This window comes from uncultured Sneathiella sp. (assembly GCF_963976355.1).
Taxonomy (GTDB): domain Bacteria; phylum Pseudomonadota; class Alphaproteobacteria; order Sneathiellales; family Sneathiellaceae; genus Sneathiella.
In genome coordinates, this window is record NZ_CAXBKA010000008.1 from 1 (window position 1) to 183517 (window position 183517).

The window sequence follows — 183517 nt, forward strand, 5'->3', positions numbered from 1 at the left end:
CATGGACGTCCGGCGGATGGAGCCTGGACGGTTCTTGAAGGCATAGGCCTCGATACTGAGAAAGCAATGTCGGATGCAAAGATGCCGGATGTAGCCCACCTGCCCGCGGATGGCTAGGGTGCTAAAACTCCGCCTGAGCCACGATGGCAACAAAGCCTGTCCGAAAGCTATGACCCAAATACTGATCGGGATCGGATTGATAAGTTCGTCTCGTATTGGGTGAGACCGCGTCCTGAATACAGACTCAAGCCTCTTCGGAATGACTGATTTTCAGATCCGATCAATGGAGATCAGCGCTTTGTAAAACTGACCGTCTCATAGGTCTCTGTTGAATTCTGCCGCTTTTGGTATCTCTCATAGATAACGACCTGCTTATTGGCGGGCGCGACATACCAGGTGTAACGGTTCCAATCGTCCTCGCAGGTCACCTTGAAGGTATCAAAACTGCCTAGCTTGGTCGTAACACGTGCTTCACCGGGAACGGAACATTTTCGCACGGTCTCCCAGCTCTGGCCTTTCACATTTGTCCCCTTGCGACTGTAGCTCCATTGGTTACGCACTTTCAGCGGGAAGATAGGCGTATCTTCTAGTCGTTTAATCTCATGGCTGCCATCCGGTGAGGAACAGCCTTTCCAGCTTTTCCATGCCGCAAATGGCTGATCCTTCGCCCGGACCCAGGTACAGCCCTCCTGATCTTGCCAAGTGTAGGTAGTCTCATCTGCGGCAATTACCTCTGATTTCCACTCCTTGCCATCGTCACCAACAGAGACAAAGGTGGATCCCACCGTCCAATAGTCCGGTCTCTCCATGGGCGGAAGTGGTTTTGATACCGTTGCTTCTTTCACTGCGGTCGTCTGGCAGGCGGTGAGGGAGAATAGGAGGATCACAGGGACAGCGAATATTTTGGGGATGAAGGTTGGCATATCGGTTCTTTCCATCTCAAGGACACAACAAAGACATTCATAGTCTAGCTCTTGTGTTCAACCGGACGATCGGGGAAAGTGCACCTTAACCGAAACGATTGAACAGTATGGAACACTCCGGTTATCGCGAAGCGCCTTTCAAACCGTCTGATTTCCATATATTTTCCGCAAATTTCCGCTCTTCCGCGCCAACTACTTCTGTATAAATTGCGGTCGTCTTGATCGAGGAATGGCCGAGCCATTTGGAGACAATTGTCAAGGGAACGCCAGCCAGCATGGCGTAAACCGCAAAGCCGTGGCGCAATCCTTTTGGCGAGGCTTGAGGGCCTGAAATACCAGCCGCCTTCATAATCTCTTTAATCCGCGTCCAGCCCGTTGTCCGCGACCAGGACCAAAGGCGTTGTCCATCAGATTTTTGCCCACTTATGTTCTTCAGATCTTTGAGGAGAGAAGGGGGAAGAGGGACGGCTCTATAGACATATCGCTGGCGTTTCTTGAGGGTATGGATCACGACCACGCCAGCATCATGATCGATTTGGTTTGCGGTTAAAGAAAGGATCTCTGATAGCCGTGCGCCTGTATAAGCAAGCACCAGGCAGAAGATACGCACCTCGGAAGAGGGGAGTGTATCTATAACCTCTAAAAGCCTAGCACGCTCTTGCTGCCCAATATATTTTCTCCGCCCTTCGCGGTCATAAAGGAACGAAATACTATCCCGCCGCCCGCTATAGTGTAAACTATTCATTGACAATCAATTACTATTTTGAACACTATGTTCCATAATGTTCAAGTCATTGATATTGTAACGTTTTATTAAATTTCTACCGCATGCAACTTTGCATGTTAAGTAGTACTCTAGCATTCTTGTTTTCTTTAAAGCAGTGTACATTACTGCGATTCTAAGCCCTCGGTAGAAATAATGGTCGATGATGTAAGAAACGATACTTTTGAACTTCCTGATCAGGTTCATATAAACCAACTTCGGGAAGCATTGTGGTCCGGGGTTTCGTATGGACGAGCCGCTGTGATGGTAGGTTCTGGATTTAGCCGAAATGCTCAAGCTGTGGGTCCCGGAGTACCGGTATTCCCGCTTTGGTCTGAGATCATGACACATATTGTCGAACATTTAGTCCCGGAAGGTAGTCAAGATAGACAAAGAATTTTGGAGACATGTCAAACGTCGAGCGGTGCCCTACGAATTGCTCAAGAATATGAAGCCCTGCATGGGCGAGGTAAATTAAACAGTCTTTTAAAAGATTGTGTACCGGATAAATATTTTAGACCTGACTCTCTTCACCGACTTCTGCTTCAACTACCTTGGTCAGATGTTTTTACAACTAACTGGGACACGCTCCTCGATAGAACTGCAGATGCGCTACATGAGATACGATATGATAAAGTTCTTTGTATCGAAGATATTCCCCTTACCATGAGACCTCGGTTAGTAAAGTTGCACGGGAGTTTTCCTTCCAATCGACCATTTATTTTTACTGAAGATGACTTTAGAACTTATCCTAAGAACTGTGCGGCATTCGTTAATCTCGTTCAACAGTCAATGATGGAAAATCTTTTGTGTCTCATTGGGTTTTCAGGAGACGATCCCAATTTTTTAGCTTGGTCAGGATGGGTTCGAGATAACTTGGGAAGCGAAAGACCCAATATTTATTTGTGCGGGCTTCTAAACTTACGTCAAGGGCAAAGAAAATTACTTGAAGAACGCAAAGTCACCCCAATCGATCTTTCTCCACTATTTTCTGGAAATCACACTGTCCCCGAAGCACAACGCCATAAACTATCCACAGAATGGCTATTAAACAACTTGATGAATGGACGACCTCCAAATGAGTTAGATTGGCCAAACGATAGTTCTAATGAAAATAGGGAAATTGCAGCTCTTCCCCCTATCCCCCCTTACACAGGACCAAGACCAATAGTTGAGGAAATGTGGCCGCCAAAATGAGTGATTCTAAAGACTTAAATGCCCTTGCTAAGGAACTATCGGTATGGCGCCACAATCGACTAATTTACCCTGGGTGGCTAATCGCACCATATCAAACTCGTGATATAATTTGGCGTAATACGAAACGATGGCTTCAAATTGTAGTAGAAGCTCAGGACGCTTGGTCCCCAACCGAACTGTTGTTATTACACCATGAAATCATTTGGCGGCTCAGACTTTGCCTCCAAAATGTACCCATTGAAATACAAGACAGAATTCAACAGACCCTTAAAGATATAGAACCGGATTTATTTAGTGGTATGTCCAAATCTAGACCAGTTTTTGAAGAGCTGGACATCGAAAAAACTTTGATTGAGGTTTCAGAGATGAAAGAAGCTTGGTTATTTTGCGCATTTCAAGTATTGCGTAATGCGCGAATTAGCCAATCAAAGCGAGACTTCGAAAACTGGGCCCTAAAAATTCAGTCACTCAATACCATCGACAACGACATCGTTCCAGCAATCACTTACGAGCAATGCCTGTTCTCTTTAGCGGAGGCAAATCACGAGCAAACCCGTCTACATCTTGAAAGCTGGCCGGAAAATTCCAAAGATCCGTATTGGTTGGCTCGTAAAGCTTCTGTTCATGCCGAGCTAGGTAATTTATCAATTGCCAAAAATCTAACGGAAAAAGCGCTTGATTCATTGAAGAGGATGCAAAAGCAATCACCCAAAGTTTTTTGGACGCTTTCGCGAGAAGGTTGGTGCCTTAGACTTCTTTGGCAGATAAATATTGCAGAAAACTTTGAGTATGGAGGATTTAAAAACGAGAGAGAAAGAGAGTTGGAGGCCTATCGTTGCTCTCCGAGCATTGAATTAAACAATCTTATCCAGAAAATCGGAGATCGCTCCCTCCCATCCAAACCAACTGTTGTTACAGCAGGAAAACCGGAATTCGACTACGGAAGCCGTTCCAAGACGATAGGCTATAGTGCAACGACTTCATATGAACGATTAGCACCTGCTTTGAATTTTTTAAATGCAGTGGAAATTTCAGGCGCACTTATACAAGCTGAGAATGTTACTTTTGAAAAAGAGGAATTTTTCCAATCTCTTCAATGGATACAGGATGATTTTCCTCAACTATGGGCAAGTCTGATATTCCGCTTCAACGGTGTTGGAATTGGAAAGAAAGCAATAACCCGCACTACATTATCGAAGTTATCGTTAGAGCAAACAGAGCAGCTTTTCAAAACAGCAACTCAGTACGTTGAACAATTTTTCGAGGATGGCGAGAGCGAAAATATCAAGATACAAGATAGGCGATTTTTTTCTATAATTAATATGTGTGATTTCACTGCGCGAATTTCCTTAAGGCTTGGGACTGAGCAAAGGAAATGGCTGTTTGCAGTCGCGCTAAAACTCGCAAATTTTGCGGCAATGAAAGACCATCCTTCAGGGCAGGAACTAGTATCTGACCTTCTAAGGCGTTCAATTCCTTATTTTGACGCGGACGATATTCGTCCACTGCTATTTGACATGGCGAATTTTCCACTTTCGGGTGATTTTTCTACCAGATTTAATTATGTTCGCTGGCCAGAACCATATCTGTTTGCTTCAAGGAGTTTAAACAATGCAGATTGGCTTCCAATAAAAGGATTAAAAAACGCTATAAACCAACTCATTAAAAAAGCAGAATCACACAGCATTGAATTAAGAACTAATTCAATACTACGTTTGACGTATATGAATGAGCTGCGGTTATTAAATGAGGCAGAAAATAAAAAATTTGCAGATGCGGTTTGGCGGCAGCAGGACGATTTCAATCTGCCTACATTGGCCTCTAATGTTTATAAATCAATTGTGTTGTCACTGCCGGAAACAGAGAAAGATCAAGCATCTACGGGCCTATTAAACTTGTTGGAAAAAGCATTTGTTGAAAATCGTTTTGAGGAAACACAAACCGAAATTGATGGTGAATTAAAAAAAAGATTGTCTTTGTCGGGAAAAGATCCCGACCTACTATTACAATTGCTGATCAATTTAAAGTGGTATTGTGAGAAAAGGAAAATCAATAACCCTCCTTTCTTTAAACCAGAATTAACAAAAAGATATCTTAATTCAATACTACGTTGGTGGAATAATGAATGTGATAGATTTAGGCGTTGGTTAGTTCGAGACATGTATCAGTCTGATAATTTATTTGAGAGAACCGATTTGGTCTTTGACGTTCTTGCAAATTGCATTCTTGTGTATGGCAATATTAACAATCGCGAAAAAAAATCTATTTCAAAAATGCTAACGGAAATGGAGGAGTTAGGTATTCCAATGGCAAAGGCTATCCCTGTGATGGCGGCAATAGAGCCGGAAGAGCAAACCGAATTTCTTGATAAACTCCATTTTGGCCTTCTGAGTGATATTGCAGATAATGCCAGAAGATATTGCTATGCTTGTTATACTTGGGAATCTAATGCGAAACAATTAAAATTGGATCGCCTTTCTGGTGACGTTTATTCAACATTGTTGAACATTGTTGGTGGGGTTATTCAGCCAATAGCGTATGAATTGATGGGGGTGATGACTAACTTAGTAAGGGAAAACTATTATCCCAAAAATGATAAAGAACAGAAAAAATTAATATCCGCAATAGAACGTGCTTCAAAAATTTTAGCGTACGATAGGGAAGATGAATCGATCTGTTCTCGACCCATCAATACAGATGAGTTGCCTCATTTACGCAGAAATTTCACTCGGCTAATTCAAGTTCTTATTGAGAAAGAATATAATACTAATCGCAATATCCAGGATTGGATTGAAGCCGCCCGAAATGACCCGTTTGTTGATGTCCGAAGTCAGTTTGACGAAATTTTTGATTAATGAGCGAAACTAGCTTTACTGATTATCAGCAGTTTTTTTGTGCTAATTAGAATAAAAAGAACCCCGCCTAAGCGGGGTTTGGTTGGGAGGAGGCGGTCAGTGATGGCGTCTATGACATTGACCGTGACGGCATTACCAAGGCAGCGATAACGCTCTGCATCGCGGATACCTTCCGTCCATCTGTCGGGGAAGCCTTGCAGCCGCTCGCATTCCATCGGGGTGAAGCGGCGGACCCTTGGTATCAGTCCATCGGTTTTACCTTCCAGAACATATGTGCCAGCCGTGACCCATTTGTGATACATGGTTGTGAGGGTATTGGCGTGATGCCTCGGGTGGCCATCACCTTCCTGATAGCGCGGGGCGAGAGGAAATACTTCGGGTCTGGCTGTGCCTCCAAGATGTCCGATAATGAATATCCGTTCCCGGTTTTGCGGAACACCATAATCCTTGCTGTTAAGCACTTGCCATTGGAGGTCATACCCCAGCTCATCAAGCGCTGAGATGATGGCTTTGAACGTCGCCCCCTGTTGATGACCGAGAAGCCCCTTGACGTTTTCAAGCAGGAAAAGCTGAGGCCGCTTAGCGTCAAGCAATCGGAGGACATCAAAGAAGAGGGCACCACGGGGATCGGCAAACCCCTGTTGTTTTCCAGCGATTGAAAAAGCCTGGCAAGGGAAGCCCCCAACCAACAGGTCGAAATCCGGTAGATCTGCAGGGTTGACTGCGGTGATGTCTCCGAAGTTCCGATGCTCCGGGAAATGCCGCTCAAAGACGGTGACGGCGTGTGTGTCGATTTCGGAAAATCCAACACATTCCGCGCGATTTCCGATGCCAAGCTCGAAGCCGCCGATACCTGAGAAGAGTGAGAAATATCTGTACATGTCATTGTGTCCTCCATGGGTTAAAGAGGGCACCCAAGCTAACCACGTAACGGCGCCTGTCACCGTGCAGGATATGACTGTAATCCACCCTGTGAGCCACAGCGCGCGGTATGTTCACATATCAAATTTGTGAGAGGTTCCCGTATGTTCCGCATTTTATTCTGACGCGTGGCATTGCAGGGCTCATTCAGATGCAAAATAAACGGCCATGGACATCCGGAGCCTGTGTTGATTCTCTTTTCTTGCCCGTAATCGGATTATTTTGCTATCCTCAACGCGCCCTGGGTTTTGTCAACCTGGAGTATCGCGGTACTCCCTTTTATAGGAGAGATCGCGATGAGGATCATCGATTGGAAGGTACTCAAGACCATGCAGCCCTATTCACGTCAGCATATCCTGCGGCTGGAACAGGCCGGGAAGTGGCCCAGGAGGGTCAGACTCGGCAATAACCGGATCGGCTGGGTATATGACGAGATTGTGTCGCATCTTGAGGATCTGGCATCCAGAAGATAGCCTGACGACACTCCCGTAACGGGAGAAGGGGGACGGTGGCCATCGTCCCCCTTATTTTCGCAGATTGGGGATACAATATGGGGATAGGCATGTGCCTCTGTATCCCCAACGCCGTATCCCCAACCGCTGCTGAACCTGCTGGAACATAACAGCATATTTCCCTGTTCTCTGAGTTCTCAGCTTCTTAAGAAAACAATCCAAATTGTTTCCCCATTCCTGAAATGACGGAACACCGTCCTCTCTTCAGAGTGCAATCTTCAGTCAGCTAGATAGATAGTTTTTATAATTCTCTTTTAAGTAGTTGACTCCACCAGTATTTATATTTTCTAATTCAATTACAGATTTCAAATTTGAGGGTTTATACACAAAAAGGGGGTTAATCATGAGACTTAAACTGACACGGTCACAACGCACGACAGGCATGGTGAATAAGAAAGTAATGTTTATCCTGAACGCAGAGGTTTCTTATTCGTCAGTTGAGCAGGCAAGCATCAAAAAATATAACCTTGGCAACCAAATCATCTATAACAGCGAAGCCGCCCGCCGCCATGCTGCGAACGCCGCATCCGGAGGTCTCATCAAAGGACTCACCTCTGCGGCTCTATCCCATATGTCGCTCAGCATCACCATTGATAGCCTCGCCCGTGGCCATGAGGTGGAATGCAAGGATCTCGATGAATTGTTGGAAGCGGAGGAAGCCATTCGCGGATCTTGCGAGAACCTCAAAAAATATCTTGAAGTTGCGGAATGCTTCGATGGCCGTGAAGAGGTAGTTGAATACTGAGCCATGGCAGGCAAGTCCTTCGAAGACGAGATCGCCTATGCCTTCTTCACCATGGTGGGCCTGGCGCTCGTCCTGCTGATCATCTTCTCGCTGTTCTGGCTCGCCATTCCAGTCGGCTTCTTTCTCCTATGCTACGCCGTCTACCGGATGTACCAGAACTCGGACAAAGTGCAGGAGCGAAAAGCCAGGGACCTCACCCATCGGCTCTATAAGGAGACGAAAGCGCTCAGACCAACCCTGCCAGATGCCGAAGCATTCGCGACCTCCGTTTACCGGGCGCTTCCTGATATACCGGAAGAATCCCTGGAGGATGCGCTGATAAAAGCCGCTCTTCAAATCCATGAAGGTGAGGGTTTTGACCGAGCTGGTCCGATACCGCCGCCCACCGTCTGCAATAGTCTCGAAGGCGCACAGTATCGCGATTACCTAGCGGAGTACAGCGCCCGTGCCGTCGTGCCCGATCTGGCGGAACGAGCCACAAATGCCGTTGCTGCAAGCTTTAACGCCTTCCTGCGCCGCTGTCCTCCACTCCCTGAGGGTGAGGGGGCAAGCTTTTCCATTCAGTTCGAAGACTTTATCGAAGGACTGGAAGCGCCCCTCACGGAGGCGCTGATCCTTCCGTTCTTTGACGACGATGTGATCACTGCCGGATTGTTCAAGGATTTAAGGTTCCGGCTTAATGAGAATCTTTGCGAGCTTTCGGGCCTTGCGCCACTTCCGGATAACTTTGAATCCCCGGATCTGATTATGCCGGATGAGTATGAGGGCGAGGATTTACCTTATGCCTATCTTAAAGATACTCCTCTCCTTAACATCTTCCGGCAAAGCCATGTGCCCTTTTCCATTCCAGACAAAGCCCGCTTTGAGCATGGTTGGATCCTCGCCCCGCAAGGAACCGGCAAAACACAGTTGATCCAGTTCCTGGTCTCCGAAGACTTGAAGCGTGTAGCCAAAGATGAAGCCAGTATCGTCATCATGGATAGCCAGGGTGACTTGATCAAGGAGGTGAGCCGCCTCAAGGAATTTGCGAAAGGCGAAGCGCTGCATGACAAGCTGGTGCTGCTAGAGCCTGACCCCGACTATCCTCTCGCGCTCAATATCTTCGATATGGGCAAAGAGCGGATGAACGGCTATTCGAGCCGGGACAAGGAGCAACTCAGCAATAATAGCCTCGATTTGCTTACCTATGTGTTTGAGGCGTTACTGGGCGAGGGCGGTATGATGACGCCTAAGCAATCCACCCTCTATCGCTATGCCATCCGCCTGCTGATGGAGATGCCCGGGGCCACCCTTGCAAGCTTTGGCGCATTGCTGCAGGTTCAAAAGCCCGAAGGGTTGATCCCCTATCAGCCCTATATTGAAAAACTCAATGCGCCTGCGCGGGATTTCTTTGAAACCCAATATTGCGATAAGCAGTTTAACGAGACAAAAGCGCAGGTCGCCTGGCGATTGGCCGCCATGATGGAGAATACGGTATTCGAGCGTATGTTCTCCCACAAGGAGACAAAGCTTGATCTCTTCACCGAGCTCAACTCCTCAAAGGTTATCCTGATCATTACCGATAAGACCCTGCTCGGGGAGGAGCGCACGGCCCTTCTTGGCCGCTTCTTTATCGCCATGCTCCTGAATGCCGCCCAGGAACGAGCCGTCCTTGATCGCGGGAGCCGCTTGCCCGTCTTCTGCTATATCGATGAAGCCCAGGACTATATCGCAAGTGATACCCGCATCACCCGTATCCTCGATCAGGCGCGCAAGATGAATATCTCGATGATGCTGAGCCATCAACGGACCAAACAGATCAGGGAGCCTAATGTGCTCGATGCGCTTGCAACCACTTCGGTGAAGTTCGCAAGTACGGATAATGTCCATGATGCCGGTCTGCTCGCCAGATCCATGCATTGCGCGCCCGACTTCATTGCCGGGCAGCCACCGCAGCATTTTGCCCTTCATATCAGGCGGCAAACCGAGAGGGCCGTTTCCGTGAAAGTTCCCTTCCTCGTCCTGGAGAAAAGCCCGCATATGAGTACAACGGAACGGCAGGAGGTAACCGACATCATGAGGCGCAAATATGCGCATCGGTATGAGCATACGAACTTTAAATTGGTCGATCAGGACATCCCTGTCAGGGTGCATCCCGATAGCCCGGAGGAAGCCCTTGACGGTGGAAAGACGAGCAGCGCAGAAAACATGCCCGACCCGCAAGGCAGCACAACGGATCCCGGTGAATGGTGAATTAGCTAAAAAGTGATGAGGGAACACCCTGGTGCAGGGAGTATGAGCGTGCCTCAACGGAACATTTAGCACCCGTCGACAGCAGCGAAAAATACGCCTATCCAGGAGGGATGAGCGCAACAGAACAAAGACGATATCCCAAAGATGGCCTCGGGCGACGCCTCCGGGGACGGAGGACCCCGAGCGGCAAGCGGATCGTCCTGACGATGCGGGATGTCGAAATCCTCACAATCCTGAAGCGCTATCGCTTTCTCCGCTCAACGACAATATGGCAATTGCTCCCCGAGGAGCTTCGGGGGCGTTCCTTCAAGCGCTTCCAGGATAGATTGACGGACCTGTTCCATGAGACCCATACGCAGCATGCAGGGGCCTATCTCGACTGGCCCAGTCAGCAGCGTCAGAGTTTCGATGCCCGCTATAGCCCGTCCATCTATGCGCTTTCTGATGTTGGAAAAACCGCGCTCGATGAACTGGGGATTGAGGTCGATGCTGTCACGAACTTAAGGGTGCCGGGCAATAGGGGCAACGCCAAGGACTTTGCACATATGCTGATGATCTGCGATACCCTGGCCTCGATTGAGATCGGGACAAAGAGGGCCTCCAATATCCGCTTTATCCCCTGGCCCGAGATTTTAAGGAAGGCACCATTAGCCGGATGCGAGCGTGGTGTAATCTCTCTACCAGTCACCATCAGTAATCGCTTTAGCGATAGGCAAAAGCTGAAAATGCAAAGCTTCAACCTGGAACCCGATGGCCTCTTCGGATTGGAGTATAAGCAACCAACGGGCCGGAAGCTCTACCGCTTCTTCGCGCTCGAAGCGGAAAGGCGCAACAAGGTACGCACGACCTCCCTCAAAGGCTCCAGCTATTTAAAAAAGATCCTTGCCTACCGCTATATTCTGGAGAGCGAGATTTACAAGACGGAGCTTGGCTTACCCAACCTGCTGATCCTCACGGTGACGCCCAACAACGCCCGAATACGAACGATGAAGGAGGCGGTTACCTCCATTTACGGACCCAAAGGCTCCGCGAATTTTCTCTTCCATAGCATTCCCGTTCATGGGGAGATATCTATGCAGCCCGACAGCTTCCCGGATTTATTTGCCGAACCTTGGGAACGGGCAGGATACGCACCATTTTACGTTAACCTGATATAGTTTGTTCGATTAATGAGCAGGAAATATTGGTCACTAGCATTTTCTTATTAAGATTGATTCACATGAATCAATCGTTATAGTTGCAATGGTCTGTAGTTTTCTTTGTCCTTTGGTATTGCGCCACATGAAGGAGAGGAGACTGATATGAAATTCGTTGTTCTTGCCTGTATTAAGCAATACAAATTGCTGCTTTGGATTTTGTTGCGTTAGAACTGATCAGTTGAGTTAGGACAATATTTAGAGTCTTACTGTGGAAAAAGTGGGCTTATTGCAACGGACCATTTCGAAAATAATTACCTTCTATCTGAAAATAGTGTTCTGTAAATCAAATAAATTGCATGGGGCGACATATTTTTATGCTTTAGGGTAATAACATAGTCGCTTACAAATGACCAATTCTTCAGCTTTGAATGAAGTGCTTGACCAGTTTTAATAGCATCCCAAGTATGGATGCTTTTACTATCTTGTTGGTGTGATCTAATTTCGCGCACTTCGTATCCGAAACAAATTTTTATTCCAGCATGAAATGCTAATAGCTCGTTAGAGTATGCAAAAAATCTATTCACATTTAAGGGCAATACATTGTGTCCTGCTTTTTCAACTATATCACTAATGGGAGATGCTCGGCGTATCCAAAATGTTAAAAATGCAAGCTGTTTAAGATGATTAGGCTTTTTGTAAAATTCCTCGCCTGTAAAACGATCTATTTGCGAATGTCCTCTTTTTGCCGTTCGATTAACATCTCCGATCCAAAAATCATGTGCGGTTAAGAGCTTGTCTGCGGAAACTTTCACATCACAACCATATTCCGAAGACATCTGTTTTGCAAAATCAGATATGCATATAACAAATTCACGAGGCTTGTCCGAATAGTAATCGAGGAAATTTGCTTGAGTTAAAGAAAATTGAGTCATCTAAAATAAATTTATTTGGTGCAAAAAATTCTGGGTTATTCAACCCAGAATTTTGGTGATAGCAAATTGTCAGCTATCTCTTGTTCCGCCGGAGTGAGCTCATCATCGTCAGAAAATTGCAAAAGGCCAGTATTGCCAGGCTCCTCGGGTTTTCGATCATCTGCGCTCATTTTAATCCGAGTACGATATGCATCATCAATGACAAGTGTATTGTCTCCATCATAGTTACCAAAATCAGTCATTTTAGTACTCCTTAGGCTTTATTTTATACAACTTCCTATATTATATTACTATATTTTTACAATCATTTCGAGTGCTGCCTTCTTACTGCCTAATTTTATCAATCCATTGACAACCTTTTCACACGTATTCTTTGTCGTCGGAGCTTCATCCAAAACATTTTGCACTGATCGATATGCACATCCGGCTGATCCAGCAAGCTGTGCTTTCGATGCCGACAATTCAGCGCGCAGCTTATCAGCACCGGGCACGATAAATTTTTTGCGCGACGACTTTCCAACCATCTTTAATCCCAAAAATTCTCAAAAATACTAACAAGTCATTACAATTTAATTAATTGTTGAAGATATTGCACAAAAATACAACTTTTGCAATCATATCTAATATTTTCGATTTGCACTGAATTTCTATGCTTATGGGTGCAAGTATGAGGATATTGTTTTTAGAGCCTTATAGACGGAAGACGCGACACATTAGTGCGGAGAATTACTATGGATACGGGTAGGAAATCCCCAAATATAGGGATACAGGTGAAGCACTCCTGTCCAATATAAAAACCTAATTGTCTTTTAAACAAGACATGAAATGATCCGGGAATGAATAGAAAGATAAAGCTAAAGATAGCGCTGAAAGATATTGTTCCGGCAATCTGGAGACAGGTGATTGTTTCGCACGAACTGACGTTACGCGAGTTACATGCTGTCCTTCAGGGAGCCATGGGATGGTCGGATTGCCATCTTCATTCCTTTTTGATTGATGGTAGAGAATATCACTTGCCAGATAGTGAAGAAGAAATCTGCGAGACGGACAGTTTGGATGAGCGTAATTATACAATTGGTGACGTTTTAAAGGGTATTTCCCGATTTTCGTATTATTACGATTTTGGTGATAAATGGTGTCACGAAATTGATGTTGAGGAATCATGTACTGATTTGGAGTTGTGTATGAAGACCCCAGTATGTGTAGCCGGGGAAAGAGCCTGCCCACCAGAAGATTGCGGCGGAGTGAGTGGATATTGGGAGTATGTGGACGCGATTACGAATCCAGAACATCCTAGGCATGATGAAATGATGGTTTGGTCAGGTCCGTATGACCCTTCATGTTTTAGTCCGTCTCAAGCAACTCATATGATAACGGCAATCCGTACTATTTATCAAATTCAAGGATAAATATTGGTTGCCTGATAGCTGTCAAAAAAACACCCCGCTATTTGCGGGGTGCGTATTATGGATGGAATATCCTAATACTCATGCGCCAGCATGACTGTCAGTACTCGGCATGTCTTGCTGGGATCAGCCGGATCCTCCGAGTGATAGCGTAGGCTGGGATCGTAGTAATCGATCTTCCAGATGATTTTCCGCCCATCAATTTTCTGGATGGCGCAATCATGTTCACCATGGGGGTCGTTGTCTCCATTAAACGCATCAAACGATGCGACTGCCGCCAGTATTTGGGCGACCGTCTGTGATCCGAGCATGTTTATACCGCTCGTCATCATGATACGTCCTCCTTGACCTTTGCATCGAAGCAGGTCGTTAAGGCGCTGTATTTCACTTTTGGATTTTTCATCCGTCATTTTGTGCTCCTCTGTGCGAAGCTGAGTTCGAGCCCAATGCTCAAACCCAGCAGTCGCCAGAGAAGGCGGGGCGGGGCTTCTGAGTGCGTCAATCGGCCTTTAACGCAGTGAGAAGAAGGGCCAATGCTTCAAACATCGGCATCCAATAGGGCTCTGCCTCCCACAGTCGCCGATCTCCGGGCACCAATTTTGTTATTGACGGGTCCTGCAACAGCTCAGCTGCCAACCGGGCAATGACGGCTTTTGTTGCTGTTTCAGAAACGTTAAACTGCGCATAGACATCTTCTTTTGCAATCGCCCGGACGGCGATGCCATATCCGCTTGCGAGACCGATAACTGCCTCAATTGTCGTGCGAGTCTTTTCGCGGCGATAATACGTCGAGTTTAAATCTTCAAGCAGGAGGACTTCCGGCCGGTTCCAGGCAATAAGCCTGGCGAGTTCCTTGATGTGCTGGTCTTGTCCATATTCGCGTGACAGCACACTCCGCTGAAGGACGAAAAGCGGAGGTGTTTCCGCGATTATGTAACCAGTGCCACGCGATGTCGGCACCAGAGAAAGGATACGAATGTTTCTCTTCATAAATCGAAATCGTGAGTTCACATTAATGTTGTGCAGAATTCCCTTAGCCGCGCCTGCATATTCGCAAGTGCGGCGACTTTATAATGATCGGCAGGCAGCGCGTTTTTTCTAATTTCTTCGTGCAATGCTTCAATCTCTTGCAGAAGGTCCGTCAGCACCTTTTCCGAAACCTGCGGGAAGAGTTCACCAACGCTTGCATCAAAGAGCATTTCAAGCGCCAGCGCCGCTTCGAGGTGCGGCACGCGCTGAAAGTTCTCGTATCGGGAAATACTTACCGGCGCATCGAAGCCCAGCAGTCGCGCTACTTCAGCCTGCGTAAGGCCGCTTCGATGGCGGTATGCCTTGAGGTAACTGGGTCCCGATAACATAGAAAATTGATATGAACATACGGTACAGAACTACGAAAATTGTCTGCCAAGTCATAGCGTACTAAATCAGGAATAGGATCGTAGGAGGGGAAACTTACCGCATACGGTATAACTTTATCACTCAACCATTACACTTTGCTGAAAACCATGTGCAGTATCATAATTCCCCATCGCCTGAAGGGCTAATGCCAATGCTTCAAAATACACCGTATTCTTAGGTTCCGTCTCCCAAACCTTCGGCTTTTTCGGCACCCAGGCCGCAAGCTCTGGAAAGCGCTTGCCGAGCGCATCGGCTTCTTCATATTTGTTCGCATATGCCGATGATCTAGGGACCTTCACATCAAGGAGATCCATCTTTGTCGTAATTTCGGAAACGCTAGCAATCAAGGCTCTGGTTTTTCTGCCCTTGGAGGATCGTTTTCGGATGTCTTCAGTCACAACGACATCGGGATGAAGCGTCGTAATCCAATTGTCCGCATATGCACTTGCCAGCTCTACACTCGTTGCAGCCTTTTTTGAAAGCTGCCAGTCCCTGAGCTCTCCATCAACGAGAAATACATACCCAATTCGCCCGGTCGCCGCCGCCACGGCAAGCACCCTTACCTTAGCTGCCATAGTCCTCATCAAGTTCACTGCTAAGACGATGCGCAAGGGCGCGAAGTGTGTTTTCCCGATTAAACTGTCCAAGCCATCGGGCTGGGGCCTCTGGCATCGTATGGAGGCGCTTTCGAAGGTTACGGCGAGCGTCATCATAAATATCGCTGAAAAGGCTCTCAAAACTCCTTCCATACATCACCGAAAGGCGGCAGATGTGATGGATGGACGGCACCGCCTTGCCGCTTTCAAGCAATGATATCCTGGAGGGATGAACACCAAGCAAATGCGCACAATCCGCCTGACTTAATCCGGCCTTCCTGCGGGCCACTTTTAATTCGAGTGCGAAGTCGTTGATCATATTTTTTGGAATTATTGAGTAAGACGATCAGCGTATCGCGTCTTTCCTTCGCACCGTAGGGGGCCTGATATACCAATCCGGCATGCTCTTCTCATACACTATCCCCAGCATAGAATGCCCTTCCAATATGACACCGCCACTGTGATCTCTCATATAGCTACAAACGGAAGGGTAAAACCCTTCCGAAGGCCAAAAGACCACAGTGGTGGAGATTAATCACGTTGGGGTAGCTATGGGGAAGGTTATCAGAATACGTCATCTTGAAACAAGAAGGCCGTACATGCGATGAGCACATATGATATCTTCCACGATGTGCCTATGCAAAATATACTAATCGCTGTCGCAGAAAGGGACGCACCTGGCACCGTCAGTATTGCAAATTAGAGTGATTTGTAGTATATTGTATACATATGAAAAAAGAGATAGTTATTGACGAAATGACGGACAGCACAGTCTTATCAGTGAGGATAGATAGCGACGTTAAAAAGCGCTTCGCAAAGCTTGCGAGCAGCCTGAAGCGCAGCCAGTCTTTTCTTGCGGCTGAAGCAATTGAAGAGTTCCTAGCCGTTCAGGAATGGCAGATTGCCGGGATCGAAGCAGCACTTGCATCGGCGGATGCTGGCAAGCATATCGCCCATGATGAAGTTCGCGATTGGATATCTTCTCTTGGCACCGAGGATGAGCGTCCGTTACCGACATCCGTATGAAGCTCACCTGGACACCAGAAGCCGTTAGTGACCTTCACGATATCTATCAATACATAGCGGAACGTAATCCGAGCGCTGCCAAGCAAACACTTGAGCGGATCCATGAAATTTTGGAAATCCGCCTTACCCAGGCCCCCAATCTCGGGCGCGAGGGACGTGTAATGGGGACGAGAGAATTTATCATCCCCGGAACGCCCTTTGTCGTTCCCTATCGGGTAAAATCAGGCACGATAGAGATACTGCGCGTCTACCACTCCAGACGACGTTTTCCTTCTTCTTTTTAATTGTTGTTACCCTAGCGACATACGATAAAGGCACATAGTGCCCTCTTTGACGTACACTGGTGACCGATATACTCCGCCCATGGAACGGAAATCACGTCGTCTTATAGAGCATCTGGAACACTGTCAGCGTATGTATGAAGAACTGGAGCGGGCAGGGACTGCACCGTGGAGTAATAATACTGAGCAACAAGAAAAAGCCGACACTGACGCCTTTGCTAAAAAGCCTAATCGGGGTATTATTGAGAGCGTAGACGACTATGATGCGGCCTAAAACATATACGGGATAGCTCGACTACAAAAAACACCCCGTCGTAAACGGGGCATTATATGGGTAAAATATGCGGGCAACCTCTCCTCTACCCCGCGATATATTTCGTATCTGTCAAGTGCCGCACCCTTGACACCATACAACCGAATGATAGACGAAAAGTATAGCATACTTTCCCGTTTGTTTCATTCATCCGCACAGCCAATTACCAATGGTGAAGACTTCTCTAAGTGGCATGTCAGGGGTCCTATACGGTCACCCTCGAGCGCCATACACTAGGTGTTCCTCAAGAGGAACATCCAGGTGGGAGAAAGCCTTCGGAGGAGCCTAACCTACATCATCTATGCACACATTTATTGACGACTTTGCCCTCTATTTCAGGCGGCAGGGCAAATCACCTGAGACGATCAAAGCGTACCAGAAAAAATTGCGGCAGTTCTGCCGGGAGCGGCACATCACCGAGATCTCAGAGATCAACCGCGAGAGTATTAATAGTTGGATATCATGCCTCCGGGACCGCAAACTCACTGACGGCACGATTGCCCTCCACCTCTGGGCGATCAAGGCATTTCTAACCTGGCTTAAAAAGGAACAGAGGCTCGAGTGCTATACCTTCGATATCTTCATTCCTAAGCCGAAGGAGCCTGACTATGTTGAATTCCTGGAGCCGGATGAGCTTGAACTCATCTTCTCCCTTATCGACACCGAGACCTTAGACGGCATGCGGCTCCGCACCTATATCGAAGTAATGATCAATACTGGCATGCGGCCTTCCGAAACCCTCAACCTCAAGATCACGGACATTGTGGGTAGCGAAATCAGTATTGTTGGGAAAGGAAACAAGCGTCGTCGGGTGTATTTTAATGACCGGGCGCGTCACTGGATCAAGGCGTATTGTGATATGCGGAGGGACAACTGCCCGGCGCTTTTTGTGACGAACCCGAAATACTCGCCACGGATACCACATGCCATTACGCTTGACCGGATGGAGGAACAATTTCGAGCTGTGTTTCGTTTAACCGGGTTGCGGAAACGGGTCACGCTCCACACTTTGCGTCATACCTATGCGACAACGCTGCTTGCAAATGGATGCCCCACCGATTACGTGGCGCGGCTCCTCGGGCACTCAAAGGTCGAAACAACGCGCCGGCATTATCTCTCAATTCAGCATAAGCACGCCAGGAAAGCGCATTTCCGCTTTCTTTCCTACGATGCTGATGCGCCAATGAACTATGAAAAGCAAAGCGGGCAGGGGGCTCCTCAGCCCCATGCTCCATCCACACATACCGACCCCTACAATCCAAACCCCCGTTACCTAGAATGAACGGATGCAACGGCATCACGACAATCACATTACCTACCTCGGCCGGACTAACGCCCGGAATTCAAACCGGCTCTTTGGTATCAGAAGCCATGATCGGCTCTCTTCGATGTATATCATCGGGAAGACCGGCACCGGCAAAACGACACTCCTAGAAAATATTGCGCTTCAGGATATCAAGAATGGAAATGGGCTCACGCTCATTGATTATCACGGGGATCTCGTGGAGAGGATCGTTACGCACATCCCGGAACATCGGTGTGGGGATGTTGACTACTTCAACGTCACGAAGGATACGCCCTATGGATACAATCCCCTAAAGCCCGTTCCGGCACAATACCGAGCGCTTGCAGCTTCAGGGCTTCTTGAAATCTTTCGCATGCACTGGGGCGAGCGCGCCTGGGGACAGCGCATGGAGCATATTCTGCGCCAGGCAATTCTGGCGCTTCTGGAACAACCAAGAGAAATGACCCTGCCTGATATTCTCCGGCTTCTTCGGGAGGAGGAGTTTCGAAAGGATGTTGCAGCGAAGGTTGGGCATACGGCAGTACAAGATTTTTGGCTGCATGAATATCCAAAATACAGCTCCAGCTACCGAGCCGATGCGATTTCCCCCGTGCAATCGAAGATATCTGCCTTCCTTGCAAATCCGAAGCTCTATACCATCCTGACCAAACCACAAAAGCCGCTGTCGTTTCGTAAAATCATGGACGGCGGTAGAATTCTTCTGGTCAACCTCTCGGTCGGCCAACTTGGTGCGGATAGCGCGGGGCTGTTAGGCGGGCTCCTCACCACCTCAATTGGCCTTGCAGCTTTGAGCCGTGCGGATATTCCAGAAGAGGAGCGGCGTCCCCACGCCCTTATCGCAGATGAGTTCCAGCATATGACGTCAAAATCGCTCATCAATCTGTTTCCGCAATTGCGCAAATACAAGCTCTCGATGATCGTTGCGCATCAGTACATTCATCAAATTAGTGAGGATATTCGTCATGCAATTTTGGGGAATGTGGGTACAATCATCTCGTTCCGCGTTGGAGCACATGACGCGCGAGTTCTCGCCAAAGAATTTGAGCCCACGTTTACCGCTCAGGATCTCACAAAGCTTCCGAATTATAGCATCTATCTGAAGCTTATGATCGACGGTGCGCCGTCCAAACCATATAGTGCTGATACGCTATTGTCCCTCAATAGAAAATATCTGCTCAGTTAATCACTCGTATAAGAACTGAAATCCACAATAGCAAAAAACGTAGAATACTAAACTGTTACGAAAACTCGTTAAACTAGAAAGATTGAAAGAATTTCAAGCCGAATCGACTTGCAGGAAATGCCATTGATAATTGCAATCAAACTCTATCCATGACATAATTAATCAGGCTACAACAACGTATAGGAGAAGCATGATGATCAAACGATCATTAGGGAAAGGGCCAAGAGATTCATCTGGACTAGCTAAATGTCCGGAAGTTCTTGAGCTCGAGAACGGGGACTTCGCGTTTATTGGCATAAGAGCAACATCTACATTAAAACCGTATTTCTCTGAAGGAATCTCATGTGGTCCTGACGAAGAGGTTGTTGTGCTACCTAGGGAAGTAATAATTTCTGCTATCAAAAAAGTTTAGATAGAAAAATCGCAACTAAGATTAATCCTTTTAGTAATTAATGGATATTCCTTATCTAGGTTGAAGAATTGTTACTTGATTAGTAGACTACTGAAAGTATTTTTTCATCATTACATGATTGAGAGTGACGGTAATTTTAGTGGCACATTTTCATTTCGTTGTAGTATGTGGTCCTCTTGAGGAAATCATAATTTCATCAACAAGGGGCAGAGAAACTATGACAACCAACAACTAAGAAGCGAAACAACTAGTTATGTCTCTAAATTTTTTGCCTCGAATCGAAGAGATTGTACGCAAAGCACAGTATTTTGATAGTTCCGAAGCATTTATTTCAAAATTTGAACCTGCATGGAGCAGTGTAAGAACGCGTATACTAAAATTGGAAACTTTGGATTTTTATGATGAAGGCGACAACCAAAGCCTCAAAGCTTTCCTGGACGGAGACATTGAAAAATCAAAAAAATTAATATCCCAAGAAAAACAAGGCGATGCGCCAATATATCAAGACCTAAAAAAACGCTGGGTCGAAATAATAAGATGTAGGCCGATAGCTGCTCCGCCAAATGAATACTTAAAATGGGAAATAGAAAACTACAAAGAAAATATTAAATTGGGAGAGCGAATATTTATTGCAAATATGATAGCTGTGACAGAAATTTTCGAAAGATATGCAACGAGAGATTTTATGGTTTTTGATACTAGATTTGGCTACATCTATGATTATGACAAGAATGGAAGACTGTTAGGTGGATGGTATGTCGAAGATGTTCAAGAATTGTATCAAATGAGCGCATTATTTAGCTTTATTCAGTCAAATTGTGTGCGCTTTGAGAGTGTATACTCAAATGGCGACTAATTTTGAATGGTTTACCTTTCTTCAGTCTGCCGGAATTATCGCTAGTTTTCTTTTTACTGCATATACTGTATGGCAAAATCGAAAAGACAAAAGAGTTTCAAATTATCTGGATCTTACAGCACATCACAGAGACATATGGAAGTTAGTTTTTGAAAATAAAGAATTATTAGAAGTGCTTGATACTCGATTAGCTAATAAAGCTACTTCAACTACATTTGAGCAAAGAAAGTTTCTTACGTTTCTATTTTTACACCTAAGCTGCGCATATGAGCTGCAAAAGATATCATCCGTGATAAAGGTTGAAGGGCTTAGATCCGATATTAAGGACTTTTTTATATCGCCATATGTTCGCGATCATTGGGAGGAAAACAAAAGATTTTATAATGACGATTTTGTGTCATTCGTGGACAAAAATATTTAAAAAAGATGCACAGATTCTTTCTAAGAATTACGTGATTATAGCATAATCTAAGGATATATTTGTGCCGCTGGTAAGTGAACTTTTAGTTTGAAGTTAGAAAATGATCCCACTTCTCCATCAGCTTTTCCCGTTTCTCAAACCGATCTGAGCGCTGATAAGCCCGCACGATACTTGAATCTACCTGATGCCCCAAGGCAGCCTCCTTTACGTCAAAGTCCGTATCAGTTTGTTCTTCCACCCATGTTCGGAATGTTGCCCTGAAACCATGAGGACGGGCGTTATAGCCTTCACGCTCCATAAAACGGGACATAGTGGCATCAGACATTGGTTTTCCAGTAACAGATGGAAACAGCAATTTTTGATCGTCACTTTGCTTTGCTTGCTTGATGACGGCCAAGGCTTCCTTTGTTAAGGGTATACGGAGAGCCTTACCGGTTTTCGTTCGTTCTGGCGGTAGCGACCAGGCGTCGCTCTCTATCTCATCAAACGTCGCGAACCGTACTTCGCTTGTCCGCGCCGCTGTGAGCATCAGGAAGCGAAGTGCATAACAGGACTGGAAGTCTTTGCTTTTAAGCCATTTATAGAACTGTGGGGCTTCTTCGTAGGGCAGGGACGGGATATGAGAGGGTTTATGGCGCTGCTTCCCTAAGAGGGCCTGTGCTTTCATCACCGCCTGCAAGTCTACGTCCAGTCCTAATGCAGCCGCATGCTTCAACGTAAGGTTCATACGGCTTAAGGCTTTTCGGGCGGCGACTGGCTTGTCATGCCAGATAGGCTCCAAGTGCTTTTTCAGGATATGCTGGTCGATGGACTCGATGGGCTTCTTGCCAAGTTTGGGAAGGATATGCACCGACAAGGGAGAAAGCCATCGGCCTGCTTTGCCATCATCTTTCAGTTCTGCTTGCCTGGCGTCAAAGCAACTCATGACGGCTTCCTTGACGGTTACCTTTTCATCCGGCTGCCGTACCCTTTGTCGTTCTTCGATAGGATCGATTCCATCCCGCAACTGTTTCCGGGCAATAGAGGCTTGCTCGCGCGCTTCAGCAATCGAAACATCGGGCCAAGCTCCCAGCCCCATTTCCCGGCGCTTTCCTGATATCGATAACCGCAGTATCCATTTACCGAAACCTTTGGATCGCTTTATCAACCATAAGCCTTGCCCATCGGCATATTTTCCGGCAGAAAGGTTCTTGGCTTTCATTTGGTTTAGTGTTTTATAGATCATCAGCCCACCCTTTTCAGCCCCCCTTTTGGCCCACCCTTTGGCCAGAAAAGCGGCGAAAAACTATGTTACACGATGATCGAATGGATATCCATATTATTGATTTAAAACATGTATTTAGTTACAGTATGATCAACTATGATTTTTCCAGTCGGTGCAGGGTGCGGGCACCATCGACATGAAAATTATTCCGGTTCGGGAGGGGCCGCCCATGATTTTCAGCCTTGAGCATATCGACAATCCCTATCCTCACTATGCCGCCCAGCGGGAGAAGCACGGCATTTACTTCGATGAGGAGATGAAGGCCTGGATCGTCCTGGAACATGATCTTATCGTGGCGGCCTTCAAGGATGCGCGGCTGTCCTCCGACCGGGTCACTAAGTTTCGCGGCAAGTTTTCCGATGAAAAGCTGAAACCGCTGTTCAACACGCTGTCGCTGCTGATGCTGCAGCGGGACGAGCCCGATCATACGCGGCTGCGCAATCTTGTGCATTACGCCTTCAAGCGGGCGGCGGTGGATAATTACGATGACAACATCCGGCGGCTGGCGAGGGAGCTTCTGGCCCCGGCCATTCAATCGGGTGAGATGGACCTCGTCGCCGACTATGCGGTGCCGCTTCCCATTCTGGTGATTTCCGAGATTGTCGGCATCCCCGCGGAGGACCGCAAGCAGGTCAAGGCCTGGTGCGACGCCTTTTCCATCGTGGCGCTTAATTTCTACGCCAATATCTCCGATGAGGACCTTGAAGCAGGCGCCGTGGCGGTTCAGGAATTTACCGATTATCTCAAGGAAAAAGTCGAGAAGCTCCACCGGGAGCCGGAAGACAACCTGCTCTCCGCGCTGGTCCATGCGGAGGAGGATGGCGACAAGCTCAGCCTCGACGAACTGGTGGCCAATACATTGCTGCTGCTGAATGCCGGAAATGAAACCACCTCCTGCCTGCTGACCAACGGCACGCTGGCGCTGCTTCGCAATCCCGATGAGTTGGCGCGGCTCCGGGAAAACCCCGATCTGATCCGGACGGCAGTGGAGGAATTGCTCCGCTTCGACAGCCCGCCCCAGTTCATCGGCCGCATGGCGGCGGAAGAGGTTGAACTTGGCGGGGCGACCATAGGTGAGGGGGATCTGGTGCTGCTCGTCCTCGGGGCGGCGGGGCGGGATCCGAAAACCTATGAGGCGCCGGACGAGCTGCATATAGACCGCCATCCGAACCATCATGTGAGCTTCGGCAGCGGCCATCATATCTGTGCCGGTATCCAGCTTGCCCGGCTGGAAGGGCGGATCGCGTTCGAGATGTTGCTGGAAACCTTCGCGGACATGGAGCTTGCAACCGACGACATAAAATTCGGCCATAATGTCAATCTTCGATCTCCGGCCGCGCTGCCGCTCAAAGTCACGCCCGCCCGATAAAGATTTTTGCAATTTTCCGGCAAAGCCATAATATACCATAATGGTTTACCGCAACGACAGCTGAAGGACGGCCAGGTGAAGACATTTCGCAAACTGACGCTCGCCCTTGCTCTCTCCGCCCTGACCCTTGGCGGGGCCGCTGCCCAGACAGATAACAGGGGCGCCCGCGCCGAGGCGGCGATCCTCGCGATTTCGGAAAAGGCGAAAAGCATCCTTTCACAGCGCGGCAAGCCGCTGGCGGAGCGGGAGAAGCAGCTTGTCGCCACCATTGGCCGGAACTTTCATTTCACCCTGATCGCAGAACTGGTGATCGGGCCGGGCTGGGAAAAGCTGCCCCATGATCAGCGTCAGGAGTTTCTCGACCTGTTCCGCGACTTCTACCTCTCCTCCTACGGCAGTCAGCTTGGCGGATACCCGGATGATAAATTCGTCATCCTGTCGGTTGCCGAGAAGGGCTCTCGCGATTCCTTCGTGCGGACCACGCTCACCCGGCCGAAGCGGGAGACGATCACCCTCGACTGGCGGGTGCGGGAGGTACTGGGGCGGCCGCTGATTATCGATCTCCTGATCAACGGGACGAGCGTCGCCATCAGCCACCGCGAAAGCTTCAATCTGGTCCTCAGCAGCGACGGGATGGAAGGGCTGCTCACCCTGTTCAAGATCCGTGCGGAAAGGCTCAATGCGGAAACGCGGGACTTTGCCGCCGGTGAGGATCTGTTCGAGCAGGGCCGCTTCGCCGAGGCGGTGGCAATCTGGGAGGAGCTGGCCCGCAAGGGCGATGCCAAGGCGCAATACAATCTCTCCGTCATGTATGATCAGGGGCGCGGCGTCGATCCCGACAGCAAGGCGGCGGAATTCTGGAACGAAAAGGCCCGCGCCGCGAACTATCCGCCCGCCATCCATAACCATGCGCTCACCCTGCTGGCGGCCAAGGACGAGGCAGCGGCCATCGGGCTGCTCGAAAAATCCGCAGAAAATGATTTTGCCCCCTCCCAATATACCCTTGGCAAGATGTACAGCTATGGCATCGGCGTGAAGGAGGATGCGGCGCGCGCCTTTGGCTATATCCGGCTCGCGGCGGAGGCGGGCATGCCCGAGGCGCAGTACAACCTCGGCAAGGCCTATCGCGACGGCTACGGGACCGAGGCGGACACTGTCGCCTCCGTCCAGTGGTTCGAGAAATCGGCCCTTCAGGGATATGGCAAGGCGCAGGAGAAGCTCGCTACCCGCTATGGCGCGGGCGACGGGGTCGATCAGAATGATGTCGAGGCCCTGAAATGGGCGATCCTGGCGGCGCGAGAGGAAATCATCGAGGCAGAGGAATGGGAAAAGCTCTATCGAAGCCGCATGTCCGATGCCGACATAACCCGCGCCGAAACCCTCGCCAACGACTTCAAACCGCAGTAGGAGAGGCCGGAAAGAGTTGTGGGGTGGGGTGGTTTCTGCTAGGAGTCGGCGCATAATCATTCCTGCACTTCAAACAACCCGGGTGGACATTATCGTGACGGCGCTGAAAGATCTGGAAACCACATTCAAGACCAGCCTTGATCAGGCGGCACATACGGACGATCCCTATGACCTGTGGGAGCTGAGCGATCTTTTCCCGGTCCCGGTGGTGGATGACCTGCTCGCCCTTGAGATCGGGACGGGCCAGATGGACTACCGGATCGGCCGGCGCGAGATCAATAATGACAAGCGCAACTATTTCGATGTCGAACGGCAGGCCAGCACGCCGGTCGTCAAGAGCGTCGCCGAGCTGTTCCAGGCGCCGGAGACCGTTGCCAATATCGAGAAGAAGTTCGACATCGACCTCACGGGCACTTTCCTCCGCATCGAATATACGCAGGACCGGGAGAGTTTCTGGCTGGAGCCGCATACGGATATCGGGGTGAAGAAGTTCACCATGCAGATTTATCTCTCCCGCGATGAAGAGGCGGGGGGCTGGGGCTCCTCGATCTACAAGGACAACCAGACCTTCGTTCGCAATGTGCCCTTCAAAAGCAACTACGCCATCGTCTTCGTGCCGTCCCCGCAAAGCTGGCACGGGTTCAAGCCGCGCCCGATCAATGGCACCCGCAAGACCCTGATCGTCAATTATGTAACCGATAAATGGCGCGCGCGGGAGGAACTCTCCTTTCCCGCAGCCCCGGTCCGCTAGAACCAAACGGCTATTTCAAGAGGGCGGGGATCAGGGCGCTGATCCCGGAGGTCAGCATGCCCACGGAAAGCGCCACCAAGACCATACCCATGATCCGGGTGACCACCGCCATGCCGCTTTCCCCGAGCCGGGTCGAGAGCGGCTTCGAGAAGGCGAATAACAGCCCGACCAGTGCCGAGAGCAGAACAACCACTACCGAAATCTCCACTTTCGCCATGATGTCGGGATACCGCTCCGCCCCGACCAGGGCCGTTGCCATGGTGCCGGGCCCGGCAACGATGGGGATCGCAATGGGCACGATGGCGATAGAGGCACGCTCTTTCGCATCCTCCGTCTCCCCTTGGCTTGTCTTGTGTTCCGCCTTGTTGAATAGCATATGCAGCCCGATCATGAGAACGATGATGCCGCCCGCCGCGCGCAGTTCGTTCACATTGATGCCGAAGAATTTGAGCAGGAGACCGCCTGTCCAGACGACAACCAGAAGGATGATGACACAGGCGATCGCACTCCGGATCGCGACATTGCGCGTTTCTTTGGGCGAGTAATCCGCCGTTAGCCCTGCGAAAATGCCGGCATTGCCGATCGGGTTCATCATCGAGAAAAGAGCGGCCACGATCGCCATCAGCTCCGGTTCCGTCATTGCTTCCTGTCCTTGCCGCCTATGCCTGAAATGACTACGGGATCACTCTATAGCCAATGGCGCGCAAAAATCCATCCCCATTCGCGGCGGGAGGGGCGGGCGGAGAGCCGCCTTCAGACAGATACTAAATCAGGGGAGGGAAATGGTGAGCCCGACAGGATTCGAACCTGTGACCCGCTGATTAAAAGTCAGCTGCTCTACCAACTGAGCTACGGGCCCACTATTTGCGGTATGTATCGCAACCCAGTTCCGTGCAAATATGCCCCGTAGCGTCGCAATGCGGCTGCAACATAGGGTCGTCGCAACGGATGGTCAAGCATCCATTTCGTTTTTTTTAAGCCGGTGCGGAATTTGCGGTTATTTGCCACATTCGCGTTTTAAATATGGACGTCACCGCCTCTAAATGGCAGAAAAAAGAAGCATTTAAAGTTAATAGACGAGGAAGCGAATGGTTTCGAAGTTTTTGTCCCGGATGTTCCTGGTTCTGGCACTGGTCGGCGTGACCGGCCTGCCGCTGCAGAGCGCGCGCGCGGCGGATCTGGAAAACACACTGTATCTCGATTTGCAATATGGACGGGTGGTGATCGAAATGCGCCCCGACCTTGCACCCAATCATGTGGCCCGGATCAAGGAACTGACCCGCGAAGGGTTCTATGACGGCGTCAAGTTCCACCGCGTCATTCAGGACTTCATGGCGCAGACCGGTGATCCGACGGGAACCGGCCGGGGCGGCTCCGGCCGCAAGCTCCGGGCCGAGTTCTCCAACACACCGCATGTGCGCGGCATCGTCTCCATGGCGCGATCCCAGTCGCCCCATAGCGCCGACAGCCAGTTCTTTATTGTTCTTGCGGATTCACCACATCTCGACAAGCTCGGATACACGGTCTGGGGACGCGTGACAGAAGGGATGGAATATGTCGACCTGATCAAGAAGGGCGTTGGTCAGAGCGGCATGGTCCCGGGGGAGCCCGATATCATCGTCAAGATGCAGGTCGCGGCGGACGCGCAATAGGCAAACAATCGGCTGCCTAGTCCTTTGACGGAGGATTGTCGGCGAACCACTGGACAATGGCCGGCATGTCCCGCTCGAACCCGCCGGGAATGAAGATATTCAGAAACCCGGCACGGGCCGCCGTCCTGTTTGCGAAATCATGGGTGACACCGACGGGAACCCTGAGGAAGGTTCCCTTCGGTGCCTCGATTTCCTCACCATCGAGAATGAAGGTAACCGTTCCTTCCAGGACGAAAAAGATATCGTCCTCACTTTCATGGGAATGCGGGCCGGGACCGTTTTCCTGCGGTTCCAGCCACCATTCGGAAATGGAATAGCGGCTTTCGGTTTCCGCCTCGTCAGAGAGGAAATAGCTCGTCATACCGCCCATGTCGTAGCGGCGGCCGCCCGAGGGCGGTACATTCAGGACTTTCCGCGCTTCCGTCTTGCTTTCTGCCACAATCGCCTCCTTCATTCCCTGTTTATGTCTAGACGCAGCGCCCGCCGTCAACTTCCAGCGCGACGCCGGTGATGAACGACGCATCGTCCGACGCCAGCCAGAGCGCCGCATGGGCAAGATCGCGCGGCGTATTCTCCCGGCCGAGCGGAATGGTGGAAACGAACTTGTCGCGGATTTCCTGGGTATCGACGCCGCCCATGAACTCGACCGCCATGGGCGTATGGGCGAAGACCGGGCAGAGCGCGTTCACCCGCACCTGCTTCGGCGCCAACTCGACCGCCATGGATTTCGACATGGTGAGAACAGCGCCCTTGCTTGCGTTATACCAGGTGAGGCCGGGACGGGGGCTGAGGGCCGCGGTGGAGGAAATATTGACGATATTGCCGCCCTTTTCCAGCATATGGGGGACAATCGCCTTGGTCGTGAGAAACAGGCTTTTGACATTCACCTCGAAGATCTTGTCGAAGGTGCCTTCATCGACATCGAACATGGACCCGTTCCGCTGCGGCATCCCGGCGTTATTCACCAGCACATCGATCTTATGGAAGTTCTCGAGGGTCTGCTCGGTCATGGCGGCGATATCCGCGGCGCTGGTGACATCGGTTTCACTGCTGATGGCAACGCCGCCGTCATCGGTGATGCTCTTGGCAACGGCAGCGGCGGCGGCACCGTTTATGTCGCTGACCACCACTTTCGCGCCCTCGGCCGCGAACAGTTTTGCCATTGCTTCGCCAAAGCCCGATCCCGCGCCGGTGATGATGGCCACTTTATCTTGTAATCGCATGAATATCCTCCTGTTATCTCGCAGGATATTTCACCGTTGGCCGTCAATTGGCAAGAGTGGGCGTTAAAAAAGTTTTCTGAAAAAGCGCGGAAGGGAGCGATCAGGCGGCTTTCCGACGAATACGGTCCTGTGGCAGATAGAGGCTGACTTCCGTGCCTTCCCCATATTTGCTGTGAAGCTCCAGCCGGCCTTCATGCATCTCCGCCAGGTTCTTGGAAAGTGGCAGGCCAAGGCCCGTGCCGTGATACTTTCGGCTCTTCTCGTTATCGACCTGAACGAAGGGGGTCAGTGCCCGCTCGATATCGTCTTCACGGATACCGATGCCGTTATCGCTGACGCTGATCCTGATACCCTCATTCTCCAGCACCTGGACAGAGGTGATGATGCGTCCGCCGGTCGGGGTGAACTTGACGGCATTGGACAGCAGGTTGATCAGGATCTGCTTGATCATGCGCCGGTCGGCAAAAATCTGCGGCAAGAGCGGATCGAATTCGAGCTTGATATTGATATCATTATCGATGGCATGCTGCTGGGTCAGGCGAATGCATTCATTGACCAGCACGTCGATCTCGACTTCCTCTTCCTTGATTTTCTGCTCCCCGGCCTCGATCTTGGAGAAATCCAGAATGTCATTGATCAGGTCAAGAAGGTGATGCCCACTCGAATTGATGTCATGCGCATATTCGAGATATTTGGGATTGCCGACAGAGCCGAAAATCTCGCTGATGATGACTTCGGAAAAGCCGATGACGGCGTTGAGCGGTGTTCTGAGCTCATGGCTCATATTCGCGAGGAACTTGCCTTTCAGCTGCGCGGCATATTCCGCTTCGTCCTTCGCCTGTTTCAGGAATTCCTCGATCTGCATCTGTGCCGAGATGTCCCGGATCACAAGCTGCAACACATTCCGCTCGCCATAGAGCAGGGCCGAAGCATCCATTTCAACGCTGGTCCGGGTGCCATCCGCACGGATGACCTTTGATTTCAGGGCCGGCAGATTGTTCACCATTCCGGCATCTTCCGCATCGCTGAAATAGGGGACCAGCGCCTCACCATCGGAGAAGGGGAAATAGCTGGAAATCTTCTGGCCGATCAGGTCGTGGCGGCTTTTGACCTTGAACAGATCAAGCGCCGCTTCATTGACATAGATGATAAACCCGCCCTTATGCGCGACGATCGCATCGGGCGAAAGCTCCACCATGCTGCGGTAACGATCTTCATTCTCGCGAAGCGCCTGCTGCGCCAGGCGGTTGGTCGTTACGTCATTCAGGGTCAGCACAAAACCGCCCTCGGGCCGTTTGTTGAAGGAACTTTCGACGATCCGGCCATCCGTGAAATAGCGGTCAATCGAATTGGAGGGCAGTCTCTCGATTGCGTCGATCACCTGGGTGATAAAACTGTCTTTGTCCGCGCCGACATTCATGTAGTTGCCAAAGGACCAGCCCAGAATATCATAGAAGGTGGTATGCGCCGTCAGCTGGCTTTCCTTGATACCGATAAACTCAAGATACCGGCTGTTCCATTTCAGCAGCTTGTAATTTTCGTCATAGACAGCGATCCCGACCGCGACATTCTCAAAAACCGCATCGAGAAGCGATTCACGGGATATCAGCGTCTGCTTTTCCTTTTTTGCCTGACTTGATTGCAGGAAAGTCAACGCAAAGCAGACCATCAGGCTACCCATGGCCAGTACGGAGGCGAGGGGGGTCGGCGAGAGACCGGCGAGAACGGATAACAGAAGAACCGTCCCAACTGTACCGGCCACCATGGCCGCACCGCGCGTCCAGCGTATCTTTTCCATTTTTCGAACGTTCATCGACCGCAGCTCAGCCTTCATTTGCGGATGCACCACAAAACGGCATCCCTTTTTCCCGAACAGTCTACGCCCTTTGTCTTAATAGTCGGTTTACAGGAGAGAAGCCTATGGCGGACTGTCTCAAATTTCTTAGGACAGATATTTACCTTCGTGATAAGCTACGCAAACCACCGGAGACAGTTGTTAAGTCAATAATTTTAATGTTGTTTTAGAAATAATAGTCGAGATGTTCAAAAAATCGAGCGACACGGAAAATTCCGACGAGGCCGAGCGAAAAACCATTCTGGTGGAGCCTCCGGTAAAACCGCGGCCGCTGGCGCGCCTTAGAACCTACTTCCTGACCGGTATCGTCGTCACCGCGCCGATCGCCATCACGATCTATCTGACCTATGTCTTCGTCTCCTTCGTCGATGCCAATATCACCCCGCTGATTCCGGCGCGCTACAACCCGGAAACCTATCTGCCTTTCGGTATCCCGGGCCTTGGTGTCATCATTGCAGCCTTCGCCCTGATCCTGATCGGCTTCCTGACCGCCAACTATCTGGGCCGGTCGCTGCTGGTGCTCGGGGAGAGGATCGTCGGGCGCATGCCCGTGGTCCGCACCATCTATCATGCGCTCAAACAGATCATGGAGACGGTGCTGGCACAATCGAGCACCTCCTTTCGCGAGGTTGTGCTGCTGGAATATCCCCGAAAAGGCGTCTGGGCGCTGGCCTTCGTCACCAGCACCGCCAAAGGAGAGGTCAACGCCCAGCAGGAAGAGGACATGATCAGCATTTTCCTGCCGACGACACCCAATCCGACATCGGGCTTTCTGCTGTTCGTGCCAAAAAGCGATCTCACCTATCTCGACATGACGGTGGAAGAGGGGGTCAAGCTCGTCATTTCCGCCGGGATGATCTGGCCGGAGCCGCCAAAGGAAAATGGCGACACCCCCGAGAAGAAGAAACTGCCCCCGCCGGAAACAGACAAAGAGACGGACAAGGAAACAGAAACCCCGTCAGCCTGACAGATACCGGATAGCGCTATCCCGTTCAAAAAGATACAGCAGGGTTTTTAGCGCTTTTCCACGCTTTCCCGTTAGCTTTTCGTCCTTTTCCAGCACAAGCCGGGCGTCATCGCGGGCGATGGCGAGCAGGCGGGAATGATCATGCAGATCGGCAATGCGAAACTCGGGCAGGCCGCTTTGCCTTGTCCCCAGGATTTCCCCCGCGCCGCGCAGGCGTAAATCCTCCTCGGCGATCCGGAATCCGTCCTCCGTCTCCCGCAGGATTGCCAGCCTCGCCTTCTGCGTCTCACCGAGCGGGGGGGCGTAGAGCAGCAGGCAGGTGCCCGGGAGGCCGCCGCGACCGACCCGCCCGCGCAGCTGATGCAACTGGGCAAGGCCGAAACGCTCCGCATGCTCAATGATCATGACGGTCGCTTCGGGCACATCGACGCCGACCTCAATGACCGTCGTGGCCACAAGGATGCTGATCTCCCCGGACATGAAGCGCCGCATGGTGGCGTCCTTCTCCTCCGCTTTCAGGCGGCCATGGATCAGCCCGACCTGGTCGCCGTAGAGCGTCTTGAGATGGGTAAAGCGTTCCTCCGCCGCCGCGACATCGAGAACCTGCGATTCCTCGACCAGCGGGCAGACCCAGTAAATCCGCTCTCCCGCCGCCAGCTTGCGCCCGAGACCGTCGGCCACCGCATCCAGCCGTTCCAGATCGATGGCGCGGGTATCAACGGGTTTGCGCCCCGGCGGCTTCTCGGCGATGATCGAGACATCCATATCGCCATAGGCGGTGAGAGCGAGCGTGCGCGGGATCGGCGTTGCCGTCATCACCAGCACATCGACACCGCCCTTGCCATCGCGCCCCTTGGCGCTCAGGGCGAGGCGCTGATGTACGCCGAAGCGGTGCTGCTCATCGATAATGGCGAGACCGAGGTCGTGAAATTTCACATCCTCCTGAAAGAGGGCGTGGGTACCGACAACCAGATCGACCTCTCCGCTCGCGAGCGCCTCCAATGTCTCCGCGCGTTTCTTGCCTTTCAGGCGACCCGTGATCAGCAGGCAAGTGAGGCCCGCTTCGGTTGCCAGCGGTTCGATGGCATTGAAGTGCTGATGGGCCAGGATTTCCGTCGGCGCCATGATCGTCGCCTGTGCTCCGGCCTCCACCGCCGTCGCCATGGCCAGCAGGGCCACTACCGTCTTCCCACTACCGACATCGCCCTGCAGCAGGCGAAGCATGCGGTGAGCACCGGCCATATCGGCCTCGATCTCCGACAGCGCGGCATTCTGGGCGCCGGTCAGGCTGAAGGGCACCGCGCGCAGGATTTTCTCGCGGATTTTTCCGGTGCCAACGAGGGACCGGCCGGGCTTTCGCTTCATGCTGCGGCGGACCAGTTCCAGCGCGAGTTGGTTCGCCAGCAATTCGTCATAGGCAAGGCGCGCCCGCGCCGGTGCATCGCGGCTGAAATCCGCTTCCTCCGTCGGGGCATGGGCCGCAAGAAGGCTCTCCCGCCAACCGGCCCACCCCTCCCGCGAGAGCAGGCTCGCGTCCTGCCATTCCGGAAGATCGGGCAGCATCGGCAGGAACTGGCGCGCCGCCTTGATAAAGGTCTGGTTGGTAAGGCCGGCGGTCAGCGGATACACCGGCTCGGACAGCGGAATATCGGCGGCTGTCTCTCGCGTCGTGATATAGTCGGGATGGGTTATCTGGTACGTGCCGCCATATTCTTCCAGCTTGCCACTGACCAGCCGGTCGCTGCCCTCGGGAAGCTGCTGGCGGAGATAGGCTTCGCGGCCATTGAAGAAGGTGAGGGTGAGGCTCTGCACCCCGACCTCGCACTGGATCTTGTAAGGCGCCCGCCGGTTCCTCGACGGCAGATGATGATCAATATGCAGCGCGACAACGACATTCCGGTCGACGAACTCCGGCGTCAGTTCGCTGATCTGATGCCGGATCACCAGCCCCGTCGGCAGATGCCAGGCCAGATCGATGATATTCGGCCCGGCCAGCTTCTCGATCAGGGCCGTCAGACGCGGCCCGATGCCCTTGAGCTTGCTGACGGGAGAGAATAGTTGAAACAGGATTTCCGGGCGCACCGCATTCCTCACGATTGATTTTCGGTATTGTGATCTCTCCGGGGGCCCAAGGTCAATGTTCGAGAGAGGTAAAATGGCTTTTCCCGACAGTTACTGCTGACATCGCGGGTGAGACAGGCTATATCCAACCTAACCAGAAAAGAGCTTGCGATCATGACCGAAGATATCACCATCCGCCGCAAACGGCTTATCCATCGTTCCCGCTATACCGGCATGAAGGAGACCGACCTGCTGCTCGGCGGATTCGCCAATAAATATGTCAGCGGATTTACGAGCGACCAGCTCGATAGCTACGAGGCCCTGCTGGAAGCCGGGGACCCGAACATCTATGTCTGGGCCGTCGGGCGGGAAGAGGTGCCGGAGGACTATCAGAGCGATGTCATGACCCTGCTTCAGGAATTCAGCAAGTTCGAGCAACGCAGCAGAGTTTAAGTCTGGATGAGTGATACAACGATCTCTCGCCTGTGCTCCCGGATTTCGGCGCTTGCCAAGGCGGATCATTCCTTTCGAATTGAAGCAGTGCCGGAGGGCTACGACGCCTGTCTGCTCGGCGCGCTTGCCCGCAATTCGGAGCGCGATATCCTCTATGTGCTACGCGATGACATTCGTATGGCCGCGAGCGAGGCGGCGCTTGCCTTCTTCAATCCCGATATCGAGGTGATCAGCTTTCCCGCCTGGGACTGCCTGCCATATGACCGCGTCTCGCCGAACCCAGAAATTGTCGCCCATCGGATGACGAGCCTCGGCCGGATGACCGACAGGGCGACGCAACCGCGTATCTTCCTGACCACTCTCAATGCCGCGACGCAGCGGGTCCCGCCAATCGAGATGGTGACGAACAGCCGCCTCAATATCCGGGTGGGGGACCAGATCAATGGACAGGACCTCACGGCCTATCTGGTGGCCAACGGCTTTTCGCGCATCGGGACTGTCATGGAGCCCGGCGAATTTGCCGTGCGCGGCGGCCTGATCGACATCTTCCCGCCGGGCGCGGCCAATCCGGTCCGCCTTGATCTGTTCGGCGACAAGGTAGACGGTATTCGCGAGTTTGACGCGCTCAGCCAGCGCTCGACCGGCAAGATTGAAAAGCTGGAATTCACGGCGGCGTCGGAATTCCTGCTGAACGATACCTCTGTGCCTTTATTTCGTACCGGTTACCGCGCCGCCTTCGGCGCCGTCACTCAGGATGACCCGCTGTATGAGGCGGTCAGCGAGAAACGCCGCCATGCGGGGATGGAACATTGGCTGCCGCTCTTTCATGAACAAATGGCGACGCTTTTCGATTATCTCCCGGAGGCAGACCTGTTCCTCGATCATATGATCGAGGAGGCGCTGACCGCGCGCCATGAAACCGTGATTGATTACTACGAGAGCCGCCGCGAGGCGGCCCCGGCGGGCAATGCGGATTACAACCCGCTGCCACCACAACAGCTTTACCTCGACCCCGAAGAATGGCAAGCCGCTATCGCAAGCCGCGCCGCCGGTCAGTTCTCCCCCTTCAAAAGCGGGGCAGAGGGGGCGCATATCATCGATGCGGACGGTCATGCAGGACGGGATTTTGCCCCTGAACGGGCCCGTCACGAGGCCAATATCTATGATTATCTGAAAAGTCACGTCATCGAAAAATTGAAGGAAAACAGGACGGTTATCCTCAGTTATTTCACCAATGGATCAAGAACACGAAACAAAACGGTGCTGGCCGATCACGGGATTGAACCGACACGCGAGATTGATCATTTCGAGGATGCAGGCGGCAGCAATATTCCCAATCTCGCCGTACTGCCGCTCGAAAAAGGGTTCGAGACGCCGGATTTCGTCATCATCGGCGAGCAGGATGTGCTCGGGGACCGGCTGGTCCGGCCGCGCAAATCCTCCAAACGCAGTGAGAATTTCATCGCCGAAGCCTCGCAGCTCTCGCCCGGTGACTATGTGGTGCATGTCGATCATGGTATCGCCCAGTATGAAGGCCTCACGACCATCGAGATTTCCGGCGCGCCCCATGACTGCGTGACCCTGCTCTATGCGGGCGGGGACAAGATTTACCTGCCGGTCGAGAATATCGAGATGCTGTCGCGCTATGGCGGCAGCGACATGACGGCGGTTCTCGATAAGCTCGGCGGTTCCGGCTGGCAGGCGCGCAAGGCGAAGCTGAAAAAGCGGGTCATGGAAATGGCCGACCAGCTGATCAAGATTGCCGCCGCGCGTCAGCTCCGAAAGGCCGAACGCCTCGCGCCGCCGGACGGGCTCTATGCCGAATTCTGTGCCGGATTCCCCTTCGAGGAAACGGAGGATCAGCAGAAGGCAATCGAGGATACGCTCGCCGATATGTCGAGCGGGCGGCCCATGGACCGCCTGATCTGCGGCGATGTCGGGTTCGGCAAGACGGAAGTTGCGCTCCGGGCGGCCTTCACCGCCGCCATGGCCGGGCAGCAGGTGGCCATCGTCACGCCAACGACCCTGCTGGCGCGGCAGCATTTCAAGGGATTCAAGGCCCGCTTCGCCGATCTGCCGGTCAAGATTGCCCAGCTCTCAAGGATGGTCACGACAAAGGAAGCCAATCAGGCGAAAGCTGACCTTGCCGACGGCAAAGTGGATATCGTGATCGGCACCCATGCGCTGCTGGCGAAGTCCGTCAAGTTCAAGGACCTGGGGCTCGTCATCGTCGATGAGGAACAGCATTTCGGGGTCGCGCATAAGGAGCGGCTCAAGGAACTCCGCTCGGACGTGCATGTGCTGACCCTGACGGCAACGCCGATCCCGAGAACCCTGCAACTCGCCATGACCGGCATTCGCGATCTCTCGATCATCGCGACGCCGCCGGTCGACCGGCTCGCCATCCGTACTTTCGTGCTGCCCTTCGATCCGGTGGTGTTGCGCGAGGCCCTGCTGCGCGAACATTACCGCGGCGGCCAGAGCTTTATCGTCTGCCCGCGGCTCTCCGATCTGCCGTCGGTTGGAGACTTCCTCCGCGATCATGTGCCCGAGGTGAAATATGTCACCGCCCATGGCCAGCTTCCGGCGAAAGAACTCGATAGCGTGATGAACGCCTTCTATGACGGCGCCTATGACGTGCTGGTGGCGACGAATATCGTCGAATCCGGCCTGGATATTCCGTCCGCCAATACGCTCATTACCTATCGCGCGGATATGTTCGGCCTCGCGCAACTCTATCAGATCAGGGGACGCATCGGCCGCTCCAAAACGCGGGCCTATGCCTATCTGACGCTGCCGCCACGCAAGCGGCTGACGGACGCGGCGGAGAAGCGCCTCAGGGTCCTGCAATCGCTCGACACGCTTGGCGCCGGGTTCACACTGGCGAGCCATGACCTCGATATCCGCGGTGCCGGCAACCTGCTGGGCGACGAACAGTCGGGCCATATCAAGGAAGTCGGGTTCGAGCTGTATCAGGAGATGCTGGAAGAGGCCGTCGCCAATGCCCGCGAGATGGAGCTGGGCCAGGCAGGGGAAGCGGAAGACAAATGGTCACCGAGCATTAATATCGGCACCTCCGTCCTGATCCCGGAGCATTATGTTGCGGACCTCTCCCTCCGGATGGAGCTTTACCGGCGGATTGCCGCGCAGGAAACCGCCGAAGAGATCAATGCCTTCGCCGTCGAGCTTGTGGACCGGTTCGGACCGCTCCCGGACGAAGTCTCCCATCTGGTCGAGGTGATGACGATCAAATATTTCTGCCGTCAGGCCAATATCGAGAAAATCGAGGCCGGGCCGAAAGGGGCGGTGCTGAGTTTCCGGGACAACAAGTTCGACAATCCGGGCGGGCTGGTAGAGTTCATTTCCCGCGCGCCGGGCTCAACCAAGCTGAGGGGAGACCATAAGCTGGTGCACAGCCGCAGCTGGGAACATCCGGAAGATCGCCTGAAAGGGGTGCTCTGGCTCGCGCAGAACCTGGCCAAGATCGCTCGCGCCGCGTGATCGCCTATTCCGGCGCCTGAGCCTCGTCGGCCTCGATCTTGTCGAAGGCCGCCAGAAAGGCGGCGGCATCCTGTGCCCCGGAGAGGGCATATTTATTGTTCAGGATAAAGAACGGCACGCCGGAGATGCCCATCTGCCGGGCGCGCATATCTTCCTGACTGACGAGATCACGGTCCGCGTCCTTGTCGAACAGGTCCGCCACCAGATCCGTATCCATGCCCGCCTCTTTAGCAGCGGCCAGCAGCACAGCCCGATCGCCGATATCTTCACCATCCAGGAAAAACCGTCGGAACAGGATTTCAACCATCGCATCCTGACAGCCTGCGGAATCGGCCCAACGCAACAGCCGGTGGGAATCCAGCGTGTTGGGAGAGCGCTCTATCTTTCCAAATTCAAATGGAATATCAACGGCTTTCCCGGCATTCCTTACATTTTCATAAAGCTCTTTCGCGCGTTCCAGGCTGCCGAATTTCTGCGCCATGAACTGCTTGCGGTCGGCGCCCCCTTCGGGCATGTCGGGATGAAGCTGAAATGGATGCCAAGTAATGTCGACATCGAGATCCGGCCGGGCGGCCAGCGCTTCCTCTAGTTTCCGCTTGCCGATGAAGCACCAGGGACAAACGGTATCGGAGACAATATCTATTTTCATATCCCGAATATAGGGTCCGCCAGGGCGGGGGACAAGAAAATACTGGAACGATCGGTCTGGCTGGCGGGCTCAGGCCGCTTTCTCATCCTCACCGGTAAGCGTAACGCTGCGCTCGACAACCTCTTCGATGCTGTCACCGGCGCCGACTTCCGCCATGCCGATCATGGCCTCGATGCGGACCGGCATGTCCGTGGACGGTAACGCGAAGTCCGTATTCTTGAGAACCCCTTCCACTCTTTTGAGGGCGATGAGCGCTTCCTGACGGCGGGTGCCAGGCAGGGCGATCACGAAATGGCCGGTGTTGTAATGGCAGCAGAAATCCTCTCCCCGCACCAGGCTGGAGAGCGCCGAGCCGACCTGCCGGAGAAGCTGGTCCCCGGATGGATAGCCATAATCGCGGGTGATCTCATCGAAGTTCGCGATTTTAAGCGAGGCGACGGTCATCACCTTTTGCTGCGCCGCATGCTCGGCAAACATCGTTGGCAGATGCGCACGCATGAAGCCGCTGGAATAAAGATCGGTCGGGCCGTCGGCCACCGGATGCGGCTTGGCGATGCGGAACAGTTTCTGGATGGCGAAGCGGTAGCGATGCTGCTGTATCTGCAGACCGGCGCGATTGACCAGCGCGTCCATCTCCGTCTCATGCAGGATGATGTCGGAAACGCCATGCACATAGGCAGCACGGCGATTCTCGGAGTTTTCGAGAACCATCAGCACCGGCAGGTTATAGAGCTTCGTGTCAGAGCGGATGTCATAGCAAAGGCGCAGGTTGCTGTCGCCATGGCCGACACCGGAAAGGATCACCGCATCAAAACGCCTGGTCCGGAGATCATCGAGCGCCATGTCCGGGTTCTTGCAGATATGGATGTTCGTCCGGGTGTCCAGACGAAGGAGAATATTCCCGAGCACGACCGTCTTGTTGCCGACGATGAGGATATTGGCTTCCCCGATATCCGGCTCCGGCGAGGTGACGCCGGTAATATCAACCCCGTAGGTCTCCGTCGTGCTGATCCGCCGGACAAGCTCCTGCTCCATGGTCTCCAGCCGGACGAGGGCACGAACACGGCCGAGCAGTTCAAGATCGCAATAGCCCGGAGAAATGGTCTGGATACGGCATTTAAGATCGGCCGGTCCCACCACCAATGTCGGAAAGTTGTTGGCCGCGGCCATCTTCGCAATGTCCTTTACATTGACATTGGCGAAATTGTTTTCGCCGTCAATCAGGATAAGATCAAACGACTGATCTCCGAAATCCTGCTCGAATATGGCGAGAAACGAGAGGCGCGTACAGCGATAACCCGCCTCGGCAAGGCAGGGTTCTATGGTGTTGGCCGGGCTGTCCGAGACAACCAGAAGATTGGCGGCATAACGCATTCTACAAGGTCTCCCATCGTCAATACCTCCTGTTTTAAATAAAAATCCTTAAAAATATGTGAGTTTTCCGCGCATCCGGCCTGCGGCGTCAATTCCGGAGGGCAGGGAGGTGAAATGCATCCTTGCTTTTGACGAAAGGAGCGGAAATCATGTAAGTCCTTCAGAGACAAGAACAACAAATTCGAAGCAGGAGAAATTACATGACGTCGCCCCATAATCTCGAAGGCAAGCATGCGCTGGTCACCGGCGCCTCTTCCGGGCTGGGCTGGCAATTCGCCCTGACCCTGGCGCGGGCGGGCGCGAAAGTCACACTGGCGGCGCGACGGACGGAAAAGCTGGAAGCACTGGCAAAAGAGATCGCGGCATTCGACGGGCGCGCCCTGCCGGTGCGGATGGACGTCACGGATGTCAGCAGCATCCATGAGGCCTTAAGCGCCGCAGAGACCGAAATGGGGCCGGTCAATATCCTCGTCAATAATTCCGGTGTCAGTGCCCAGTGCCGCGCCGAGAAGGTCACGGAAGAGGATTTCGACTATGTCATGGACACCAACGGGAAGGGCGCATTCTTCGTTGCCCAGGCCGTCGGCCAGAGCATGATCCGCCATGGACAGGGCGGCAAGATCATCAATATCGCCTCCGTCGCCGCCAAGCGGGTCCTGAAGCAGAGCGTCACCTACTGCATGTCGAAGGCCGCGGTCGAGCATATGACCCATGCCCTCGCCGATGAATGGGGCCGCTACAATATTCAGGTGAACTGCATCAATCCCGGCTATATCGTGACGGAACTGAACAGCGACTATTGGGAGACGGAGCCGGGCAAGCGCCTCATCTCAAAACTGCCGGGTCGCCGGGTCGGAACGCCGGACAAGCTCGACGGGGCGCTGCTGCTGCTCGCCGGGTCCGGATCGGACTTCATGACGGGCGCATCGCTGGAAGTCGATGACGGCATGACGGCGCAGGGGTTCTGATCCCGGCGCTCTCGGGACTACATACCGTTTTTATAAAGTTTGAGGTTCTGGTGCTTCTGGCGCACCGGTGCCATTGCCCGGGCGGTCTCCACCAGGAAGGTCAGGCCATAGACGAGACGAGCCGTCAGGATACCGTCAAGCTCGGTGGCCGGATCGCTGGTGAACAGAGTTTCGACCTGCCGCAGGATCATATGGTCGGGCATCCACCAGAGGAAATTGTTCTTGTAGCCGCTCATCCGGAGTTCGGCCACCGGATAGGCGCCGCCGGTGCCGGAGCTGATCGCGACGATCTGGGCAGGCTTGTGAGCGAGCTCCCCGCCATCGCACATGAGCAGGAAGTTTTTGAGATGCGGCGGTGCCATGCCCGCCCATTCGGGACAGATAACCACAAATCCGTCGCAGGCTTTCAGACGGTCGGAAATCGGCTTCCAGAAGGCCTTGATATCACTGCCGCTTTTCCATTTCCCTTCATGCCAGAGCGGCACTTCAAGATCACGAAGCGCGAAATACTCAACCGACACCGGACTATCAAATTCTTCCAATAATCCTTTGATATAATGACCAATTCTTCCTGATTCAGATTTTTCACGGATGCTTCCGACAATGATCCCGATTTTCAGTTCCGACATACTCTAATGTATCCTTTTCTTGTTGTTTCCGGCTAAAAGCTTCCGGCTATATCCAGTGACTTGATCAGCTCATAATAGCCGAAGATGGCGACGAAAAAGAAAACGACCAGAATCAGTTCATGTTTGAAATGATGGGAATGGAAAAATTGCCGGTCGCGATGATGAATAACATCCATCAGCTCGTCTCCAAAACGAATGGAAAGAAATGTGCCGATACCCGACAGCACGATCACTCCCCAGTAAGGATAGGGCGTGATAATGATCTGCCTCAGTAACTTCGTGATCAGCGTGGTGTCGTAATAGGACGTCGCATAGCTGAGGGAGAAGATATTGACCAGAATGGCAATGGTCCAGACCGCCACTTCCGACAGGATCATGCGAATGCCGAACAGCAGCCTGAGCGGAAAATCAAGAAGAAAGCCCGCGTCCGCAATCGGCGTGCAAAGGACGAAGAAGCTCCACGTCAGCAGCGCCGACACGCCGCCCGTGAGCAAATCGAATTCATAGCTGAGATAGGCAAAATATCCGCCGAGCAACGCAAGCAGAAGGAAGAACTTGATAAAAACCTGCTTCGAGGGCCTGGCAACGGTATCTTTCATGCGTCCGAATATGCAGCATTTGCCCAAAGATACAAGACAGTTGTTGGGTCACGCGACGTAAATGTCCGCGCTAACTCATTCTGTTTCCTTGGGAAAGAAATGCTGCGTCCGGTTGGCGAAGGCAACGAGAGAGAGCATGACCGGCACTTCCACCAGAACCCCGACAACGGTCGCAAGCGCGGCGCCGGAGTTAAGACCGAACAGGCTGATGGCAACGGCCACCGCAAGCTCGAAGAAATTCGATGTGCCGATCAGGGCGCAGGGCGCCGCCACCTTGTAGGGGACACGCCAGGCCCAGGCCGCCCCGTAGGCGAGGGCGAAAATGCCGTAGGATTGCAGGATCAGCGGTATGGCAATCAGAACGATCAATAAGGGCCTGTCGAGAATGACCTGACCCTGAAAGCCGAACAGCAGGATGACGGTCACCAGCAGGCCGATCACCGAGAAGGGTTTGACTTTCGCCGTAAACGCCTCGACCGGTGCATCGCCAGCCTCCGCCCGGCTCCGCGAGATCAGCAGATGGCGCGTGATCGCTCCGGCGATCAGCGGCACAACCACATAGAGGCCAACGGAGAGCAGCAATGTCTGCCACGGGACAACGATATCCGTTACCCCAAGTAGCAGGACAACAATCGGCGCAAAGGCGAAAATCATGATCACGTCATTCACCGACACCTGCACGAGGGTATAGGCGGCATCGCTCCGCGTCAGCTGCGACCAGACAAAGACCATGGCCGTACAGGGGGCAGCGCCCAGCAGGATAAGCCCGGCAATATACGCCTCCGCATCCTCAGGGGCGATCAGGTCGGCAAAGACATACTCGAAGAACAGCACCCCGAGCGCGGCCATTGTGAAGGGCTTGATCAGCCAGTTTACTATGACGGTCAGGATCAGCCCCTTGGGCCGGTCACCGATATGGGAGAGACTTGCGAAATCGACACTGACCATCATCGGATAGACCATCGCCCAGATCAGCACCGCGACAACGAGATTGACCGACGCATATTCGAAGGAGGCGATAACCTCGAAAATACCGGGGAGCAGATTCCCGAGCAGAATGCCCGCGAGAATACAAAGCGCCACCCAGAGGGAAAGCCATTTTTCGAAGAAACCGATTTTGGCAACTTCCGGCCCGGAGGCGGACGAGAGCCTGTCCGTATGTTCCTGTGTCACTATTTTACTCTTTTATTCTAGGGAGTTACCGAAATTTATTCCGTCGTTTCCTTATCATCCGCCGCGCCGATATCATCGAGGTGCTTCTGCAGGACAAGCTTTTCGAGACTGGAAATCGGCAGGTTCGCAAATACCGAAATGCGGTTGTTCAGCATCCTGTAGGCCTCCGTAAAGGCGACCATGACTTCCGCCTTCGTGCCCGTTGCCTCGGCCGGATCGGAAACGCCCCAATGGGCACTCATCGGGCGGCCCGGCCAAATCGGGCATATTTCATTCGCCGCGTTATCGCAGACGGTGAAGACAAAATCCATCTGCGGCGCATCGGGACCGGCAAACTCGTCCCAGGATTTGGAGCGGGCAAAGCCGGTGTCGTAATTGAGGTTCTGAAGCAGCTCAAGCGCCACCGGATGCACCTCTCCCTTCGGGAAGGATCCCGCCGAATAGGCCTTGAACATGCCCTTGCCGAACTTGTTCATTATGGCCTCGGCCAGGATCGAGCGGGCCGAGTTTCCGGTGCATAAAAAGAGAACGTTATAAAGGGGCTCTGTCATTTTCCTAATCCAGAATTCAAGAACAATCGATTTCCTCGAAGACGCGGTCGCATATTTCCGGCCGACCGTTGCAACAGTCCGCCATCAGAAAGGAGAGGAGGCCGCGCATGGCGTCGAAGTCGGCAAAATACCGCACGGTCCGGCCCTGCCGCTCATTCGTGATCAACCCCGCATTCACGAGAATAGAGAGGTTCGTTGACATGGTATTCTGACGCACCCCCAACGCATCCCCGATATCGCCGGACAGCATGCCCGCCGGTCCGGCCTTCACAAGCAGCCGGAACACATTAAGCCGTGTCTTCTGGCTCAGGGCCGCAAGCGCCCGTAATGTCATATTTTCATCCATATATCATGAATAATCGATATTTTGAAAACTGGCAAGCCGATTTTATCGGAGGAGAGGATTAAAAATGCTGCCGGGGAAAGAGAATAGCATACGGCCGTCTACGGACACCGGTTTTCCCTGCTTAACTGCTGGAAAAGGCATAAATTTCATTGTAGTTTCAATAACAAACAATCACTCGGAATAGAGCGGGGACAGGATGGCGAAGCGGCCGGAAGGGATTATTTACGCGGTTGACGAACGCCCGCCATTACCGACCCTCCTATTGCTGGCCCTGCAATATGCCGGGCTGCTGGCGGCCTATCTCGTCCTGATCGTAATTGTGTTCAAGGCGGCAGGGGCGTCACAGGCCGACTCCGTCAATGCCATCAGCCTCGGGATGATTGCCGTTGCCGTCGCGACGATCATTCAGGCCCTTCGTAAGGGTCCCATTGGCTCCGGCTTTCTCGCCGCGCCGGTCTTTTCCGCCATCTATCTCGGCCCGTCGGTTCTGGCGGCGAAGACGGTCGGGCTCCCGGCGGTCTTCGGCATGACCATCCTTGCCGGGCTTCTGGAAATCATCATTGCCGGTAACCTGCATCGCCTGCGCATCTTCTTTCCGCCCGCCATCAGCGGCTTTATCGTCTCGATCATCGGCATCCAGCTCGGGCTGGTGGCGATCGATCATGTACTGGACATCCAGGAGCGGAACCTGCCGGACTACGGCAATCACGTCATTGTCGCGGGGCTGACGCTTGCCATTACCGTCGGGCTCAGTATCTGGGCCTCGGGGCTCGCGCGGCTTATGTGCTCGATGGTCGGGCTCATTATCGGCTTTTTGCTGGCGGTTGTGTTCGGCCTGATCCCGCCGGAACATTGGCAGATCCTGAAAGACGCGCCGATACTCGCGCTTCCTGACCCAAGTTTCATTTCCTATGATTTCGATGCCTCCCTGCTACCAGCTTTCCTGATCTCGGGCATTGCGGCGGCACTCCGGACCGTCGGCGTGATTACGACCTGTCAGAAGATCAACGATGATGACTGGCGGCGTCCGGATATCAAGTCGATCAAGGGCGGCATGTATGCCGACGGGCTTGGCTGCATGCTGGCGGGCGCCCTTGGCACCATGGGAACGAACGCCGCGCCCAGCCTTGTCGGGGTCTCGAAAGCCTCCGGTGCGACCAGCCGCTATATCGGTTTTGTTGCTGCAGGCGTGCTGGTTTTCTTCTCCCTGATGCCGGTCATCGCCTCCTTTTTCCTGATCCTGCCGAACTCGGTGATCGGCGCCATCCTGATGTTTACCGCGGCCTTCATGATTTCCGGCGGTATCCAGATCATGATGTCCCACAATATCGATAGCCGCATGACCTATGTGATCGGCTTCTCGATGCTGCTCGGTCTCAGCAGGGACGTCTTTCATGACTATTTCAAGAGCCTGCCGCCCCTATTTCAGCCCTTTACCAGCTCCATGATGCCGATCGCGGTGCTTTGTGCGCTGGCACTTCACCTGATTTTCCGGATCGGCAGCCGCCGCAAGACGAGCGTCGGATATGACAAGGTCGAGCATTCCATCGAGGATTTTTCGGACATCATGGAGAAGCAGGGGAGAAGCTGGAACATTGATCCGGCTGTTGCCTCGCGCGCCGAGTCAACGACGGAGCAGGTGCTGGAACATATCCGCCGGGCCAGTCTCGCAACCGGGCCGGTCACGGTGAAGATGAGTTATGACGATTTCAATTTTGTCATCAGCATCGAGTATCAGGGGATGCTGCTCTCCTTGCCCCATGTCGGCACCAAGCGGGGTGTGTTCCTGGAGGAGGAGGCCTTCTCATACGGCCTTGCGGACTTCCTCATCGGCGCCTATCCCGACCGCATGGAATCTTTTGCGCGCGGCCCGGACATCACAATTACGCTGCGTTTCAACGTCTGACTAGCCGGGCCAGACCTCCGGCACTGAGGTTACCAGCCATTGGGTGAGGGCGGCATTGACCTCCGCCGGCTTTTCCTGCGCCATCCAGTGCCCGCAGGCGATATTGCGGCTGGTCAGGTTGCGGCAATATTGCTTCATAGGCTCCGCCAGCGGCGCGCGGATACATTCGCAGGTATAGTCATATTCCGCCAGCAGGAAGAGGGTCGGCATGTCGAGATAGCCGTCATTCAGCGCCTCGGCGGCATATTCCGCATTCGCCTTGTTGTTCATGTAATAGGAGTCGGGCCCGAAAAATCCGTTGCGCTTGAGGAAGGCCGCATATGTCCTGAGGTCCGCCTCGCTCACCACATCCCCGTCACGGGGGATATCCGGCGCCTCCGCCGCGCCGCCGTACCAGCCACCGTGATGGCGGACAAGGGAGGTGAGGGCGGGTTTGTCCCTGTGGCCGTCCTTACCCTTTCGGAACAGGGCCTTGGCCGTGTTATAGGGATTGGCGTCAAATACGGCGCTGGCCTTGTCAAAATTTTCCTCATAAAAGCGGATATATTCCCACTGGCCGACCGGAAACTTCTCCTCCGGATAGAGGGAACGGTCAATCAGCGGCAGGCAGGCATCCAGACCCCGCTCCAGCGAATAATAGGGAACGCAGAGATTGGCGACGGCATGACAGCGATCCGGATGATGGCTCGCGATATTCCAGACCGTCGGGCTACCCCAGTCGTGGCCGATCCATACCGCTTTCTCGTGGCCAAGGGCATCCAGCAGCTCAATCATATCGGCGACGACTTCGCGCTGCGCATAATCCTCATGCCGCACGTAAATGCTTGATCGGCCATAGCCGCGCATGTCCGGCGCGACAGCATGAAAACCGAGACCGGCCATCACCGGAAGCTGGTGCCGCCAGCTCAAGGAAAGTTCCGGCCAGCCATGCACAAAGATCATGAGCGGACCGTCTTCCGGCCCGGCAGACAGGTAAAAATTCGTATGCCTCGCACTTCTGGTGACATTCTCGGTGATGGTCGTGACTGGCATGTCCGTTCTCCCGCCGGATTTTCCTTATGATTTATGAGTTTGATCCTAACATTGAAGAAGCAGCTTTTGTCAATGTAGTTGCTTGACGAGATCGCGGCTCTATGAAACCATCCTGCGTGATCAAAAAGACCGGTCCTCGGAGGAGTAGAATATGATGTGTGAGAAATGCAACAACATTCTACCGGAAATAGTGCTTTCACGCCGCACTCTTCTCAAGGCCGGAGCCATTGCGGCCGTCACACCCTGGAGCTTTGCACAATCCTTTGCCGCAGAATCACCTTCGGCAGCAAACGCAATCACGCCCGCCGCCGCTCTGGAGCGATTAATGGAGGGAAATGCACGTTATGCTGCAAATATGCCGAATACACGTGATTTTTCTGCAGGCCGGGCTGCCCGCGCAAAATCCCAGTTTCCGTTTGCAGCCATCCTGAGCTGCGCTGATTCACGCGTCGCGCCGGAACTGGCGTTCGATCAAAACCCGGGCGACCTCTTTACCATGCGGGTTGCCGGAAATGTCATGAGCCCTCATCTGCTGGCCTCGCTGGAGTATGGTGTCAAATTTTTGGGCACCCCTCTGGTTATGGTTCTTGGCCATACAAATTGCGGTGCTGTCAGCGCTGCAATCAGCACCCTGAAAGATAACGCCGAACTGCCCGGTCATCTGCCCGGTTTGATCGATGCAATCGAGCCTGCCGTCATTGCTGCCAAAGCCAAGCACCCGACAAATCTGCTGAATGGCGCCATCGCAGAAAATGTGCGTCTGCAGGTCGCCGATATAAAACAGTCTCCGCCCATCATTAATAAATATTATGCAGATAAAAAAATTGATGTGGTCGGCGCTGTCTATGATCTGGAAACCGGAAATATTGCATTGGTGTAATTTTTCGCGCCCAAACTTGCCATCACACTTGGCAAAGCGGGCCAGTAACGGAAATTAATGATCCTAATCCGGATATTTAAATTTGCCTTCAACAAGTGTCTTGTGTGTACGGTGAAATACCAAGGCATTTATATACTAAGCGCCGATTTGCCCAATTTTCCGCAGAGATTAACCAAAAATTCAGAGCTTCTCACGTATAGCTTGTAAAGAATATTTTTTAAATTGATAAAAGCTTTGAGAGGCCTCATCACCATGAGAAGAAATTTCATCTTTATTCTGGCGGCGTTCCTGTCTTTGACACCGATAGCTGCCGGATCCGTCACCGCGTCCGAAACCGCCCCCTCCAGGGATCTGGTGGATGCGAACGCCATCAACGAATTGAAACAATGGCTTGCCAACCCCGTTGTCGGCATTTCAATCAGTTCACAGAATCGGAAGTATATTTCAGTCAATCAGCAGGCGATTGATGATCTGGACAAACAGTGGCGCGCCGAGCGCGAAACTCAGGACCAACCTTTGATTGCCGCCACCTTGAGTAGCCCGCTGTCGAGCTACCTGACGCAGATTCAGGCGGCATCCGGTGGTCTTTATGCGGAAATCTTCATCATGGATGCCAATGGTCTCAATGTCGGGCAAAGCTCCATCACCTCCGATTTCTGGCAGGGCGATGAAGCCAAGTTTCAGGAGACTTTCAGCAAAGGGGTAAACACCGTCTTTGTGGATGAGCCCGAATTCAACGAAGACACCAAGACTTGGCGCGTTCAGGTCAGCATGACGATTGCAAATGACAAACAGCAGCCAATCGGGTCGATCACCGTTGAATATAACCTGACAGAGTTGAGCCGTCGTAAAGCGTCTGCATAAAGAAAGAACAACAATACTATGAAATTCCTCAATAATCTTAAAATTGCAAAGAAACTGACCCTTAGCTTTGCCTTGCTAGTGATCGTGACGGCCGCGATGGCAGTCGTTGCCTTTTCCTCGATCTCGGAGATTGAAACCGCCGATGAACATGGGCAGGCGGCAAATGAACTGCAGGCAACCTATCTGAATTTCCAGAAGTCCTTTCTGGAACAGCGCCAGGCCCTTCTGTATTTTCTCCTGTCGGGGGATCGCACCGGTCTTGCCAAATTTGAAGAGCTGAACAGCACGACGGATGCGCTGCACAACAAGCTTTCCGAGCTGTCGGCGGGCGATGAAGTTTTTACCAGGCTGGTCACGGACTTCACCGAGTTTTACCAGCAGTGGAAAGACAAATACGCCAATGTGCAGGTCGAGCTGATGCGGAACTATCTGACGGTCAATCAGGCGCGGGCAATCGAGGTATCGGGTGAGCCGGAAGCGGTGATCGCTGAAATGGGCAGCATCATTCAGGAACTCGGCGTCGGTATTGGCGAGGTTCTGGCCCTCTCCAATGCGCAAAAAGCAGACGCCATCAGCAAATTCACCATTTCAATCATCACGGCGCTGGTCGCCATGGTTGCCGCCTCCGTTGTCTGCGGAATTCTGCTGACCCGCGGCATCGCTACGCCAATCGGTCGTATGACCGGCCGCATGAGCGACCTTGCCCACGGTAAACTTGATATCGAGATTGACGGCGCCGAACGGCAGGACGAGATCGGCGAAATGGCCCGCGCGGTTCTTGTGTTCAAGGAGAACGCCATCGCGCAAATCCGCCTTGAAGAGGAAGCAAAACGAACCGCTGAAGAGCAGGAACGGCGCGAACAGGCCGATCGGGAACGCGAAGCCAAGCGTGAAGCCGATGAACGGGCCCGTGAGCAGGCGGAAAATGCCGCAAGAGAGAAACGCGCAGAGAAAATCGCCAGCCTGATCCAGGCCTTTGAAGGGCGGGTACAGGAAGTTATGGAGACTGTTAATCTGGCGACAAACGAGCTAAGGGAAACCGCCACTTCGATGACTGATACGGCCAACTCCTCCCAGCAGCTCTCGGAAGCTGTTGCCATGGCCTCCGAGGAAGCGTCAACCAACGTTCAGACCGTTGCCGCCGCCGCCGAAGAACTGACCTCGTCAATCAACGAGATCAGCCGCCAGGTGCAACAGGCGAATAACGTCTCCGAACGCGCCGTCAGCGAAGCCGCCAGCAGCAGCCAGTCAGTCTCACGGCTTGCGGAAACGGCCAAGAAGATCAGCGATGTGATCAATATGATCAATGACATCGCCGGACAGACCAACCTTCTTGCCCTCAATGCCACCATCGAGGCCGCGCGGGCAGGGGAGGCCGGCAAGGGCTTTGCTGTTGTTGCCTCCGAGGTCAAGAGCCTGGCCACCCAGACGGCGCGGGCAACGGACGAGATCAGCAGCCAGATCAACGATATGCAGACGGCCACCGATGAAGCGGTATCGGCCATTGGCAATATCGACGGCGTGATCAATACGATCCGGGAGAGCACCGTCAGCATTTCCTCGGCCATCGAGGAGCAAAGCGCCGCCACCAACGAGATTTCCCGGAATGTGCAGGAAGCCTCCAACGGAACGACGCAGGTCTCCTCAAAGATCGGGGAGGTATCGGTCAAAACCGGCGAGACCGGGGCTGCCGCCTCGCAGGTTCTCTCGGCCTCTACCCGCCTTGAAGAACTCTCAGGCAACCTCCGTCAGGATATCGAGGCCTTCCTGACCGAAGTGCGTGCCGCCTGATCGGCAGCGCTGCAACAGATCACACAGACAAACGGTCCGGACATAAAATCCGGGCCGTTTTTTGATAGGGGCGGAGCTTTTAAGAAGACGGCAGGCTGTAGACGCAGACAGGCGCACTCAGCCCCTTGATATCGGCATCGGCAATTTTTGTTAAATGCACATCAGGCAGCAAGTCCACTGCGGATTGGGACACCAGTATCATCGTTCCATAGTCCTTGTTGAGGGCCTCAAGCCGGGCCGCCAGATTCACGGTATCCCCATAGACCGTATAGCTCTGACGGCCGCCGCCACCCACATTTCCGGCAAAGACAAAGCCTGAATTGATGCCAATTCGCACGGAAAAGCGTTCACCGACGAAATCGCTGTCACGCACTTTGGAGATAATCTCGAGTGCCGCATCGAAGGCACATTGCACATGGGCCTCATTCTCGACGGGAACGTTAAACACTGCCAGAATGCCATCGCCCTGGAACTGGGTAATGACGCCGCCATGTTTGCTGATAATCTCGGTGACGGCATCAAAATAGGCGTTGATAATGCCGACGGTGGCACGCGCGCCCTTGGCTTCCGTCATGCTGGTAAAGCCCGCGATATCGATGAAGATGACCGTTGCCTGACGTTCGACCGGATCGAGCATGCCCTTATCCTCAATCATGGATTTGGCCACGGCCTCCGGCACGAAGCGACCGAAAATCTGGGAGACAGTCGCCGCGTCGCGTTCGGCCAGCAAGCGCCGGCGCAAGGTTTCCCGCGCGCGATGGGTCACGACCGCAATGAGAACCGCGACCACCAGATATAAAAACGCCTCCTGAGCCCGGCTGCCGGTGGCGACGAAGTTCTCGTCAAGGAAGACACCAACAAACTGCTCGCGCGTGCCGTCCAGAAGCGCATCCCCCCATTCCAGCGGCTGGCTCATTTGGCTTCGGACCCACAGAAACGCCGTCATCCAGCCGGTTGCGCCCAGTATGCCGGCCCATAGAACAAGCCAGGGAGAGAAACTGAATGCCGCAATCCCAAGGAAAATATAGTAGTAGCTGAAGACATCAAACTTGAACATGTAGATCTGCGGCAGCGATAACCTCGGCTCGGGCGAGACGACCGCCATCGCCACGGACAGGATTATGATGTCGATGCTGAGAAAAACATACTTTACCCATTTGCGATCCCGCTTGGTTCCGATCAGTACATAATGGAAAATCCCCAATGCGGCGAGCGCGAACAGGGCCAGTATGATATCCGCCGCCCTTTCCGAACCACGCGTTGGAATCAGCCAGAGGCCAACCAGGAAAAGCGCAATCAGGCGGCCCTTGATGGCGAGTTTGAGACCCGCTTGCTCTGCCGCATAAAATGTTTCTTCAATATCGACGTCGAGCTGATCTTTCGCCACGGAGTACCTTCTGTCGTCAAAAACCGATAAGACCGCCAAAGCTTAGGCAACCTTTCGTCGCTCGTATAGTTGCCTGGATCACAAAATCATACATTATTCCGAACAAATTGGCGGAAGGGAAAACATGCCAGCACGGTGACCCCGCCATTGCAAGGAAAACGCGAACAGGGCAAAATGGCCCGGCAAAATCTGTATCCGCGGCCCCCGCCATTCTTCATTTCTGGACAGCGTAAAATGGAAATTCTAGCCCTGACACTGCCGGTCTTTGCGATTGTCGTTATCGGTTACGCCTGCGTCAGGGCAGGGGTGGTGACGGAGGCTATTGCCGTGCCTCTGGTACAGTTCGTCTATCGCATCTGCCTGCCCGCGCTGATGTTCCATATCGTTGCCAGCGACCCCATAGACTCCCTCCTCAACTGGGATTTCTGGATTGCCTTCGGTGGCGGGACGCTGCTGGTTCTGGCGATTGTCGCGCTCCTTGGCTGGCGCTGGCTGGGCGAGAGTTTCGCGCATCGTACCATTCTGGCTTTCTCGACCGTCCAGACCAACACGGGGTTTATCGCGCTCCCCATCCTGCATGCGGTCTTCGGCGCCAAGGGCGTGCCGCCCGCCGCCATTGCCAATCTGATCATTGCCGCGGCGGATTTTCATCGTCTCTAAAGCCCTCATTTTACAAAACCGAGTTTAACTGTTCGAATCTTATTCCTCATCATTCTGCTGATTTTCCTCCTCATCGTTGGGCAACTTGTCTGGTTTTTTGCGGATGGTGCACCACGGACTGGACCTACAGGAGGGGATCGACGCTCCCTTGTTCCATTCCATGCATTTTCAAGGCTCTTTTTACCCGCGGAATGCCAATCCTGGCAAGATGATGATTGAGGAAACAATTGGCGAGGAAGTTATTTCCGAGTTGCGAGCACTCGGTCATGAGGTAATCGTGGCAGCCCCCAATACAGTGGGCCGTCTGACGGCTGCAATGCGACATCCCGACGGGCAGATGCAGGCTGCCGCAACGCCACGGCTTATGCAGGCCTATGCTATCGGTCGATGATTGCGGTCGTAGTTTGGTGGAAATTAAGTTCTGACCGTTCCGGCCATAAACAAAACGGGGGGCTGTCAGACGAATGCGACTTGGTCTCCGTATGGCGCAGAATGGCACAAAGGTGCCACGCTAAGTTGCCACCACTGGGCCAGTGCGGTGGCTCTTTGAAGCTTGAATGTTTCTCTGTTGTTTACGTGGCGCTCATGGTTGAAGTGATTGTGGACGGATGCGTGAATGGAAACAAATTTTTGCAGACTTCGCAACCGCCTGAATTTCAACATCGCCTGCTCTCTTCGTCGGAATGGGAGATAGGGTTTTCACTGCGATTGTTCTTTCGACGTCCAACCTCTTGAGCCTCGGCATTTCCGATCGTCTTCGTGGCGGCGCGATAGGACCGTAATCTGTCCGTTACTATTTTTTGTCGTGCTCGGACGCGCTAGTCAATGACCACCAAGCAGTTTTCTTCTGACAATACCATCGATTGTATTCAGGCCACGTACCGGCGCCAGGTCTTAAGATCACTAATATTCTTCGCACCCTGTATGCCTGCTGCTTCGCAGACAAATCCTTTTAAGCTGGTTCCGTCATTCAATTGCACCGTTCCAATCGCAAGTGGATACGGAATGTTTTCTATTAAGAATCCCAGTTCATCTTTTGGCAGCGCCCAGACTTCCAATTCAATCTCAAACCCTTTTCCAGGTTCGGTCCGAACCAGTCCCGGGCGATCCGGTGGTCCTCCCGCCAGGGCATAGAACTGATAGTCATTTGCCGTTGCAGCTTTTCGAATAAAGCGCCCGCCGCGCGAGGTGAGTTCCTTGTTAAGCGGCAAACCGGACATATGCGCGCCGCAAACGGCAATCTCAATTTCATTGGCGTGGAGTTTTTGGATTGCCTGCTGCACGGATGGGAGGGTCGACCAATCCGTGGCCCCCATCGTTTGTTGAAGCCGGGATTGCAACTCCTGTCCGATAACCGCAATTTCGGCATCTTTACCGGCTGACGCCAGCAGAGTCAAGCTACCCGGGCGGCCGTCACTTCTGGGACCGGTCGGGAAGGAAAGGGCGCACATATCCATCAAATTGACAAAGTTGGTATAGGTTCCGAAGTTTGAATTCGGCGTCACAGGATCTTTTTCCAAATCTTCAACACTGTAGAAAGTCGGAATGGTCGGAACACATAGATAATCCAGATCTGCCAAGATCGGTTCTGCCAATCGTTTCAGATGTTCCAGTCGATACATTCCGCGAAACACGTCTGCGGACGAGAATTTCTCTGCTGCAGAAATGATTTTGCGTGTAACTGGATGAATTGCTTCGGGGTTAATCGCCATCAGCTCTTCGATAGTCGTATAGCGTTCGGCAACCCATGCTCCCTCATAAAGCATTTGGGCGACGTTATAAAAATGCGTGAAATCGATCTCGATAATATCCGCACCAAGTTTAGACAGGCTGTTGAGGCCCGCACGATATGAAGCCTCTTGCACCTTATCTCCAAAAAACTTTATGGATTTAGAGGCCGGGATTCCCACTTTAAACTGGGGCGGAATGGTTGACAGTGGGTTAGCTAATATTTGTCGTGAATAGCTATCGGCCGGATCAAACCTGCAGGCAACTTCAAATACTTTGTAAGCATCCTCGACTGTCATCGCGAAGACAGAGATTGTATCGAGAGTTCGGCAGGCCGGCACAACGCCGGAGGCAGACAGGCCGCCGAGTGTTGGTTTCAACCCGACGATATTGTTAAGGGCGGCAGGTACACGGCCGGAGCCCGCCGTATCCGTGCCCAGCGAAAAACAGGCGAAGCCATGAGCAACAGAAACGGCAGAACCCGATGAGGAGCCGCCAGGAACAATACTTGGGTCTACGGCGTTTTTTGGCGGTGTATACGGCGATCTGACCCCGACAAGCCCAGTGGCAAACTGGTCAAGATTGACTTTTCCCAATAGTAACGCGCCGGCGTCTTTCAGACATTTGATAACGAAGGCATCTTCTTTGGCGATATATGTGAAGTCAGGGCAGGCAGCCGTTGTCGGTTTTCCTGCAACATCGATGTTGTCCTTAACAACGTAAGGAATTCCCCACAATGGTTTGCTTTCGTCAAATTTACCAAGGCCGCGGGCAGCCGTGAGCACTTCCTCCTTTTCCAGCAAGTGAATAAAAATGCCCGGATCATTGACCACCTCAATTCGCGAAAAGGCAAGCTCAACAATTTCCGATACGGAAGTGCCATTTCGGTATGAGTCATGCAATGCGGGGATTGTGAAGGGGATGCTATTCATTGTTTTACCTATACTAATCAAGCGGCAGTCATTCCGGCGGGCGGCTTTGGCACAGTAGACAGAAGGGTCTGTGTGTATTCGGAGGAAGGATTATTCATGACGATATCGGTAGGACCCTGTTCAACTATTTCACCGTCACGCATGACAATGACATAGTCGCTTAGCAGCTTGACCACCTGCAAATCGTGACTGACAAACAGAAAGCTCATTCCCAGTTTGGCTCTCAAGTCAGCAAGAAGGTTAAGAACGATGGCCTGGATGGAGACATCCAGGGCGGCCGTCGGTTCATCCAGGATCAGGAATTTGGGATTGACGGAGATCGCCTTTGCGATACCCACACGCGCTTTCTGCCCCCCGGAAAGTTGATGGGGAAACCGATCCAGTAGATGCGAGGGAAGACCAACCAGATCTGCCAGTTCCTCTATCCGTTCATTCAAGGCTGCTCCTCGCAGTTTCAGTAGCTGCTTAAGCGGGTCTGCAATGGATTGCCGGGACGTAAAGCGCGGATTGAGGCTATCAGTCGCATCCTGAAAGACCATCTGGATATGCGTACGCCTTGGATCTTTGGCAAACGCTTTGGCGGAAACCTTGGTCAGATCTTCCCCGTTAAACAATATTCTGCCGGAGCTGCTGTCCAATAGCCGTACCAGCATGGAGGAAGTTGTCGATTTTCCGCAGCCGGATTCTCCTACAAGGCCAACGGTTTGCCCTTCGAATATTTTGAAGGACACGCCTTTTACCGCATCAACGGATCCGGATTTGCCAATATAGGTTTTTTTGAGGTTTTCAACCTCAATCAGGGGAACGTCGCTGATTTGCCGCGGCGCCAGGGGTAGGTTTCCTCTATCAGGTAGCAAATCCCGAATAGAGCGGCCTTTTGATGGTGTCGCCTTAACCAGCTTCTGAGTATAGGGATGATCCGGCGATGTGAAGATCTTTGCCGGAGAACCTTGTTCGACAACTTCACCATTTTTCATCACAGATATCTGGTCGCAATATTCTGTTGCCAAACCAAGGTCATGGGTAATGAGAATCGCGCTCATCTCTCGATCCCTGATTAATTCCTGAACGAGGTCCATGACCGCTTTTTGAGTGGTGATATCCAGCCCGGTTGTCGGTTCATCGGCAATCAGAAGCCTTGGGTTGCAAGCAAGTGCGATGGCAATAACAACACGTTGGCACATTCCGCCAGACAGTTCGAAAGGATAGGCATTATAGCGTTCCGCCGCGTTTCTGATTTTTACGGCTTCAAGGGCTTCGATCGCCTTTTCTTTCGCAGTGTGGCGTGTGGCTTGGGCGTGTTGGCGCAGCACATCCTCTATTTGATGTCCGACTTTTCTGATGGGATTAAGCGCGGCGCGCGGATTCTGAAAAATCATGGAAATCTCGCGGCCACGGATTTCTGTCATTTGTTTTTCCGTCGCATGGCGCAAATCAATACCGCTGTAATTGATCTCCCCCTGGCGAATGACTCCACCTCTGTCGAGAATTCGCATCAGTGCATATGACGTTACCGATTTACCTGACCCGGATTCACCGACAACACCTAGAATCTGGCCCTTGGGAACTTCCAGGGAAACACCCCGGACTGCATCGACCGCCCCTCGCCGGGTACTAAAAGAAACATTCAGGTCTTTAATTGACAGCATGATCAGGTCCTTTGCCGTGGATCAACCATATCGCGCAGGCCGTCGCCAAGAAGATTAAAGGTGAAGACCGCCAACATCAGCCAAAGGCCAGGAAAGACAGCCAGCCACCATTCCCCAGAAACGATGAAGTTGGCGCCTTCGGCGACCATGATGCCCCATTCAGGAGTGGGGGGGCGCACTCCGAGACCGATAAAGCTTAAACCCGCAGCATTCAGGATCGCCCAACCTAAATTGAGCGAAATCTGCACCATCATCGGCGGCAACGTGTTTGGGAAGATCTGGAGCGCCAATATCCGAAGATCCGAATTGCCAGAGAGCTTGGCGGATTGAACGAAGCCTGAGTTGCGCCGGATGTTGACCTCGGCACGGACCAGCCGGGCATAAAACGGAACGTTAATAATGGCGGTTGCATAAACGATGTTCTCGATTGTGTTCCCGAGCGCGGCAACAATTCCCATGGCCAAAACAAAAATCGGGAAAGCCATGATAGTATCGAGTGTGCGGCTCAGGATGATGTCCAGTTTGCCGCCCCAGTAGCCTGCAGCACTTCCGAGGATTGAGCCGACCACAAATGAAATCGCAACGGCGGAGACTGCGATCATAAGATCGAGCCTTGTGGCGGAAATAACCCTGCTGAATACATCCCGGCCAAGTGGGTCGGTGCCAAACCAGTGTTTCACGCTGGGAGGTTGCAGAACATTTTCTGAATCCGATGCAAGTGGATCGTAGGGAACGAGATACTGACCGAAGATGGCCGACAGGACATAGAAGCCGAATAACGCAAAGGCAATCAGCGTGACAGGATTCTCTTTGAGAACATAAAGTATATGGGAGATGCTGGATGACTTGCCGTCAGATCCCGTATTCGCATTTCCATTGAGTACCGTCATTTTGTATCAAATCCTATACGGGGATCGATGAGGCTGTAGGTCAAATCGATGATGAGATTGAGGGTCACGAACAGAAGCGCCATGGTCAGTACAAATCCCTGTACCGCTGCGTAATCCGATACGACAAGGGCTTCAACGGCATAGGAGCCGATGCCCGGCCAGGCAAAAACCTTTTCCACCAGAACATTGGCACCGAGAGAGAACGAAAAGACCATCCCAAGTGTGGTAATGATGGGGAGGAGCGCATTCCGAAACGCGTAACCATAAGTCACCTTGTGATCATTGAGTCCGGCAGCTCTCGCCGTTCGAATGAAATCAGATGACAGGGCGCTCAACATGGCGGCGCGCGTCATTCGCGCAATCGGCGCTAGCGTGAAAAGGGCGAGTGTGATGGCCGGGAGAATGAGCTGTTTGAGGGCGCCAAAAAATGTTTCCCAATCGTTCGCGATCACGGAATCAATCAGGTAGAATCCAGTGACATCATCCGGTTCTATATATATGAAATCGAGCCTTCCGAGCGGTGATGGCGCCACTCCCAGCAGATAGTAGAAGATATAGATTAAAAGAATACCGGTAAAAAATGTGGGGAGGGACACCCCGGCCGTCACCAGAATCCGGCATAGTTGGTCGACGAGTGAACCCGGTTTCTTGGCCGCAAATACCCCAATCGGAATGGCAATCGCACAGGAAAGGATCAAAGCGGACAAGGTGAGTTCCAGTGATGCCGGAAGCCGGCTTGCTAGATCTTGTGCAACCGGCTGCCCACTGGAAACAGACTGGCCAAAATCACCCTGGATCAGATCGGTTACATATCGCAGGAACTGCAATGGCAAAGGTTGATCCAGACCCATGGATTTTCTGATCTCGGCAATGGACTCCTCGTCTGCGGCCGCCCCGGCAAAATAGACCGCAGGATCACCGGGAAGCGCGCGGGTCAACACAAAGCTGATGATCACAACGCCGATAACAACCGGAATAGCCTGAACGAGCCTGAGCAGGACGGCGCGCAAACGAGGAGACATAAATCAAGCTCCCTTCAAAGGACGCACGTCCAGTTGGCGATGGAACCAGAACTCGTAGTCCTTCGCCCCATTTGCCGCAACGTTGAGAGCGGGCTGCCAAAGCGGAATGCGCGGAAGATCTTCGAAGGCAATTTCGAACATACGCATAATATTCGGGGCGTACTTAGGATCATCCATTGGCATGTGAAGCGTACTGTCGACGAGGTTTTCAATTTCCGGGTTCATGTAATTGGAGGAATTGAACAGATGCCCATTTTTGTACGCCCAGAAGAAATAGTAATCAGGCGTATTCAGCCATCCGCCGAAATTTTCGAGATGGAGCGGCAACTTCTTCTCGACCAATGCGGCGGTTCTCCAATTGGCGCCAGGTATCTTTTCGATCTCAGTCGAAATGCCGATTTTTGCAAGGTTTTCCTGGATTAGGAGGGCGGTTGGTTCCATCCAGTCGGCGAGACCAAGACTGATGGAGAAGGGAACAGAGAAACCTTCGGAAAAGCCGGATTTGGCCATCAATTCTTTGGCCTTGTCCAAATCCGTGAAATACGGAGATTTGCGGGGCCATTCGATTGAGTCGATCGTTTCAGGGCCGCCCCACAAGCGAGCGCCTCGACCATATGCAGCTGCCTGGAAGATTTCTTCGTACGGAATGGAGTAAGCGACGGCTTTGCGGACATTTGGATCCTGAAAAGGCTCGAACGTATAATTCAGACCAACGCAATGCATGCAATTCTCGATGGGTGTCGAATAAACATCCACTTTGTCCGCCAGTTCCTTTGCATCTTTGTTCGGAATGTTGAAGGAAAGCTGGACATCGCCTTTTTCAATCAAGGCACGCCGCGTGGAAGGGTTTGGTACTTCCCGGACGATGACCCGTTTCACAGCTGGAAGAGGGCCGCCGACCCAATCATCATTACGTTCGTACACAAGCTGTTCACCGGGGTTCCATTTGATTACCTTGAAGGCTCCGGATCCGGCCGGCGTATTGTGAAGATACTCGGTCGCCCATGGATCCTTTTCCGTTGCATTGGCTATGGCCACTTTTGAGTTAATGACAAAAGGGACCGGCACGGCCAAATCCGGGAGAGTGAGCTTGGAGGCTTGTTCCAAGGTAATAACAAATGTTTCATCGTCAACTGCTTCAAACTGCTCCGGTTTGACCAGCCCGCCTGCTTTCATTTGCACACTTGGGAATCCGCCCACAGAGACCGCCCGGTCGAAGGACCATTTAACATCCTCCGCGGTTACCTTCGTGCCATCCCAGAAAGTCGCATTTTTCTTCAGCTTGAAAGTGAGTTTCAATCCATCATCAGCGACGCTCCAGCTTTCTGCAAGTTCAGGCTCGATTTTGGAATAATCATAGGATAGACCGCCACCAGGGGCTTCTTTCGTGCCAAAGGACACGAGGCGATCATAACAGTTCACGGCAACCTGATAGCTGGCCCTGTTGGTCCCTTTTCTGTGCAGGTCGAGGCTGTTAATCGTTTGGCCTGTCACAGCAACAATGACATCTCCGCTGGCGGCCTGTGCAGGCAATACTTTCAGGAACGGTAAGCTGGCAGCCCCCAGCGCCCCACCTGTCATTTTAAGAAAATTCCTTCTCGACGTCGCTACAGTCATCTTGTTTCCTTTCAGCGCATATAATTCGGATGGGGATTCTTGCGTACTGGATTAGACCGTGCCTCTTTATTTGCGGTATTTCAAATGCTATAAATTCACAAAAGCGGTGCATATTTTGCAGCGGTTCATAACGGAGGCTGAATTTGAAGCATTTGCAAACATTTCATTTAATTGAAGCCGTGAGCCGGGCGGGCTCCATTCGAAAAGCAGCAGAAGATATGAACATTACTGCCTCAGCGTTAAACCGCCGGATACAGAGGTTTGAGTCGGAATTTGGATCTCAGATCTTTGAGCGGCTACCTCGGGGCGTCCGCTTGAATCCGGCCGGAGAGTTGGTTTTACAGCATATCCGGAGCCAGATTTCGGATTTAGTTCGCGTACAGAACCAGGTCGCAGATCTTTCCGGTGAGCGCAGAGGGCATATTTCAATTGCCTGCTCTCAGGCACTTCTTCCGTATTTTTTACCGGCAGAAATAGCAAAGTATCGGGCCGAACATCCCAGAGTCAGTTTTTCTGTGAATGTAAGGGACAGAGCGGAGGCAGAGCAGGAATTAAGCACATTTGCTAGTGATTTGGCCCTGGTTTTTGAGCCTGTTCACCTCGTGGATTTTGAAGTGATTTGTGCGATACCCCAACCTGTAACCGTTTTGATGTCTCCAGATCATCCATTGGCACAGTTCGATGAAGTCCGATTAAGAGACTGTTTGGACTATCCGCATGTTTTGCCTACAACTCATATTGCCATTCGCCATTTGATCGAGGCATCCGCGCATAGACTGTCCAGAATGACGGCGCCAATTGTTGAAACGGACTCTTTTGAATTTATCCGGCATTATGTGTTGCAGGAAAAATGCCTGGGTTTTCAGATACCGATTGGCTTAAAACAGGACTCCGAACGACCCTTTATTACGAAGGAGATCTCCAGCAAGGACATCCCGGTCGGCAATCTCTTCCTAGGTCAGCTAAAAGGACGGACGCTGCCGGTCGCATCTGCTCGATTTGCTCTGCGGATCGCGGCAATACTTGAAGAGCGCTTTGATGTATGAGCCATATTCTTATTGAGGGCTCAAAATGGTGCTGTCAGACTAATACGACCTCTTCTCTGAATGGCGTAGAATGGCACAAAAGAGCCTCTATTATGCCGCGCTAGGTTGCCGTCACTCAACCAGTGCGACATTTCTTTGAGGTTTGATTGTTTCTCGATTGATTAGATGGCGTTCATGGTTGAAGTGATTAAGGATGGATGCGTGAGTAGATATAAACTTCTGCAAACTTCGCCAGCGCCTGAAGTTCAGCATTACCTGCTCTCTTCGTCGAAATGGTAGGTGTGAATTTTCGCAACGATTGTTCAACGAACGGCGTGTTTCCTGGATCTTTTCGTTCCCAATCAGGGTCATCGCAGCACGGTACGAACGTAATCTGTCCGTTACTATTTCCTGTGGTTTTCCATACCGTTTCATAAGTTTCTTGAGAAACACCAGGGCTGCCTTGCGATCGCGGCATTTAGTAACGAAGGATTCCAGGACTTCACCCTCGTGACCAACAGCCCGCCACAGATAATGAGTTTCTCCATTGATCTTCACAAAGACCTCATCAAGATGCCATCGTCAGTTTGAATAATTGTAAGACGGATGGATCGTTTCTTACGAATGTCGCGGGCAAAAATTGGACCGAACCGGTTCCACCAGTAGCGAACGGATTCATGACTAATGTCGATCCCTCGTTCATGGAGAAGATCTTCGATGTTGCGAAGGGACAGCGGAAATCTGGTATACATCATCACCGCCAGACGGATGATCTCAGGCGATGTCTTGAAATGGCGAAACGGGTTCTGCTTTTTCATTCCAAGATCTTATGGAATTTCATAGAATCGGGTATCCTGGGAAATTAAGGTCTATCGCCAATTTTCATGGGTAAATTGTGCCTGATTTGTGACACGGATAAAACTAGTCCGCTTTATAGTTCATAGCCGACCAGGTTCTAGGGCCATCAAGCAATTTTGTTCTGGCAAAGCCCCGCAGATCTCAGGTCGGACTTTGCAGGACAACGATATGTTTCCTAATGTGAAATCATCCATGGGCGTTTGGCGGGGAAGCTTTTCGATCCGTCCGGGCGATGCAGGGTGCCGGAATTGATCTTCTTGCCGCCACCCCCGCAGCAACCGCAGCCCGGTCCGTGGGAAGATTTCTTGGGCTCATGCGCGCTTTTCTCGTTAGTCGCATGGGCATGGCGGGTTCCGGCCTCCATTATGGCCAGTCGCGGGGCGGACATCATTCTCGGTGCATTTGCGCCACAAGTCGGGCAGCAGCCGGGTTTCGCATAATCGGAAATATGCGCCATATCATCGAACGGGCCACAGTTCTCACATGAATATCTGTAAATCGGCATGAAATTCTCCAAAATTGGACGGGATCGTGTCCCGCCCGTTCATAGATAAGGGAAGTTTGTCTTAGAGATCGGGTGCCAGCGGCACGTCGATGGAGCCATCGAGATATTTCTTGGGCCCGTCCGCATTCGGCATCATATCCCATTCGAAGATATCCGTCGGCAACCAGAGCGTCGCGCAGGCATTCGGAATATCGACAACACCTGAAATATGGCCCTGAACCGGCGCCGTGCCAAGAATCGCATAGGCCTGCGCGCCAGTGTAGCCAAATTTCTTCAGATACTCGATGGCATTGAGGCAGGCCTGACGATAGGCAATATGGACATCGAGATAATGCTGCTTGCCCTCCTCGTCGACGGAAATCCCCTCAAAGATGAGATAATCATCATACTTGGGCGCAATTGGTGACGGCCGGAAAATCGGGTTCTTGATCCCGTATTTGCTCATTCCCTCTTTGATTAGCGATACCTTGATATGCAGCCACCCCGCCATTTCAATGGCACCGCAGAAGGTGATCTCGCCGTCGCCCTGACTGAAATGCAGATCACCCATGGAGAGCCCGGCGCCATCGACATAGACCGGGAAATAGATTTTTGAACCCCGCGACAAATCCTTGATATCGCAGTTACCACCATGTTCCCGTGGTGGCACCGTTCGGGCGGCCTCCGCAGCGGCCTTGGTCTTGGCCTCGCCCGTCATCTTGCCCATATGAGCAGTCGGACCGCCGTCGGGTAGGGTTGCAAGCTCCGGAACGCGCTCCGGGTCCGTGGCGACCAACGCTTTCTCGCGCGTGTTCCACATATCCAGCATCTTCCGGTCAGGAAGACAGCCGATCAGGCCCGGATGGATCAGGCCCGCATATCGCACGCCCGGAACGTGACGGGATTTGGTAAACATACCCTCGAAATCCCAGATGGATTTTTGTGCTTCCGGGAAGTGATCGGTGAGAAATCCGCCGCCATTTTGCTTCGAAAAGAAGCCGTTGAACCCCCAGAGGCTTTCCTCTTTTGTGCCGATATCGAGAATATCGACGACAAGGAGGTCGCCAGGTTCCGCGCCTTCTACGCCGATCGGTCCGGAAAGATAGTGAACCTGCGCCAGTTCCACGTCGCGAACGTCGGAGGCATCATCGTCATTCTTGATCTGCCCACCGGTCCAGTCATAGGTTTCGACCTTGAAGTCATCGCCCGGCTTCACCCAGACGGCAATCGGAATATCCGGGTGCCAGCGATTGTGGATATTTTCGTTGGTAAGCGGGCTTTCGCTCAGGTTCACTTCAATAATTGTATCAGTCATATTGCCTCCTTGTGGACTTGCTTCGGTTAGTTAGACGGAAAGGAATTTTGAGACTTTTTCTTCATCGATCCCGGCGCGTGGGGCTTCATGAACGAACTCACCGTTTTCAAGCACTAGCACTCGGTCCGCGACATCCAGCGCGAAGCTCAGGACCTGCTCGGACACGATAATGGAGAGGCCTCGCTCATCGCGGATGCGGCGCAACGTCCTCGCCATTTCGCGGATAATGGAGGGCTGTATTCCTTCCGTCGGTTCATCCAGCAACAGGACCTTCGGGTCGGAGGCAAGCGCACGGGCAATGGCCAGTTGTTGTTGCTGCCCGCCGGAAAGGTTACCGCCCCGTCTTGATTTCATTTCGACGAGCACGGGGAACAGCTCATATATATCGCTGCTGACCGTTTTCTTGCCGGTGACGATCAGGCCGGTATCGACATTTTCCTCAACCGTCATGGAAGAAAAAATCTGTCGGCCTTGCGGCACATAGGCCAGACCCTTGGCCACCCGCTCATAGGATTTCAGGGTCTGAATGGCCGAGCCGTCAACGGAAACACTTCCTGTTTTAGTCGGCACGATCCCCATAAGGGTCTTCATCAGGGTTGTCTTGCCCATGCCGTTCCGGCCCATGATCGCGACGATTTCCCCAGGAGAAACATCGAAATTCAACCCATGGAGCACTTCGGATTCGCCATAGGCGGAGCTGAGACTTTCAACTGCTAACATCTTTACCTCCTTAGTGTCCAAGATAGACTTCGATGACTTTGGGATCGGCCTGCACATGGACCATGGATCCTTCCGAGAGGACTTTACCCTGATGCAGAACGGTGACCCGCGTCGCAATATCCTCAACAAATTTCATGTCATGCTCGATGACGATGACCGACCGGTCCTGAATGATGCGGTTGAGAAGTTCAGCCGTCTTCTTGCGTTCGGCCACCGACATTCCAGCGACCGGTTCGTCCAGCATGAGCAGTTCCGGATCTTGAATGAGCAGCATGCCTATTTCGAGCCACTGCTTCTGGCCATGGCTCAAGAAAGCGGCCTTTTCTTCGAGCAAGTCATCAAGAAAGACTGTTGCGGCAATCTCATCTATCCGGGATATCACCGCGTCATCGCGGCGAAATGTCAGTGCGCCGAAAACCCCATGTCCCTTCGGGTATGAAATCTCGAGATTTTCAAAAACCGTCAGATCCTCATAAACCGTCGGCGTCTGGAACTTGCGCCCGACGCCCGCATGGACGATCTGGTCCTCCCGCATTTTCAGGAGTTCCTGATTTTTAAACTCGACCTTGCCGCTTGTCGCTTTCGTGCGACCGCAGATCAGATCAAGAACCGTCGTCTTCCCGGCACCGTTCGGGCCTATAATCACGCGGCATTCGTTAGGTTCGACATAGAAGCTTAAATTATCGACCGCCTTGAACCCATCGAAGGATACGGTCAGGTTTTCAACAGTTAGCAGGAAATCCGGTCGTGCATTCATCGCCACTTCCTCCTATTCGGCCGCTGTTTCAAGCGGGTTATATTTGCCTACGTCATCATCGGAATGGGTTTTTCGTTTAAAGAGCACGACTATCCTGGGCTCGACATAATCCTTGTAGATACCCGCAAGCCCATTCGGGAACGCCAACACAACGGCAATGAAAAGACCGCCGAGGCCAAGCAACCAAAGCTCGGGAAAAAGCTCCGAAAATGTTGTTTTGGCAAGATTGACCAGCAAGGCGCCATACACAGCACCGAGAATGGAGAGGCGTCCGCCAACGGCGCAGAAGATCACCATCTCGATAGAAGGAACGATGCCGACAAAGCTCGGTGACATGAAGCCTACCTGCAGGGTAAACATCGCACCGCCCACAGCGGCAAAGGCCGCGCCTGCGCAAAAGACGAAGATCTTGAAGTTGGCAACATCGTATCCGGAGAAGCGGACACGGTCCTCCTGATCCCGCATGGCGATCAGAATACGGCCAAGTTTGGATTTACGGATCATCTGGGCAATGAAGAGGCAGGCAAACAGTAGACCGCCATTAACGAAATACAAGATAGCCTTGGCATCGTCGGTGCGGATATCCCAACCATTAAGAGTTCTCAGATCCGTGATGCCGTTGACGCCGCCCGTATACCCTTGCTGACCGATGATCAGGATCGTCAATATCGCTGCGATGGCCTGGGTGATGATGGCGAAATAGACGCCACCGACCCGGCGCCGGAACATGGCGACACCAATAATGAGGGCAAGAACAACCGGAACAATAATGACCGCTGCGAGACTGACGGTCAGGCTATGGAACGGCTGCCACCAGAATGGGATTTCGGTGATCTGGTTCCAGTCCATAAAGTCGGGAATACCCGGTGTTGACTGGATTTTTGTCGCTTCCGGGCTGGAAGCTTCGAGTTTCAGGAACATAGCCATGCAATAGCCGCCAAGGCCGAAGAAGACACCCTGACCGAGGCTGAGGATACCGCCCGCCCCCCAGCAAAGCACCAGTCCGATCGCGACAAAGGCATATGTCAGATATTTGCCGAACAGATTGAGACGAAAGGTGTCCAGACCGACGGGCAATATCACGAAGATCAGGAGGGCGAGAAGCGCGAAACCTATAAGGTCCGTATTCGAGAAAAAGCGGTTTTTGTTCAAAAACATCTGACTAACCTCATTTACGGAGTTTGAGAGCAAAGAGACCCTGCGGGCGTAACATCAGGATACCGACGACGGTCAGAAGGGTAAGGACCTTGGCCATCGAGCCGGACAGGAAGAATTCCATGATGGATTGCGCCTGTGAGATAGAGAAAGCAGAGGCGATCGTTCCAAGTAGACTGGCGGCCCCGCCGAAGACGACGACCAGGAAAGTGTCGACGATATAAAGCTGTCCGGCTGTCGGTCCGGTTGATCCGATCATGGTAAAAGCGGAACCCGCGACACCCGCGACACCGCAGCCGATGCCGAAGGTCAGCCGGTCCGTGTGTTCCGTGTTAATACCGACCGCCCCGGCCATGACGCGGTTCTGGGTGACGGCCCGCACCTGTTTACCCCAAGAGGAACGGAACATCAGGATATAAACAGCTATGGAGATTCCGGTTGCCAGTACCATAACGAAAATGCCGTTGATAGGAATTTCGATCATGTCTGTAAGCGGAAGGGAACCCATCATCCATTCCGGTATGGTTACGCCTACTTCGCGAGCGCCAAAAACAGATCGGTAAATCTGCTGCATGATCAGGCTGAGGCCCCAGGTTGCGAGAAGCGTATCAAGGGGCCTTTTATACAAATGGCGGATTAGTGCCCATTCGACTAACATCCCAAGCGCGCCCGCCGCGATAAAGGCTAAAATCATTGCAAGAAAGAAATACATACTGAACAGCGCCGGCATGTATTCGGAAAATAAATTAGAGGTCAGGTAAGTGACATAGGCACCCAAAATCATGAACTCGCCATGCGCCATGTTAATAACGCCCATCTGACCGAAAATGATGGCCAGGCCCAGTGCCATAAGAACAAAAACTGAGAAGAGAATGAGGCCGGCAAAACCCTGCATGGCGAAAATAGCCCCGAGTTCCCCCATTGAGTAATCAGCGAACATAACCTGTCTCCTAACTGCGATGAATCAATCAGCCAAAGGGGTAATGCGTAGGGTGGTCCGGACAATGGAGATACGAACCACCCCCTACGCAATGTCTATTGATAACCTTCCGGGAACGGATCGGGTTCAACCAGTTCCTTGGTTTCGAAGACGACTTCATATTGACCGTCCGCCTTGGCGTGACCAACTCGGGTTTTGGACCATAAATGATGGTTTTCATGAACCCTCACATAGCCTTCCGGCGCCGTGGTTAGTTCAATTCCGGGGCTGGCCTCGCGCACTTTGTCAACATCGAAGGAGCCAGCTTTCTCGACAGCTGCTTTCCACAGCCACGGGCCGAGATAGGCGGCCTGAGTGACGTCACCTATGACCATATCGTCGCCCCACATCTTCTTGAATTCCTTGACGAAAGCTACGTTGTTCGGATTGTCGAGGCTCTGGAAATATTTCATGCAGGCGTAGGCGCCGACGATATTTTCGCCGCCAATACCGCGGATTTCGTCTTCCGTCACCGAAATGGTCAGCAGAAGCGGTTTTTCCTTGGTCATATCGATACCTGCTGCCTTCAGCTGTTTGTAGAAAGCAACGTTGGAGCCACCAACAACGATGGCATAGATCACATCTGGCTTTTTCAGGCGGATCTTGTTGATCACCGAGTTGAACTGCGTATGGCCGAGCGGATAGTATTCCTCGCCCACTACTTCCAGACCCAGCTTTTCGATATGCTTACGGGCGATCTTATTGGAGGTACGCGGCCAGATATAGTCTGATCCCAGCAGATAGAAAGACTTCGCTCCTTTGGTTTCCGCCACCCAGTTGAGACCTGCAATGATCTGCTGCGTTGCTTCTTGTCCGGTGTAAATGACGTTCGGAGACTGCTCCAGTCCTTCGTAGAATGTCGGATAGTAAAGGAAACCGTTATATTGCTCGAAGACAGGCAGCACGGCCTTGCGGCTGGCGGATGTCCAGCAACCCATGACAGAAGCGACCTTGTCGTTGACGAGCAGTTTCTTCGCCTTCTCTGCAAAGGTCGGCCAGTCCGACGCGCCATCTTCCTGAATATATTTGATTTTACGGCCTAAAATGCCGCCTTGCGCATTGATTTGCTCGATGGCCAGTTTCTCAGCCTGGACCGATCCGGTTTCGGAAATCGACATGGTGCCTGTAATCGAATGAAGAATACCGATCGTCACTTCACTATCGGTCACCGCTAGACCCGTCGTGTTTACCGCTGCCGTTGGATAATCGGCGGCACGCAGGAATTTCGGCGCAAAAAGCGATGCGGCGAGTGCCGTTCCGCCCATCAACACCGAGCGGCGTGACGCTTCCATCTGTTTGTTTGGCTTCTTTGGTGTATCGGACATAGTTTTCTCCTTTGAACCTGCCTGTTCAGTCCCTAACAACAGCGATCATCGCTGCCTTGCACAAAAGACTGGAGAAAAATGTTGCAATGCAACATACGTCGTTTAACGTATGTGCATGCGCCTTTTGGCGGTGCATAAAACTTCTAGCGGAAATAAAGGCTTGCTAGCCGGAGATATTGCTCCAGAAGACGCAACGGCAATCGGGCAATGGTATTATCCACCGCTACAGGAAGCGAATATGAAACCTATTTTTGGCGTGATGAGAGAGCGTCGGCGATATAACCAATGGGTGGCGAACGAGACCTTGGAGGATTTTGCGCTCAGATTCACCGCCCGCCGCTGGTCTTATTTACGTGTTACGAACACCGCTCTCGGTTCCATTTCTTTTCTGGCGCTGGAGGCCATCGGCGGCGCGATTACCCTGCGTTACGGCTTCGATACGGCGATCACAGCGATCATGCTGGTCGGAGCGATCCTCTTCCTCACCGGTATCCCGATCAGCTACTACGCCGCGAAATATGGCGTCGACATCGATCTTCTGACGAGAGGCGCCGGGTTTGGCTATATCGGCTCCACAGTGACCTCCCTCATCTATGCCTCCTTCACCTTTATCTTCTTCGCGCTTGAAGCCGCTATCTTGAGTTTTGCGCTCGAATTATGTTTCGGAATTCCAATCGGTATCGGATATATCCTGAATGCCCTCGTGGTGATTCCCCTTGTGACCCATGGATTTACAAAAATATCGAAATTCCAGGCATGGACCCAACCCCTCTGGATTCTCCTCCATATTCTGCCCTTTGTGCTTCTTGCCGCCGCCGGATATGACATTCAAAGCTGGCAAGAGTTCAAGGGCATAGGTCCGAGTGAAGCGGGCGGCATGACATTGATGATGCTGGGAGCCGCCTCAGGGGTCGTCTTTTCCCTAATCGCCCAGATTGGTGAACAGGTTGATTTCCTGCGCTTTCTGCCTGAACCGAAAACAACGCTGGAAAAAGGAAAATGGTGGATGTCGATGCTCTGTGCCGGACCAGGATGGACAGTTCTTGGGGTCGCGAAGATGCTGGCCGGCTCCTACCTTCTGACTTTCGCCATTTCGCTTGGCGTCGGGACCGACGAAGCCGGTGATCCGACACAGATGTATTTCGCCGCCTTCAGCCAGGTCATAGAAAATCCGATTCTGGTGCTTTCTCTGACAGGCGCTTTCGTCATCCTCAGCCAGCTTAAAATCAACGTCACCAATGCCTACGCGGGGTCAATCGCCTGGTCGAATTTCTTTTCCCGGCTGACCCACAGCCATCCCGGGCGGGTCGTCTGGATGGTGTTCAATGTCGCCATCGCCCTCATGCTAATGAATCTCGGGGTTTTCGACGCTCTGGAAACGACGCTCGCGTTTTATTCCCATGTCGCGCTGGCCTGGATCGGCACCATTGTTTCAGACCTCGTCATCAACAAACCTCTTGGCCTCAGCCCTCCCCATATTGAATTTCGCAGGGCATATTTATATGACATTAACCCAGTGGGGCTCGGTTCCATGGGCGGGGCCTGCATTGTCTCTTTTCTCGCCTATTCCGGCGCCTTCGGGCTGACGGCAATGTCTCTGTCCTCCTTTATCGCTCTCTTTACCGCCGTGTTTCTCGCACCGCTGATCGCCTATGCGACGAAAGGCCGATATTATATCGCGAGGACTCCCGCAGACATGCCCGAAAGTCTCCATACATGCTGCATCTGCGAATATCGCTTTGACGCAGAGGATATGGCGGACTGCCCTTTTTACGAAGGCCCTATCTGTTCGCTGTGCTGCTCACTGGACTCGGTTTGCCGGGACGCCTGCAAACCATTCGCGCGTCTCAATCAGCAAACCAACAGTTTCCTTAACTGGATTTTTCCCGAAAAAATTGTCGGGTTATTACAATCCCGTATGGCGCAGTTTTCAATTTTGACTTCAGTGATTGTGGGGCTAATCGGATCACTTCTATGGATCATCCGAAGTCAGGCACAAACGGATTCTCTCGATATTACCCTGACCCTGATTTTTTCTGGATTGCTCTTTATTGTGGGTGTCTCGGTCTGGCTGTTTATCCTCGCCCATGAAAGCCAGAGGGCGGCATGGCAGGAATCCAATTTACAGTCGCAGCGCCTAATGCGTGAAGTCCGCGCCCATAAGCGCACGGATGCCAAGCTTCAGGACGCTCGTGACAAGGCCGAAGCCGCCAGCGAGGCGAAAAGTCGCTATATGATGGGCTTAAGCCATGAGCTGCGCACGCCGCTCAATGCAATCTTCGGCTATGCGCAAATCCTGTACAAGGATCCTAATACGCCGCCCAACCGGAAGGAAGCGGTCTCCGTCATCCGCCGGTCGGCGGAGCATTTATCCGGCTTGATAGAGGGCCTCCTCGATATTTCCAAAATCGAAGCCGGTCGCATCGAGATTTACCGAGACCGTATCGATTTTGCCCTTTTCATGTCGCAACTGGTCGGCATTTTCGAAATGCAGTCGGCAGAAAAAGGTCTGACATTTACCTACCAGGTTGCCACCAAACTTCCGGCATGGATTGCGACGGACGAAAAGAGGCTGCGGCAGATCCTGATGAACCTGCTGTCCAACGCCATTCGCTATACGGAAACCGGCGAGGTCAAACTGATCCTCTCCTACAGGAACGAGGTTGCCCATTTCGAGGTGAGCGATACCGGCATCGGCATACCGCCCAACAAACTTGATTCCATATGGAAACCCTTCGAGAGGGCTGGCGTCAAGACCGTCCGTGGTACTGGCCTTGGCCTCACCATCACAAAACTGCTGGTGGAGATGATGGGCGGGGAGATACGGGTCCAGAGTATATATGGACAGGGAAGTACGTTTAATCTGCGAATGATGCTGCCGGCGGTTTACAGGAGCGACCAGCCTCGGGAAACGCCAGAGGCCCGCATCACCGGCTACGCAGGCCAGCGGCGCAGCATTTTCGTTCTCGACGATGAAACGGATCATCTGAAACTGATCGAGACGTTACTCGCTCCACTAGGGTTCAAGTTGTATCTGGCATCCAATCTCGAGATTGCTCGGGAAATGCTGACTATGTCAAAACCCGACCTGTTCCTCCTCGATATCGATCTTCCGGATATATCGGGTTGGGAGTTCGCGGCGCAGCTCAGACGCGGCATCCATCATGCAACGCCCATTGTCATGGTGTCGGCGCATGCGTTGGAAGGCAGAAATAAGAAAAATGGACCCGAGGACGCCTTACATGATGCCTTCATCGCCAAACCCGTCAGCTTTTCCAATCTGCTGGAGCAAATCCGCACGCTTTTGAAACTCGACTGGACCAAGGATATCCATCGGCCTTTGATTGAGCATAATAAAGTAATTCTGCGTGAAAGCGACCGGGCCCGGATCATCTCCATGGCCAGAATCGGCAACGCCTCTGCCATTCGCACGCATCTTGATCAAATGGAAACGGAGGCACCCAGCATGCAATCCGGCCTGCAACCCCTTCGTCAGCGGCTTTCGGAATTTGATCTGCCGGGATTGATTAAAGATTTGGAGGCGTCATCTGATGATATTGTCTGACTTCGACCACCGCCGCCAAATCGTTCTAGTCGTCGACGACAGCCCGGAATCGCTCTCCATGGTCGCAACTGCCATCGAGGAAGCCGGGATGACGGTTCTGGTCGCGCGGGATGGGAAGACGGCCCTTGAGCTTGTCAAAAGAATTCAGCCCGATGTGGTTCTGATGGACGCGGTCATGCCCGGTCTTAACGGGTTCGAGACCTGTGCCCGCCTCAAATCAGGTCCCGATATGATCCAGGCTCCGATCATTTTCATGACCGGCCTGAGCGAGCCGGAGCATATCTTGAAAGGACTGGAAGTGGGCGGCGTGGATTACGTGACAAAACCGGTTAATCCCGATGAGTTGATCGCCCGGCTGACAATCCATTTAACCAACGCAAAAATGATTGAAAGCGCCCAGAACGCGCTGGATGCCGGTGGCCGTCCGGTCATGGCGGTGACGCAGGAAGGCAATCTGATCTGGGGATCGCCCGAAGCGAAGAAGCTGATGGATCAGATCGCGAAGTTCACGGATGATGAAAATATGCTGACCAATGCGAAGATGCTGGAATGGTTGTCGGAACTCGTTAAAATCCCTCTCTCACAGGCTCAGCCCTTTCATCTCGGGAAAAAGGACGATCTCATCGAGATCAATCTCTTGGGAATTCGCACCCCGAGAGAAATTCTGCTCTCAATCGAAAAAATATCGGATATTGACCCAAAGAAAGACCTAATTACCGCCTTTGCGCTCACAGCGCGGGAGGCGGAGATACTGATCTGGCTGTCCCGCGGCAAAACCAACCGCGATATTGGCGACATCCTCTCCATTAGCGCTCGCACGGTAAACAAACATCTCGAACAGATATTCCAGAAGCTGGGCGTCGACAACCGCACGTCGGCGGCCGTAATTACAGATAGAATTTGCAGGAAACCAGGTGTTAATTGAATAAGCTTAGGGAGGTGGCCGGAGCGCGTCGTCACATTAACTTTGTGCAAAAGGATTTGGCGCCGAATTAGTCTTCTTCGATGAAAAAATCTCCTATCGGCACCATCGTTGCCCACCCGGTCATGACGATGCGGCAGGCCCGTCGGACGTCTGAAGAAGAAAACGCCCGGCGACAAAAAAGAGCGTGGCCCCGGTCAGGCTCGAAGACCTTGTGGATGAGTGGCGTGAAGAATACTCATAGCGTGAAGAAAAATTCCTTGCAGAATGTGTTTCGCTTAACAGATGCCAGAAAAGACAACACCGTTCCATAGCTGCTCAACTATCATAGTATCGTAATCAGAAATTAAATCGACACATCTCAATACGCGCATTAATGGTTGCGACGTCTGATGGGTAATAAATTTGCTCAATAAAACCATGCCCATTTTTGGTGCATTGCGTGTCAATTCTGTCCATAATTTCTACATTATTTAAGAGTTTATAGGCTATTTTAATTAAAAAAGTAGTTACTATAGTCGTAGTTACGACTTTGGCATGTCTCTTGCTTTCTCAATTCATAATGGCCAGCCCTAACAAGCTGTCTTTGGAACCCTTTGAGAAGGAAGGATGATGTTAATATGGTACAGGGCTTTTTGAGAAGAATTCGATTAACGGCGACGGCAGTTGCTATATTTGCCTTGGGATCGGCGGGGCTGGCAATGGCGGCCGATGGTGTGGTTAAAATAGGGGCGCCGCTGGCACTTTCAGGAGGACTTGCTGCGGAAGGGGCGAAGCAGAAATTGGCATATGACCTGTGGCTGGAACGGGTCAACGCGGCAGGGGGTATCAATGTTGGCGGTGTGATGATGCCGGTAGAACTGATCACCTATGATTATCAGACGGATGGCAAGCGGGCAAGCCAGCTGGCCGAAAAGTTGATTATTGACGACAAGGTCGATTTCCTCACCGCGCCTTTCGGGTCCGGGCATTCCAAGATTACCGCAGGTGTAGCGGAGCGCTATGGCGTTCCGATTATCGCAGTTGCGTCCTCCGAGCCGGTTCATAATCAAGGGTTCAAGAACCTGTTCGGTACACTGGCTCCGTCTGGCGGTCTTATTGACGGCATGCTAAAATTGTTCCTTGAGAAAAAGCCGGATACAAAAAAAATTGCCATTTACGGTCGTGATGACGTCTTTCCGAAAATCATGGCGACATTGATGTCAAAGGGCGCGAAGGAAAGCGGACTTGAAGTCGTGTATGAAGAACTGTACCCGGTGGGAACGCTTGATCATGCAACGGCGACGGTCGGCATGCGATCTGCCGCTCCGGACTGGATATATGTAACCGGCTACACGGAGGATCTGGTTCTCGTCCGCAAGCAGATGGCGGAACAGGGCCTAGAGGCTCCCATCGTGACAATGATTACCGGTCCGGCCTATCGCGAGTTTGTGGAAAATCTCGGACCACTCGCCGAAAACGTGACCAGCGCGACTTGGTGGCACTATTCCGCTGGGTACTCTGGAGATGATGTATTTGGTACCTCACAAGCATTTCATGAAGCGGTTCAAAAGGCCTCTGGTGAGGACCCGGACTATGTCCATGCATCTTCTGCGGCAGCTATGATTGCGCTGCAAAAAGCGATTGAAACTGCAGGAACGCTGGATCGTGATGCCGTGCGTACGGCACTTCAGAATCTCGATATCAAGACATTCTATGGGCCGATCAAGTTCCGCGAAGATGGCCTGAATGATAATCGTAACTTGCCAATTATACAGATCCAGGGCGGCAAGCCGGTGATCCTGTCTCCAGCGGAACTGGCAACAACGGAAATGCTTTTGAACTAGCAATGCGCACTCGAGGAGTATGAGGATGAGCGGATATTTGACGCCAGATGAAATTACGGCTTTTCAGCGTGACGGATATTTCATGAAGCAGCGGGCCATTTCAACCGCCCATGCCTCTGATTGTCGGCGACGACTGGAAGCCATGGAGGATAGCCTTCAGGAGGATTGCAACAAGCGTATGAAAATCAAAGCGCATGTTGTATCCCCCTGGATGGTCGATCTTGCTCGGAACCCGATTATTCTGGACGCAGTGGAATCTCTTCTTGGGCCAAATATTATGCTTTTTGGTTCATCCATGTTTGCCAAGGCTGCCCAAAGTGACAAGTTCGTGTCCTGGCATCAGGATTCGGCTTACTACGGCCTGAAGCCCAATGATTCCGTGACGGCCTGGCTTGCCTTTACGCCCAGTAATAAGAGCAATGGCGGTTTGCGCGTGCTTCCGGGATCGCACCTCGGCGATGACCTTGAACACGACGAGACGTACGATCCTAAGAACCTGCTTGCCAAAGGTCAGACAATCCGTGGCGTGGATGATAGTCAGGCCGAATATCTTGAGCTGGAACCCGGTGAGTTTTCCATGCATCACGTCCGGACGGCTCACGGCAGTTTAGGCAATTTCTCTGATGACCGCCGTATCGGGCTGGCATTCTTCTACATCGGTGCGCATGTCGATTCTACGTTGGGCCGGCGTACAGCGTTGCGCGTCCGTGGAGAGGATAAATTCAATTACTGGGATGATGATCCATTGCCGAGGTACGATCTTGATCCGCTCACACTCGATTTCCTTACAAATATGTGGTCGCGGTATCAGAGCAAAGAAGTTCAACAAGCGGCGAAAAGCGGCAAACTTTGAGTATCTTTATAGAAAAATCAGAATGTGTTTTGCTGTGACCGAGCTTGAAAGATTGCGTGCGCCTTCTTCCGGCGCTTAATGACGAAGTCTGTCTTTGCAGTAGGAGGGCGGTTCCGGATTGTTCGGGCCGCCTTCTTTATGTGTCCGGGATATACATGCCCCTTTTTGGGCTGCCTATTTACTAATCAAAATCTCACTTGATGGCTAAAAATTAAACAAATTTAGGGGCTTGTGTCTGCGCCTTTTAAAAATTGTAGTTATAATAGTTATAGTTACGACTTTGGCATATCTCTTGCTAGTTTCCAGTGGAAGAAGCCGCCTCGGGCACGGCAGTCGGGGACTTAAAATAAACCGGAAGAAAGGGATGGTTATGAATATGACACTGAAGAGGCAACTGAAGGTTGCCGCTGTGACAATAGGACTGGCGATGGCCGGCAATATAGGAGCTGTTTCTGCGGCAGACGATGTCCTTGTTATCGGCGCGCCGTTAGCCCTGACAGGCGGTCTGGCGGATGAAGGCAAAAAGCAGCAGGATGTCTGGAAACTTTGGCTTGATAAAATCAATGCAGCCGGTGGTATCGACGTCGACGGTAAGAAAATGCAAGTCAAATTCGTTGAATATGACTACCAGACGGATGGCAAGCGGGCTGGCCAGCTGGCCGAAAAGCTGATTACCGATGATAATGTCGATGTGATCATGGCTCCCTTTGGTTCTGGTCACACGAAAATTATTGCGGCGGTCGCCGAGCGTTATCAAGTGCCGATGCTGGCGTGTGTTGCCTCCTCTGTTTCCGTCTATGATCAAGGCTTCAAATATCTTTTCGGTACTCTCGCTCCGAATACCGGCATGACGGAATCCATGGTGGAGTTTTTCAAGGAAAAATCGCCTGATCTAAAGACGGTCGCTGTCTATGGCCGAGATGATGTATTCCCAAAAGCGATGGCGACGGCTTTGGCCGATTCTGCGGAATCCGGTGGCCTTGACGTCGTGTATAACGAGCTTTATGCCGTCGGTACCATGGATCATTCGGCCGCGGTGTCTGCCATAAAGTCAGCAAACCCTGACTGGGTTTATATGACTGGATATACGCAGGATCTGATCCTGGGCCGGAAACAGATGGCAGACATGGGCGTAACAACTCCGATTATCACCATGGTTACCGGCCCGGCCTATCGCGAATTTACAGAAGGATTGGGTGATCTTGCAGACGGGGTGACAAGCTCAACCTGGTGGCATCATTCGACTGCCTATACTGGTGCCGTGGGGCCATGGAGCGCAACGGCAGATTTCTACTCTGATTTCACGGCGGCCTACAAGTCAGACCCGGATTATGTGCACGCTTCCTGTGCTGCCGCTGCTGATGTGCTGGTAAACGCGGTTCAGACTGCAGGATCCAAGGATAAACAAGCTGTCCGAGATGCATTGGCGGCCACTGATATCCTGACATTCTACGGCCCGATTGATTTCGGCGACAACGGAATGAACCAGGGCCGCGAAATGCCGATCATTCAGGTTCAGGGTGAGGAAATCAAAGTTCTGTACCCAGAATCAATCGTTAATGCCGAAATGAAAATGATTAAATAAGTCCTTTTCCAAGCCTGAAGGATCGGAGGCGGCGCTGAGAATAGTTGCAGCCTCCGATCGTCAGAAATCCGCAACAGTATATTACGCCCAACTGAGACCATTTCCGGGAACCAATCATAGTGGATATCATACAAATACTACTAAATGGCATAGTCTTAGGATCTCTCTATGCCTGTATTGCGATCGGGTTTTCGCTGGTATGGGGGGTCCTGAACATTATCAATATGCTTCATGGATCCTTCATTATTCTCGGCGGTTACCTTGCTTTCTTTGCATGGCAATATTCGAATGTGAACCCAGTCTTCCTGTTGCCAATAATTGCTACTGCTTTGTTCGGTCTGGGCTACCTCCTTCAGTATTTCTTTATCAACAAAGTGGTTATGTCACCTGTGCTAACAACCCTGACCCTGACCTTCGGTCTCGACATGATTCTTTACAACCTGATGACGGTCTTTTTTACCGCTACGCCGCGTCGTGTGACGCTGGATCTGGGGACGGTAAATCTTGGGGAAATGTATCTGCCGGTTGATCGTTTGATGGGCATGGGGCTGGCCTTGTTGCTCACCGCCTTGCTTTTCGTAGTGATGCGGGCATCAAAGATCGGCAGGGCCATAGTCGCTGTTCGCATGGACCGTCAGGCTGCTACCTTGATGGGAATTCGTGTGAACAATGTTTATGCGATTACCTTCGGGATCGGTGCCTTTATGGCTGGTGCGGCAGGGGTTATTTTTTCCATGGTTTTTCCCATAACAACAAATCTGACCGGAACTTTTCTGGGCAAGGCATTCGTTATCTGTGTGATTGGCGGCTTGGGCAGTGTCCCCGGCGCTCTAATTGGCGGACTTGCTCTTGGGCTGATTGAGAGTGTGGCTGGTTATACGATTGGTCCGCAGAACGCGACGACCGTTGGATTTGTTCTCATGTTGTTTTTGCTGGTTGTGAGGCCCACAGGACTTGTCGGTGTTAAGGGGTACGAGTAATGAGGCAGTTCCTTTATTTCGGGGCTTTTGCGCTTTGGGTTGCGATGATTGCCGCTACGCCGACGCTTGCCGATAACTATACAATCCGGATTGCGATCTCCATCGCTATGTTCTCCGCTATGGCGGTTTCCTGGAATTTTATCGGCGGCTTTACCGGCTATCCATCCTTTTCAACGGCAGCCTTTTTCGGGTTGGGCTGCTATGCGGGAGCGATCGCGCAGCGAAATGGTATTCCACTTGTAGTCGCCTGGATATTCGCGACTTTATTCGTTGGGGTTTTTGCTGCATTGCTTGGGACAATTATTCTACGGCTTAAAGGTCATTACTTTGCTATCGGCTCGATTGCAATCGTGGAATTAACTCGTCTGATCACATCGTCATGGGGAAGTCTGACAGGCGGCGGGGATGGTCTCAATGTTCCGTTATTGCAGGGTAACCCGCAAGAGGTTTCGGCTCTCGTTCTTTATGTCATGCTTGGAATTCTTGTCGTTGCATTTTTGACGTCGGTTTATGTGGATCGATCCCGGTTGGGATTCGGGTTGAAATGTATCAGTCAGAACGAAGATGCTGCCGATATGGTGGGCGTTAATACCACATCTTTCAAGATTGTAGCCTATACGCTATCAGCCGTTTTCTGCGGTGCAATCGGTGCCGTATATGCTTCCTGGGTCGGATATATCGATCCGACAGATAGCTTTTCTATTCTCTTAACAGTGAAGGTACCAGTAATGGTTCTCCTGGGTGGAGCGGGCACGTTACTTGGTCCAGTTCTGGGGGCAGGCGTCTTTGTTCTGCTCGAAGAAGTATTCTGGGCCAACTTCCTCGAATGGAACCGAGCAATCCTTGGCGGCATTATCGTTTTCCTGATTTTCTTCCTGCCGAACGGACTGCTGAAAATCCAGTATCGTACTCTCTATGCGAAATTGATGCAGCAGTTGCGCGCAGAAGCTAAGCATGTGGAGAAAAACTCATGACTGAAATTCTCAGGCTTGAAAATGTCAGCAAAAAGTTTGGTGGTATCAACGCGGTCAATGACGTTTCCTTCAGTCTGAAAGAGGGAGAGATCATCGGTCTGATCGGTCCCAATGGGGCCGGAAAAACGACCTTGGTTAACCTGATTACCGGGGTTCATTCTCTAACGTCCGGTAAGGTGGTTTTTGCGGGGGAAGATGTAAGCCGCCAACATGCTTACCAGGCGGCGCGGCGCGGATTGGCAAGAACCTTTCAGATTGTCCAGCCTTTCCCGAATATGACTGTTCTGGAAAATGTCGCAGCTGGGGCGCTGTTCGGTGGTGGAACCGTCTCCGTACAGGGCGCTCTGGCGCTGGCGCGCGAAGAATTGAAATTTGTCGGTTTGGATGCAGTGGCAGATACATCTGCTTCCTCGTTGGCTTTGCCCAATAGAAAACGTTTGGAACTTGCCAAAAGTCTAGCCATGCGACCAAAAGTCCTCCTGCTTGATGAGGTGAATGCAGGTCTGAATGCCGCGGAGATTGACGGTGCACTTGAGCTTATCCGCAAGATCGCGGCGCGCGGTGTCACGATCCTGATCATTGAACATTTGATGAAGGTGGTGCTTTCGATTTCTCAGAGAATTCTGGTGCTGCATCATGGGGAACTGATTGCCCAAGGCGATCCGCGAACCGTCATTGAAGATCCACAGGTCGTAGAGGCGTATCTCGGTTCAAAATTTGCAGCGCGTGTGAAAGCGGAGTCCCATCATGTCTGAGCCCTATCTTGAAATCAGCGGCGTGCAGGCCGGCTATGGCGATGTGCGCGTTCTCTGGGATGTTTCCGTTTCGGTCGACAAGGGAGAAATTGCCTGTATCGTCGGATCAAACGGGGCCGGAAAAACAACGTTACTCAACACCATTTCCGGCATTGTGAAAGCAACAGCGGGCAGCATCAAGCTGGATGGGCAGGAATTGGTTGGTAAGCTGCCAGATGCGATCCTAAAGGCGGGGATTGCTCATGTGCCGGAGGGGCGACGCCTTTTCAAGGGGTTGTCCGTACAGGACAATCTCATGCTAGGGGCGTATTTGCGTGATGATCGTGAAGCGATCCGGGAAGATCTCGAATTTGTGTATGATCTGTTTCCGATCCTAAAGGAGCGTGCGGCACAGGATGCAACAACGATGTCCGGCGGCGAACAACAGATGTGCGCCATAGGACGTGGCATCATGTCAAAACCCCGTCTTTTGATGATCGATGAACTTTCCCTTGGTCTGGCGCCACGTCTTGTCGATCGTCTGGGGGAGACGCTGCTGGAAATCAATAAAGCCGGGTTGTCCATTTTGTTGGTTGAGCAGGACGTGATGACGGCCTTTGAAATCGCCCAGCATGCTTTCGTTATTGAAACTGGTCGTGTCTCGATTTCCGGTACGACAAATGAACTCGGTGACAATCCGAAAATCAAGGAAGCCTATATGGGAATTTAGGGCGTATCAGTATCAATTGTTTCGGTAATTGGCATCCATCCGTCCGGGCCAACTTCAAATAGGGGCGCGGCAATTACACTCCTGACCAGAGCCGATGATCCCGGACTCTCGCGATCAAGTGTGGATTTCCATTTAACCCCCTGTCGCATGGCAACGAGGATACCAATGACTTCGCAATCGAGGCGATGCAGAAGTTTCAGGACGGAAAGGATCGTTGAGCCGCTGGAAATGGCATCGTCCACGATTACTATACGCTTCTTTTCGAGGCGCGGTAACATGTTCGGATCAAGGAAAATTTTCTTGGTACGGTCCGGGCTGGTAATTGAATAAACAGGTTCGGAAAGGTCGTCAGAATACCAGAATTTCCGGGAATATCCCAGTGGGATGAAATTCTGATGTCCCAACTCTTCTGCGACCATCGGGGCAAACGCAAGCCCCAGAGTTGGTAACCCGACGATCTGATCCGGTTGGAAGGATCTCGCAATGTGAACCATTGCCTTCGACAGGGCGGTAATCACGGGGAAGCTGGCCTGATTTGCAATAAGGGAGGCAACAGCGCGCGTGCCATCGGGAAGTTTGCGTAGGGGTAGGAGTAACGCACGTCCGTCCGGCAAGATGGCGGGATAACCATATTGATACGGCGGTTCCTGCATTGCTTTTGGGTCGGCGGCTGGGATCAATTCCTGCCAGAAATTTGTTGTTGGCATGATATAGTCAGGTGATGCAAGTGGCCGTTGGGTCATGTCAGGAACTCTTTTTTTAATCCGGCACTATGATGATGAAAGACAAACGTGAATGGTATGAAGTTACCTCTATTGCCGATATTCCTTCTAATCGACCACTGGAAGCTATCGTCGGAGACACTGTCATAATCCTGCTGAAAGTCGGTGATGATGTCATGGCTTATCAGGGATTGTGTCCACATCAGTTTGCAAGATTGTCTCAAGGAACCATCGCGGGAGACTCATTGCACTGTCCCCGGCACAAGGCGTCTTTCGATATTCATGACGGTACATGTGGCCCCGGCTGGCAGTTGCCAGCCCTGCGCCAATACCATGTTCGCGTTAAAGCAGGAGTGGTCTCGCTGGCGTATCCTCTGGCAGTCAAGGCTGGGCATGACTGAGAACACCCCATTAATCCTCGGACCAGGGTGATACACCGCGTCCAATCAGGCCATTTTTTCCTGTTTCCTCTACCATGCCAAGGTTAATTCCAAGGCATGTTCGGGGCCGTGTCAGATCGAGACCGAGCATTATGCTGCTATCCGACAAGGCGGGATGTGGTCCCACAAACGGCGCATGGGCGGCGTTGGTAAGGTAGTCTGGATGAATATGCCCCCGATAGCTATCTGTTAGGCTAGGTGATTTGCGCAAAGAAGCAGCCCCAAACCCCAGGGCGTCAATGACGGCGCTATCGCCAATTGCCGGCAATGCATTCGCTGCCTCTTGTCCGGGAAACTTCGGTCCAACGGGGGGAGACGCCGGGCGCGTTATCCAAGTTTTCGGATCCGAGGCCAGCTTATAGCCCATTTCCTGTCCGTTCCCGCCGCACGCAACAACCATATTGCTGTCAGCGACCCCCGCACCCGCGCCAATCATGAGGGATGCTGCCGCCATAATGATGTTAAGACAAAACTGATTGGCGGATTCCAGATAAGCGGATGTTTCAGGATCATCTGAATCCGCGAAATAGGTTCGAATTTGTTCCTGCGCCGCAGCAACCTGACCATGGAGGTCATCACCATTGCAAAGGCCGTGGTCCAGAATGGGCAACAGCGGTATGTGCTCGGACAACATCCCCGCCAGCTTGGATCCGATATGTTCTGTTAGCCGGTGCAACAGTGTATGTCCGTCCGGATGTCCGTTTCCCAGTCGCAACGCACAAGGAAGTGGCCCGTCATTCAGGGGTGAAAAACGACGGTGGGTTGGCGCGGCCATGTCCTTTACTTCCAAGGAATACATACTGGGGCCGACAATAAAGGCAAGGGGAGTGACCACATCGAAATCCTGCGCCGGGAGTAAATGCAGCTCACTTTTTTGTAGTTGGGAAAGGACCTCTTCTTCGGTTTCAGCCCAACCCTCATGCTTCGCTGCGGCAATCAATGAGTTGATCATTGGTCTGGGAAGCCGGTCCATGTCACGAAAGGGAGGGCCAGCGTGGAGCAATGCTCGGTCCGGTAACCCCGGCAGCATTTCCTCAAGTTTTGCAATGCGCGTCAGCGCCGGAACAACGGCGATCAATTTTTTATATGATGCCTGTGTAGCTGCAGAGGAACGGAACAGGCTTGTCAGGCCAATGTCATGTGGAGCGGTGGATGGAGTTTGTCCTTCAGCGTCTGGACTATGCGCGTTGATAATCTGGGTCATCATTTCGATGAGGCGGGGGCGATCTTCCGGGGGGAGACTCTCAATTGTTCGCTCATGCGCTCGCTGTGCCCGTTCATCCAGCAAGTCCAGCATGTTCTTTCCGTCCTCGGTAAGTGAGGTGAGGCGGACTCGTCTATCGCTGCTGGAAACACGTCTCTTGATGAGGTTACGTTTCTTGAGACGATCGAGAATGTCGGTCATGTTTGTTTTATCGATTGCAACCGCCCTGGCGAGGGTTGTCTGATCCACGGGGCCACTTTGCTGGAGCGCAGATAACACTGAATACATCACCGGTGTGATATTCTGCTCGCCACATTCAAGTGCAAAAAGGGCGGTATGGATTTGATGCAGCCGACGTATTAAAACGCCGGGGCGGGAGGTAAGGGATCCGTTTCGCCAGGGATCGGAGGATGTTGCTTGCGTGTCTTCTGTTTTCATGAACTTGACCGATGAACTGTTACCATTGTTATATTTTTATAAGTCTGAATCACAATCAACGAAACCCCAAGGTATTTTTAATCCATCCAAAAAAAGCAGAGGTCAGCAGGGAAAGCCCGTTCAGGTTAGCATTTTCGACGAGTTCCGGATTTTCCCCTTTTGCCTTCGCCTCAATAGAGGCGACGACCTGGTCGAGGATACGATCTGCGATCTCTGCGACCAGCGATGGCCGGCTGAATTGTGATAAAGGCCCGGTAAGTTTGTATCGCATATCCAGGCTTAGTTCCGATCCACCTTCGGAATGGTCCGTGATCTGAAAATCAAGCGTTCCATCTAGTTGGGAGCGGCTAAAGCCGTCCTTACCACGACCGATAACCTCACCGGTTTTCCCGACCTCGTCGAGCTCCATCCGCGCGGTGCCTTTAAATGCTGCCTTTATCGGCCCCATGGAGATTGCACATTGTCCTTGCAGCAATCCATCATCAGCAACATCATCTATTCGCGCGCCCGGAATACAGGAAACGATCTTTTCTGGGTCCGACAGTATTTCCCAAATCCTGGACGGTGAAACATCAAAAGTTCGCTTCCGAGAGAGAGTTGGTGCGTTGTCAAGAGATTGGCGCGACGGGATATCGGTCGGATCAGCAGTCTTTAACGAAGAGCCGGGCTTGGGCTTCGAATTTTTCTCTAATGCCGCAGTTGCACTTTCTTCAGAGTTGTGCCGCAACCTTGCTTGGGGTTGAATGCCCGCGATGGGTGGGTTGTTTTCCAGTACGTCGGCAATTGCGGCGACGATCCCGGCGTAGCCTGTACAGCGGCATAAGTTGCCGGACAGCTCTTTGCGGATACGTACCGTATCGGCGTTGGGCAGCCGTCGGACAATGTCATAGCCGGTGACTAGCATTCCCGGCGTGCAATAGCCACATTGCAGACCATGATGTCTTTTGAAAGCATCCCGCAAAGCCTGCATCAGCGGGTCATCATCAAACCCTTCGACACTTTGTACATTTGCACCTTTGCAGGCAGCAGCGAGAGTTATGCAGGATCGTGTCGGTCGCCCATCAACAAACACGGTACAGGCGCCGCAGACACCTTGCTCGCACCCCAGATGCGTGCCTGTCAGCAACAGGTCTTCCCGCAGGAAATCAGCCAAATGCGTGCGCGATTCCGTCTTTTCAGAAACCGACCTGCCGTTGACGGTAAGATCGACAGTCGTAGCGGTCATGTGGAAAACTCCTCACTGTCTTTTATCTGGTCGAGGGCTCTGGATACTGCGACGGCATGCATATGCAGCGCGTTTGCAGGTTGATCCGGTATCGCCTCTGCTAAAGCTTCCATCGGAGATTGCTCTCCTGCCAAAAGTGGTTGAGGGTTAGGCAACAGCGCAGGTTGTCGCCCTAATGCCCCTATTGCTATTCGCGTCCGATTGTTCGCCGGATCAATCAGGATAGCTGCGCTTGCCTTGGCAAATTCCCCGACTTGTCGAGAATATTTCCAGTAGGCCCATCGTGCACCGTTTCCCGGCCTTGGAACATCGATTGCAGTTAGAATATCCTCCGGGCTCATAGCGGTGCTATAGGGACCGGTAATGAAATCTTCCATGGGGATCTGGCGCGAAGGACAATTGTCTTCGGACCCTCGCACGATGACTGTTGCGCAAAGCGCGGTCAGAACGATCACCCAGTCTGCTGCGGGATCAGCATGGGCAAGGCTGCCCCCGATCGTGCCGCGATTGCGGACGGCGCGATAGGCGATGTTTGCGGCTGCGGCCTGCATCCAGTGGCCGGTTGGATCCGGCACCACACCATCCTCGATTTCAGCATGTGTAATAGCGGCGCCAAACCGAATATAGCCATCATGTTCTTCGACTTTGCGCAATTCCGGTAGCTGAGACAAATCGACTAACGCGGCAGGCCGGGCTAAACGCAAATTCATCATTGGCCCAAGGGACTGATTCCCGGATATGAATTTACTCTGTCCATTCTGAAGGGCGTTTTGGGCATCGTTCAGAGACTGAGCTACGGCATAGTCAAATAATACGGGTTTCATACTGCGCTTCCTCCTTGCCTAGCGTAATGCTCCGCGTTCGCAATAGCCTCCAACACTCGTTCCGGAGTCATCGGTACTTGTGTGACTTCTGCGCCAATATGGATGAGGGCATCATTGATCGCATTGGCGATCGCCGCCGGGGGGCCAATGGCGCCGCTTTCTCCAATTCCTTTCTGGCCGAACCGGCTCAGCGGGGAGGGAGTTTCCATATGTTCAATGCGGATATCCGGTATATCGGAGGCAAGCGGCAGATGGTAATCTGCCAGAGTTGAGGCAAGCGGTTGGCCGGAGTCATCAAAGCACATTTCTTCAAACAGGGCTGTGCCAATACCCTGTGCCGCGCCACCATATACCTGCCCATCAACAACCATCGGATTTATCATCGTGCCGGCATCCTCGACGATGACGTAATCCAGCAGTCGGACATGACCAAGATCCATGTCAACTTCCACTTTTACCGCATGGCAGGCATAGGAAAATGTGCCGGTGTCTTTCGTTGTTTTATATCCTGCAACAACATCTAACCCTCGGGGGTCAACGTCTTCGGGCAAAAGTTGTGGTTTTAGATACCAGGTGCGAGCTACATCCTCAATGCTGATCGCGCTATTCCCACTCAGGGCCATGCCATTCTCAAGGATGATTTTCTTCGGATCAGTCTGAAGCAGATGGCCTGCGATCTTGCGAATGCGCTCAGCAAGTGATTCACAGGCGGTGCCCACTGCGCCCCCCGCCATCACTATGCAGCGTGATCCCCACGTACCAGTGGAATATGGTGTATAAGCTGTATCTCCATGGACTAGCTTGATTTTTTCTGGATCAATCCCGATTTCTGTATTGGCAATTTGCGCAAGCGTTGTTTCAAGCCCCTGACCATGACTGTGTACGCCAACTCGAAGTTCAAGCCCGCCATCTGGTGTCAGGCGGGCCGTCGCCTGCTCAAAGCCGGGCACCATCGGAATGCCCCAGCCATGATAGACGGATGTACCATGTGCTCCCTGTTCGCAGAAGATTGACAAGCCGACACCAATCCGAGTGCGCCCAGTTTGGGATTGCTGCTCTTTCCGGATGCCTGCCATGTCGATGCCGGTAACGGCGCGTTTCAGGGCTTCCGGATAGTCGCCGCTATCGAAGAACTTGTTTGTGATGTTGGTGAAAGGCATTTGTCCCGGCTGGACCAAATTACGCGCCCGAATGGCTTCGGGTGTAATTTCAAGCTCCCTTGCTATCCCATCCAACAATACCTCCATTGCAAAGCAAACACCAGTGCGCGCTACGCCGCGGAATGGCAGGATAGGGGGTTTGTTTGTTGCCACCGACCAGGTTTTGCAGCGGTATCCTCGCATGACATAAGGGCCGGGGAGTATGCTGGCGACCTGTGCCGCTTCCAGGCAGGCAGAGAAGGGATAGCTGGAATAAGCGCCGGAATCAACAATGGCGACACAATCCACCGCAAGCAATTCTCCGTCTGCTTTTGCGTAACCTGTGATTTCGTAATTATGCTCGCGACAATTTGCTCCCGCAATCAGATGTTCACGCCGATCTTCAATCCACCGGATAGGGCGATCTAGCTTCATGGCAAGATAACAGGCGCAAACCTCTTCAGCCAGAAGTATGCCTTTGTACCCGAACCCGCCACCGACGTCTGGCGCAATTACACGGATTTGTCCGTGATCCATATTCAGACAGTCCGCGAGTCCGGTTCGAACGATATGAGGCATTTGAGTTGCGGAATGAAGGGTGAGGATTTCCAGATTTCGATCCCACGATGCGATCAGACCGCGGCCTTCAATTGGCGCCATGCACTGGCGCGCTGTTTTGAAGCTTCGTTTTACGATAACATCTGCGTCCGCAATAGCCGCCTCGAAATTGATATCGGCATTGCTTTCCAGAAAAGAGTTTTCGTCCCAATCCTCATGCAGCAAGGGCGCGTCGGCATCACGCGCCTTGGTCATGTCGTGGACCGCCGACAACTCTTCAAATGTGATATCAATGAGTTCTGTCAGGTCTTCGGCGCGGGCCCGGTTTGATGCAAGGCATGCGGCAATAGGCTCCCCGACATGGCGAACCTTGTCCTCTGCGAGTATGGGCTGCGTCGACGGGCGAAACCCCGGAAGACCGGATACGGCACGGATCCCCGAAACTCCCTCAAGGTCAGAAGCAAAAAAGACGGTTTCCGCAGTATCATCAGGTTTGGTTCGCGATGTAATTCGGGCATGAGCAAGCGGACTTCTTAGAAAGGCAAGCTCCAGCATACCGGGCATTCGCATGTCGGCGATATAGCGTCCCTTGCCGTTCAGGTAGCGATCATCTTCTTTTCGTATAAGGCGCGCACCAATACCATTCGCACCTTCCTTTATTCCTTGATCGTTACTCATTGCAACCTTTCCCAATAACCGTCACATCCGGTATTTGGCGCAGCTGGCGGGGTATTTTTCAAATTTCCGTCGTCGAAATGCTGCGCCGCACAACATCACAGTAATAGAATTTAAAAAATAATTGTAGATATAATTTTTGCTATTACAACTTTTTTGCTTTTCCGATTGTGCGCTGCGGGATATATTCTCTTTAAATCCAGTGAAAATGATTAGGGACACCAGAGATGAGCGATTTGAAACCATTTGATATCGTATTGGAAAACGGAACGTTGATTGATCCGGTTACCGGGTTGAACGGATATTACGATATCGGGATGCGTGATGGTTTGATTGCCGCTGTGACCACTAGTCTGAAATCCGAGAAAGCGATTGAGCGGATAGATGTGACAGGTCATCATGTCATACCGGGAATGATCGATACCCATGCGCATGTTTATGAGCATGTCACCGGTAAATTCGGATTGTCTCCTGATCTGGTGGGTGTTTACTCCGGTGTAACGACCCTGGTTGATCAAGGCGGTCCGAGTTGTATGACGATCGGCGGATTCCGGAAATTCATAGCGGAGCCATCAGCCAGTCGCGTTCTCGCCTTTTTATCGGCTTACCTCGTTGGCGGACTCGAGGGGCATCTGTATCCTGAGTTGTACGGACCTAACGGCGTCAATGCGGAGCATACAATCACCGCAGCCAGGGCGAACCTTGACCTCGTCAAAGGCATTAAGGCACATGCTGAAATTGGGGGGCAATCCCGCTGGGGGATGGAGGTTATCAAGATAGGACAGGAAATAGCGACCGCCGCTAATCTTCCGCTTTATATCCACCTGGGCCAGCTGTGGCCGACAAGCAGCAGCGCACTTATCCCGTCTTCGGAGGAGCTGATCCGTGAACTGTTGCCCATTATGAAGGAAGGGGACGTGTTGGCTCATCCTTTTACACGACATCCCGGCGGTTTTGTTTCAAGTGAGGGGAAGATACACCCAATACTTTTGGAAGCTGTTCGTCAGAAGCAAATTCTCGTAGATGTCGGGCATGGTTCCCATTTTAGTTTCGATGTTGCTCGCCGGGTTCTGGATGCAGGCATAGTGCCTTTCACGCTTGGAGCAGATATGCATGGCTACAATGTTACAATTCCCAATGCCACCGATAAGTCCGAGCGGGCTGCAAATCCATTCTTTGGAGTTGCACCATTTAATCTGACGATCGCCATGTCGGAGCTATTGCATTTAGGTGTTCCTTTGGAGAAGGTGATTGAGATGGTTACCTGTAATCCTGCCAAGTTGTTGCGAATGGAGGGAGAGCTGGGCTCTATGGCCGTCGGTCGTGAGGCAGATATATCAGTCCTCAAGATTGAAACGGGTCGGTTCACGCTTTCCGATAACAGCGGTGAAAGTGTGACAGCTGAGAAATTAATACGCCCCGTTTTTTGCCTTCGCGGTGGCGAGAAGTTTGACGCAAATTCCGCTTTTGTACCGGCGGCCATTGTCGCCTAACCGTTTTTCCATAAATAGCCGGCGTGGGACTTGTCCCAGATTTAGATCGCTAGCAAACACGAAGTTGCGGGCGCCTGCAAATACATTCCGCTGTATCCCGCACCCCCTTGGGCGACGGCTATTTCTGGGGTACCAATTATCAATATGCTCCCTAAACCGATCCGACGGCGGTCTTCACCTGGGAGCCGGATATCCCCGAGGCCCGGCGTTATCGCCTGTCCGCCTGGTGGCAGGGAGAATACAGCGATTATGCTAGTTCTGTGAAATATACAGTCCATCACGCCGGTGGTACGACGGATGTGTATCATGACCAGCGCAGAAACCAGTCGACCTGGATGTCGCCGGGCGAGTTTGTGATTGAACCGGGGCAGGGGCACAAGATTGTCCTCACCAATGAGGGCCTCGATGGGGACATGTCGGCGGGCACGATCCGGTTTGAGGTGATCGATGATCTCCCCTCGGTCTTCGCAGATAGCATCAAGCTGGTTTCCAATGACGGGGAGGACATGAACTTCGTCCATCCCGATCATCTCGGCGCGCCACAGAAGATGACGGATGTAAACCAGAACATCATAATATAGCTGAAGTGATGTGAACACGAAGTGGCGGAGGGTCGGGGATTCGAACCCCGGAAGGGCTTGCACCCTTGCTGGTTTTCAAGACCAGTGCATTCAACCGCTCTGCCAACCCTCCGCAGGGCGGCTCTTTCGAAATGGCGCCGACAGGACGCAATTCAAGGCCGCGAACGGTTCTGATCGTTTAAAGTTCCCGCTCTGGCCTGTCAATATGTTTGATGGAGAAATCAGTATTTCCGCAGGTCTGACTGTTTCCGGCGGAAATAAGGGCTTTTCTGTCTGAAATCGTTGCGAATCTGCTGGCTTTGTGGCAAAAAGGACGGATTAGTAAAATGGAGTACCAATGGCCAAGAATTCCGCGTATTTAATTCTTTTCACCCTCATCGGCATTTTTATCACGGCTATTGCATCCCCGGGGTTCGCCGCGAAGGAGCCGTTCGATCAGTGGCTGGCCAAGCTGAAAACGGAAGCGCGGGAAGGGGGGGTCAGCCAGACCACCCTCGACAGTGCGTTCGCCGATGTCCAACTGATAGAAAAAGTGGTCAAGCTTGACCGCAAGCAGCCGGAAGTCGTCCAGACTTTTCAGGAATATATGGCACAGCGCCTGCCGCAGTCGCTTATTGACTCGGGCAAAGCCATGCTCAATGAAAACCGCACTATTCTTGAAAAGGTCGGGCAGGAATTTGGCGTGCAGCCGCGCTTCATTGTCGCCCTGTGGGGAGTGGAGACGCGCTATGGCAAATATACTGGCGGATTCAGCGTGATAGATGCGCTCACCACGCTCGCCTATGACAATCGGCGGGCGGAATATTTCCGAAAGGAGCTGCTGCTCGCCCTCAAGATACTCGATGACAATCATATTGAGCTTGCCGATATGAAAGGCTCCTGGGCCGGAGCGATGGGACAATCGCAGTTCATGCCGTCAAGTTTCGTCAATTTTGCCGTTGATTATGATGAAGATGGCCGCCGCGACATATGGACGACCAAGGCCGATGTCTTCGCCTCGGCCGCCAACTACCTCGCGAAGTCCGGCTGGCAGGGGGACCAGACATGGGGCAGGGAAGTCACGCTCCCCAAGGATTTCGATCTATCCCTCATCGATCTTAAAGTCGCCAAACCGATGGCGGAATGGGAGGCGCTTGGCGTCCGCAAGGCCGATGGCAGCGCCTTGCCGTCGCGCCAGCTGATGGGCTCTCTGGTTCAGCCGAAGGGGGGTAACGGTCAGACTTTTCTGATTTATGACAATTACCGAACCATCCTGAAATGGAACCGGTCCACCTATTTTGCGATGTCCGTCGGCTATCTTGCCGATCTGATCGGGGATGGATAACTAATATGAAGTGCGTAGCGTAAAAGGTATAAGTAACATGGCAAAACTAAAGCAAAAATCCGGACTGATTGTCCTTATCACCACCGCCCTGTTATTGGCGGGTTGCTCCGAGGTCAGTCTGATCAGCTATGGTGCAAAGAAATACCGCGCTGCAGGAAAGGATACCGCCGCCGTCGGTCCGAACGATGTGGATCGCGGCGACCCAAAGCTCGGCAACCCCTACCAGGTGGATGGGATCTGGTATTATCCGAAAGTCGATAACGCCTATGACGAGACGGGAATTGCCTCCTGGTATGGCGAGCCATTTCACGGTCGCCGCACCGCGAACGGCGCCGTCTATGACATGCACAAGCTGACGGCCGCGCACAAGACATTGCCGCTGCCCACAGATGTGCGGGTCACCAATCTCGAAAACGGCCGCTCCATCATCGTGACGGTCAATGATCGCGGCCCCTTCGCCCATTCCCGCATTATCGACCTTTCCTATCGCTCGGCGCAGATGCTCGGCATCGTCCAGAAAGGAACGGCAAAGGTTCGTGTGCAGGTGATTAACGGCGGCAATGGGGATCAGACCATTGTCGCCAAGCCTGAAACGCCGCTGACGGAGAAAAATAACGTCGCCGCCGCGCCGCAGGCGGTTGTTGTCGCCGATACATTGGCTCCGCCCGAAGGCGTGAAGTCGGCACCCGCGCCAAAAATCGAGCCTCTGCCGGCGCCGACCGTCGCCGAAACACAGGTAACATCGGCGTCCGCCTATAGCTCGCCGACGCCGACCGTCAGTGTCCAGCCGATCACGCATAGCGATATCTTCATTCAGGCGGGTGCGTTTATCGACTTCAATAACGCCAATATCCTGAGCGCGCGGCTATCTTCCATGGGTCCAACCAAGGTCAGTCAGGTTCTGGTCAACGGACAGGATTTCTACCGTGTGCGCGTCGGCCCGGTGTCGGATATTGATAAAGCGGACCAGCTGCTGGCGGACCTGATCAACAACGGCCATACAGAAGCCCGGATTGTGATCGAATAGACAAGCCTTAAACTGGCCAAAAACATACATTAATGCTAAAAACCATCGCGATGATGCTAATTTGTCCGTGTGAAACCTGAAAAGAGAATGACTGAAAGCCCGACCATCATGAATTTATGGACTTCCTCCTTTCGTTTTTTTTCCGCCCTGTGCCTGTCGGTAACCCTGATCGCGGGTACCGCCACTGCGGACCCGATTGAAACCGCGGCGCGGGAAGCGTTTATCTTCGATATGAATACGGGCGCCGTCCTGCTTGAGAAAAATGCCGATCAGCTCATGGCCCCTGCGTCCATGAGCAAGCTGATGACCATCACCATGGTGTTCGAGCGGCTGAAGGACGGCACGCTCAATCTGGAAGACACCCTGCCGGTCAGCGAGAAAGCCTGGAAGAAGGGCGGCTCAAAGATGTTTGTCGAGGTCGACAGCCGCGTCAGCATCGGAGATCTTCTGCGCGGCATCATAATCCAGTCCGGCAATGATGCCTGTATCGTGGTGGCCGAAGGGCTTGGCGGATCGGAAGAAGGCTTTGCCGAGGCAATGACCTCCCGGGCGCGGGAACTCGGCCTTGAGAAAAGCACCTTTATGAATGCCACAGGCTGGCCCGATCCGGATCACAAGATGACAGCGCGGGAGCTGGGCGTTCTGGCAAAGCATCTTATTCAGGATTTCCCGGAATATTATCCGATTTTCAATGAGAAGGAATTTACCTTCAGTGATATCAAACAGGGCAACCGCAATCCGCTTCTGTATAAAGACAATGGCGCGGATGGCCTTAAAACAGGGCATACCGAGGAATCCGGCTACGGCCTTGTCGGCTCGGCGGAACGGGACGGGCGGCGCATTATTCTCGTCGTCAACGGCCTTGAAAATGCAAAGGAGAGAAGCCGCGAATCAGAACGGTTGATGGAATGGGCCTTTCGCGAGTTCAACAACTATGCGCTTTTCAAGTCCGGCGATGTCGTCGACAACGCCCGGGTCTGGCTCGGCGACAAGGATGTGGTGCCGCTGACCGTGGAATCCGATCTCACCGTCACCCTGTCCCGTCAGGCCCGCAAGTCCATGACCGTCAAGGTCGTCTATAACGAGCCCATTCCGGCACCGATCATCAAGGGAACGCCGGTGGCGCAGCTTGTAGTTTCTGGTCCGGAAATCGAGACCATTGCCGTGCCACTGGTCGCGATGGAGGATATCTCCCGTCCCGGCACGTTCAAGCGCCTGACATCCGCAGTCGAGTATCTCGTCTTCGGTCCCTCCGCCAATTAGGGCGGCAGTGGCTCCAATGCAGGGCGAGAGGCGGAAAGGCGGAAAGTTCATTACGCTGGAAGGCGGTGACGGCAGCGGGAAATCCACGCAAAGCCGTCTTCTTGCCGAATTCCTTGAAACCCGATCCATTGAAACCTTGCTGACACGGGAGCCCGGCGGCGCACCGGGCGCCGATGAAATTCGCGAGCTGATCCTGACCGGGGATCCGGACCGCTGGGATGCCATCGGTGAGACCCTGCTGTTCTATGCCTCCCGCCGGAACCATCTCCGCCTGACGATCTGGCCGGCGCTTAAAGAAGGCCGCTGGGTTATCTCCGATCGCTTCGCCGATTCAACCATGGCCTATCAGGGATATGGCAATCAGCTTGGCGAAGAGGCCGTACAGCGAATTCACGACTTCGCTGTCGGCAGTTTTGCGCCGGACCTCACCTTTATCTTCGATATTCCGGCGGAGGAGGGGCTGAAGCGCACCATGGGCCGCACCCATGACGAAGACCGTTTCGAGAAAATGGACCTGTCCTTTCACGAACGTCTGCGGGACGGCTTTCTCGACATCGCCCGCAAGAACCCGGACCGTTGTGTCCTCATCGATGCGACCCGGTCTGTCGATGCCATCCAGCAGGAGCTGCGCGAGACGGTCGCCGCGCGTCAGTTGCCGTGACGGATTTGCCGGTTTCCGACAAGCTGGAAGGATATCCGCATCCGCAGGACCGCAACGAGCTTATCGGCCATGATGCGGCGGAAAAGCGCTTCCTTGAAAACTATCTGAGCGGCCGCTTCCATCATGCCTGGCTGATCACCGGCGCGAAAGGCGTTGGTAAGGCCAGCTTCGCCTATCGTGCGGCCAAGTTCCTGCTGAGCCAGCAGGGAGGCGAGGGGGGCGGTGGCCTGTTCGGACCACCGGACAGCCTGGATGTCCCCGAGGGCGATCCGGCCCTCGCGCTGATCCGCGCCGGATCCCATCCGGGCCTCGCGGTGCTAAGGCGGCAATATGATGTAAAGAGCAAGAAATTTTTCAGCGTCATCCGCGTCGATGATGTCCGCGCCCTCAACCAGTTCTTCCAGTTGACTGCCTCCGAGGGGAGCTGGCGCATCGTTATTGTCGATCCGGTGGACGAGATGAACCAGAACGCCGCCAACGCGATCCTGAAAATCCTGGAGGAGCCGCCAAAGAAAACGCTCTTTCTCCTCCTTTCCCATACACCGGCCGGCCTGCTGCCGACAATCCGCTCCCGCTGCCGCCAGCTCGCGTTGCGCCCGCTTGGCGATGAGGATATGCGGCGCTTTCTCGCGCCCTATAGCGAGACCATTTCGCATGATCAACTGGAGATGCTGCTGACGCTGGCGGAGGGTAGCCCCGGCATGGCGCTCCGGCTGCTGGAGGCGGGCGGCCTTGAAATTTTCGCCGACATCCTCGATATCTTCAGGAACTACCCGGTGCTCAACGCCGAGAAGCTGCATGCGCTTGCCGACAAGAGCGGCCTGAAAGACGGGGAGGCGGGCTACCGCATGATCTGCGAACTCTATCCCTGGTGGCTGACCCGTCTGGTCCGTGCCGCGAGCAGTAATTTCAGTGATAGCAATCTGGTTCCCGGGGAAGCGGACATCATGAAAAAGATGATCTCCCGTCAGGCGCCTGCCGACTGGGTGGAGATTTGGGAAACCGGAAATGAACTTATAAAAAGGGCGGATGTCATAAACCTTGACCGCAAACAGGTTGTCCTCAACCTGTTTTTGAATGTAGAACGCATGGGCAGGTAGAGACGCCAGAATAATTCGGAAAGACAGATGTTAGTCGATAGTCATTGCCATTTGAATTTTGAACAGCTTTCCAGCGAGCTTGACGACGTGGTCGCACGGGCGAGGGCAGTCGGTGTCGGCCATATGCTCACCATCGGGACAAAGCTCCGGGAGTTTGACGGCGTCCGCGAAATTGCAGAGCGGTATGAGGATATTCATTGCTCTGTCGGCGTCCATCCGCATGAAGCGGAGAGCGAAGGCGACGAAGTCACGGCGGTAAAACTCATCGAACTGGCCGCGCATCCCAAAGTCGTCGGCATCGGTGAAACCGGCCTTGATTATTTTTACGAGCATGCCCCGCGCGAGCTGCAGAAAAAATCCTTTCGCCTGCATATCGAGGCCGCGCGACAAACCGGCCTGCCGCTGATCGTGCATACCCGCGACGCCGACGAGGATACCGTTAATATTTTGCAGGAAGAATACGGGAAGGGGCCTTTCACCGGGGTCATCCATTGCTTTAGTTCGGGGTGGAAAGTCGCTGAAAAATCAATGGAAATAGGCTTTTATATCTCGATTTCCGGGATCGTGACCTTCAAGGCGGCAGAGGAACTCCGGGATCATGTCAGCCGCATCCCCATGGAAAGGCTGCTGGTCGAGACGGACAGTCCTTTCCTGGCACCCGTACCGAAGCGCGGCAAGACAAATGAACCTTCTTTCGTCGCCTATACGGCCGCGAAAGTTGCGGAGCTGAAAGGTCTTGAGCCGGACCGGCTGGCGGCCATCACAACAGATAATTTCTTTAACCTTTTCAATAAAATAGAACGGAAACTTTAATGGAAGTGACGATATTGGGATGCGGCACCTCCGGCGGGGTTCCGCGCATCGGGAATGATTGGGGTGCCTGCGATCCCGACGAGCCGAAAAACCGGCGTCGGCGCTGCTCCATTCTGGTGAAGGAAAAAGGGACGACCGTCCTGATCGATACGTCACCGGATATCCGTGAACAGCTTCTGGAGGCGGATATCGGTCGGCTCGACGGCGTTGTCTGGACCCATGAACATGCCGATCAGTGCCATGGAATAGACGAGCTGCGTGTCCTTGCGATCCGTAATCGCGAACGCGTTAACGTTTGGGGCGACAAGAAAACGCTCGATATTCTTATCCGCCGATTTGACTATTGTTTTCGGCAGCTTGAGGGGAATCCTTATCCTGCCATCTTAGATGAGCATCTGATCAGCGGGCCGTTTACGATTGGCGATATTAACTTTTTACCCTTCGATCAGGACCATGGCAGCATCACCAGTCTCGGCTTTCGCATGGGGCCGATCGGCTATTCCAATGATCTGGTCAATCTCGACGATCGCGGCTTTGAAATCCTTGAAGGCGTCGATACATGGATCGTCGATGCCATGCGCTACACACCGCATCCGACGCATGTCAATCTGGAGACCGCGCTCAAATGGATTGAGCGGCTGAAGCCACGGCGGGCGATATTAACGAATATGCATGTCGATCTGGATTACCAAACGCTTCGACGCGAACTGCCGGACGGCGTCGAGCCGGGCTATGACGGCATGGTGATAGAGGCTGAATGAACGACAGGCTGCAATTCCAGATCGCGGACGAGGAAGATCTTCCCGAAATCGTCCGTTTGCTCGTTCAGGATCAGCTCGGCTCCACACGAGAGGTTCTGACCGATCCGCTGCCGCAAGTTTATCTGGACGCGTTCGACGCCATGAAGACCCAGCCGGGCAATGACTACATTGTCGGCGTCATCGACGAGCGGATTGTCTGTTGCTATCAGTTTACGGTGATCCACGGCATTTCACGCAGCGGATCGTCACGGGCGCAAATCGAAGGCGTTCGTGTCGATGACAGCATGCGCGGACAGAATATCGGAAAGCTGATGATGACGGACGCGATAGAGCGCGCGCGATCAAACAAATGCCGACTGTTGCAACTCACCACCGATAAATCCCGCCCTGACGCCCACCGCTTCTATGAGGGGGTCGGCCTCGCGGGCAGCCATATCGGCTATAAGCTCGATATCATATGATCCAATATTTTCCATAATATATATTATGCGAAAAATAGATATATGGATAAAGGACGGAAATCCTGTCCCCTTTTCAGGAAACCTCTGTAATTCAGGCGCTTACGTCTCACCATAGATCATCGCCTCGATATCTTCTATGTCTTCCGCATCAATGACGGAAGTTGCGACATCGAATGAAAAGCCCTGACGTGCCAGCGATGCCAGTTCCTTGTTCCGGCGCTCCTCTCGTGTCTCCTCCGGCTTATAGGGTCCGAACCGCCGACGTTTCACAAAGCGCGCCGCCGCAAGCCGGTCGAGCGCGTTCTTGTCCTCCCCGAGACCGTCAAGCGCCTGAGACTGATCCGCGTCCGAAAAGGCCATCTCCTGCAGCTTGAGGCCAATTTGAGCGACCGACCGCCCCTGCCGCGCCATGAGCCGCGCCTTACTCGCGGCAAACTCCGTATCATTGATAAAGCCCGCCTTGACCATATCCGCGACAGTCTTTTCAATGTCCACGCTCAGCTTCTCCTCATCTATGTCGAAATGCTCAAGCTGAGGTGCGGCCTTGTTATAGAGATGCTGCGTCATCTTCTGACGTGTCGCCGGAAAACGGTTCAAATAGCGCAACGCCTGATCCCGCAGCCATTTCGGCGTCGGTTCAACCGGCTTGCGGCGGCGTTTTTCCTTTGGTTTTTGTTCTTCAGTCATCCGGAACTCGTTTATTCAGGGCTTATCCCATGATACTTATGGCCACGGGCGAAGGAAATCCTTTAAACTGGCCCGGCTTTGATCTTCTGCTTTGAGAGTCCTGTATGCCTGAATCCAAAACCTTAACTCATATTAATCAACTCCTTGATATCATGGAGAAATTACGCGACCCCAACGGTGGTTGTCCGTGGGATCTCGAGCAGAATTTCGATACGATCGCGCCGCACACCATCGAAGAAGCCTATGAGGTTGCAGAGGCGATTGCGAAGGGGGATATGGCGGAATTGAAGGACGAACTCGGCGATTTGATGTTTCAGGTCGTTTTCTATGCGCAAATGGCGAAGGAGGCCGGTGACTTCGACTTCAACGATGTAATCGAAGCCATTTCCGAGAAGATGATCCGCCGCCACCCTCATGTTTTCGGCAACAAGGATATTGCAACAGCGGAGGCACAGACAACGGCCTGGGAAGAGACAAAGGCGCGGGAGCGAGCCGAGAAACAGGCGGCATCAAATCAGCCGCCGTCCGCCCTCGATGGGGTGGCAGGCAACCTGCCCGCCCTCACCCGCGCGGTCAAGCTGCAGAACCGGGCTGGACGGGTCGGCTTTGACTGGCCATCCATCCTGCCGGTGTTCGAAAAGATCGAGGAGGAAATGGCCGAGCTGCGCGCCGAAATCGACAAGAATGCGAACGAGGACCGCATCGCCGAGGAATATGGCGACCTGTTATTCGTGATCGCAAATCTGGGCCGGCATCTGAAACTGGAGCCAGAGACTGTCCTCCGCACTGCCAACCGGAAATTCACCCGCCGCTTCCAGACCGTGGAACAACGCCTCAACGCACGCGGAAAGCCCATCGACCAATGCAGCCTTGAGGAAATGGATGAAGTCTGGAATGAAATTCGGAAAGAAGATAAATCTCAATAAAATCAGACAATTAAAGATCTTTTTTGAGGATTTTCTTAAGCCGTCCAAGATTTTCAGGCGAGAATTTAGCCTCGATATGGACGGTTTCTTCCTGATCGACGCGATCCAGCACGGTTCCGTTCCGGTATATCCAGGACAGGGTTGCCCCGTCCTCAGCCGGGATATCAAACTCCAGCACTTTCTGCCTGGCAGTCAGCAAATCCTCGATCCGGTGGAGGAATGTCTCCGTCCCCTCCCCGGTTATGGCCGAGATGGCGACCTGCCCCTCCCCGCGCTCCGTGCTGTTATAGAGCTTTTCCTTCTCTTCCGCTTCCAGCACATCAATCTTGTTCAGAACCTCTAGATAGGTGCCCTCATCATCCGTATCGACGCCGAGACGTTTCAGGACATCCAGCACATCCTGACGCTGCGCGCCCGTATCGATATGGGTAATATCGCGCACATGAACGATCAGGTCCGCTTCCAGCACCTCTTCCAGGGTGGCGCGAAAGGCCGCAACCAGTTCTGTCGGCAAGTCTGAAATGAAGCCGACCGTATCGGAGAGGATGACCGGCTGACCGCCCGGCAGGGAAATCTTCCGCATAGTCGGATCAAGTGTCGCAAACAACAGGTCTTCCGCGAAGACATGCGATTGCGTCATGCGATTGAAAAGGGTCGATTTACCGGCGTTGGTATAACCGACGAGCGCAACGATGGGATAAGGTATCCTCTTGCGCTTCGCCCGGTGCAACTCCCGAGTCTGGACGACCGAGCCGAGCTGCCGCTTGATCTTCGTAATCCGCTCGTCAATGAGACGCCGGTCAATTTCAAGCTGCGATTCACCGGGACCGCCAATAAAGCTCAAAGAACCGCGCTGCCGCTCCAGATGGGTCCAGGAACGGACCAGCCGCGTCCGCTGATAGCTGAGATGGGCGAGCTCGACTTGCAGGGCGCCCTCTTTCGTCTGCGCCCGCTCCCCGAAGATTTCAAGAATCAGTCCGGTGCGGTCGACAATCTTGACCTTCCAGCGACGCTCCAGGTTGCGCTGCTGAACGGGCGTTACCGGCCCGTCGATGATCACGACATCAATATGGGAGTTTTTGATAAAGTCTCTGAGTTCGTCAATCTTGCCTTCCCCGAACAGGGTGCCGGGCCGCGCCTTGTTCAGCGTGACAATTTCGGAATGGACAACATCAAGAGAAATGGCCGCCGTGAGCGAGACGGCCTCTTCCAAGCAGCTTTGCGGATCACGAATCTTGGCTTTGGTTGTCCGCTTGATATAGGGGTGCAGAACCAGCGCCGATTCCCCTGAACGCAGGCTCTCGCGCTCTGAATTAACTTCCATGTGGGGATTTTAGACGCAGCATCGGGTCCTTATCTGTGTCAGTTATCAGCCGACGGATCGAACAGCTGGATAGGTCCGGCAGGCATCACCGTCGAGATGGCATGCTTATAGACCAGTTGCTCATGTCCATCGCGGCGCAACAGAACGCTGAAATTATCAAACCAGCTAATCGCGCCCTGTAATTTTACACCATTAACCAGAAATACCGTAACCGGCACCTTGTCCTTGCGTACCTTGTTCAGGAATACATCCTGTACATTTTGTGACTTCTCAGCGGCCATCTCGAATTATCTCTCGTCTGTCATTAGTTTATAATTTTGCCTTTTTACAATCCGATCAAGGTCTATTTGACGGCTCGTGCAAGCAATGGGCAAAAAGTTTCCCTGACATAAGGATTTATAGCCTTAAACACAAGCACTATCGCGCCCAAATTGCAACAAATAACGACTTTGACATAAAAACCACAGTCAAAGTCGAAAACTACTATATTATAGTGTTAAACTTCCTGCATGAATTTCTCGTAAATAGCCCTGAGCTGCTGTGAAACGATGCCCGGATGGCCATTTCCGATGATTTTATCATCCACTTTTACAACAGGCATGACATAAGTTGTACTGCTGGTCAGAAACACTTCCCGCGCCGAGTTCAGTTCTTCTTTTGAAAAACTCCTGAGTTCAAGATCAACACCATTTTTTTCCAGCTCCCGCAGGAGCGAGCCCCGCGTAATACCAGCCAGAATTGAATTGCTTGTCGGTCGGGTAACAACCTTGCCCTCCTGCGTCACGATCCAGGCATTGGTGGAGCTACCCTCGGTCACCATGCCGTCCTCGTCGATCTGGAAGGCTTCATAGGCGCCCTTCTCCTTGGCTTCTTGCTTGGCCAGCACATTCGGCAGCAAGGATACCGACTTGATGTCCCGGCGAGTCCATCGAATATCCGGGACGGTAATGACATTGACGCCTGCTTCCGCCGTTTTTTGCGATTTTTCCATCGACAGCCGCTTTGCCGTCATGACCAGCGCGGGAGCCGTGTGCTTCGGGAACGGATGATCGCGCGGGGCAACGCCGCGTGTCACCTGCAGATAGATGATGCCATTTTCAATGCCATTGCGCCGGATCACTTCGCGCATGACCATCTTAAGCGGGTCCCGCTTCATCGGTGCGCCCATCTTGAGTTCGTCAAGACTGCGCCAAAGACGGTCCAGATGCCCCTCCTCATCGATCATCCGGTTGTTGAAGATCGTCACCACCTCATAGACCCCGTCGGCAAACTGATAGCCGCGATCCTCGATATGGACACAGGCCGTCTGGTGCGGAACATACTGGCCGTTTACATAAGCAATTCTGGACATCTTCTTCCTATTTCTTAGCGCCGCCACAGGGCCGGGTTGAGCAGGGAAAGGACAGCAAAAAACTCCAGCCGCCCAACCAGCATTGTGACACATAATAACCATTTGGAAAAATTCGGTAAGGCCTCGTAGCTGATAAAATTCTCCTCGCCGACAATCACGTCCGTGATCAGGGGCTGTGCTGCCGAGCCCGCATTGGCAAGATTGGTGACCGCAAGGGAAATCGATGACTGCAAATCCAGCCCGTTAAAGGCGAGCAGCAGCGCCACCACGACAAGCGTGGCGCAATAGAGGACGAAAAAGCTCCAGGTGGAGAGGATCTGCTCCCGCGAAATCCGCTGATCACCATACATCAATGGAAAGACACTGCTCGGGAAGCTGAGGCGATTGATTTCCGCATTCGATACCTTCATCAGAACACTGAGACGCATGAGCTTGATTCCGCCCGCCGTTGACCCGGTCGAACCGCCGACCGTGATCAGAACCAGAATCACGAACAGCGCGCCGATCGGCCAGTAATACTGACCGGTGCCGGACACAAGCGGCAGGTTATAGCCCGTCGTCGTCACGGCGGAAACAGTATTGAACACCGCATAGCGCAGGGTATTCGGTAGACTCATATCCGTCTGGGTCATCATCAGAGCAAAAACGAACAGGCTGCCCAGCGTGATCATCACAAGCAGGTAGCGATACTCCGAATCCTTGAAATAGGATTTCCGGTCGCCATTGAAGAATGACCAGTGAAGGGAGAAATTGACCGCGCCGATCACCATGAAGATCATCAGCACAACCTCAATCCCGCGGCTTGCGAAGGCGGTGCCGGCGGCATTGGATGTCATGAACCCACCAGTCGAGAGTGTGCTGAAGGAATAGCAGATGGCATCGAAGGCGGACATCCCGGAAAACCACAGCGCGACAATGCATATAGCCGTCAACAGTCCGTATATTTTCAGCAGGGAAAGCACCGCATAACCAAAACGGCGCGACACCTGGCGGCGGCTGCTCTTGGCGATTGCCCGCGTCAGCGGATTGTTGCCCGGCAGGTTAAAGGCGCTTGCGAGCGCCGAGAGCAGGACAATGATCAAAAAGCCGCCCGCCCATTGAATAAGGCTGCGCCAGAGAAGGATCGCCCGAGTCTGGGAATCGAGATCATTAATAATCGTCGCACCGTTGGTGGTAAAGCCGGACATGGCCTCAAAATATGCATTGGTTGCCGAAGGGATCGCGTCGCTCAGATAGAACGGAAGACCCGCAAAGGCCGGCAGGACGATCCAGATCAGGGTCGCCGCGAAAAAGGTTTCCTTCCGCCCCAGAATGGTCACTTCCCGTCGCATGGCGAGCACCATGCCACCGCCGAAAAACAGCGTCACGATTGCCGATACGACAAAACTGGCCGCAAGTCCCGTCTGCCCCTGCGCCAGGGCGAATGTAATCGGCACCAGCATCAGCGCCGCCAGAAATCCCAGCGCCCAGCCCAGAAAGGTAAAGACAGGAGCGAACAGCATCGGTCTTAGAAGAATTCCAGGCCGACGGAGAACATTTCCTCAACCTTGTGGATAGAGTCCCGAAGCCCGAGGATAATCACCCGGTCATCCTCCTGAATGACAGTTTCACCGCGCGGAATTTCAACCTTGTTGGATTTGATCACCGCCCCGATGATGGTTCCCGGCGGCAGCTTGATATCCCGGAGCGGCTTGCCCACCAGCAGGGAGGTCTCTAAGGCATCCCCCTCCACCACCTCGGCGGCGCCATCGCGGAAGGAATGCAGCCCGCGGATACGGCCACGGCGGATATGGCGGAGAATCTCCGAAACCGTCGTCGCCCGCGGATCAACCACCACCTCGATCCCGAGAGAGGTAACAAGGTTGCCAAAAACAGGATTATTGATAAGCGTAACGGCGGTTTTCGTGCCCTGTCCTTTCGCCAGCAGGGACGACAGGATATTCACCTGATCATCATTGGTCAGCGCCACAATCGTCTCGGCCCGGGCCGCGTTGGCCTCCTGCAGAAGCTCGGGGTCCAGGGCGCTGCCGTGGAGGACAACCGTACGGTCCAGCTCTTCGGTTATTTTCTCCGCCCGTGCGCGGTTATGCTCGATCAGCTTGAGCGACACGTTCCGCATGTTTTTCTCAATAAACTGCGCGAGATTAAGGCCGATATTACCCCCGCCAACAAGAACGATGCTGCGGGCTTCCTGCTCCTCATGACCAAACAGCGGCATGGCGCGCGCAACATGATCGGTATCCGCGGCGAAATAGACTTCATCGCCCGGGAACATCTGGTCCCCGCTCGCGGGCACGATCATCTTGCCGTCACGATATATGGCGACGACGACGACATTGAGATCGGGAAACAGCTCGGTCAGCTGCTTGAGCGGCGTATTTACGATCGGGCAGCTTTCATCGAGCCGAACACCGATCACCTGCACTTTCCCGTCGCCGAACGGCACCGTATCGAAGGCGCCGGGAACCTTGAGACGGCGCTCAATCGCGCGCGCCACTTCGATTTCCGGAGAAATGATCACATCAATCGGCAGGTTTTCGCGGCTGAACAGATGCGCCCACAGAGGGTTTGTATATTGCTGCGCCCGGATACGCGCGATTTTCTTCGGAATATCGAAAATCGAATGCGCAATCTGGCAGGCAACCATATTAACTTCATCGCTATAGGTCACGGCGATGATCATATCCGCATCATACGCCCCTGCCCGCTCCAGCGCGTCAGGATAGGAGGCGTGGCCGACCATCGTCCGGACATCCAGCTCGTCCCCGAATTTGCGGACAAGCTCGGCGGACTGGTCGATCAGCGTGATATCATTGTTTTCCTGGGCGAGCTGGCGCGCGATATTCGAGCCGACCTGACCGGCGCCGCAAACGATAACTTTCATCGCCTCAAATTCCCTCTCGTATGCTGCCTGCGCCTAGTCAGACAGTCGTTTCCGTTCGCCATTGCTGACACCAAGTGTTTTCAGCTTGCGATGCAGAGCTGACCTCTCCATACCAACAAATGAAGCGGTACGCGAAATATTTCCGCCAAAGCGATTGATTTGAGCTTCCAGATACTCTTTTTCGAATCGTTCCCGCGCCTCGCGCAACGGCAGAGCCATTATTTCCGTATTCTCGTTCTGACCGCTCATGATGGAATGGGCCGAACCGGCATCCGCAGGCACCATATTTGCGCTGATCGGCGTCGTCTTGTCTCCGGTTGCCAGAATCATAATCTGCTCAATGACATTTTTGAGCTGGCGTACATTGCCCGGCCAGGCCGACGCCTGCAGGGTAGCGATCGCATCCTCCCCGACTTTCCTTAGCGGAAGGCCGGAACTTATCGAAAACCTCTCGACAAAATAGCGGGCGAGCGGGCCGATATCCTCCGGCCGCTCCTTCAGGGACGGCACGGAAATCGGGACAACACCGAGGCGATGGTATAAATCCTCCCGCAGTCGGCCGTTTGCCATTTCCTCTTTCAGATCACGGCTGGAAGACGAGATAATCCGGGCATCGACCTTGACCTTCTCAGTGCCACCTACCCTTTGAAAGGACTGATCCACCAGCACGCGGAGAATCTTGCCCTGGGTCTCCATCGGCATATCGGCGATCTCATCCAGAAAGAGCGTGCCGCCATGAGCCTGTTCCAAAAGGCCGCGCCGTCCGCCCTTTGTCGAGCTCATTCGCCCTTCTTCCACTCCGAAAAGCTGTATTTCAAGCCGTTCCGGCGCCAATGTTGCGGCATTTAGCACGATAAACGGCCCGTTCTTACGGTTGGACCGTTTATGGATCAGGCGTGCGACCACTTCCTTGCCGGCGCCCGACGGCCCGGAAATCAGAACCCGACTGTTGGTCGGGGCGACCTTTTCGATAGTCTGCTGGAGCTGGATCATGACGTTGGAGCGGCAGATCAGCTCATTCGTCAGTTCGCTGCCCCGGGTTTTCAGCTCCGCCACTTCCCGGCGCAGGCGCACCGCTTCCAGCACCCGGTCGACAAGCTGGATAAGCCGCTCCGCCTTGAAGGGTTTCTCTATGAAGTCATAGGCCCCCATCTTGATGGTCTGTACCGCCGTTTCGATATTGCCATGACCGGAAATCATCAGGATCGGCAAATCCGGCTGATCCTTCTTGATGGCTTGCAGGATTTCGATCCCGTCCAGCTTGCTGCCGCGCAGCCAGATATCAAGAATTACCAGACTTGGCCTTCGATGGGCAATTTCCGCCAGGCACTGGTCGCTATTCGCTGCCATGCGTGTCTCATACCCCTCGTCTTCCAGAATCCCCGCGACAAGTTCCCGAATATCGGCTTCGTCATCTACAATAAGAATGTCAGCAGACATTTTTAGTCATTCCCCGTTTTCAAACTCGGTTCACTTATTGGAAAGGTAATCCTCACCCTTGCCCCAACTCCAGTTTTCGTATCCATCATGGCAAGACTGCCACCATGTTCCTCCATAATCTTGTTGACGATCGCAAGCCCCAGACCCGTTCCTTTTTCGCGATGGGTAACGTACGGCTCGGTCAGGCGGCCCCGGTTTTCCTTGGGAAGGCCACGGCCATTATCCGTAATCTCGATAATGATTTCGTCATTTGCCGCCTCGATACCAACTTCTATCCGGCCTTTGGGCAGATTTTCATCACCGTTTTCCCGTCCCTCTATGGCATCCGCGCTGTTCTGCAGCAGGTTGGTAAGGACACGGTTGACCTGCGATGCATCACAGGCACAGGTCAATATGCCGGACGGGACATTGAATTCATACTCGATTTCAGGATGGGCAATCTTCTGCAGAAAGACCGCCTGCCCGACAAGCTCATTGATATCTTCGGGCTTGAATTCCGGTGTCGGCATCCGAGCGAAAGACGAGAACTCGTCCACCATTTGCCCGATGTCGCCGACCTGCCGGATGATCGTATCGGTGCATTGATTAAAAATCTCGACATCCTCCACGATCTGCCGCCCATACTTTCGTTTTATCCGTTCCGCCGACAGCTGGATCGGCGTGAGCGGGTTCTTGATCTCATGGGCAATGCGCCGGGCGATATCGCCCCAGGCGGCCATCCGCTGCGCCGAAACAAGATCGGTAATATCGTCAAGGGTCACGACAAACCCCTGAATGCTGCCGCTGGATATCTCCGCGGAAGCGCGCACCAGAAGATGCCGGTGCCCGTCCCCGGATTGAAGCTGTATCTGCCTCTCGACCACGCGATAGGGCCTTTCCCGTATTTCATCGAGCAATACCGCCATCTGCGGCTGTATCTTGGGAAAATGCGCCCCGATCAGTTCAGCGCTAGACAGCCCGAGAAGTTCCGCCGCCTTGCGGTTCGGCAGATTGATGATCCCCTCCTTGTCCAGGCCGATCACACCGGAGGAGACACCGGAAAGCACTGCCTCGGTAAACCGCCGCCGTTCATCCAGCTTTTCATTGGTCATTTCCAGCTCCGAACGCTGGGCGTCGAGCTGGTCAGTCATACGGTTGAAGGCCCGGCTCAAGGTCGCCATTTCGTCATGCGCACGGGTTTCATCGACCTTCGCCGTCAGATCGCCGGAGCGCACCCGTTCCGCCGCCTTCACAAGACTCTCGATCGGGCCAACAATCCGCGAGGCGATGACCAACCCGAACCAGACCGCCGCCAGGACCACCATCAGCGAGATGATAAAGAAGATGACGGCAAACTGGATCTGAATGCCGAACCCCTCCTCCTTCAGGGTTTCATATTCCGCAGCGGCGACACGGGTCCGTTCCAGATGCGCGAGTACCCTCGGCTCGACAAAGCGTCCGACATAGAGGAACCCGTCCAACATCCGGTTCAGCCGGATCAGTGCCCGCACCTGGTCATCCCCATCATTTGTAGTGATCACCACATCGCGCTCCCGGGCTTCGGCGAACAGGGCCGGGCTGAGTTCCTCAAATTCGAGCGCAAAGCTGAGATCGGACTGCGCAATGATATTCTGCGTCCCGTCGATTACCACTGCCTCACTCAGGTTGCGGGCAATAACCTGATCGCTGAGATAGGAGCCGAACAAACTGCGGTTTTCAAGAACCCGCGTTGGCGCACTATTGATCTGCGCTGCCATCTCCAGCACGTCGGAGCGGATATTCTGGATATGCTCCTTGATATAAGCGTCAGCGACGGCGATCGATTCCGAAACCGCCATATTCACGGGGTCGGAGAAATGCCGCTGGAAATAGATGTTGAAAAAAAGTGCCGAAAAGAGAGCCACCATCAGGGCCGGCGCAACCGCAATCAGGGAGAAAAGTCGCAGGATGCGGCGATGCATCATACTCCCTGCCCCGCCAACTTGCCCCTTGCGCCAGGTGCGGATTAATCGATGCGTGATGATGCTGGCCAGAATGACGACGATGACCAAATCCACTATCAGCAAGATGCGTGTATAGGCCGGATTATCGATGGTGAGGGATTCATAGGTCGCAATGCCGCTCGCAATGGCCAGCATGGCGACAAAAAAGGACGTCTTCGGCCCCAGCCCTATCTTCCGCGTCCAACGGACGAGTGAAAAGGACTGCTTTCCCTTAGTCTGCTGTGATTCGACCACAACCCCCTCCGACCGGCTTGATCATGACGCGGTCTCGGTCCAAGAGTTTCGCGTCACATTCAATATTACGGTCAAAATACCACATTGTGGCATTTAAGCATCACTTGAGCCCGCGTACAACCTGAATATCCAGCTCCCGGATTTTTTTACGCAAGGTATTCCGGTTGACGCCCAGCAAGTCCGCTGCCTTGATCTGGTTTCCGTTGGTCGCCTCCAGAGACAGCGACAAGAGTGGCCGCTCGACTTCGCGGATGACCCGCTCATACAGCCCCGATGGCGGCAACCCGCCTGAATGCGCCGCAAAATATTTTGCCACATGCCGTTCAACCGCCATGCCGAGACTTTCATCAGACTTGGCATTCTCCTCCGTATCGCCGACTTCCTGAGGCTGTAATTCCTGCTGCACGACCGCGAGATTGATCACATCGTCGGAATAAAGGGCGGCAAGACGGCGCACCAGATTTTCAAGCTCCCGCACATTGCCCGGCCATTTGTGTTTCTTGAGGGCCTCCAGCGATTCCTTGTCGATACTCTTGACCGGCAGCCCCTCTTCCATGGCTTGGGTCAGAAAATGCCGCACAAGGTCGGGAATATCCTCTGCCCGTTCCCGCAGCGGCGGCAGGCGCAGCGGCACCACGTTCAGCCGATAATACAAATCTTCGCGGAACAGGCCCTGCCGCACGAACTGCCGCAAATCCCGGTTGGTGGCAGCAACAATCCGGACATCCGTCCGGATCGCCGTCCGGCCGCCAACTGTCGTATATTCACCTTGTTGCAAAACACGAAGAAGCCGGGTCTGGGCCTCGATCGGCATATCCCCGATTTCATCGAGAAACAATGTCCCGCCCTGCGCCTGCTCGAACCGGCCGATGGCGCGGGAATCGGCGCCGGTGAAGGCGCCCTTTTCATGGCCAAACAGCTCCGATTCAATAAGTTCCTTCGGGATGGCCGCCATGTTGATCGGCACGAACGGCCCCGCCTTGCGCTTGCCATATTCATGAAGGGCGCGGGCCACAAGCTCCTTGCCGGTGCCGCTTTCGCCCGACACCAGCACCGTCAGGTCCGTCCCCATGAGGCGCGCCAGCACCCGGTATATCTCCTGCATGGCCGGCGACCGGCCTATCAGGGGTGTTTTGGTCTCGTCTTCCTCTTCCACGCCCGAGCGTTTTGCGGCTTTCTTCGGCTTGGAGAGCGCCCGTTCCACCACCTGCAGCAACACCTTCAGATCAAAGGGCTTTGGCAGGTAGTCATAGGCCCCCCGCTCCGTCGCCTTGATGGCTGTCAGCAAGGTATTCTGCGCGCTCATCACGACAACCGGCAGTTCGGGTCGCACCTTCTTGATGCGCGGCAGCAGATCGAGGCCATTTTCATCCGGCATGATCACATCGGTCAGGATGATATCGCCGAGCCCTTCCAGCACCCAGTTATAGAGCGTCGCCGCATTGCTGGTGGAGCGCACAACATAATTGGCACGGGACAGCGCCTGCTCAAGGACAGTGCGAATACTCTGGTCATCATCTGCGACTAAAATTGTACCGGGCATTTTTATTCCGTATCCGTTTTATTGATGTAGTAAACCGGCAGGCGGATCAGCGCCTTGCCTCCCTCCCCCGATGTGTCGAACTCGACGATTCCCCCGTGATCCCCGACGATCTTGGCCACCAGGGCCAGACCAAGCCCGCTGCCACCGGTCTTCGTGGTGACGAAAGGGTCGAAGATATGCGGCATGATTTCTTCCGGGATGCCCGGTCCATTGTCCTGTATGCCAACTTCGAGCGGGAGCTGCACCTTGTCCTTCGCACCGGGAACAGCGAGACGGATACCGTGGCGATAGGCCGTGCTCAAAGTGATTTCACCACTGTCTTCAGGGGTTGCCTCCGCGGCATTTTTCACGAGGTTCAACAGCACCTGAACTAGCTGGTCGCGATTGCCATACACAAAGGGCAACGACGGGTCGTAATTTTCGCGAAAGGTGATGTTGCGACCAAAGCCCGCCTCGGCCACCCGCCGGACATGTTCCAGAACCTCATGGATATTTACGGCATCGCGGTCGATCGGCCGGTCGTCCGAGAACGCCTCCATTCGGTCGACAAGCGCACAGATCCGGTCCGTCTCGTCGCAGATCAGCCGGGTAAGTGCCCGGTCGGCGTCGGAGGCGTTCATTTCCAGAAGCTGCGCGGAACCGCGAATGCCGGAAAGCGGGTTCTTCACCTCATGGGCCAGCATGATCGCCATGGCGGTCACGGACCGCGCGGCGCCGCGATGGGTGAGCTGCCGGTCCATCTTGGCGGCAATGGTACGCTCCTCGATCTGGACAACCACATTCGATGTTCCATACATCAGCGAGACCTGCAGATTGACATTCTTTACGCCGGTTTTCGGGGTTCCGAGATCAACGCTATATTCGGAAACGCAGTCACCGAGGGTACGGACCTGTTCCACCAGGCCCAGAAGCGGACTGTCAAACGGAACAATCTCCTCCACCGTCATTCTCATCAGCATTTTCGCCGACAGGCCGAAAAACTCCTCCCCCGCCGGGTTGGTCATGCAGATATATCCATCGTCATCAATCACGATCAGCGGATCGGGCAACGCGTTCAGCACCAACAGCGCGTCGATTTCCGTTTTCTTGCGTTTTGTGCCGCTAAAGGGATTTGGCAGGGCCATGTTATGCGCTTTCCTTCAATTGCAGGTCATTATAGAACCTGTCGATTTCATCGCGTACCTGATGCCGGTCTGTCAGGCGAACGACCTTCTGCCGAAAGACTTCGCCGCCCGGCAATCGCGCGGAATACCAGCCCAGATGCTTGCGCGCGACCCGAACGCCAACGTCCTCTCCGTAAAGGGAGATCAGCGCATCATAATGTTCCAGCAGGACGGAGCGTTGCTCATCGAAATCCGGGTCCGGACGCACCTGCCCCGATTTGAGATGTTCCGCCACCTGCGCCACGAACCAGGGCCGGCCATAGCTGCCCCGTCCAATCATCACGCCATCCGCGCCGGATTGCGCCCGCGCCTCGACCGCATCCTCCACTGTCTGGATATCCCCGTTGACGATAACGGGCAGCGAGACCGCCTCCTTGACCTCACCGACATACCGCCAGTCCGCCGCACCTTTAAAGAACTGGCAACGGGTACGGCCATGGACGGTCAGCATCCGGATGCCTGCATCCTCGGCAATCCTGGCAAGTTCTGGCGCATTGCGACTCTCCTCGTCCCAGCCGGTCCGCATTTTAAGGGTCACCGGAATGCTGACGGCGTCAACCGTCGCCTTTAATATCTTCCCTGCATGATCGAGATCGCGCATCAGCGAGGAGCCCGCCATACCGGCCGTCACCTTTTTGACCGGGCAGCCCATGTTGATATCGATGACCTTCGCCCCCATTTCCTCATTCAGCCTGGCCGCCTCGGCTATGATCTCCGGATCGCAGCCTGCGAGCTGGACCGCCATCGGCTGATCATCATTCGCGGAGCAGACAATACGAAGAGAGCGCCGCGTCTCCGCGACCATGGCCTTGCTCGCCACCATTTCCGAGAAAACCATCCCCGCCCCATACCGCGTCACCAGACGCCGAAAGGGCAAGTCCGTAATACCGGCCATGGGTGCCAGAAAAACCGGAGGGTCGATCGTAATTGAACCGAGAGTAATGACCATTTATTATGCAATTAAAAATATGACTAATATTTAGGCACTATAGTCTGGTCTGTATCGCACTGCAACAGAATCATTCGCAAGCCGTCAATTTTATTGAACCTTCCGGTTTCCCAAACTATTGTCGGACCATGACAACCATCGCCCTGATCGTCGCCGCCGGAAAAGGCCTCCGAACCGGAATGAGCTTTCCAAAGCAATATGCTGAAATTGCTGGAAAAACTATTCTCAGAAGATGCATCGATGCGTTCCTTGATCATCCGTCCGTTGACAATATCTGCGTGGTCGTCAGCGAGGCGGACATGGAGCTCTATGATGAGGCAACAAAAGATCTCGACTTGCTGCCGGCGGTCATCGGCGGCGCGGAACGGCAGAAATCAGTGCGTAACGGGTTGGAGAGCCTGACTGATTTATCACCAGAATTCGTGCTGATTCATGATGCGGCGCGCCCCTTCGTAAGCGAGGCCCTGATCAGCCGATGCATTGATAAGCTGCAAACCGGCCAGGCCGTGCTGCCCGCGCTGCCCCTCATCGACAGCCTCAAAACCTTTTCCGATGGCCGCATTACCGGCTCCGTCAACCGGGATGAAATTGTCGCGGCGCAGACACCGCAAGGCTTTGCCTTTGCGCACATTCTGGCAGCACACCGGACCTTTGACGGAGAGAATCTGACAGATGACACCGCCCTTGCCGCCCGCGCCGGCATTGAGGTATTGATGGTCGAGGGAGAGCCCATCAATTTCAAGATCACGACGGCAGAGGATATGGCGGCAGCGGAGCGGCATATCCTGAAATCACTCGGGGATATCCGCACCGGCTACGGATTTGATGTTCACGCCTTCGAGGATGGGAAAAGCGTCTGGCTCGGCGGCATCGAAATCCCCCATCAGAAAAAACTGAAGGGCCATTCCGATGCGGATGTGGCGCTGCATGCCCTGACGGATGCCCTGCTCGGCGCCATTGCCGCCGGGGATATCGGCGTTCATTTCCCGCCCTCGGATCCTGAATGGAAAGGCGCCGCTTCAGAGAGTTTTCTCTCCCATGCCGCCCGCCTTGTCGCGAAAAAAGGCGGTGTTGTCAGCCATGTCGATCTGACCATCATTTGCGAAGAGCCGAAAATCGGCCCGCATCGCGCGGCCATGGCAGAGAGAATTGCCGATATCCTGCAAATTCAAAGCGACCGGGTCAACGTCAAGGGGACGACGACGGAAAAGCTTGGCTTTACCGGCCGCGGGGAAGGTATCGCCGCCCAGGCCGTCGCAACAGTTAGGTTGCCTGAATGAGCCAGAAAATTTCCCCCCTCTCCCTCTGGCATCCGGCGGTTATCCTCTCCACCTGGTTCTGGAGCGGTCTCTCCCCCAAGGCACCGGGAACGATCGGCTCCCTTGCGGCGCTACCGTTTGGCATATTGATCTTTCACTATCTCGGTGCCCCGGCGCTTGGCATGGCCTCCCTGATTGCGTTCGGCGTCGGCTGGTGGAGCACACAAATCTATCTGAAACACACCGGAAAAAGCGATCCGGGCGAAGTGGTCATTGACGAAGTTGCGGGCATCTGGCTCGCTCTTCACGCGACGGCGCTGACGCCGCTGATGATCGTTCTGACATTTGTGATCTTCCGCGCGCTTGATATTCTGAAACCCTGGCCGATCAGTTGGCTGGACCGGAAGGTAAAAGGCGCCTTCGGCGTCATGATCGATGACTATGTGGCGGGGCTGATTGCCTCGGTCCTGCTGGTAATAATAAAAAGGATATATGATGGGAATTTTTAGCGGAGACATCGAAAAACTGGCGACTGACGTCCTCGAACAATGCCGCCAGAAGAAATGGCAGCTGGCGACAGCAGAATCCTGCACCGGCGGGCTGATTGGCGGAGCGCTTACGGATATCGCCGGTTCCTCCGACGTATTTGATCGCGGCTTCATCACCTACAGCAACAAGGCAAAGGCGCGCGTTATCGGCGTCAGCACAGAAGTTTTGCGGGAGCATGGTGCGGTATCGGAGGAAACGGCGCGGGAAATGGCGCTCGGCGCCCTTAAAACCGCCGGCGCCAACCTCACTGTCGCTGTGACGGGCATTGCAGGCCCCGGCGGAGGCGGCCCCGGAAAGCCGGTCGGCCTCGTTCACTTTGCGGTCGCCACAGAAGAGGGCGTCGCGGAGCATCGAAAGATGGAATATGGGGATCTGGGACGGTCGGAAGTTCGCCTTGCCACTGTCAAAACGGCGCTTGAAATGCTGCTCAAAGCGGCCAGCCACTAGCCGCCCGAAGACTGATCCTGCAGATCGGGCTTGACGCCATATAGCTCCTTCGCGCGATTTTCAAAGGCCGAGATCATGCGGGTCACCGCTTCGTTGAAGAGCATTCCGATCGTTTTCTGAAGGATCATCGAGCGGAACTCGAAATCGACGAAAAAGTCGATTTCGCAACCGTCCGGATGCGCATTGAACTGCCAGTGATTATTGAGATAGCGGAAGGGTCCGTCCATATATTCGACGTCGATCCGCATGTTTTCTTCATCCAGCGTCACTTTCGACGTGAATTTCTCCCGGAACAGCTTGAAGCCGATCACGAGGTCGGCCAGCACGATATTCTCTTTTCGCTCCTTGATCCGGGAGCCGACGCACCAGGGCAGAAACTCATCATACTGATCGATAGCCGCCACCAGATCGAACATCTGCTTTGGACTATAAGGGAGAACCCGCTGTTCCGCGTGTGTTGGCATACTCTACGTTGATCCGTACTCGCTTGACTGGTCAGTTCTTGCTGTTGGCCCGTTCGCGCGCCGCCTTCAGCTTGGCGAAATCCTCACCCGCATGATGGCTTGAGCGGGTCAGCGGCGATGCGGAGACCATCAGGAAGCCCTTAGCATAGGCCTGCTTTTCGAGAACTGCAAATTCATCCGGCGTCACAAAACGATGAAGGGCATGATGCTTGACCGTCGGTTGGAGATACTGGCCAATGGTGATGAAATCGATATTGGCGACACGCATGTCATCCATCACTTGGCCGACTTCCTCCTTCTCCTCGCCAAGTCCGACCATCAGGCCCGATTTGGTGAACATATTGGGGTCAAGCTCCTTCACCCGTTCCAGCAGGCGGAGAGAATGGTAATAGCGGGCGCCGGGACGGACGGAAGGATAAAGCTTCGGTACTGTCTCAAGGTTATGATTGAAAACATCAGGTTTCGCCGCAACAACGACTTCCAACGCACCGTCTTTCTTGAGAAAATCCGGTGTCAGAATCTCAATCGTTGTTTCCGGTGTCGCTTCGCGAATGGCGGTGATGACGTCGGCAAAATGCTGCGCCCCGCCGTCTTTCAGATCATCCCGATCAACGGAGGTGATCACCACGTGATTGAGGCCCAGCTTCTTGACGGCCGTTGCCACGTTGAACGGTTCAAACGGATCAAGCGCGTTGGGCTTACCGGTGGAGACATTGCAAAAGGCACAGGCCCGGGTGCAAATCTCCCCCATGATCATCATGGTCGCGTGTTTCTTGGCCCAGCATTCGCCGATGTTGGGACAGGCCGCCTCCTCGCAGACCGTCGTCAGGTTGAGGCCGCGCATCAACTCGCGCGTTTCATTGTAGGTTTTGGAGACAGGCGCCTTCACGCGGATCCAGGCGGGCTTGCGCTGAATCGGGTTATCCGGCCGCTTCATTTTCTCCGGATGACGAACACGCTTTATCGATGCTGTCTCATTCATAATTCAACCTTACCATCGTTTACCCCGCAGGCAGGCGGAGACATAACCTAGATGTGGATCACCTTGCCATACGCGTCAAGAACGGATTCATGCATGGCCTCCGATATTGTCGGATGCGGAAAGACTGTATGCATCAGATCAATCTCGGTCGTTTCCAGCGTTTTCGCAATGCCATAGCCCTGAATAAGCTCAGTCACTTCCGCGCCGATCATATGGGCGCCCAGCATTTCGCCCGTTTTTGCATCAAATATGGTTTTGATCAAGCCTTCCGGTTCACCTAGGGCAATCGCCTTGCCGTTTCCGATGAACGGAAAACGGCCGACCTTCACGTCATAGCCCTTTTCCTTGGCCGCAGCCTCGGTCAGGCCGACAGAGGCAACCTGTGGATTGCAATAGGTGCAGCCCGGCACATTCGACGTATTGAGCGGATGGACATCCTTCTCCCCCGCAATCTTCTCGACGCAGATCACCCCTTCGTGAGAGGCCTTGTGCGCGAGCCAGGGCGGCCCGGTCAGATCGCCGATGGCGTAGACACCCGGCTCTCCCGTCCGGGAATATTCATCCACCACGACATGGGTTTTCTCAACTTTCACTTTTGTACCTTCTAGGCCGATATTCTCGACATTGCCGACAATACCCACCGCGAGAATGACCCGATCGAATGTATCGGTCGAGCTTTTGTCCTTCTTGTCCTTGAAGGTGGCCGTGACCTTGCCGCCGGATTTCTTGAGCTCAGAGACCGTCGTTCCCTTGTGAATGGTCATGCCCTGCTTCTTGAAGGCTTTTTCCGCAAGAGAAGAAATCTCCGCATCTTCCACCGGCAGGATGCGATCCATCACCTCAACAACCGTAACATCGGATCCTAGCGCATTGAAAAAGCTTGCAAATTCAATTCCGATAGCGCCGGAGCCGACAACCAGCAGCTTCTTCGGCATGACATCCGGCACCAGGGCTTCCTTATAGGTCCAGATCAGCTTGCCGTCCGGCTCAAGCCCCGGCAGGGTCCGCGCCCGCGCACCGGTGGCCAAGATGATATGCTTGGCTTCCAGAGTCGTAACGACTTTGTCGTCCTTGGTTACTTCGAGCTTTCCGCCACCTTTCAGCTTGCCATGGCCATCGATGACCGTAACCTTGTGCTTCTTCAACAGATGCTTGACGCCGCCGGAGAGCTGTCCGGCCACCTGACGGGACCGATCCACGGTTTTCTTGAGATCGACGGACGCCCCTTCGACCTTGATGCCGAATGTTTCCGCATGATTGATCAAGGTATAGACATCCGCGGTCCGCAGAAGCGCCTTTGTCGGGATACAGCCCCAGTTCAGGCAGATACCGCCGAGATGCTCCCGCTCGACAACCGCGGTTTTCAGGCCGAGCTGCGCCGAGCGGATTGCCGCCACATATCCGCCGGGGCCGGACCCGACAACCACCAGGTCAAATTTTGTCTCACTCATATCCGGCTCCTCACAGCATCATGGTCAAGGGCTCTTCAATATAGCCCTTGAAGTATTTAAGCAACTCCGCGCCCATGGCCCCATCGATAACACGATGGTCGCAGGACAAGGTCACGCTCATCATCGTCGCCATGGCAAGCGCGCCGTCCTTGACAACCGGACGCAATTCCCCGGTTCCGATCGCGAGAATGGCCGATTGCGGCGGGTTGATCACAGCGGAGAATTCCTTGATCCCGTACATACCAAGATTGGAAATCGAGAAACAGCCGCCCTGATATTCCTCCGGCATGAGCTTGCCTTCCTTCGCCCGGCCCGCGAGTTCCTTCATTTCGTCGGAAATCACGGCGAGCCCTTTCTGATCGGCATGACGGACAACCGGCGTGATCAGCCCGCCCTCAATCGCCACGGCAACGGAGATGTCAAAGTCCCTGGACCTCAGGATTTTATCACCGCCCCAGATGGCATTGGCCGCAGGCAGTTTTTTCAGCGCCAGTGCGGAAGCCCGGATCACGAAGTCATTGACCGAGATCTTATACTCGTCAGACCGGCTATTCAGCTCCTTGCGCATGGCCAGCAGGTTATCCAGCTCGCAGTCTATGGTCAGATAGAAATGCGGTATCGTCTGTTTGGCCTCGCTGAGCCGCCGGGCAATCGTCTTGCGCATGCTGGTGAGCGGAACTTCCTCGAAATTCCCCTCTGGCGGCAGCGTGACCGCCTGCGGCTGGGCGGCAGGCGCGGACGCAGCCGCCTTGGGGGCTTCCTTCTGTGCCTTGGCCGACCCGGAGGCAATCGCCTTTTCCACATCCGCCTTGATTATCCGGCCATGGGGCCCGGTTCCCTTTATCACTTTCAAATCAAGCCCTTCATCTGCGGCGATCCGCCTGGCAAGCGGGCTGGAGAAGATGCGATCTCCTTTCTTGGAGACCGGCGCCGGGCCGCTGCTGCCCTTGACTTCCGGCGCGAATTCATCCGCCGTCGGTTCGGATTTATCTTCGGCGGCCTTCTTCTTCGGCGCTTCTTTCTTTGCAGGTTCCTCCGACGTCTCCTTCTTCGGCGCCGACGCTGATCCCGCATCGAAGCCCTCTAGGTCGGATTCATCCTCCCCCTCTTCCAGCAGGATTGCGATCGGCGTATTCACGGCAACATTTTCGGTGCCGCCTTCAACCAGAATCTTGGCCAGCTTTCCTTCATCCACCGCCTCGACTTCCATGGTCGCCTTGTCGGTTTCAATCTCGGCCAGCACGTCCCCGGAGGCGACGGTATCGCCCACTTTCATTTGCCAGTTGGCCAGCGTCCCCTCGGTCATCGTCGGTGAGAGGGCTGGCATGGTGATGGTAATTGGCATTTTCGCCCCCTTTAATCGCGATAGCAGACAGATTTGGCCGCCGCCACAACCTCATCGGTATGCGGGAGCGCCAGTTTTTCAAGATTGGCGGCATAGGGCATCGGCACATCCTTGCCCGACACGCGAAGAACCGGCGCATCGAGATAATCAAAGGCATGATGCATGATCTGCGCCGTGATCTCGGCGCCGACGCCGCTCTGTGGCCAGCCTTCCTCGACGGTGATACAGCGGTTCGTCTTGCGAACCGAGGCCAGCACCGTCTCCATATCCATCGGGCGGATGGTGCGAAGGTCGATCACCTCGGCCGAGATATCCTCCTCCGCGAGCTTCTCCGCCGCCTCGAGCGAATAGCGCATTCCCATTCCGAAGGACACAATGGTTACATCGTCGCCGGAACGTTCGATCTTCGCCTTGCCGATGGGCACCACAAAGTCATCCATCACCGGCACGTCGAAACTCTGTCCATAGAGGATTTCGTTCTCAAGGAAAATCACCGGGTTCGGATTGCGGATCGCCGCTTTCAGAAGCCCCTTTGCATCCGCGGCCGTATGCGGGGCAATCACAATCAATCCCGGCACATGGGAGTACCAGGACGCATAGCATTGCGAATGCTGCGCCGCCACGCGGGAGGCCGCGCCGTTGGGCCCCCGGAACACGATCGGGCTGCCCATCTGACCACCCGACATATAGCGGGTTTTGGCGGCGGAATTGACAATCTGATCAATGGCTTGCATGGCAAAGTTAAAAGTCATGAACTCGACGATGGGCCGCAGTCCATGAAAGGCCGCGCCGACGCCGACACCGGCAAAACCATGTTCAGTAATCGGAGTATCAATCACGCGACGCGCGCCAAATTCATCCAGCAGGCCCTGCGTCACCTTATAAGCACCCTGATATTCAGCCACTTCCTCGCCCATGACAAAAACACGTTCATCCTTTCGCATTTCCTCGGCCATGGCATCGCGAAGGGCTTCGCGGACCGTCATCTTTGTCATTTCCGTGCCTTCGGGAATTTCCCCGCTGGCATCATAGGCATCCGGCGTTTTCGAAGTGCTGCGCGGCGCAGGAGAAGAAGCCCGTTCCTCAGGCTCATCCTTCCCGCTTCCCTCTTCCTCAGAGGCCGAAGACGGGGCTGGAGCTGCACTCGGGGAGAAATCCTCAAGATCGCTGTCATCCTCCCCTTCTTCAAGGAGCACGGCAATCGGGGTATTCACGGCGACATTCTCCGTCTCCCCATCAATCAGGATCTTGCCGATCTTCCCTTCATCAACCGCTTCGACTTCCATGGTCGCCTTGTCCGTCTCGATCTCGGCCAGCACATCCCCGGAACTGACCGTATCCCCTTCCTTGACCAGCCAGCGGGCCAGCTTGCCTTCGGTCATCGTCGGCGAGAGCGCCGGCATCAAAATTTCTGTTGGCATTTATCTAGTCCTTCCCAACCTGATCGGCACTTATGCCAAAACATCCGTGTAAAGCTCTTCCGGTTTCGGTTCCGGACTATCCTGGGCAAACTCGACAGCATCGGCGATGATCGCCTTGATCTCGCGGTCGATCTCCTTGAGCTCATCTTCGGTGTGGATTTTTTCATCCAGCATCGTCTGACGCAGATGATCAATAGGGTCATGTTCCGCGCGCTTCTTGTTGACCTCTTCTTTCGAGCGGTATTTCGCCGGATCCGACATGGAATGCCCGCGATAACGATAGGTTTTCATTTCAAGGATATAGGGACCCTTGCCGGAGCGAACCCAGTCAACGGCCTTCTTGCCCGCTTCGGCGACCGCGAAAACATCCATGCCATCAACCTGTTCACCGGGAACGTTAAAGCTTTCCCCGCGCTTATAGAGCTCCGTCTGGGCGGAAGACCGCTTGACCGATGTTCCCATGGCATATTCGTTATTCTCAATCACATAGACCACCGGCAGGTTCCAGAGCTCCGCCATATTGAAGCTCTCATACACCTGGCCCTGGTTGACCGTGCCGTCGCCCATATAGCAAAGAGTGATATCTTTGGAGTCCTGATATTTCTGGCTGAATGCAAGACCAGTTCCGAGCGGGACACAGGCCCCGACAATACCGTGTCCACCATAGAAATTCTTCTCCTTGCTGAACATATGCATAGAGCCGCCTTTTCCTTTGGAATAGCCGCCCTCACGCCCGGTCAGCTCGGCCATGACGCCTTTCGGGTCCATGCCGCAGGCGAGCATATGGCCATGATCGCGATAAGAGGTAATGACCGCATCATCATCCGTAATCGCCGACTTCATGCCGACGACGACGGCCTCCTGCCCGATATACAGATGACAGAAACCGCCGATCAGGCCCATGCCGTAAATCTGCCCGGCCTTCTCTTCGAACCGACGGATCAGCAGCATGTCATAGTAGAATTTCTCGATTTCCTCTTTTGAAAATTTCGGCTTGGCCTTGCGGGCGTCGGCGCTCGACTTCTTGGTCGCAGGCGCAGGCTTTTTCGCGGCTTGACGTGCCATGGTGTCTCCCATCAATGAGGGCATCGGAGGTATCCCTGCCCCGTCCGATGCACGTTGTGAATACCTCAGAATGTGTAGGAACAGGTCGTTTTAGACAAGCTGAATTTATAGATTAACTATATATCAGTTAATAAATACGAAAATTACTTTGCACACGCAAAATGAACTGAAAATAAGTTAATATCTTCAGGCGCATGAAATGCAAAATTTCAGACCGAAAAAACGCAATAAACGATAACTAAAAATATAAAGCAGGACATAAAAAAACAAACAGGCCGTCACCCGGTTATTTTTTGTAAATGACGATCTCGTCCGGGTGGGCGAGCCCTAAAACATCACGGCTGCGCTCTTCCAGCATATCCACATCAAGATTCTCCGGCCGCAGCAAGGCAACCCGCTTCTCAAGCGCCTGCTTTTCGTTCTCTGTGAGCTGATAAACAGCTTCGGCCCGGTCAATTTCATGCTGGAGTTTGAGATAGGCGAACAGTCCCCGATCACCCTCCACCAGATGATAGCTGAAATAGGCAACAGCCAGTATTCCCAGAATGGGTCCGGCTCCGGCTTTTGCGCGCTTGCGTATCTCATGGCTGACGTTCATGACGTGAGTGAATCAAATACCAGAGTCGAGGTCAACCGTTAAATTGCCCTGTGGACAAATTAGTTACGAAAAACGTCATAATAGACTGAAATTGTGGAAATTCGGGTCATTATCCTCACCCATATGTCCCTTTTGAAAATAACATGCCCTCTTTCTCCCGCCGCCCCTTCAGAACGGGAGAAACTTCCTTGCCGCTGCCGAGATGCGACCAGCGGGCAAACTCGGCGAACGCCCCTTTTTTGTCCCCGGCATAGATCCAGCGATCAAGCTCTCCCGGGACGGCGGCATAATCGCCCGCATTCAGCTTTTGAAGCAGGGTTGACGATTTAAAGGCTCCTTCTCCGACATTAAAGGTAAAGGAAACCAGCGCATCGAACTGATTTTGCTGAAGTTTGACCTTCACCGCGTTGTTGACCGTATCCACCGCCCATTTCACATCCCCCATTAAATAGCTATCCGCCTGAGCTTGGGTAATCGTCTCTCCGGCCTTCACATCGCCCGTATGTCCATAACCGATGGTCATGATGCCAGTCCCGTCATCATAGGCCGTCAGCCGTTCCCCTTCGAAATGCTTGATAAAGCTGGCACCCCGGGAAGAGAGTTCATGCGTCATGATCAGCCTCCAAATCTCAAAATATGAATATCTCCATAAGATGTATTTTTTTATATTATTTTCAACTTATAGTTATTATTTTATTTTGTATCTGCGATGGGAACCTGCTTACCAGGTTCTCGGAAAACTGCCGGTTTAGATGGACTGATCCGGACCGGGCGCCTTCTGTGCCAGCAGGATTGTGTGATAATCACAATCGGGATCCTCAACGACGAATTCGATCATAGACATCCCTTCGAAAACAAGGATGGACCTATATTCCTCGCGGGAGAGACTGGCATGATAAACGGTATCATCGCCGACCTGCCCGGTTACTTCGCCCTCCTCCGGCCCCACGGTCAGCATTAGCACCGCGGAAGGCGCAAGATGCGCCATGAGTTTGGGAAGAACGGCCCTCTGCTCGTCCCGCGTGAGATGAAAGAAGCTGTTCCAGCCAAGAATGCCATGGAAGAGTTCGGGTAGATCAAGGGCGCGCATGTCCATCTTGCGCCAGTCACCATTCGGAAATTTTTCTCGTGCAAGACGGAGCATGGCGGCAGACGCATCCACGCCGGTCAGTTTGTAGCCTTTCCCAATGATATAGCCCGCAATGGGTTCGCCGGAACCGCAGCCGAGATCAAGCACATGCCCCGCCTCAGGAACAAATCCAAGAAAACAGTCGATCCATTTCTTTTCAAACAGGATTTTCGCCCGCTCCGCATCGAAACGGGCGGCATTGCGCTCATAGACATCCTGCGTCGTCTTCGCAAGATCGGACATCGAGAGCGCCATAACCGGCGCCTAGCCCTTCAGGATGCTGCGCCCCGCATATTCCGCGGCGTCGCCCAATTCCTGTTCGATCCGGATGAGCTGATTGTATTTAGCCAGACGGTCGGAGCGGCTGAGGCTGCCTGTCTTGATCTGCCCGCAGTTGGTAGCCACGGCAAGATCGGCGATGGTGGAATCCTCCGTCTCGCCCGAGCGATGCGACATCACCGCCGTATAGCGGGCCTTGTGGGCCATTTCAACGGCCTCCAGAGTTTCGGTGAGCGAGCCGATCTGATTGACCTTCACGAGGATGGAATTGGCTACGCCCTGCGAAATTCCGTCAGCAAGCCGCTTAGGGTTGGTCACGAAAAGATCATCCCCGACAAGCTGAACCTTGCCGCCGATTTTATCGGTCAGCGTTTTCCAGCCCGCCCAGTCATCTTCGCTCATGCCGTCCTCGATCGAGATGATCGGGTAATCACCGACCAGTGCCGCGTAATAGTCCGCCATTTCACCCGGCGTGAGAATTTTATCCTCCCCCTTGAGGTGATATTTGCCGTCCTTGAAGAACTCGGTCGAAGCGGCATCCAGCGCAAGATAGATATCCTCACCGGGCTTGTAACCCGCGCCTTCAATGGATTTCATAATGAAATCAAGGGCATCGCGCGTGCTAGCGATATTCGGGGCGAAGCCGCCCTCATCGCCGACATTGGTATTGTGACCGGCCTTCGAGAGTTCCTTCTTCAGGGTCTGGAAGACTTCCGATCCCATCCGGATCGCATCCGCGCAAGTATCGGCGGAAACCGGCATGATCATGAATTCCTGGATATCGATGGGGTTGTCCGCATGCTCGCCGCCATTGATGATATTCATCATCGGCACCGGCAGGGTCCGCGCGGAGGCGCCGCCGATATAGCGATAAAGCGGAAGGCCGCAATCTTCCGCCGCCGCACGGGCGAGCGCAAGGCTGACCCCGAGGATCGCGTTCGCCCCGAGACGGCCCTTGTTCTCGGTTCCGTCAAGGGCAAGCATCGCCCGGTCGAGCGCAATCTGGTCATCCGCATCGCGGCCCGAGAGAATATCGAAAATCTCTCCGTTCACTGATTCAACAGCCTTGAGGACACCCTTGCCGCCATAGCGGGATTTATCGCCGTCCCGCAGCTCGACAGCCTCATGCGCGCCGGTGGAGGCGCCGGAGGGAACTGCCGCGCGGCCGAATGCCCCGCTTTCCAGAATGACATCGACTTCAACCGTGGGGTTTCCGCGGCTATCCAGAATTTCACGACCGGTAATATCAAGAATTGCACTCATACGACTGGGTTCCTGTAATTTTAGAGATTTTTGGCAAGAGTATCGAATTGTTTCAAAACGCCGAGCAGGGCTTCCATTTCATCGACCGGCACCATGTTCGGCCCGTCGGAAGGTGCATTATCCGGATCCTGGTGGGTTTCCATGAAAACCATTGCAACACCGACTGAAACCGCTGCGCGTGCCAGCACGGGCACGAATTCCCGCTGTCCGCCCGATGTCGTGCCCTGCCCGCCCGGCTGCTGCACCGAATGGGTGGCATCGAAGACAATGGGAAGGCCGGTCTGCTCCGCCATGATAGGCAGGCTGCGCATGTCCGAGACAAGGGTGTTATATCCGAAACTCGCGCCGCGCTCCGTCAGCAGGACGCGGTTGTTCCCGGCGCTGATCAGCTTGTTCGCAACATTCTTCATATCCCATGGCGCCAGAAACTGGCCCTTTTTGACATTGATCACCTTGCCGGTTTTCGCGGCGGCAAGCAGAAGGTCCGTCTGGCGGCACAGAAAGGCCGGTATCTGCAGGACATCCACCGCATCACCGAGGGCCGCACAATGTTCGGGCAAATGCACATCTGTCAGTACGGGAATGCCAAACTCGCTGCGAATGCGTTCGAAGACCGGGATGGCCCCTTCCAGACCAAGGCCCCGCTCCGCCGTATGCGATGTGCGGTTCGCCTTGTCGAAAGAGGTTTTGTAAACCAGCGGGATACCGAGTTTCCGGGTAATTTCATGCAGCCGCCCCGCCATGTCCATCGCATGGATCATGCTTTCCATCTGGCAGGGTCCCGCGATCAGGGCAAAGGGTAAATCATTGCCAACGGTAAAGTCGCCAATCTGGACGTGTTGGGTTTCAGTCATGTCTACACCAGTCGTGATTTCTTGACCGCCGCTTCGATAAAACTCTCGAAAAGCGGATGCGGCGCAAAGGGTTTCGATTTTAACTCGGGGTGGAACTGAACGCCAATAAACCATGGATGATCCGTAATCTCGACGATCTCCGGAAGCTCCCCGTCCGGCGACAGGCCGGAAAATTTGTAACCGACCTTCTCCAGAACATCCTTATAGGCGATGTTGACTTCAAAACGATGACGGTGCCGTTCCTCGATATGGGGGGATTTGTAAATCTCCCTCACCTTCGTATCCGCGACAAGATCGCAAGGATAAGACCCGAGCCGCATCGTACCGCCAAGATCATCATCGGCGCTGCGGATTTCCGTCTTGTTGCCGCGCGTCCATTCCGTCATCAGACCAACGACATTGGGCTCATACAGTCCAAATTCGGAAGTGCCTGCATTCGGCATGCCCGCGAGATTGCGGCATCCTTCAATGACCGCCATCTGCATTCCAAAGCATATTCCGAAATAGGGAATATTCTGCTCGCGGGCATATTGCACGGCCCGAATTTTTCCTTCCGCACCGCGCTCGCCAAATCCGCCGGGCACCAGAATGGCATGCGCATCTTCCAGAACGCTAGCCGGTGAAACACCGTCCCCTTCGAACAGTTCCGATTCCAGCCAGGTAATCCGGACCCGGACCTTGTTCGCGATACCGCCATGGATCAGCGCCTCTGTCAGGGATTTATAGGCATCCTGAAGTTCGATATATTTGCCAACAACAGCAATCGTCACCTCGCCTTCCGGATGCAGGACGCGATCGACAATATTCTCCCATTTCGAAAGATCCGGCTGCGGTGCGTCCTCAATTCCGAACGCCCTCAGAACCTGCTCGTCAAAGCCTTCCTTGTGATAGCTGAGCGGCACTTCATAAATGGTGCGGACATCCAGCGCCTGAATAACGGCTTCTTCCGGCACATTGCAGAAAAGTCCCATTTTCCGGCGCTGGCCGGGCGGGATGGGCTGTTCGCTCCGGCATAGCAGGATATCCGGCTGGATACCGATGGAGCGAAGCTCCTTCACGGAATGCTGCGTCGGCTTGGTTTTCAGCTCCTTCGCGGCGGCAATATAAGGCACCAGCGTCAGATGCACAAAGACCGCGTCATTCTGCAGTTCATACCCCAGTTGGCGAATAGCCTCCAGAAATGGCAAACCTTCGATATCGCCGACGGTGCCGCCGATTTCAACAAGGACGAAATCCTCATCTTCGAGATTGTCCGTCGCGAATTCCTTGATCGCGTTGGTAATGTGGGGAATGACCTGAACCGTCCCGCCGAGATAATCCCCGCGGCGTTCCTTGCGGATCACTGTCTGGTAAATCCGCCCCGTCGTCACATTGTCGCTCTGGCGGGAGGGGACACCGGTGAATCGCTCGTAATGACCGAGGTCGAGGTCTGTTTCCGCCCCGTCGTCGGTGACATAGCATTCGCCATGTTCATAGGGATTCATGGTGCCGGGATCGACGTTGATGTAGGGGTCCAGTTTCCGAAGCCGCACCTTGAAGCCGCGTGCCTGCAGGAGGGAAGCCAGCGCTGCCCCGGCAAGGCCTTTGCCAAGAGAGGAAACCACACCACCGGTAATGAAAATGAACCGAGCCATGGAGTTACGTTATAACCAATTCTTTATTCGCCGTGAAGTAAAAGAGGCGGCTTTTACGCCGCCTCCGATATTTTTTGTGAAATGTCCGATTATTCTGACAACGGAGCCGAAGGTTCGGTCGGGGCCATCGGTGTCGCGGGCGCCGTGCTCTCCGGCGCGTCCGTTGATGTCGCGGGGACATCAAGAATAGATGTCGGCTCTGAATGCGTGCCGCTGACAATTGCCAGCAGAACACTCGTCAGCATGAAGCCTGCGGCCAGCACAGCCGTTGTCCGGGTCAGCAGGTTGGCTGCACCGCGGCTGCTCATCGCGCCACCGCCACCGCCGCCGATTCCCAGCGCGCCGCCTTCGGACCGTTGCAACAAGACCACCCCGACCAAAACGATCGCGATCATAACATGAATGACCAGCAGGACAGTTTCCATACTTCTAAAATCCCGATATTCCGACGGCTCTCGCCGCCCGTTTCATCAACAATTGCTGGGCTTCTACACGAAACTCAACCAGATTACTAGAGACTAGTTGCTCTTAAGTTTGCGAAAGGAATGAGTATCCTATTCCTTTATGCCACGAATCCGCACAACTGCTTCCTGAAAGGCCGGCTGCTTCAAAATAACGTCCGCATAGGCGTTGCCCAGTAGCTGACCCGAAATGACGTCCATCGGATAATGCACTCCGGCGGTGACACGCCCATAGCCGATCTGCCTGGCCAATTCCGATAATTCCGCCTCACGCTCTGGAAAAATATCTGTCAGCAAGCGCGCATAAACTGTTGCCCGAATGGCATGTCCGCTTGGATAGGAGGCAACAGGCCGTGCATCACCAACCGGTTTCACCGCGTCGCTAACCTTAAAGGGACGCGGATAGTCGTACCGGTCCTTGACTGCATCATAGTTCTGACGCACTTGACTGATCACCTCATCCAGAGTTTCTTCAAGCGCGACCCGGTCAACGACATCGAGATCATGACCCAGAATAGGAGCGAAGCGATCGAAATTCAGAGGTTTTTCAACAAAGGTAACTTGTTCCGGCGTCCGGATTTTCTGCATCCACAACACGACGGCCATCTGTCGATTGAATTCCGGTGATCCTACCTCCGGCGGAGCCCCGATCAAAGATTCCGCCACAACCTCACCGACCGGCAGAAATTTATTGTTCTCCGTCTTCTGTGGCGCCATCCCGGTAATAATAACCGTGATGATAAGGAGCGGTACGACGGCCATAAGCCGGTCGAATGATCTCATTCCCTGATTTCCTATTGATTACTTCAAAATCAACTATAAACAGTATTGATTGATAAGAACAGTTTCAAGCTAATCGTAATAAAACTCAAATACAGGTCCTCACGATCGGCCAGAAATCAACTGCCTTCAAACTGGCGCCGCCAACCAGTGCACCGTCAACATTTTCAACCGCCATCAGTTCCGCGGCATTGCTCCCCTTGACCGAGCCCCCATAGAGTATCCGGACAGCCTCCGAATCACCTACCAGAGAGCCGAGTTCCTTGCGGATATGGGCATGAACCACGGCGACATCCTCCGGCGTCGGCGTCTTGCCCGTGCCGATAGCCCAGACCGGTTCATAGGCAATGACGGTGTTGCCGGCCGTTGCCCCTTCGGGCAGGGAATTGCGCACCTGGTCACTGATGACTTCAAGGGTCTTGTCCCCTTCCCGCTCAGCCAGGGTCTCACCGACACAGACAATGGCGATCAGCCCGGCGCGCAAGGCCGCCCCGGCCTTGGCTTTTACCACCGTGTTGCTCTCGCCGTGATCAGCGCGGCGTTCGGAGTGACCGACAATGCAATAGTCCGCACCGGTATCCTTCAGCATTTCAGCAGAGATATCGCCGGTATGGGCGCCGCTTTCATTGGCGTGGCAATCCTGTCCACCGATTTTGACAGCGCTTCCCTTGGCAAGGCCCGCCATTTTATCAATCAGCGTCGCTGGCGGGCAGATCAGGATATCGCAGGCCGGATCGGAATGCTCACCTGCGCGCTTTACAAGTTCCTGCAACTCCGGCGCGGCGGACCCTGCCAGACCATTCATTTTCCAGTTCCCGGCAATCAACGGGCGTCTTTGCTTTGACATCTATTTTCCTCAAAATGTGAAATACATAGGGGTAATTATTGCATTTTCAGGATCATATGCCATTTTTCACCCAAGAAAGATACCGCTTTGCGAAATTCCATGTTGCCCCGCCCTGCCCCGTCCCTATAATCTGGCGCGCTGTGCCGGGCGTCGGCCCGGGGAAATGCAACTTATTAATTCGAACTGGTTTTGGTAGACGACAGATATGCTTCACGCGATGCGAAAAGGAGCCAGCGGATGGCTCGCAAAAGGTTTGTTACTTCTTCTTGTCGCGAGTTTCGGCGTTTGGGGAATTGGCGGCGATATGCTCTCCAGTTCCGTCGGCAGCAATGTGATCGAAGTCGGTGACACCTCTGTCTCCCTCGGCGAGTTCCAGCGCGACTACCAGCGTAATCTCAATATGCTGTCGCAGCGCTTCAATACGCAGCTGACGCAGGAACAGGCACGCCAGTTCGGTCTGGCGCAGATGACGGTCAACCAGATCGCCTCCCGCGCCCTCGTCGATGAAAAGACCAGAACCCTTCGCCTCAGTGCCGATGATGACGCCGTGCGCAGGATGATCCAGAGCCAGCCCGCCTTCCGGAACCAGGCCGGACAGTTCGACCGCTTTCTGTTCGAACAGTTCCTGTCCCGCAATGGATACAGTGAAGGGGAGTATATCGAGATTGTCCGCAACGATATCACCGGCGAACAGCTTTTCGGTACACTCGAGTTGGGTGTGAACAAGGCCCCGGATGTCCTTATAGATACTTTTTATGCCTTTCTCGCGGAGAAAAGGACGGCTGAATATATCGATATCAAGGACAGCAGCATCGGTTTTGCCCCCGCTCCAACCGATGAAGAGCTTGAAGAATTGATTCAATCAGCGCCCGAGAATTATTCCGCGCCCGAATATCGCAGGCTGAGCTACGTCCTTCTTACCCCTGAAGCCATCGCAGCGGCGACAGAGGTCTCGGAAGAAGAGCTCCGTGCCGAGTTCGAGGCCCGCAAGGATCAACTGGATACGCCGGAACGGCGCCATGTTGAACAGATGATTTTCGAAACCGAGGAAGCCGCCGCGGCGGCCCGTCAGAAAATTGCGGATGGGGAAGATTTCGCCGATGTCGCCATGGCGGATCTTCAGCTCACCACATCGGATATCGATCTTGGCCTGATGGCGTCCTCCGATCTGCTGCCGGAGCTTCAGGATGCCGTTTTCAGCCTTGAGAAGGATGGCGTGACTGAGCCGATCAAGACGGTTCTCGGCTGGCATCTGGCAAAAGTAACTGAAATCCAGCCTGGCGAAACCCGAGACTTCGCGGATGTGCGGGAGCAGCTGATGAAAGATATCCAGCTCGGCCAGGCGCAAGAGCTACTTTATGATCAGGCCACACGGCTTGAGGATGAATTCGCCGGCGGCGCGAAACTCAACGAGGCGGCCACAACGCTTGATCTCAAACTGGTCACGACCGACTGGATCGATGCCAGCGGCAATGACAAATCCGGTAATGCCGCTGATCTCCCCGATGTCACCGGCTTCCTGACTGAAGCCTTTGCCCGGAGCCCGGAGGATGAGCCGGAAGTGAGTGAGGCAGACGGCGGCGGATATTATGCGGTTGCCGTTACCGAAATTGAGGCCGCAGCCGTCAAATCTCTTGATGAAGTCCGCGAGCAGGTCACCGAGGACTGGCAGGACAACTGGCGGCATGAGGAAGCAAGGAAGAAGGCCGAAGCCCTCCTCGTCGAGCTGAATGGCGGCAAAACGCTTGAGGCCGCGGCGAATGAGCTGGGCCTGACCGTCCAGACCTCGCAACCCGTTCTGAGAGTTGGCAGCGCCGAGGAGTTATCCCCCGTTGCCCGCGACGGATTGTTCGATTTGCAGCCCGGCGCCTATGGCGTGAATGTCAACAAGGCGGGCGATGGGACGCTCGTCTACGGCGTTGCCGATGTCATTCCGGCCGATCCGGCGAGTGATGAAGATGCCTTTACCCAGATGAAGGAGCAGGTCACGGCCAGCATCCGGGCCGGCATTCTCACGGAATATGAAAATTATCTTCAGAAAGACATCGGTATTTCCGTCAAGGAACAGCTGATCCAGGAATATTTTTAAAGATGTCCATTCAACCCAGCTTTGCCGATTTCAAGGAGAAGCATGACGGCGGGCAGTCCCAGATACTCTGGACAACGCTGGTGGCCGATCTTGAAACCCCTGTCTCAGCGATGATGAAGCTCGCGGAAGGACAGGCCAACTCCTTCCTGCTTGAATCCGTTGAAGGCGGCGCGGTTCGCGGGCGCTACTCGATTATCGGTCTCAAACCGGACCTGATCTGGCGCTGTGACGGGAATGAAGCCCGCATCAACCGGATGGCCCGCTTCGATCCCGACGCCTTCGTCGCCTGTGATCAGCCGGTGCTGCAAAGTTTGCAGGCCCTGATCGACGAAAGTCATATCGACCTGCCGCCCAACCTGCCCCCGATGGCCGCCGGACTGGTCGGTTATATGTCCTATGACACTGTCCGGCTGATGGAGAAAATTCCGGATGGCAACCCTGATCATCTGAAAATTCCGGAAGGGATGTTCATTCGCCCGACGGTGATGGCGATTTTCGATTCCATCCTTGATCTGGTCACCATCATCACACCGATCTGGTCGGAGGATGACCGCTCTGCCCAGAGCGCCTATAATCATGCGGCCGAACGGCTTTCAGATGCCGTACAGGATTTCGAGCGCAGCCTGCCGCATTCCGCGTCTTTTGAGGTCGGCAGTCTTGACCTGCCCGAACCGACCTCGAATACGACCAAGGCCGAATACTACAAAATGGTTGAAAAGGCGAAGGAATATATCCGCGCCGGTGACATATTCCAGGTCGTACCATCGCAACGCTTTGAATTGCCGTTCGAACTGCCCTCGCTTGCGCTCTACCGCGCCTTGCGGCGGACGAACCCCTCCCCATTCATGTTCTATCTCAATTTCGGGGAATTCTCTATTGTCGGCTCCAGTCCGGAAATCCTTGTCCGCCTGCGTGACGGCATGGTCACGGTCCGGCCGATTGCCGGTACCCGTCCGCGCGGGGCGACCGCCGCCGAGGACGCCGCCCTCGCCGAGGATCTGCTGTCGGATCCGAAGGAACTCGCCGAACATCTCATGCTACTTGACCTTGGCCGCAATGACGTTGGCCGCGTCGCGAAAATCGGCAGCGTGAAAGTCACGGAGAAGATGGAGATCGAGAATTACTCTCACGTTATGCATATCGTCTCCAACGTGGAAGGTAAGATCGCGGACGGGCTGACAGCCATCGACGCGCTGAAGGCCGGTTTCCCGGCCGGCACGGTTTCCGGTGCTCCCAAAGTGCGGGCGATGGAGATTATTGACGAGCTTGAGAAGAGCCGCCGCGGCGTCTATGCCGGTGCGGTCGGCTATATCTCCGCCAACGGCTCGATGGATACCTGCATCGCGCTGCGTACGGCACTGGTGAAAGACAACAAGGTCTATATTCAAGCAGGTGGCGGCGTCGTTGCCGATAGCGATCCGGAAGCCGAATATCAGGAGACCGTCAATAAGGCGAAAGCCCTTGTCCGTGCCGCGCAGGAAGCGGTGCGCTACGCGTCGAGCAGCGGCCGCAACCGTTAAGCGCTTCGCGTGTTATCCCTTGAAGGTGAGCGCTGTAACGGCGCTCACCGGTACGAATAGAAATCCCTTCTTCTTCGCCTCCGGCAGCCATTTTTTCAGAACCCGGATCGTTTCCGGATGCGGATGCCCGATGGCGATGGCAACGCCAGCGCGTTCCGCAATGACTTCCACTTTCGCCAGCTGTTTCAGGATCGCCTCATCCTCAATGACATGATCGATAAAGATATCCCGCTTGACAGACGGCATGCCACGTTCCACAGCAAGGCGGAACCCGGCCGAGGCCGAAGTCGTTTTTGAATCCAAGAACAGCAGTCCTCGCTCCGCCATGATGTCCATCACGACGGCCATCGCCTCGCTGTCGGCGGTAAAGCGGCTGCCCATATGGTTATTCACACCGACATAACCGCTGAAACTGTCCAGATTGCGGATAGTCCGCTCGCGAAGTTCCTCCAAACCCAGGCCCGTCAACAGAGCATCAGGTCCCGGGTCCGCTTCAGACGAGGTGGGCTCCATCGGCAGATGCAGCATAACCTCGTTCCCTTCCTGGCGGGTCAGTTCGACCTTTCCCTGAAGTGACGGCGCATACGGCAAGAAAGCGAGTGTCATCAATGCCGGGAGTGCGTTCAATTCCTCCACCCGGCGATGACTGAGACCGACATCATCGATCACAATGGCGATCAGCGGTTTATCCTGCAACGGCGGCGCGAGCGCGGCATAGCGTTTCCAAGCAGGTACTTCCGTTGAGAGCTTCTCCGTCGTCAGCGCCTCTATCGCGGGATCAAGTTTTATTGGCTCCGCGGCCTCGGGCTCAATCGGAAGCGCCGCGATCTGCAGCGGCACCTCTTCCGTTCTCGAAACAACTGGGTAATCATTATAGGCATACGGGCTCTCCGGCACGAAAACGCCCGGCTTGGCAGCCGCCTTTTCAACCTCGACCGGTGCGGCAAGCGCACTGACCACCTGCAATTCGGGTTTATGGGCTTCCGGACCAAAGAGTTTGCCGATCAGGATGCCGCCACTGACGCTGATGATCAGGACCGCAACGCACAGAATGGCGATCCGCGCAGGCGCCTCCGTTATGCGGTCCACCCACGACAGCTCTGCCGATTTGCCTTTTCCCTTATTCCGGGATGTCATGACCTATGGACCCTTTACGATACGATACTGTTGCCTGCTTATGTTAATTCTATTTCAATATGGTAAACAAGGCATAAAAATGGCGAAGTGGAAGCCGAAAAGGGCTAATGTTCTCTTGATTTTGTGGTGAAAAAGAAGAAACTGCTAGTCAAACGAGTAAGGTCTTCGACTGTGGCGGCAGATAATTCTGCCAAGACAATAAGAAAGCATGATATAATATTGATATGATTACGTTAATCGATAACTACGACAGCTTTACCTACAATCTCGTCCATTTTCTTGGGGAATTGGGCGCCGAGGTGAAAGTATACCGGAACAATGTCGTGACCGTTGATGCGGTCTTCGATGAAAAGCCCGACGGGATTGTCCTTTCTCCGGGGCCCTGCGATCCGGACCGGGCGGGCATCTGCCTTGAGACAGTCAAACGGGCGAGCGTGACGGGAACGCCGCTTCTCGGTGTCTGTCTCGGCCACCAGGCGATCGGCCAGGTGTTCGGCGGCAAAGTTGTCCGCGCCAACCAGTTGATGCATGGCAAAACCTCCGAGATTATTCATGCTGGCACCGGTCTTTTTGAGGGCCTGCCAAACCGGTTTATCGCGACGCGGTATCACTCCCTTACCATTGATCCGGCGACGGTCCCGAATACGCTGGAGGTCACAGCGAATACGGATGACGGTGTCATCATGGGGCTCAGTCATAAAACACTGCCGCTGCACGGCGTTCAGTTTCATCCCGAAAGCATCGCATCCGAGCATGGGCATGCATTGCTGCAGAATTTCCTGAATCTGACACGACCGGACAGCAGGGCGGCCGCATGAAGAATGTTCAACCCAGTTTCAAGGCGCTGATTGCAACAATCGCGTCCGGCAAAACCCTGACCGTGGATGAGGCAAAGGCTGCGTTCAACATCATCCTCTCCGGCGATGCCACGCCAGCGCAGATGGGCGCCTTCCTGATGGGCCTGCATTTGCGCGGCGAGACGGTGGATGAACTGATCGGCGGCGTTTCGGTCCTGCGTGAAAAAGCAACCTATATCACGGCGCCGGAAAATGCCGTCGATGTTGTCGGAACCGGCGGCGACGGCCACGGCACTCTCAATATTTCCACCGCCGCCGCTTTTATCACCGCAGGTGCGGGTGTTCCGGTGGCCAAGCATGGCAACAAGGCCGCCTCCTCCCGCTCGGGCACGGCGGATGTCCAGGCCGTTCTCGGAATCAATACGGAATGCGACTTCGCCTTGACGGAGCGGGCGATACATGAAGCCGGTATCGGTTTCATGGTCGCCTATCGCCACCACGGTGCCATGCGCCATGTCGGCCCGACACGGGGTGAGCTTGGCATTCGTACGATTTTTAACCTGCTCGGCGTCATGTCCAACCCAGCTGCGGTCAAGCGACAGTTGATCGGCGTATATGACATGCGCTGGATGCATCCGATGGCGGAGACGCTTCGAAAACTTGGATCGACCCATATCTGGATCATGGAAGGGTCTGACGGTCTCGATGAATTGACGACCACGGGCCCGTCCAGAGTGGTAGAGATGAAAGATGGCGACATCACGGAGTTTGAAATCACTCCTGAGCAATTCGGCATCCAAAAGGTCTCTCTCGAGGAACTTAAGGGCGGGACACCTGAGGAAAATGCAAAAGCCCTGATGGCCTTGCTGAATGGCACACCCGGTCCCTATCGGGATGTTGCTCTGCTGAACGCCGGGGCGGCCATCATGATCGGCGGAAAATGTGACACCGTGGCCGAAGGTATTGAGCTTGCCAGACAATCCATAGATACGGGTGCGGCGCTCAGCGCGTTTGAAGCTCTCAAACGGATTTCCAATGAAACGGTTAAAGCGGTATGAGTATTCTCGCAAAAATCTGCAATGACAAACGCCAGCATATTCGCGACTGCAAGGACCGGGTCATACTTTCGGATGTCGAGGCGACGGCGAAAGCGGCGGAGGCTCCGCGCGGTTTTATTCGCGCGCTCAGGAGCCGCCGGGAGGCCGGAGAATACGGACTGATCGCGGAAATCAAGAAAGCCTCTCCTTCGAAGGGGCTGATCCGGGAGGATTTCGATCCGCCTGCCCTGGCAAAAGCCTATGAGGCAGGCGGCGCGACCTGCCTGTCGGTCCTCACCGATATCCCCTATTTTCAGGGCGCGGACGATTACCTTGTGGCAGCGCGCAGCGCCGTCTCCCTGCCCGTCTTGCGCAAGGATTTCATGCTCGACCCCTATCAGGTTGTCGAGGCGCGGGCCCTCGGCGCGGATTGTATCCTGCTGATCATGGCAGCCCTTGACGATACGGAGGCAAAGGAGCTGGAAGCGGCGGCCCATGACTGGGGCATGGACGTTCTGATCGAGGTACATGACCGCAGCGAACTCGACCGCGCCGTCAATCTCAAAAGCCCTTTGATCGGGATCAATAACCGCAATCTCAAAACCCTCGAGGTGGATATCGCGACGACGGAGGAACTCGCCGGCGCCCTGCCGGAGGGGTGTCTCGCCGTCAGTGAGAGCGGCCTCTATACGCCCGCCGATCTTGCGCGCATGGAAAAGGCCGGTTGCGGTATCTTCCTTGTCGGTGAATCTTTGATGCGGCAGGCGGATGTTGCCATTGCCGTACGGTCCCTGCTGGCCCGGATATAAGGAGGTCCCATGAGCGGACTCACTCATTTCGACAAAAAAGGCGCCGCCCATATGGTCGATGTCGGCGACAAGGATGTCACCGAACGCGAAGCGACCGCGACGGCCAGCATCAAAATGGCACCGGAAACCCTAGCGCTGATCCGTGATGGCAAGGCAAACAAGGGGGATGTGCTCGGGGTTGCCCGCCTCGCCGGCATTATGGCGGCGAAGAAAACCGCTGATCTGATCCCGCTCTGCCATCCGCTCGCGCTCAGCAAGGTGAATGTAGAGTTTATCATCGATGAGAAAAACAGCCGGATCGAGGCGCAGGTGACCTGCAAGCTGGAAGGACGGACCGGCGTCGAGATGGAGGCGCTCACCGCCGTGTCCATCGCCGCCCTTACCATTTATGACATGTGCAAGGCCGTCGATCGCGGCATGACGATTACCGAAACAAAGCTGCTACATAAAAGTGGCGGTAAATCAGGAACTTATAACGCGTCATGATCTCGGTAGAGGAAGCCCGCAAGAATATCCTGAAGGAGATTCGCGCCGTCGGGACGGAAGTCGTCTCTCTGCAGACCGCCGCCGGGCGCGTGCTGGCGGAAGATGCCCGCTCCCGCCGGACACAGCCGCCTGCCGACCTATCCGCAATGGACGGCTTCGCGGTGAAAGCCGCCGACCTCGGAGCAATTCCGGCCCGTCTAAAGATTGTCGGCGAGGTTCCGGCGGGCGGGTCCTACGACAAGCCGGTGCAGACGGGCGAAGCAGTCCGCATTTTCACCGGCGCGGCGCTTCCCTCCGGCACCGATACCATCATTATTCAGGAAGATACGGAGTTCGATACCAAAACCGTGACGATCAAGGAAGGTGCGACAAGGGGGACATATGTCCGGCCTGCGGGCCTTGATTTCAGTGCCGGTGACGTCGGGATAAAAGCGCCGACGATCCTGACTCCACGGGATATCGGGCTGCTGGCGGCAATGGATATTCCATGGATCACCGTGCGGCGCAAGCCGAAAATCGCACTCTTATCGACGGGAGACGAGCTTGTCCGGCCCGGCGAGCCGCTTGGCCCCAATCAAATCATCTCCTCCAACAGTCTGGCCGTCGGCGCCCTGATCGAGGCGGCGGGCGGTGAAGCGCTTGATCTCGGGATCGCCGAGGATAACGCGGACTCCCTCCGCGAGAAAGTCATGAACGCGAGATCGGCGGATATGCTCATCACTCTCGGCGGCGCCTCCGTCGGGGACCACGACCTGATCCAGCCTGTCCTCGGGAAAGAAGGACTGAGTGTCGACTTCTGGCGGATTGCCATGCGTCCCGGCAAACCGCTGATGTTTGGCAGCTTCGCAGGCATACCGATGCTGGGTATGCCCGGAAACCCGGTTTCCAGCCTAATCTGCAGCTTTCTCTTTCTGATCCCCGCCCTTGATGCATTGCGCGGCCTCACCCCGAGAACGCCCCCCCGGCAGCGGGCCATTCTCAGCCATGCATTGAAGGCAAATGACCAGCGGGAAGATTACATGCGCGCTGTCATCACCGATGATGCAGGAGAGTTACCGGTCATCCGGCTTTTTGAAAAGCAGGACAGCTCCATGCTCTCACCGCTCTCTCTTGCCGATTGCCTGGTCGTCCGCGCGCCATTCGCTGCCGCCCTGCCCGTGGGATCGGAAGTGGATATTATCCCGCTCAACCGCCGCTATCCGTCCATCTGAACCGCTTGCAAGCCCGGGCGCTTTTCCCTTGACGCGGGAAAAGAACTTTTGTAGAACATTTGAAAATGTTTTTGATTTGTTCTTTATGGTGGTTTCGGTCATGCTGACAAAAAAACAGCATCAGCTTCTTCTCTACATTCACGAATGCCTGGAAAGTCGCGGCGTGTCCCCGTCTTTCGATGAAATGAAGGAAGCGCTTGACCTGAAATCGAAATCCGGCATTCACCGTTTGATTACGGGACTGACGGAACGGGGGTTTATCCGCCGCCTGCCCCACCGTGCCCGCGCACTGGAAGTATTGAAGCTGCCCGATGATCTCAGAAACAGGGCCGCCAGAAAGACAAAAATCGCCTTGCCTGCCCAGGATGATAATCTGGTCGAGGTAAATTTCGCCAAGAATAACGACCGCCGGGAGAGTATGGATGACGATCATTCATATGGCGATGAGGATCCGGCTGTGCAGAGCCTGCCCCTTTACGGGCGGATTGCCGCCGGTACGGCGATTGAAGCCTTGAGCGACCCGAGTAGTTTCGTCGATGTGCCCTCGGGTATGCTCGCGTCCGGTCGGCATTACTGCCTTGAAGTGGCGGGCGATTCAATGATCGATGCCGGGATTCATGACGGCGATACCGTAATCATCCGCGAAAGCGAGACGGCAGAAAATGGCAAGATTGTCGTTGCCTTGATCGATGATTTTGAAGTGACCCTGAAGCGGCTGCGGCGCAAGGGAGGGTCCATCGCCTTGGAGGCTGCCAATCCGGACTATGAAACACGCATCTTCGGGCCGGATCAGGTCAAGGTGCAGGGCCATCTTGTCGGCCTCTTCCGCAAATACTGAGGCCAAGTTGATTTAGTCCGCCGCTCGCTCCGGTCTTTCACGATAGCGGAGCGGCACCCACGGCCGGTTTCCCCTAAGTCCGTTGCTGGTTTCCACATGGATCTGGCCTGCGGCATCAAAATAAAGGCTATGCGTCCCTTCCCGCCAGAGATCGAACTTGCCGATGACCAGCCGCGCCGCAGGACATTCCTCCGGCGCCGGAACAGGGCTTATGATAATGTCGGCCCGTTTGCAGTCCGCCTCCACACCCGCCATCGTTGCCGGAAAGGCGATGATATCCGGCCCTCTCCGGTACACACATCCATAGGGATCGCAGGACAATCCCGGTAGCGGCTCCTTCGCAATTTCCTCGCCCATCACCAGTCGCCAGCGTTCCGCCTCGAACCGATCGGCCCGGCGAGTGGAAAGATAGATTTCTCCCTCCTCGCTCTTCACCGCGTAAAGATTGCCGCTTTCGGAGATCAGGATATCCGGCGATCGGTTGAACAGGAACGAGAGGAAGAGAATGCCCAGCATCGGCACGGCCAGCCAGCGCACCGGTTGACGCCAGATGACATACCAGAGCCCGAGTACGGTAATCGCAATCAGCTGCAAAACCGAGAAAGAGCCGAGAAACTGCACCGCCTCGGGCCAGGATGCGGTCTCCGCCGCCACGCGCAGGATCATGTCGATGCCGCTGCCAACGACAACAAGCGGAAATGAGAGACCAAACGGATAGCAAATAAAGGACAGGATAACCCCCGGCATCACCCACAGGCCCATCAGGGGAACGGCGAGAAAATTGGCGATCAGGCTATAGGCCGCTACCTGTCCGAAATGATAGAGCGCAAAAGGCGCGGTCGCGAGCCCGGCAACGAGGGACGTCAATGTGATACCGATCAGATAGGCAAGGCTGCGGCGGATGATCCCGCCGCTTCGCGCAAAACCGCCGAGCCATGGCCCGAACTGTTCATAGAGCGAAATCAGGGCAAAAACAGCGGCAAAAGACATCTGGAAACTCGCCGTGACAAGGCTCTCCGGATACAGGGTCAGGATGATCACCGCTGCCATCGCTACCATGCGCAGGGAAAGCGCCGTCCGGTCGAAGCAGATTGCGACGAAAAGCGCCGAGATCATGATGAAGGCCCGAACGGCGGAAACGCTCATCCCGCTCACGAACAGATATCCGGCGAGCCCCAGCAGCGCGACGACGGCGGCGATCTTCTTGATCGGATAGTAGAGCGCCACATAAGGTATGAGCGCCAGCAGAAGACGGACTGCGAAGAAAATCAGGCCGCCGATCATCCCCATATGCATGCCGGAGATCGCCAACAGATGAGCCAGCCCCGAAAATCGCATGTTATCGAGCTGTTCCTCAGGGATTGCCGACTTGTCTCCGGTCATGATGGCAATGATAAAACCGGCATTTTCCGGGGGCACGTTGGCCATGACAAATTCGGCGATTCGCGCTCTTATCCCGGCCGACAACTGGCGAACGCGCGAGAAAAAATCGCTATCCTCCCCGAGAATTTCAAACGCACTGATACTGTAGCCGACCGCGCCGATGGACTGGTAATAGGAATGACGCTGGAAATCATAGCCGCCGGGATAGGCGGGCTCCGGCGGCGGCAACAGCACCGCTTTTACACGAATGATCTGCCCAGGCCGGACATCGTCAAAATTGGTGCGCGACGACAGCCGGATATGGTGGAGTTTCGGGAAGTCATCTTGCCCTGTAACTGTAATATCCCCGAGCAGAAACCGGGCCGCGTCATATCCGGTGGATTTTTCGAGCACACTCGCACGGAGCTCCGTGACGGCCTTCTTCTGCAGGATCGGCGCATCGACAATCTGCGTCCGTAGGATGGCCGCTGAAAAACCAATCGCAACAAGCAACAGGACGCCGGGGATCAAGACGTAACCGCTCTCCGCTCTGCCCTTCAGCCGAAGCAGGCCGAGCGTCGGAACGAGGGGAGCCGCGAGCCATACGGGCCCCGGTTCTATCGGAAGCGCGAAGTAGAGGGCAATGCCGAAGCCGATGAGCACCGGGAACCAGAGAAACCAACGCGACCGGTCAGACCGGAACTGATCAGCCAGCTTTTCCAGATTGTGCGAGCTCATTTGGGTCATGGCGCGGACCTTCCGACGGCATGCTTGCCCTCCGCCATGACAAAGGGTACAAAAGCCTGTTTTTAATAACCATCCGGTTTCAATTTATAATCGAACGGAATGTAAAGTAAATTCTTATGACTGTCGTAACACGTTTCGCTCCCTCACCTACTGGTTTCCTGCATATCGGCGGCGCCCGGACGGCCCTGTTCAACTGGCTCTATGCGCGCCATAACAAAGGGAAATTCCTTCTCCGGATCGAGGATACGGACCGGGAGCGGTCCACCGATGCCGCCATCGACGCCATTCTGGATGGCCTGAACTGGCTCGGGCTTGACTGGGACGAGGAGCCGGTCTTCCAGTTTTCCCGGCGTGAACGCCATGCGGAAGTCGCCCGTGACTTGCTGGCAGCCGGCAAAGCCTATTATTGCTATGCCTCCCGCGAGGAACTTGCGGAGATGCGCGAAACGGCGCGGGCGGAGGGTCGCCCTCCGATCTATGACGGACGCTGGCGGGACAAGGATCCGTCGGCGGCACCAGCTGGCGTCGATCCCGTCGTCCGGTTCAAGTCTCCCAACCATGGCGAAACGGTTGTAAGGGATCTCGTGCAGGGCGATGTCACCTTTGCCAACCAACAGCTCGATGACATGATCCTGCTCCGGGCGGACGGAACCCCGACCTACATGCTTTCCGTAGTGGTGGATGACCATGACATGGAGGTTACCGATATTATCCGCGGTGACGACCATCTGACCAACGCAGCGCGGCAACAGCAGCTGATCGAGGCAATCGGCTGGACAGTACCCCGTTATACCCATATTCCGCTGATTCACGGCCCCGATGGCGCCAAGCTCTCAAAACGGCACGGCGCGCTCGGCGTGGACGCTTATCGTGACATGGGGTATCTGCCCGAGGCATTGCGGAATTACCTGCTCCGGTTGGGCTGGTCCCATGGCGATGACGAAGTGATCTCGACCGAGCAGGCGATTGACTGGTTCAACCTTGAAAATGTTGGAAAATCGGCGGCCCGCTTCGATTTTGCCAAGCTCGAGAACCTCAATGGCATCTATATTCGCGGTGCAGATGATGCCTATCTGACATGCCTTGTAGCGCCGATACTGGCGGAAAAGACCGGTCAGGATATAAGCCCTAATCAACTGAAACTAATAGAAAAAGCCATGAATGGCTTGAAAGAACGCGCAAAATCTGTAAACTCGCTTGCGGAGAGTTCCCTGTTCCTTATCGCCGAGCGGCCACTCACGCTGGACGACAAAGCCAAAAGCCTGATAACTGAAGAGGCAAGCGCTGTTCTGACGCGGCTGGCGGACCGATTGGAGGCGCTGGAGGACTGGAACGCAGAGGATTTGGAAGCGGCCGTTCGGGCAACGGCAGAGGCGGAAGGCCTCAAACTGGGTAAAATCGCGCAACCGTTGAGGGCCGCGTTGACAGGAACCACAGTTTCGCCCGGTATCTTTGACGTTCTCGACGTCCTCGGACGGGAACAGTCAATCGGACGTATTCGGGATGCGGCTCTCGCGTAAGATTACGGCGCATGGGGCGAGTGCACCAATGAAAGCTTTATACAAAAGAAAGAAATTCCACCCGGAATTTTGTCAATGATACGGGCGCAATCAGCCTGAAAAATAAAAAGGAAGTGGATGAATGAGTAGCTCTACTGTTACCGGCAACGTCACCCTGTCAGAAGGAAGCGACGATACCCTTAGCCTGCCTCTCATTGCGGGCACCGTCGGGCCGTCTGTTATTGACGTTCGCAAGCTATATGCCGATACAGGTCATTTCACCTATGATCCAGGCTTTACGTCTACGGCATCCTGTGATTCCGCGATTACCTATATCGATGGCGATGCGGGCATCCTGATGCATCGCGGCTACAAGATTGAGGAACTTGCGGAGAAGAGTGACTTTATGGAAGTCTGCTATCTGCTGCTGAAAGGCGAATTGCCGACACAGCCGCAGAAGGATAAGTTCTCCCACGACATCACCTATCACACGATGCTGCATGAGCAGCTGACCCAATTCTACCGCGGCTTCCGTCGTGATGCACATCCGATGGCCGTCATGGTCGGCGTGGTCGGTGCCCTGTCCGCCTTCTATCACGACAGTACGGATATCACGGATCCGCAACAGCGGATGATCGCCAGCTATCGCCTGATCGCGAAAATGCCGACGATCGCCGCAATGGCCTACAAATACTCTGTAGGTCAGCCTTTCATCTATCCGAGCAATGACATGTCCTATGCGGAAAACTTCCTGCATATGACCTTCAGCGTACCGGCAGAGCGCTACAAACTCTCGCCCACCATTGCCCGGGCCATGGACCGGATTTTCATCCTCCATGCGGATCATGAGCAGAACGCCTCGACATCGACGGTGCGTCTGGCCGGATCTTCCGGCGCCAATCCGTTTGCCTGTATTGCAGCGGGTATTGCCTGTCTCTGGGGTCCCGCTCACGGCGGCGCGAACGAGGCTGTGCTGACCATGCTCAACCAGATCGGCAGCGTCGACCGGGTTCAGGAGTTCATTGCCAAGGCAAAGGACAAGAACGATCCCTTCCGCCTGATGGGCTTCGGCCACCGGGTCTACAAGAACTATGATCCGCGTGCCAAGGTCATGCAGCAGACCTGCTATGAGGTGCTGGATGAGTTGGGCATCAAGGATGAGCCGATGCTCAAGCTGGCGATGGAACTTGAAAAGATCGCGCTGAATGATCCCTATTTCATCGAGAAGAAGCTCTTCCCGAACGTCGACTTCTACTCCGGTATCATTCTGCAGGCGCTTGGCTTCCCGACAAGCATGTTCACCGTGCTCTTCGCTCTCGCCCGTACCGTTGGCTGGGTGGCGCAGTGGAACGAGATGATGGAAGATCCATCACAGAAAATCGGCCGGCCGCGTCAACTGTACACAGGGGCAACTGAGCGCCCTTATGTTGATATCAGCAAACGGTAATCGGATGAGCGGAGCCTCACCAACAAGCAAGAAATTGACGCCTTCGGTCCCGACCGGGGGCGTCAAACCTGCCAAACGGCTCTATCTGAGGGCGGCCAACGACAATCGGGCGCCCTTCCTCTACCGTGCGAAAAAACTCTCGATGATCCTGCTGCCGGCAGCGATGCTGCTCTTTTTTGCAGGCGTCTGGTATTTCGGCGGCGCGTAAAGCGGCCTATTTTCGCTCAATAAGCTCTATCTTGTAGCCATCCGGATCCTCGATAAAGGCGATCACGGATGTCCCATGCTTCATCGGCCCGGGTGGCCGCGGAATATTGACGCCCTGAGCCGCCAGCTTGTCGCAAATTCCATAAATATCCTGCACCCCAAGCGCGAGGTGACCGAACCCGTTGCCAAGATCATAGGGCTCTTCCTGATCCCAGTTATGGGTCAGTTCAATAACGGCCGTATCTTTTTCCTCGCCATACCCAACGAAAGCCAATGTGAATTTTCCGCCCGGAAAATCGGTCCGCCGGAGAAGCTTCATCTCCAGCGTATCGACATAGAATTTGATCGACTTGTCGAGATCCTTGACCCGGATCATCGTGTGCAGCAGTCTGAAGTTGTTCTTATCGTCGCCGCTCATGTCGTTTTATCCCTTGTAATGAGTTTCAAGATAATATCCGCCGCCCGTGCACCGGGGGCCGCGCCGCCCTCACCCAACAGTAACATGGCCTCGCCGCAGGAAACAATCTGCTGGCGGCGCTTTTCCTCTGAGTGGAAAAGATCACCAAGCGCACCTGCGAGGTTTGCAGCCGTGCAATCTTCAAGCAGGAATTCCGGCACCACTTCGCGCTTGAGCAGGATGTTGATCAGATTGACATAGTCGAGCCTGACCACCCGCCGTGCGATCCAGCCGGTCACCGGGTTCATGCGATAGGCAATGACGCTTGGCAGGCGGGCAAGCGCCAGCTCCAGCGCGACAGTTCCCGACGCGGCGAGCGCCGCATCGGAGGCTGCCATCGCATCATATTTCTCCGTCTCCCCGTCAACGACAAGGATGTCCAATTCCCACTGCGCTGTCTCCTGCCGGACGACATCCGCCGCACGGCCAATCACCGGTACAACAAGGCGGAACCTCCCAATATCTTCACGCAAACGGGACACCGTTTCCCGGAAGATGGGCAGATGACGGCTCACTTCCCCGCGCCGGCTTCCCGGCAGCAGCATCAGGAGGTTCTCATCCGGATCGATGTCGTAACGCGCCCGAAAGGCCGGGCCATCTCCCTTGTTAGCACCGCTCTCGATGACGGAATGGCCGACAAAGTCGGCGGGAAGCCCGACAGCTTCGAAATAGGGCGGCTCAAACGGCAACAAGGTGAGAAGGTGATCATAGATATCGGCGATTTTCTTTGCCCGCCCCGGTCGCCAAGCCCAAACAGACGGCGCAACATAATGAACTTTCGGGAAATGGCTTCCCGCCAATTGCCGGGCCACGCGGAAACTGAAATCCGGCGCATCGACGGTAATGAAAACATCGGGAGAGAATTCTCGCGCCGCGGTCGCCGTTTGTTTGATCCGCTTCAGCAGTTGAGGAAGCCTCGGCAGGACCTCAAAGAGGCCCATGACACTCAACTCCTCCATTGGAAAGAGAGTCTCAAGTCCCTGCTCAGCCATCAACGGGCCGCCGACACCATAAAATTCTGTGTCAGGTGCTTTTTCCTTCAGCCCCACCATAAGACGCGCCGCCAGCGCATCACCGGAGGCTTCGCCCGCCAATATGAAAACCCTGTAACGGCCGGCGGAGGCCATTATGACCCGCTTTCCGGGTCCAGGCCGATCAGGAAAATACCCGCGACGTCCGCGCGCCGGATCGCTTCCTTCATATCGAGGATGAGGGTTTTGTGTTCTTCGAGTGCGATACCGCGCAAATTTGCCTCGGCGGCGAGCGTCACGGTCTCCGGCCCGATTGTCGGCATGTCCGCCTTCAACTCCTGACCGGGCTTTGAAAGTTTGACGAGAACCCCTGCCCGCTTATCCCATGCGAAGGCGGCGGAGCGGGTCAACAGGCCGTCCGTCCCTTCCGCTGCCTCGACGGCAAGGACATATCCGTCGCGCAGGATGGCAGCCTGACCGATATCCAGTGCCCCGACCGCCTTGACGATCCGCACGCCAGCCGCAATATCCGCATCGTCCTGTTCTGTCGGGGATACCTTCCCAAGTTGGCCGGAGGGGACCAGCAAATCGCTCGCCAGCTCATGGGCACCGATAATTGTGAACCCTTTTTCCTGCAGGTAGCCGGTGATCGCCCGCATCAGACCATCATCCCCCTTGCGGCTGGCCCCGGTAATCCGGGCAAGCAGCTTCACCCCCTCCATATCGGGTACAAGGTTTTTAAGATTTGGCCGTTTTACGGGTCCAGCGAGGGTAATATGGGTGCATTTTTCACGCGCGAGGGCTTTGAGAAAACGCCCGACCTTGGTGATCCGGATTACCTCATGCGAAAAATCTTTGTATTGCGCCGGGTCGGCTTCCCCCTCGATAAGAAGAAGATAAGGGTCCTTTCCGTCCACCTGAAGCGCTGTTGCCAGTGCAAGGGGCAAGCTTCCGCTGCCGGCAATAATGCCGACCCGCATTGAACTTGCATCATTCCGGATGACAGAATCCACGCTTCGTTTCCTCATTGACAAAATTGAGGACCGTTTGCACTGACGAAAATTTACTATATTCCTCCGGCATGGATTTGCAGCGCTCCGCAAAGGTGCCCTCCCCGGAGAAAAGATATTTATACGCGCTGCGCAAGGCGTGAATATCATCACGGGAGAAGCCCCGCCGTTTCATTCCGGTAAGGTTAAGCCCGCCAAGCGCCGCACGATTTCCCGTAGCCGACCCAAAGGGGATGATATCCGTCTCCACTCCGGAAGCGCCGCCAATCATAGCATGTTCGCCGATCCGGACAAACTGGTGTACTGCCGACAGTCCACCAATAATCACAGAATCGCCAAGGGTGACATGCCCGCCCAGCGTCGCATTATTCACAAGAATGACATGATTTCCAAGGATACAGTCATGGGCGATATGCGCCCCGATCATCAACAGGCAATTGTCACCAACCCGGGTCTGCATGCCGCCGCCTTCGGTCCCGGGGTTGATCGTAACATGCTCCCGTATCGTGCAATGCTCACCGATGACAAGTTCGGAATTTTCCCCATTGTATTTCAGATCCTGCGGCGCATGACCGACGGAGGCAAAGGGAAAGATGATTGTCCCTCTTCCGATCTTCGTATTGCCGGCAACGGCGACATGGGATTTCAGCGTCACATCGGCGGCAAGTGCTACATCCTTGCCCACCACACAAAAAGGACCTACTTCGGCGTCCGGATGTATCGAAGCACCGTCTTCGATAATCGCTGTTTGATGAATTTTGCCCATTCGGTACCCAGTCAATCTAACGTATCAGTAAAAATGTGCGCTATAGCTAACGCGGAACAGCCCGGATCACAAATCAAGCTGTGTTACAGCCGGTTACCTGAATTTTAGTCAACAATCATGGCGGCGAAATCGGCCTCCGCCACTTTCTTCCCCTCCACCATGACCTCGCCGGAAAACCGCCAGACAGCGCCGCGATTCTGCTTCACTTTGACATGAACATACATGGTATCACCCGGCGTGACGGGCTTGCGAAAGCGCGCATTGTCGATCGACATGAAAAAGACATGCTTGCCTTGTGACTCCGCTCCCAGACTCTTGATCACAAGAACACCCGCAGTCTGCGCCATGGATTCAACAATCATGACCCCCGGCATAATTGGCCTGTTGGGGAAATGCCCCTGGAAATGGGGTTCATTCATCGTCACATTCTTGATACCAACCGCAGACTCATTGGGAACAATCTCGATCATTCGATCCACCAGAAGCATCGGATAGCGGTGCGGTATCATATCCAGAATATTCAGAATATCGAGGGCATCAGCCGTATCAGAGGAGGAACGATCATTCATGTTGCAGAACCCTTGTTATTCGATAGTTTACGCAAAGTCGCCATCTGGCGGAAAAACTGTTTACGGGGGCGTGCCGGGAACCCGGCATATATCTCGCCTGCCGGCACATCAGAAATAACGCCGGATTTTGCCGAGACCTGAGCACCTTCGCCAATTTTAATATGGCCCGCCAAGCCGACTTGCCCCCCAATAACTACGAAATCCCCGATCACCGTACTGCCGGAAATGCCAGTCTGGGCCGCAATGATAACGCCCTTGCCAATCGTCACGTTATGACCCACCTGAACCAGATTATCAAGCCAGGTATTGTCGCCAATGATCGTATCCGGACCGGAACCGCGATCAATCGTCGTATTTGCGCCAAACTCGCAATTAGACCCAATGATAACGCGGCCAAGTTGCGGAATCTTCACATGCTCTGCGGGGTCGGGCGCAAACCCGAAACCATCCTGGCCGATCTTTACACCGCTATGAATGAAGGCGTTATCGCCAATTTGGCAAAAGCTTAACACAACACCCGCACCAAGACGGCAATCACTGCCAATCCTGATTCCCCGGTTCAGAAATGAGTGCGGACCGATGATGCAGTTGTCGCCGACGACAGCATTCTCCTCAATCACTACATATGCTCCGATGGAGGGATTTTTGCCAATGGTGGCTTTGGGTGAGATTACCGCCGTTGGATGCACTTCCCCATTGCCGAGAACAGGCTGATAGAACTTGTTGGCAATCCGCGCATAAGCTTTATAGGGGTCCTCCGCAACCAGAATGGACAATCCCTTCGGGAATTTTTTAAGGGCTGCCCGGGCCGCAATGCAGGCCGTCGCGTTCGTATTCAGAAACTGATCCAGATATTTCAAATTGCTTAGAAACGTCAAATCCCCTTCCCCGGCCTGATCCAGCGGCCGGACGTCAGAAATCATGATATTCGGATCCACCTCCGGTGCCAGTTCCACATCCGGCAGCTCGGCGAGTTCTGCAAGAGAAAAAGGCCCTGCAACCTGATAGAAATGAGGATCAGGCATCAGCTTTTCTTCAAGGGGACGAGTTCAACCTTGGTTTTTTCCAGTTCCTTGTTGAGGCGGCTTATCACTGCTTCCGTCATTTCCAGCGGCTTTTCCGCAAACAGGATTTCACTCACATCCACAACAAGTGTCGCGCCATATTCATCCATGACCGCACGGACAATAGGGATCATCTGCTCCTTCACCTTATCGAGAGCCTTGATTCGGCTTCGCTGCAACTGCCGGTTCCGTTCCTGTACATTGACACGGAAAGCCGCCGCCTTACGATTAAAATCCGCCTGCTTTTTAGAATACGCATCCGGTGTTACCAGAGTTTTCTGGCGCTCAATCTGAGTTTTCTCATCCTTCAGTTTCTGTTCTGCCGCTGTCAGCTCCGCATTTACCTCTTCCTCATAGGCAGCCATTTGTGCATCGATATCCTGGGCAACATCAATCTCGCGCATGATCTTCTGCATATCAACGACGCCGATTTTCGCGTTCGGCGATGTCTGGGCTAAACTCGACTGGCTGAAAGCCGTCACTAAAATCAACAGGAATATGGTGCATTTCAGAATTCTTGAGATCATTTTTCCTTATCCTAGAATCGTGTCCCGAAATCGAGCTGGAATATTTCTTCCTTGTCGTAATCTTCTTTCAGCAGAGGGACAGCAACATTTATCTGAATAGGACCAAATGGTGAGACCCAGTTCAGGCCGACACCAACGGCGGCCCTTATACTTGGGTCGTCCACAATACCGGGGTCGTTATCATCAATCGTTGTCAGAGTACCGACATCCAGAAATGTTCGGCCGAGAACGCCATACTCATCCGGCAGCCCGACAGGAAAGCGAAGCTCGGCCGTGGCAACAAAATATGCGTTGCCGCCCAGAGCATCGCCAGAGGCAATATCCCGCGGTCCGATACCACGATTATCAAAGCCCCGGAAGTTGCGCCCACCAACATTATAGCGCTGTGCGAGGATAACGTCTTCCCCCAATCCGAAAATATACCCGCCGGTAATACCCGTACTTAGGACAACATCATTCTCATAAACCGGAAAAAACCGGATATAGCTGGCATTCGTAGCAAGCGAACGGACATCCCCACCAAGACCGGACAGGGTTTGCCCGAAGGTGTATTTGCTTCCCGTCGTCGGAAACAGTGTATCGTCGAGATCACTAATCGTAATCGTGTAGCCGACGGAAGATATTAGATACTCTCCTGACGCCTTCTGAATGGAGACAGGCGCATTTGATGCCAGATTATCGATTTTCTCATTTACCAGACTGTAAAAAACGTCCCCGCGCACATTCTCGCGAATAGGGAAGCCGGAACGTAGAACGAAACCGGTGCGTTCCAGATCATATCCGCTTTCGTCCTGATAATCGCGGACAGTTCTGAAAATATCAAAACCTGCACTCAGGTCGCGGTCCAGGAAGTATGGCTCAGTGAAGCCAATATCAACGGTCTGGCTTTGTGCACCGACGGAGATACCAAACCGCAGATCCTGACCCCGGCCCAGCAGGTTACGTTCCCGGATCTGGAGGTTTGCCGAGACGGATTCGGTTGTCGAGAAGCCGGCACCGACGCTGAGCTCACCCGTTGATTTTTCCTGAACATCGACATTGATGATTGTCTTATCCGGTGCCGTTCCTTCTTCCTGGGTCACCTCAACCTTCTCGAAGAAATCAAGTCCCCGGACACGGGACTGCGAAAGCCGCAGCAACGCCGTATTGAAGGCGTCACCTTCCGCTAGCTTCATTTCCCGTCGGATCACATAGTCAAGCGTCCGGACGTTACCGGTGATATTGATCCGCTCGACATAGACACGGGGGCCCTTGTTGACTTCATAGGTAACCGCGATCGTCAGGTTCTCGCGATCCCGGTCAATACGTGGACGGACATTTACAAAGGCATAGCCCAACTTGCCAAGCTCGAAGGTGATTTTCTGAATAGTATCTTCAATCTTGTCTGCGTTATAGGTCTCCCCCTCAATCGTCGTTACCTGTTCAAACAACGCTTCCGGCGAGATATCCTTGATCTCGCTCTTCACGTCAATCGCACCGAATTTATATTTGGGGCCCTCTTCCACGGCGAAGGTTATGAAAAAGCCGTCACGGTCCGGCGTCAGTTCCGCGATGGCAGAGACAACACGGAAGTCCGCATAGCCCTTGGAGAGATAGAATTTACGAAGCAGCTCCCGATCGAAGGTCAGGCGATCGGGATCATAGGTATCGGAGTCAGAAAGGAAGTTATACCAACGGGTTTCCTCGGTCGAAATTTCCCCAAGCAACTGGCTGTCGCTGAAGTTATCATTGCCAAAGAAGCGGATTTTCTTGATCCCCGTTTCCTCTCCCTCATTGATCTCGAATACAAGATCAACACGATTCTCAGGTAACAGGATAACCTTCGGTTCAACCGTGGCCGCAAACCGGCCGCTTCGACGATAGACCGTGATAATCCGCTGTACATCATTTTGCACCCGTGCACGGGTATAGACAATGCGGGGTCGTAGCTGAATTTCCGCTGTCAGAGTTTCATCTTCGATCCGCTGGTTTCCTTCAAACGCCAGTCGGTTGATAATAGGATTTTCAACCACATTGACGATCACCGCATCCCCTTCCTGACGGATGGTAACATCGGCGAAAAGCCCGGTATTGAAAAGCGCCTTGAGAGACCGGTCAACGCGGGAACGATCATAGGGCGTGCCCACCGAGATCAGGAGATAAGATCTGATCGTATCGGCCTCAATCCGCTGGTTACCCTCAACGCGGACCTCGGAAATTATAGCGGATGATTGCGCGAAAACCGGTTGGCTGGCTGTCAGCACCGTCGAGAGTGTTGCAAATGCAAACACTGCAAGTAACAAAAATACGCGCAAATTCCCACCCCCCTGAGCGGACAGCCTCAGTTATCGTCGAACAGTTCTATCAGACCTTGCCTGTCAGGAAAACAAGCCGGTGAAAAAATCTTTTACCCAAGGTTTGTTAACGTCATTCCATGTGGCAAATACCATTAGCATCAGAACGAGGGATAGTCCAATTCGGAAACTGAATTCCATGGCTTTTGCAGAGGGCGGTTTGCCGCGAACCGCCTCATAGGCATAAAAAACAAGATGCCCCCCATCCAGCATCGGTATCGGAAAGAGATTGATCAGGCCGAGGCTGATGGAAACGAAAATCATGAAGTTGAACAGGGACAAAGCGTTATCGACGATATCCTCGCCGCGCTTGGCCGCATCACCGGACATTTTGAGGATACCGAGCGGACCGCTCAGCTCCTTCGTGTCCCGCGCACCGGAGATCATCTGCCCAACCCCCTTCAATGTCGCGGTGGTGATAAACCAGGTCTGATCCACCGCGCTGGTCAGTGCACTGATCGGGCCATGGCGGACAAATTCCCGCCCCGTCGACACAATGCCAAGACGGCCAATGCGCTGGATATTCCCGTCCGCATCGACTTCTTCGACAATATGCGGCGTGATGGCGAGATCAATGATACGTCCGTCACGGTCAATCTTCACATCAAGCGGTTCATTAAGACCGACAAGAACGGTCCGGCGCAACTCCTCGAAACTGTCAACGGCGGCGCCATTCACGGAGATAACCCGATCTCCGACCTCGATACCAGCCTCCGCTGCCGCGCTATTCGGCTGAACCTCTCCGGCAACCGGAGGGGTCTGCGCCTGGCCGAGCGCCATGTAGAGGATTGCCATCGCGACAATGGCAAAAATGAAGTTGGCCGCCGGACCGGCAAAGACGACCGCAGATCGCTGTAGCAGGGACTTATGGTGGAAACTGGTCTTTTTTTCTTCCTCGGACATCTCGTCAATATCGCCCGCAGCATCGCTGGCAACGCCGACATCCCCGTGGAACTTCACATATCCACCGAAGGGAACCGCGCAGACCTTCCATCGGCAGCCGTTCTTGTCATAGCGGCCCCAGAGTTCCGGGCCAAATCCGATGGCAAAAGCATCGACTTTCACGCCGCAAAGCCGCGCAACCTTGTAATGTCCGTACTCATGGACAAAGACCAGAACCGTAATGACAACAATAAAGGCCGGGATGTAAATCCAGTTATTGATCAGAAAATCCATATTACTTTACCGTTTTAAACTTTCGTCGAAATGGACGCCATGACGGACCGGGCCAGATCCCGGCTTTGTGCATCACAGTCAAATATATCCTCTATCGAGGTCAACTCGGCGATATTTGCACGATTCAGGCATTCCTCCACGATCCCGGCAATATCCAGAAAGCGGATTTCACCCTTCAGGAAACCATGGACTGCGACCTCATTGGAAGCATTTAGGATTGTCGGAGCCGATTTTCCAGTATTTAACGCCTCTCGCGCAAGGCGCAGGGCCGGGAATTTCACATGATCGGGGTCCAGAAAGGTCAGCGAACCGACTTTTGCGAGGTCAAGCCGCTCCGCCCTGAAGTCATGCCGTTCCGGCCAGCCCAATGTGTAGGAAATCGGGGTTCGCATATCCGGCGCGCCCATCTGCGCAAGCACCGAACCGTCGCGATACTCCACCATGCTGTGAATAACCGATTGCGGATGAACGAGAATATCGATCTGCTCCGGTGAGACGGGAAACAGGCGCACAGCCTCGATAAATTCCAGTCCCTTGTTCATCATCGTTGCGCTATCAACGGATATTTTCGCGCCCATTTCCCAGTTCGGATGGGCCAGCGCCTGGTCGCGCGTGACCGATTTCATCTGCTCCAATGTATAATCAAGGAACGGGCCACCAGACGCCGTCAGGACAAGGCGCTCTACTTTGTCAATCTGATCGAAGTCCAGAACCTGGAATATCGCATTGTGCTCACTATCCACGGGAAGCAGTGTCGCGCCATATTTCTTTACATCCGCGAGGACCATATCCCCGCTGCAGACCAATGCCTCCTTATTGGCAATAGCGATGATTGCACCTGTCTTTACTGCGGCAATTGTCGGCGCCAGTCCTGCCGCGCCAACGATCCCGAGCATGACCCAATCCACCTTGCAGGAGGCCGCGTCGATCAAAGCGTCCCGCCCGGCAGCCACCTCAACGGCGCTTCCCGAGAGCAGAGACTTCAGCTCCGCATATTTGGCCTCATTGGCGATAACGGCGCGCTTCGCCCCGAATTGCCGCGCCTGCTCCGCCAGCAAGGTGACATTCTCGTTCGCGCTCAATACTTCAACCGCGAATTTTTCCGGCGCCGCCGCAATAAGGTCCAGCGTATTTACTCCAATAGACCCGGTGGACCCAAAAATACTCACGCGGCGCACCCCGGGATGCTGGGTCGGGGAAATCTTCCTTGTCGCCGGACTGATACTCATCCTAAATCCCATTCCACATCAATATTGCCATCAGAATTGGCGCTGTCAGGAAGACGCCGTCAAGCCGGTCCATAACACCGCCATGGCCCGGAATAAGATTGCTGGCGTCCTTTATGCCAAAATGACGCTTCCACGCTGACTCGGCGAAATCACCCATCTGCGCGAATATAGCACAAATGGCGCCTAAGCCCAGTATACCGATTGTCGCAACCTGCCCGCCAATCAGCAGGCTGTTCACCCCGAACGCCACTATCATGGCAGCGATCATGCCGCCGATAAGCCCGGCCCAGGTCTTGTTGGGACTGATCGACGGCGCAATTTTGGGCCCGCCAATCGATTTTCCGCTGAAGTATGCGCCAATATCCGTTGCCCATATAACAAGAAACAAGCCAAACGTCAGTGCAAAGCCGGTTTCCGGGATCGAGCGCAACAGCATCAGCGCGACAACCGGCACGCCAATGCATATGGGCCCGAAGAACGACCAGACAATACGCGCTCGTCCCTTGATGAAAGCAGTCGCAACAGCCGTTAAGACAGATCCAGAGATAACGACCCCAACCAACTGAAAAATATCGAAATTATATGTCAGAACCAAGGCAGAGATTACCGTTATCGCCGTCAGCGCCGTGAGAATACCCGGTTTTGTTTCAAGGGAGGCATGGCACCATTCATAGGCCATGATCGCCGCGGCACCAATCAGGAAAGCCAGAAAATAAACACCGCCAAAATAGAGCGCTGCAATCGCGATGGGCGCCAGAACAAGCGCCGAAATGACACGCTGCTGCAGGGACGTCAGAGAGGACAGCAGCACTTATACGGCCCCGTATCGACGGTTGCGGCTTCCAAATTCTTCAATAGCGCCGATCAGATCCTCTTTACGGAAATCCGGCCACAGCACATCCAGAAAAACAAATTCCGTATAGGCGCATTGCCAGAGCAGGAAATTACTGAGCCGCTGTTCGCCGCTGGTCCGGATCAACAGGTCGGGATCAGGCAGGTCCGCGGTCTCAAGGTGCCGCGCAACCATGGTCTCGTCTATATCTTCCGGCGCTATCTCACCGGCTTTGATCTTATCCGCAATGCGCCGCATGGAGCCGGCAATCTCTGCCTGGCTTCCATAGCTGAGCGCAATCGTCAGGATCAGCTTGGAATTATCCTTTGTGCGTTTCTTAAGGTCGTCAATCAATTCCTGAACATCATCAGGCAATCGACTGATATCACCAATAAATTTTACTCTTACTCCGGCCTCACAGAGCGCCTTGACTTCTTTCTGAAAGAAAAATCGGAAAAGGCCCATCAGATGATTGATTTCCTCGACCGGACGGCTCCAGTTTTCAGAGGAAAAGGCGAAGATCGTCAGATAGCGAATGCCGAGTTCACCGCAACCCTTTACCGCTTCGCGGACGGCTTCCGCCCCCTGCTCATGGCCGCGCAGACGCTTCAGGGAGCGCTTCGTCGCCCAGCGTCCGTTGCCGTCCATAATAATCGCGACATGTTCGGGGATCAGGCAGTCGCCGGATGTGACAGAGGGCAAGACTTCCATGCGTCAGACCTGCATGATTTCCTGCTGTTTCTCCGACAGCATTTCATCGACCTTATCGACATAATTGTCTGTCAGTTTCTGAATAGCATCTTCAGCCTTCTTGCGATCATCTTCGGAAAAATCGCCATCTTTCTCGGCTGCCTTTGCATCATCCATTCCGTGACGACGGACATTGCGGATGGCGACCTTGGCGCTTTCGGAATAGCTGGCCGCGACCTTGGCAAGCTCGGCGCGCCGTTCTTCCGTTAATTCGGGAATGGGAACCCGGACAACCATGCCGTCGACGACCGGGTTGAGGCCGAGGCCCGAATTACGAATACCCTTCTCGACCGCCTTGAGATTATTCTTGTCCCAAACCTGTACGCTCAATAAGCGAGATTCGGGCGTGCTCACGGTTCCGACCTGGTTAATGGGCATAGAACTTCCGTAGCTTTCCACCATGACGGTATCGAGCAAGCTGATATGCGCCCGACCGGTCCGCAGCCCTGTAAACTCATGCTTTAGTGCTTCAAGTGCCCCCTGCATGCGTTTTTCAAGATCTTTCATGTTCGGCGCCGCCATTCTTTCCTCTCCTCAATTGCCAGGCTTAATAATCTGGCATCTTTTTTATTAGCCGGGATATCTTATACCCCTAAACAACTTCTGTGAAACATCCTTCTTTCCGCAGGACCTGGGCAAATGAACCCTCTTCCTGAATTGAAAAGACAAGGATTGGAATTTTGTTTTCCCGAGCGAGCGAGATAGCCGCGGCATCCATGACCTTGAGGTCCCGAGCCAGCACATCGAGATGAGACAAGGTCTCATACCGCTCCGCATCCTCAAATTTACGCGGATCCTTGTCATAGACGCCGTCGACGTTCGTGCCTTTCAGCAGGGCGTCGCATTTCATCTCGGCCGCGCGAAGGGCAGCGGCAGTATCCGTTGTAAAGTAGGGATTTCCGGTGCCTGCCGCAAAGATCACGATACGGCCTTTTTCAAGATGCCGCTCGGCCCGGCGGCGGATATAGGGTTCGCATACCGCGGACATCGGAATGGCGGACAGGACACGGCTGTCCATTCCCTGGGCTTCGATTGCATTTTGCAGAGCAAGCGCGTTCATCACCGTCGCCAGCATGCCCATGTAATCGGCGCTGGACCGGTCCATGCCTTTTGCCGTGCCGGAAATGCCGCGGAATATGTTGCCGCCCCCGACAACGACGCAGACTTCCACCCCCATGTCATGGGCGGAGCGTATATCCTTGGCTATGCGGGACACTGTCTCGACATCAATACCATATTGCTGGCTTCCCAGAAGTGCTTCACCGGAACATTTCAGGAGAACCCTGTGGTACTGAGGTGATTTCGGCATATTATTTTCCAAAACTGCTACATATGGTTAACCGTGTCGGCAAGACAGCATACAGAAAAAGTATGATTTGAAAAGCCGCGAAGCCGCACATAAAAATATGGCGGCCTCGAACCGAGACCGCCATATATTTTTTGTATTCGACCGCTGCTATCGGGCAGCAGCCGCCACTTCTGCCGCGAAATCGCTTTCTTCCTTCTCGATCCCCTCGCCGACGGCGAAACGAACCATGCCGACAACCTCGATCGGCGAGCCTATTTCCTTGGCAACGAGATCGATAGCAGCCTTGACCGTATTCTCACCATCAACCACGAAGGTCTGCTCCAGCAGGACAACTTCCTTGTAGAACTTGCTAATACGGCCTTCGACCATCTTTCCGATAATCTCTTCCGGCTTGCCGGATTCGCGTGCCTGCTGCGAGAGAACGGCCCGTTCGCGCTCAACCGCTTCCGGATCGAGATCATCCAAGCCGATTGACTGCGGGCTTGTCGCGGCGATATGCATCGCAATCTGCTTACCGAGCACGGCAAGCTTTTCCGTATCGCCACCGCTTTTAAGGGCGACCAGAATGCCGATTTTACCAAGTCCATCTGCAACGGCGTTATGAACGTAGGAGGCAACAACCCCCTTCTCCACACTTAAGGAAGCCGCGCGACGCAATGCCATATTCTCGCCGATTGTGGCGATGGCTTCGGTCAGCTTCTCTTCGACCGTGCCGGATCCACCAGGAAAAGGAGAGGCCTTGATCGCGTCAATGTCATCGCCTTTTTCGGCGGCGACAGAGGCAATACCCTTTACCAGAGCCTGGAAATCCTCGTTCCGGCCCACAAAGTCAGTCTCTGCATTCACCTCAACGACAGCACCGGTCGTTCCATTCGTGGAAACGGCCACCAGCCCTTCCGCGGCGACCCGGCCGGATTTCTTCGCCGCCGTGGCCAGACCCTTGGTCCGAAGCCAGTCGATCGCTGCCTCGATATCGCCGTTCGTTTCCGTCAGCGCTTTTTTACAATCCATCATGCCCGCCCCGGACTGGGTGCGGAGGTCTTTAACAAGTGCCGCTGTGATAGCAGTCATAATTCATCCTCGCGTTTATATTCTTAAAAGGGGGAGACGCCCGCCCCATAAGGCCCGGGCGACCCTCTCAGATTTAAGACGCTTGCGCGCTTTCTTCTTCAGCTTTGGCCGGCGCCGCTTCAGAATCTTCCACTGAAGCTTCCGGAGCAGCCTCTTCGGCTTTTTCCTCTTCCGGCAGATCTTCGCTCAGCGTCGGCGCTTCCGATGCACCAAGGTCCGTGCCCTGACTTGACATTTCCATGGAAATGCCGTCAATAACTGCCTGCTTGAACAGGTCGCAATACAGGCTGATCGCACGAAGTGCATCGTCATTGCCCGGTACTGGATAGGTAATGCCATCGGGATCGGAGTTACTGTCCAAGATCGCGACGACCGGAATGCCCAGCTTGTTGGCTTCCTGAACGGCCAGTTCTTCCTTGTTCGTGTCAATCACGACAATCACATTCGGCAGGCCGCCCATTTCCTTGATACCGCCAAGTGCGCGTTCCAGCTTGTCCCGCTCGCGGGTCATTTTCAGGACTTCTTTCTTGGTCAGGCCTGTATGTTCCTCTGCAAGCTGCTCTTCAAGCTTGTGCAGCCGCTTGATCGATTCCGAGACAGTTTTCCAGTTGGTCAGCATGCCGCCGAGCCAGCGATGGTTGACGTAGAACTGCGCGCACTGCTTGGCGCTTTCCGCAACAACCTCGGATGCCTGGCGCTTGGTGCCAACGAACAGGACACGTCCGCCTCCGGCAACAGTGTCGCGCACGACTTTAAGGGCCTGATACAGCATCGGGACTGTCTGTTGCAGGTCAAGAATATGGATTTTGTTACGGGCACCAAAAATATAGGGACCCATTTTCGGGTTCCAGCGACGTGATTGGTGGCCAAAGTGAACACCAGCTTCCAGAAGCTGACGCATAGTAAAAGTTGGCAGAGCCATTCTGCAATCTCCTTTTCCGGTTGAACCTCCGTGAGCTGCGGTCCGTCGGATCATCCTCGGGACACCGGATGGGAAAGACCAACACAGCCTGACCCAAAACCCACGTGTGAATTTAACAGTGCGGTAAATAGGCCCCTCGCGCCCCGGATGCAAGGGAAAAATGCGGATTCACGCTTAAATCCGCCGATCGGGACTAAATATCGTGAACATCGATAACCCCGGCAGCGGATTTAAGGGCCTGACGGACTTCCGGCGTGATATTCACCTGATCGGAAAGATCAAACTCAACCTCCTTCGCCTCCGCCTCCAGATTGAGGACAAAGGCGACACGCCCCCGGCCCCGGCCGCCCTGTTTGAGGATCGCCGCCACTTCCGCAATCGGCCTGTCGTCATTCGCAAAAATACGTACGCCATCCGCGATATTCGCTGCCAGCGTTTCCAGCCGTTGCAGGCTCTGCACCGTCAGCCGCGGTTGATCACTATCGAGATTTCCCGTCACCCGCAGCACAAGCGACTGCCCAACGACCAGCAAATCACGGTATTTATCCAGCGATTCCGCGAACATGGTGACCTCAAAGGCCCCTGTCGCATCGGAGAGCTGAACAAACGCCAGCGGTTTTCCCTTCCGCGTCCGGAGCTCGCGCTTGCCCATCACCGTTCCGGCGAGCGTTGCCGCGCTCTCCGTCGTGCCAAGGCTGGCAAGGTAGCTCGCCGCATCACGAACCCCCGCTTTGTCCAATGTCTTGTCCCATGCATCGAGCGGATGGCCCGAGAGGTAGAAACCGATGGCGTCGAACTCCTGCTTCAATTGCTCCATGGCCGTCCAGCGGGAGACATCGGGCAATGCCGGACGGACGGTCAAAGCCTCGGACGCTCCGCCAAACAGGTTGACCTGACCCGAGCCGCGCTCTTCCTCCGATTGCTGAGCCTGACGTAACAGAATCTCGATTGCAGAGAAAACCTGGGAGCGATGATCCAGCATGTCGTCAAACGCACCGGCCCGGACGAGATTTTCCGCCTGACGCTTGTTCATATATTTAGGGTTGAGACGCGCCGCAAAATCGAACAGGTCCTTGAACGGGCCATTCTCGCTGCGCTCGCGCACGATCCCGGCCATCGCCTCCCGCCCGACATTCTTCACCGCCGCAAGCGCATAACGCACGGCGCCCTGATCCCCCTCAAATTCCACCGAAAATTCGACATCCGACTTATTAAGGCATGGCGGGTGGATGGGCACTTTCATGCGCTCAAGATCCTGACGGAAAATATTGAGTTTATCCGTATTGTTCATGTCGAGGCTCATGGACGCCGCCATGAATTCCACCGGATAGTTCGCCTTGAGCCATGCCGTATGATAGGAGACGAGGGCATAAGCAGCAGCATGGGATTTGTTGAAACCGTAGTTTGCAAATTTCGCCACCAGATCGAAAATATGGGTCGCGTCCTTGGCGGAAATCCCCTTTTCCTTCGCTCCTTTGGCGAAGATGGACCTTTGCATATCCATTTCCGACTGGATTTTCTTACCCATGGCCCGGCGCAAGAGATCAGCATCGCCCAGGCTGTAGCCCGCCAGCGTTCGCGCAATCTCCATCACCTGTTCCTGATAGATAATGACGCCGTAGGTTTCCTCGAGCACCGGCTTCAGCTCGGGATGCAGGTAATCGGGCTCCTCCTCCCCATGCTTGCGGCGGATATAAGTCGGGATATTCTCCATCGGACCGGGGCGATAGAGCGCCACGATGGCGATAATATCCTCGAACGCGTCAGGGCGCATTTTCCGGAGCATGTCCCGCATGCCCGAACTTTCAAGCTGGAATATGCCAATGGTATTGCCGGTGGAGAGCAGCTCGAACACCGCCGGATCATCCAACGGCACCTTCGCATAGTCAATCTCGATACCACGGCGGGCCAGCAGCATTTTTGCCCGGTCCAGCACCGTAAGGGTCTTGAGGCCGAGAAAGTCGAATTTCACCAGCCCCGCCGTTTCCGCATATTTCATGGAGAACTGCGTTACCGGCATGTCGGAGCGCGGATCGCGATAGAGCGGCACAAGCTCATCGAGCGAGCGGTCGCCGATCACCACGCCCGCCGCATGGGTGGACGCATGGCGATACAGCCCTTCCAGCTGCAGCGCGATTTCCAGAAGGCGCGCAACTTCCGGATCACCGGCCCTCTCCTCCCGCAGGCGTGGCTCGATATCCAGTGCCTGCTGCAAACTGACGGGATTGGCCGGATTGGCCGGGATCATCTTGCTGATCCGGTCTACCTGACCGTAAGGCATTTGCAGCACCCGCCCCACGTCGCGGACCGCCGCCTTTGCCTGCAGCTTACCGAAGGTAATGATCTGCGCCACCTGATCATGGCCGTATTTGTCCTGCACATAGCGGATGACCTTTTCCCGCTTGTCCTGGCAGAAATCGATATCAAAGTCGGGCATCGACACCCGCTCCGGATTGAGGAACCGTTCAAACAGGAGACCGAAGCGTAGCGGATCAAGATCGGTAATAGTCAGCGCCCAGGCAACAACCGAGCCCGCGCCCGAACCACGGCCCGGGCCAACGGGAACATCATTCTCCTTCGACCACTGGATAAAATCGGAAACAATCAGGAAATAGCCGGGAAAGCCCATTTCATTGATGACACTGATTTCATAGTTAAGGCGGTCGACATATTCCTTCGCCGTGGCGTCCCGCTCCTCGGGGCTCATCCCCTCCGTGAATACTTCGTTTTCAAGCCGGACTTTAAGGCCTTCCGAGGCGGCTGCCGCCAGTTCCCCCGCCTCATCACGCCCCTCAGCCGAGGAGAACGCCGGCAGGATCGGGTCCCGCGTGGGAGAGGCCACCGCACAGCGCCGGGCAATGACCACCGTATTATCGATGGCTTCCGGCAGGTCGGAGAAGAGCTCGACCATCTCCGCCTGCGATTTGAAATAATGATCCGGCGTCCGTTTGATCCGATCCTGGTCCCCGACATATTTTCCGGCGGCGATACATAGAAGCGCATCATGCGCCTCATACATATCACGATCGGCGAAAAACACTTCGTTGGTCGCGACCAGCGGGATATCCAGATCATAGGCGAGCTTCAGGAAGCCCGGTTCCGTTTTCTGTTCCAGCGGCAGGCCATGGCGCTGCAGCTCCATATAAAGGCGTCCGTCAAAAATCCGGGCAAGATTGCGCACATACTCTTCCCCCGCCGGCAACTGGTCTCCGGCAAGCAATCTCCCGACGGGGCCTTCTGCTCCACCGGTCAGGCAGATCAGTCCGCTATTATGCTGTTCGAGCAGCGCCATCGGCACCTGCGCCGTTTCCCCCGATTCCGTTTTCAGAAAAGCATGGGACGTCAGTTTCAAAAGATTGTTATAGCCCGCCTCGTCCTGGGCCAGCAGCACGACGGGGTCCGGCTCCGGCCGCCGCCCGCTCCGGTCAATACCGTCTTCGCGCATGATGGCGAGCTGACAGCCGATAATCGGCTGCACCCCGCCCCCCTTCATCGCGAGGGAAAATTCCAGCGCGCCGAACATGTTGCTGGTGTCCGTAATCGCTACTGCCGGCATATCGTTCGAGACGCAGAGCGATTTGATATCCTTGACCGGCATCGCCCCCTCAGAGAGGGAATAGGCGGAATGGACACGCAAATGAATAAAACGGGGGCCAGGCAGGGCACTGGACAACGGCAAATCTCCAATCTGTGATTTCAGCCGTCCCATTATTGCATGTCCTTAACAAAAGATCAGGGCTTGACAGCACCTTCCGTTAAATTTCTTGTGGATAACTCCCCTTCCGCCTTAATCGAAAATCATCTCCCTAGAGCTGTCCGGCAAGGCCTGCCACGATATCCGCCCAGAACACCATCACTCCGAGCGCACCCGCAAAGGCAGCACATTCAAATCCGCTTTTGATTATCTGATTCATATTCATGGCAGTTCTCCTGATTGTCTGCTGGAAAACAGCATGTTCTTGTTTTGTTCTTTTGTCAAATAAAATTATTCAATCCGGGAAAGCAAGGCAAAACTGCCGTCTTACCCAGCTACCAGATGATGATCCCGAACCTGGACAATCCGGTCCATACGACGGGCAAGCTCATTGTTATGGGTTGCCACAAGTGCGGCCACCTGCCGGTCCCGCACCGCATCCAAAAATTGCTTGAACACAATCTCCGCCGTCTGCTCATCCAGATTTCCGGTCGGTTCATCCGCCAGCAGGATCAGCGGATCATTGGCAAGCGCTCGGGCAATGGCGACGCGCTGCTGCTCCCCGCCGGAAAGCTTGGCCGGACGATGAGAGAGCCGGTCCTTCAGCCCCATCCGATCCAGCAATTCTTTTGCTTTTTCTTTCGCCTTCGCTTTCGGAGCGCCCGCGATCAGGTTCGGCATCATGACATTCTCAAGCGCCGAGAATTCAGGCAGAAGATGATGGAACTGATAGACAAAGCCGATTTTCTCGCGGCGAACTTGCGTGCGCTTGTTATCCCGCGCCTTGCTGCAATCAATATTATCGATCCGCACCGTGCCGGTCGTCGGCGGTTCCAGCAAGCCGGCGATTTGCAGCAACGTGGATTTACCTGAACCGGACGGTCCCAACAGGGCGACAATCTCGCCGGGGCGGAGTTCAAGCGCGACATCTTCTAAAACCAGAAGCTTCTCCTGCCCCTGCTTGAAGACACGCCCGATATTTTCAAGTTGAAGAACGGCCTCACTCATATCGAAGCGCCTCCACCGGATCAAGGCGCGCAGCACGCCAGGATGGATATATCGTCGCCAGCAGCGAAATGACGAGCGCCATGATGACGACCGTCGTCACCTCCGCCACATCTATTTTCGCAGGCAAATTCGAGAGAAAATAGATTTCCGCAGAAAACAGTTCCGCCCCAGTGATCCCCTCGATCACCCCCTTGATCTTGTCGATATTCATACAGAACCCGAGCCCCAGCAGAAAGCCGAAAAAGGTTCCGACAACACCGACGCTGGCCCCGGCAATGAAGAAGACCCGCATGATCATGCCGCGGGTTGCTCCCATGGTCCTCAGGATCGCAATATCCCGCCCCTTGTCCTTCACCAGCATGATCAGGCTGGAAATGATGTTGAAGGCCGCGACCAGGATGATCAGGGTGAGGATCAGGAACATCACATTCCGCTCCACCTCAAGCGCATTGAAGAAGCTCGCGCGGGATTGCTGCCAGTCATAGATAAAGGCACGGATATTCACCGCATTGATCACCTCGCTCCGAATGGCCAGAGCCTCGTCCGGGTCCGTCGCGAAGACTTCGAGTGCTGTCACTCCGTCCCCCAGCCGGAAGTAATTCTGCGCCGCCTTCAGCGACATATAGATATAGCCGCTGTCATACTCATACATTCCCGTATCGAACAACCCGGCCACATCAAAGGTTTTAACCCGTGGCACGGTGCCGAAGGCCGTCGGCGTGCCCTGCGCCGAGATCAGCTTCACCTTGTCACCTGCCGAGACTCCCAAGGTGCGGGCAAGCCTGTAACCGAGGACGATTGAGTTATCATTCCCGAAATTTTCCAATGAGCCTTCAACGATCCCGGTTGAGATAACGTCAAGGGCGGCAAGCTGGTTCGGTGAGATACCTCGGACAAGCGCACCGCTCGCCGCCTTGCCGGACGCCATTACCTGCCCTTCGACAATCGGCGTTACCCGCACAACTTCAGGAATATCGGCAAGCCGCGCCACGATACCGTCAAAATCGACCAGCGACTCTTCCGCCGGGGCGCGGACTTCATAATGGCCGTTCAACCCGAGAATACGGTCCAGCAGATCCGCACGGAACCCGTTCATGACGGACATGACGATAATCAGGGTTGCCACCCCGAGCCCGATGCCAAGAAAGGAAAAAGTGGCAATGACGGAGATAAACCCCTCCTGCCGCCGGGCACGAAGATAGCGGAGCGCCATCGTCCATTCAAAACTCGAAAACACTAGCTCCGGCCTGCCAGTAATTGCAGGGCGTCGTTCAAGCCTAGTTCCTGCTTCTCGCCGGTGGCGCGGTTCTTCACTTCGACAACGCCGGATTTCACGCCGCGCGGCCCGATTGTCGCCTGCCATGGCAGGCCGATCAGGTCCATATTGGCAAATTTCTCGCCTGCCCGCCCCGGCGTGTCGTCATACAGCACCTCAATATCCAGATTGTTGAGCTTGCCATAAAAGTCCTCGCAGGCTGCATCACAGGCTTCATCCCCGCTTTTAAGGTTGATCAGGCCCACCTTGAACGGTGCAACGCTCTCCGGCCAGATGATACCGGCATCGTCATGGGACGCCTCAATGATGCCGCCGACAAGCCGCGACACCCCGATCCCGTAGGACCCCATGGAAACGATCACGTCTTTGCCCTCCGGGCCTGCAACCTTTGCGCCCATGGCTTTTGAGTATTTATCCCCGAAATGGAAAATATGGCCCACCTCAATCCCGCGCCGGGAGACCAGATCGGCCTCGCTGACATCGCAATTGGCGGGATCATGCATATCATCCGCCGCCGCGTAATAGCTCGTCCATTTATCGACGATCCCCTGCAACTCCTCCGCGGTGTAATTCGTCTCCGTCGGGGTCTCAAGGGTCAGGAGGTCCTTGTGGTAAAAGACCTCACTCTCGCCGGTATCCGCCAGAATGATGAACTCATGCGACAGATCGCCGCCGATCGGCCCTGTCGCGGCACGAAGGGGAACGGCATTCAGCCCGAGGCGGGAAAATGTCTTGAGATAAGCCACGAACATATTGTTGTAAGCCGTTTTGGCGCCTTCATAATCCAGGTCAAAGGAGTAGGCATCCTTCATCAAGAACTCACGGCCGCGCATGACCCCGAACCGCGGACGGACTTCATCGCGGAACTTCCATTGGATATGGTAGAGATTCAACGGTAAATTCTTGTAACTTCTGACATGGGAGCGGAAAATATCTGTGACCTGCTCCTCATTCGTGGGCCCATAGAGCATATCGCGTTCATGCCGGTCGGTGATGCGCAGCATTTCCTTGCCATAATCATCATAACGGCCCGATTCCCGCCAGAGATCAGCCGGCTGCAGGGTCGGCATCAGGATTTCAAGCGCCCCTGCCCGGTTCTGTTCCTCGCGCACAATCTGCTCGATCTTTTTCATCACCTTGAAGCCCATCGGCAACCAGCTGTAGATCCCGGCGGATGATTGCTGGATCATTCCGGCCCGCAGCATCAACCGGTGGGAGACAATCTGGGCCTCCTTGGGGTCTTCCTTGAGGGTCGGCAGAAAATAACGGGACAGACGCATTTGAGCCTCAGAACGATTGAAAATGATAACTTTTGGTGACTTTTAACGGGATTTGAGCAGATTGCAAGGATTTCACCTTACTGATACCGTTTCCGGCATTCATCGGCGATGGCATTTTCGGCCGGGTCCGTCAGTTCCTGCCCATTGTAAAGAAGCTGTCCGGAAGCAATGTCGAATTCGACAATCCCGACATTCACCTCGGCTTCCGCCAGCTTCGGATTATAACTTTTCAATAAATCCTTTAACGGCAAGGCGAGGTTTACATAGATCTGATCGGGAATATTCGTGCGTTCGTCCTCAAGGTCCGCGGGCGCGACAGGTTTGCCATGTACGTCAACGCCCGGCTGATAGGTGACATCCGGTGACTGTTTGTATTTCACGATCTGCTCGCAAGCAGAGCGGGATACTTCAAGCCGTATCTCGTCCTCCGCCACGGCGGTTGCCGCAAAAAGCCCCATGAGCATCGCCGCCACAAGAAACCGGAACATCGTCCTGTCGAACCTCCTATATATCCTGGAAATAGGCCCGGATATCAAACAAATCAAGGTCGACAATTGTCCAGACAATGATAAACAGCAGGGTCGTAATCACCGTTGTCATAGCGAATTTTGTCCATATGCGGGGGTTTGACGGGGCGCTCTCGACCGTACCGGGCTCGATCTCCCCTTCATCCTCGCTTTGTGGTTTCACCCCCCAGGGCAACACCGTAAAAAGGACGAGCATCCAGGTAATCGTGAATATGACAACGCCGCCGACAATGGACATTCTATGCTGCCTCTATACCTGTTCCAGTTCGACAAGAGTTCCGCTGAAGTCCTTGGGATGCAGGAATAAAACCGGCTTCTTATGGGCGCCGATCTTCGGCTCTCCATCCCCCAGCACCCGCGCACCCTTCGCTTTCAGCTGATCCCGCGCCGCGATGATATCCTCGACTTCATAGCAGACATGATGGATACCGCCAGATGCGTTTTTCGCCAGGAAACCCTCAATCGGGGAGTTTTCCCCAAGAGGATGGAGAAGCTCGATCTTGGTATTCTCCAGCTCGACAAATACGACGGTCACGCCATTGTCGGGCTCGTCCTGCGGTGCGCTGACTTTCGCGCCCAGCGTATCACGGTAAACCGCCGTGGCGGCCTCAAGGTCGGGGACCGCAATGGCCACATGATTCAATCGTCCAATCATCTTGTTATATATCCTTACTCTTCCTCAAATCTGATGACGTAGATATCCGTAATCGGCCGCCGCCCGGCAAGCCTGCGAAACACCCGGCGAACCGCATTATGCGCCGATAACTCAACCTCGTCGTCATCCAGTTTTTCGCTTTTTTTCAAGCGGTTATGATTATCTATTATCTGTTCTCTCAAGTCTTTTTGCAACTGCGGAAACAGGGTTTCATCCAGCACGCCCCGTAGTCGTATTATCGGATCCTCTGTTATTTGGCCCTTTTCATTGACAAAGACAACCCCGCTGACGCTGCCGTTATAGACAAGGCGGCGGCGGGTCGAGAGAAATTCACCGTCCAGCGGGGTCAGGCCCCCGGCATCGACCGCAAGCCGGCCCGAGGGGACATTGGCAATAATACCGGCCTCTCCCGGTGCAAGCTTGAGAATATTTCCGTTGGTGATCTCAATCGCCTGTTTCACGCCGAGAGACAGCGCCAACTCACAATGGGCTCGGATATGCCGCGCCTCCCCATGGACCGGGATCGCGATCTCGGGCTTCACGATCCGATACATATCGGTCAGCTCCTCCCGCGCCGGATGGCCCGAAACATGAACGAATTCATCAGCTTCGGTGATAACATTGACACCAGATTCAGTAAGCTGGTTATGCAGCCCATAGAGTGTCTTCTCATTCCCCGGAATGACTTTCGAGGAAAAAATCACCGTATCCCCCGGTGAAAGTTCAACATGGGAATGCTCCCCTCGAGCAATCCGCGCCATCGCCCCGCGAGGCTCTCCCTGACTGCCGGTACAGAGGAGCAGTATCTTGTCCCGCGGGATATGGCCCACATATTTTTCATCAAGAAATGGCGGCAAGTCATTGAGATAACCCGATTTCTTCGCCGCCTGCGTCATTCTATGCAGGGAACGGCCGACCAGCACGACGTGCCGGTCATTCCGTTCGGCAACGCTGGCAATCGTCATAAGCCGGGCAATATTGGAGGCAAAGGTTGTGACCGCGATCCGCCCAGACGGAATACCCCGCAAGAGCTGGTCAAGACTGTTTTGCACATCCTGTTCCGAACCGGAGACACCTTCCTTGAAGACATTGGTGGAATCGCAAATCATCGCCAGAACGCCCGCTTCGGAAACCTTCTGCATTTTGGCAAGGTTGCTGGCCGGACCGACGACCGGATCCGGATCAAGTTTCCAGTCGCCGCTATGCAGGACGCGGCCGTAAGGAGTCGTGATCATCAGCGCCTGCATTTCCGGTATGGAATGGGTGAGGTCAACAAAGTCGATATGGTAATCGCCGAGAGAGACGGAGCTGCCCGGCGCAATCACATTCACCTCAACCTCATCCTCAAGCTCCTCCTCCGCCAGTTTGAGAGACAGGATTTCAGCCGTAAACGGGCTCGTATAAACCGGACAGCGAAATTTCGGCCAGAGACGGGCAACCGCCCCGACGTGATCCTCATGGGCATGGGTCACAATAATCGCAAGCAGGTCTTCGCGCCGCTCTGCGATCCAGGCGGCATCGGGAACAATCACATCGATGCCCGGCGCCCGGTCATCGGCAAAAGAAATCCCGCAATCGATCATCAACCATTTCCCGTCGCAACAGTACAGGTTGAGGTTCATGCCGATTTCCCCGCTGCCGCCGAGGGGGAGGAAATAGAGACCCTCCTTTAAGTCGCGATCAATATTGCTCATATGGAGTGTCAGCTATTCCTGTAAAAAATTTCAACAAGCCCCGCGAGGGTCAGATCGCCGTTCACAATCTCGATCATCTCCGTTCCGCGCGAGAACAGCGGCGCGAGACCGCCGGTTGCGACTGTTTTCATCTCGCTGCCATATTCGTCTCTGATGCGCGATACCAGCCCCTCCACCATCGCGATATAGCCGCAGTAAATGCCGGCCTGCATACATTCGATCGTATTCTTGCCGATTACCCGCTGCGGCCGTTCTACGGCGATGCGCGGCAGCTTGGCCGCCGCCCGATAAAGCGCATCAAGGCTGAGATTGACGCCCGGCGCGATCACGCCACCGATATAGTTTCCGTCTGCATCAACGACATCGAAGTTCGTCGCGGTTCCGAAATCGATCACCACCAGCGGACCGCCATAGAGCGAATGAGCCCCGACAGCGTTGACCAGACGGTCCGCCCCCGCTTCGGACGGACGGTCGATCAACGGTGTCATCCCAAGATCCACATTTGATTCCCCGATGACAAGGGGAGTCACACCGAAATAGCGGCGGCAAAATCCTTTGATGTTGAAAAGGGTTTCCGGCACCACTGTCGCAACAATTGCGTGGGTCACATCATTGAGCTTTAACCCGTCAATCGCCATCGCCTGGCTGAGCCAGACGCCATATTCCTCTGCCGTACGGGAACCGGACGTCGATATGCGCCATTCATTGACAAGCGTCCTGTCCTTATAGGCGGCACAGGTAATGTTCGTATTTCCAACGTCAATTGCCAGTAGCATGGACATCTCCTTGGGTTAGCTGACGGGAGGGACTATAAACACTTCTCCCGCCGAGATCAGCTTTCTTTCACCAGTATCCAGTATAAGCGCGAGCGCCCCATTATCTTCCAGCCCGGCGAAGGTTCCCTCCAGTGTTTCATCGGAGAGTTTCACCGTTATCCGCTCTCCAACGCCGGTGGCATGGGACAGCCATAACTCGCGGATCGGCGCAAAATCATACTGCTTCCAGGTCGCATAGAGCTCAAGGAATGCATAGGAATAGGCAGAGAGCAATGACTCGACCGTAACCTTCGCGCCCGCTTCCTTAAGCGATATGGCAGGCAGGCCATCGGTAGATTGCGGATAACTCGCGATATTGATGCCGGTGCCGACAATCACGTAATCCATCATGCCATTAGGCTTTACTTTGCTTTCGAGCAGGATACCGGCGGATTTGCGCCCGTCTATGAGGACGTCATTGGGCCATTTCAACCGAAGAGAGGTTTCCGGGTTCAGGAATGTCGCAATGGCTTGCCGAATGGCAAGGGCCACCAGAAAGGAAAGCCGGGCCGCTGCGGCCGGATCACAGTCAGGGCGGAGGATCAGCGAGCAGTACAGATTCCCCTCTGGACTGACCCAGCTGCGGCCGCGTCTGCCAACACCCTGTTCCTGCCGTTTGGCCCAGACAATCTGTCCCTCCGGCGCGCCGGCTTCGGCGAGATGTCGGGCCTCGACATTCGTACTGCCGACAGTATCGAAAGCCGTAAGCTTAAAAAAGGGCGGAATATCTATTCCGCCAACATCGGGTTTGATCACGGGAACAGCACAGCCGCCGCAGCCTCCGCCCCTTCAAGCAAGGGAGCCGGGAAAATAACGAAGAAGGCCACAAACAGGCCGGACGCCGTCATGATGATCGTCTGGGTCCGGCTCACCGGTTCGAACCCTTCTGCCGCATCATCGAAATACATGATCTTGACGATACGGAGATAATAATAGGCACCGACTACCGAGGTCACCAGACCGACAACAGCAAGCGGGACAAGACCTGCATTGACGGCCGCCACGAAGATGTAGAATTTTCCAAAGAATCCGGCGAGCGGCGGAATACCGGCGAGGCTGAACATAAACAGCAACAGGAAGAACGCCATCCAGGGACGCGTCTTGCTGAGACCGGCAAGCTCGGAAATATCCTCCACCATCCCGTCGCGCTGCCGCATGGAGAGGATACAGGCAAATGTGCCGATATTCATCACCACATAGATCGCCATATAGATCAGAACGCCACGCACCCCCTCTTCCGTGCCCGCCGCGAGACCGACAAGCGCATAGCCGATATGACCGATAGAGGAGTAAGCCATCAGCCGCTTGATATTCTTCTGGTTGATGGCCGCAAAGGCACCAAGGATCATGGAGGCAATGGAGACAAAGACGATAATCTGCTGCCATTGATCGACAAGATCGCCAAAGGGCGTGACGAAAACCCGGAGGAACAAGGCAATCGCCGCCACTTTCGGGGCCGCTGCGAAGAAGGCTGTGACGGGTGTCGGAACCCCCTCATAAACGTCCGGTGCCCACATATGGAACGGCACGGCGGAGACCTTGAAGGCGAGACCTGCGATGAGGAAAACGAGGCCGATCAGCAGACCGACGCCAGCCTCCACCTCCCCGCTCATGAAAGTATCGCGTAATACATCGAAATTTGTCGTACCGGAGAAGCCGTAGATCAGCGAGACGCCATAGAGCAACATGCCCGAGGACAGGGCCCCGAGAACAAAATACTTCAGACCGGCCTCCGTCGAGCGGACGCTGTCGCGTTTGAAGGCGGCCGTCACATAGAGGGACAAGCTCATCAGCTCGATCCCGAGATACATGGTCATGAGATCATTCGCCGAGATCATCACCATCATGCCCAGCGTGGCTATCACGATCAGGATCGGAAACTCGAACCGGACCAGCTTTTCGCGCTTGTTGAAATCAATCGACATGATGATGGCAAAGGCGGACGCGCCCAGGCACAACGTCTTCATGAAGACGGCAAAATTGTCATCGCGATACAGCCCGCCGAAGGTGGTAACCGTCGCATGGCTTTCAAACTGAACCAGAAAACCCGCACAGATGAAAGCGAACACGGACAGCCAGGAAATCAGGTTCGTGGACTTGTTTCCGCGAAAAGCGCCGACCATAAGCAGCGCCATGGCAACACAGGCGAGGAATATCTCCGGAAGGGCGATTGAAAAATCGGGCAAAACCATTTCTTGAACCTACCTACTTAGCCGCGTTGAGTATTGTTTTACTGGCCTCAATGGCCGTCTCATGCTGATCCATCAGATTGGTCACCGAAGCATGCATAACGTCGAGGAACGGTTCCGGATAGATACCGATCCAGAAGGCCACGATGATCAGCGGCGCGAAGATCATTATCTCGCGGCGGCCCACATCCATGATGTTTTTCAGGTCCTCTTTCACCAGTTCGCCGAAGACAACCCGGCGATAGAGCCAAAGGCTGTAGGCCGCGCCAAGGATAACGCCGATCGTCGCGATAAAGGCCACGGTCGTATTGACCTGATAGGCGCCAACCAGGATCAGAAATTCACCGACGAAACCGCTGGTGCCGGGAAGGCCGATTGTCGCCATCGTAAAGATCAGGAAGATCAGCGCATATTTTGGCATGCGATTGACGAGGCCGCCATAGCGGGCGATCTCACGCGTATGCAGGCGGTCATACACCACGCCGACACAGAGGAAAAGCGCGCCAGAGACAATGCCGTGGCTGATCATCTGCAGAATACCACCTTCAAGGCCCTGCTGGGTGAATGTAAAGATACCGATGGTAATAAAGCCCATATGCGCGACAGACGAATAGGCGATCAGCTTCTTCATATCCTTCTGCACCAACGCGACGAGCGAGGTATAGATAATCGCGACAACACTGAGGGCGAAAACGAGCGGTGCGAAATACTCCGATCCTTCCGGGAACATCGGGATCGAGAATCGCAGGAACCCGTAACCACCCATCTTCAGAAGGACACCCGCCAGAATAACCGAGCCCGCCGTCGGCGCCTGCACATGGGCATCGGGCAGCCAGGTATGGACCGGCCACATCGGCACCTTGACGGCAAAGGACGCAAAGAAGGCAAGCCACAACCAGAGTTGCAGATGCGGATCGAAACTAAAGTCGATCAGGGTCGGAATGTCCGTTGTACCGGCAATGAAATACATGGTGATCATCGCCACCAGCATCAGGACGGACCCGATCAGCGTATAGAGGAAGAACTTGAAGCTGGCGTAAACCCGCTGCGCGCCCCCCCAGACACCGATAATCAAGAACATCGGAATCAGCCCCGCCTCGAAGAAGAGGTAGAACAGCACCATATCGAGCGCGCAGAACACGCCGATCATCAGCGTTTCCATAATCAGGAACGCGATCATATATTCGCGCACCCGCACCGTAATCGCCTCCCAACTCGCCAGGATACAGAGTGGCATCAGGAAGGTGGTGAGGATAATGAACAGCATCGAAATACCGTCAACGCCCATATGATAGTTGATGTTGTTGCCGAGCCAGCTTCCCTTTTCCACGAACTGGAACGCCGCCGTATCCGCATCGAAGTTGATCCAGATAAAGAGCGAGATGACGAAGGTGAACAATGTCGTCCAGAGCGCCACCCAGCGGGCGTTGCGGGCCGCTGATTCTTCCTTGCCACTGGTCAGCAGGATCAGCAGCACCCCGATCAGGGGCAAGAATGTCACCGTTGATAAGATTGGCCAATCAAGCATGACTTAATGTCCACCCGCGAAGAAAAAGTAAGAAACAAACGCCGCGACACCAAGAAGCATGGCAAACGCATAATGATACATGTAGCCGCTCTGCAACTGGGAGGCGCGGCGCGCCAGCACAAGAACGCGCCCGGCGATGCCATTCGGCCCCAGCCCGTCGATCACCTTGCCATCACCGAACGTCCAGAAGAAACGGCCAATAGCCTTGGCGGGACGCACGAAGACGAAGTCGTACAGCTCGTCGAAATACCATTTGTTCAGCAGGAACTGGTAGAGCGCCGAATGCGTCTTGGCGAGCTGTACCGGAATGTCCGTGCGGCGGATATACATGTTGAACGCCACCAGAATACCAAGTGCCGTCGCGATCAGCGGGGTCGCAATGACCCATCCCGGGACATCATGGAAATCATGCATGATGTGGTTTTCCGGCTTGAAGAAGAGCGCATTGCCCCAGAATTCCTCATACCCGTGGCCGACCATAAAGGGATAGAAGATCATACCGGCAAAGACCGCACCGACCGCCAAGACATAGAGCGGGATCAGCATGACATTCGCGCTTTCATGGATATGCGACATCACTTCCTTGCTCGCGCGCGGCTCGCCATGGAAGGTCATGAACAGCAGACGCCAGGAATAGAAGGCCGTCAGCACTGCCGCCGCAACGCCCATCCAGAAGGCATACATGCCGACATTGCTGCCGGAGGCAAACGCCGCTTCAATAATTGCATCCTTCGAGAAGTAACCGGCAAACCAGGGAACCCCGGCAAGCGCCAGCGATCCGATCCACATCATCACATAGGTGATCTTGATATGCTTCCACAGCCCGCCCATGTTGCGCATGTCCTGCTCATCGGAAACCGCATGAATGACGGACCCCGCGCCGAGGAACAGCAGCGCCTTGAAGAAAGCATGGGTGAAAAGATGGAAGATGGCGACCGGATAAGCGCCAACGCCAATCGCAAAAAACATATAGCCGAGCTGTGAGCAGGTCGAATAGGCGATCACCCGCTTGATGTCATTCTGCACAAGACCGATGGTTGCGGCAAAGAAGGCAGTGGACGCGCCGATTACTGTCACGAACATCAATGCATCGGGCGAATATTCGAAAAGCGGGGAACAGCGGGCCACCATGAAGACACCCGCCGTCACCATCGTCGCCGCATGGATCAGCGCGGACACCGGTGTCGGGCCCTCCATGGCGTCCGGCAACCAGGTATGCAGCCCGAGCTGTGCCGATTTACCCATGGCGCCGATAAACAGCAGCAGGCAGAGCGTCGTCAGGATATCGACCTGATAACCAAGAAATTCAAAGCTCTGTCCAACCTGATCCGGCGCGGCGGCAAAAACCTCGTCAAAACTGACGGAGTTGAAAACGAAATAGATCCCCATGATACCGAGCGCAAAGCCGAAGTCGCCCACGCGGTTGACAACAAAGGCCTTGATCGCCGCTGCGTTAGCCGTTGGTTTCTTGTACCAGAAACCGATCAGCAGATAACTGGCAAGGCCGACCCCTTCCCAGCCAAAATAGAGCTGGACGAAGTTATCAGAGGTGACCAGCATCAGCATCGCAAAGGTGAAGAGCGACAGATAGGACATAAACCGCGGCTTGTGCGGATCATGGGACATATAGCCGATAGAATAGACATGAACGACGGCAGACACCGTGTTCACCACAACAAGCATTACCGCCGTCAGGCTGTCGATCCGGAGCGCCCAGGACACATCGAAATCACCGGAATCGATCCAGGTCAGCAATTCCACGACTTCCGTCGTCTGTTGAAACGCAATCTGGTACAGCGAAATCCAGGAGAGAATGGCGGCGATTATCACCGCGCCGCTCGTAACCAGCTGGCTTCCCCGATCGCCGATGGAGCGCCCAAACAGGCCGGCAATCAGCGCCGCGAGCAATGGCAGAAAAACAATGAGGACGTACATCATGATACTGTCTTAACCCTTCATGTGATGAATGTCCTCAACCGCAATCGTGCCACGGTTTCGGAAGTATACGACGAGAATGGCAAGCCCGATGGCCGCCTCACCGGCCGCCACCGTCAGGATGAACAGCGCGAAGACCTGCCCGACAAGATTGTCCAGATAGGCGGAAAAGGCGACGAGGTTAATATTGACGGCGAGCAGCATCAGCTCCACCGACATCAGGATCACGATGACATTCTTCCGGTTCAGGAAAATGCCGAAGATACCGAGGGTCAGCAAGATAGCGGACACTGTCAGGTAATGTGCAAGACCGATTTCCATGTTCCCCCCTACACGCCCTGTCCGGGCTCGACCTTGCGGACAGCCATTGACTCTTCCGGCCGACGATAAACCTGTTTCGCAATATTCTGCCGGCGCACTCCGGCGCGCTGACGATTGGTGAGGACAATCGCACCGATCATCGCCACTAGCAGGATCATGCCGGCAATCTGGAACAGATAGGCATATTTTGTATAGATCACATGTCCAAGCTGTTCCGTATTCGTTAGATCAGAGACAATCGGCGCCGTTTCCGCGCCGACCCTTATCGCATCGGGCGACAGGGCCCAGCCGCTGACCACCAGGATCAGCTCAATTAATAGAATCAAACCGACCAATCCCCCGATCGGCAGATACTGCAAAAAACCCTGGCGAAGTTCGGCAAAATTGATGTCCAGCATCATGACAACGAACAGGAACAGAACCGCAACCGCTCCGACATATACGACGACAAGGATCATCGCGAGGAATTCCGCCCCCAGCAGGACAAACAGCGCCGCCGAGTTAAAGAAGGCCAGGATCAGGTAAAGTACAGAATGCACGGGGTTTTTCGCCGAGATCACCATAAAGGCCGAGGCAATGGTCATCGCCGCAAAAAGATAGAAAGCAATCGTCGAGATAATCATCGCGCCCCTCTTCCCGTGAATATCAGTTCCGTTTTGCACATAGCTGTCACTTGTTACTTTCGATTATCTGTAGGGCGCGTCAGCGACCAGGTTCTGGGCAATTTCCTGCTCCCAGCGGTCCCCGTTATCGAGCAGTTTCTGCTTGTCGAAGAAGAGCTCTTCCCGGGTTTCGGTCGCGAACTCGAAGTTCGGTCCCTGCACAATGGCGTCCACCGGGCAAGCCTCCTGACAGAAACCGCAATAGATGCATTTGGTCATATCGATGTCATAGCGGGTGGTCCGCCGACTGCCATCGTCGCGCGGCTCAGACTCAATCGTGATCGCTAGCGCCGGACAGGCCGCCTCGCACAATTTGCAGGCGATACAGCGCTCTTCCCCGTTGGGATAGCGGCGCAGCACATGCTCCCCGCGAAACCGCGGGCTGAGCGGGCCCTTTTCATAGGGATAGTTGATGGTCGCTTTTGTCTTGAACATATAGCGGAAGGTCGTCGCCAGACCGGTGACGATTTCCGCCAACAGCAGACTGCGTGCCTGTTTATCGATAAAGCTCATATTCAAACAGCCTTTTCACTATCTCGTTTCACCTCCGCCCGTTCGGACGAAGGACATTCAATCATTCTTTCCTATGCCGGGATCATGTCGAAATAGACAAGGAAACCGGCCGTCAATATCACCCACAGCAGTGAGAAGGGTAAAAATACTTTCCATCCGAGCCGCATCAGCTGGTCATAGCGATAGCGCGGCAAGGTCGCGCGGACCCAGATAAAGACAAACAGCAACAGGGCGATCTTGATCCCGAACCAGATAATTCCCGGAATCCATGTGAAAATCGCCCAATCGGCCGGCGGCAGCCAGCCACCCAGGAACAGAACGGTGCAAATACCACTCATCAGGATCATATTCGCATACTCACCCAGGAAAAAGAGCGCAAACGCCATCGAGGAATATTCCGTCTGATACCCGGCGACCAGCTCCGCTTCTGCCTCCGGCAAGTCGAAGGGATGCCGGTTGGTTTCCGCAAGGATCGAGACGAAGAAAATGATGAACATCGGGAACAGCGGGATAAACCACCAGTTCAAGAGACCGAGGCTGCCCTTCTGCGAGAGGACAATGCCTGTCAGGTTCATCGTCCCGGCGCATAGCAGGACCGTCACGATCACAAAACCGATCGATACTTCATAGGAGACCATCTGCGCGGCCGAGCGCAAGGCGCCCAGAAAGGGATAGCGTGAGTTGGAAGCCCAGCCCGCCACAATGATTCCATAGACACCGAGCGAGGAAATCGCGAACAGATACAGCACGCCCACATTGATATTGGCCAGCACTATCCCTTCATCAAAGGGAATAACCGCCCAGGCAATCAGGCTCAGGATAAAGGTGAGCATCGGCGCCACAAGGAAGAGGACCTTGTTGGCGCCTGTCGGCACGACAGTTTCCTTAAAGAACAGCTTGGCGCCGTCAGCAAGCGGTTGCAGCAGGCCGAACGGTCCCACCACATTCGGCCCCTTGCGGAGTTGCATCACTGCCATGACTTTCCGCTCATACAGCGTCAGATAGGCCACCGCGACCAGCAGCGGCACCACGATCAGCAGTATCTGGCCAACAATAATCAGCGCGGGGAGCAGGTAAACATCCCAGAACTCAACCATTTGTGCCCGTCCCCTCAGTTTTTACTTTAGAAAAGGCCGCACTGCACTGGGCCATAATCCGGCTTGACCGCGAAATCGGATTTGTCAGGTAATAATCGGTGATCGGATTGACGAAAGCGCTGTCTTCTGTCGCGCCCTCTGCCCCGAAGTCCTCCCAGGGCGCCGGTGTCACCACATCGATATCGGCGAAATGCGGTGCCGCTTCCATCATCGCTGCCCGAAGTTCGGCCAGTGTGTTGTAAGGCAGGGTTTTGCCAAGCTTCTCCGAAAGCGCCCGGAGAATCGTCCAGTCCTCGCGCGCATCACCGGGAGGGAAAATCGCCCGCCGACCAAGTTGGGGCCGTCCTTCCGTATTGACCCATATGGCATCCTTCTCTGTATAGGCCGCGCCCGGCAGGATAACATCCGCGGCAGAGGCACCCGCATCACCATGACTGCCCTGATAAACCACAAAGCTGTTGCCGAGCTTTGAGGTGTCAATCTCGTCCGCGCCCAGCAGGAAGAGAACATCCAGCGATCCATCCAGCATATCCGATGCAGATTTGCCCCCCTCTCCCGGCAGAAGACCGAGATCAAGGCCACCAACACGGGCCGCCGCCGTATGGAGCACGTTGAAACCGTTCCAGTCATCGGAGAAAAGACCGAAGTCATCAGCGATCTTCTTGGCGAGAGCGAGTACCGCCGCCCCGTCAGATCTACTGAGCGCGCCCTGCCCGACGATGATCATCGGACGTTTTGCCTTTTTCAGAGTTTTAGCAAAAGAATGCTTGCCCGAGGCAACATCTGCCAATGTCGCGGGACCGGCGCCCAGATATTCATGCCCATAACCGAGATCACGCTGTTCACCCAACAGCGCGATCGGAAAGTTCCCCATCTTCCAGCGTTTACGGATGCGAGCATTGATCAGGGCCGCCTCATGACGCGGGTTGCTGCCGACAATCAGCAAGGCGTCCGCCTCTTCAATCCCGGCAATCGTGCTGTTGAAAAGATATCCGCTGCGAACAGCGGGAAGTGCGGCACCGTCCTGACGGCAGTCAATATTCGGGGAGCCGAGAAGATCCATGAGATCTTTCAGCGCCTTCATGCTTTCCGTACAGACAAGATCACCCGCAATCGCACCGATTTTCGTGCCGTCAAGGCCATCCAGCTTGGCGGCAATTGTCTCAAATGCCTCACTCCAGCTCGCCGGTTGCAGCTTGCCGTCCTTGCGGACATAGGGCGTATCCAGCCGCTGTGTCTTCAATCCGTCATAGGAAAAACGGGACCGGTCCGAGAGCCATTCCTCATTCACGTCTTCATGAAGACGCGGGAGAATGCGCATGACTTCCTTGCCGCGGCTGTCGACGCGGATATTCGCTCCGACAGCGTCCAGCGCGTCAATGCTCTCAGTCTTGGAGAGTTCCCAGGGGCGGGCCGCAAAGGCATAGGGTTTCGATGTCAGGGCGCCGACCGGGCACAGATCGATGATATTACCGGATAACTCACTATCCAGCGCCTGCTCCAGGTAGGTCGCAATTTCCATATTCTCGCCACGGTTAATCGCCCCGAGATCTTCGACCCCAGCCACTTCCGTCGCGAAGCGGACACAGCGCGTGCAATGAATGCAGCGGGTCATGGTCGTCTTGATCAGCGGTCCCATATTCTTCTCGGCAACCGCGCGCTTCATCTCATGATAGCGGCTGTTACCGGAGCCATAGGCCATTGACTGATCCTGCAAGTCGCATTCACCGCCCTGGTCACAAATCGGGCAATCCAGCGGGTGATTGATCAGAAGGAACTCCATAGCCCCTTCCCGGCCTTCCTTCACTTTCTGGGTATTGGTATGAATCACCATGCCATCACCGGCGGGCATGGCGCAGGAGGCGATAAGCTTCGGCGCCTTCTCCATCTCCACCAGGCACATGCGGCAGTTCCCGGCGATCGATAGCCGTTCGTGATAGCAAAAGCGCGGGATTTCCGCGCCCGCTTCCTCACAGGCCTGAAGGACCGTGGTTCCCGGCTCGACTGTTACTTCTATACCATCTACTGTAAGTGTCGGCATTCTTCACTCCCCACGTACGGCCTCAGGCCGCCCGCGCAGCCTTCCGTGATTTGATACGTTCCTCGATGACCGGGCGGAAATGCCGCACCAGCCCCTGAATCGGCCATGCCGCCGCGTCACCAAGGGCGCAGATGGTATGGCCTTCAATCCGTTTTGATACATTGATCAGCATGTCGATTTCCTCAACCTCCGCATCTCCGGAGACGAGACGCTGCATCACCCGCCACATCCAGCCGGTACCCTCACGGCACGGTGTGCACTGGCCGCAGCTCTCATGCTTATAGAAATGCGACAGACGCTCAATCGCGCGGATCACATCCGTAGATTTATCCATGACGATAACGGCCGCCGTCCCGAGACCGCTCTGCGCGTCGCGCAGGCTGTCAAAATCCATCAGCATCGTATCGCAGATTTCCTTGGGCAGCAGGGGAACCGAGGATCCCCCCGGAATAATGGCCAGCAGGTTATCCCAGCCGCCACGGACACCGCCCGCATGCTTCTCGATCAGTTCCTTCAGCGGAATGCCCATTTCCTCTTCGACATTGCAGGGCTTGTTGACATGCCCCGAAATACAGAAAAGCTTGGTCCCGGTGTTGTTTGGGCGGCCAAGACCGGAGAACCAGCCCTCCCCGCGCCGGAGGATTTCCGGTGCAACCGCGATGCTTTCAACGTTATTGACCGTCGACGGACAGCCCCAGACGCCAACGTTGGCCGGAAACGGCGGTTTCAGGCGCGGCTGACCCTTGTTGCCCTCAAGGCTTTCAATCAGCGCTGTCTCTTCACCACAGATATAGGCTCCGGCTCCGCGATGCAGATAAATATCGAAATCATAGCCCGACCCCGAAGCATTCTTGCCGATCAGACCATCTTCATAGGCTTCCTGAATGGCAATTTCGAGATTGATGGCTTCCTGCACGAACTCGCCGCGAATATAGATATAGGCAGCAACGGCTCGCATGGCGAAACCGGCCACCAGGCAGCCTTCCAGAAGGCGATGCGGATCGAACCGCATAATTTCCCGGTCCTTGCAGGTGCCGGGCTCGGATTCGTCGGCATTGACCACGAGGTAGCTCGGACGACCATCCGATTCTTTCGGCATGAAGGACCATTTCAGTCCTGTCGGAAACCCGGCGCCCCCGCGACCGCGCAGGCCGCTTTCCTTCATGGCATCGATAATTCCGTCCTGCCCCATCTCGATTAGGGCCTTGGTATTGTCCCAGATGCCCCGGGATTTCGCCCCGGCAAGCTTCCAGTCATGGATGCCGTAAAGGTTGGTGAAAATCCTGTCTTTATCTTTCAGCATCAGGCGTCCCCCGTCTTTTCCAGCAATGTTTTCGGGCCACCTTCCGGCGCGGAATTGATCCGGTCTATCTGCGGTCCCTTCGGCGCCTCTTCCCCCCTGGCAAGCTTGTCGAGAACAGCCTCGAAATTCTCGGCGTTCAGGTCTTCGTAGAAATCATCATTGATCTGCACGACCGGCGCGTTGACACAGGCACCAAGGCATTCGACCTCAAGAAGGCTGAACATGCCATCTTCCGTCGTCTCGCCGCTGCTGATACCAAGCTTGTTCCTGCAAACTGCCTCCAGGTCATCGCTGCCGCGCAGCCAGCACGGGGTCGTCCGGCAAAGCTGCAGGAAATATTTCCCGACCGGTTTGAGATTATACATGGTGTAGAAGGTCGCGACCTCCAGCACCCGCATATAGGGGACATCCAGAAACTCGCCGACATATTCCAGCGCTTCCTTGGGGAGCCAGTTTTCGTTCTGGCGCTGCGCCAGATCAAGCAGCGGCATCACCGCGCTTTGCTGACGCCCTTTCGGATATTTGGCGATAAAGACCTTCGCCTTCTTCACGTTCTCGGGCGTGAACTCGAACGCCTTGCCCGTTTCAATGACCTGACTCACCGATCCACCTCACCAAATACGATATCCAAACTGCCCAGAATTGCTGACGCATCCGCCAGCATATGCCCCTTGGTCAGGAAATCCATTCCTTGCAGATGAGCAAATCCGGGCGCCCTGATCTTGCAGCGATAGGGCTTGCTCGATCCATCCGATACCAGATAGACACCAAATTCCCCTTTGGGCGCTTCCACCGCCGTATAGGTCTCCCCTTCCGGCACCTTGACCCCTTCGGTATAATGCTTGAAGTGATTGATCAAGGCCTCCATGGAGGTTTTCATGTTTGCGCGGCGCGGCGGGGCCACCTTCGGGTCCGTCGACATTACCGGTCCCGGCTTCATCTGATCCAGACATTGCTCCATAATTCGCAAGGACTGGCGCATTTCCTCCATCCGCATCAGATAGCGGTCAAAGCAATCCCCATTCAGGCCAACCGGAATATCAAAATCCATCTTGCCGTAAACATCATAGGGCTGGCTTTTGCGCAAATCCCATGCAAGACCGGTAGAGCGCAGCATGACACCGGAGAATCCCCAGGCCATCGCATCCTCTTGCGAGACAATGCCGATATCGACATTTCGCTGCTTGAAAATGCGGTTCTCAGTCAGCAAGGCCTCTATGTCATCAAGGACTGCCGGAAACTGCTTGATGAAGGCGCGAATGTCTTCTTCCAGCTTCTCAGTGATATCCTGATGGACGCCGCCCACGCGGAAATAGGCCGCATGCATGCGGGCACCGCTGGCCCGTTCATAGAACTCCATCAGCGTTTCCCGCTCGACAAAGCCCCAGAGCATCGGCGTTGTTGCTCCGACATCCATGGCCTGCGCGCAGACA

173 protein-coding genes, 2 tRNA genes and 1 pseudogene are annotated in these 183517 nt (G+C 54.2%); 65 read left to right on the forward strand and 111 right to left on the reverse strand.

The genetic code is table 11. The features are described from left to right. Positions 1 to 290: 290 nt before the first annotated feature. Complete coding sequence (locus tag AAC599_RS16090; RefSeq protein WP_340151429.1) at positions 291 to 923, reverse strand: hypothetical protein; 633 nt, start codon at positions 921 to 923, stop codon at positions 291 to 293. 121 nt (positions 924 to 1044) lie between these two features. Beyond that, a complete protein-coding gene (locus AAC599_RS16095; protein ID WP_340151430.1) occupies positions 1045 to 1668 on the reverse strand; it encodes a site-specific integrase in 624 nt (207 codons plus the stop codon). Between the two features lie 174 nt (positions 1669 to 1842). Here AAC599_RS16095 and AAC599_RS16100 point away from each other — a divergent pair, with 174 nt between their 5' ends. Then, the gene (locus tag AAC599_RS16100; protein WP_340151431.1) at positions 1843 to 2883 is read left to right on the forward strand and encodes an SIR2 family protein; all 1041 of its coding nucleotides are present in this window, start codon (positions 1843 to 1845) and stop codon (positions 2881 to 2883) included. Further along, positions 2880 to 5738 (forward strand): hypothetical protein, encoded by a 2859-nt coding sequence (locus tag AAC599_RS16105; RefSeq protein ID WP_340151432.1) that lies wholly within the window; start codon positions 2880 to 2882, stop codon positions 5736 to 5738. Before AAC599_RS16100 ends, AAC599_RS16105 begins: the two co-directional genes overlap by 4 nt. On the opposite strand, the gene AAC599_RS16110 is transcribed toward AAC599_RS16105, so the two are convergent. Then, complete coding sequence (locus tag AAC599_RS16110) at positions 5735 to 6619, reverse strand: DNA cytosine methyltransferase (RefSeq protein ID WP_340151433.1); 885 nt, start codon at positions 6617 to 6619, stop codon at positions 5735 to 5737. The two genes, AAC599_RS16105 and AAC599_RS16110, sit on opposite strands and share 4 nt — an antisense overlap. A gap of 336 nt (positions 6620 to 6955) precedes the next feature. Between AAC599_RS16110 and AAC599_RS16115 the strand changes: the two genes are divergently transcribed. The 4 genes from AAC599_RS16115 (at position 6956) to AAC599_RS16130 (ending at position 11305) form a co-directional block, all read left to right on the forward strand. Continuing rightward, positions 6956 to 7132 (forward strand): AlpA family phage regulatory protein, encoded by a 177-nt coding sequence (locus AAC599_RS16115; protein ID WP_340151434.1) that lies wholly within the window; start codon positions 6956 to 6958, stop codon positions 7130 to 7132. A 382-nt stretch (positions 7133 to 7514) separates the two neighbouring features. After that, positions 7515 to 7916 carry a hypothetical protein gene (locus tag AAC599_RS16120; RefSeq protein WP_340151435.1) on the forward strand — a complete coding sequence of 134 codons (402 nt, stop codon included), beginning with the start codon at positions 7515 to 7517 and terminating at the stop codon, positions 7914 to 7916. Between the two features lie 3 nt (positions 7917 to 7919). Then, on the forward strand, positions 7920 to 10148 hold the full coding sequence (locus tag AAC599_RS16125; RefSeq protein WP_340151436.1) for a DUF87 domain-containing protein: 2229 nt from the start codon (positions 7920 to 7922) through the stop codon (positions 10146 to 10148). 110 nt (positions 10149 to 10258) lie between these two features. Beyond that, the gene (locus AAC599_RS16130) at positions 10259 to 11305 is read left to right on the forward strand and encodes a hypothetical protein (RefSeq protein ID WP_340151437.1); all 1047 of its coding nucleotides are present in this window, start codon (positions 10259 to 10261) and stop codon (positions 11303 to 11305) included. Between the two features lie 293 nt (positions 11306 to 11598). Here AAC599_RS16130 and AAC599_RS16135 read toward each other — a convergent pair whose 3' ends face one another. The 3 genes from AAC599_RS16135 to AAC599_RS16145 are packed head-to-tail and all read right to left on the reverse strand — an operon-like array spanning position 11599 to position 12743. After that, positions 11599 to 12219 carry a hypothetical protein gene (locus AAC599_RS16135; RefSeq protein WP_340151438.1) on the reverse strand — a complete coding sequence of 207 codons (621 nt, stop codon included), beginning with the start codon at positions 12217 to 12219 and terminating at the stop codon, positions 11599 to 11601. 35 nt (positions 12220 to 12254) lie between these two features. Next, positions 12255 to 12461, reverse strand: coding sequence for a hypothetical protein (locus tag AAC599_RS16140; protein ID WP_340151439.1), 207 nt, complete (start codon positions 12459 to 12461; stop codon positions 12255 to 12257). 48 nt (positions 12462 to 12509) lie between these two features. After that, positions 12510 to 12743: a hypothetical protein gene (locus AAC599_RS16145; protein ID WP_340151440.1), complete on the reverse strand. Its 234-nt coding sequence runs from the start codon at positions 12741 to 12743 to the stop codon at positions 12510 to 12512. 312 nt (positions 12744 to 13055) lie between these two features. On the opposite strand from AAC599_RS16145, the gene AAC599_RS16150 reads away from it, so the two are divergent. After that, the gene (locus AAC599_RS16150) at positions 13056 to 13628 is read left to right on the forward strand and encodes a plasmid pRiA4b ORF-3 family protein (RefSeq protein WP_340151441.1); all 573 of its coding nucleotides are present in this window, start codon (positions 13056 to 13058) and stop codon (positions 13626 to 13628) included. 71 nt (positions 13629 to 13699) lie between these two features. Here AAC599_RS16150 and AAC599_RS16155 read toward each other — a convergent pair whose 3' ends face one another. The 5 genes from AAC599_RS16155 to AAC599_RS16175 form a co-directional block, all read right to left on the reverse strand. Next, the gene (locus tag AAC599_RS16155) at positions 13700 to 13957 is read right to left on the reverse strand and encodes a DUF3768 domain-containing protein (protein WP_340151442.1); all 258 of its coding nucleotides are present in this window, start codon (positions 13955 to 13957) and stop codon (positions 13700 to 13702) included. A 166-nt stretch (positions 13958 to 14123) separates the two neighbouring features. Beyond that, the gene (locus AAC599_RS16160; RefSeq protein ID WP_340151443.1) at positions 14124 to 14615 is read right to left on the reverse strand and encodes a hypothetical protein; all 492 of its coding nucleotides are present in this window, start codon (positions 14613 to 14615) and stop codon (positions 14124 to 14126) included. Positions 14616 to 14632: 17 nt separating this feature from the next. Further along, the gene (locus tag AAC599_RS16165) at positions 14633 to 14983 is read right to left on the reverse strand and encodes a helix-turn-helix transcriptional regulator (RefSeq protein WP_340151444.1); all 351 of its coding nucleotides are present in this window, start codon (positions 14981 to 14983) and stop codon (positions 14633 to 14635) included. Positions 14984 to 15100: 117 nt separating this feature from the next. Further along, on the reverse strand, positions 15101 to 15598 hold the full coding sequence (locus AAC599_RS16170; protein ID WP_340151445.1) for a hypothetical protein: 498 nt from the start codon (positions 15596 to 15598) through the stop codon (positions 15101 to 15103). After that, positions 15588 to 15938 (reverse strand): helix-turn-helix transcriptional regulator, encoded by a 351-nt coding sequence (locus tag AAC599_RS16175; RefSeq protein ID WP_340151446.1) that lies wholly within the window; start codon positions 15936 to 15938, stop codon positions 15588 to 15590. Before AAC599_RS16175 ends, AAC599_RS16170 begins: the two co-directional genes overlap by 11 nt. Before the next feature lie 410 nt (positions 15939 to 16348). Here AAC599_RS16175 and AAC599_RS16180 point away from each other — a divergent pair, with 410 nt between their 5' ends. From AAC599_RS16180 to AAC599_RS16215, 8 genes are all read left to right on the forward strand, one after another. Then, positions 16349 to 16645: a CopG family ribbon-helix-helix protein gene (locus AAC599_RS16180; RefSeq protein ID WP_340151447.1), complete on the forward strand. Its 297-nt coding sequence runs from the start codon at positions 16349 to 16351 to the stop codon at positions 16643 to 16645. After that, entirely contained in the window at positions 16642 to 16929 is a 288-nt protein-coding gene (locus AAC599_RS16185; protein ID WP_340151448.1) for a type II toxin-antitoxin system RelE/ParE family toxin, read from the forward strand. The genes AAC599_RS16180 and AAC599_RS16185 overlap by 4 nt, the downstream gene beginning before the upstream one ends. Before the next feature lie 79 nt (positions 16930 to 17008). Then, the gene (locus AAC599_RS16190; RefSeq protein WP_340151449.1) at positions 17009 to 17200 is read left to right on the forward strand and encodes a hypothetical protein; all 192 of its coding nucleotides are present in this window, start codon (positions 17009 to 17011) and stop codon (positions 17198 to 17200) included. A gap of 340 nt (positions 17201 to 17540) precedes the next feature. Next, entirely contained in the window at positions 17541 to 18521 is a 981-nt protein-coding gene (locus AAC599_RS16195; protein WP_340151450.1) for a tyrosine-type recombinase/integrase, read from the forward strand. Between the two features lie 4 nt (positions 18522 to 18525). Next, on the forward strand, positions 18526 to 19728 hold the full coding sequence (locus AAC599_RS16200; RefSeq protein ID WP_340151451.1) for a type IV secretion system DNA-binding domain-containing protein: 1203 nt from the start codon (positions 18526 to 18528) through the stop codon (positions 19726 to 19728). A gap of 193 nt (positions 19729 to 19921) precedes the next feature. Further along, positions 19922 to 20140 carry a hypothetical protein gene (locus AAC599_RS16205; RefSeq protein WP_340151452.1) on the forward strand — a complete coding sequence of 73 codons (219 nt, stop codon included), beginning with the start codon at positions 19922 to 19924 and terminating at the stop codon, positions 20138 to 20140. 253 nt (positions 20141 to 20393) lie between these two features. Beyond that, positions 20394 to 20996: a DUF6879 family protein gene (locus AAC599_RS16210; RefSeq protein WP_340151453.1), complete on the forward strand. Its 603-nt coding sequence runs from the start codon at positions 20394 to 20396 to the stop codon at positions 20994 to 20996. Then, positions 20986 to 21417 carry a DUF6082 family protein gene (locus AAC599_RS16215; RefSeq protein WP_340151454.1) on the forward strand — a complete coding sequence of 144 codons (432 nt, stop codon included), beginning with the start codon at positions 20986 to 20988 and terminating at the stop codon, positions 21415 to 21417. Before AAC599_RS16210 ends, AAC599_RS16215 begins: the two co-directional genes overlap by 11 nt. Positions 21418 to 21499: 82 nt before the next feature. Here the strand turns inward: AAC599_RS16215 and AAC599_RS16220 are convergent, their stop codons facing one another. After that, positions 21500 to 22642 (reverse strand): integrase arm-type DNA-binding domain-containing protein, encoded by a 1143-nt coding sequence (locus AAC599_RS16220; RefSeq protein ID WP_340151455.1) that lies wholly within the window; start codon positions 22640 to 22642, stop codon positions 21500 to 21502. A 175-nt stretch (positions 22643 to 22817) separates the two neighbouring features. Between AAC599_RS16220 and AAC599_RS16225 the strand changes: the two genes are divergently transcribed. The 3 genes from AAC599_RS16225 (at position 22818) to AAC599_RS16235 (ending at position 26208) form a co-directional block, all read left to right on the forward strand. Then, a complete protein-coding gene (locus AAC599_RS16225; protein WP_340151456.1) occupies positions 22818 to 24050 on the forward strand; it encodes a cytochrome P450 in 1233 nt (410 codons plus the stop codon). Between the two features lie 75 nt (positions 24051 to 24125). Then, on the forward strand, positions 24126 to 25457 hold the full coding sequence (locus AAC599_RS16230; RefSeq protein ID WP_340151457.1) for an ABC transporter substrate-binding protein: 1332 nt from the start codon (positions 24126 to 24128) through the stop codon (positions 25455 to 25457). A 94-nt stretch (positions 25458 to 25551) separates the two neighbouring features. Then, entirely contained in the window at positions 25552 to 26208 is a 657-nt protein-coding gene (locus AAC599_RS16235; protein WP_340151458.1) for a hypothetical protein, read from the forward strand. A gap of 10 nt (positions 26209 to 26218) precedes the next feature. Here AAC599_RS16235 and AAC599_RS16240 read toward each other — a convergent pair whose 3' ends face one another. Continuing rightward, positions 26219 to 26848 carry a MarC family protein gene (locus AAC599_RS16240; RefSeq protein WP_340151459.1) on the reverse strand — a complete coding sequence of 210 codons (630 nt, stop codon included), beginning with the start codon at positions 26846 to 26848 and terminating at the stop codon, positions 26219 to 26221. A 143-nt stretch (positions 26849 to 26991) separates the two neighbouring features. Continuing rightward, positions 26992 to 27067: transfer RNA gene (locus tag AAC599_RS16245), tRNA-Lys, on the reverse strand. 229 nt (positions 27068 to 27296) lie between these two features. Between AAC599_RS16245 and AAC599_RS16250 the strand changes: the two genes are divergently transcribed. Beyond that, complete coding sequence (locus tag AAC599_RS16250; protein WP_340151460.1) at positions 27297 to 27860, forward strand: peptidylprolyl isomerase; 564 nt, start codon at positions 27297 to 27299, stop codon at positions 27858 to 27860. A 16-nt stretch (positions 27861 to 27876) separates the two neighbouring features. Here AAC599_RS16250 and AAC599_RS16255 read toward each other — a convergent pair whose 3' ends face one another. The 3 genes from AAC599_RS16255 to AAC599_RS16265 all read right to left on the reverse strand — a co-directional run bounded on the left by AAC599_RS16255 (position 27877) and on the right by AAC599_RS16265 (position 30896). Beyond that, positions 27877 to 28299 (reverse strand): cupin domain-containing protein, encoded by a 423-nt coding sequence (locus tag AAC599_RS16255; protein WP_340151461.1) that lies wholly within the window; start codon positions 28297 to 28299, stop codon positions 27877 to 27879. Positions 28300 to 28327: 28 nt separating this feature from the next. After that, a complete protein-coding gene (locus AAC599_RS16260; RefSeq protein ID WP_340151462.1) occupies positions 28328 to 29083 on the reverse strand; it encodes a glucose 1-dehydrogenase in 756 nt (251 codons plus the stop codon). Positions 29084 to 29183: 100 nt separating this feature from the next. Next, positions 29184 to 30896, reverse strand: coding sequence for an ATP-binding protein (locus tag AAC599_RS16265; protein ID WP_340151463.1), 1713 nt, complete (start codon positions 30894 to 30896; stop codon positions 29184 to 29186). Between the two features lie 226 nt (positions 30897 to 31122). Here AAC599_RS16265 and AAC599_RS16270 point away from each other — a divergent pair, with 226 nt between their 5' ends. Next, a complete protein-coding gene (locus tag AAC599_RS16270) occupies positions 31123 to 31905 on the forward strand; it encodes a DUF502 domain-containing protein (RefSeq protein ID WP_340151464.1) in 783 nt (260 codons plus the stop codon). Here AAC599_RS16270 and recG read toward each other — a convergent pair. Next, entirely contained in the window at positions 31897 to 33999 is a 2103-nt protein-coding gene (gene recG / locus AAC599_RS16275; RefSeq protein WP_340151465.1) for an ATP-dependent DNA helicase RecG, read from the reverse strand. The genes AAC599_RS16270 and recG overlap by 9 nt on opposite strands. A 141-nt stretch (positions 34000 to 34140) precedes the next feature. Between recG and AAC599_RS16280 the strand changes: the two genes are divergently transcribed. After that, positions 34141 to 34419 carry a succinate dehydrogenase assembly factor 2 gene (locus AAC599_RS16280; RefSeq protein WP_340151466.1) on the forward strand — a complete coding sequence of 93 codons (279 nt, stop codon included), beginning with the start codon at positions 34141 to 34143 and terminating at the stop codon, positions 34417 to 34419. Between the two features lie 6 nt (positions 34420 to 34425). Continuing rightward, positions 34426 to 37920, forward strand: a complete 3495-nt coding sequence (gene mfd, locus AAC599_RS16285) for a transcription-repair coupling factor (RefSeq protein ID WP_340151467.1) — start codon at positions 34426 to 34428, stop codon at positions 37918 to 37920. Between the two features lie 4 nt (positions 37921 to 37924). On the opposite strand, the gene AAC599_RS16290 is transcribed toward mfd, so the two are convergent. Both AAC599_RS16290 and AAC599_RS16295 read right to left on the reverse strand, forming a co-directional pair. Next, positions 37925 to 38569: a DsbA family oxidoreductase gene (locus AAC599_RS16290; protein ID WP_340151468.1), complete on the reverse strand. Its 645-nt coding sequence runs from the start codon at positions 38567 to 38569 to the stop codon at positions 37925 to 37927. A 69-nt stretch (positions 38570 to 38638) separates the two neighbouring features. Then, on the reverse strand, positions 38639 to 39943 hold the full coding sequence (locus tag AAC599_RS16295; RefSeq protein ID WP_340151469.1) for a diguanylate cyclase: 1305 nt from the start codon (positions 39941 to 39943) through the stop codon (positions 38639 to 38641). A gap of 200 nt (positions 39944 to 40143) precedes the next feature. Between AAC599_RS16295 and AAC599_RS16300 the strand changes: the two genes are divergently transcribed. Then, complete coding sequence (locus tag AAC599_RS16300; RefSeq protein WP_340151470.1) at positions 40144 to 40911, forward strand: glucose 1-dehydrogenase; 768 nt, start codon at positions 40144 to 40146, stop codon at positions 40909 to 40911. Between the two features lie 17 nt (positions 40912 to 40928). Here the strand turns inward: AAC599_RS16300 and AAC599_RS16305 are convergent, their stop codons facing one another. The 5 genes from AAC599_RS16305 to AAC599_RS16325 all read right to left on the reverse strand — a co-directional run bounded on the left by AAC599_RS16305 (position 40929) and on the right by AAC599_RS16325 (position 44197). Then, a complete protein-coding gene (locus AAC599_RS16305; RefSeq protein ID WP_340151471.1) occupies positions 40929 to 41540 on the reverse strand; it encodes an NAD(P)H-dependent oxidoreductase in 612 nt (203 codons plus the stop codon). Between the two features lie 32 nt (positions 41541 to 41572). After that, a complete protein-coding gene (locus tag AAC599_RS16310; protein ID WP_340151472.1) occupies positions 41573 to 42139 on the reverse strand; it encodes a hypothetical protein in 567 nt (188 codons plus the stop codon). Between the two features lie 75 nt (positions 42140 to 42214). Further along, on the reverse strand, positions 42215 to 43255 hold the full coding sequence (gene arsB, locus AAC599_RS16315) for an ACR3 family arsenite efflux transporter (protein ID WP_340151594.1): 1041 nt from the start codon (positions 43253 to 43255) through the stop codon (positions 42215 to 42217). A gap of 92 nt (positions 43256 to 43347) precedes the next feature. Further along, entirely contained in the window at positions 43348 to 43863 is a 516-nt protein-coding gene (locus tag AAC599_RS16320; RefSeq protein ID WP_340151473.1) for an arsenate reductase ArsC, read from the reverse strand. A gap of 16 nt (positions 43864 to 43879) precedes the next feature. Beyond that, the gene (locus tag AAC599_RS16325) at positions 43880 to 44197 is read right to left on the reverse strand and encodes a metalloregulator ArsR/SmtB family transcription factor (protein ID WP_340151474.1); all 318 of its coding nucleotides are present in this window, start codon (positions 44195 to 44197) and stop codon (positions 43880 to 43882) included. Between the two features lie 208 nt (positions 44198 to 44405). Between AAC599_RS16325 and AAC599_RS16330 the strand changes: the two genes are divergently transcribed. After that, positions 44406 to 46115, forward strand: coding sequence for a solute carrier family 23 protein (locus AAC599_RS16330; RefSeq protein ID WP_340151475.1), 1710 nt, complete (start codon positions 44406 to 44408; stop codon positions 46113 to 46115). Here the strand turns inward: AAC599_RS16330 and AAC599_RS16335 are convergent, their stop codons facing one another. Further along, positions 46116 to 47147, reverse strand: coding sequence for an alpha/beta hydrolase (locus tag AAC599_RS16335; RefSeq protein ID WP_340151476.1), 1032 nt, complete (start codon positions 47145 to 47147; stop codon positions 46116 to 46118). Between the two features lie 151 nt (positions 47148 to 47298). Here AAC599_RS16335 and AAC599_RS16340 point away from each other — a divergent pair, with 151 nt between their 5' ends. From AAC599_RS16340 to AAC599_RS16350, 3 genes are all read left to right on the forward strand, one after another. Beyond that, complete coding sequence (locus AAC599_RS16340; protein WP_340151477.1) at positions 47299 to 48027, forward strand: carbonic anhydrase; 729 nt, start codon at positions 47299 to 47301, stop codon at positions 48025 to 48027. Between the two features lie 252 nt (positions 48028 to 48279). Beyond that, the gene (locus AAC599_RS16345; protein WP_340151478.1) at positions 48280 to 48891 is read left to right on the forward strand and encodes a hypothetical protein; all 612 of its coding nucleotides are present in this window, start codon (positions 48280 to 48282) and stop codon (positions 48889 to 48891) included. An 18-nt stretch (positions 48892 to 48909) separates the two neighbouring features. Beyond that, positions 48910 to 50682: a methyl-accepting chemotaxis protein gene (locus tag AAC599_RS16350; RefSeq protein WP_340151479.1), complete on the forward strand. Its 1773-nt coding sequence runs from the start codon at positions 48910 to 48912 to the stop codon at positions 50680 to 50682. A gap of 79 nt (positions 50683 to 50761) precedes the next feature. On the opposite strand, the gene AAC599_RS16355 is transcribed toward AAC599_RS16350, so the two are convergent. Next, positions 50762 to 52069 carry an adenylate/guanylate cyclase domain-containing protein gene (locus AAC599_RS16355; RefSeq protein ID WP_340151480.1) on the reverse strand — a complete coding sequence of 436 codons (1308 nt, stop codon included), beginning with the start codon at positions 52067 to 52069 and terminating at the stop codon, positions 50762 to 50764. A 234-nt stretch (positions 52070 to 52303) separates the two neighbouring features. Between AAC599_RS16355 and AAC599_RS16360 the strand changes: the two genes are divergently transcribed. Next, on the forward strand, positions 52304 to 52729 hold the full coding sequence (locus tag AAC599_RS16360) for an AEC family transporter (protein WP_340151481.1): 426 nt from the start codon (positions 52304 to 52306) through the stop codon (positions 52727 to 52729). A gap of 103 nt (positions 52730 to 52832) precedes the next feature. Further along, positions 52833 to 53120, forward strand: a complete 288-nt coding sequence (locus AAC599_RS16365; RefSeq protein WP_340151482.1) for a gamma-glutamyltransferase — start codon at positions 52833 to 52835, stop codon at positions 53118 to 53120. A 478-nt stretch (positions 53121 to 53598) separates the two neighbouring features. On the opposite strand, the gene atzF is transcribed toward AAC599_RS16365, so the two are convergent. From atzF to AAC599_RS16390, 5 genes are read right to left on the reverse strand one after another with little or no spacing between them, the layout of a single operon-like run. Continuing rightward, positions 53599 to 55389, reverse strand: coding sequence for an allophanate hydrolase (gene atzF / locus AAC599_RS16370; protein WP_340151483.1), 1791 nt, complete (start codon positions 55387 to 55389; stop codon positions 53599 to 53601). Between the two features lie 17 nt (positions 55390 to 55406). Further along, complete coding sequence (locus AAC599_RS16375; RefSeq protein ID WP_340151484.1) at positions 55407 to 57038, reverse strand: ABC transporter ATP-binding protein; 1632 nt, start codon at positions 57036 to 57038, stop codon at positions 55407 to 55409. 2 nt (positions 57039 to 57040) lie between these two features. After that, positions 57041 to 57928 (reverse strand): ABC transporter permease, encoded by an 888-nt coding sequence (locus AAC599_RS16380; RefSeq protein WP_340151485.1) that lies wholly within the window; start codon positions 57926 to 57928, stop codon positions 57041 to 57043. Then, on the reverse strand, positions 57925 to 58950 hold the full coding sequence (locus AAC599_RS16385; RefSeq protein WP_340151486.1) for an ABC transporter permease: 1026 nt from the start codon (positions 58948 to 58950) through the stop codon (positions 57925 to 57927). The genes AAC599_RS16380 and AAC599_RS16385 overlap by 4 nt, the downstream gene beginning before the upstream one ends. Before the next feature lie 3 nt (positions 58951 to 58953). Next, positions 58954 to 60567 (reverse strand): ABC transporter substrate-binding protein, encoded by a 1614-nt coding sequence (locus tag AAC599_RS16390; protein WP_340151487.1) that lies wholly within the window; start codon positions 60565 to 60567, stop codon positions 58954 to 58956. 143 nt (positions 60568 to 60710) lie between these two features. Between AAC599_RS16390 and AAC599_RS16395 the strand changes: the two genes are divergently transcribed. Beyond that, entirely contained in the window at positions 60711 to 61613 is a 903-nt protein-coding gene (locus AAC599_RS16395; protein WP_340151488.1) for a LysR family transcriptional regulator, read from the forward strand. A 111-nt stretch (positions 61614 to 61724) separates the two neighbouring features. Here AAC599_RS16395 and AAC599_RS16400 read toward each other — a convergent pair. The 8 genes and pseudogenes from AAC599_RS16400 to urtA all read right to left on the reverse strand — a co-directional run bounded on the left by AAC599_RS16400 (position 61725) and on the right by urtA (position 69185). Beyond that, a pseudogene (locus tag AAC599_RS16400) lies at positions 61725 to 62410 on the reverse strand (IS6 family transposase). A 215-nt stretch (positions 62411 to 62625) separates the two neighbouring features. Continuing rightward, the gene (locus AAC599_RS16405) at positions 62626 to 62955 is read right to left on the reverse strand and encodes a zinc ribbon domain-containing protein (RefSeq protein WP_340151489.1); all 330 of its coding nucleotides are present in this window, start codon (positions 62953 to 62955) and stop codon (positions 62626 to 62628) included. A 61-nt stretch (positions 62956 to 63016) separates the two neighbouring features. Then, positions 63017 to 64249 carry a formamidase gene (gene fmdA / locus AAC599_RS16410; protein WP_340151490.1) on the reverse strand — a complete coding sequence of 411 codons (1233 nt, stop codon included), beginning with the start codon at positions 64247 to 64249 and terminating at the stop codon, positions 63017 to 63019. Between the two features lie 30 nt (positions 64250 to 64279). After that, positions 64280 to 64969 carry an urea ABC transporter ATP-binding subunit UrtE gene (gene urtE / locus AAC599_RS16415; protein ID WP_340151491.1) on the reverse strand — a complete coding sequence of 230 codons (690 nt, stop codon included), beginning with the start codon at positions 64967 to 64969 and terminating at the stop codon, positions 64280 to 64282. Between the two features lie 10 nt (positions 64970 to 64979). Continuing rightward, entirely contained in the window at positions 64980 to 65726 is a 747-nt protein-coding gene (gene urtD, locus AAC599_RS16420) for an urea ABC transporter ATP-binding protein UrtD (RefSeq protein WP_340151492.1), read from the reverse strand. 12 nt (positions 65727 to 65738) lie between these two features. After that, a complete protein-coding gene (urtC, locus tag AAC599_RS16425; RefSeq protein ID WP_340151493.1) occupies positions 65739 to 66884 on the reverse strand; it encodes an urea ABC transporter permease subunit UrtC in 1146 nt (381 codons plus the stop codon). A gap of 10 nt (positions 66885 to 66894) precedes the next feature. Beyond that, entirely contained in the window at positions 66895 to 67821 is a 927-nt protein-coding gene (gene urtB / locus AAC599_RS16430; protein ID WP_340151494.1) for an urea ABC transporter permease subunit UrtB, read from the reverse strand. A gap of 95 nt (positions 67822 to 67916) precedes the next feature. After that, the gene (gene urtA / locus AAC599_RS16435) at positions 67917 to 69185 is read right to left on the reverse strand and encodes an urea ABC transporter substrate-binding protein (protein WP_340151495.1); all 1269 of its coding nucleotides are present in this window, start codon (positions 69183 to 69185) and stop codon (positions 67917 to 67919) included. Between the two features lie 238 nt (positions 69186 to 69423). On the opposite strand from urtA, the gene AAC599_RS16440 reads away from it, so the two are divergent. From AAC599_RS16440 to AAC599_RS16480, 9 genes are all read left to right on the forward strand, one after another. Further along, entirely contained in the window at positions 69424 to 72750 is a 3327-nt protein-coding gene (locus AAC599_RS16440; RefSeq protein ID WP_340151496.1) for an ATP-binding protein, read from the forward strand. Then, positions 72737 to 73675, forward strand: coding sequence for a DNA-binding response regulator (locus AAC599_RS16445; RefSeq protein ID WP_340151497.1), 939 nt, complete (start codon positions 72737 to 72739; stop codon positions 73673 to 73675). The genes AAC599_RS16440 and AAC599_RS16445 overlap by 14 nt, the downstream gene beginning before the upstream one ends. 617 nt (positions 73676 to 74292) lie before the next feature. Then, complete coding sequence (locus tag AAC599_RS16450; protein WP_340151498.1) at positions 74293 to 75498, forward strand: amino acid ABC transporter substrate-binding protein; 1206 nt, start codon at positions 74293 to 74295, stop codon at positions 75496 to 75498. Positions 75499 to 75523: 25 nt separating this feature from the next. After that, positions 75524 to 76351 (forward strand): phytanoyl-CoA dioxygenase family protein, encoded by an 828-nt coding sequence (locus tag AAC599_RS16455; RefSeq protein WP_340151499.1) that lies wholly within the window; start codon positions 75524 to 75526, stop codon positions 76349 to 76351. A 376-nt stretch (positions 76352 to 76727) separates the two neighbouring features. Next, positions 76728 to 77936: an amino acid ABC transporter substrate-binding protein gene (locus AAC599_RS16460; protein ID WP_340151500.1), complete on the forward strand. Its 1209-nt coding sequence runs from the start codon at positions 76728 to 76730 to the stop codon at positions 77934 to 77936. 119 nt (positions 77937 to 78055) lie between these two features. Further along, complete coding sequence (locus tag AAC599_RS16465) at positions 78056 to 78916, forward strand: branched-chain amino acid ABC transporter permease (RefSeq protein WP_339631887.1); 861 nt, start codon at positions 78056 to 78058, stop codon at positions 78914 to 78916. Continuing rightward, positions 78916 to 79890, forward strand: a complete 975-nt coding sequence (locus AAC599_RS16470; protein WP_340151501.1) for a branched-chain amino acid ABC transporter permease — start codon at positions 78916 to 78918, stop codon at positions 79888 to 79890. The genes AAC599_RS16465 and AAC599_RS16470 overlap by 1 nt, the downstream gene beginning before the upstream one ends. Beyond that, a complete protein-coding gene (locus tag AAC599_RS16475; RefSeq protein WP_339631890.1) occupies positions 79887 to 80645 on the forward strand; it encodes an ABC transporter ATP-binding protein in 759 nt (252 codons plus the stop codon). The genes AAC599_RS16470 and AAC599_RS16475 overlap by 4 nt, the downstream gene beginning before the upstream one ends. Further along, positions 80638 to 81354 (forward strand): ABC transporter ATP-binding protein, encoded by a 717-nt coding sequence (locus tag AAC599_RS16480; RefSeq protein ID WP_340151502.1) that lies wholly within the window; start codon positions 80638 to 80640, stop codon positions 81352 to 81354. Before AAC599_RS16475 ends, AAC599_RS16480 begins: the two co-directional genes overlap by 8 nt. Here the strand turns inward: AAC599_RS16480 and AAC599_RS16485 are convergent. Continuing rightward, on the reverse strand, positions 81351 to 82097 hold the full coding sequence (locus AAC599_RS16485; protein WP_340151503.1) for a phosphoribosyltransferase: 747 nt from the start codon (positions 82095 to 82097) through the stop codon (positions 81351 to 81353). The genes AAC599_RS16480 and AAC599_RS16485 overlap by 4 nt on opposite strands. Positions 82098 to 82129: 32 nt before the next feature. On the opposite strand from AAC599_RS16485, the gene AAC599_RS16490 reads away from it, so the two are divergent. Beyond that, the gene (locus tag AAC599_RS16490; protein ID WP_340151504.1) at positions 82130 to 82477 is read left to right on the forward strand and encodes a Rieske (2Fe-2S) protein; all 348 of its coding nucleotides are present in this window, start codon (positions 82130 to 82132) and stop codon (positions 82475 to 82477) included. Positions 82478 to 82487: 10 nt separating this feature from the next. On the opposite strand, the gene AAC599_RS16495 is transcribed toward AAC599_RS16490, so the two are convergent. Genes AAC599_RS16495 through AAC599_RS16510 form a run of 4 tightly spaced genes read right to left on the reverse strand, consistent with a single transcriptional unit; the run spans position 82488 to position 88582 of the window. Further along, positions 82488 to 84158, reverse strand: a complete 1671-nt coding sequence (locus tag AAC599_RS16495) for a DUF1116 domain-containing protein (protein ID WP_340151505.1) — start codon at positions 84156 to 84158, stop codon at positions 82488 to 82490. A gap of 55 nt (positions 84159 to 84213) precedes the next feature. After that, positions 84214 to 85383 (reverse strand): 2Fe-2S iron-sulfur cluster-binding protein, encoded by a 1170-nt coding sequence (locus AAC599_RS16500; protein WP_340151506.1) that lies wholly within the window; start codon positions 85381 to 85383, stop codon positions 84214 to 84216. Further along, positions 85380 to 86207 (reverse strand): FAD binding domain-containing protein, encoded by an 828-nt coding sequence (locus AAC599_RS16505; protein ID WP_340151507.1) that lies wholly within the window; start codon positions 86205 to 86207, stop codon positions 85380 to 85382. The genes AAC599_RS16500 and AAC599_RS16505 overlap by 4 nt, the downstream gene beginning before the upstream one ends. Next, the gene (locus AAC599_RS16510; protein WP_340151508.1) at positions 86204 to 88582 is read right to left on the reverse strand and encodes a xanthine dehydrogenase family protein molybdopterin-binding subunit; all 2379 of its coding nucleotides are present in this window, start codon (positions 88580 to 88582) and stop codon (positions 86204 to 86206) included. Before AAC599_RS16510 ends, AAC599_RS16505 begins: the two co-directional genes overlap by 4 nt. A gap of 224 nt (positions 88583 to 88806) precedes the next feature. Between AAC599_RS16510 and AAC599_RS16515 the strand changes: the two genes are divergently transcribed. Beyond that, positions 88807 to 90072 carry an amidohydrolase/deacetylase family metallohydrolase gene (locus tag AAC599_RS16515; RefSeq protein ID WP_340151509.1) on the forward strand — a complete coding sequence of 422 codons (1266 nt, stop codon included), beginning with the start codon at positions 88807 to 88809 and terminating at the stop codon, positions 90070 to 90072. A 260-nt stretch (positions 90073 to 90332) separates the two neighbouring features. Beyond that, entirely contained in the window at positions 90333 to 90653 is a 321-nt protein-coding gene (locus AAC599_RS16520; RefSeq protein WP_340151510.1) for a hypothetical protein, read from the forward strand. Between the two features lie 22 nt (positions 90654 to 90675). Here the strand turns inward: AAC599_RS16520 and AAC599_RS16525 are convergent. After that, positions 90676 to 90765, reverse strand: a tRNA-Ser gene (locus AAC599_RS16525). 225 nt (positions 90766 to 90990) lie between these two features. On the opposite strand from AAC599_RS16525, the gene AAC599_RS16530 reads away from it, so the two are divergent. The 8 genes from AAC599_RS16530 to AAC599_RS16565 all read left to right on the forward strand — a co-directional run bounded on the left by AAC599_RS16530 (position 90991) and on the right by AAC599_RS16565 (position 98063). After that, the gene (locus AAC599_RS16530) at positions 90991 to 91977 is read left to right on the forward strand and encodes a lytic murein transglycosylase (RefSeq protein ID WP_340151511.1); all 987 of its coding nucleotides are present in this window, start codon (positions 90991 to 90993) and stop codon (positions 91975 to 91977) included. A 37-nt stretch (positions 91978 to 92014) separates the two neighbouring features. Beyond that, positions 92015 to 93004, forward strand: a complete 990-nt coding sequence (locus AAC599_RS16535; protein WP_340151512.1) for a septal ring lytic transglycosylase RlpA family protein — start codon at positions 92015 to 92017, stop codon at positions 93002 to 93004. Positions 93005 to 93091: 87 nt separating this feature from the next. Next, a complete protein-coding gene (locus AAC599_RS16540) occupies positions 93092 to 94267 on the forward strand; it encodes a D-alanyl-D-alanine carboxypeptidase family protein (RefSeq protein WP_340151513.1) in 1176 nt (391 codons plus the stop codon). A gap of 16 nt (positions 94268 to 94283) precedes the next feature. Continuing rightward, entirely contained in the window at positions 94284 to 94928 is a 645-nt protein-coding gene (tmk, locus tag AAC599_RS16545; RefSeq protein ID WP_340151514.1) for a dTMP kinase, read from the forward strand. Next, complete coding sequence (locus AAC599_RS16550) at positions 94925 to 96028, forward strand: DNA polymerase III subunit delta' (protein WP_340151515.1); 1104 nt, start codon at positions 94925 to 94927, stop codon at positions 96026 to 96028. Before tmk ends, AAC599_RS16550 begins: the two co-directional genes overlap by 4 nt. 27 nt (positions 96029 to 96055) lie before the next feature. Continuing rightward, entirely contained in the window at positions 96056 to 96841 is a 786-nt protein-coding gene (locus tag AAC599_RS16555) for a TatD family hydrolase (RefSeq protein ID WP_340151516.1), read from the forward strand. Beyond that, positions 96841 to 97602, forward strand: coding sequence for an MBL fold metallo-hydrolase (locus tag AAC599_RS16560; RefSeq protein WP_340151517.1), 762 nt, complete (start codon positions 96841 to 96843; stop codon positions 97600 to 97602). The genes AAC599_RS16555 and AAC599_RS16560 overlap by 1 nt, the downstream gene beginning before the upstream one ends. After that, complete coding sequence (locus AAC599_RS16565) at positions 97599 to 98063, forward strand: GNAT family N-acetyltransferase (protein ID WP_340151518.1); 465 nt, start codon at positions 97599 to 97601, stop codon at positions 98061 to 98063. The genes AAC599_RS16560 and AAC599_RS16565 overlap by 4 nt, the downstream gene beginning before the upstream one ends. A 99-nt stretch (positions 98064 to 98162) precedes the next feature. Here the strand turns inward: AAC599_RS16565 and AAC599_RS16570 are convergent, their stop codons facing one another. Next, complete coding sequence (locus tag AAC599_RS16570; protein ID WP_340151519.1) at positions 98163 to 98750, reverse strand: regulatory protein RecX; 588 nt, start codon at positions 98748 to 98750, stop codon at positions 98163 to 98165. A gap of 104 nt (positions 98751 to 98854) precedes the next feature. On the opposite strand from AAC599_RS16570, the gene mazG reads away from it, so the two are divergent. Then, positions 98855 to 99676 (forward strand): nucleoside triphosphate pyrophosphohydrolase, encoded by an 822-nt coding sequence (mazG, locus tag AAC599_RS16575; protein ID WP_340151520.1) that lies wholly within the window; start codon positions 98855 to 98857, stop codon positions 99674 to 99676. 10 nt (positions 99677 to 99686) lie between these two features. Here mazG and hflX read toward each other — a convergent pair whose 3' ends face one another. The 10 genes from hflX to dusB form a co-directional block, all read right to left on the reverse strand. Next, positions 99687 to 101000, reverse strand: coding sequence for a GTPase HflX (gene hflX / locus AAC599_RS16580; protein WP_340151521.1), 1314 nt, complete (start codon positions 100998 to 101000; stop codon positions 99687 to 99689). Positions 101001 to 101038: 38 nt separating this feature from the next. Continuing rightward, the gene (gene hfq, locus AAC599_RS16585) at positions 101039 to 101281 is read right to left on the reverse strand and encodes an RNA chaperone Hfq (RefSeq protein ID WP_340151522.1); all 243 of its coding nucleotides are present in this window, start codon (positions 101279 to 101281) and stop codon (positions 101039 to 101041) included. Between the two features lie 215 nt (positions 101282 to 101496). Then, positions 101497 to 102351 (reverse strand): D-amino-acid transaminase, encoded by an 855-nt coding sequence (locus AAC599_RS16590; RefSeq protein WP_340151523.1) that lies wholly within the window; start codon positions 102349 to 102351, stop codon positions 101497 to 101499. A 14-nt stretch (positions 102352 to 102365) separates the two neighbouring features. Next, on the reverse strand, positions 102366 to 103853 hold the full coding sequence (locus AAC599_RS16595) for a potassium transporter TrkG (RefSeq protein ID WP_340151524.1): 1488 nt from the start codon (positions 103851 to 103853) through the stop codon (positions 102366 to 102368). A 5-nt stretch (positions 103854 to 103858) separates the two neighbouring features. Beyond that, entirely contained in the window at positions 103859 to 105235 is a 1377-nt protein-coding gene (trkA, locus tag AAC599_RS16600; protein WP_340151525.1) for a Trk system potassium transporter TrkA, read from the reverse strand. Between the two features lie 33 nt (positions 105236 to 105268). Continuing rightward, positions 105269 to 106675: a sigma-54 dependent transcriptional regulator gene (locus AAC599_RS16605; protein WP_340151526.1), complete on the reverse strand. Its 1407-nt coding sequence runs from the start codon at positions 106673 to 106675 to the stop codon at positions 105269 to 105271. Positions 106676 to 106677: 2 nt separating this feature from the next. Beyond that, positions 106678 to 108891, reverse strand: a complete 2214-nt coding sequence (locus AAC599_RS16610) for a PAS domain-containing sensor histidine kinase (protein ID WP_340151527.1) — start codon at positions 108889 to 108891, stop codon at positions 106678 to 106680. A gap of 100 nt (positions 108892 to 108991) precedes the next feature. Further along, positions 108992 to 110434 (reverse strand): nitrogen regulation protein NR(I), encoded by a 1443-nt coding sequence (gene ntrC, locus AAC599_RS16615; protein ID WP_340151528.1) that lies wholly within the window; start codon positions 110432 to 110434, stop codon positions 108992 to 108994. 2 nt (positions 110435 to 110436) lie between these two features. Then, a complete protein-coding gene (locus AAC599_RS16620; RefSeq protein WP_340151529.1) occupies positions 110437 to 111558 on the reverse strand; it encodes an ATP-binding protein in 1122 nt (373 codons plus the stop codon). A gap of 1 nt (position 111559) precedes the next feature. After that, a complete protein-coding gene (dusB, locus tag AAC599_RS16625) occupies positions 111560 to 112546 on the reverse strand; it encodes a tRNA dihydrouridine synthase DusB (RefSeq protein WP_340151530.1) in 987 nt (328 codons plus the stop codon). Between the two features lie 128 nt (positions 112547 to 112674). Here dusB and AAC599_RS16630 point away from each other — a divergent pair, with 128 nt between their 5' ends. The 3 genes from AAC599_RS16630 to AAC599_RS16640 are packed head-to-tail and all read left to right on the forward strand — an operon-like array spanning position 112675 to position 114801. Then, the gene (locus AAC599_RS16630) at positions 112675 to 113826 is read left to right on the forward strand and encodes a bifunctional 2-C-methyl-D-erythritol 4-phosphate cytidylyltransferase/2-C-methyl-D-erythritol 2,4-cyclodiphosphate synthase (protein WP_340151531.1); all 1152 of its coding nucleotides are present in this window, start codon (positions 112675 to 112677) and stop codon (positions 113824 to 113826) included. Continuing rightward, positions 113823 to 114314 (forward strand): phosphatidylglycerophosphatase A, encoded by a 492-nt coding sequence (locus AAC599_RS16635; RefSeq protein ID WP_340151532.1) that lies wholly within the window; start codon positions 113823 to 113825, stop codon positions 114312 to 114314. Before AAC599_RS16630 ends, AAC599_RS16635 begins: the two co-directional genes overlap by 4 nt. Then, positions 114301 to 114801, forward strand: a complete 501-nt coding sequence (locus AAC599_RS16640; protein ID WP_340151533.1) for a CinA family protein — start codon at positions 114301 to 114303, stop codon at positions 114799 to 114801. Before AAC599_RS16635 ends, AAC599_RS16640 begins: the two co-directional genes overlap by 14 nt. Here the strand turns inward: AAC599_RS16640 and AAC599_RS16645 are convergent. The 15 genes from AAC599_RS16645 to tpiA form a co-directional block, all read right to left on the reverse strand. Next, complete coding sequence (locus tag AAC599_RS16645) at positions 114798 to 115265, reverse strand: type II toxin-antitoxin system RatA family toxin (RefSeq protein ID WP_340151534.1); 468 nt, start codon at positions 115263 to 115265, stop codon at positions 114798 to 114800. The two genes, AAC599_RS16640 and AAC599_RS16645, sit on opposite strands and share 4 nt — an antisense overlap. 31 nt (positions 115266 to 115296) lie before the next feature. Next, the gene (gene lipA / locus AAC599_RS16650) at positions 115297 to 116202 is read right to left on the reverse strand and encodes a lipoyl synthase (protein WP_340151595.1); all 906 of its coding nucleotides are present in this window, start codon (positions 116200 to 116202) and stop codon (positions 115297 to 115299) included. Positions 116203 to 116294: 92 nt separating this feature from the next. Continuing rightward, positions 116295 to 117698 (reverse strand): dihydrolipoyl dehydrogenase, encoded by a 1404-nt coding sequence (lpdA, locus tag AAC599_RS16655; RefSeq protein ID WP_340151535.1) that lies wholly within the window; start codon positions 117696 to 117698, stop codon positions 116295 to 116297. A gap of 10 nt (positions 117699 to 117708) precedes the next feature. Beyond that, positions 117709 to 119043, reverse strand: coding sequence for a pyruvate dehydrogenase complex dihydrolipoamide acetyltransferase (locus tag AAC599_RS16660; RefSeq protein WP_340151536.1), 1335 nt, complete (start codon positions 119041 to 119043; stop codon positions 117709 to 117711). Positions 119044 to 119054: 11 nt separating this feature from the next. Then, entirely contained in the window at positions 119055 to 120464 is a 1410-nt protein-coding gene (locus AAC599_RS16665) for a pyruvate dehydrogenase complex E1 component subunit beta (protein WP_340151537.1), read from the reverse strand. 30 nt (positions 120465 to 120494) lie between these two features. Continuing rightward, entirely contained in the window at positions 120495 to 121529 is a 1035-nt protein-coding gene (gene pdhA, locus AAC599_RS16670) for a pyruvate dehydrogenase (acetyl-transferring) E1 component subunit alpha (RefSeq protein ID WP_340151538.1), read from the reverse strand. 286 nt (positions 121530 to 121815) lie between these two features. Next, a complete protein-coding gene (locus tag AAC599_RS16675) occupies positions 121816 to 122127 on the reverse strand; it encodes a septum formation initiator family protein (protein ID WP_293962677.1) in 312 nt (103 codons plus the stop codon). A gap of 115 nt (positions 122128 to 122242) precedes the next feature. Then, positions 122243 to 122740, reverse strand: a complete 498-nt coding sequence (locus AAC599_RS16680) for a lysozyme (protein WP_340151539.1) — start codon at positions 122738 to 122740, stop codon at positions 122243 to 122245. 135 nt (positions 122741 to 122875) lie between these two features. After that, entirely contained in the window at positions 122876 to 123511 is a 636-nt protein-coding gene (locus AAC599_RS16685; protein WP_340151540.1) for a class I SAM-dependent methyltransferase, read from the reverse strand. A 9-nt stretch (positions 123512 to 123520) separates the two neighbouring features. Next, complete coding sequence (eno, locus tag AAC599_RS16690) at positions 123521 to 124798, reverse strand: phosphopyruvate hydratase (RefSeq protein ID WP_340151541.1); 1278 nt, start codon at positions 124796 to 124798, stop codon at positions 123521 to 123523. 20 nt (positions 124799 to 124818) lie between these two features. Then, entirely contained in the window at positions 124819 to 125652 is an 834-nt protein-coding gene (gene kdsA / locus AAC599_RS16695) for a 3-deoxy-8-phosphooctulonate synthase (RefSeq protein WP_340151542.1), read from the reverse strand. A gap of 2 nt (positions 125653 to 125654) precedes the next feature. Further along, a complete protein-coding gene (locus AAC599_RS16700; protein WP_340151543.1) occupies positions 125655 to 127286 on the reverse strand; it encodes a CTP synthase in 1632 nt (543 codons plus the stop codon). Between the two features lie 89 nt (positions 127287 to 127375). Next, positions 127376 to 127711: a preprotein translocase subunit SecG gene (secG, locus tag AAC599_RS16705; RefSeq protein ID WP_340151544.1), complete on the reverse strand. Its 336-nt coding sequence runs from the start codon at positions 127709 to 127711 to the stop codon at positions 127376 to 127378. 129 nt (positions 127712 to 127840) lie between these two features. Next, entirely contained in the window at positions 127841 to 128530 is a 690-nt protein-coding gene (locus AAC599_RS16710) for a phosphatase PAP2 family protein (protein ID WP_340151545.1), read from the reverse strand. Positions 128531 to 128615: 85 nt separating this feature from the next. Then, positions 128616 to 129374: a triose-phosphate isomerase gene (gene tpiA, locus AAC599_RS16715; protein WP_340151546.1), complete on the reverse strand. Its 759-nt coding sequence runs from the start codon at positions 129372 to 129374 to the stop codon at positions 128616 to 128618. Between the two features lie 217 nt (positions 129375 to 129591). Here tpiA and AAC599_RS16720 point away from each other — a divergent pair, with 217 nt between their 5' ends. Further along, positions 129592 to 131463: a SurA N-terminal domain-containing protein gene (locus tag AAC599_RS16720; protein WP_340151547.1), complete on the forward strand. Its 1872-nt coding sequence runs from the start codon at positions 129592 to 129594 to the stop codon at positions 131461 to 131463. A 2-nt stretch (positions 131464 to 131465) separates the two neighbouring features. Next, positions 131466 to 132983 (forward strand): anthranilate synthase component I, encoded by a 1518-nt coding sequence (gene trpE / locus AAC599_RS16725; protein WP_340151548.1) that lies wholly within the window; start codon positions 131466 to 131468, stop codon positions 132981 to 132983. Positions 132984 to 132995: 12 nt separating this feature from the next. Here the strand turns inward: trpE and AAC599_RS16730 are convergent, their stop codons facing one another. Then, a complete protein-coding gene (locus AAC599_RS16730) occupies positions 132996 to 134120 on the reverse strand; it encodes a divergent polysaccharide deacetylase family protein (RefSeq protein ID WP_340151549.1) in 1125 nt (374 codons plus the stop codon). 224 nt (positions 134121 to 134344) lie between these two features. Here AAC599_RS16730 and AAC599_RS16735 point away from each other — a divergent pair, with 224 nt between their 5' ends. The 6 genes from AAC599_RS16735 (at position 134345) to lexA (ending at position 139298) form a co-directional block, all read left to right on the forward strand. Then, positions 134345 to 134938: an aminodeoxychorismate/anthranilate synthase component II gene (locus tag AAC599_RS16735; RefSeq protein WP_340151550.1), complete on the forward strand. Its 594-nt coding sequence runs from the start codon at positions 134345 to 134347 to the stop codon at positions 134936 to 134938. Next, positions 134935 to 135975: an anthranilate phosphoribosyltransferase gene (gene trpD / locus AAC599_RS16740; protein WP_340151551.1), complete on the forward strand. Its 1041-nt coding sequence runs from the start codon at positions 134935 to 134937 to the stop codon at positions 135973 to 135975. The genes AAC599_RS16735 and trpD overlap by 4 nt, the downstream gene beginning before the upstream one ends. Further along, positions 135972 to 136763: an indole-3-glycerol phosphate synthase TrpC gene (gene trpC, locus AAC599_RS16745; protein WP_340151552.1), complete on the forward strand. Its 792-nt coding sequence runs from the start codon at positions 135972 to 135974 to the stop codon at positions 136761 to 136763. Before trpD ends, trpC begins: the two co-directional genes overlap by 4 nt. A gap of 9 nt (positions 136764 to 136772) precedes the next feature. Beyond that, positions 136773 to 137249, forward strand: a complete 477-nt coding sequence (moaC, locus tag AAC599_RS16750) for a cyclic pyranopterin monophosphate synthase MoaC (RefSeq protein ID WP_340151553.1) — start codon at positions 136773 to 136775, stop codon at positions 137247 to 137249. Beyond that, on the forward strand, positions 137246 to 138460 hold the full coding sequence (glp, locus tag AAC599_RS16755; protein WP_340151554.1) for a gephyrin-like molybdotransferase Glp: 1215 nt from the start codon (positions 137246 to 137248) through the stop codon (positions 138458 to 138460). The genes moaC and glp overlap by 4 nt, the downstream gene beginning before the upstream one ends. A 100-nt stretch (positions 138461 to 138560) precedes the next feature. After that, the gene (gene lexA, locus AAC599_RS16760; protein WP_340151555.1) at positions 138561 to 139298 is read left to right on the forward strand and encodes a transcriptional repressor LexA; all 738 of its coding nucleotides are present in this window, start codon (positions 138561 to 138563) and stop codon (positions 139296 to 139298) included. 12 nt (positions 139299 to 139310) lie between these two features. Here lexA and AAC599_RS16765 read toward each other — a convergent pair whose 3' ends face one another. Further along, on the reverse strand, positions 139311 to 141407 hold the full coding sequence (locus AAC599_RS16765; protein ID WP_340151556.1) for a ComEC/Rec2 family competence protein: 2097 nt from the start codon (positions 141405 to 141407) through the stop codon (positions 139311 to 139313). Between the two features lie 116 nt (positions 141408 to 141523). Here AAC599_RS16765 and gltX point away from each other — a divergent pair, with 116 nt between their 5' ends. The 3 genes from gltX to AAC599_RS16780 all read left to right on the forward strand — a co-directional run bounded on the left by gltX (position 141524) and on the right by AAC599_RS16780 (position 144561). Next, a complete protein-coding gene (gltX, locus tag AAC599_RS16770; RefSeq protein ID WP_340151557.1) occupies positions 141524 to 142927 on the forward strand; it encodes a glutamate--tRNA ligase in 1404 nt (467 codons plus the stop codon). 121 nt (positions 142928 to 143048) lie between these two features. Beyond that, positions 143049 to 144353, forward strand: coding sequence for a citrate synthase (gene gltA, locus AAC599_RS16775; protein ID WP_340151558.1), 1305 nt, complete (start codon positions 143049 to 143051; stop codon positions 144351 to 144353). 4 nt (positions 144354 to 144357) lie between these two features. Then, positions 144358 to 144561, forward strand: coding sequence for a hypothetical protein (locus AAC599_RS16780; protein WP_293959149.1), 204 nt, complete (start codon positions 144358 to 144360; stop codon positions 144559 to 144561). A 6-nt stretch (positions 144562 to 144567) separates the two neighbouring features. Here the strand turns inward: AAC599_RS16780 and gloA are convergent, their stop codons facing one another. The 37 genes from gloA to AAC599_RS16965 all read right to left on the reverse strand — a co-directional run. Next, complete coding sequence (gene gloA, locus AAC599_RS16785) at positions 144568 to 144978, reverse strand: lactoylglutathione lyase (RefSeq protein WP_293959151.1); 411 nt, start codon at positions 144976 to 144978, stop codon at positions 144568 to 144570. Next, positions 144975 to 146144, reverse strand: coding sequence for a lipid-A-disaccharide synthase (gene lpxB, locus AAC599_RS16790; RefSeq protein WP_340151559.1), 1170 nt, complete (start codon positions 146142 to 146144; stop codon positions 144975 to 144977). The genes gloA and lpxB overlap by 4 nt, the downstream gene beginning before the upstream one ends. Continuing rightward, positions 146144 to 147001 carry a UDP-2,3-diacylglucosamine diphosphatase LpxI gene (lpxI, locus tag AAC599_RS16795; RefSeq protein ID WP_340151560.1) on the reverse strand — a complete coding sequence of 286 codons (858 nt, stop codon included), beginning with the start codon at positions 146999 to 147001 and terminating at the stop codon, positions 146144 to 146146. The genes lpxB and lpxI overlap by 1 nt, the downstream gene beginning before the upstream one ends. Then, complete coding sequence (gene lpxA, locus AAC599_RS16800) at positions 146979 to 147764, reverse strand: acyl-ACP--UDP-N-acetylglucosamine O-acyltransferase (protein ID WP_340151561.1); 786 nt, start codon at positions 147762 to 147764, stop codon at positions 146979 to 146981. The genes lpxI and lpxA overlap by 23 nt, the downstream gene beginning before the upstream one ends. Positions 147765 to 147868: 104 nt before the next feature. Continuing rightward, positions 147869 to 148333, reverse strand: coding sequence for a 3-hydroxyacyl-ACP dehydratase FabZ (gene fabZ, locus AAC599_RS16805; RefSeq protein WP_340151562.1), 465 nt, complete (start codon positions 148331 to 148333; stop codon positions 147869 to 147871). Beyond that, the gene (gene lpxD, locus AAC599_RS16810; RefSeq protein WP_340151563.1) at positions 148330 to 149358 is read right to left on the reverse strand and encodes a UDP-3-O-(3-hydroxymyristoyl)glucosamine N-acyltransferase; all 1029 of its coding nucleotides are present in this window, start codon (positions 149356 to 149358) and stop codon (positions 148330 to 148332) included. Before lpxD ends, fabZ begins: the two co-directional genes overlap by 4 nt. Next, positions 149358 to 149924: an OmpH family outer membrane protein gene (locus AAC599_RS16815; RefSeq protein ID WP_340151564.1), complete on the reverse strand. Its 567-nt coding sequence runs from the start codon at positions 149922 to 149924 to the stop codon at positions 149358 to 149360. Before AAC599_RS16815 ends, lpxD begins: the two co-directional genes overlap by 1 nt. 11 nt (positions 149925 to 149935) lie before the next feature. Continuing rightward, positions 149936 to 152206: an outer membrane protein assembly factor BamA gene (gene bamA / locus AAC599_RS16820; protein WP_340151565.1), complete on the reverse strand. Its 2271-nt coding sequence runs from the start codon at positions 152204 to 152206 to the stop codon at positions 149936 to 149938. 75 nt (positions 152207 to 152281) lie between these two features. After that, positions 152282 to 153433 carry an RIP metalloprotease RseP gene (rseP, locus tag AAC599_RS16825; RefSeq protein WP_340151566.1) on the reverse strand — a complete coding sequence of 384 codons (1152 nt, stop codon included), beginning with the start codon at positions 153431 to 153433 and terminating at the stop codon, positions 152282 to 152284. 14 nt (positions 153434 to 153447) lie between these two features. Beyond that, the gene (gene dxr, locus AAC599_RS16830; protein WP_340151567.1) at positions 153448 to 154662 is read right to left on the reverse strand and encodes a 1-deoxy-D-xylulose-5-phosphate reductoisomerase; all 1215 of its coding nucleotides are present in this window, start codon (positions 154660 to 154662) and stop codon (positions 153448 to 153450) included. Position 154663: 1 nt separating this feature from the next. After that, positions 154664 to 155473 (reverse strand): phosphatidate cytidylyltransferase, encoded by an 810-nt coding sequence (locus AAC599_RS16835; protein ID WP_340151568.1) that lies wholly within the window; start codon positions 155471 to 155473, stop codon positions 154664 to 154666. Next, positions 155474 to 156205, reverse strand: coding sequence for an isoprenyl transferase (locus AAC599_RS16840; RefSeq protein ID WP_340151569.1), 732 nt, complete (start codon positions 156203 to 156205; stop codon positions 155474 to 155476). A gap of 3 nt (positions 156206 to 156208) precedes the next feature. Next, a complete protein-coding gene (gene frr / locus AAC599_RS16845) occupies positions 156209 to 156766 on the reverse strand; it encodes a ribosome recycling factor (RefSeq protein WP_340151570.1) in 558 nt (185 codons plus the stop codon). Positions 156767 to 156836: 70 nt separating this feature from the next. Beyond that, entirely contained in the window at positions 156837 to 157553 is a 717-nt protein-coding gene (gene pyrH, locus AAC599_RS16850) for a UMP kinase (RefSeq protein WP_340151571.1), read from the reverse strand. Positions 157554 to 157700: 147 nt separating this feature from the next. Further along, the gene (gene tsf, locus AAC599_RS16855) at positions 157701 to 158624 is read right to left on the reverse strand and encodes a translation elongation factor Ts (protein ID WP_340151572.1); all 924 of its coding nucleotides are present in this window, start codon (positions 158622 to 158624) and stop codon (positions 157701 to 157703) included. Between the two features lie 73 nt (positions 158625 to 158697). Further along, positions 158698 to 159546 (reverse strand): 30S ribosomal protein S2, encoded by an 849-nt coding sequence (gene rpsB / locus AAC599_RS16860; RefSeq protein ID WP_340151573.1) that lies wholly within the window; start codon positions 159544 to 159546, stop codon positions 158698 to 158700. Between the two features lie 193 nt (positions 159547 to 159739). Continuing rightward, entirely contained in the window at positions 159740 to 163255 is a 3516-nt protein-coding gene (gene dnaE, locus AAC599_RS16865) for a DNA polymerase III subunit alpha (protein ID WP_340151574.1), read from the reverse strand. Positions 163256 to 163567: 312 nt separating this feature from the next. Next, on the reverse strand, positions 163568 to 164248 hold the full coding sequence (locus tag AAC599_RS16870) for an ABC transporter ATP-binding protein (protein ID WP_340151575.1): 681 nt from the start codon (positions 164246 to 164248) through the stop codon (positions 163568 to 163570). Then, positions 164241 to 165485, reverse strand: a complete 1245-nt coding sequence (locus tag AAC599_RS16875) for a lipoprotein-releasing ABC transporter permease subunit (protein WP_340151576.1) — start codon at positions 165483 to 165485, stop codon at positions 164241 to 164243. Before AAC599_RS16875 ends, AAC599_RS16870 begins: the two co-directional genes overlap by 8 nt. Beyond that, entirely contained in the window at positions 165485 to 166804 is a 1320-nt protein-coding gene (gene proS / locus AAC599_RS16880; protein ID WP_340151577.1) for a proline--tRNA ligase, read from the reverse strand. The genes AAC599_RS16875 and proS overlap by 1 nt, the downstream gene beginning before the upstream one ends. 77 nt (positions 166805 to 166881) lie before the next feature. Continuing rightward, positions 166882 to 167292: a hypothetical protein gene (locus AAC599_RS16885; protein ID WP_340151578.1), complete on the reverse strand. Its 411-nt coding sequence runs from the start codon at positions 167290 to 167292 to the stop codon at positions 166882 to 166884. A gap of 16 nt (positions 167293 to 167308) precedes the next feature. Beyond that, the gene (locus tag AAC599_RS16890) at positions 167309 to 167569 is read right to left on the reverse strand and encodes a DUF1467 family protein (RefSeq protein ID WP_340151579.1); all 261 of its coding nucleotides are present in this window, start codon (positions 167567 to 167569) and stop codon (positions 167309 to 167311) included. Positions 167570 to 167581: 12 nt separating this feature from the next. Then, a complete protein-coding gene (gene mce, locus AAC599_RS16895; RefSeq protein ID WP_340151580.1) occupies positions 167582 to 167986 on the reverse strand; it encodes a methylmalonyl-CoA epimerase in 405 nt (134 codons plus the stop codon). Positions 167987 to 168000: 14 nt separating this feature from the next. After that, on the reverse strand, positions 168001 to 169680 hold the full coding sequence (locus AAC599_RS16900; protein ID WP_340151581.1) for a ribonuclease J: 1680 nt from the start codon (positions 169678 to 169680) through the stop codon (positions 168001 to 168003). 8 nt (positions 169681 to 169688) lie between these two features. Then, positions 169689 to 170456 carry a type III pantothenate kinase gene (locus AAC599_RS16905; RefSeq protein ID WP_340151582.1) on the reverse strand — a complete coding sequence of 256 codons (768 nt, stop codon included), beginning with the start codon at positions 170454 to 170456 and terminating at the stop codon, positions 169689 to 169691. Between the two features lie 15 nt (positions 170457 to 170471). Beyond that, positions 170472 to 171251 (reverse strand): biotin--[acetyl-CoA-carboxylase] ligase, encoded by a 780-nt coding sequence (locus AAC599_RS16910; RefSeq protein WP_340151583.1) that lies wholly within the window; start codon positions 171249 to 171251, stop codon positions 170472 to 170474. Further along, complete coding sequence (nuoN, locus tag AAC599_RS16915) at positions 171248 to 172681, reverse strand: NADH-quinone oxidoreductase subunit NuoN (protein ID WP_340151584.1); 1434 nt, start codon at positions 172679 to 172681, stop codon at positions 171248 to 171250. Before nuoN ends, AAC599_RS16910 begins: the two co-directional genes overlap by 4 nt. Before the next feature lie 19 nt (positions 172682 to 172700). Beyond that, entirely contained in the window at positions 172701 to 174212 is a 1512-nt protein-coding gene (locus AAC599_RS16920; RefSeq protein WP_340151585.1) for an NADH-quinone oxidoreductase subunit M, read from the reverse strand. A 3-nt stretch (positions 174213 to 174215) separates the two neighbouring features. Next, complete coding sequence (gene nuoL, locus AAC599_RS16925; protein ID WP_340151586.1) at positions 174216 to 176150, reverse strand: NADH-quinone oxidoreductase subunit L; 1935 nt, start codon at positions 176148 to 176150, stop codon at positions 174216 to 174218. A 9-nt stretch (positions 176151 to 176159) separates the two neighbouring features. Further along, positions 176160 to 176468, reverse strand: a complete 309-nt coding sequence (gene nuoK / locus AAC599_RS16930) for an NADH-quinone oxidoreductase subunit NuoK (RefSeq protein ID WP_339634776.1) — start codon at positions 176466 to 176468, stop codon at positions 176160 to 176162. A gap of 8 nt (positions 176469 to 176476) precedes the next feature. Beyond that, positions 176477 to 177130: an NADH-quinone oxidoreductase subunit J gene (locus AAC599_RS16935; RefSeq protein ID WP_340151587.1), complete on the reverse strand. Its 654-nt coding sequence runs from the start codon at positions 177128 to 177130 to the stop codon at positions 176477 to 176479. Between the two features lie 24 nt (positions 177131 to 177154). Beyond that, positions 177155 to 177643 (reverse strand): NADH-quinone oxidoreductase subunit NuoI, encoded by a 489-nt coding sequence (gene nuoI, locus AAC599_RS16940; protein ID WP_340151588.1) that lies wholly within the window; start codon positions 177641 to 177643, stop codon positions 177155 to 177157. A gap of 71 nt (positions 177644 to 177714) precedes the next feature. Continuing rightward, positions 177715 to 178740: an NADH-quinone oxidoreductase subunit NuoH gene (nuoH, locus tag AAC599_RS16945; protein ID WP_340151589.1), complete on the reverse strand. Its 1026-nt coding sequence runs from the start codon at positions 178738 to 178740 to the stop codon at positions 177715 to 177717. Continuing rightward, positions 178733 to 180781, reverse strand: coding sequence for an NADH-quinone oxidoreductase subunit NuoG (gene nuoG, locus AAC599_RS16950; protein ID WP_340151590.1), 2049 nt, complete (start codon positions 180779 to 180781; stop codon positions 178733 to 178735). Before nuoG ends, nuoH begins: the two co-directional genes overlap by 8 nt. A 22-nt stretch (positions 180782 to 180803) precedes the next feature. Then, positions 180804 to 182084, reverse strand: coding sequence for an NADH-quinone oxidoreductase subunit NuoF (gene nuoF, locus AAC599_RS16955; RefSeq protein WP_340151591.1), 1281 nt, complete (start codon positions 182082 to 182084; stop codon positions 180804 to 180806). Next, positions 182084 to 182686 (reverse strand): NADH-quinone oxidoreductase subunit NuoE, encoded by a 603-nt coding sequence (nuoE, locus tag AAC599_RS16960; protein ID WP_340151592.1) that lies wholly within the window; start codon positions 182684 to 182686, stop codon positions 182084 to 182086. Before nuoE ends, nuoF begins: the two co-directional genes overlap by 1 nt. Next, positions 182683 to 183517 (reverse strand): NADH-quinone oxidoreductase subunit D (locus tag AAC599_RS16965; protein WP_340151593.1); only part of this gene is annotated, 835 nt, incomplete at its 5' end. The genes AAC599_RS16965 and nuoE, both read right to left, overlap by 4 nt.

Bases quoted from the DNA above. Each gene is read 5' to 3' on its own strand.
- AAC599_RS16675 (WP_293962677.1), bottom strand. From the start codon at position 122,127: ATGAACGTCAGCCATGAGATACGCAAGCGCGCAAAAGCCGGAGCCGGA.
- AAC599_RS16595 (WP_340151524.1), bottom strand. From the start codon at position 103,853: ATGCTGTTCGCTCCTGTCTTTACCTTTCTGGGCTGGGCGCTGGGATTT.
- urtE (WP_340151491.1), bottom strand. From the start codon at position 64,969: ATGTTAGCAGTTGAAAGTCTCAGCTCCGCCTATGGCGAATCCGAAGTG.
- AAC599_RS16905 (WP_340151582.1), bottom strand. From the start codon at position 170,456: ATGCTACTGGCAATTGACGTTGGAAATACGAACATTACCTGTGCCGCC.
- AAC599_RS16140 (WP_340151439.1), bottom strand. From the start codon at position 12,461: ATGACTGATTTTGGTAACTATGATGGAGACAATACACTTGTCATTGAT.
- AAC599_RS16920 (WP_340151585.1), bottom strand. From the start codon at position 174,212: ATGCTTGATTGGCCAATCTTATCAACGGTGACATTCTTGCCCCTGATC.
- gltX (WP_340151557.1), top strand. From the start codon at position 141,524: ATGACTGTCGTAACACGTTTCGCTCCCTCACCTACTGGTTTCCTGCAT.
- atzF (WP_340151483.1), bottom strand. From the start codon at position 55,389: ATGAATAGCATCCCCTTCACAATCCCCGCATTGCATGACTCATACCGA.
- AAC599_RS16460 (WP_340151500.1), top strand. From the start codon at position 76,728: ATGACACTGAAGAGGCAACTGAAGGTTGCCGCTGTGACAATAGGACTG.
- AAC599_RS16305 (WP_340151471.1), bottom strand. From the start codon at position 41,540: ATGTCGGAACTGAAAATCGGGATCATTGTCGGAAGCATCCGTGAAAAA.
- AAC599_RS16295 (WP_340151469.1), bottom strand. From the start codon at position 39,943: ATGCGTTATGCCGCCAATCTTCTGGTTGTCTCGGACAGCCCGGCCAAC.
- AAC599_RS16590 (WP_340151523.1), bottom strand. From the start codon at position 102,351: ATGTCCAGAATTGCTTATGTAAACGGCCAGTATGTTCCGCACCAGACG.
- lpdA (WP_340151535.1), bottom strand. From the start codon at position 117,698: ATGAGTGAGACAAAATTTGACCTGGTGGTTGTCGGGTCCGGCCCCGGC.
- tmk (WP_340151514.1), top strand. From the start codon at position 94,284: ATGCAGGGCGAGAGGCGGAAAGGCGGAAAGTTCATTACGCTGGAAGGC.
- trpC (WP_340151552.1), top strand. From the start codon at position 135,972: ATGAGTATTCTCGCAAAAATCTGCAATGACAAACGCCAGCATATTCGC.
- AAC599_RS16180 (WP_340151447.1), top strand. From the start codon at position 16,349: ATGAAAAAAGAGATAGTTATTGACGAAATGACGGACAGCACAGTCTTA.
- gloA (WP_293959151.1), bottom strand. From the start codon at position 144,978: ATGAGCGGCGACGATAAGAACAACTTCAGACTGCTGCACACGATGATC.
- glp (WP_340151554.1), top strand. From the start codon at position 137,246: ATGATCTCGGTAGAGGAAGCCCGCAAGAATATCCTGAAGGAGATTCGC.
- AAC599_RS16150 (WP_340151441.1), top strand. From the start codon at position 13,056: ATGAATAGAAAGATAAAGCTAAAGATAGCGCTGAAAGATATTGTTCCG.
- kdsA (WP_340151542.1), bottom strand. From the start codon at position 125,652: ATGACTGAAACCCAACACGTCCAGATTGGCGACTTTACCGTTGGCAAT.
- nuoI (WP_340151588.1), bottom strand. From the start codon at position 177,643: ATGAGCTTTATCGATAAACAGGCACGCAGTCTGCTGTTGGCGGAAATC.
- AAC599_RS16090 (WP_340151429.1), bottom strand. From the start codon at position 923: ATGCCAACCTTCATCCCCAAAATATTCGCTGTCCCTGTGATCCTCCTA.
- gltA (WP_340151558.1), top strand. From the start codon at position 143,049: ATGAGTAGCTCTACTGTTACCGGCAACGTCACCCTGTCAGAAGGAAGC.
- AAC599_RS16630 (WP_340151531.1), top strand. From the start codon at position 112,675: ATGACAACCATCGCCCTGATCGTCGCCGCCGGAAAAGGCCTCCGAACC.
- rpsB (WP_340151573.1), bottom strand. From the start codon at position 159,546: ATGGCTCTGCCAACTTTTACTATGCGTCAGCTTCTGGAAGCTGGTGTT.
- AAC599_RS16900 (WP_340151581.1), bottom strand. From the start codon at position 169,680: ATGAGCAATATTGATCGCGACTTAAAGGAGGGTCTCTATTTCCTCCCC.
- rseP (WP_340151566.1), bottom strand. From the start codon at position 153,433: ATGGATTTTCTGATCAATAACTGGATTTACATCCCGGCCTTTATTGTT.
- AAC599_RS16210 (WP_340151453.1), top strand. From the start codon at position 20,394: ATGTCTCTAAATTTTTTGCCTCGAATCGAAGAGATTGTACGCAAAGCA.
- lipA (WP_340151595.1), bottom strand. From the start codon at position 116,202: ATGAAGCGGCCGGATAACCCGATTCAGCGCAAGCCCGCCTGGATCCGC.
- AAC599_RS16300 (WP_340151470.1), top strand. From the start codon at position 40,144: ATGACGTCGCCCCATAATCTCGAAGGCAAGCATGCGCTGGTCACCGGC.
- AAC599_RS16185 (WP_340151448.1), top strand. From the start codon at position 16,642: ATGAAGCTCACCTGGACACCAGAAGCCGTTAGTGACCTTCACGATATC.
- AAC599_RS16280 (WP_340151466.1), top strand. From the start codon at position 34,141: ATGACCGAAGATATCACCATCCGCCGCAAACGGCTTATCCATCGTTCC.
- AAC599_RS16440 (WP_340151496.1), top strand. From the start codon at position 69,424: ATGAAACCTATTTTTGGCGTGATGAGAGAGCGTCGGCGATATAACCAA.
- AAC599_RS16120 (WP_340151435.1), top strand. From the start codon at position 7,515: ATGAGACTTAAACTGACACGGTCACAACGCACGACAGGCATGGTGAAT.
- AAC599_RS16160 (WP_340151443.1), bottom strand. From the start codon at position 14,615: ATGAAGAGAAACATTCGTATCCTTTCTCTGGTGCCGACATCGCGTGGC.
- AAC599_RS16115 (WP_340151434.1), top strand. From the start codon at position 6,956: ATGAGGATCATCGATTGGAAGGTACTCAAGACCATGCAGCCCTATTCA.
- AAC599_RS16710 (WP_340151545.1), bottom strand. From the start codon at position 128,530: ATGAGATCATTCGACCGGCTTATGGCCGTCGTACCGCTCCTTATCATC.
- pdhA (WP_340151538.1), bottom strand. From the start codon at position 121,529: ATGGCACGTCAAGCCGCGAAAAAGCCTGCGCCTGCGACCAAGAAGTCG.
- AAC599_RS16350 (WP_340151479.1), top strand. From the start codon at position 48,910: ATGAAATTCCTCAATAATCTTAAAATTGCAAAGAAACTGACCCTTAGC.
- ntrC (WP_340151528.1), bottom strand. From the start codon at position 110,434: ATGCCCGGTACAATTTTAGTCGCAGATGATGACCAGAGTATTCGCACT.
- moaC (WP_340151553.1), top strand. From the start codon at position 136,773: ATGAGCGGACTCACTCATTTCGACAAAAAAGGCGCCGCCCATATGGTC.
- AAC599_RS16495 (WP_340151505.1), bottom strand. From the start codon at position 84,158: ATGAAAACAGAAGACACGCAAGCAACATCCTCCGATCCCTGGCGAAAC.
- fabZ (WP_340151562.1), bottom strand. From the start codon at position 148,333: ATGAATGATCGTTCCTCCTCTGATACGGCTGATGCCCTCGATATTCTG.
- AAC599_RS16660 (WP_340151536.1), bottom strand. From the start codon at position 119,043: ATGCCAATTACCATCACCATGCCAGCCCTCTCACCGACGATGACCGAG.
- AAC599_RS16680 (WP_340151539.1), bottom strand. From the start codon at position 122,740: ATGACGCATGAACTCTCTTCCCGGGGTGCCAGCTTTATCAAGCATTTC.
- AAC599_RS16665 (WP_340151537.1), bottom strand. From the start codon at position 120,464: ATGCCAACAGAAATTTTGATGCCGGCGCTCTCGCCGACGATGACCGAA.
- AAC599_RS16170 (WP_340151445.1), bottom strand. From the start codon at position 15,598: ATGGCAGCTAAGGTAAGGGTGCTTGCCGTGGCGGCGGCGACCGGGCGA.
- tpiA (WP_340151546.1), bottom strand. From the start codon at position 129,374: ATGTCAAAGCAAAGACGCCCGTTGATTGCCGGGAACTGGAAAATGAAT.
- AAC599_RS16135 (WP_340151438.1), bottom strand. From the start codon at position 12,219: ATGACTCAATTTTCTTTAACTCAAGCAAATTTCCTCGATTACTATTCG.
- AAC599_RS16515 (WP_340151509.1), top strand. From the start codon at position 88,807: ATGAGCGATTTGAAACCATTTGATATCGTATTGGAAAACGGAACGTTG.
- nuoF (WP_340151591.1), bottom strand. From the start codon at position 182,084: ATGCTGAAAGATAAAGACAGGATTTTCACCAACCTTTACGGCATCCAT.
- AAC599_RS16190 (WP_340151449.1), top strand. From the start codon at position 17,009: ATGGAACGGAAATCACGTCGTCTTATAGAGCATCTGGAACACTGTCAG.
- AAC599_RS16365 (WP_340151482.1), top strand. From the start codon at position 52,833: ATGGTGCACCACGGACTGGACCTACAGGAGGGGATCGACGCTCCCTTG.
- AAC599_RS16205 (WP_340151452.1), top strand. From the start codon at position 19,922: ATGATCAAACGATCATTAGGGAAAGGGCCAAGAGATTCATCTGGACTA.
- AAC599_RS16780 (WP_293959149.1), top strand. From the start codon at position 144,358: ATGAGCGGAGCCTCACCAACAAGCAAGAAATTGACGCCTTCGGTCCCG.
- AAC599_RS16645 (WP_340151534.1), bottom strand. From the start codon at position 115,265: ATGCCAACACACGCGGAACAGCGGGTTCTCCCTTATAGTCCAAAGCAG.
- AAC599_RS16215 (WP_340151454.1), top strand. From the start codon at position 20,986: ATGGCGACTAATTTTGAATGGTTTACCTTTCTTCAGTCTGCCGGAATT.
- AAC599_RS16815 (WP_340151564.1), bottom strand. From the start codon at position 149,924: ATGATCTCAAGAATTCTGAAATGCACCATATTCCTGTTGATTTTAGTG.
- AAC599_RS16270 (WP_340151464.1), top strand. From the start codon at position 31,123: ATGTTCAAAAAATCGAGCGACACGGAAAATTCCGACGAGGCCGAGCGA.
- nuoL (WP_340151586.1), bottom strand. From the start codon at position 176,150: ATGATGTACGTCCTCATTGTTTTTCTGCCATTGCTCGCGGCGCTGATT.
- AAC599_RS16125 (WP_340151436.1), top strand. From the start codon at position 7,920: ATGGCAGGCAAGTCCTTCGAAGACGAGATCGCCTATGCCTTCTTCACC.
- nuoG (WP_340151590.1), bottom strand. From the start codon at position 180,781: ATGCCGACACTTACAGTAGATGGTATAGAAGTAACAGTCGAGCCGGGA.
- nuoK (WP_339634776.1), bottom strand. From the start codon at position 176,468: ATGGAAATCGGTCTTGCACATTACCTGACAGTGTCCGCTATCTTGCTG.
- AAC599_RS16685 (WP_340151540.1), bottom strand. From the start codon at position 123,511: ATGGCGCTCTCGATGTCCGATCTTGCGAAGACGACGCAGGATGTCTAT.
- hfq (WP_340151522.1), bottom strand. From the start codon at position 101,281: ATGGCCGCTGAGAAGTCACAAAATGTACAGGATGTATTCCTGAACAAG.
- urtA (WP_340151495.1), bottom strand. From the start codon at position 69,185: ATGTCCGATACACCAAAGAAGCCAAACAAACAGATGGAAGCGTCACGC.
- AAC599_RS16480 (WP_340151502.1), top strand. From the start codon at position 80,638: ATGTCTGAGCCCTATCTTGAAATCAGCGGCGTGCAGGCCGGCTATGGC.
- AAC599_RS16325 (WP_340151474.1), bottom strand. From the start codon at position 44,197: ATGACATTACGGGCGCTTGCGGCCCTGAGCCAGAAGACACGGCTTAAT.
- pyrH (WP_340151571.1), bottom strand. From the start codon at position 157,553: ATGCCGAAATCACCTCAGTACCACAGGGTTCTCCTGAAATGTTCCGGT.
- AAC599_RS16265 (WP_340151463.1), bottom strand. From the start codon at position 30,896: ATGAACGTTCGAAAAATGGAAAAGATACGCTGGACGCGCGGTGCGGCC.
- AAC599_RS16620 (WP_340151529.1), bottom strand. From the start codon at position 111,558: ATGGCCCTGCCAAATCCCTTTAGCGGCACAAAACGCAAGAAAACGGAA.
- AAC599_RS16105 (WP_340151432.1), top strand. From the start codon at position 2,880: ATGAGTGATTCTAAAGACTTAAATGCCCTTGCTAAGGAACTATCGGTA.
- AAC599_RS16730 (WP_340151549.1), bottom strand. From the start codon at position 134,120: ATGACATCCCGGAATAAGGGAAAAGGCAAATCGGCAGAGCTGTCGTGG.
- AAC599_RS16765 (WP_340151556.1), bottom strand. From the start codon at position 141,407: ATGACCCAAATGAGCTCGCACAATCTGGAAAAGCTGGCTGATCAGTTC.
- AAC599_RS16225 (WP_340151456.1), top strand. From the start codon at position 22,818: ATGAAAATTATTCCGGTTCGGGAGGGGCCGCCCATGATTTTCAGCCTT.
- AAC599_RS16405 (WP_340151489.1), bottom strand. From the start codon at position 62,955: ATGCCGATTTACAGATATTCATGTGAGAACTGTGGCCCGTTCGATGAT.
- AAC599_RS16475 (WP_339631890.1), top strand. From the start codon at position 79,887: ATGACTGAAATTCTCAGGCTTGAAAATGTCAGCAAAAAGTTTGGTGGT.
- AAC599_RS16155 (WP_340151442.1), bottom strand. From the start codon at position 13,957: ATGATGACGAGCGGTATAAACATGCTCGGATCACAGACGGTCGCCCAA.
- AAC599_RS16200 (WP_340151451.1), top strand. From the start codon at position 18,526: ATGCAACGGCATCACGACAATCACATTACCTACCTCGGCCGGACTAAC.
- frr (WP_340151570.1), bottom strand. From the start codon at position 156,766: ATGGCGGCGCCGAACATGAAAGATCTTGAAAAACGCATGCAGGGGGCA.
- lpxB (WP_340151559.1), bottom strand. From the start codon at position 146,144: ATGGCCTCCGCCGGCCGTTACAGGGTTTTCATATTGGCGGGCGAAGCC.
- tsf (WP_340151572.1), bottom strand. From the start codon at position 158,624: ATGACTGCTATCACAGCGGCACTTGTTAAAGACCTCCGCACCCAGTCC.
- eno (WP_340151541.1), bottom strand. From the start codon at position 124,798: ATGAGTGCAATTCTTGATATTACCGGTCGTGAAATTCTGGATAGCCGC.
- proS (WP_340151577.1), bottom strand. From the start codon at position 166,804: ATGCGTCTGTCCCGTTATTTTCTGCCGACCCTCAAGGAAGACCCCAAG.
- AAC599_RS16885 (WP_340151578.1), bottom strand. From the start codon at position 167,292: ATGTTCCGGTTTCTTGTGGCGGCGATGCTCATGGGGCTTTTTGCGGCA.
- AAC599_RS16380 (WP_340151485.1), bottom strand. From the start codon at position 57,928: ATGACGGTACTCAATGGAAATGCGAATACGGGATCTGACGGCAAGTCA.
- AAC599_RS16345 (WP_340151478.1), top strand. From the start codon at position 48,280: ATGAGAAGAAATTTCATCTTTATTCTGGCGGCGTTCCTGTCTTTGACA.
- AAC599_RS16555 (WP_340151516.1), top strand. From the start codon at position 96,056: ATGTTAGTCGATAGTCATTGCCATTTGAATTTTGAACAGCTTTCCAGC.
- nuoH (WP_340151589.1), bottom strand. From the start codon at position 178,740: ATGGTTGAGTTCTGGGATGTTTACCTGCTCCCCGCGCTGATTATTGTT.
- AAC599_RS16360 (WP_340151481.1), top strand. From the start codon at position 52,304: ATGGAAATTCTAGCCCTGACACTGCCGGTCTTTGCGATTGTCGTTATC.
- AAC599_RS16500 (WP_340151506.1), bottom strand. From the start codon at position 85,383: ATGACCGCTACGACTGTCGATCTTACCGTCAACGGCAGGTCGGTTTCT.
- fmdA (WP_340151490.1), bottom strand. From the start codon at position 64,249: ATGACTGATACAATTATTGAAGTGAACCTGAGCGAAAGCCCGCTTACC.
- AAC599_RS16890 (WP_340151579.1), bottom strand. From the start codon at position 167,569: ATGTCCATTGTCGGCGGCGTTGTCATATTCACGATTACCTGGATGCTC.
- AAC599_RS16470 (WP_340151501.1), top strand. From the start codon at position 78,916: ATGAGGCAGTTCCTTTATTTCGGGGCTTTTGCGCTTTGGGTTGCGATG.
- AAC599_RS16455 (WP_340151499.1), top strand. From the start codon at position 75,524: ATGAGCGGATATTTGACGCCAGATGAAATTACGGCTTTTCAGCGTGAC.
- AAC599_RS16840 (WP_340151569.1), bottom strand. From the start codon at position 156,205: ATGGAAGTCTTGCCCTCTGTCACATCCGGCGACTGCCTGATCCCCGAA.
- AAC599_RS16565 (WP_340151518.1), top strand. From the start codon at position 97,599: ATGAACGACAGGCTGCAATTCCAGATCGCGGACGAGGAAGATCTTCCC.
- AAC599_RS16310 (WP_340151472.1), bottom strand. From the start codon at position 42,139: ATGAAAGATACCGTTGCCAGGCCCTCGAAGCAGGTTTTTATCAAGTTC.
- AAC599_RS16535 (WP_340151512.1), top strand. From the start codon at position 92,015: ATGGCAAAACTAAAGCAAAAATCCGGACTGATTGTCCTTATCACCACC.
- AAC599_RS16130 (WP_340151437.1), top strand. From the start codon at position 10,259: ATGAGCGCAACAGAACAAAGACGATATCCCAAAGATGGCCTCGGGCGA.
- AAC599_RS16320 (WP_340151473.1), bottom strand. From the start codon at position 43,863: ATGACAGAGCCCCTTTATAACGTTCTCTTTTTATGCACCGGAAACTCG.
- AAC599_RS16095 (WP_340151430.1), bottom strand. From the start codon at position 1,668: ATGAATAGTTTACACTATAGCGGGCGGCGGGATAGTATTTCGTTCCTT.
- AAC599_RS16100 (WP_340151431.1), top strand. From the start codon at position 1,843: ATGGTCGATGATGTAAGAAACGATACTTTTGAACTTCCTGATCAGGTT.
- AAC599_RS16700 (WP_340151543.1), bottom strand. From the start codon at position 127,286: ATGGCTCGGTTCATTTTCATTACCGGTGGTGTGGTTTCCTCTCTTGGC.
- AAC599_RS16735 (WP_340151550.1), top strand. From the start codon at position 134,345: ATGATTACGTTAATCGATAACTACGACAGCTTTACCTACAATCTCGTC.
- AAC599_RS16560 (WP_340151517.1), top strand. From the start codon at position 96,841: ATGGAAGTGACGATATTGGGATGCGGCACCTCCGGCGGGGTTCCGCGC.
- AAC599_RS16390 (WP_340151487.1), bottom strand. From the start codon at position 60,567: ATGACTGTAGCGACGTCGAGAAGGAATTTTCTTAAAATGACAGGTGGG.
- AAC599_RS16450 (WP_340151498.1), top strand. From the start codon at position 74,293: ATGGTACAGGGCTTTTTGAGAAGAATTCGATTAACGGCGACGGCAGTT.
- AAC599_RS16385 (WP_340151486.1), bottom strand. From the start codon at position 58,950: ATGTCTCCTCGTTTGCGCGCCGTCCTGCTCAGGCTCGTTCAGGCTATT.
- mfd (WP_340151467.1), top strand. From the start codon at position 34,426: ATGAGTGATACAACGATCTCTCGCCTGTGCTCCCGGATTTCGGCGCTT.
- AAC599_RS16485 (WP_340151503.1), bottom strand. From the start codon at position 82,097: ATGACCCAACGGCCACTTGCATCACCTGACTATATCATGCCAACAACA.
- AAC599_RS16335 (WP_340151476.1), bottom strand. From the start codon at position 47,147: ATGCCAGTCACGACCATCACCGAGAATGTCACCAGAAGTGCGAGGCAT.
- urtD (WP_340151492.1), bottom strand. From the start codon at position 65,726: ATGAATGCACGACCGGATTTCCTGCTAACTGTTGAAAACCTGACCGTA.
- AAC599_RS16540 (WP_340151513.1), top strand. From the start codon at position 93,092: ATGACTGAAAGCCCGACCATCATGAATTTATGGACTTCCTCCTTTCGT.
- AAC599_RS16605 (WP_340151526.1), bottom strand. From the start codon at position 106,675: ATGTCTGCTGACATTCTTATTGTAGATGACGAAGCCGATATTCGGGAA.
- lpxA (WP_340151561.1), bottom strand. From the start codon at position 147,764: ATGGGCAAAATTCATCAAACAGCGATTATCGAAGACGGTGCTTCGATA.
- AAC599_RS16250 (WP_340151460.1), top strand. From the start codon at position 27,297: ATGGTTTCGAAGTTTTTGTCCCGGATGTTCCTGGTTCTGGCACTGGTC.
- AAC599_RS16445 (WP_340151497.1), top strand. From the start codon at position 72,737: ATGATATTGTCTGACTTCGACCACCGCCGCCAAATCGTTCTAGTCGTC.
- AAC599_RS16260 (WP_340151462.1), bottom strand. From the start codon at position 29,083: ATGCGATTACAAGATAAAGTGGCCATCATCACCGGCGCGGGATCGGGC.
- AAC599_RS16290 (WP_340151468.1), bottom strand. From the start codon at position 38,569: ATGAAAATAGATATTGTCTCCGATACCGTTTGTCCCTGGTGCTTCATC.
- AAC599_RS16720 (WP_340151547.1), top strand. From the start codon at position 129,592: ATGCGAAAAGGAGCCAGCGGATGGCTCGCAAAAGGTTTGTTACTTCTT.
- AAC599_RS16640 (WP_340151533.1), top strand. From the start codon at position 114,301: ATGGGAATTTTTAGCGGAGACATCGAAAAACTGGCGACTGACGTCCTC.
- AAC599_RS16165 (WP_340151444.1), bottom strand. From the start codon at position 14,983: ATGTTATCGGGACCCAGTTACCTCAAGGCATACCGCCATCGAAGCGGC.
- trpE (WP_340151548.1), top strand. From the start codon at position 131,466: ATGTCCATTCAACCCAGCTTTGCCGATTTCAAGGAGAAGCATGACGGC.
- AAC599_RS16240 (WP_340151459.1), bottom strand. From the start codon at position 26,848: ATGACGGAACCGGAGCTGATGGCGATCGTGGCCGCTCTTTTCTCGATG.
- AAC599_RS16175 (WP_340151446.1), bottom strand. From the start codon at position 15,938: ATGATCAACGACTTCGCACTCGAATTAAAAGTGGCCCGCAGGAAGGCC.
- urtC (WP_340151493.1), bottom strand. From the start codon at position 66,884: ATGTTTTTGAACAAAAACCGCTTTTTCTCGAATACGGACCTTATAGGT.
- AAC599_RS16195 (WP_340151450.1), top strand. From the start codon at position 17,541: ATGCACACATTTATTGACGACTTTGCCCTCTATTTCAGGCGGCAGGGC.
- AAC599_RS16505 (WP_340151507.1), bottom strand. From the start codon at position 86,207: ATGAAACCCGTATTATTTGACTATGCCGTAGCTCAGTCTCTGAACGAT.
- mazG (WP_340151520.1), top strand. From the start codon at position 98,855: ATGCCTGAATCCAAAACCTTAACTCATATTAATCAACTCCTTGATATC.
- AAC599_RS16635 (WP_340151532.1), top strand. From the start codon at position 113,823: ATGAGCCAGAAAATTTCCCCCCTCTCCCTCTGGCATCCGGCGGTTATC.
- AAC599_RS16375 (WP_340151484.1), bottom strand. From the start codon at position 57,038: ATGCTGTCAATTAAAGACCTGAATGTTTCTTTTAGTACCCGGCGAGGG.
- AAC599_RS16490 (WP_340151504.1), top strand. From the start codon at position 82,130: ATGATGAAAGACAAACGTGAATGGTATGAAGTTACCTCTATTGCCGAT.
- AAC599_RS16340 (WP_340151477.1), top strand. From the start codon at position 47,299: ATGATGTGTGAGAAATGCAACAACATTCTACCGGAAATAGTGCTTTCA.
- mce (WP_340151580.1), bottom strand. From the start codon at position 167,986: ATGATTGGACGATTGAATCATGTGGCCATTGCGGTCCCCGACCTTGAG.
- lpxD (WP_340151563.1), bottom strand. From the start codon at position 149,358: ATGCCTGATCCTCATTTCTATCAGGTTGCAGGGCCTTTTTCTCTTGCA.
- dnaE (WP_340151574.1), bottom strand. From the start codon at position 163,255: ATGGGACGGCTGAAATCACAGATTGGAGATTTGCCGTTGTCCAGTGCC.
- trpD (WP_340151551.1), top strand. From the start codon at position 134,935: ATGAAGAATGTTCAACCCAGTTTCAAGGCGCTGATTGCAACAATCGCG.
- urtB (WP_340151494.1), bottom strand. From the start codon at position 67,821: ATGTTCGCTGATTACTCAATGGGGGAACTCGGGGCTATTTTCGCCATG.
- AAC599_RS16110 (WP_340151433.1), bottom strand. From the start codon at position 6,619: ATGTACAGATATTTCTCACTCTTCTCAGGTATCGGCGGCTTCGAGCTT.
- AAC599_RS16570 (WP_340151519.1), bottom strand. From the start codon at position 98,750: ATGACTGAAGAACAAAAACCAAAGGAAAAACGCCGCCGCAAGCCGGTT.
- AAC599_RS16530 (WP_340151511.1), top strand. From the start codon at position 90,991: ATGGCCAAGAATTCCGCGTATTTAATTCTTTTCACCCTCATCGGCATT.
- dxr (WP_340151567.1), bottom strand. From the start codon at position 154,662: ATGAGTATCAGTCCGGCGACAAGGAAGATTTCCCCGACCCAGCATCCC.
- AAC599_RS16870 (WP_340151575.1), bottom strand. From the start codon at position 164,248: ATGAGTGAGGCCGTTCTTCAACTTGAAAATATCGGGCGTGTCTTCAAG.
- AAC599_RS16145 (WP_340151440.1), bottom strand. From the start codon at position 12,743: ATGGTTGGAAAGTCGTCGCGCAAAAAATTTATCGTGCCCGGTGCTGAT.
- trkA (WP_340151525.1), bottom strand. From the start codon at position 105,235: ATGAAAGTTATCGTTTGCGGCGCCGGTCAGGTCGGCTCGAATATCGCG.
- AAC599_RS16510 (WP_340151508.1), bottom strand. From the start codon at position 88,582: ATGAGTAACGATCAAGGAATAAAGGAAGGTGCGAATGGTATTGGTGCG.
- AAC599_RS16220 (WP_340151455.1), bottom strand. From the start codon at position 22,642: ATGATCTATAAAACACTAAACCAAATGAAAGCCAAGAACCTTTCTGCC.
- lexA (WP_340151555.1), top strand. From the start codon at position 138,561: ATGCTGACAAAAAAACAGCATCAGCTTCTTCTCTACATTCACGAATGC.
- dusB (WP_340151530.1), bottom strand. From the start codon at position 112,546: ATGGTCATTACTCTCGGTTCAATTACGATCGACCCTCCGGTTTTTCTG.
- secG (WP_340151544.1), bottom strand. From the start codon at position 127,711: ATGGAAACTGTCCTGCTGGTCATTCATGTTATGATCGCGATCGTTTTG.
- AAC599_RS16330 (WP_340151475.1), top strand. From the start codon at position 44,406: ATGGCGAAGCGGCCGGAAGGGATTATTTACGCGGTTGACGAACGCCCG.
- hflX (WP_340151521.1), bottom strand. From the start codon at position 101,000: ATGGAAGTTAATTCAGAGCGCGAGAGCCTGCGTTCAGGGGAATCGGCG.